The 185639-nt window shown below is 34.1% G+C and carries 163 protein-coding genes (1 of these 163 only partly in view); 90 read left to right on the top strand and 73 right to left on the bottom strand.

Annotated elements, in window-relative coordinates:
- The coding region (locus LBU54_RS09475) for a PIG-L family deacetylase (RefSeq protein WP_224528691.1) at positions 1-1001 on the bottom strand (1001 nt) is incomplete at its 3' end.
- A gap of 200 nt (positions 1002-1201) precedes the next feature.
- The gene (locus LBU54_RS09470; RefSeq protein WP_224528689.1) at positions 1202-1693 is read right to left on the bottom strand and encodes a hypothetical protein; all 492 of its coding nucleotides are present in this window, start codon (positions 1691-1693) and stop codon (positions 1202-1204) included.
- A 367-nt stretch (positions 1694-2060) separates the two neighbouring features.
- On the opposite strand from LBU54_RS09470, the gene LBU54_RS09465 reads away from it, so the two are divergent.
- Together LBU54_RS09465 and LBU54_RS09460 are read left to right on the top strand one after the other, a co-directional pair.
- Complete coding sequence (locus tag LBU54_RS09465; RefSeq protein ID WP_224528687.1) at positions 2061-2906, top strand: NAD-dependent epimerase/dehydratase family protein; 846 nt, start codon at positions 2061-2063, stop codon at positions 2904-2906.
- A 351-nt stretch (positions 2907-3257) separates the two neighbouring features.
- The gene (locus LBU54_RS09460; RefSeq protein WP_224528684.1) at positions 3258-3905 is read left to right on the top strand and encodes a sugar transferase; all 648 of its coding nucleotides are present in this window, start codon (positions 3258-3260) and stop codon (positions 3903-3905) included.
- A 112-nt stretch (positions 3906-4017) separates the two neighbouring features.
- Here LBU54_RS09460 and LBU54_RS09455 read toward each other — a convergent pair whose 3' ends face one another.
- The 5 genes from LBU54_RS09455 to LBU54_RS09435 form a co-directional block, all read right to left on the bottom strand.
- Positions 4018-4770 (bottom strand): YebC/PmpR family DNA-binding transcriptional regulator, encoded by a 753-nt coding sequence (locus LBU54_RS09455; protein WP_224528681.1) that lies wholly within the window; start codon positions 4768-4770, stop codon positions 4018-4020.
- A gap of 119 nt (positions 4771-4889) precedes the next feature.
- Entirely contained in the window at positions 4890-5177 is a 288-nt protein-coding gene (locus tag LBU54_RS09450) for a 4a-hydroxytetrahydrobiopterin dehydratase (protein WP_224528678.1), read from the bottom strand.
- Between the two features lie 51 nt (positions 5178-5228).
- Entirely contained in the window at positions 5229-6059 is an 831-nt protein-coding gene (locus tag LBU54_RS09445; RefSeq protein ID WP_224528675.1) for a sugar nucleotide-binding protein, read from the bottom strand.
- A 28-nt stretch (positions 6060-6087) separates the two neighbouring features.
- Complete coding sequence (gcvT, locus tag LBU54_RS09440; protein ID WP_224528673.1) at positions 6088-7170, bottom strand: glycine cleavage system aminomethyltransferase GcvT; 1083 nt, start codon at positions 7168-7170, stop codon at positions 6088-6090.
- Between the two features lie 180 nt (positions 7171-7350).
- Positions 7351-7845, bottom strand: coding sequence for a hypothetical protein (locus tag LBU54_RS09435; protein WP_224528669.1), 495 nt, complete (start codon positions 7843-7845; stop codon positions 7351-7353).
- 126 nt (positions 7846-7971) lie between these two features.
- On the opposite strand from LBU54_RS09435, the gene LBU54_RS09430 reads away from it, so the two are divergent.
- Complete coding sequence (locus LBU54_RS09430; protein ID WP_224528667.1) at positions 7972-9387, top strand: FAD-binding oxidoreductase; 1416 nt, start codon at positions 7972-7974, stop codon at positions 9385-9387.
- 1 nt (position 9388) lies between these two features.
- Here LBU54_RS09430 and LBU54_RS09425 read toward each other — a convergent pair whose 3' ends face one another.
- Positions 9389-10237 (bottom strand): UDP-2,3-diacylglucosamine diphosphatase, encoded by an 849-nt coding sequence (locus LBU54_RS09425; protein ID WP_224528665.1) that lies wholly within the window; start codon positions 10235-10237, stop codon positions 9389-9391.
- A gap of 207 nt (positions 10238-10444) precedes the next feature.
- Here LBU54_RS09425 and aroC point away from each other — a divergent pair, with 207 nt between their 5' ends.
- The 6 genes from aroC (at position 10445) to LBU54_RS09395 (ending at position 16309) form a co-directional block, all read left to right on the top strand.
- The gene (gene aroC / locus LBU54_RS09420) at positions 10445-11509 is read left to right on the top strand and encodes a chorismate synthase (RefSeq protein ID WP_224528662.1); all 1065 of its coding nucleotides are present in this window, start codon (positions 10445-10447) and stop codon (positions 11507-11509) included.
- Between the two features lie 37 nt (positions 11510-11546).
- The gene (locus LBU54_RS09415) at positions 11547-12872 is read left to right on the top strand and encodes a dicarboxylate/amino acid:cation symporter (protein WP_224528660.1); all 1326 of its coding nucleotides are present in this window, start codon (positions 11547-11549) and stop codon (positions 12870-12872) included.
- Positions 12873-12934: 62 nt separating this feature from the next.
- Positions 12935-13972: a glutathione synthase gene (gene gshB / locus LBU54_RS09410; protein WP_224528658.1), complete on the top strand. Its 1038-nt coding sequence runs from the start codon at positions 12935-12937 to the stop codon at positions 13970-13972.
- An 11-nt stretch (positions 13973-13983) separates the two neighbouring features.
- Positions 13984-14319: a hypothetical protein gene (locus tag LBU54_RS09405; RefSeq protein WP_224528657.1), complete on the top strand. Its 336-nt coding sequence runs from the start codon at positions 13984-13986 to the stop codon at positions 14317-14319.
- Positions 14319-15149, top strand: a complete 831-nt coding sequence (locus LBU54_RS09400; protein WP_224528712.1) for an N-formylglutamate amidohydrolase — start codon at positions 14319-14321, stop codon at positions 15147-15149. Before LBU54_RS09405 ends, LBU54_RS09400 begins: the two co-directional genes overlap by 1 nt.
- Positions 15149-16309, top strand: a complete 1161-nt coding sequence (locus LBU54_RS09395; protein WP_224528656.1) for a flavohemoglobin expression-modulating QEGLA motif protein — start codon at positions 15149-15151, stop codon at positions 16307-16309. Before LBU54_RS09400 ends, LBU54_RS09395 begins: the two co-directional genes overlap by 1 nt.
- Before the next feature lie 534 nt (positions 16310-16843).
- Here the strand turns inward: LBU54_RS09395 and LBU54_RS09390 are convergent.
- Both LBU54_RS09390 and LBU54_RS09385 read right to left on the bottom strand, forming a co-directional pair.
- On the bottom strand, positions 16844-17266 hold the full coding sequence (locus LBU54_RS09390) for a thiol-disulfide oxidoreductase DCC family protein (protein WP_224528655.1): 423 nt from the start codon (positions 17264-17266) through the stop codon (positions 16844-16846).
- A 22-nt stretch (positions 17267-17288) separates the two neighbouring features.
- Positions 17289-19157 (bottom strand): tetratricopeptide repeat protein, encoded by a 1869-nt coding sequence (locus LBU54_RS09385; RefSeq protein WP_224528654.1) that lies wholly within the window; start codon positions 19155-19157, stop codon positions 17289-17291.
- A gap of 302 nt (positions 19158-19459) precedes the next feature.
- Between LBU54_RS09385 and LBU54_RS09380 the strand changes: the two genes are divergently transcribed.
- Both LBU54_RS09380 and LBU54_RS09375 read left to right on the top strand, forming a co-directional pair.
- A complete protein-coding gene (locus tag LBU54_RS09380; protein ID WP_224528653.1) occupies positions 19460-21100 on the top strand; it encodes a hypothetical protein in 1641 nt (546 codons plus the stop codon).
- Positions 21101-21188: 88 nt separating this feature from the next.
- The gene (locus LBU54_RS09375; protein WP_224528652.1) at positions 21189-22328 is read left to right on the top strand and encodes a T9SS type A sorting domain-containing protein; all 1140 of its coding nucleotides are present in this window, start codon (positions 21189-21191) and stop codon (positions 22326-22328) included.
- Between the two features lie 9 nt (positions 22329-22337).
- Here LBU54_RS09375 and LBU54_RS09370 read toward each other — a convergent pair whose 3' ends face one another.
- Positions 22338-24500 carry an endonuclease MutS2 gene (locus tag LBU54_RS09370; RefSeq protein WP_224528650.1) on the bottom strand — a complete coding sequence of 721 codons (2163 nt, stop codon included), beginning with the start codon at positions 24498-24500 and terminating at the stop codon, positions 22338-22340.
- Positions 24501-24601: 101 nt separating this feature from the next.
- Here LBU54_RS09370 and LBU54_RS09365 point away from each other — a divergent pair, with 101 nt between their 5' ends.
- On the top strand, positions 24602-25276 hold the full coding sequence (locus LBU54_RS09365) for a uracil-DNA glycosylase (protein WP_224528649.1): 675 nt from the start codon (positions 24602-24604) through the stop codon (positions 25274-25276).
- Positions 25277-25609: 333 nt separating this feature from the next.
- Here LBU54_RS09365 and LBU54_RS09360 read toward each other — a convergent pair whose 3' ends face one another.
- The 5 genes from LBU54_RS09360 to LBU54_RS09340 are packed head-to-tail and all read right to left on the bottom strand — an operon-like array spanning position 25610 to position 29555.
- Positions 25610-26464 carry a substrate-binding domain-containing protein gene (locus LBU54_RS09360; protein WP_224528648.1) on the bottom strand — a complete coding sequence of 285 codons (855 nt, stop codon included), beginning with the start codon at positions 26462-26464 and terminating at the stop codon, positions 25610-25612.
- A 1-nt stretch (position 26465) separates the two neighbouring features.
- On the bottom strand, positions 26466-27338 hold the full coding sequence (locus LBU54_RS09355) for a nucleoside phosphorylase (RefSeq protein WP_224528647.1): 873 nt from the start codon (positions 27336-27338) through the stop codon (positions 26466-26468).
- Entirely contained in the window at positions 27328-28269 is a 942-nt protein-coding gene (locus LBU54_RS09350; RefSeq protein ID WP_224528646.1) for a DUF1835 domain-containing protein, read from the bottom strand. Before LBU54_RS09350 ends, LBU54_RS09355 begins: the two co-directional genes overlap by 11 nt.
- Before the next feature lie 4 nt (positions 28270-28273).
- Positions 28274-28603, bottom strand: coding sequence for a translation initiation factor (locus tag LBU54_RS09345; RefSeq protein ID WP_224528645.1), 330 nt, complete (start codon positions 28601-28603; stop codon positions 28274-28276).
- A 1-nt stretch (position 28604) separates the two neighbouring features.
- Complete coding sequence (locus LBU54_RS09340) at positions 28605-29555, bottom strand: isopenicillin N synthase family dioxygenase (protein ID WP_224528644.1); 951 nt, start codon at positions 29553-29555, stop codon at positions 28605-28607.
- 140 nt (positions 29556-29695) lie between these two features.
- Here LBU54_RS09340 and LBU54_RS09335 point away from each other — a divergent pair, with 140 nt between their 5' ends.
- Both LBU54_RS09335 and LBU54_RS09330 read left to right on the top strand, forming a co-directional pair.
- On the top strand, positions 29696-31696 hold the full coding sequence (locus tag LBU54_RS09335) for an alpha-ketoacid dehydrogenase subunit alpha/beta (RefSeq protein WP_224528643.1): 2001 nt from the start codon (positions 29696-29698) through the stop codon (positions 31694-31696).
- A 106-nt stretch (positions 31697-31802) separates the two neighbouring features.
- Positions 31803-34118 (top strand): T9SS type A sorting domain-containing protein, encoded by a 2316-nt coding sequence (locus tag LBU54_RS09330; protein ID WP_224528642.1) that lies wholly within the window; start codon positions 31803-31805, stop codon positions 34116-34118.
- Positions 34119-34641: 523 nt separating this feature from the next.
- On the opposite strand, the gene LBU54_RS09325 is transcribed toward LBU54_RS09330, so the two are convergent.
- On the bottom strand, positions 34642-35208 hold the full coding sequence (locus LBU54_RS09325; protein WP_224528641.1) for an ExbD/TolR family protein: 567 nt from the start codon (positions 35206-35208) through the stop codon (positions 34642-34644).
- A gap of 134 nt (positions 35209-35342) precedes the next feature.
- Between LBU54_RS09325 and LBU54_RS09320 the strand changes: the two genes are divergently transcribed.
- Positions 35343-36851: a DEAD/DEAH box helicase gene (locus LBU54_RS09320; protein ID WP_224528640.1), complete on the top strand. Its 1509-nt coding sequence runs from the start codon at positions 35343-35345 to the stop codon at positions 36849-36851.
- A 135-nt stretch (positions 36852-36986) separates the two neighbouring features.
- Positions 36987-37682 (top strand): hypothetical protein, encoded by a 696-nt coding sequence (locus LBU54_RS09315; protein WP_224528637.1) that lies wholly within the window; start codon positions 36987-36989, stop codon positions 37680-37682.
- Here LBU54_RS09315 and LBU54_RS09310 read toward each other — a convergent pair.
- Complete coding sequence (locus LBU54_RS09310; protein ID WP_224528635.1) at positions 37669-38226, bottom strand: pseudouridine synthase; 558 nt, start codon at positions 38224-38226, stop codon at positions 37669-37671. The two genes, LBU54_RS09315 and LBU54_RS09310, sit on opposite strands and share 14 nt — an antisense overlap.
- 28 nt (positions 38227-38254) lie before the next feature.
- On the bottom strand, positions 38255-39070 hold the full coding sequence (locus tag LBU54_RS09305) for a DUF1853 family protein (protein WP_224528633.1): 816 nt from the start codon (positions 39068-39070) through the stop codon (positions 38255-38257).
- 126 nt (positions 39071-39196) lie between these two features.
- Here LBU54_RS09305 and LBU54_RS09300 point away from each other — a divergent pair, with 126 nt between their 5' ends.
- Together LBU54_RS09300 and LBU54_RS09295 are read left to right on the top strand one after the other, a co-directional pair.
- Positions 39197-41317 carry an elongation factor G gene (locus tag LBU54_RS09300; RefSeq protein WP_224528631.1) on the top strand — a complete coding sequence of 707 codons (2121 nt, stop codon included), beginning with the start codon at positions 39197-39199 and terminating at the stop codon, positions 41315-41317.
- A gap of 11 nt (positions 41318-41328) precedes the next feature.
- A complete protein-coding gene (locus LBU54_RS09295) occupies positions 41329-41712 on the top strand; it encodes a hypothetical protein (protein ID WP_224528629.1) in 384 nt (127 codons plus the stop codon).
- A gap of 76 nt (positions 41713-41788) precedes the next feature.
- Here the strand turns inward: LBU54_RS09295 and LBU54_RS09290 are convergent, their stop codons facing one another.
- Positions 41789-42637, bottom strand: a complete 849-nt coding sequence (locus LBU54_RS09290) for a T9SS type A sorting domain-containing protein (RefSeq protein ID WP_224528627.1) — start codon at positions 42635-42637, stop codon at positions 41789-41791.
- A gap of 258 nt (positions 42638-42895) precedes the next feature.
- Here LBU54_RS09290 and LBU54_RS09285 point away from each other — a divergent pair, with 258 nt between their 5' ends.
- A complete protein-coding gene (locus tag LBU54_RS09285; protein ID WP_224528625.1) occupies positions 42896-43456 on the top strand; it encodes a DUF4251 domain-containing protein in 561 nt (186 codons plus the stop codon).
- Between the two features lie 40 nt (positions 43457-43496).
- Positions 43497-44282: a tRNA pseudouridine synthase A gene (locus tag LBU54_RS09280; RefSeq protein ID WP_224528623.1), complete on the top strand. Its 786-nt coding sequence runs from the start codon at positions 43497-43499 to the stop codon at positions 44280-44282.
- Here the strand turns inward: LBU54_RS09280 and LBU54_RS09275 are convergent.
- From LBU54_RS09275 to LBU54_RS09265, 3 genes are all read right to left on the bottom strand, one after another.
- Complete coding sequence (locus LBU54_RS09275) at positions 44279-46006, bottom strand: sodium:solute symporter family protein (protein ID WP_224528621.1); 1728 nt, start codon at positions 46004-46006, stop codon at positions 44279-44281. The genes LBU54_RS09280 and LBU54_RS09275 overlap by 4 nt on opposite strands.
- A gap of 92 nt (positions 46007-46098) precedes the next feature.
- Positions 46099-46515, bottom strand: a complete 417-nt coding sequence (locus LBU54_RS09270) for a hypothetical protein (RefSeq protein WP_224528620.1) — start codon at positions 46513-46515, stop codon at positions 46099-46101.
- A gap of 146 nt (positions 46516-46661) precedes the next feature.
- Positions 46662-46883 carry a hypothetical protein gene (locus LBU54_RS09265; protein WP_224528618.1) on the bottom strand — a complete coding sequence of 74 codons (222 nt, stop codon included), beginning with the start codon at positions 46881-46883 and terminating at the stop codon, positions 46662-46664.
- A gap of 252 nt (positions 46884-47135) precedes the next feature.
- Here LBU54_RS09265 and LBU54_RS09260 point away from each other — a divergent pair, with 252 nt between their 5' ends.
- The 3 genes from LBU54_RS09260 (at position 47136) to LBU54_RS09250 (ending at position 49336) form a co-directional block, all read left to right on the top strand.
- Positions 47136-47633: a Dps family protein gene (locus tag LBU54_RS09260; protein WP_224528616.1), complete on the top strand. Its 498-nt coding sequence runs from the start codon at positions 47136-47138 to the stop codon at positions 47631-47633.
- Positions 47634-47685: 52 nt separating this feature from the next.
- A complete protein-coding gene (locus LBU54_RS09255; RefSeq protein ID WP_224528614.1) occupies positions 47686-48588 on the top strand; it encodes a mechanosensitive ion channel family protein in 903 nt (300 codons plus the stop codon).
- A gap of 70 nt (positions 48589-48658) precedes the next feature.
- Positions 48659-49336, top strand: coding sequence for a DUF2461 domain-containing protein (locus LBU54_RS09250; protein ID WP_224528613.1), 678 nt, complete (start codon positions 48659-48661; stop codon positions 49334-49336).
- Here LBU54_RS09250 and LBU54_RS09245 read toward each other — a convergent pair.
- From LBU54_RS09245 to LBU54_RS09235, 3 genes are all read right to left on the bottom strand, one after another.
- Positions 49333-49749, bottom strand: coding sequence for a glyoxalase (locus tag LBU54_RS09245; RefSeq protein WP_224528611.1), 417 nt, complete (start codon positions 49747-49749; stop codon positions 49333-49335). The two genes, LBU54_RS09250 and LBU54_RS09245, sit on opposite strands and share 4 nt — an antisense overlap.
- Positions 49750-49864: 115 nt before the next feature.
- Positions 49865-51109 (bottom strand): mechanosensitive ion channel family protein, encoded by a 1245-nt coding sequence (locus tag LBU54_RS09240; protein ID WP_224528609.1) that lies wholly within the window; start codon positions 51107-51109, stop codon positions 49865-49867.
- A complete protein-coding gene (locus LBU54_RS09235; RefSeq protein WP_224528709.1) occupies positions 51096-51389 on the bottom strand; it encodes a DUF3817 domain-containing protein in 294 nt (97 codons plus the stop codon). The genes LBU54_RS09240 and LBU54_RS09235 overlap by 14 nt, the downstream gene beginning before the upstream one ends.
- Before the next feature lie 146 nt (positions 51390-51535).
- Between LBU54_RS09235 and LBU54_RS09230 the strand changes: the two genes are divergently transcribed.
- The 5 genes from LBU54_RS09230 to LBU54_RS09210 all read left to right on the top strand — a co-directional run bounded on the left by LBU54_RS09230 (position 51536) and on the right by LBU54_RS09210 (position 55242).
- The gene (locus LBU54_RS09230) at positions 51536-52024 is read left to right on the top strand and encodes a DUF4251 domain-containing protein (protein WP_224528608.1); all 489 of its coding nucleotides are present in this window, start codon (positions 51536-51538) and stop codon (positions 52022-52024) included.
- A gap of 7 nt (positions 52025-52031) precedes the next feature.
- Positions 52032-53312, top strand: coding sequence for an NAD(P)/FAD-dependent oxidoreductase (locus LBU54_RS09225; protein ID WP_224528606.1), 1281 nt, complete (start codon positions 52032-52034; stop codon positions 53310-53312).
- A gap of 91 nt (positions 53313-53403) precedes the next feature.
- Positions 53404-54105: a hypothetical protein gene (locus LBU54_RS09220; RefSeq protein WP_224528605.1), complete on the top strand. Its 702-nt coding sequence runs from the start codon at positions 53404-53406 to the stop codon at positions 54103-54105.
- A 178-nt stretch (positions 54106-54283) separates the two neighbouring features.
- Positions 54284-54739, top strand: a complete 456-nt coding sequence (locus LBU54_RS09215) for a cold-shock protein (protein ID WP_224528603.1) — start codon at positions 54284-54286, stop codon at positions 54737-54739.
- A gap of 35 nt (positions 54740-54774) precedes the next feature.
- A complete protein-coding gene (locus LBU54_RS09210) occupies positions 54775-55242 on the top strand; it encodes a GyrI-like domain-containing protein (RefSeq protein WP_224528600.1) in 468 nt (155 codons plus the stop codon).
- On the opposite strand, the gene LBU54_RS09205 is transcribed toward LBU54_RS09210, so the two are convergent.
- On the bottom strand, positions 55231-56163 hold the full coding sequence (locus LBU54_RS09205) for a peptidoglycan DD-metalloendopeptidase family protein (protein WP_224528598.1): 933 nt from the start codon (positions 56161-56163) through the stop codon (positions 55231-55233). The two genes, LBU54_RS09210 and LBU54_RS09205, sit on opposite strands and share 12 nt — an antisense overlap.
- A gap of 118 nt (positions 56164-56281) precedes the next feature.
- On the opposite strand from LBU54_RS09205, the gene LBU54_RS09200 reads away from it, so the two are divergent.
- The 5 genes from LBU54_RS09200 (at position 56282) to LBU54_RS09180 (ending at position 61413) form a co-directional block, all read left to right on the top strand.
- Positions 56282-57835, top strand: coding sequence for a DEAD/DEAH box helicase (locus tag LBU54_RS09200; protein ID WP_224528596.1), 1554 nt, complete (start codon positions 56282-56284; stop codon positions 57833-57835).
- A gap of 214 nt (positions 57836-58049) precedes the next feature.
- Positions 58050-58550, top strand: a complete 501-nt coding sequence (locus LBU54_RS09195; protein ID WP_224528594.1) for a hypothetical protein — start codon at positions 58050-58052, stop codon at positions 58548-58550.
- Positions 58551-58642: 92 nt separating this feature from the next.
- A complete protein-coding gene (locus LBU54_RS09190; protein ID WP_224528591.1) occupies positions 58643-59080 on the top strand; it encodes a hypothetical protein in 438 nt (145 codons plus the stop codon).
- 11 nt (positions 59081-59091) lie between these two features.
- A complete protein-coding gene (locus LBU54_RS09185) occupies positions 59092-60888 on the top strand; it encodes an adenylate/guanylate cyclase domain-containing protein (protein WP_224528587.1) in 1797 nt (598 codons plus the stop codon).
- Positions 60889-60906: 18 nt separating this feature from the next.
- Positions 60907-61413: a Pycsar system effector family protein gene (locus tag LBU54_RS09180; protein WP_224528582.1), complete on the top strand. Its 507-nt coding sequence runs from the start codon at positions 60907-60909 to the stop codon at positions 61411-61413.
- Between the two features lie 137 nt (positions 61414-61550).
- On the opposite strand, the gene LBU54_RS09175 is transcribed toward LBU54_RS09180, so the two are convergent.
- Positions 61551-61817, bottom strand: a complete 267-nt coding sequence (locus tag LBU54_RS09175; protein WP_224528578.1) for a hypothetical protein — start codon at positions 61815-61817, stop codon at positions 61551-61553.
- Between the two features lie 247 nt (positions 61818-62064).
- Positions 62065-62445 (bottom strand): ester cyclase, encoded by a 381-nt coding sequence (locus LBU54_RS09170; protein WP_224528575.1) that lies wholly within the window; start codon positions 62443-62445, stop codon positions 62065-62067.
- Positions 62446-62842: 397 nt separating this feature from the next.
- Between LBU54_RS09170 and LBU54_RS09165 the strand changes: the two genes are divergently transcribed.
- Entirely contained in the window at positions 62843-64510 is a 1668-nt protein-coding gene (locus LBU54_RS09165) for a tetratricopeptide repeat protein (RefSeq protein WP_224528572.1), read from the top strand.
- 25 nt (positions 64511-64535) lie between these two features.
- Here the strand turns inward: LBU54_RS09165 and LBU54_RS09160 are convergent, their stop codons facing one another.
- Positions 64536-64895, bottom strand: a complete 360-nt coding sequence (locus LBU54_RS09160; protein WP_224528569.1) for a DUF2237 family protein — start codon at positions 64893-64895, stop codon at positions 64536-64538.
- Positions 64896-65054: 159 nt separating this feature from the next.
- On the bottom strand, positions 65055-65675 hold the full coding sequence (locus tag LBU54_RS09155) for a YqaA family protein (protein WP_224528566.1): 621 nt from the start codon (positions 65673-65675) through the stop codon (positions 65055-65057).
- A 252-nt stretch (positions 65676-65927) separates the two neighbouring features.
- Between LBU54_RS09155 and LBU54_RS09150 the strand changes: the two genes are divergently transcribed.
- Both LBU54_RS09150 and LBU54_RS09145 read left to right on the top strand, forming a co-directional pair.
- The gene (locus LBU54_RS09150; RefSeq protein WP_224528563.1) at positions 65928-66506 is read left to right on the top strand and encodes a hypothetical protein; all 579 of its coding nucleotides are present in this window, start codon (positions 65928-65930) and stop codon (positions 66504-66506) included.
- A gap of 561 nt (positions 66507-67067) precedes the next feature.
- On the top strand, positions 67068-67589 hold the full coding sequence (locus LBU54_RS09145; RefSeq protein ID WP_224528560.1) for a 5' nucleotidase, NT5C type: 522 nt from the start codon (positions 67068-67070) through the stop codon (positions 67587-67589).
- Positions 67590-67748: 159 nt separating this feature from the next.
- Here LBU54_RS09145 and LBU54_RS09140 read toward each other — a convergent pair whose 3' ends face one another.
- From LBU54_RS09140 to LBU54_RS09120, 5 genes are all read right to left on the bottom strand, one after another.
- Positions 67749-69191: an MltF family protein gene (locus LBU54_RS09140; protein ID WP_224528558.1), complete on the bottom strand. Its 1443-nt coding sequence runs from the start codon at positions 69189-69191 to the stop codon at positions 67749-67751.
- Positions 69192-69302: 111 nt separating this feature from the next.
- Positions 69303-69914 carry a hypothetical protein gene (locus tag LBU54_RS09135; RefSeq protein WP_224528555.1) on the bottom strand — a complete coding sequence of 204 codons (612 nt, stop codon included), beginning with the start codon at positions 69912-69914 and terminating at the stop codon, positions 69303-69305.
- A 59-nt stretch (positions 69915-69973) separates the two neighbouring features.
- Positions 69974-70582 (bottom strand): DUF7486 family protein, encoded by a 609-nt coding sequence (locus LBU54_RS09130; protein ID WP_224528552.1) that lies wholly within the window; start codon positions 70580-70582, stop codon positions 69974-69976.
- Between the two features lie 80 nt (positions 70583-70662).
- Positions 70663-71205 (bottom strand): pyridoxamine 5'-phosphate oxidase family protein, encoded by a 543-nt coding sequence (locus LBU54_RS09125; RefSeq protein ID WP_224528550.1) that lies wholly within the window; start codon positions 71203-71205, stop codon positions 70663-70665.
- Positions 71206-71233: 28 nt separating this feature from the next.
- Positions 71234-72235, bottom strand: a complete 1002-nt coding sequence (locus LBU54_RS09120; RefSeq protein WP_224528549.1) for a metal-dependent hydrolase — start codon at positions 72233-72235, stop codon at positions 71234-71236.
- A gap of 160 nt (positions 72236-72395) precedes the next feature.
- Here LBU54_RS09120 and LBU54_RS09115 point away from each other — a divergent pair, with 160 nt between their 5' ends.
- On the top strand, positions 72396-72941 hold the full coding sequence (locus LBU54_RS09115) for a phosphatase domain-containing putative toxin (protein WP_224528547.1): 546 nt from the start codon (positions 72396-72398) through the stop codon (positions 72939-72941).
- A gap of 76 nt (positions 72942-73017) precedes the next feature.
- Here the strand turns inward: LBU54_RS09115 and LBU54_RS09110 are convergent, their stop codons facing one another.
- The 6 genes from LBU54_RS09110 to LBU54_RS09085 all read right to left on the bottom strand — a co-directional run bounded on the left by LBU54_RS09110 (position 73018) and on the right by LBU54_RS09085 (position 79714).
- On the bottom strand, positions 73018-73776 hold the full coding sequence (locus LBU54_RS09110; RefSeq protein ID WP_224528545.1) for a helix-turn-helix domain-containing protein: 759 nt from the start codon (positions 73774-73776) through the stop codon (positions 73018-73020).
- 67 nt (positions 73777-73843) lie between these two features.
- Positions 73844-74536, bottom strand: a complete 693-nt coding sequence (locus LBU54_RS09105; RefSeq protein ID WP_224528543.1) for a protein-L-isoaspartate(D-aspartate) O-methyltransferase — start codon at positions 74534-74536, stop codon at positions 73844-73846.
- Positions 74537-74621: 85 nt separating this feature from the next.
- Complete coding sequence (locus LBU54_RS09100) at positions 74622-75860, bottom strand: DUF418 domain-containing protein (protein WP_224528540.1); 1239 nt, start codon at positions 75858-75860, stop codon at positions 74622-74624.
- 68 nt (positions 75861-75928) lie between these two features.
- Positions 75929-76348, bottom strand: coding sequence for an ABA4-like family protein (locus LBU54_RS09095; RefSeq protein ID WP_224528538.1), 420 nt, complete (start codon positions 76346-76348; stop codon positions 75929-75931).
- A 157-nt stretch (positions 76349-76505) separates the two neighbouring features.
- Positions 76506-78998, bottom strand: coding sequence for an ABC transporter permease (locus tag LBU54_RS09090; RefSeq protein ID WP_224528707.1), 2493 nt, complete (start codon positions 78996-78998; stop codon positions 76506-76508).
- A 26-nt stretch (positions 78999-79024) separates the two neighbouring features.
- Positions 79025-79714 (bottom strand): ABC transporter ATP-binding protein, encoded by a 690-nt coding sequence (locus tag LBU54_RS09085; RefSeq protein ID WP_224528536.1) that lies wholly within the window; start codon positions 79712-79714, stop codon positions 79025-79027.
- Positions 79715-79832: 118 nt separating this feature from the next.
- Between LBU54_RS09085 and LBU54_RS09080 the strand changes: the two genes are divergently transcribed.
- Positions 79833-80495, top strand: coding sequence for an arylesterase (locus LBU54_RS09080; protein ID WP_224528534.1), 663 nt, complete (start codon positions 79833-79835; stop codon positions 80493-80495).
- Between the two features lies 1 nt (position 80496).
- Here LBU54_RS09080 and LBU54_RS09075 read toward each other — a convergent pair whose 3' ends face one another.
- A complete protein-coding gene (locus LBU54_RS09075) occupies positions 80497-81549 on the bottom strand; it encodes an NAD(P)-dependent alcohol dehydrogenase (protein ID WP_224528532.1) in 1053 nt (350 codons plus the stop codon).
- Between the two features lie 176 nt (positions 81550-81725).
- On the opposite strand from LBU54_RS09075, the gene LBU54_RS09070 reads away from it, so the two are divergent.
- On the top strand, positions 81726-83918 hold the full coding sequence (locus LBU54_RS09070; RefSeq protein ID WP_224528530.1) for an amino acid permease: 2193 nt from the start codon (positions 81726-81728) through the stop codon (positions 83916-83918).
- Positions 83919-83988: 70 nt separating this feature from the next.
- On the opposite strand, the gene LBU54_RS09065 is transcribed toward LBU54_RS09070, so the two are convergent.
- A complete protein-coding gene (locus tag LBU54_RS09065; RefSeq protein ID WP_224528528.1) occupies positions 83989-84582 on the bottom strand; it encodes a peptidase associated/transthyretin-like domain-containing protein in 594 nt (197 codons plus the stop codon).
- A gap of 368 nt (positions 84583-84950) precedes the next feature.
- Here LBU54_RS09065 and LBU54_RS09060 point away from each other — a divergent pair, with 368 nt between their 5' ends.
- The 9 genes from LBU54_RS09060 (at position 84951) to LBU54_RS09020 (ending at position 103130) form a co-directional block, all read left to right on the top strand.
- Positions 84951-85406 (top strand): hypothetical protein, encoded by a 456-nt coding sequence (locus LBU54_RS09060; RefSeq protein WP_224528526.1) that lies wholly within the window; start codon positions 84951-84953, stop codon positions 85404-85406.
- Positions 85407-85666: 260 nt separating this feature from the next.
- A complete protein-coding gene (locus tag LBU54_RS09055) occupies positions 85667-86983 on the top strand; it encodes a hypothetical protein (protein ID WP_224528523.1) in 1317 nt (438 codons plus the stop codon).
- A 110-nt stretch (positions 86984-87093) separates the two neighbouring features.
- The gene (locus LBU54_RS09050; protein WP_224528521.1) at positions 87094-88557 is read left to right on the top strand and encodes a T9SS type B sorting domain-containing protein; all 1464 of its coding nucleotides are present in this window, start codon (positions 87094-87096) and stop codon (positions 88555-88557) included.
- A gap of 2 nt (positions 88558-88559) precedes the next feature.
- On the top strand, positions 88560-91046 hold the full coding sequence (locus LBU54_RS09045; RefSeq protein ID WP_224528518.1) for a PorP/SprF family type IX secretion system membrane protein: 2487 nt from the start codon (positions 88560-88562) through the stop codon (positions 91044-91046).
- 67 nt (positions 91047-91113) lie between these two features.
- Complete coding sequence (locus LBU54_RS09040) at positions 91114-99327, top strand: T9SS type B sorting domain-containing protein (protein WP_224528516.1); 8214 nt, start codon at positions 91114-91116, stop codon at positions 99325-99327.
- Positions 99328-99354: 27 nt separating this feature from the next.
- Complete coding sequence (locus LBU54_RS09035) at positions 99355-100341, top strand: PorP/SprF family type IX secretion system membrane protein (protein ID WP_224528514.1); 987 nt, start codon at positions 99355-99357, stop codon at positions 100339-100341.
- Positions 100342-100409: 68 nt separating this feature from the next.
- Positions 100410-101207 (top strand): LytTR family DNA-binding domain-containing protein, encoded by a 798-nt coding sequence (locus LBU54_RS09030; RefSeq protein WP_224528512.1) that lies wholly within the window; start codon positions 100410-100412, stop codon positions 101205-101207.
- 97 nt (positions 101208-101304) lie between these two features.
- Complete coding sequence (locus LBU54_RS09025) at positions 101305-102552, top strand: S41 family peptidase (protein WP_224528510.1); 1248 nt, start codon at positions 101305-101307, stop codon at positions 102550-102552.
- Between the two features lie 134 nt (positions 102553-102686).
- Positions 102687-103130, top strand: a complete 444-nt coding sequence (locus LBU54_RS09020) for a toxin-antitoxin system YwqK family antitoxin (RefSeq protein WP_224528508.1) — start codon at positions 102687-102689, stop codon at positions 103128-103130.
- Here LBU54_RS09020 and hisIE read toward each other — a convergent pair whose 3' ends face one another.
- From hisIE to LBU54_RS08930, 18 genes are all read right to left on the bottom strand, one after another.
- On the bottom strand, positions 103131-103730 hold the full coding sequence (gene hisIE, locus LBU54_RS09015; RefSeq protein WP_224528504.1) for a bifunctional phosphoribosyl-AMP cyclohydrolase/phosphoribosyl-ATP diphosphatase HisIE: 600 nt from the start codon (positions 103728-103730) through the stop codon (positions 103131-103133).
- Positions 103727-104482 (bottom strand): imidazole glycerol phosphate synthase subunit HisF, encoded by a 756-nt coding sequence (gene hisF, locus LBU54_RS09010; RefSeq protein WP_224528501.1) that lies wholly within the window; start codon positions 104480-104482, stop codon positions 103727-103729. Before hisF ends, hisIE begins: the two co-directional genes overlap by 4 nt.
- Position 104483: 1 nt before the next feature.
- Complete coding sequence (gene hisA / locus LBU54_RS09005) at positions 104484-105218, bottom strand: 1-(5-phosphoribosyl)-5-[(5-phosphoribosylamino)methylideneamino]imidazole-4-carboxamide isomerase (protein WP_224528500.1); 735 nt, start codon at positions 105216-105218, stop codon at positions 104484-104486.
- 1 nt (position 105219) lies between these two features.
- Complete coding sequence (gene hisH / locus LBU54_RS09000; protein ID WP_224528499.1) at positions 105220-105801, bottom strand: imidazole glycerol phosphate synthase subunit HisH; 582 nt, start codon at positions 105799-105801, stop codon at positions 105220-105222.
- Positions 105801-106937, bottom strand: coding sequence for a bifunctional histidinol-phosphatase/imidazoleglycerol-phosphate dehydratase HisB (gene hisB / locus LBU54_RS08995; RefSeq protein WP_224528498.1), 1137 nt, complete (start codon positions 106935-106937; stop codon positions 105801-105803). Before hisB ends, hisH begins: the two co-directional genes overlap by 1 nt.
- Positions 106938-107023: 86 nt before the next feature.
- On the bottom strand, positions 107024-108061 hold the full coding sequence (gene hisC / locus LBU54_RS08990) for a histidinol-phosphate transaminase (protein WP_224528497.1): 1038 nt from the start codon (positions 108059-108061) through the stop codon (positions 107024-107026).
- Between the two features lie 2 nt (positions 108062-108063).
- Positions 108064-109344, bottom strand: a complete 1281-nt coding sequence (gene hisD, locus LBU54_RS08985; protein WP_224528496.1) for a histidinol dehydrogenase — start codon at positions 109342-109344, stop codon at positions 108064-108066.
- Position 109345: 1 nt separating this feature from the next.
- Positions 109346-110203, bottom strand: a complete 858-nt coding sequence (gene hisG / locus LBU54_RS08980) for an ATP phosphoribosyltransferase (protein WP_224528495.1) — start codon at positions 110201-110203, stop codon at positions 109346-109348.
- Positions 110204-110425: 222 nt separating this feature from the next.
- Positions 110426-111241 (bottom strand): prohibitin family protein, encoded by an 816-nt coding sequence (locus LBU54_RS08975; protein ID WP_224528494.1) that lies wholly within the window; start codon positions 111239-111241, stop codon positions 110426-110428.
- A 12-nt stretch (positions 111242-111253) separates the two neighbouring features.
- Entirely contained in the window at positions 111254-113287 is a 2034-nt protein-coding gene (locus LBU54_RS08970) for a vWA domain-containing protein (RefSeq protein ID WP_224528493.1), read from the bottom strand.
- A 36-nt stretch (positions 113288-113323) separates the two neighbouring features.
- A complete protein-coding gene (gene fabG, locus LBU54_RS08965) occupies positions 113324-114070 on the bottom strand; it encodes a 3-oxoacyl-[acyl-carrier-protein] reductase (RefSeq protein WP_224528489.1) in 747 nt (248 codons plus the stop codon).
- A gap of 127 nt (positions 114071-114197) precedes the next feature.
- Positions 114198-115067 carry a succinate--CoA ligase subunit alpha gene (gene sucD / locus LBU54_RS08960; RefSeq protein ID WP_224528486.1) on the bottom strand — a complete coding sequence of 290 codons (870 nt, stop codon included), beginning with the start codon at positions 115065-115067 and terminating at the stop codon, positions 114198-114200.
- Between the two features lie 72 nt (positions 115068-115139).
- Entirely contained in the window at positions 115140-116081 is a 942-nt protein-coding gene (locus LBU54_RS08955; protein ID WP_224528484.1) for a UDP-3-O-(3-hydroxymyristoyl)glucosamine N-acyltransferase, read from the bottom strand.
- Positions 116082-116648, bottom strand: coding sequence for an elongation factor P (gene efp, locus LBU54_RS08950; protein WP_224528481.1), 567 nt, complete (start codon positions 116646-116648; stop codon positions 116082-116084).
- Between the two features lie 8 nt (positions 116649-116656).
- Positions 116657-117442, bottom strand: coding sequence for an acyl-ACP--UDP-N-acetylglucosamine O-acyltransferase (gene lpxA, locus LBU54_RS08945; protein WP_224528479.1), 786 nt, complete (start codon positions 117440-117442; stop codon positions 116657-116659).
- A gap of 1 nt (position 117443) precedes the next feature.
- Positions 117444-118850 carry a bifunctional UDP-3-O-[3-hydroxymyristoyl] N-acetylglucosamine deacetylase/3-hydroxyacyl-ACP dehydratase gene (locus LBU54_RS08940; protein ID WP_224528476.1) on the bottom strand — a complete coding sequence of 469 codons (1407 nt, stop codon included), beginning with the start codon at positions 118848-118850 and terminating at the stop codon, positions 117444-117446.
- Positions 118837-119865: a UDP-3-O-(3-hydroxymyristoyl)glucosamine N-acyltransferase gene (gene lpxD, locus LBU54_RS08935; RefSeq protein ID WP_224528473.1), complete on the bottom strand. Its 1029-nt coding sequence runs from the start codon at positions 119863-119865 to the stop codon at positions 118837-118839. The genes LBU54_RS08940 and lpxD overlap by 14 nt, the downstream gene beginning before the upstream one ends.
- 47 nt (positions 119866-119912) lie before the next feature.
- A complete protein-coding gene (locus LBU54_RS08930; protein WP_224528470.1) occupies positions 119913-121016 on the bottom strand; it encodes an HD domain-containing protein in 1104 nt (367 codons plus the stop codon).
- 165 nt (positions 121017-121181) lie between these two features.
- On the opposite strand from LBU54_RS08930, the gene porX reads away from it, so the two are divergent.
- The 7 genes from porX to LBU54_RS08895 all read left to right on the top strand — a co-directional run bounded on the left by porX (position 121182) and on the right by LBU54_RS08895 (position 128364).
- Positions 121182-122729, top strand: a complete 1548-nt coding sequence (gene porX, locus LBU54_RS08925) for a T9SS response regulator signal transducer PorX (RefSeq protein WP_224528468.1) — start codon at positions 121182-121184, stop codon at positions 122727-122729.
- 92 nt (positions 122730-122821) lie between these two features.
- Positions 122822-123286, top strand: coding sequence for a tRNA (adenosine(37)-N6)-threonylcarbamoyltransferase complex ATPase subunit type 1 TsaE (gene tsaE / locus LBU54_RS08920; protein WP_262899738.1), 465 nt, complete (start codon positions 122822-122824; stop codon positions 123284-123286).
- Between the two features lie 243 nt (positions 123287-123529).
- A complete protein-coding gene (locus LBU54_RS08915; RefSeq protein WP_224528465.1) occupies positions 123530-124084 on the top strand; it encodes a hypothetical protein in 555 nt (184 codons plus the stop codon).
- Between the two features lie 81 nt (positions 124085-124165).
- Positions 124166-125365 carry an alanine dehydrogenase gene (locus tag LBU54_RS08910; protein ID WP_224528461.1) on the top strand — a complete coding sequence of 400 codons (1200 nt, stop codon included), beginning with the start codon at positions 124166-124168 and terminating at the stop codon, positions 125363-125365.
- A gap of 12 nt (positions 125366-125377) precedes the next feature.
- A complete protein-coding gene (locus LBU54_RS08905; protein ID WP_224528458.1) occupies positions 125378-125755 on the top strand; it encodes a hypothetical protein in 378 nt (125 codons plus the stop codon).
- Between the two features lie 81 nt (positions 125756-125836).
- The gene (locus LBU54_RS08900; protein ID WP_224528457.1) at positions 125837-126856 is read left to right on the top strand and encodes an NAD-dependent epimerase; all 1020 of its coding nucleotides are present in this window, start codon (positions 125837-125839) and stop codon (positions 126854-126856) included.
- Between the two features lie 128 nt (positions 126857-126984).
- Positions 126985-128364: a nucleotide sugar dehydrogenase gene (locus LBU54_RS08895; protein ID WP_224528455.1), complete on the top strand. Its 1380-nt coding sequence runs from the start codon at positions 126985-126987 to the stop codon at positions 128362-128364.
- Here LBU54_RS08895 and LBU54_RS08890 read toward each other — a convergent pair.
- Complete coding sequence (locus LBU54_RS08890) at positions 128351-131341, bottom strand: Ig-like domain-containing protein (RefSeq protein WP_224528454.1); 2991 nt, start codon at positions 131339-131341, stop codon at positions 128351-128353. The two genes, LBU54_RS08895 and LBU54_RS08890, sit on opposite strands and share 14 nt — an antisense overlap.
- Positions 131342-131825: 484 nt before the next feature.
- On the opposite strand from LBU54_RS08890, the gene LBU54_RS08885 reads away from it, so the two are divergent.
- The 15 genes from LBU54_RS08885 to LBU54_RS08815 all read left to right on the top strand — a co-directional run bounded on the left by LBU54_RS08885 (position 131826) and on the right by LBU54_RS08815 (position 151686).
- Positions 131826-132815, top strand: a complete 990-nt coding sequence (locus tag LBU54_RS08885; RefSeq protein ID WP_224528453.1) for a glycosyltransferase — start codon at positions 131826-131828, stop codon at positions 132813-132815.
- Positions 132808-134340, top strand: coding sequence for a lipopolysaccharide biosynthesis protein (locus LBU54_RS08880; protein WP_224528452.1), 1533 nt, complete (start codon positions 132808-132810; stop codon positions 134338-134340). The genes LBU54_RS08885 and LBU54_RS08880 overlap by 8 nt, the downstream gene beginning before the upstream one ends.
- Positions 134337-135428: a glycosyltransferase family 4 protein gene (locus LBU54_RS08875; protein WP_224528451.1), complete on the top strand. Its 1092-nt coding sequence runs from the start codon at positions 134337-134339 to the stop codon at positions 135426-135428. The genes LBU54_RS08880 and LBU54_RS08875 overlap by 4 nt, the downstream gene beginning before the upstream one ends.
- Positions 135428-136624, top strand: coding sequence for an O-antigen ligase family protein (locus LBU54_RS08870; RefSeq protein ID WP_224528450.1), 1197 nt, complete (start codon positions 135428-135430; stop codon positions 136622-136624). The genes LBU54_RS08875 and LBU54_RS08870 overlap by 1 nt, the downstream gene beginning before the upstream one ends.
- Positions 136608-138104: a DUF2264 domain-containing protein gene (locus LBU54_RS08865; RefSeq protein ID WP_224528449.1), complete on the top strand. Its 1497-nt coding sequence runs from the start codon at positions 136608-136610 to the stop codon at positions 138102-138104. The genes LBU54_RS08870 and LBU54_RS08865 overlap by 17 nt, the downstream gene beginning before the upstream one ends.
- A gap of 193 nt (positions 138105-138297) precedes the next feature.
- The gene (locus LBU54_RS08860; protein WP_224528448.1) at positions 138298-138699 is read left to right on the top strand and encodes a serine O-acetyltransferase; all 402 of its coding nucleotides are present in this window, start codon (positions 138298-138300) and stop codon (positions 138697-138699) included.
- Positions 138692-139636, top strand: coding sequence for an ATP-grasp fold amidoligase family protein (locus LBU54_RS08855; protein ID WP_224528446.1), 945 nt, complete (start codon positions 138692-138694; stop codon positions 139634-139636). Before LBU54_RS08860 ends, LBU54_RS08855 begins: the two co-directional genes overlap by 8 nt.
- Positions 139629-140714, top strand: coding sequence for a glycosyltransferase (locus tag LBU54_RS08850; RefSeq protein ID WP_224528444.1), 1086 nt, complete (start codon positions 139629-139631; stop codon positions 140712-140714). The genes LBU54_RS08855 and LBU54_RS08850 overlap by 8 nt, the downstream gene beginning before the upstream one ends.
- A 114-nt stretch (positions 140715-140828) precedes the next feature.
- Positions 140829-141980, top strand: a complete 1152-nt coding sequence (locus tag LBU54_RS08845; RefSeq protein WP_224528442.1) for a glycosyltransferase — start codon at positions 140829-140831, stop codon at positions 141978-141980.
- Positions 141981-141985: 5 nt separating this feature from the next.
- Positions 141986-143893 carry an asparagine synthase (glutamine-hydrolyzing) gene (gene asnB / locus LBU54_RS08840; RefSeq protein WP_224528440.1) on the top strand — a complete coding sequence of 636 codons (1908 nt, stop codon included), beginning with the start codon at positions 141986-141988 and terminating at the stop codon, positions 143891-143893.
- A gap of 1 nt (position 143894) precedes the next feature.
- Positions 143895-145028: a glycosyltransferase family 4 protein gene (locus tag LBU54_RS08835; RefSeq protein WP_224528437.1), complete on the top strand. Its 1134-nt coding sequence runs from the start codon at positions 143895-143897 to the stop codon at positions 145026-145028.
- A 444-nt stretch (positions 145029-145472) separates the two neighbouring features.
- Positions 145473-146600, top strand: a complete 1128-nt coding sequence (locus tag LBU54_RS08830) for a DegT/DnrJ/EryC1/StrS family aminotransferase (RefSeq protein ID WP_224528434.1) — start codon at positions 145473-145475, stop codon at positions 146598-146600.
- Positions 146594-148498: a nucleoside-diphosphate sugar epimerase/dehydratase gene (locus tag LBU54_RS08825; RefSeq protein WP_224528432.1), complete on the top strand. Its 1905-nt coding sequence runs from the start codon at positions 146594-146596 to the stop codon at positions 148496-148498. The genes LBU54_RS08830 and LBU54_RS08825 overlap by 7 nt, the downstream gene beginning before the upstream one ends.
- A 15-nt stretch (positions 148499-148513) precedes the next feature.
- Complete coding sequence (locus tag LBU54_RS08820; RefSeq protein WP_224528429.1) at positions 148514-149299, top strand: polysaccharide biosynthesis/export family protein; 786 nt, start codon at positions 148514-148516, stop codon at positions 149297-149299.
- 20 nt (positions 149300-149319) lie between these two features.
- On the top strand, positions 149320-151686 hold the full coding sequence (locus tag LBU54_RS08815) for a GumC family protein (RefSeq protein ID WP_224528428.1): 2367 nt from the start codon (positions 149320-149322) through the stop codon (positions 151684-151686).
- Positions 151687-151703: 17 nt separating this feature from the next.
- Here the strand turns inward: LBU54_RS08815 and LBU54_RS08810 are convergent, their stop codons facing one another.
- The gene (locus LBU54_RS08810; RefSeq protein ID WP_224528427.1) at positions 151704-152876 is read right to left on the bottom strand and encodes a proline dehydrogenase family protein; all 1173 of its coding nucleotides are present in this window, start codon (positions 152874-152876) and stop codon (positions 151704-151706) included.
- Between the two features lie 95 nt (positions 152877-152971).
- On the opposite strand from LBU54_RS08810, the gene aroB reads away from it, so the two are divergent.
- Positions 152972-154045, top strand: coding sequence for a 3-dehydroquinate synthase (aroB, locus tag LBU54_RS08805; RefSeq protein WP_224528426.1), 1074 nt, complete (start codon positions 152972-152974; stop codon positions 154043-154045).
- 106 nt (positions 154046-154151) lie between these two features.
- Here aroB and LBU54_RS08800 read toward each other — a convergent pair whose 3' ends face one another.
- Complete coding sequence (locus tag LBU54_RS08800; protein ID WP_224528425.1) at positions 154152-154631, bottom strand: Lrp/AsnC family transcriptional regulator; 480 nt, start codon at positions 154629-154631, stop codon at positions 154152-154154.
- Positions 154632-154705: 74 nt separating this feature from the next.
- On the bottom strand, positions 154706-155851 hold the full coding sequence (locus LBU54_RS08795) for a M14 family metallopeptidase (RefSeq protein WP_224528424.1): 1146 nt from the start codon (positions 155849-155851) through the stop codon (positions 154706-154708).
- A 301-nt stretch (positions 155852-156152) separates the two neighbouring features.
- Between LBU54_RS08795 and LBU54_RS08790 the strand changes: the two genes are divergently transcribed.
- The 5 genes from LBU54_RS08790 to LBU54_RS08770 all read left to right on the top strand — a co-directional run bounded on the left by LBU54_RS08790 (position 156153) and on the right by LBU54_RS08770 (position 160247).
- Positions 156153-156521 carry a helix-turn-helix domain-containing protein gene (locus LBU54_RS08790; RefSeq protein ID WP_224528703.1) on the top strand — a complete coding sequence of 123 codons (369 nt, stop codon included), beginning with the start codon at positions 156153-156155 and terminating at the stop codon, positions 156519-156521.
- A 36-nt stretch (positions 156522-156557) separates the two neighbouring features.
- A complete protein-coding gene (locus LBU54_RS08785; RefSeq protein ID WP_224528423.1) occupies positions 156558-156944 on the top strand; it encodes a hypothetical protein in 387 nt (128 codons plus the stop codon).
- A 3-nt stretch (positions 156945-156947) separates the two neighbouring features.
- On the top strand, positions 156948-157739 hold the full coding sequence (locus LBU54_RS08780) for a TerC family protein (protein ID WP_224528422.1): 792 nt from the start codon (positions 156948-156950) through the stop codon (positions 157737-157739).
- 151 nt (positions 157740-157890) lie between these two features.
- Positions 157891-159300 carry an MBOAT family O-acyltransferase gene (locus LBU54_RS08775; protein ID WP_224528420.1) on the top strand — a complete coding sequence of 470 codons (1410 nt, stop codon included), beginning with the start codon at positions 157891-157893 and terminating at the stop codon, positions 159298-159300.
- A gap of 2 nt (positions 159301-159302) precedes the next feature.
- Positions 159303-160247, top strand: coding sequence for a hypothetical protein (locus LBU54_RS08770; RefSeq protein ID WP_224528417.1), 945 nt, complete (start codon positions 159303-159305; stop codon positions 160245-160247).
- Here LBU54_RS08770 and LBU54_RS08765 read toward each other — a convergent pair.
- The 4 genes from LBU54_RS08765 to LBU54_RS08750 all read right to left on the bottom strand — a co-directional run bounded on the left by LBU54_RS08765 (position 160234) and on the right by LBU54_RS08750 (position 166700).
- On the bottom strand, positions 160234-162915 hold the full coding sequence (locus LBU54_RS08765) for a DNA gyrase/topoisomerase IV subunit A (RefSeq protein WP_224528415.1): 2682 nt from the start codon (positions 162913-162915) through the stop codon (positions 160234-160236). The genes LBU54_RS08770 and LBU54_RS08765 overlap by 14 nt on opposite strands.
- Before the next feature lie 32 nt (positions 162916-162947).
- Positions 162948-164801 carry a DNA topoisomerase IV subunit B gene (locus LBU54_RS08760; protein WP_224528410.1) on the bottom strand — a complete coding sequence of 618 codons (1854 nt, stop codon included), beginning with the start codon at positions 164799-164801 and terminating at the stop codon, positions 162948-162950.
- A 144-nt stretch (positions 164802-164945) separates the two neighbouring features.
- On the bottom strand, positions 164946-166040 hold the full coding sequence (gene ychF / locus LBU54_RS08755) for a redox-regulated ATPase YchF (RefSeq protein WP_224528407.1): 1095 nt from the start codon (positions 166038-166040) through the stop codon (positions 164946-164948).
- A 306-nt stretch (positions 166041-166346) separates the two neighbouring features.
- Positions 166347-166700 carry a 4Fe-4S dicluster domain-containing protein gene (locus LBU54_RS08750; RefSeq protein ID WP_224528405.1) on the bottom strand — a complete coding sequence of 118 codons (354 nt, stop codon included), beginning with the start codon at positions 166698-166700 and terminating at the stop codon, positions 166347-166349.
- Positions 166701-166770: 70 nt separating this feature from the next.
- On the opposite strand from LBU54_RS08750, the gene LBU54_RS08745 reads away from it, so the two are divergent.
- From LBU54_RS08745 to LBU54_RS08705, 9 genes are all read left to right on the top strand, one after another.
- Positions 166771-167829 carry an acyl-CoA reductase gene (locus tag LBU54_RS08745; protein ID WP_224528403.1) on the top strand — a complete coding sequence of 353 codons (1059 nt, stop codon included), beginning with the start codon at positions 166771-166773 and terminating at the stop codon, positions 167827-167829.
- Between the two features lie 72 nt (positions 167830-167901).
- Positions 167902-168963, top strand: a complete 1062-nt coding sequence (gene serC, locus LBU54_RS08740) for a 3-phosphoserine/phosphohydroxythreonine transaminase (protein ID WP_224528401.1) — start codon at positions 167902-167904, stop codon at positions 168961-168963.
- A gap of 14 nt (positions 168964-168977) precedes the next feature.
- Positions 168978-169928: a D-2-hydroxyacid dehydrogenase gene (locus tag LBU54_RS08735; protein WP_224528398.1), complete on the top strand. Its 951-nt coding sequence runs from the start codon at positions 168978-168980 to the stop codon at positions 169926-169928.
- Between the two features lie 103 nt (positions 169929-170031).
- Complete coding sequence (locus tag LBU54_RS08730; RefSeq protein WP_224528396.1) at positions 170032-170667, top strand: DUF937 domain-containing protein; 636 nt, start codon at positions 170032-170034, stop codon at positions 170665-170667.
- Between the two features lie 189 nt (positions 170668-170856).
- Positions 170857-171294, top strand: a complete 438-nt coding sequence (locus LBU54_RS08725; protein WP_224528393.1) for a DUF6146 family protein — start codon at positions 170857-170859, stop codon at positions 171292-171294.
- Between the two features lie 27 nt (positions 171295-171321).
- Positions 171322-171816 (top strand): DUF6787 family protein, encoded by a 495-nt coding sequence (locus tag LBU54_RS08720; RefSeq protein WP_224528390.1) that lies wholly within the window; start codon positions 171322-171324, stop codon positions 171814-171816.
- Positions 171813-172157 (top strand): hypothetical protein, encoded by a 345-nt coding sequence (locus LBU54_RS08715; protein ID WP_224528387.1) that lies wholly within the window; start codon positions 171813-171815, stop codon positions 172155-172157. Before LBU54_RS08720 ends, LBU54_RS08715 begins: the two co-directional genes overlap by 4 nt.
- 85 nt (positions 172158-172242) lie before the next feature.
- A complete protein-coding gene (locus LBU54_RS08710) occupies positions 172243-174681 on the top strand; it encodes a TonB-dependent receptor (RefSeq protein ID WP_224528385.1) in 2439 nt (812 codons plus the stop codon).
- 26 nt (positions 174682-174707) lie between these two features.
- Positions 174708-175265, top strand: a complete 558-nt coding sequence (locus LBU54_RS08705) for a type 1 periplasmic binding fold superfamily protein (RefSeq protein ID WP_224528383.1) — start codon at positions 174708-174710, stop codon at positions 175263-175265.
- Between the two features lie 46 nt (positions 175266-175311).
- Here the strand turns inward: LBU54_RS08705 and LBU54_RS08700 are convergent, their stop codons facing one another.
- On the bottom strand, positions 175312-175578 hold the full coding sequence (locus tag LBU54_RS08700; protein ID WP_224528381.1) for a hypothetical protein: 267 nt from the start codon (positions 175576-175578) through the stop codon (positions 175312-175314).
- Between the two features lie 190 nt (positions 175579-175768).
- On the opposite strand from LBU54_RS08700, the gene LBU54_RS08695 reads away from it, so the two are divergent.
- From LBU54_RS08695 to hutI, 4 genes are all read left to right on the top strand, one after another.
- Positions 175769-178225, top strand: coding sequence for a DUF5916 domain-containing protein (locus LBU54_RS08695; protein WP_317196322.1), 2457 nt, complete (start codon positions 175769-175771; stop codon positions 178223-178225).
- Between the two features lie 40 nt (positions 178226-178265).
- Positions 178266-178943, top strand: coding sequence for an ABC transporter ATP-binding protein (locus tag LBU54_RS08690; RefSeq protein WP_224528379.1), 678 nt, complete (start codon positions 178266-178268; stop codon positions 178941-178943).
- A gap of 159 nt (positions 178944-179102) precedes the next feature.
- Positions 179103-180500 (top strand): class II fumarate hydratase, encoded by a 1398-nt coding sequence (fumC, locus tag LBU54_RS08685; protein WP_224528699.1) that lies wholly within the window; start codon positions 179103-179105, stop codon positions 180498-180500.
- 96 nt (positions 180501-180596) lie between these two features.
- On the top strand, positions 180597-181835 hold the full coding sequence (hutI, locus tag LBU54_RS08680; RefSeq protein ID WP_224528378.1) for an imidazolonepropionase: 1239 nt from the start codon (positions 180597-180599) through the stop codon (positions 181833-181835).
- A gap of 55 nt (positions 181836-181890) precedes the next feature.
- Here the strand turns inward: hutI and LBU54_RS08675 are convergent, their stop codons facing one another.
- Entirely contained in the window at positions 181891-182778 is an 888-nt protein-coding gene (locus LBU54_RS08675; protein ID WP_224528377.1) for a chromosome partitioning protein ParA, read from the bottom strand.
- An 89-nt stretch (positions 182779-182867) separates the two neighbouring features.
- Between LBU54_RS08675 and LBU54_RS08670 the strand changes: the two genes are divergently transcribed.
- Entirely contained in the window at positions 182868-183884 is a 1017-nt protein-coding gene (locus LBU54_RS08670; protein ID WP_224528375.1) for a formimidoylglutamase, read from the top strand.
- A gap of 74 nt (positions 183885-183958) precedes the next feature.
- On the opposite strand, the gene LBU54_RS08665 is transcribed toward LBU54_RS08670, so the two are convergent.
- Positions 183959-185639: the 3' portion of a hypothetical protein gene (locus LBU54_RS08665; protein ID WP_224528373.1), read on the bottom strand. Its footprint extends 14 nt past the window's final position; 1681 of the gene's 1695 nt are visible here — the last part of the coding sequence; its start codon lies off the right edge, out of view; the stop codon is at positions 183959-183961.

Genomic DNA, 185639 nt, shown 5'->3' with positions numbered 1-185639 from the left:
CAATAATTGTTGCTTGCCGAATAATTACCATCATTGGCTTCCGAACTTCCGCTATTAGGTTCATAACTTGATGCACTAGACGGCTTGTTTAATGCGATATTAGGTGTAGTCTCAGGATTATTGTCCGTATGAACTACTCTATAGTATTGTTTGCCAATCCAAGCATTGTGTGTGCCATCCCACGTACTGTAGTGAAAATTATCAGATAATCCAGATGCAGTTACTCCCCATGTCGCTGCACTTACCAAATAGTCATTTTCAAATATATTTTGAGGTCTTTCGCTGGTATGGTATTCTGAATATAAATTCATTTCTACATCTCCAATACTATTAGCAACATCTTGGAAAATTTTTGAGGAATATATATGATCTGAATGATCTCCAGGATTTATAGAAGCATCGTCGTCTGCAATATTAAAAGTTATGAGTTGAGACCCATTTGCTTCTAATTCTACTAAAGATTGCATTGTATTGGTAAAGTCGGTAATTGAGTTATAAGTTGTTGATCCGTCAACCGCCGATATTGAGGATATTAAGCCATTATAGAGTCTTTGCACACTTTCATTTCCTGTACTGGTATAGCCGGAACCATTAAGATTACCATCTGGCAATCTTAAAAAATAAGCAACTATATTTCTATAACTATATTTTAATATTTGATGCCCGTTAATCGTTACATTGTTTTCATTCATATCGGTGCCGAGACCTGCCCCTGAAGTAAAGGTGTTAGACATAAATCTTAACGCTCTCAGGCTTCCTTCTTCCCTAGCTAAGTAGTAGTTATTGTAACCTATACCCGCACCTGCATCTCCTGCAGTTATATGAATAAAAACAACCTTATGATCAGAACTTTTAACATCAGTGTATGCGTTAGGGTTCATAAACAATTGCCAATCATCAGCATGAGCAGAAACATAAATATCAATCTTGTTTTGTCCTTTTAAATTATAGGAACAAAAAAGAAAAACTAACGAATAAAGTAGATAATGTAATATTTTCATGATTAATAGTTTTTCATCATTAAATACAAAGTAGTTTATAACTATTCTTTCGTTGCGGAATGGTAACAAAATATACTATCTAAATTTAGCAAAATGGATTGAAATTTCAGTTTTAAATTAAATGTTTTTTAAGAGAAAACCCATTTCAATTGGGTTCGTTTCCCAAATCGGGTTTTGTATTCTTTTACTCTTTTTAATACTTATGGGAATTGTTGAAACTTCTTGTATCTGTCCGGTACTGGAAATTCTGGTTTTACACCGTGCCAGAACATATTAATTATCCACCATCTGTCTTGATAGTAAGCCAATTGTATACTCTTTACATCTTGTTTATAGGGCTTGTTGTTAGCCATATCCTCTTTACTATGGAAAGCTTCACAATGGCTAAATGCATGACCTATATTAGCATAGGATTCTACAACTCTTCCCAATTCTCTTTCATAAAAAGCTGTCTCACGAGTATTATTAAACCAAAATCCGATACGTTCAATATAATCATTTGGATGTATCCATTGAGGTCTAAAATTTTTGTTAATATCGTATTCGTAACCTATTTTCATTCCTTGAGGATGAAATAAAAATTTCATAAAATCCCAATCTCTTTTTTCACCTGGTTCGCCTCCAAGGCAGGCATAAAATGCAGTTATTAAATCATCAATGGTTTGTACCTTTTCTAAATACTCTTTTTTCATTATGTATGTAGTTAAATTAGAATTTTTTGTTAAAAAACTATAACAAATAAAAAACAATAATTTTGAAATTTTCAAAATCTCAATTTTTTTTGGGGTCAATTACCAATTTGAGCGGCTAAAGGTTGAAAGTGGCGTTAAAGTTCGTTTAGTTACAGCAAATAACCAGCGCATTATCCTATGCTATATTTTTTTCCGTTGCATTAATTTTTTTTCAAATGCTAAAAAAGGTCATTTTATCCTTTAAAAATGTCTCATATAGAATTAATAGTTTTAATTTGAACTACTTTCATAGATTTGATTTCAACAATCAAAATTTTCACTTTTTTTTATAAAAGAAATAATATCAAAATAAAAAACACACATTTCAATGGATAAAAAAACTAGGAAAATACTTTTAATAGGTGGAAATTCTAGCGTGTCACGATATGTAATGCCATTATTTTCTAATGATTATGAAATAATTACAGTTGGTCGTAGAGACTGCGATATTAATTTAAACCCCAATAAATCTTTAGCCGATCAATTGCCTTATCACGCAGATGTGGTGATACACACTGCTGCGGCATTTGGCAGAGAAACAGACGATGAGATTTATGAAACTGAAAAGTATAATGTATTAGATACAATGGAATTGTGTTTTCATTTGAAAAGGATGAATGTGAAACATTTTCTTTTTATATCAAGCATATTCGTTCATCTGCAAGAAACGTCTCCACTGTATAGTATATATAACATTTCAAAGCAACATGCAGAAGAAGTTATAAATTATTGTTTAGAAAGAGATGGAATTCCATTTACTATTTTAAGACCTTCCCAATTATACGGTAAGGATCCTTCTTTTATAAAACACCATCCATTTCTTTATCAAATTGTAGAAACCGCTTCTAAAGGTGAGAAACTTTATTTATTTGGTATCCATGGTGGTCGTGCAAATTATCTTCATATAAAGGATTTTGCAGAAGTAATTTACAGGGTAGTTAAAAAAAGGGTTTTTGGAGTATACGATTGTGTTACAAAGACTCCAAATACCTATTTAGAAATTGCTCGTAGCGTCTATGAATTAACGAATAATCCTGTCAATATTGAATTTGTAAAAGATAAAAAAGAATCAGGTCAAGGATTTCCATTCGATGATACAATTTATAAAAAAATCGACTATTATCCTGAAATGTCAATCAAAGATGGTTTGTTAGAAATACTTAATATAATTTAATTAAAGAATAAAAAAAGCTAAGCACTGAAATCTAAGGCAACTTCAATCTCCAATTTGAAAGATTTTTCATTATTTTCAAATCAATGGGGAACTGTTTAAAGGGAAAAAATATCGAATGTTCATCTTAAGCTTAAGGTAATTATCACACAATTTTGATTAAGGTTTTGATTGATTGTTTTCGACTTTTAACACATTGTGCGTTTACTAGTTGTTTTGAATACTGCAGATTTGCCATATTCTAGTGATATATCCCATGGATTTGACTTTCGTCGTCTAAATTGGTTAGGGCAGAATTATTTATTTTTATTTGTTAATACAATTAAAACAATCTATTACTTAATTCATAATCGCATGTCCAATAATCTATACGTTAATTATGTTAAACCTCTTTTTGACCTTGGCGCTGCTTTATTTGGTATTTTAATTATTTCTCCTTTGTTTGTCATCCTAACAATAATTCTTTGGATTGATTTTAAAGGTTTACCATTTTTCTTTCAAGAAAGACCGGGTAAGAATGGGAAAATTTTTAAGATTATCAAATTCAAGTCCATGAATGACAGGAAAGATTCCAATGGCAATCTGCTTTCGATGAGAGTACGTACCACCAAAATTGGCAAGTTTATTAGAAGATATTCTTTAGATGAAATTCCACAATTGATTAATGTCCTAAAAGGTGACATGAGCCTAATAGGTCCGAGACCTCTCCCTGTCTATTACATCCCTCATTACAATGACATAGAAAGAAAACGTCACAATGTTAAACCAGGTGTAACCGGACTTGCACAAGTAAAAGGTAGAAATAATCTAGTTTGGGAAGATCGCTTTGCTTTGGATGTACAATATGTGGAAAAATTGACTTTTTTACTCGATGTTAAGATTCTATATTGGACATTACTTAAATTGACATCAAAATCAGATGTTGCCATAGATCAGGACGAATTTCTAGACCCTTTCGATATATACCGAAAAAAACAAAAGAAGACTAATTATGCTTCTTGAAGAAAACCCTTTTCTTTGGCATTAACGTTAATTAAAATTTGACAACCAAATATTTATTTACATGGTTATTTAGTAATTTTCCTAAAAATAAAGAACTTTTGTCAGATTAGGATTATTTGTCTTCCATCGCTTCTTCCATAGTATGGTACACATTCTGCACATCATCGTCTTCCTCGATTTTTTCCAATAGCTTCTCAACATCTTCCATTTGTTCTGGTGATAGCTTTTTGGTCACCTGCGGAATACGCTCAAAACCAGAGGATAGAATTTCTATGTTATTTTCTTCCAAATAGGACTGTATGTTGCCAAAACTTTCAAATGGCGCATAGATCATTACACTGGTAATTTCTTTTCCCTCCTCGTCCTGGTCCGTATCTTCAAATATTTCCTCAACGCCAAAATCAATAAGCTCTAGCTCTAATTCTTCTAAATCCAAACCATCGCCATTGATTTTAAAATTACAGGTGTGGTCAAACATAAACGCTACAGAACCTGATGTCCCTAGACTTCCGTCGCACTTGTTAAAATAGCTCCTAATGTTGGCAACCGTACGTGTGTTATTATCGGTAGCCGTTTCTACCAAAATGGCAATACCATGTTGTGCATAGCCTTCAAACAAAACCTCCTTATAATCGCCCTGGCTTTTGTCTGATGCGCGTTTAATGGCACGCTCAATATTATCCTTGGGCATGTTTACGGACTTAGCATTTTGTATTACCGCCCTAAGCCGTGAATTACTGTCAGGATCCGGACCACCTTCCTTAACAGCCATTACAATATCTTTTCCAATACGCGTAAAGGCTTTGCTCATTGCAGCCCAACGTTTCATTTTTCGTGCTTTTCTAAACTCAAAAGCTCTTCCCATAGTTAGCGTGAATAGTTATAATAATTAAAATGAAAACCTTTTAATCAAGGCAAAACAAATGTAGTAAAATATTAAAGTTTAACGAACTCAATCTTTAGGGTGAATAGTAGTGCTTTAGTCTAGTCTTCAACCTCTACAATAGCTTCAATAGCTGCTGCCAAATCAAAGTCTTTTTGGGTTACGCCTCCTTCATCATGGGTAGATAGTGAAATACGAAGCACATTATATACATTACTCCAATCCGGATGATGGTTAAGGGCTTCACACTCAAAAGCAATGCGGCTCATAGCACTGAAACAGTCCTTAAAATTGTCGAATTCAAATTCGGCATGAATAGCGCTGTTATGAAATTCCCAATCCGGAAAGCGTAATAATCTTTTTTCTATTGTAGCATCGTCTAGTTTCATATGTGTTTTTGTTTTACCGAAAAGTACTAAATAAGTGGCGTTGGCACAAGCTTATTTATGAAGTTCTTCTAACACGTCCTCACTGGTAATTTGAAGGTGTTTGGGTAATTTATTGAATTTAGGGAGTACTGCCAAATAGCGGTCTTCATTGGTCGTATAAACATGCTTGTATTTTACATTACCGTTGGCAATAACCGAAAGCAGGGTTTTTATAAATTCATCGTGATGTACCAAATCGGTACTCCCTAAATGGAAAATACCGTATTTATTCCGGTTAATAATGTAATGTACTTGTTGTGTAACCTTTTTGTCAAGGGTTACATTCATAATAAGATTAGGGAAAATCTCTACAGGCTCCTTCTCATCAATACGCTGCTTAATCTCTTGAATTCTTGGTGAATTTGGTCCAAAAACCATTGGTAATCTCAAAACAGCGACTTGGCGTTTAGGCAAGCGCAAGAGCATATTCTCTATCTTAATTTTAAAATGGCCGTATTTGCTATGGCTCAGCGTTTTATCCAGTTCATAACTTGGATATTTGCTGTAGGCATCAAAAGCATTGGCAGAAGACAGAAATATAATGCGACTGCCATACTCTAAAGCATATTCTGCAACATGCTGGTGTGCAATAGTCTGCGCGTGAAAATCCCCACGCATAGCAGAAATAATAATAGTTGGTTTGCAGGCCTCGAGTATTTCATAAACATCATCTTCTTCTACAGCGTACTGAAAGAACTGTTTGTTGCTTTCAAACTCACGTTTTGGTGTTAGGTAAGTGCCATAAGTTCTAAAATAGGGTCCTAATTCTTTATACAGGGCATTACCGATATAACCACTTCCTCCGAGAATAAGAATGCGATGTTTGTTTAAATCCTTCTTCATTGATCCACCAGCAATTTAAGCCAGGCTTTTAGCCCTTGTAAAATGGAAGTTTTACAACGGTTGCAGGAATTGCTTTTTTACGTACCTGTATGTATATTTTGCTGCCAAATCCAGTATAGGCTGGAGATACGTAGCCTAATCCTATACCTTTTTTTAAAGAAGGTGACATGGTTCCTGAAGTTACTTTTCCAATGGCTTTACCATTTGCATCAACAATATCGTAACCGCGTCTTGGTATCCCTTTCTCGTCAAGCTCAAATGCTACAAGTTTGCGTTTTAGAATGCTTTTTTTCTGTTCAGACAGATTTTCTGAATTGGTAAAGGTTTTAGTGAATTTTACAATCCAGCCTAAACCTGCTTCAAAAGGCGATGTGGTATCATCTATATCATTGCCATAAAGGCTGTAGCCCATTTCTAAACGCAAGGTATCCCTTGCGGCCAAACCAATGGGTTTGATGCCATAGGGTGCCCCAGCTTCCATGACCTTGTCCCATATTTGTTTTACTTCAGAGTTCTTGCAGTAAATTTCAAAGCCGCCGCTACCGGTGTATCCGGTTGCTGATATGATCACGTGGTCTATTCCCGCAAAGTCACCTACAATAAAATTGTAAAAGCCTATTTGAAATAAATCGTGGGATGATAAGGTTTGCATCGCTTCAACCGCTTTAGGACCTTGAATGGCCAATAACGAATAATCGTCACTTAAGTTCCGCATTGTTGCGCCGACATCATTTTTGGAGGTAATGAAATCCCAGTCCTTTTGAATATTTGCGGCATTTACAACCAGTAAGTAGGTTTCGTCCTTAACTCTGTATACAATTAAGTCGTCTACAATGCCACCATTATCGTTTGGTATGCAACTGTATTGCGCCTTTCCAACGGTGAGTTTAGATGCGTCGTTGCTAGTAACTTTTTGAACTAAATCTAGTGCGTTGGGGCCTTCAACTAAAAATTCGCCCATGTGCGACACATCAAAAACACCAACTACATTTCTTACCGTTTCGTGTTCTATATTAACGCCTTCGTATTGTACAGGCATATTGTAACCAGCAAAAGGAACCATTTTGGCGCCTAGTGCTATGTGTGTGTCTGTTAATGCAGTGTTTTTCATTTTTGTGCTGAATTTATTTCAGTATCTGTTTAAACTGAAGTGTTAATTTTAAGGATTAAGCATCAATTTAGGATGCGCAAAATTAAGGAATTTTGCGAGTTTCGAATTAAATAATTTGTTAGAATTTTAATCAAAAAAAACCACCTGTCGAGGTGGTTGATATATCATGTTACTAAGTGATTAAAACTGATAACGTATACCCAAGGCTATGTCAAAATCCAAGTCATCATTATCGTATATGTCGTCTCCAAAACCTAATTCTGGTCTAAAGTCTAGAGATAACATCAAAGGGATGTCAAAACTATACTCTATGCCTACATTCCCTGCTACGAATACAAAAGTTTCGCCATCATCAAATCCAGGAGGGCTGTTATCAAACTCATAGCTGGCTATACCGCCACCAGCACCAGCATACCAGTTAAAATCGCCATCCAGTTGCCATACCCATTGATAGAGTCCAGCAATTTTAAAACCATCAAAGTCATTACCGGAACGCAATCCAAGGTCAACCTCCAATCGGTTGTTATCACCCAAAGCCCTTTGGTATGAGATTTCTGCCCCAAAACCATCGCTATCGCCAAGCCTAAGACCTATAGCATTTTCTGCAATTTCCTGTGCATTGCCCATTAAAAGTATAGCAAAAACAGTTACTGTAGTTAAAACTAATTTCTTCATAGTATATCGTTATTTATTGATTTCGTAAATGCTTACAAAAATAACGCCAAAAGAAAATATTTATTAGAATTCTTCATAGATTTATAAACATTTTTATTAAGAGTGAATAGCTCAATTTTCATTCATATGCATAGAAACGAAACTCATAAAATGAATACGCTTTTAGAATCATTCCATACGGTACTGAATACGGATCAGATAGTATACGGTGAAGCGCTTAAAAATCGGTACCACCATATTTGGAGGATGGATGAACCTTTGAACGTTAAGGCCATGCTACTCCCACATACTACAGAACAAGTAGCCTCTATAATGAAAATCTGTTACGCTCAAGAGCAACCGGTAATTGTTTTTGGTGGATTAACAAATCTAGTCGGTAGTACAGAAACCAATGGAGACGAAATTGTGATATCTATGGAGCGCATGGACGCTATAGAGAATCCGGATCTTCAAAGCAGAACAATTACGGTTGAAGCAGGAGCCATACTTGAGAACGTACAGAATGCTGTTGCAGAAAAAGGGCTTTTATTTCCATTAAACTACGGTGCTAAAGGATCTGCTCAGATTGGTGGTGCAATAGCTACAAACGCTGGAGGTTTGCAGGTCATCCGATTTGGAATGACTCGGAATCTTGTTCTTGGCCTTGAGGTAGTGCTAAGTGACGGTACTGTTTTATCTTCCTTAAAAAAGGTAATTAAGGATAACTCGGGTTACGACCTAAAACAATTGTTTATTGGCTCTGAGGGCACTTTGGGTATCGTAACTAAAGCTGTCTTAAAATTAGTTGAAGCACCAAAAAGCAGAAAAAGTGCATTTGTAGGTATAAATGACTATGATAAAGTTGTAGAATTTATGCGATATGTAGATAAAGGTTTGGCAGGAACCCTTAGTAGCTATGAATTGATTTGGAAAGAGACTTTTATTACCTTAACAAAGGATCCATCCATAGATAGATCACCTTTACCTTACGATTATAATTATTACGTTCTCATTGAAGGTTTGGGAAGTAACCAAACCGAGGACCAAAACCGCATGGAGCAATTATTAGAAGAAGCACTTAATAATGAATTAATTCTCGATGGAGCTTTGGCTTACACCGCGTCAGAACTAAGTTGGTTCTGGAACATAAGAGAAAACGTTGATGCCTTAGTTGCAGTCTGCGATTACGACCAGCACTTTGATATTAGCTTACCAATACATGCTATAGGTGAAACTATTGCAATAATTTCTGAACAATTAAAAACGGTTGAAGGTGTTACTCACGTATTTCCATTTGGTCATGTTGGCGATGGAAATATCCACTTTATAATAGGTAAAACGAATCAAAGTGATAGTTTAAGAATGGCTATTAATACTATTGTATATCAACCAATTAAAGGTCTAAACGGCTCAGTTTCTGCAGAACACGGTATAGGACTGCATAAAAAAGTCTATTTGCCGCTCTGTAGAACCGACGCAGAATTATATTTAATGAAACAACTTAAAATTACCTTAGATCCAAAAAACCTATTGAATCCAGGTAAAATTTTAGATTTCGACTAAATCAGTTTTTCTTTTTTTTGGGATTGTCTACAATAGTGATGGCCGCAATCAAATCTTGCATATCCATGGTTTGTAAATCGCTATCGGTAAAGAATGGTGCTAATTTATCGTTTGTATAGTTATAGACCTTCCAACGTTTAAATTGATACTCCAATGCTGTGAAATTTTCAATCCAATCTCCTGAATTTAAATAGGTGGTTTTACCGTGTTTATTTTCCTTAATCAGCATTTTAGGTTGGTGTATATGCCCACAGATTACGTAATCGTAACCATTTTCAATTGCCAATTCGGTAGCTACGTCTTCAAAATCATTGATATATTTAACTGCACTTTTTACATTATCCTTTATTTTTTTGGATAAGGAATAGCGCTCTCTACCTAGTTTTTCTAAGCACCAATTTATAAAACTGTTTATTAAAATAAGGATATCATATCCCCAACCACCAAGTTTGGCCAACCATTTTGCATTTTGCATAGAAACATCAAAAACATCACCATGAAAAAACCATGCGCGTTTGCCATCTAAATTTAGGACGAGCTTATTGACTATGGAGATGTTGCCAATTGTTGTATCGGTAAATTTTCGCAACATTTCGTCATGGTTACCTGTAATATAGATCACTTCGGTACCATTAGAAGCAAAGTCCATTATTTTTTTGATAACGCTTAAATGCGACTTTGGGAAGTAACGTTTCTTAAACTGCCAAATATCAATAATATCACCGTTTAATACGAGTTTTTTTGGCTCAATACTATTAAGGTAAGTAAGTAACTGCTTGGCTTGACAGCCAAAGGTCCCAAGATGGACATCAGAAATTACTGCAATTTCAACTTTCCTTTTTAGTTTCAAAACGTGCTATTAATAATTGCAAATCAAAGGATAAAAGACAATTTTGGTGTAAAGGAAAAATTAAAAATTCAGTTGAAACTGTTATGCTATTGTTACCAACAAATAGAGTAGCTCCTTATCGCTTAACATAGCAATAACAATCTAAAAAAGACATTTCAATTTTTGTTTCTCTTATAATACATTTACTTTAGCATAAATTTAGATTTAATGGCAGGGAATTCCTTCGGAAAGTTATTTAAACTCACTACTTTCGGTGAGTCTCATGGTGAAGCAATTGGTGGTGTAATAGATGGCTGTCCGGCTGGTATAAAACTCGATTTTGAGTTGATTCAGCTTGAAATGGATCGGCGCAAGCCAGGACAATCCAAAATAGTAACACAACGCAAGGAACCTGATACCGTTGAGTTTTATTCTGGAATTTTTGAAGGTACAACAACTGGAACACCAATCGGTTTTGTAATTAAAAACACCAACCAAAAATCTAAGGACTATTCGCATATAAAAGACGTCTACAGACCAAGTCATGCAGACTATACCTACGACAAGAAATATGGCGTAAGGGATTATCGCGGAGGTGGGCGAAGTTCGGCACGTGAAACGGCCTGTAGAGTAGTGGCAGGAGCTATTGCAAAACAGTTTTTGAGTACTTTAAAAATTAACGCTTTTACATCTGCTGTTGGTACCATATCCCTAGACAAACCCTATCAAGATTTAGACTTTAATAATATTGAAACTAATGTGGTACGTTGTCCGGATCCAGTAATTGCAGAAAAAATGATTGCTCGAATCGGTGAGGTAAAAAAACAGGGAGACACTATTGGTGGTGTCATAACATGTGTTATTCAAAATGTACCAGCTGGACTTGGAGAACCGGTTTTTGATAAACTCCACGCAGAACTGGGAAAAGCAATGCTATCCATTAATGCTGTAAAAGGTTTTGAATATGGTAGTGGGTTTGAAGGCTCAAAAATGTTAGGGAGCGCTCATAACGACAGATTTAATGAAGATGGAAGTACGCAGACCAATAGATCAGGTGGTGTGCAAGGTGGCATTAGTAATGGCATGGACATCTATTTTAACGTAGCATTTAAACCTGTGGCAACGACTTTACAAAAACAGGATACCATAAATAGTACTGGAGAGACTGTGGAAATGCAAGGAAAAGGAAGGCACGATCCATGTGTTGTTCCTAGAGCAGTCCCTATTGTAGAGGCAATGGCAGCCTTAGTTATAGCAGATTATACCTTACTCAGAAAACAAGAAACTAACTAAACTACGATAACCCAACCCATTGGGTTTTATATTGCTTATGAAAAAAATTGCATTGCATTGGAAAATTATTATTGGGATGGTACTTGGTATCATCTTTGGTTTTATAATGAATTCCAGTGATGGTCAAGAATTTGTTGCCGATTGGATAGCTCCATTTGGTACAATTTTTATCAATTTGTTAAAGCTCATTGCAGTGCCTTTGATTTTAGCGTCCTTGATAAAAGGAATTTCGGATCTTAAGGATATTTCTAAAATCCGTGACATGGGTTTACGAACAATTCTAATCTACATTAGTACAACCTTGGTTGCCATAATTATTGGTTTATCCATTGTAAATTTTGTAAAGCCAGGTGAGGGTATGCCTCAAGACACCATTGAAAAAATAAAAATGAAGTACGAGAATGATGCTGGTGTTACCGATAAATTAATAAAGGCAAGTGCACAGAAAGACGCTGGGCCATTACAAGCGTTAGTAGATATTTTTCCAAGTAATATTTTCCTTGCTATGGGTGAAGCAAAGATGCTTCAGATTATCTTTTTTGCCTTATTCGTAGGCATTTGCCTATTGCTCATTCCAGAGGAAAAAGCCAAACCCATGGTGGATATTTTCGACTCCTTAAATGAGGTAGTCATGAAAATGGTGGACCTTATTATGTTGTTTGCACCTTATGCGGTATTTGCTTTAATGGCAAATGTCATAATAGCATTTGATGATACGGAAATACTGATAAAATTACTGCAGTATGCGTTCTGTGTCATAGGTGGACTGATTTTAATGATAGGTTTCTATTTGCTACTAATTAGGTTTTTTACTAAAAAATCACCATTATGGTTCTTAAACAAGATAAGCCCAGCGCAACTTCTTGCCTTTTCAACAAGTAGCAGTGCTGCCACGCTTCCCGTTACAATGGAACGTGTTGAAGAACATATCGGTGTTGATAAAGAAGTATCAGGTTTTGTTTTGCCAGTCGGCGCAACAGTTAATATGGACGGTACAAGCTTATACCAAGGGATTGCTGCGGTATTTATTATGCAAGTTATATGGCCCGAAGGTTTATCGTTTACAAATCAGCTTGTTATAGTAGCAACTGCCTTATTGGCTTCAATTGGGAGTGCAGCCGTGCCAAGTGCCGGAATGGTTATGTTGGTAATTGTCTTGGAGTCTATTGGATTTCCAGCTGAATTATTGCCAATTGGTTTGGCACTAATTTTTGCTGTAGACAGACCGCTGGATATGTGCCGTACAGTTGTAAATGTTACTGGTGACGCAACTGTTTCAATGGTTGTTGCTAAGTCACTAGGCAAACTTCACGACGATCCAAAGCCCAAAGAATGGGATGATAATTACGAGGCTGTAAAATAATTTTACAAGCTCGTTAAAAGTCATTAACTTTAAAACTACAAAACCAATAAAATCAGACTCATATGAACATTTGTTTTATAATGTATCCATGGGAAAATATAGATCCTGAAAATGACACAAGTTTAGCGCTCATTAAGGAATGTGTAAAGCGTAAGCACGGTGTTGCCATGTGCACGCCTGCAAACCTTACCATACGAGACAGTGTTACTAATGCATTTTGTAATGTTATTGGCAGGATGGATAAAGTACCTTCAACTTTGAAAGCATTTTATAATAGAGCGCAATTAAGAGAAGAAATGCTTCCTTTAGCTGGTTTTGATGCGATATTTTTTAGAGCAAATCCTCCATTGGATCCTTTAATGCTTAATTTTCTTGATTCTGTAAAAGATGATGTTTTCATTGTGAATTCACTAGAAGGAATGCGGGAAGCAAACAACAAACTATACACGGCTGCTTTTGGTGATGCCCATAGTAATATCATTCCGAACACTCATGTTTCAAAAAACAAAAAATATTTGACCCAACAGATTAGAGAATCCAAATCAGATAAGATGATTCTTAAGCCATTAAATGGATATGGTGGTTCGGGTGTAATTTTAATCGAAAAGTCAGCAATGAGTAATATTAATTCCTTGCTTGATTTTTATATAAGTAATTCTGACGGTACTTCTAATTACGTGATTCTTCAGGACTATATTGAAGGTGCAGATCAAGGAGACGTAAGGATATTACTGCTTAATGGTGAACCTGTAGGTGCAATGAGACGTGTGCCTGGGAAGGATGACCATAGATCCAATGTTACAGCAGGAGGTTCTGTGCAGAAGCATACCTTAACCAAAGCAGAGAAGGCGCTTTGTAAGCAGATAGGACCTAAATTAGTTAAAGATGGTCTTTATTTTGTAGGTATAGATGTAATAGGAGGTAAGTTGGTCGAGGTTAATGTGATGTCTCCAGGAGGTATTACTTACATTAATAAGGTTTATAAAAACAAACGCAAGGTAGAGGAGAAGGTTATTGATTTTCTAGAAAGTAAGGTTTTGGATCAACTACAGGCCTTTGATAGACGTGCTAGATTGCGAAAAACGGTTGAGGAAGCTTAAGAGGTTATTCAATGAAAACAATCGACTGGACACGTGACGAACTCGTAGCTTACATTTTATTGTTTGCAGCCAATTCGGATTTTAAAGAAGACAACAAAGAGCGCAACGTTATCATATCTAAGGTAGATATGAACACCTTTCAGGAAATCCATGACGAATTTAATAGCGATAATGATTACCAAGGCATACAAAAAATAATGACCAGCCTTCGTCAACATAATTATGAAAAGGACGATATTGAAGTCTTATTAGCCGACATCAAAACAATATTCTTTGCTGATGGTAAGTTCAAAATTAATGAACGTATCCTTTTAAGATCCTTAGAACGCTTATTTAAAACACTATGATGGAAAGACTTTCCGTAGAAACTATAATTGCTAAAATTGAGGCAGAGGAACAGTTTCATGCTGTTTCTGATGATTATTCTTTTACTCTAAAAGTAGAAAAGTATGTGCCTTATGTCTGCGGTGCCGTGCATGATGGTCATCAATTCAGAAAATCACTCTGGAACAATTGTCTTCACTCTGAGTACGATCGCTGGTATGAGGAAGATCCGGAAACCAAAAACATGGTGATTACGCATCCTATTTTAATTGCGGGTTGTGATTCGAGATTTGAATATGACCTAAACCGTTTTCCTGAAGAAGCGGTTTTTGAAACGGCTTGGGGTAAACAACTTTGGAAAAAGCCTTTATCAGAAGAAGAAAAAGCATTAAGCCTAACAAAACATGCTAATTTCTATAAAGTAGTTGAAGCCCTGATATCAAAGATTGAATCTAAGTTTGGTGTTTGCATTGTTTATGATATGCACAGTTACAATTGGAAACGATGGGATAGGGAAGTGCCAACATGGAACTTGGGTACATCAAATATCGATAATGAGCGTTTTGGCAAATTGATTGAATCGTGGCGGCAAATGCTAGAAAATATTGTATTACCTCACGAAATAAAGCAAACTGCGGCTATAAATAACACCTTTTTTGGTAATGGGTATTTTTTAAGGTTTATTACAAATACCTTTAAAAACACCTTAGTTTTAGCGACTGAAATAGCTAAGGTGTATTGTGATGAGCTTAATCAAATAATATATCCTGAAGTCGTAGCTTCAGTAGAAAAACAATTACAGGCGTTGATACCAAAGCATGCAGAACAATTCTATAGTACCTACAAGAATTAATGTCTAGAATTAAAACTACACAAGAGTTTCAAGAGATATTCGATATTGATGCTAACCTTAATCGGTTGGTTAAGAATATTGAACTACTTAATTATATAAACCCTCAGAATATTGCTTCAGAAAAAAAGAAATTTTTCGCAGCAAAATATAATTACGAACCAGAATTTAAATATCCTAAAATCAGGTTTAATGCTTATAAATTACATCGTTTGTTTTTCTCGCAACGACTAGAGCGTATTGATGATGAGGATATAAGGCAACTGTATGAGGATATAATCTACGAATATTCGGGTTTAATAGAATGTATTGAAACCATTGGGCAGGGGCGAAAATTCTATTTTAACAGCTTAAAAAGCTTTGGAACACCAACCGAAAAAGATCTTGAGAATGCCTCTTTTATTCTTCGTTTTGATGATTCCGAATTTAACGAGGAAATGCTTCCGATGTATAATGCTGAAGAGGCTAGGGAATATTTTGATGCCTTTTCCAAACGCTATGATTTTGAATACAAAATAAAAATTTCAAATAACCTTTCTGCAGCTGCAATGGTGCTAAACAATACGCAGACTTTAGTGCTAAGAAAGAGTCATAAATTTAGTCTTAATCAGTTAAAAGTACTTACCAATCACGAAATTGGAGTTCATATGGTTACAACATTCAATGGATTGACACAGCCTTTAAAAGTGTTTTCAAATGGTTTTCCAAATAATGTTGAAACACAAGAAGGACTTGCCGTTTATTCTGAATTAATGAGTGGTTGTTTAACCATTGAGCGTCTAAAAGAACTAGCCTTTAGAGTAATTGCAGTAGACAGTCTACATAAAGGCTATGATTTTGCAGACACATTTCATTTATTGCACAGACAACACAAACTAAATCGTGAAAAAGCTTTTGCTATAACCTTAAGAGTTCATAGAGGTGGCGGTTTTACTAAGGATCATCTTTATTTGCGAGGTATTAGAAATATCTATAAACATGCTAGGAGTGGCAATGACCTAGGTGTGATGTTAACCGGAAAGGTAAGTCAGGAGTACATACCCACAATAATAAAACTACAAGAGCTCGGCTTGGCCATTGGCCCAAAGTATTTTACGGATGCCTACGTTACAAATGACAATACAGATCCAAATTTAGACTTTATTCTAAAAAGTTTAAAATAGCATCTCTATGTTATAACGTAGAACCCCAAAACCAAATGTTTGGTCTAACATACTAGATGAAATTAATTGGAGGTTAGACATGTCTCCTTTTAAGATTCAACTCGTTCCCAACTAATAGAAGTTAGGGTCGAATCAACCGATTTTGTTTTGAGGTCCGTTACATTACTAAGCTTAAAACCATTTATTTAAAAAGCTTATTCCAAAATTATGTCACATTTATAAATCAAAAAACCAATATTCAATAAATTGGTGTTTTGGAGCAGTGAGTTGGTAGTTTAGATGAGTGAAGTGATTAACCATTGGTAGATTTTTTTTGCCACTTTATTTTTTTTAACAGAAGTTATGGTGATACATCGATTTTTTTTATGTCCTTAAAAAGGATGTATTAATTTTAAGTTATCAAAGCAAATGTGCTATTAATCATTTTGTTGTTTCCCTCATTCAACAAAATTTGAATTTTTGTTTAGATACAATAGTTTTAAGTAAGTTGTTAATTTAAAAAAGCCTTTTAGAATGGATGCTAAAAAGGCTTTTTTATTTTATAAACTTGGCCTGCAATTCTGGAGTGGGTATCATGCAAGCATCTTTTTTTCCAAACCATTTATATCTGTTTTTTGCAATAAAATTGTATACCCAATTTCTAATAACGGGCGGAATAATAAAAAATACAGATAATAATTTAGTTGGGTAGTTCAACTGATTTGCTATGCGAAGTGCTGCACTTGATTTGTAATATATTTTATCCTTTATAGGATCATATAATAATATTGAATCTATTTTCTTAGTATTTATTTTAAAATAGTTTATGATTTTGTTACCTATTTCGCTCTGTAAGGGAGCGAATAAAAATCTATCCTTTTCATCACGTTTTATAACATACAAAACACTGTTATTGCAAAGATTGCAAACGCCATCAAATAGTATTAATAGCTTATCTTTTGAAACTTCCTTAATCACAAAGCAAAGATAGGTCTAAAGCTTATAATGAATTTAAAAATTGCGTTAAATCCAAATCCTTTTCTAAATTTAATTTCTTTTTTAGGCGATACTTTGATTTAAGCACACTATCTGGTAAAACATTTAGCATTGATGCAATTTCCTTTGTTGTTAAATTCATTCTTAGAAATGATGCTAGCCGAATTTCCTTTTCTGTAATATCACTAGAGAAAGACTTAATTTTTTGATCAAAGTTGTTATGAACTTCGGAGAAATAAGATTTAAAAACTTCCCAATCCTTATCTTCTGCACTTTCCTTCTTTAGCAACATTACAAGACGTCTAAATTCTATTTTAAACAATTCAGGTGATTTTTTAATCTTTTCTAAGTTCTCTTTAAGCTCTTGTATAAAGGTGTTCTTCTGAACGAGATGCAACGTTTGTGAGGCAAGTTCTTTCTTTTTAAAAGCAATTTCGTGTTTATAGATTTCTTCCTGCTTTTCACGCTCAATTTTATTTTTCTTAATCCGTTGGCGAAAGCCGAAAAGGAGTAATCCCGAAGTTAATATTCCAGCCACAGCGCCTCCACCATATAAGAGTTTTGTAAGCTTATCATTTTCTGCTTGCGCATTTAAAGTTTTAATTTCTTCTTCTTGTAAAACAAGTTCTGCTTCTTTTTGTTCTGTTTTATGAATAATTCTTAATTCATTGATCTGCTTTTCGGATTTTCTTTTTAAAACAGAGTCTTGATATTTCTTATGCAGTTCATAATTATGTAATGCATCTAAATAATTATTTTGTAGCTTAAAAGTTTCAGATTTAGTCAAATACGCATTTGCTCTTCCTTCTAGCTCTAAGTTGCCTTCAGTTAATAATTGATCGAGTAACTTTTGGGACTTATTATAGTTACCCATTTTATTGTAATATTTTGCTAATCTGAGATTTGAATATGTTGTAATGGCATCATAACCTATGGAATCAGCGATTTCAAGACACTCATCGATTAATTTTTTTGCATTGGGATAATCCTGAGATTCCATATAAATGTCGATAAGGTGTGATTTACTCACAATGAGAATAGACAGATAACCATTTGGTTCAGATATATTAATACTTTTATTAAAGTAGGCTTTTGCCTTGGTATAATCTTTCTTGAATTTATATGAGATACCAAGAATATTATAAATCTGAGATTGGTATTCTATATCCTCATATTCTTTATAAATTTCTAAGGCTTGTTCACTGTATTCAATTGAAGAATCGAAGTTTTCTAATGAATTTTCTATAACTGCTAGTTTATTTTGAGCATCGGCAATTCTAATTCTTTTATTTAGTGCTTCTACCATTTCGAGACTGTTTAAAACACTCTTTAAAGCTAGTTGATATTGCTCACGATTAATATAGATTGAACTTTCTAAGTCATATGACAATGCCACAGCGAAAGAATCCTTTAGTTTTTTATTAAACTCTAAATTCTTTGAGTTTATTTCTTCCGCCTTATCAAGATTACCAAGCGATATTTCTAAATTGGCTAAGCTATGGTTTGATATGGATACTTGTTCTAGATTATTAGCTTCATAGGAGAGTTTTATGGTTTTATCAATGTAATATCTAGCTGAATCATGCTTACTTAAGATATTATAAATAACAGCTATGTGATGGGATGATTTTATTTTGTACTCTAATTGATTTAATTGCTCGGACAATTTTTGTTGCTTAAATGCATATTCCTTTGCTTTTTTAATATCCCTGTACAAATAATATGATGTTATCTTATTTAGGGTTTTTAGTTTTATACTATCAACACTAGTAGTTTCTTTGACATTTAATAGACTGTCAATTTTTGATTTTTGTTGTGCATTAATACACAATGCAAATAATAGGAAACAAATAAATCGTATTCTCAATATCATTAGTTGGGTAGTAAAATTGAAAGACGAAGTTAACTAATTTAGTTAGGCCTAAGACACAATCATCTAAGTTGTCTATTATTTTAAAAGCCCTTTGTCCATACTCTGTCTATGTGTATGTCCACGATTATTTTTCATAAATAACTGAATTACAACATTTTAAAATCTATTTGGTTTTTCTTTATCAGCTTAAAATATATACAAATTCGGACGCACTGTCCATGTTTTGTCCATGTCTATGATTAGAATTCTGGGCCATACACATCTAGTTTTGATTCTATAACAATTCGCAAAAACCAAAAATCATGAAAGCAATTATTAAAACTTTGAGATTAATTATGATGTGTTCTTTGTTAACCTTTGCCTTAGGGTGTAGCAAAGATGATAATGAACCAGACCCAGGTAATGGGCAAATAGAAGAAGTTAATGGTATCGCAGCCGAGGATTTAGATAACTATGGTGGCGATTTAGGTTTGTTAATTAATACCCGAGATTTGGTTAAAAAAGGATATAACCCAACTAAGGTAAATGTTACCACAACTGCGACTCAAGGCAATTATGACCAAGAGTTAGAAGTAGATGCATATACCAACATTGCACAATTAAAATTAGCGGTTGATGATTTATCAGAAGCTGCTACAGAAGAATTAAGAGATGGTGTAGGACTCACCATAGAGGTTTTAGACGCTTCTGATACAGTCTTAATTTCAGAATCTTACAGCGTTATCTCTTTTGAAGAAAATGGCAATAACTTTGAGATTGATGCCTCGGCATTAGAATATCAAGACCAAGAATTTCACTTTAAAGAAAACATGCGCTATTATTTACAGTTAGTAGATGCAAATGGAAACTACAGTAATAAATTGGTTGCGTCATATGGTGGTAATGGATGGCTGCGCTATCGAGAATCATTAAGTTTTAATCCAGGAACTACTAGCGAGCAATTTTATATATTAAATGATCCTAACAATCCTGATTTATTCAGCCTTTATTCCGCCAACAACGATGCTTATATTTTTATTGGTGCAAATGAAACTAGCTTACCACGTACATTGAGACGTTCGGCATCTACTTTTTATCCTGACTGGCAACCTGAAAATCTATCAGATTCTTGGAAATTTAGACTTCAAAAAGAATCAAATGGGTTATACACCATATGGTCTGAAGTTGCAAATAAACCATTGCGCTCTTTTGTTAATTCTTCAAATGATTTTACTATTAATTGGCAAGCCACAGATTCTGGTTCAATACAATATTTTAGAATTATCGCTATAGATATAGACTGGGACGGTACAGATTTAAATACTGAATATCTTCCACCAATCTTACCAAGAGTAAATACGTCTTTTGGTTTTAATAGCACCTTAAGAAACTGTGGTTCTGGTTCATTAGAGCAACAAGTAGGTTTTGAGAGCAGTGTTACTACAACGTATACTATTGGCTTTCAAGAAACTATTGGGCTAAGTAGTAGAACAGTTGCTGGTGTTTCTGCTAGTGTGTCTGCAACAGCAGAAGCCAGTTATTTTGGTGTTAGCGGTTCTGTAACAGCAGAAGTTTCAGCTAATTTAGAATTAGCTGTTGAGGCTACTACTGAATCTACAGAAACAGTTACAGAGTCTACCACTGAGAATAATTCTTTCTTTTCAAACAGAACTGTAACTGTACCTTCTGGAAGCGCTTCTTTAGTGTATGATGCTTATCAAACCTATTCTGATGTAAAAGTACCCTACGTAAAACGCATACGACTTAAAGGGCTTCATACAGGGTCATCAGAGTCTTTAACTGGTAACGAAATAGCAACGCAACTTGCTATGACTAATTTTTCGGGCGTGGTAACCAATATTGGTTCTGACTTTGTTGAAATTACTATTAGAGGTAATATGACTTTGGATAACATTGTAGATACGCAGACCGAAGTAAGAGATGTTGCAGCGAATTGTAACTAATATTGCTAGCAATTCTAAAAAGCGGTGGATTAATTCTACCGCTTTTTTAAAACATTATTAAACAATTCAATGCTTAAAATTCGATAAAATGAAAACAAAATTAATAATAGCATTAATGTGCATATGCTCTTCTTGTTTATATGCCCAGAATATAAGCTATCAAAGCTGGATAAATCAGTTTACGGCTACAGGAAGTAGTTGTTCTAGCGAAGTGGGTGATGAAGAATATACATGGTATGGCTATGTAAGTGATAACGTTTATACTACTGAGACTTCAACAGGGTGTAAAGAAAAAACTACCAATGGCGCTACGACGCTTTCAGGTACGTTTGGCTTACGTACTCGAAATTCTACTACGGCAACAAGCATAACTGGCCGGTTACGTGCTTGGGAAGATGATAGTGGCGATAGATGTACATATAATTCTGGAGGTATTAATAGTGATGATTGCTCAACTAATATATCTTCATCTTACTCGCTTTCTAATCCGGTAGAATATGAATTTACAACAGGAACGCGAACAATTGGAAATGGAAATTTTACCATGGAAATGGAATATCAATATAGATATTCAGTAACGACTTTAGGGCTTGCCGTTGACAATTCTTCCGAATCATTTTCAACAACTGGTACGAGACAGTTTTGGGGATCTATTGGGTCTTGGGCAGACGTTGATGACGATTGTGCCGCATCTGGAACAATAGGTAATAATCAGACTTCTTCTTTTCAAACAACCGTAAATAACAAAAGTAGTGTAGCCTTTAGATGGCGTGCTTCGTCAGAACCTAACGATTACTTAAGGGTTTATATTAATGGTGTATTAAATGATGAAATATCAGGTGAACCTGGCTGGTTAACAAAAACCATAAATTTAACAGGTTCTAGCAACACTATTAAATGGGAATATCAAAAAGATGGCAGTGGTTCTGGGGGAATAGATAGAGGATTTGTAGATGATATTTCATTTGCTGAATCCACTTTAGCTGTTGTTACTAACGAACTAGAAGGCGTTTCTATATATCCAAATCCGGTTAGAAGCACCTTAAATTTTCAAGGTTTAGAGACAAATACATATGAGTTAGTCATGTATAATACATTAGGAGCCGAGATTAAAACTTTAAAAATTATAAGGCCCTATGTAGATATGAGTGCGCTTAATAATGGGATATACATTATTAGACTATTTACAGATACAAGTCAAAAAACTTTTAGAGTCGTTAAAATCTAGTTGGAGACATTATTTTTTCTCTACCAGTTCCAATAAATCAAGACTCACGTTTGTAGTGAATAAGCCATAGTTTACTGTGGCTTTATTTTTTTCAATAGTATCAATTGATCCGACGGCTCGGCCATCATGCATCCGAACAAGATCTCCAACTTTTAGTATTGGTTTAGGCTCTTCAATCACAACTTCTTTTGCTTTGGCAACTTTTTTCTTTTTTCTTATAGCTTCAACTTTCTTTTCAGCTTCATGTTTGATCTGCTTTTCTTTCGCTTTCTCAACACGCTTTTGTTTGGCAGACATTCTTTTTCGTTTTGCGTTTTCAATTTGTACAAGACGAAATAATTCTGACAATAATTCGCGTTTACGATTATTGTCAAAATACTTCTCAGCTAGATCGTTTACTTTTTGACCAAGATAAATTAATCGCTGGTTGCTATCGTACAACTCCTGAAAACTCTCGAGTTTCTTCTGTATTTTGGCATTTGTTTTTTCTAGCTTTTCAGCCTCAGACAATTTCTTTTTCTCATTTTCTTTTAAGGAACGCTCGGTACGCTCTAACTTGCTTCGCTCTTTTTGAAGTTTTGCTATTGTTGCATCAAACCGGACTTTACCACGTTCAATCTTCTTTTTTGATTTGTTTATTAGACTATATGGAATACCATTTTTTTGAGCAACCTCAAAAGTAAAGGAACTGCCTGCCTGACCGGTTACCAGTTTGTACATTGGTTCTAAACTCTTTTCATTAAAAAGCATATTTGCGTTTTGCATGTGAGGCAATTCGTTGGCCAGTAATTTTAGATTAGAGTAGTGCGTGGTTATTATACCAAAAGCCTTTCTTTCATAAAAAACTTCTAAAAACGTTTCTGCTAATGCACCGCCAAGCTCAGGGTCGCTACCAGTTCCAAATTCATCAATTAGAAACAAAGTCTTAGAATTACATTTTTTCAGAAAGTAGTTCATTTGTTTGAGACGATAACTGTAGGTGCTCAAATGGTTTTCGATAGATTGATTATCGCCTATATCGCTTATGATACGTTCAAATAAACACACCGTACTTCTTTCGTGTACCGGAATAAGAATTGCACTTTGTATCATTGCCTGTAGTAAACCAACAGTTTTAAGTGTAATACTTTTACCACCAGCGTTAGGACCTGAAATTACAATTATTCTGTTGTCACTATTAAGATTAATGGATTGCGGAAAAGTTTTTGTACCTTTTTCTTTATTAGTCAAATAGAGTAGAGGATGATAAGCATCGATTAGATTTAGTTCGCGCTTATCTGATATTTCCGGTAATATTGCATTAATACTCCTTGCATACTTTGCCTTTGACGCGATGACATCTATCTTGGTTAAAAATGCCTGATAATCATTCAGAAGAGGAGTAAACAGCCTAATGTAGTCCGTTAGTTCTTTTAAAATTTTTATAACTTCTTCTTTCTCATCGTATTCAACATTATTTAACTCTCTAGTAAATTGTAGTGTAGTTTCAGGCTCAATGTAAACGATACTGCCAGTTTTGCTGCCACCCATAATAGCACCTTTGACTTTGCGTCTGTACATGGCCTTAACGGCAAGTACACGTCTGTTTTCTACTACGGTTTCACGGATATCGTCAAGATAATCTAAACCATGGTAACGATTTAACGCTGAGGAAAAACTACTGTTTATTTTGCTTTTAAGTTTGGTAATTTCGCGTCTTAAAACTTGTAGTTGCGGTGAAGCGTCGTCTTTGATATCACCAAATCGATCTACAACTGCATCTACTTGATCGATGATGCTCGTTGTCACTTCTATATGTTGGCTGTACTGATGGAGCTTAGGATAATACGCTTTAAACTTTTCTAAAAATTTTACAAAACCATTTACGGTTAGGGAAATACGCACTAATTTTTGTAAACTAGGGACTTCTAGAAACGTATTTTCAATACGTAGCAACTTGAGCTCTTTGTTTATTGCTTCAAAACCGTGATTGGGTATTCTATTGTCATTATCAAATGAAGAGCGATATTCATTTACATAATCAAGTTCGCGTAAAAGCTGGGAAGGAACTTCAAATGGTAAAATAGCCCTAACTGCCTCTTCGCCTAACGAGGTTATCGTATATTCACATATTTGATCCAAAACCACGCCAAATTCAACATCTTTGAGGGTTTTATCATGAATCTTTATCATCTTATAAGACTAAAATTAAAGATGCAAATTTAAGCTAAATACAGACATGCGCCTAATTGCTAGCATTTCCTGATATGTGTATTTTTGAAAAAAATAATTGAATGGACGTAAAAATAGACCAATCGTGGAGAGCAGTATTGCAAGAAGAATTTGATAAGCCTTACTTTAAGGATTTGGTACATTTTGTGAAATCTGAGTACGCAAAGTTTACATGTTATCCTAAGGGATCTGAAATTTTTAACGCGTTTAATCATTGCTCCTTCCAGGATACAAAAGTTGTAATTATTGGTCAGGATCCATATCATGGCCCAGGTCAGGCTAATGGATTATGTTTTTCCGTTAAAAACGGAATACAACATCCACCTTCTTTAAAAAATATTTTTTTAGAGTTGCAGAATGACCTAAATTTTACATATCCACGTAATGGAAATTTAGAAAAGTGGGCAGACCAGGGTGTATTATTATTGAATGCAACATTAACTGTAAGAGCACATGAAGCGGGAAGCCATCAAAATAAAGGCTGGGAAATTTTCACTGACAACGTAATATCTGCTCTTAATACAAAAAAAGAAAATATGGTCTTCTTATTATGGGGTGGTTATGCTAAAAAGAAAAAAAAGTTAATCGACATAACAAAAAACTTTGTTTTAGAAACAGGCCACCCGTCTCCATTAAGTGCTAATAGAGGTTATTGGTTTGGCAATAAACATTTTAGTAAAACTAACTCCCTGTTGCGGCAAGCTGGTTTGTCTGCAATTGATTGGTCACTAAAGTAGGTTTTTCGGTTCTGATAATATGCGGTTTCTTACTTTCTAGTTTTTTAGTTGATTTATTACAACTAAAAATTAATAATAAAAAATTTACCGCAACTAAAAAACCTAAAATCAGAGTAATTGTTAATAGCATATTAGTCTGTTTTTACTGTTAATAGCTTAGATTCGGTGGTCAAATATAAATAAAAAATTGAAACAGTGAAGTTTACAAGGGAATTTGGGCTAAATAAGTTAAAAAAATTAACATAATTTAACACTTTTAGTCGAAAAAAAGCGACATTTTATCGTTAAAAAATAGAGATTTAGTGGGATAAGCCTGTTTTAAATAGCATATTCCTAAATAATTGCTGTCAATTCTGAGTAATTCGCTTTTCTGGGAATTATATCCAATTTAATAAGTTTCTTTTGCACATTTTCAATTGTTTCTTTGTCAATTAGGTCTTGTGACCATTCTGTAAGTGAGAGCCATTCTTGAACATCTTCTAGCTTTTGGTTATATCTATTGGCAATTGTTCTATCAATACTTGGAATGGATTTGAAATCTGAGGTTGTTTTATTTATTATGTTCAGAATTGTTCTTAAGTCATCCTTGTTGCTTTTAATAAACTCTTCTCTTACGGCAATCACAAAACAAGGCCAAGGAGAAGGGCAGTTGTCAATACGCCTAAATGTCTCATTGTCGACTAATGGTTTAGTAGTAAATTTTTCCCACATGAAATAGTCCGCGTTACCATTTGTTAATCCTTCAATAGCACCATCTAAATTTTTAATGACTTCAAATTTTAGATCGGTGTCTAAATTCCAATCATTCTGTTCTGCGTTAATATAGGCCATTAAATGTGAGCCTGATCCATACCTGCTTATGGCTGCTCTTGTTCCTTTAATATCTTCAATGGTTTTAAACTTTGAATTATGGGCAACATGAATACCCCAGATTAAAGGAGATTGAACGAATGTCTGAACAATTTTTGAGGGATTCCCTGCAATAATGTCTTTAATGATACCCTCGGTTAAAATCACCGCAATATCAATTTCTTCAGAACGAAGAGCTTTGCACATGGCTCCGGTACCACCGTAATAATCATGCCACCTAAGATTAATACCCTCCGCCTTATATTCGCCATTTTTGAGGGTTAAGTACCAAGCCAGATTAAAATGTTCTGGAACACCGCCTATGTTAACTTTCTTCATTCTAGATATTTACAATACGCTCTAAAGCAAATAAAATTAGCTTTTCGATGGTTTTCTTTGGATTTTTACTAAAATCACCATTTGCTCTATTTGCAATTATGGCGTTAAGGGATAAAGCTTCGTGCCCCAAAAGTTTAGAGAGGCCATAAATTACCGAAGTCTCCATTTCAAAATTGGTTATTCTAAACTCTTTAAATTTAAAACTTTTAAGTTTAGAATTAAGGGTGCTATCCTGCAAAGGTAAGCGGAGCACACGACCCTGTGGACCATAAAAACCTCCTGCAGTACCTGTCATTCCTTTATACACTATTTCATTATCAAAATAACGTTCTAAGTATTTACTATTATTTATAATAATGGGTCTTGCCTTATTTTTGTCCCAATTGGTGTGTTGTACAAAGGCATCCTCAATTTCCGGATTACTAATTCCTTCGATTTGATAAAAGTGTAACATACCGTTTATATCTAAACCGTGTGTGCTCAAAACAAATGCGTCTACTGGGATATCTGTTTGTAATGAACCAGACGTGCCGATTCTTATGATATTTAAACTGGTTAAATTAGTCTTTGGTTTACGTGTTTTTAAATCAATATTAACCAATGCATCTAATTCATTAAGCACAATATCAATATTGTCAGGTCCTATGCCCGTTGAAATCACTGAAATCCTTCTGTCTTTGTAATAGCCTGTCTGGGTTTTAAATTCGCGTTTTTGAGTACTAAATTCTATACTATCAAAGTGTTTCGTAATTTTTTCTACCCTATCCTGATCACCAACAAAGATTATAGTATCTGATATATCTTCGGGTTTTAAATTAAGATGGTAAACACTACCATCGGGATTTAGTATAAGTTCAGAATCTTTAATCGCCATGCAAAATGGTTTTTATAAGTTTGTTTTGTTCAACACTAAATTGATATTCTAGTCTATTTACACCGCCATAGGACATAGTGTTATTTACCTCTTGTGCATAGTTATATCGTCTTAATAATGCCTCGTGTCCTTTTCTATTCAGTGTTATGCCGTTTTCTGTTTCTTCAAAAAAAATAGATAAGTTATCAATCATTCGTTTTAGTTGCAGATCACCATAACCATAAAAACCTTGGTAGTTTAAACTGTAGCCCAACAAATGATGCATGGACTTTATTTGATTATCTCTTACTATTCTCAAAATATTGTCTTCTAGAACACTAAGACCACTTTTTTGATGTGGAAATCGCTTCAAATGTGCTTTTAAACAGTTGCTCATATATTCAAAACTTGACTTTGTAACAATGTACGGTTTCAGAATATTATGGTCTTTTCCACAATAGGTTCTCCAAATGGCTATTGCAAATTCCTTATCGCTTTTAGTGAGGAGCTTTTTATTCTTGTAATGGTATTGAAGTTGTGCAGGGCTGAGTTCTGCAAGTCCTTTTAAACTTTTTTCTCCCACAACGCGGCCGCTACAGATTAAATACAGTGGCTTATCTATTTGCTTTTGGTGTAAAAGATTGAGGACTCCAACTAAATTGATATGGCAAAATAAATCATACTCAAACCATAGATTAATTTCATCGTACTTGTCAATAGCATCTAATTTTGCAAGTTCTTTTTTAAGTGCATGAGAATCTACTTCTATATCATAAAAAGTCTTTAGAAATTTTGCCCTGATTTCAAAGAATTCGTCAGAATCAATTTTTGGTATTGTTGGTCCTTCACAGAGCATTTCCTGCCAGGTTAATATATCATCTTTAAAATCCAGCTCACGCAAATAAGCTGTTAGGGCACCACCATTTGTTATATGCAAACACGATTTTTCCATTGATTTAACCTCCAACACGTTTTACATTGAATCCTTTTTCTTTAAGAATGGCCATAATTTTGTCCCTATAATCGCCTTGTATGATAATTTTTTCATTTTTGAAACTACCACCGACGCTTAATTTAGATTTTAATTCTTTAGCGAGTTTTTTAAAATCTTCCTGTGCTCCATTATAACCCTCTAAAATAGTAATAGGTTTTCCTTTTCGCTTTTCATATTTACATACTATTGGTTCTTCTTGCAACCAAATATCCGTTGCATTTTGATTTTTGGAATCCTCCGTCTGCGCTTTGTGGTCTGGGAAAAGTTTCTTGAGCTGGTCTTGTAAATCCATTTTATTTTTTTATCAAACCAAGTTCAACAAGCCGTTCATTTAAAAACTCACCCGCAGTGATATCATCAAACTGCTTTGGGTTTTCTTCATCTACACAGCTTTCAAGTACATCTAATTTCATTTCACTTATAGGATGCATAAAAAACGGAATGGAATAACGTGAAGTTCCCCAAAGCTCTCGAGGTGGGTTTACAACTCTGTGAATTGTAGATTTTAGCTTGCTATTAGTGTGTCTTGAGAGCATATCTCCAACATTAATCATAAGTTCATCAGGCTCTGCAATAGCATCAATCCATTCGCCATCGTGTCGTTGGACTTGTAAACCCCTGCCTTGAGCACCCATTAACAATGTAATTAGATTAATATCGCCATGAGCTGCCGCTCGCACCGCATCTTTTGGTTCCTCTAATATAGGAGGGTAGTGAATGGGTCGTAAAATAGAATTACCATTATGTATGTAGTCATCAAAATAGGTTTCTTCAAGACCCAAATGTAATGCCAGAGCACGCAAAACATATTTTGCTGTTTTTTCAAGCATTTTGTAGGTTTCTTTCCCCACTTTATTAAATTCTGGTAGTTCTTTTACCTCTACGTTTTCAGGATATTCGTTTTTTCGTTTTTCATCATCTTCGACATATTGTCCAAAATGCCAGAATTCCTTTAAATCACCTTCTTTTTTTCCTTTTGCACTTTCCTTGCCAAAAGACACATAGCCGCGCTGACCACCAATACCTGGAATTTCATATTTTCTTTTGGTTTCAAGTGGCAGATTAAAAAAATGCTTAACTTCAGCATAAAGTCTATCCACTAATTCATCATCTAAAAAATGGCCTTTTAATGCAACAAACCCTATTTCCTCATATGCTTTGCCAATTTCATCAATAAATTTTTGCTTGCGTTTGGGATCAGAAGAAATGAAATCCTTTAAATCAACGCTCGGTATTCTATCCATGATTTTGTTAATTTTCGTCAATATACAAATCTAAAGAAAATACTATAAAACTTACGGTCAGAATTGTTTGCAATAAATAGATTAATGTACAATTATTGCTTCAATTTTATTTACTTTTGATATCATCTAACTTATTATTTATGCCCACCATAACTAAAAGCACGATTAATTACGACAAAAGGGATTTAAGCGACAAAACACTACTCAAACTTTACTATAATATGCTTAAGCCCAGGCTAATTGAAGAAAAGATGCTTATTCTTTTGAGGCAAGGTAAAATTTCAAAATGGTTTTCGGGCATTGGCCAGGAGGCTATAGCGGTAGGTGTGACAATGGCCCTTAAGCCAAATGAATACATCTTACCTATGCATAGAAATTTAGGGGTGTTTACCACACGAGAAATCCCATTGCATCGTCTTTTCTGTCAATGGCAAGGTAAAGCCAGTGGTTTTACGAAGGGAAGAGACAGATCATTTCACTTTGGTACTCAAGACTATAATATTGTTGGAATGATATCTCATTTAGGCCCTCAATTGGGTGTTGCAGATGGTATTGCCCTTGCCAATTTATTAAAGAAAAACGGACAAGTTACCGCGGTTTTTACTGGTGAAGGTGGCACAAGTGAAGGTGACTTTCATGAGGCATTAAATGTTGCCGCTGTTTGGCAATTGCCTGTAATATTTTGTGTTGAAAACAATGGTTATGGTTTGTCTACACCAACTAGCGAACAGTATAGGTGCAAACATTTAGCCGACAGAGGTAAAGGTTATGGTATTGAATCATTTATTTTAGACGGAAACAATGTAATAGAAACGTATACTAAACTGAAAAAGCTCTCCGAAAGTATCAGAAAACGTCCACGACCCATTCTTATTGAATTTAAGACATTTAGAAGAAGAGGCCATGAAGAGGCAAGTGGTACAAAATATGTTCCAAAAGAATTAATGGAAGAATGGGAAGCAAAAGACCCCATCGAAAATTATAGAAGCTTCTTATTTAGTAAAAAAATCCTCACACAAGAAATAGACGAAAAATATACGACTGAAATTAAAGCCGATATTGATAGATCTTTGGAATCGGCATATGCTGAAGAAGACATAAAGCCTAATGAAACAGAAGAATTAAATGATGTCTATAAGCCAGTTGAATATCAAGAAGTTAAGCCTAATGAAATAACTGAAGAATTAAGACTGGTAGATGCTGTTTCCCAGGGGCTAAGACAATCTATGGAGAAACATAAGGATCTTGTAATCATGGGTCAAGATATCGCAGAATATGGTGGCGTATTTAAAATAACAGAAGGTTTTATTAACCAATTTGGTAAAGACCGTGTGAGAAATACTCCAATTTGTGAATCTGCTATTGTTGAAGCTGGCATGGGCTTATCTATTGCAGGAATGAAAGCTGTTGTCGAAATGCAATTTTCCGACTTTGTGACTTCTGGTTTTAATCCTATAATAAATTACTTAGCCAAATCCTATTATCGATGGCATCAACAAGCGGATGTGGTGATTAGAATGCCTTGTGGTGCAGGAGTAGGTGCCGGACCATTTCACTCACAAACTAATGAAGCTTGGTTTACAAAAACCCCAGGTTTAAAAGTGGTCTATCCTGCTTTTCCATATGATGCAAAAGGGCTATTGGCAACAGCAATAAACGACCCTAATCCTGTTATGTTTTTTGAGCATAAGGCCTTATACAGAAGTATTAGGCAAGAAGTACCAACAGATTATTACACAATTCCTTTTGGTAAGGCAAGGAAAGTTAAAGAAGGGCATGATGTGAGCATTATAACCTATGGTGCTGGTGTCCATTGGGCTGTGGAAGTACTACAAAATAATCCAGAGATTTCTGCAGATTTGGTTGATCTAAGAACACTTCAACCCTTAGACAAAGAAACCATATTAAATTCAGTAAAAAAAACAGGTAAAGTGCTTCTTTTGCAAGAGGATTCTGGCTTTGGCGGTATATCAAGCGACATATCAGCCATTATTATGGAGGAATGTTTTGAATATCTGGATGCGCCAGTAAAGCGCGTCGCTAGTATGGAAACACCTATCCCTTTCGCTGTTCAATTAGAAAAGCAATACTTGGGCAAATCAAAACTTGGGCAAGCGCTTAAGGATTTGGTTGCCTATTAATTAATTTGATAAAGTATTGCAATTTTTGAATGTCAGATATTAGGCTCGTAAAATAGTTATGTTTTTCAAATTTATTGGTAAATTACACCTTTAAAAATAATCCCACATGAAGAATAAATTACTATTACTATTTGTGTTTGTGTCGGCATTGACTTTTGCACAAATTATCCCCGAAGATGTCCAACCGCCAAGTTGGACTACTTTACACGAACTCTCTAATCCAAAACCATTCAAATTACCTTCATTTGATTTAAAAAGCCTACAAGATGAAGATCTAGTAAACGATAAGGATAAATCTAAACCTTGGCGTTTTGGTTATGAATTATACGTTGATCATGATTTTAATGAGGTCGGGCAATGGACAACATTACCTAATGGTGACAAGATATGGAGAATGTCTTACACTTCAGAAGGTGCACTTACCTTAAACTTTTATTTTGATGTTTTCTGGATTCCAGAGGGTGCAAAATTATATGTTTATAATGACGAGCAGAATGATTTGTTAAGACCTTTTACACATCATAATAATAATCCAGAAGAGATTTTAGGAACTTGGTTAGTAAATGGTAATCAGGCTTGGATAGAATATTATCAACCTGCAAATGTTGTTGGAGAGGCTAAAATTACAGTTGGGTCTGTGATTCATGGTTATAGAACAGCTGAATCTTATCAAAAAGGATTAAATGATTCTGGCGCATGTAATCATGATGTGGACTGTGACATAACACCTCCAGGTGCTGACCCATTTAATTTGAATACTGTAAAAGAGAATATTAAAAAAGCTGCAGGAATGCTTGTGACTGGAAGTACTGGATTTTGTTCAGGTACACTCATTAACAACACTAATAACGATGGCACCTTATATTTCATGACGGCTAATCACTGTGGTGGAGGTGAGGGAAGTTGGGCCTTCAGATTTAACTGGAGAAGTCCAAATCCTTCCTGCGGAACATTTACAAATAGCACCAACGGTTCATTTAATCAAACTGTAAGTGGGGCAATTTTAAGGGCAAATAGCTCTCAATCGGATATGGAATTAGTTGAAATTACAGATCCTACTTTCGCCGCAAGTAATCCAGATTTAGTCTGGGTAGGTTGGAACAATTCCACTACACAAACTCCAAATGTTAATTTTGGGATTCACCATCCAAGTGGTGATATTCAAAAAACATGCAGGGATGATGATGGTGCAGTGAGACAACCTGTTAACTTTAATGGTAATCCAAATACCCAGATGTGGTATATCACGGAGTGGGAATTGGGTGTTACCGAACCAGGATCTTCTGGCTCTGGTTTATTTAACGAAAATGGCGAACTAATAGGGGTTCTATCTGGTGGTGCTGCGGCGTGCAGCGGTACGGTAAATAATGGAGCATTTGATTATTACGGCCGTTTTGGCGTTGCATGGGATTTCGGAAGTTCGGCCTCTTCAAGGCTTAGAGATTGGTTAGATCCAGGTAATACTGGCGCAACCGTTGTTGGTCAGTATCCGCCATTAGAGACTTATGATATTGATGCTCGCGTTTCTGCTGGAAGCGGTAATGAAGCTTTGTTATGTAATATGGATTTTACGCCTCAGGTAACAATAATTAATCCAGGTAACCTTAATTTATCATCGGCAGATGTAACTTATTATTTGGATTCAGAACCGCCAACTACAATAAACTGGACCGGGAATCTCGTTACTGATGCGAGCGAAGTTGTGGCAAATCCAGTATACAGTAACATAGCTCCTGGAAGTCATACCTTTACTATTCAGGTAGCAAATCCAAATGGAACAACCGATGAAAATACAACAAACGATAGTTTCGTTTTTGCGTTTGATGTTTCGCCAGAATTTTCAACCAATGAAATCATCCTTAATATAACAACTGATAATTATGCAAGCGAAACTACCTGGGAAGTGAGGAATAGTTTAGGAACGTTAGTTGACAGTGGAGGTACAGGCTATGCTAATGCAACAACCTATCAAGAGACTATAACACTTCCAGCATTTGATGAGTGTTATACGTTTACACTATTGGATTCTTTTGGCGATGGCATATGTTGCGCATATGGAACAGGTTCCTACAGTTTAGAGGATGAAAATGGTAATGTTATTATTTCAGGAGGCGAATTTGGCAGCAGTGAGTCTGTACAATTTAAAGCTCTAGATCCGCTAAGTATCGATGACGAGACACTTGCAAATTATGTCTCCATTTATCCAAATCCTGTAAAAGATGAATTAAATATTCGTACTCAAAATATCAGTGAGTCTGTAACTTATGAAGTTGTTAATGCGCTAGGTCAAAGTGTTAGGGCCGGGACTTTAAGTAACAACACCTTAAACAGATTATCTTTAGGTAAGTTGAGTAGTGGAATTTATTTTATAAAACTAAGTACAACCTCAACTAGCATGGTTTATAAAATGATTAAGGAGTAAACGTTTTATATATAGAAAATCTAAAAGCCAGTTTAATTTGTTTTAAACTGGCTTTTTACTTTAATTGAATTTGATTAGGTTCAATTTTCATAGTCTTCTTGTTTCTAGGTCATCATCTAAACTATTAGATGTATTGACGATTCTTGATAAAGTTCTCATAACTGTTTGATTTAGTGATTGATAAAATGATTGATGATTTTCGTTATTATCTATAACGTCTTTTTTTGTTCCAAGAATGACCTTTAGTTCCTTCTGTTCTACTTGTTAATTGATTGCTGTCTAATGTTCTCATAACTGTTTGATTTAATGATTGATAAAATGATTGATGAATTACGTTCTTATCTATAACGTCTTTTATTGTTCCAAGTATAAGTTTTGGTATTTACAGTAGTACTTGTTAATTGATTGTTGTTTAAAGTTCTCATGATATATGTTTTTTTAATTGATTACATATAATAGACGACCTTAAATTAATTTTGTTACAGTACTTTGCATAACATAGTAATGATTTAACAATTTTTAACTATTTAAAAGATAAACTTGCTTCAGAAAGAATAAAAGGGTAGGCACTTTTCACAGTATGTATTTCTGATGTTGATAATTCTTTAGGTTCTTTATCAAAGATCTTCTTCGAATAATCTAATCGTAGTTTAAAAAATGCTTTTGCAATTTCATCTTGCACTTTAATGTATTCCTGATAGTTGGCTCTTTTATCATGACTGAGGGATATTATCGCTTTTTTAGGATGATCCGAAGCGTTCTTATCTTTAATGCCATTACAGTAATTACAATTGCCACCGCCATTGTTATCTATAAACCCTATCACAACTTCTTTTAGTGCTTCAATTCTAATAATATCATTATTTACCATTAACTCGTTATTTGCATTCAAACTTATCCTTAAGAGGTTATGCTCTGGAATATCTACAATACAGTTTTCACCCTGAGGACAGAGGGCAGGAAGTTGTCTTAATATTCCCTTATCTGCAGAAATTGTTGTTGTAACCAAGAAGAAAATTAGTAGTAAAAAAGCAATATCCGCCATGGAGCCTGTATTGATGGTAGCTGGCTGTCTTCTAATAGTTTTCATAAAAAATTGTTTAAAATGTTATTACAAGTTGAGTCACAACAACAATACCAATCTTGTTAAAGGTTATTAACAATAGCTTCAAAAAACACTTACAATGTGCTATTTTTGCAAAATTAACGATTGAGGAAATCTACATGTCAACAGAAACATTGAAAGAAAATATCGCTGAAAAAAGACTCTATGATTATCAAATCAAGGATCTTAACCGCATTTTTGATGTTATGGCAGAAGAAGCAGAGAACTTTAACCTGCTCTATCAATTGCCAACTGGCGGTGGTAAGACGGTCATTTTTTCCGAAATAGTAAGACGCTATATTGAAAGGCACAACAAAAAGGTTGTTATTCTTACACACAGGATAGAATTATGCAAGCAGACCTCAAATGTTTTGTCTGGTTTTAAAGTAAAAAACAAAGTAATTAATAGCAAGGTAAAATCCTTACCTGACCAAGATGATTACATGTGTTTTGTTGCAATGGTAGAGACACTAAATAATAGATTATCTGATAACGATTTTGAGCTTAAAAATATTGGTCTTTTAATAATTGATGAGGCACATTACAATTCTTTTAGAAAGCTATTTAAATTTTTTGAAGAGTGTTTCATTTTGGGTGTTACGGCAACACCTCTGAGCAGTAATATTAAATTGCCGATGAAAGATAATTACAACAAATTAATTGTTGGTGATGATATTTCTACCCTAATAAAAAACGGATTTTTAGCCACGGCAGAAATGTACCATTACGATGTTGGTCTAACATCATTAAAGATTGGAATTAATGGTGACTATACCGTAAAGTCTTCCGAGGCACTTTACACTAATTCCTTGATGCAGAGCAAGCTCCTAACAGCATACGAGGAACTGGCAAGGGGCAAAAAAACATTGATCTTTAATAATGGTATCTATACGTCTAAGGAAGTATATTATACCTTTAAAAAAGCGGGTTACAACGTAAGGCATTTGGATAATACCGCAAGTAAACAAGAACGAAAAGATATCCTTAAATGGTTTAAATATACACCAGATGCAGTTTTAACGTCAGTAAGTATTCTAACCACTGGTTTTGACGAACCGTCAGTAGAATCTATAATCCTAAATAGAGCAACACGTTCACTAACGCTCTATTTCCAAATGATTGGAAGAGGAAGCAGAATCTACAAAGAGAGAACTTCATTTCAGGTAATCGATTTAGGTAATAATGTTGCAAGGTTTGGACCATGGAGTCAACCTGTTGATTGGCAACATATTTTTAAATATCCTGATTTATACCTTGAGAATATTATTGATGATGAGGCTCTAGAACGCGATTTTGTTTATGTTATGCCAGATTCAATAAAAGAAAAATTCAAAAACTCAGAAGATTTAGAATTTGACGTCAAAGCCCACTATAAGGATGTCATCAAATCTGGCAAAAAGTCATTTGCTGTAATAGAACGTTCCATTGCCCAGCATTCTAAAATGTGTATAGAAAATAGTGAAGACGTTTATGATGCCAGAGATTTGGTTAAACTATTGCAAGATGAAATAGCTTACCGTATTAAGCAGTATGGCTATTGTATCATGAACAGTACGGATAATTATAAAGATTGGCTTTTTGAAGAGTATAATCGTAAACTACGCATAAGTTTTAACGGCAAGTTTTAACGTTTTTTTGTAAGGAATTTTATTTTTTAGCGTTTATTTTGAAGTAGGTACGATTTTTGCACCATATCTAACGGATAGAGATTTAACCAAGTAAAAGTGAAAACCTTAAACGTTATAGTATTAATTTTTAGCATTTTGAGTGCACCCTTTGTGTTTTCACAAGTAAAGGACAAGCAAACGAAATCTATACGAATTCCTGCTGAAAAATCCGATAAAGATAAGGATTCAACACCACTACGAATTAAGGTAGAGCCAAAATTTGAAAAGGAATCTGACAAAAGCAAGGGTACTAAAGATGAAGAGAAAAAATTCATTTTTAAAGAGTCTGAGAGACCTTTCTCTATGGTCTATGATGACGGCCTAAAAAATCCTGGGGAAATTTTTGAAAAGCGATGGAAGAAAGAACTTGTAAAAGGAGGAGTTGTAAAGACAATGTCCGACCAATTTCTAGGTGAGCATAAGGTTGATACAAAATTTGTAAATATTGTTTGCCGTGATCACGAATATCCTGATGGCGATAGAGTGCAAATAGTACTCAATGGATTCATTGTAAAGCACGAGTTGCTCTTAACCAGCCAATATAGAAGGGTCGAGGTCAACCTGGCTCAAGGACGAAACATTGTTGATATTATAGCACTTAATCAAGGAGAATCGGGACCAAACACTGCAGAGTTTGTAGTGTATGACGACGCTGGAAGGGTAATTTCATCCAAGGAATGGAATCTTTTGACTGGTGTTAAGGCACGAATTGTTTTTAATAACGAAAAGACGATCATTAAATCAAAAGATGACGCTAATAACGAAGCAGAGCAGGCATCTAATAACGAATAGGCCAAACTTCAGCAGGTTTCATATCATCAATAAAATAAGGTCCAATTCTAACTCTAACTAAACGCAGCGTTGGGCATCCAACTGTTGCAGTCATTTTTCTAACTTGTCTATATTTGCCTTCTGTTAATGTGATAGAAAGCCAACTCGTTGGTCCATGTCTTAGATCCCTTACTGGTCTTTCAATTATATGAGATGTATCTTTTAACAGGGAGACTTTACAAGGTTTTGTAGTATAAGTTTCACTTTTTACAGTTATTGGAATGCCTTGACTTAGAACTTCAATATGTTCTTGTTTAATTATGCCATCAACCATAACATGGTATTCTTTTTCAATATTGGAGTTGGTTATATTATAACTGAATTTACCATCAGTAGTCAAGAGGAGCAAACCTTCAGATTTTTCATCTAGTCTACCAACTGCCATTGTTCCAGCAGGAAACTCATATAAGTCCCCCAGCAGACGCTTGGATTTTCGCTTATTTTGATTGTTAATGAACTGACTTAGGTATCCGTAGGGTTTATAGAGTTTGTAATAGTAATGCACGTATATATTTAGTATGTGATTATAACAGCTACCACCAAGTCACAAAGATTTTCTTTAACTCTTTTTCTGGGGTTTTTACCCAACATAGTGGTGAGCGATATTTAGATATTAAGTTATCGATAGGATGCTTTATATCTTCAAAGGATTTCCATTCTACCTCAATTTTTGGATTACATAACCAATCTAACTTTGATGGTATATAGAAATAAAAATCACGTAGTTTATTTAAATCATCAAAATTCAAATATTCACCGATAATGCAATTATTATTTATTGGGCCAATATCACTAATATTTTGGCCATAAGGTAAGAATAATTGTGCTTTAAAGCATGTGTGCTGACTTATATCGTCACGATTAACATTAAGTGTATTCAATAATCTTATAGTACCATCATGATATAGTAAAGGCAGTTGTTTTTCTTTAAGTTTTTTTAATTTAAATACAAGAGTGTCTTTCCTATTTGGTCCAATCCATTTATCTAAATAATTGTCGTTAACTATTTTATTATCAAACAAATAGAATTTATAAACAACTTCCATATGTAGAGGCTCATGATTGAAATAAAATAACAAATCAAGCTCTCCAATGGTTTCATTATTAACTTTTATTTGACTGTTTTCAGCTAATATCTGGGCCTCTGGTGATGCTTTTAATTGAAAGCTTACAAATTTTTCAACCCAATTACCCAATCTAAGATTTAGATTTGGTATATCCGTAAAAAATTGTTTGTTCGTTTTTTTTGGTTCAAACTGATTTATACCATAAATCTCGTCGTTATGCCAAAGTGGTGGAGTAGTTTGAAATCCTTCAAACATCTCAATTAATGTTGTTTTGTTGCTCAACAGCCTACGGTTTTAGCACAAAAATATTGAAAACCTAACTTATATCATGTTTTTAGAGTTAAAGTAAGAGTAACTTTAGCAGTACATTTTTCAAAGGAAATATAACCGCTTAAAATCTCTTATTATATGAAAGTATTCGATAACAAACACATTAAAAATGTGGCTTTTGTCGGGACACATCGCGCCGGCAAGACCACCTTATCAGAGACTATGCTCTTCGAGGCTGGTCTAATTAACAGGCGAGGCACTGTAGAGCAACAAAACACAATATCGGATTACCATGAATTTGAGCACCAACGCGGTGCTTCTGTTTTTGCTACCCCTCTGCACACCGAATGGCGTAATTATAAAATCAATATTATAGATACGCCAGGATTAGACGATTTTATTGGAGAAATAATGTCATCAATACGCGTTGCAGATACCATCGTTACTGTTATAAATGCTAAGCACGGTGCAGATATTGGTACAGAAATCATTTGGAACTATGTCGATAAATATCATAAACCCACATTGTTTGTAATTAACAAAATTGATAGCGAAAAGGCCAACTTTGAAATGAGCGTTAATAGCTTAAAAGAGTTAGTCGGTAATAATGCAGTATTGGTTCAATACCCCATTAAATTGGATGGTGCTCAATGTATTATTGATGTTCTTAAAATGAAATGTTACAAATTTGGTCCAGAAGGCGGTAAACCTGAAAAGCTACCTATACCAGAAGACCAAATGGAATATGCGACCATGCTACATAATGAACTTGTGGAGAAGGCTGCAGAGAACGATGAAGAATTAATGGAGCTCTATTTTGAAAAAGGCACATTGAATGAAGAAGAACTTCGAAAAGGTATAAAGCTTGGTATGCTTAACCACGATTTCTTCCCTGTATTTTGTGTTTCTGCTTTAAAAGATATGGGTACGGGTCGATTAATGGGATTTATTGATAATATAGCACCTGCGGCTGGAGATTTAAAGCCAGAGCAAACTATAGAAGGTGAATTGATTAAACCAGAAATAGATGGAGATACGTCATTATTTGTGTTTAAGAATGTTTATCAGCCTAATCTAGGGCAGATAACATTTTTCAAGGTTATGTCTGGTGAGGTAAAAGCTAATGATAAACTTTTTAATACCCGAACAGGAGAAGCTGAAACTTTGAATCAGCTTTACATAATGGACGGCAAGCAAAAGCATTCTGTAGAAAAGTTAACTGTTGGTGACATTGGTGCAACAACAAAACTTAAATATACCGAAACAAATGATACTTTAGCACAAACAGCAGAGGCTGGTACATTTAAGCCTATAAAGTACCCACAACCAAGATTGGTTAAGGCGGTATTTGCAGAAAATTCTAGCGAAGAAGAAAAGTTAAGTGATGCTTTAAGACGTATACACAGCCAAGATTTAACTGTTGATTTGAGTTACAATAACGAAACGCACCAGACTTTGGTTGGTACGCAAGGTGAATTACATTTATCTACTCTAAATTGGTTATTAGAGCATGTTTATGAAGTAAAAGCAAGGTTTGAATCGCCAAAAATATCATATAGAGAAACCATTCAACGCAGTGCCACTGCAAATTACAGGCACAAAAAGCAAAGTGGTGGATCTGGTCAGTTTGGACAAGTTCACCTAAAAATTGAACCTTATTATGAAGGTATGCCAGAACCAGAAGGCTTTTCACTAAGAGGTAAAGAGGTTGTAGACCTACCGTGGGATGGAAAGCTAGTATTTTACAATTGTATTGTGGGTGGCGTAATTGATCAGCGCTATTTACCTTCAATTATGAAAGGTATTTTGGAAGTTATGGAATCCGGACCACTTACAGACTCATATATAAGAGATGTTCGGGTAATGGTATATGATGGTAAAATGCACCAAGTAGACTCTAATGATATCTCATTTAAAATTGCTGGAGCAAATGCTTTTAAAGAAGCATTCTTAAATGCTAACCCTAAATTGTTAGAGCCTATAGAACAAATGGTATTAAGAGCACCAGAGCAAATGATTGGCGGTGTAATGACGGAATTACAAAGTAGAAGAGCTATAATCCAAGGTGTTGAAACTGAAGCACACTATCAGATTTTACGCTGTACAATTCCTTCAGCTGAATTATCGGATTTTTCTAGTCAGTTACGATCTATTACCCAAGGTAGAGCAACCTATACGACTAAATTTGAAGGCTACAAAGCTGTACCAACTCACATTCAAAAAGAATTAATAAAACAACACGAATTAATAACCACCTAAACTTCAGTGATATGCAAAATAAAGTAATGTATTTAAGCGATTTAAAGTTTAATATAGAAACTTGGAAACGCGAATTAAGATTTCATTTCAATGAAATGGACACCTTTGAAGAAAAACTAGAGGAAATTGTGCAAAGAGGACATAATGATCCTATGGTCATGGTTAAACTAGAAGTTTTTCAAAATAGAATTATGATCGAAAAAGATGCGATTTCTAAATTATTGCATAGATGTCGTAATAAAATGGCAAATATCAATAATGTTGATTTCAATGAAAATATTGATGGACGTCTACAAAATGAACAGCGTACTTTAAGAGAGGATATGCGCACTTATATAAAATTACATTATGATCTTAAAGAAGAAATGATGGATTACTTTTTAGAGGTGTTATAAGGGTTTCATTTAACTTACTTAATCAAAGAAAGCCACAAGATTTGACTCTTGTGGCTTTTTTAATTAATCAAACAATTTACTTAACTATTAGTTTTTCTGTTCTTATGTTTCCAATGTCATCTGTTATTTTAACAATATAAAATCCAGAAGACAAGTTAGAACTGCTTATCGTATTTCTATCGCTAGATGCATCCAATTTAAATTCATCAAGTAATTGGCCATTTATGTTGTAAAGATACATCGATGTTTTATGCTGCAAATAACCACTTATTATAATTTCGTTAGAGTTCGCATCCGAATAAATTGAAAGATGGCTTAATTGAGACTGAGGTATATTTAAAACATCCGCTCCAAATCTTAGAAAAAACCGACCTGAACTTGAGATATCATCTTGTACTACAAATTGATAGCTATTAGAGTTTAAAAGTGTTAAAGTTCCTTCTGCGGTATCCTCCAAATAGATATTTATTGAAGGTGAAATTGTATTTTCAGTAATAGCAACTGAAATAGTATCGCCAGCCAATGCATGGATGCCTATAGGTACAATAGTTCCATTCATGTCATTTTCGCCAAGTGCTTGTATGCCCATAGGCATTCCTGTGTTTTGCTCAACAAGTAGGGAATAAATAGAAAATGACGGTGCTACACCTCCAAAAAGAGAAGCATCATAACCAGGATCTAATCCTAATGATGCATTAGTATTAAAATAAATATCGGTCCTAAAGTTACTGGAGCCATTATCAATTTGAAGTTTAACCAATCCAATATGGGAGAAAAAGGATATGTCTTCTATAACGTGATTGTTTTTTTTGAAATTAAATAGGGATATACAAAAAAGCCCAACAACTATAAACTTAAAGTGTCTTAAAAGTCTATAGTTATTGGATTCGAATACTGAATCCTTTAATGGACTGAGGGATTTCATTCTGTACGAATAATGGATTAATAGCTATATAAATGTAGAAATAAGTACTGACAAAAAGATATCCTTTCGACAAAACCGCATATAAAACGATTATACGTTTAATGGAAGAACGTATGGCCATTAATCTCGTTAAACAGTATGATAATTTAATGTGAGATGTTGTTCAATTCAGTTTTTTAAGTTTGAAAATATTAACAATTCCTTACGCACATCTCATATATCAATTTTGTACCTTTAGTTAGAGTCATAAAGTGAATTATGAAATTTAAAATAAGCATATTACTAATTACTTTTGGCACGCTAATGAATTGTGGTAGTTCTAAAGAGAAACTTTCATCAAAAGAGCGAAGTGAGAATTTAGAACAAATTAGATCTGCACTCGAATCAAAATCTTTTCAATTTAATGCAGAATTTGCCTTTCCGTTGCAATCAAACGATGTTATAATGGTAACAAATGAACTCATGCGAGGTTCTCAAAATTTAGGAGGACAGGTTAATTTATCTGGAAACTATGATTTCTTTAAGATTAATGGCGATACTACCGAAGGCAAATTATCTTATTTCGGAGAGATGCGCAATGTAGGCTACAACGATATAGCAGATAATAGTATCATTTTTTCTGGAGTACCCATAAACTATAGTGTGGAAGAAAAAAAGAATGGTGAGAAAATAATTATTCAGTTTGATGCCAAGAATCAGGTTGAGACATTTAGAATTAGAATGGTTGTGTTTAATAATTATGACAGCAATGTAATCATTTATGGTTCTAATAGAACAGCCATACGTTACACTGGGAACTTTGCCCTTCTCTCTGAATAGTTTTCTTGTATAGTTTCTTATAAATGGCGTTCTTGTCGGTATGTTTACCAAACGGTTTTATTATTTAATAAAGATTCAATATTTAGGCTATCGCTTTCATGGTTGGCAAAAACAACCAGATGTTAAAACCCTTCATTTTATGATCGATAGAACGCTTAAATATATTTTGGGCAAACAAAGATTTAAAACCTTAGGCGCAGGGCGCACTGACGCCATGGTTTCTGCGAATGAGGCTGCGCTAGAGCTTTTTCTTTACGATGAACCAATTAAGGATTTTGAAGAATTTTTAAAGGATTTTAATTACAATTTGCCTCAAGATATTCGTGCATTGTCTATTAAAGAAGTTGATGACACTTTTAATGTAATTCAAGATTCCAAAATAAAGGAATATCACTACGTATTTTCAGAAGGTACCAAAAATCATCCATTTTGTGCTCCAATACTATCTACGATTTTAGATCCATTAGATGTCGAGGTTATGAAAAGTGGAGCCAAGTTATTTGAAGGCACTCACAATTTTAAGCCCTATTGTTATAAAGCAACTGATAAGGGCGAATACACAAGGACTATTGAATTGTCTGAAATTATTGAGAATACCATATATACTGCCAGTTTCTTCCCTAATAAAACCTATGTCTACAAAATTAGAGGCAAAGGTTTTATGCGAAATCAAATACGTCTGATGGTAGGATGCTTAATCAAGCTTGGAAGGGGAGAGGTAACCTTAGAGTACATAGAATCTACGCTAAAACCAAATTGCACTGAGATAATGGATTACATCGCTCCTGCTTCAGGTTTAATACTTCACACGCTCAATTTTGATTAGTCTGTTTGCTGAATGATTTTCACAATTATAATACAGGAAATAACTGCTAAAAGAAGTAAAATACAACCAATTAAGGTATTTCCATAGATAAAACTTCCAATGCTGAATAGCGTTACATAAACACCTAAAGTCCCTACAATAAATGCAATGATTTTTAACCCAATACCTTCAAACTTAGATTTACCGGCAAAGACTAAATTATCAAATTCTTTTAATGTCTTTGCGTTTGTTGGCTTTGTTACTAATGTCACCAAAACCCATCCTACTGTAGTTACAAAAACACCAATTACAAGTTGAATATGTGATGGAAAATTAACCATTGGTGCGTCTAACTTTGCGTTAATAAAGAAGAACAGTGCAATTGAAAACGAAATTACCATCGCTGCAATTTCGCTATAAGGGTTTATGCGATGCCAAAACCATCTCAGGATAAAAAGTAATCCTGTACCAGCACCAATTTGTAAGAGTAGATTAAATACGTCTTTAGCAGATTGTAAATAAAATGAAAACCATGCAGCAAACAACATTAATAATATTGTAGACAATCTGCCAATTAGGACTTTCTGCTTTTCAGATGCATCTTTATTGATAAATCTACTGTAGAAATCATTTACCACATATGAACTTCCCCAATTTAATTGTGTGGAAATTGTACTCATAAAAGCTGCAATTAAAGACGTCATAACTATGCCTATTAGACCAGCTGGTAAGTAAGTCATCATTGCGGCATAAGCAACATCATCACCTTGCATCTCTGCAGTAAGATTTGGAAATGTATTGGCAATTGCATCCAAATCAGGGAAAATCACTAATGAAGCTAATCCTACAATTATCCACGGCCAAGGGCGCATAGCATAGTGTGCAAAATTGAAGAATAAAGTGGCCCAAGTGGCGTGTTTTTCGTCCTTGGCCGCCAACATGCGTTGAGCTATATAACCACCACCACCAGGTTCTGCACCAGGATACCAGGTACTCCACCATTGTACGGCTAAGGGAATAATTAAAAGTGTTATAAGTGCTTCTGAATTTGTAAAATCAGGGAAAAAAGCGAGTTTGTTCATTACGCTTTCATGGCTTAACAATGAACCAAGGCCGTTTATCTCTGGCAATCTTACAATATATATTGTAGCCCACACGCTTCCAACCATTGCTATTATAAACTGAATAAAATCCGTTATCAAAACACCTTTTAATCCTCCTAAGGAGGCATAAAAAACTACAATAATTGAAGCGTAAAGCAAAGTTTGTTCTTGAGATAATCCCAGAAGAATATTGGCTATTTTAGCGCCTGCGAGGCATACTCCAGCCATCGTAATAATATTAAAAATAACACCTAAATAAATGGCTCTAAATCCCCTCAAAAATGCCGCGCTTTTACCAGAATACCGTAATTCGTAAAACTCGAGATCTGTAGTTATACCACTTCTTCGCCAAAGCTTTGCGTAAAAGAAAACAGTAAGCATTCCTGTAAGTAAGAGAGCCCACCAGACCCAATTTCCAGATACTCCGTCTTTTCTAACCAGTTCTGTTACTAAACCAGGAGTGTCTGCTGCAAAAGTAGTTGCTACCATACTTACACCCAATAACCACCATGGCATATTCCTTCCTGAAAGAAAAAATTCACTTGTATTTTTACCAGCCTTTCTTGAGACATAGACACCTATGAATGCAAATAAGGCCAGAAAAAAGATAATTATGACCCAATCAAAAGTACTTAATTTCATAAATCGGATTTGGTGTAAATCTAATGCTTTAAAACTAAAAAAGGTATCAGCAATAAAAAACTAATACCTTTTTACGATTGGTTGGTTAAACTTTAATTTATCCAATTTTTTGACGCGCAATGCCTAGAGAACCAAACAAGTATAATACAGACAACAATAACTACAATTGGCATTACATAATCCAACATCTCAACGTTTATAAATAAATAGATGTGCTGTACAATTGCGCCAATGGCAGATATTACAAATAAGGCAATTGCCCATTTTTTTCTGAACAATAGAAATAAAGATCCTAATGCACCTCCAAAAACGGCAAAGGCAAAGGCTGCCGTATACCATGCAGGATATTCAACGAGAAATTCTGCTTGCTGCTCTTCAGGTAATGTGGCTATCATTTCCTCGGTTGCAAAGGCACGCCCAAGGTAAGCCATTACACCTATTATATTCCAGATTAAGGCAAGAATGCTAATAATCCAAAACCAAATAGGAGGTTTTTGAGTTGTTGACATAATAAATTGATTTAGTTAGTATTTAGCTAGTTTATAACATGTCTAAGTTAAAAAAAATCATTGAAACAGCAGGAGTTGGAAGTTTCAGAGCAATAAAAAAGGGTGACAGTATAAACCATCACCCTAATCTTTAAGTATTTAATTTGTTATTCTACAACGTGTAATTTTGGCTCTTTGTCTACAAATTTTCCATCTACCGATTCACCAAGAATAATGACTTCTTTAGATCGTTCGTACATTTTTATAGCACGATGCATTTGTAGTTTTGTTCCACTGTAAAGTTTAACACCTGATTTTGAGCCTTTGTTTCTAATTTCAATGTAAAAACCATCCTTTAATTTGGTTGGTCTAGTTGCTGGTCTACCCATAAAAATATATTGTGATTTTTAAAAAAGTTATGCATTATAGTAAAAATTAAATCAACTCGCAAACTTATTTTTTAACATTTGACTATAAGCCCTTAAAACCTGTTAAATGGAATTAACATTTTATGGTTTATTTAACATAATCTTAGGTTAATACAAAAGTCAAACCGTTAAACCCTGTTAAGTGACTTGACATAAGGTATTATAATCTTATGTTATAGTGAGACAAAAATTAATATAAACAAAACAATAGTTATGAATTACTTAAACATTAACGACGAAAAATTATTACCAACTGTTGTAGAATTAAACACTTTACTAGCAGACTATCACATTTATTATCAAAATCTAAGAAATTTCCATTGGAATATTTTAGGCGAAAATTTCTTTGAATTGCACGAAAAATTTGAGGATATGTATACAGATGCTAGAAAGAAAATTGATGAAATCGCTGAGCGAATCTTAACCTTAAGATATCATCCTATGAGCAATCTAAAAGATTATTTAGAGACTTCGTCAATTGAAGAGGTCTCCTCAAAATTAACTGATATTGAAATGGTGAAAGCGCTCTTGGAAAATCACAGTATTTTGCTAAGGCAAATGTCTAAGGTTGTAAAGAAAGCAGAGGAAACCAATGATGAAGGTACCATAGATTTAATCGGAGCTTACATAAGAGAACTTGAGAAAAGCAGTTGGATGTTAGATGCGTTTACAAAAGAAACCACATCGCAATTAAATGATAGCCTTGTATAGTTTTAAATTCATGGATTAAAAATCATTTACTGAAGCACCAAACATTCAAATTATGAAAAATCAATTTAATACCGCTTGGGAGTCTTTAATAACTAAGCTCCAAGGCTGGTTTAACACTACAATAGAATATATCCCCAACTTTATATTAGCCATTTTAGTAATGACAGTGTCTTACTTTACCGCGAAATACGTAAGTAGACTTGTAGGTAAACTTGTGGCCAGAAAAGTTGAGCAAGAATCCATTAAGAACGCTATTTCTAGGGTTACGGCTGTAATCGTGGTTTCGATGGGATTATTTATGGCATTGGGTGTAATGAATCTTGGTAAAGCATTAACGTCATTACTAGCTGGTGCTGGAGTTGTTGGTTTGGTGATAGGTCTAGCCCTACAAGGCACTTTAGCCAATACCTTTGCTGGTTTAATTTTGTCATTTAGAAAAAAGATTCAAATTGGCAACTGGGTAGAGACAACAGGGTTTTCTGGTGAGGTTATAGATATAAATCTCAAGGACTTTACATTACGTGAAGCCGATAATAATATTGTCGTAATTCCAAATAAAACTATTTTAGAGAATCCTCTGAAAAATTATTCACTAACAACAAAAATGCGTGTCTTTTTAGAATGCGGCGTTGGCTACGAATCAGATCTGGAAAAAGTTGAACAACTCACAAAACAAACTATAGCCAATACTTTCGATCAGGTGGAAGAATCAGAAGACGTTGAATTTTATTATACCGAATTTGGTGATAGCTCCATAAATTACCTTTGTAGATTCTGGATTGATGCAGAAAGTATGCTAGAAAAATTGAGGGCTAAAACCAAAGCTATTATTGAGATTAAAAAGGCTTATGATAAAGCCGGAATCAATATTCCGTTTCCTATTAGAACGCTTCAATTTGACAATAAATTAAAAGTCAATACTCCAGATTTGCAAGACGCTTTTTCCAATAACTAAAGTTAATAAGTAGTTAAGAAGCCATCTAAAACAGATGGCTTTTTTTATTTTTATTTAAAACACAGTTATAATGCACACATCAATTCCAAAGGAAACCTTACCATTTTTAATTAGATTATCTAAAAACAACAACCGTGACTGGTTTAATGAACACAAACCAGAATTTAAAGGAATAGAGGCAAAAGTAAAGGAGGCTTATAATCATTTGGGAAGTTTAATGAGTTTGCATGATCAAATAGAAAAGGTGAAAGTCTTCAGGATTTATAGAGATGTAAGATTTTCCAAGAATAAATTACCATATAAAACCCATTTTGGTGGTGCCTTCCACAGAAAAAAACCCGAATTAAGAGGTGGTTACTATCTTCACATACAGCCAAATAATGAATCTTTTATTGCAACTGGTTTTTGGGAACCTAATAAAGACGACCTTTTTAGAATCAGAAAAGAATTTGAAATGGATGATAGCGAAATGAGAGAAATTCTAGAAAACAAATCATTCAATTCAATTTGGGGTGGATTTGTAGGTGATGAATTAAAAACTGCTCCAAAAGGATTTGATAAAACACATCCAGCAATAGATCTCATCAGAAAAAAGCAATATATCTTTATAAAAAAATATACTGATGTAGCTGTGGTTTCAGATGATTTTTTAGATCAGGTAAATGAAGCCTTTGTGCAAATAAGACCTTTCTTTGATTATATGAGCGATGTATTAACCACCAATTTAAATGGTGAAACTTTACTTTAAACCGCTTTTAACACCTCTGGCTTAACAAAAAGTTGAATACTGTTTATAATCCTATTTTTTACAATATTCATCATGCGTTTATTCAAAGCAGATGAATTCTGGATGTAATTATCATACTCTTCAACAGTAAACTGGCCAATAATCATTCCTTTTATAGAATTTCTAAATTTCATGTCCTTGTGGATGGCATTATCAATATAATCCAACTGCTTTTGTAGTGATAGTTCGTAGAAGACATTTTTGCGCTTGGCAATATAATTTTTAAAAACTGCGATAAACAAATCGTGCTGCATTTTAATAATTGGTCTGAGCGTCTTATTTTGAAATAGCTCGTCTTCACTCATTGAATCGTAAATTTTTGCTGAGGCAATAACAGGTCTAATGGCTATTAGGTCGTCGGTACGTTTATTCATAACTAGGTTTAGGATTAATTTGGACTTAAATTTAGCTATTATGCTTAGCCAGACAAATAAAGGTTCATTATGTTGTTAACGGTCTTATTAACAATGAATCCGTAAGTTTTAAATACTAATCTGAGTTTGCAACGCTTAGCTCGTAGATTTGCAAATCAAAATACGTTACAGCGGCAAGAACATGGTCAAAAATATCGCCCATTATATATTCATAATTCTGCCATCTTATATCAGAACTAAAGGCATAAATTTCCATTGGTATGCCTTGTGGCGTTGGTTCAAGTTGCCTAACCATCAGTGTCATATTTTTATTTATAGCCGAATGTCGCTCAATATAGGTTTGAAGATATTTTCTAAAAACACCAAAGTTTGTAAGGTTTCTACCGTTTATCAAAATGGACTTATCTACATTGTTGTCGGCATTAAACTTTTTTATTTCACTTGAACGCTCGTTAATGTAATTTGTGATGAGTTCAATGTTTTTAAAATGTTCAATATCTTCATCATTGAGAAATTTGATGGTCGATGTTTTTATGATAACGGAACGCTTGATTCGCCTTCCACCTGAAGACATCATACCTCTCCAGTTTTTGAACGAATCTGATATTAAAGCATAGGTTGGGATAGTCGTTATGGTTTTGTCCCAATTCTGAACTTTAACTGTAGCAAGGCTAATTTCGATAACATCGCCGTCTGCACCATATTTTTCAAATGTAATCCAATCACCAATCCTCACCATATCGTTAATGCTAACTTGTATACTGGCAACAAAACCTAAAATTGTATCTTTAAAAATAAGCAAGATAACTGCTGAAGCCGTTCCTAACGATATTGCAAATTTTATGAAGGTGAGTCCCGTAAGTATAGAAAAAATAGCGAATATTCCGAGTATCCATCCAAATATCATAAAGACTTGGATGTAGCTGTCAATAGGTTTATCCTTGTATCTTGAGAGCGTTTTTAAATAGTCTTTTACAGAATTTAAAAAACTTCTTATTATCCGAAGCGTTAATAAGATGGCTATTATTTTAAGTGTTTTTTCAATTATATTTTCGGTATAATCAAAATCTGTGAAAACCTGAGGGACAAATTCAATTAAAATTATTAGCGGTATAATATGGGCTACATTTCGCGGTAGTTTGTTGCTGATTAATATGTCATCAAAATTGGTTTTAGTACGTTTTGCTAAACCTGCTGAGAATCGCCTTAAAATACGTTTAGTTATAAAGTCTACTATAAAGGCAATCAATAATACTGCAATTAACAAACAAATCATATTTGCATATTGCGCAGTAGTTTCAGAGAACCCCTTCTCAATTAAAATATCGTAAATGTAGTGTCTCACGCTAAATTTGAGCATTTCTTAAGTATTTTTTGTCAATATAAAAAGTACCAAAAGGGATTATAGATGCTAACATAATAATAAACATAGTCCTATTAGACCATTTCATGTCTGTGCTTACCATAATCGCAAGGACAATATAAGCGATAAAAAATAATCCGTGTGGCATTCCTAAAAGTTTTACGTATTGTGGGTCATCTAAGAGATATTTTATTGGAACCGCTACAAATAACAATAAGATATAAGACAATCCTTCCAATAAAGCTACAAGCCTGAATAAAGACAACTGTTTAACCATCATTAAATTTTTTGCAAAAATAGTAATGAAAGCACTTTTAAATAACCAATTTAACAGCTTTTAAGAAAATCATAAGAACTAGAATTCTATTAATTATCTTTAGCATATAAAAATTGAAGTATTCAACTAAACCCTTAATATAACGTATGAAATATTCCATAAGTACTTTAGGTAAACTGTTGTTGGTTGTTACGGTTCTAGGAATAGGCACTATATCCAGTTTGCATGCTCAGGATAATAATAAGAAGAAAGATTCTTTTGAAAGGACCTATAACAATTCATTACAAACAGTTGAATATGGTAATTTTAAATTCAGTGCTAACCTGATATACGATGGAATGCAGCGCGAAAAAAATCTGAGCACATTAAAAATAAACAATAGTCAGTTGGAAGGCAGTTTATTACCCTTCTCTGATAACGAGACTGGTCTTATTCAATTAAATAAACAAGCTTTAAGGGAATATAAGGTTTATAGCGATGAACGCAATAAAATAATAGAAGTGTCTTTTAATACCACAGTACACAATTTTAATTATCAATTTAAAATTAAGATAATGCCTAATGGCAATTCTATTTTAAATGTTATAAACAATAGAGATAGCATTGAGTATAGAGGAATTATTGAAAGAATTTAGATAGAGCATGGAGCGCGAAGAATATATTATATACATTATTGGTGCAGGAATTAGTGGTTTAATCGCAGCAAAAGTTCTTGAGGAAAACGGTTACAGACCAATAATTCTTGAAGCATCAGATCGAGTAGGAGGGCGTATAAAAACAGACATTGTTGAGGGCTATCAATTGGATCAAGGGTTTCAGGTGTTGCTAGATGCTTATCCCATGGCTAAATTGCATTTAGATTACAAAGCATTAAAGCTACAAGAATTTTTGCCAGGAGCTGTTATTTTTTCTGAGGGTAAATCACAAACTATTGGCGATCCGCTAAGAGATATCCGCCTATTGTGGCCAACCATAACGGCCAATGTCGGGACGCTTTCTGATAAACTCAAAATTTTAAAACTCAATACACAGTTAAAGAAAAAATCCATCAATGAAATTTTTGGTTCAGTATCTAAGTCAACACTAGATTACTTGAAGGAATATGGTTTTTCCGATAGAATAATTAGCAAATTTTTTAAACCCTTTTTTACTGGTATTTTTCTTGAGCCAGAGCTAAGAACATCAAGCATAATGTTTGAGTTTATTTATAAAATGTTTGGAGAAGGTTTGGCTACCTTACCACTGGAAGGAATAGGAGCAATATCAAATCAATTGCAATCTAATCTCAATAACACGGAAATTAGATTTAACACCAAGGTTAAGGAGGTAAGGGACAATAAATTAATCTTGGAAAATGATGACCAACTAGAAACTCATTTTACAATAATCGCTACTGCACCAAACCAATTTGTCACTAACCTTAAAGATCAAAAAACAGATTGGAAGTCTTGCTTCAATCTTTATTTTGAAGTAGAAAAGCGAAGTATCAATAAGCCCTTAATAGGATTAGTAGCAAATGAAGAAGCACTAATAAATAATGTCTTTTTTCACAATAGTTTAAAAACGAAGCATAAAGGTGAGTCAGAACTTTTATCCGTTACAGTTGTAAAGCAACATGAGCTTGACCAAACGGAGCTTATAAAAAGAGTAGAAGAAGAACTAAAACAGTACTGTAAAATTGACAATGTAAAGTTCTTGAAAAGTTACCATATCAAACAAGCGTTACCAGACATAGAACATTTGCAATATGAGATTTCACCAACTGAAACACAATTAAAACCTAATATTTATCTTGCCGGAGACCATCTACTTAACGGTTCATTGAACGCGGCTATGCTCTCAGGAGAAAGGGCTGCTCAAGGATTAATAATGAGCTTAGAAGATGGTCTTGTTGTTGAGAACATATCCTCTGAATATATATAAATTTCATTTATATCATCTTTTTTTAGGTTTAATACGTATATATCCTATTGCCATTTTGGCAGCCCCAAACATTTAACCTAATAATTAAATTATGAACCTACTTAAAACGATGGGATTATTCCTAATGATTACTTCATTTAATATTATTAATGCTCAAACAACTCCAGACAAGCAATCTAAATTTGGCTTGGGAATAAATGTCGGATTCAATAGAGGATTAGGGTTTCAAACTACTTTAACAGCTATTAAACCGATTGAAAGCTTACCTGTTCATTTTCGGGTCGGTGTTGGCTACACGAGCTTAGACCCAGGAAGCTCAGCAGACGCAAGACGAATTTTTATCAACAATGCCACTAATGGCGTGCCTCAAGAAAAGGCAAAAGCTTTTGATTACCGTTTTGATTTTTTATGGGAAACGAACCTTTTCAATCTAAATGAAGCCTACATAGTATTCGGCCCTCGTTATTCAAGCTTTAGAGCTAATTTTAAGTATATAGGCGGTAATGAAGATTTTGATGTTACCTCTAGACAATTTGGAATTGGTTTGGGTGCAGAAACTCATTTTAAAATATCTGAACGATTAGACCTTGTAGCCTTGGCAGGTTTAGACTATTTTTTTAATAACACCTTAAAGGGACATGATACGTCTTATAGCCCTGATAATGATAATGTGAATCCTAGAAATGATAACCAAAACAACAATAGAGAATTTGAATTTAGTGATGCAAATGATGCAATTAATCAACCTGGATTAATGCCAAGGATTATGTTAGGTATTGTTTATAGTTTATAAAGTAATTTTTTTGGATTAGAAATTGTACCTTTATCAAAGTTTATTGAAGGTACACCTCACAAGTAACATTTATTCCAAGTTATTTTTCCGGTATTTTGAGATGCGCTGTTAATATTGTTAACCTGTAATCTTTATTAGTATTTTCTTAAGCAAGTAAATATTAATTATATATTATTACATGGGTAGATCACAACAAACATTTAGTAAAAGTGAGAAAGAAAAAAAACGTTTAAAAAAGCGCGAAGACAAACGTAAAAAAATGGAAGCGCGCAAACTAGCAAAAGAAGAGGGCGGTTCTAAAGGTATACCAATCGCTTATGTAGATTACAACGGTAATTTAACGGATACACCACCAGACCCTTCAATGAAGGTAAAGGTAAAAGCTGAAAATATTGAATTAGGCATACCAAAAAAGGAAGAAACCGATGAAGAATTTGACCCAATTAGAAAGGGTAAAGTTTCGTTTTTTGACAGTTCAAAAGGATTTGGTTTCATTATAGATATCGAGACAAATGAAAAGTATTTCACCCATATTAGCGGTATCATAGATGATATCATTGAAAATGACAAAGTGACTTTTGAGCTTGAAAAAGGCCAAAAAGGAATGAATGCCGTAAGAGTAAAAAAATCCTAGGTCTTATTTTTAGTCCTTTAAAGACGATAAATAGATTGAATCCAAAAATTGAAACCGTAGATAAAAAGTATGTCATTGGCATGCAGTCAAGTATGCATCACGGCGAAATGCAGCAAATAATTGCACTATGGAAACAATTCATGCCAAACAAGTATAAAATTGATAATAATGTAGGGCAAGAATTAATTGCATTACAGTACTACGCCAATTTTAATGACACTCGTCAGCCTTATGATATCATGGCTTGTACCGAGGTAACCGATTTAAAAAATATTCCAGATGGATTAGTTGGCTTTACAATTCCCAAAGGAGAATATGCAGTATTTGTTTTAAAAGGAACTGATGCTGGTGGTCTTTATCGTAAAATTCTATCGGAGTGGTTACCAACATCAGGTTGTGTAATTGATGATAGACCTCACTTTCAAGTTATGGGTAAAAAATACATCAACGGAAGTGAGAAATCTGAAGAAGACTTCTATATTCCAATAAAATCAAAGCTCTAAGACCAACTTTTGGCCAATTCTTAAGGTTGAATTTCTTCGTATTGCATTTGTCTTGCAAATAGACGCTATTGTGATATTATTTCGTTTTGAAATCCTAGATAACGTATCGCCGCGTCTAACAATATAAACTTTAGTCTGTTTGATTAAGCTTTTTCGAGCCTCCTCTTCAGATTTAAACAAAGCCAATTTAGATGGGCGTCTAGAGTTGTGGTATCGCGCTCTAGTCCATTTTCTTGTAACCCAGAGCTCTCCTGAACGAATCTTATTATCCTCAGAAAAATCAAATAGATATTCAGGATGAATATTTTCGCCTTTAAAACTCGTAACAAGATGCAAGTGACTTCCCCTAGAATTTCCTGTATTACCGCCTTTACCTAAATATTGCCCTTTTACCACACTATCATTGGCTTTTACTGCAATATGGGACAAATGCGCATATGTTGTTTCTAAACCATTGTAATGCCTTACAACAACAGTTCTGCCATGGCCACGACTATATCGAGCAAAACGCACAATACCGTCTAACATAGATACTACGCTGTCTCCAGTTACCAAATCTATATCTATTCCTTTATGTGGCCTTCCACGTCGCCAACCATATCTAGAGGTAATTACTTTTGCTTTATTGATTGGTGAAGCATAGAGCGAATCCTCAAATTCAATTTTAAACGGATAGGCTATGACGTAATCTTTATAAGGATTGTAAACAGTCGTATCCCAATACTCAGACTTTATATCAAATCTGGGGCTAATGACAGTTTCCTTTTTAACTATTGGAATTTCAATCTCATGGACATCGTTTATCTTATTAAACGAGGGTATAGGAAGTTTTATTTTTAGGCTTTTATTAGATAGGTTATCTTGAGAATGCGCATTTAAAATGCACACTAAAGCGATAAACAACAAAGTGAAGTTTTTCATTTTTTTTGCTACTAACCAAAAGACGAACGCAAAAGTAAAATAAATATTGTTGACCACAAATTGCTTTAACATCCCTTAAATTAAAGTACTTTTGCACCTTGTATTTCAGAAGCCAATTATGTCTCAAAACAACCAAGCCATACAGGATAAAAAAACAGATAAGGAATTATACGACTACCAACAAGGTGCTATTAGTAAAATTTTTGAAAAATTTGATACTGCACCAGATGATTATCATTTGCTATACCAATTACCTACAGGTGGCGGTAAAACGGTAATCTTTTCTGAGATGGTTAGGCAATACCTAAAAAACCATAATAAAAAAGTTTTGGTGATGACCCACCGCATTGAGCTATGCAATCAAACGTCTCAGATGCTTACAAGTTTTGGAGTTACCAATAAGATTGTTAGTAGTAAAGCTAACTTAGATGATCAAGCCGAATATTCCTGTTTTGTTGCTATGGTAGAAACCTTAAATAACAGGTTAAATGATAACATGTTAGATATTTCTGACGTTGGGTTGGTAATAATTGATGAGGCCCATTATAACTCCTTTACCAAGCTCTTTAAATTCTTTGAGAAGTCTTTTATTTTGGGCGTAACGGCAACACCTTTAAGCTCTAATAAGGAATTGCCAATGAAAGACAATTATAATGAGTTAATAGCCGGTGAAACCATCGAGAATCTAATTGAGAATGAATTTTTGGCTAGAGCGGAAACTTTTGCTTACGATATGAGTTTGACCTCATTAGAAATAGGCTCTAATGGTGATTATACCGTAAAATCTTCTGAAGACTTATATACAAGTCCTGCGATGCTTCAAAAAACCATAGACGCGTTTAAAAAACATTCGCTAGGTAAAAAGACCTTAATTTTTAATAACGGTATTAATACCTCAATAAGTGTTTACTATGCTTTTAGACAAGCCGGATTACCAATAATGCATTTAGATAATACGGCCACCAAAAAACAAAGACGACAGATATTAGATTGGTTTAGTGAAACACCAAATGCCATTTTAACCTCTGTAAGTATCCTAACTACGGGATTTGATGAGCCAACAATTGATACGATTATTCTGAATAGAGCCACCAAATCATTGACCTTATATTACCAAATGGTGGGTCGTGGGTCTAGAATATTAAATAACAAATCTAAGTTCACAATTATAGATTTGGGCAATAATTTATACCGTTTCGGACCTTGGGGTGCGGATCTAGATTGGCAACTAATTTTTAAATCACCTAATTGGTATGCAGATCGCATTCAGAGTGATGAGGCAATTGAAGCCAATTTTAAACATGAATTGGCCGATGACATAAAAGACGAATTCTCTAAATCCGAAGATACCTATTTTGATATACGTCAATGCTATAAAGATGCTGTTGATGCAGGCGAATCATCTAAAGTTGTGCTAGAACGGTCTATAGAACACCATGCTAAAATATGCATAGAAAACAGTGAAGATGTTTACGATGCACTAGCATTAGCAAAATTACTGAAAGACGACATTAATCAGCGTATTGAAATTTATGCAAAATGCATAAGTAAAAGCACGGGCAACTTTTTAAAGTGGTTAAAGGACGATTACCAAAAGAAACTAAACTCCTATTTAAGAACCAACTTTGATGCGAAATTCGAAGAGATTCATGGTTATCCACCAGAAGATTAGTCAACTGTTCATCAAAAATGCATGCTTTTTAAATTAGTGCATTAGGTTATCAGAAAAATATGACCTATTTTTAGCATAACCTTATCAGCTTACATTACCTAAATTTTTGTTATCCCTAATTACTACCTATTATAATGATTCAGTTTAAATGTATTGAGCATTATCCTATGTGATGTTTAACAAATGTGCCTATTAATTTTTATATGAAAGTTAAATGGAATTAAGAGTGCCTAGAGTCCAAGATGAGATTACTGCAGAAGATCTTTGGTATGTTTTAAAGAATCCATGGAAATTTTCAACGTATGAGTGGAAACTTTATAATATATATAATGAGCAAACAGCCTTTGAGACCTTAACAGAACAGTTTGAAGAATCTCGTAAGGACGGCTTTAGTAAACTGTTTAGGACATCAGATAATTTACCCTTGCTTATACTTATGGCAGTTAAAATTAGTGAAACGGTATTACACTGCTATTTGGTGGCAAGTAAGCATATGGAAGAGAACAATCAAGCCTTAAAAGTAACGTTTGAAATGCGTCAAATTTTAGAAGAGCAATCTAATAATTATAAAGGCTGTACGCTTGTGGTATATTCGCAATCTAGAGAGCCTGATAAACAGATGTCTTGGTTACGTTTTCTTGGCTTAAAATATAAACCTGAGGGCAATGTAGGTAATGCTAAATATTTTGAATATGAATCAAGGGTAAACGCGTGAACATTTAGATTAGGCAATTTTAATCTACTAGTAGAATTTTTAAACTAAAAATAAATCAATTAATAATTATTTTAACTTAAAACACACTAATTATGGGAGGAGGAAAACCGGCCAACACAGTCATTACGTTAACAGTTGATACAGATAAACTTGTATCGGACCCAGAAAATGTAAACAAATACGTTGTTTTTACGGACAATCAAAGTGATCCAGCAGAAAACCCAGGGCATCCAGAAACATATGTGTCTACTGTAAATAAAGGTGCAACCTGCGAGTGGCAAGGTGTCGCCAAGAATGGTAGGGATGTAATAAACATTGATACTATTACTAAAAAATCAACAAACGGGAAAGACTTACTGAATACGCCAATTCCTCCTGGTTTACAGGGTCCTAAAGGCGGTGGTAAAAAAATTACAGCTAGAGTAAGAGCAAATTACTTAGATGGTGATGAGCCTTATACTGTTGCTTTTAATATTGGTGAAAATCCTTTCGTATATTTTGTTGACCCCAGAATAAAAATGAATACATAAAATTTCAAAAAATGTTTCATCATTTAAAAAAAGCCTATTTTGTTACAATAGGCTTCTTTTTTATTGTTGTTCAGTTTGCTTTTGGTCAAGATCAAAAAGTAGCAGATAGTTTGTCAGTAATTTATAAGAAAAATAATTTAGACGGTATTGAGAAATTAGAATTATTGCGCGATTTATCTTTTAATGAACTAAACGATCCAGAATTGTCTTTAAAGTATGCCAATGAGTTGATCGCTTTGTCAGAATTAGAGAGGAATTATCAATATATTCATAGTGGATATCTTCAGAAAGGGTATTATTATTTTAACAATGGAGATATAGAATTAGCCTTAGAGGCATTCTTCAAGAGTAATGAAGCATCAAATAAGGTAAATTATATCGAAGGACAAGGAGTAACCTACGCTGCCATTGCTGATTCTTATGTTGTTAACGAGAACTTTGACACTGCAATTGAATACTATAACCAAGCCATAGCATTTATTGAAAAAACTAACGATTCTATCAATTTAGCATCAATACTAATAAATTTTGGAGATGCTCATTTTAACAATAAAAAATACGATGCAGCATTAGAAAAATTTAAAAAATCTATTCAAATATGCCAAGAGATTAATTTTTTGACTGGTACGGCCTATAATAAAGGTAATATTGGGATGGTTTATGCCGAACAAGGCAAAGACCAATTAGCAGAGTCTAATATAAATGAGGCTATCGAAATACTGGAACTACAAGAAGATTATTATCCAATCTCTATATACCTTACCTATATGTCGGATATATATGCAAGGAAGAAGGATTTTAATACGGCATTGACATATTTGGAGAGAAGTCTAAATTTAGCTAAAAAATATGGTTTAAAAGATCAAATAAGTGAAGCCAATTTAAAACTTTCAGAATTCCATGAAAGTAAAGGTGATCTTGCAACGGCATATCCGTTTTTTAAGGAGCATATTGTCTACCGCGACCTTGTAGTCAACCTCCAATCAGTACAGAAAGCTGCGGATGTACGTACTGAATTTGAGGTTTCAAAAGAAAAGGCTATAGCAAAGGAAAAACAGAAAACCCAACGTATCATTATTTGGTCTACCGTAGGCGTTTTATTTCTTATTGGTTTATTGGCCTTTGGTCTGTACAGGCGTAACAAATATGTAAGGGCTACCAACAAGATTATTGCAAATGAAAAGGAGCGTTCAGATAAACTATTACTAAATATCTTGCCGGAAGAAACAGCGCAAGAGTTGAAAGATAAGGGTAGAGTAGAAGCAAAAAAGTATCCTTCGGTTACTGTTCTGTTTAGCGATTTTAAGGGCTTTACGAAATATGCCGAAGGCCTCTCACCAGAAGAATTGGTTAAAACAATAGATTATTACTTTACTGAATTCGATTTAATAATGGAACGTCATGGTTTAGAAAAAATTAAAACCATAGGTGATGCATATATGGCCGTTGGAGGCCTTAGTTTTGACAATGTTGATAAGGCCAAGGAAATGATCCTTGCCGCACAAGAAATGAACAATTTTGTGGTTAAAGCTAAGGATGATGTACATACCTCCGCTACCTTTGATATTAGAATTGGCATTAATACGGGTCCTGTTGTTGCTGGTGTTGTTGGTAAAAACAAATTTGCTTACGATATTTGGGGCGATACCGTAAATATAGCGTCAAGGATGGAAAGCACTTCAGAACCTGGACGGATTAACATCTCGGAATACACGTATGAAAGGATAAAATCTGACTTTGAATGCACCTACCGAGGTGAGTTGGAAGTAAAAAACAGAGGGCACCTTAAAATGTATTTTGTAAATTGACGGCATAAACTAACCAATATGGCTCAAGATCCTAACAATTATTGGGAACAACTGGAACGCTTAGAAAAGCTCATTAAAAACTCAGAACTCAAAGCTGGTGTTGTATTTTCCTTTCATTCTTTAATAATAGGGATATTTATAGATCGCATAGATGAATTTAAAACACTGCTTGTAGAAAACAGTTTTGTTTTAGCCGTTATGATTTTATGGGCGCTTATGGTAACTATATCCATATTCTTTTGTTTTAGATGCTTTAAGCCGGTAATGGAAATGAAATACGAAAGGAATGTATTTTTCTTTAGGGATGCGGTTAACGAATTTGATAATGTTGAAGAATTTTGCAAGGAAATTATTAAAGTATGTGGTTCAAAAGACGAACTCTATCAAAAACTGGCAGAACAAATCCATGCCGAAAGCAAGATAATAGACGATAAATTTAAGAGTGTACGCCATTCCATTACCTTTTTTGCACTGAGCATATTATTCGTCTTTATATTCACAGTTTACCTTTCGGCTTTATCCTAGTTCGAAGTGCTATGGCGTAATTGGTACTATAAATGACTATCATTTCTGCGATTGAAAGTAAATCATAAATTATTAAAAACAGTAAAGCCGATTTTAAATCGGCTTTTTTTTGGAATAATAACTAATTTAAATTTGCCTTATGCTGAGCGTTTGGTATCTACGTTTTGTTTTAAATGCAATAAACCTGCAACAATAGCATCCAGTTCATGTTCTAAAAAACGCGGATTACGTTTACTAAAGCCTTTAATTTCGTTGCTGTAAAGTTCAACACCACCATGTTTAATGCAAATGCTATAAACATCGCTATCTGCATCTAGAATTATTGAACTGCGGTAATCACTGAAATTAAGCAACCAGTAACAAAGACTATTAATCTGATTAAATAATGAAAAGTTTGTGTCCATAATCAATTAGGTTTTAAAATAGATTGTGGGGCAATCTTCTATCGAAATTAAATAGAGAATGCGTTAGCGCTTTGATTTTTTGATAAAGCCACTAAAACATCCGATTAAAAACACATTATTTTTTTAGAATCCGACAAACTGCAAAATTTTAACAAATTTATACTGGTACATATAGCATAAAACCCTAGGCTTTATGTTTTAGCCTAGGGTTTTGAGCCTTAGAAATTAGATTTTGTAGGAAATTAAATTAATTAAGGTTAGGGTTTACCTCTAATTGTTTTCTAATTGCCATCATATCGGCAAACAACCAGCTTTTGCTAATTTTTTCATCTGTAACTCTATAGATAATAGCAAATGGGAACTCAACAGTTCTATTAGTAGGAGGCATACCCATTATTTCACCTTTATGAACGCCTCTAAAACGTCCTCTGACGGCTACTTTATCATCTTCACAAACATAATCGTCTGCAAAAAGCTCATACTTTGGAAATGCAGCTTCAAAAAAAGCTATATGTTCCAATAGTTCAGGATCACTAACATACCTATTGATAAGCTCAGGTGTTTTTGCTTTGCCACTTATAGCTTCTCTATAGTCCTCTACAAATCTTTTGTTAATAATAGTTACCATAATATTGGATTAAAAAATTAATAATTGAATTAAAACTAATCATTGAAGATTAGTTGGGCACGAATTAAATACACAAGCCTGAATGTTGCAATGACGCCGGTCAGTTTAATAGTTATAAACCTATGATTGTTAATAACTTATGGGCCAAGTAAGTAAAAAACACAAGTATACTGATCATACATAGAGTGTACAAACCAACTAATACAAAACTAGTTAAATTGGTTAATGGCCAACTAATCATTAAAGATTAACGATTAAAATGTCATTATTTTTCATGTGCCAACTGTAACATATTTAAATTGTAGGGGTCTATTTACTGTATAAATAGGTAACTCACTTTACAAGTTTTCTTATATTCTGATATATAAACTACAATCAATCAAAAAAAATAAATCTTATGAAACCACCAATCAAACTTCCATTGAATATGCTTCTATGGGTATTTATCGCATTATTCTACACACAGACAAGAGCACAAGACGTCACAGACACTAAAGAATGGCAAGAAGACCTTAGGTTTCTGCAAAATACCATAAACAATAAATACCCGTTCTTATTTAAAAAAGTAACGTCCGAAACCTTTAATAGCGAGGTAGAGAAGTTTCATGATGCCATACCCAATATGGAACAGCATGAAATCCTAGTGGGCTTTGAAAGAATCGTTTCCTTATTTAAATATGGCCATACGAGAGTTGGGAATAGAGAAGGCGTAATAGATTATCATAAACTACCGGTTAATCTATATCATTTTAAGGATGGTATCTATATAGAAGGAGTACATAAATCCCATGAAGCAATACTAGGAGGTAAGCTACTAAAGATTGAAGGTGTTCCAGTAGAGGAGGCTTTAAGACGTATTAAGCCTGCATTTCCTGCTGAGAATGATCAATGGTTCAAAGCTTATGGCACCGGATATCTAGCACAACCTGAGATGCTGCATGCACAAGGTGTTACTAAAAAACTTAAGCAAACCATTACATATACTGTGGTGAAAGATGGCAATACCTTTGACTATGATTTATCGTCTTTTACACCTGAAAGAGGTCGAACGCGCTATGGTTATATGAAACAAGAAGGCGAGTGGTTGAGCTCACGTAATCAAGAGATTACGCCATTATACTTAAAGCATTTAGATAAGATTTACTATTACGAATATTTACCAGAGGAAAAGGCCGTTTATGTTCGCCATAGTCAAATTCAGGACGATCCATCGGAGGATATTCCAACGTTTTATGCTAAGCTTTTTGATTTCATTGAAAGCAATGATGTTGAAAAGCTCATTATAGACGTACGACTCAATGGAGGAGGTAATAATTACAAGAATAAGCCTATAGTTACTGGCATTATTAAATCTGAAAAGATAAACAAACCGGGACATCTATTTGTAATAATTGGCCGACGTACGTTTTCAGCCTGTCAGAATCTAATAAATGAGCTGGATAATTACACCAATGTGGTGTTTGTAGGTGAGCCTAGTGGTGAAAACATTAATTTTTATGGTGATAACAGACGTGTCATGTTGCCTAATAGTAAGTTGCCGGTGTATTTGTCCTTTGCCTGGTGGCAAGACAAGCCTCAATGGGAAAATGAGGATTGGACTGCTCCTCATGCTCCAGTGGAAATGACCTTTACAGAATACAGCACCAATCAAGATCCAGTATTACAAAAGGCACTGGATTTTGAAACTGAAGGCTTTGTTTTGGATCCGATGGGGCATTTAACCAATTTATTTATGTCTGGTCAAATGGAACGTGTAAAGCAAGAGGCTTTGGCGATGATACAGGACGAGCGTTATGCCTTTGTAGATTTTGAAGACCAGTTTAACCGCGCGGCTTATAATATGATAGGAGGTGAGCAGAACCAAGGTGCCATATTTGTGCTACAGTTAACCACGCAAGCATTTCCTAAATCTGAATTATCATGGAAAAACCTAGGAGATGCTTTACGGCATGCTGAGAATTATGAACAGGCCAAAGCCTGTTATATGAAAGTCATTGAGCTCAATCCTGACAGCCCACAAGCAAAAAGTGCAAAAAGCACACTAGATAAAATGCGAAAGGAATAAGGGCATATTTTTAATGGAAAATTGCTCAAATGGCATATTTTTCAAGCAGCTCTAGACTTGTAAATTCTAACGCTTTTTGATGTGTAGCACTTAAGTCTATTTTTGGTGCGACAGCAGCCTTTTCTGCCTCCAGCCATCTGGATATGCACAAACACCACTTATCACCTGGTTTTAAACCTGGAAACTGCCATTGTGGAATAGGTGTTGTTAAGTCATTGCCACACGATCTCGTAAAACGTAAAAATTCATAGGTCATAATTGCACACACCACATGCGTTCCTGTATCCTGTATCATGGTACGGCAATAACCATCCCTAAAGTAACCTGTCATGGGATCTGTACAGCAAGAAATTAATGGCTTTCCATATACATTAAGCGAATCCATCTTAGTTTAATTAGAAGTACAAAAATAGGTATTTAACTATGTGCGCTGAAAAGGGGTAGTAGTCATTAAAAAAATATGGACTCTATTTAACGGATTACCTTCAAAGACCTAGCCGAGGCCTCTAATTTAAGAGTCATGGTATTAGAGTCATTCAGCAAATTAAAGCATACTGAAAACGATAAAACCATAGGCATAAATGCGCAAGATGCGTAACGAGCCATAATATACCACGCTTTTAAAAGGATATTTAATAATACCTGCGGTCATGCATGATACGGCAAATGGAACTGGTAATAAAGCGCCTATAACGATTAATATACCACCCCATTTTTTGGAGTTTCTGAGTTGTTTCGCCATTTTAACCTCTAAATAGTTATGAACAGCAGGCATAGCTGTAATAAATTTACCTAACCAATAGGCCATTAAGCCACCAGAATAAGACAATAAAGCCAAAATACTTAAAAACAGCCATGGTCTTGGCATATTACCAGACCAAGCGATAAATATCTCAGGAGGTACAAGACCAAGTATGGTTTCTGACAAAAAGAAGAATCCTAATACACCATAAACTGGTAAAAGTTCTGTTACACGGGCTAAAGTTGCATTTACATCAATAAATTGATTTGCCGTAACAACAGCTGCAATAAAACCAACAACATATGGAAAGGCATTCTTTATTGCAATCCAGACAAAATCATAAAATCCAGTGTAAGAATAGTATTGATGTAGTAATTGAATTCGAGTTTTATCCGATTGATATCGAGATCGCGTAGGTTTCATTTAGGTTAAGTTTTATAGTCTGCGGAGGGAAATGAGGGAAATGAGGGAAATCAAATATAGCTATTGATTGCTAAAATGGATTTATTTCTTTAGTTTTTCGACGAATTACATCCTAAATCGGATAGAATCGTTAATAAATGTAGCCCTTATTTAACCTTGTGATGTACGTATTTTAGCGTAAAATTGTCTATCGCAATTATGTCTGCATATCATTTACAGTTGTTGTAGCGTATTATGATCCATCAAAACAATATGAATCGAATTTTAATAATTTCCCTCGTTCTTCTAGTAGGATTTGTGAGCTGTAAGAACGCTGAAAAGGCAGTTGACAAGCTTAAAATGGCTGAAAACTATTTTGAGGCTCTTAACGCGTCGAATAGTTCGAAAATGAAAGATGTATTAGCTGATAGCCTTATAATCACGATACCGAAGTATGAATATGAAGTGAGATACTCAAAAAAGGACTACCTGAGTAACTGGTTAAAATGGGACTCCGTTTTTGAGCCGACTTATGAAGTGCTTGAAATGAATTTGCATAACGGATCTGTCAAAGCAAAGGTTTCAAAATCTGACAAGCGGATTTTCTTCTTTATGCAAAAACCCTTTTTAACCAATTATAGCATTAGATTTGAAAATAATAAAATAATAGCCGTAGAAGAGGAAGCGTTGAATTTTGACGAGGCAACTTGGGAAAGGAACAGAACGGAACTGCTTAATTGGAACAAGGCACATCATCCCAAACTTAATCTTGACCATTACATAAATGAACAAACTGCATCTGGTGGAATGAAACTCTTAAAAGCGATTGAATTTTATAAAAACAAAGAATAACGTTCTATAAAATTATTTAAGTGAAGTTTATGGCATTATCCTGCGGAAGATGTTATTAGGATACAGAGGAGAAGATTAATATACTTTGTGAATACTATTTTACATAATATAAATTATAGGACAATTGTATGATAAAGCATAATAGCACCTTTAGGTGATATTTGACATAATCTTAGTTCTAGTAACACGGCAGTGTTCTATAACGATTAAGATTATGTACAAGTGTTATTATTATAGGACACTTTTAATATTTAATTATCAAATCACTACAGTCTCAAAATTATTCTGGACATATCTAATATTTATTTACGACTTCTTGAATACAAATCTGTGATTTGTGTTTGACGTATTTGATAATTTATGTAAGGAATATTGTTTTACGCGATTTATGAGAAATGACTTTTACTCTATTTAACGCATACAATGGCTTGTTTAATATTATGTAAAATACTTTATCCAAATTGTATTTTAAAAATGTCAAGGCCATATTAAATTAAAATTAAGTTTCTACTTTTAATTGACGTTGAACTTAAAGACCAGTAAATTTGCAACAAAAACCAAATGACACTATTTGTAGACATGGACGATGTTTTGGCAGATACCTACGCCAAGCATGTAGAACTATATAATATAGAACACAATGCCCAACTTTCAGTCAAAGCATTGACCAACGGCGAAGTTTGGCAAAATGTCCCAGAGGAACACCAGGACTCTATCCGTAAACATGTTAGGCAAAATGGCTTTTTTATTGATTTAGAACCAAAAAAAGACAGCCAAAAAGTTATGGAGGCATTATGCCAAAAGCACGAGGTCTATATTGCTACAGCGGCAACGCAATTTCCTAATTCATTGAAGGAAAAAAGTGATTGGCTAGACCAGCATTTTCCGTTTATAGATTGGCAATACCGCATACTCTGTGGCCATAAATTTATTTTAAGAGGTGATTTATTAATAGATGACAGAGCCTATAATTTGAAGAAATTCGAAGGCGATACTTTGCTATTTGATTCGCCCCACAACCAGGAAGAAACGGATTATAAGCGTGTATTTAACTGGTTGGAAGTTGCTGAAATACTACTCTAACAAAAGAAAAAGCACCAAAATGGTGCTTTTCAATTACTATTAACAAGGGCTTTTCCCTCGCTATTAATATAGTTGTGGGTTTGTCAAAATCCCCTAACTAATTTTGACTGCTTAAAAATACGAATAAAAAATAATGTTTTGATTAGTCCTTGTGGAATTCTAATCAATGAACTGCTTGTAGTGGTTATAACGCTCAAATATCTGGGCTATGTAATTTACAGGTTCTGATCCCCTTACATACCCATGCTTTACGACTGGCTTATTATAATTCTTGGGATAGCGCAACGCCAACAGCATATCCTCTACGCTGTCTTCCCATTGCATTGGGTCTAAATTATTCATTTCAGCCAGGCGTTGTGCATCTTGAACGTGACCAAGACCACAATTATAAGATGCCATGGTGAATTTTATACGATTTAATTTATCTGGTATGTGCGAAAACTGACCGTATAATTGTTGTAGATATTTGGTGCCACCTCTTAGACTTTGCTCTGGATTGGATGGATCTTTAATATTCAAAGCTTCAGCGGTTGAAGGCATAACCTGCATTAAGCCTTCTGCCCCAGCCCACGAACTTGCTGTGGGATCAAACCGTGATTCTTGATAGATCTGCGATGCCAATAAACGCCAGTCCCAATCTAGTTTCTTTGCCTGTGTCTTAATCAGGTCGTCATATTTACTAATTTGATTATTTGTTAAGCTGTAATATTCACTCTTTGTTCTTCGTCTAAACGAGCGCTTATTTTTAAAATATTTATTGTAAAAAATATTAAAGTCTTTTTTATTCCGCTTTGATAAGATCCATTTGTCTACTTCAGCTCTAAATTTTTTGGATTTTTTTCGTGTTACCCAAGCGATACGTTGTGACAGTGATATAGGTACATCAATCTTTAATATTGGACTATATGAAGCATTAATCTTGGCTAGGTTTTCATCTGCAATAGTGTACTCAATATCACCATTAACAACCTTATCAATGATTTCGCCAGTAGATAAAGAGCTATCCAAGATATCTACATTGATATCGCCACCCAATTCATTGGACAGGCTTACTAAGCGTTCGTAATAAGCCGAATTTCTTCTTACCGAAACTGTTTTGCCAATAAGTTCAATGGGATCATTTATAACTTGTTTTTGGAGCGATTTATAAGATAACTGACGATAGTTATCTGGTTTACGTTGTACTAAAACTTGTCTTGTTAGGTATAAATATTCTGTAAAATCTACTTCCCACTTGCGCTGTTTGGTAATAGTCATACCATGAGCAATTAGATCTACATCGCCTCTATTTAGTACCTCAAACTCATTATCCAAGTTTTTAGATACCACAATTTCGAGCTTTAAATCAAGATGATTGGCAAGTTGTTTCAACAGTTCGTACTCAAATCCCATGGGTTGGCCTCTGTATAGGAAATAGCTGGTGCTGCTATAAACGACTAGGGCTCTTAAGACACCATCTTTTTTGATGTCTTCAAAATCACGATCAACAGAATTGGCCACAATAGCATTATACACCTCTTCATTACTGCTTATTTTACTTTCACAAGAGACTAGTATTAAGCATAGAAAAATGATAGTATTTAGGGTTCTATTGCGCATCATGTTCACTAAAAGTATGAAAATATTTAAAAAAGAGCTTATTTAAGGTTTATTCAAAAAAAACCCTTGATAATATAAATCAAGGGTTAGGATTAGTTTAATAGTATTAGTTTATCAATGTGTACCTCTGCAGTTATCTGCCAATGTCACAGATATACGCTCTAGTTCTACTGCTGTTCTAGGAATTTGCTCAACCTGTAAACCAACATAGTCATTCGCACTTTTCCAGTTTGCAATGGTATTGCTAAAAAACTGAGATGCAATGGAATCGGTTTCAACAACAATTAATTCATAGTTCTCACCAGCATCACCACCAAATCGTGTAACCACTTGCCACTCCCCATTTAGTTTATAGGAGGTGTTAGTATAATCACTTTGTGGATAGTACTTACCATCAGATGGTTTTAATAGTACCCATAAATCTTTATTATGACTTTCTGGATAAACACCCATGGTCAGTATACGGCATTTAACCGTATCCTTATCTACTGGCGAGATTACCTGAACACGTTCTACAGGATATATTACCTGTAACTTATTTCCGGTGTCAAACGTCTCAGCATATGGTATAGGCTGTATTGTTCCGTAAGTGAAACCGCCATAGATTAAAAGCAAAGCCCCTAAACTGCCAATAACAAGCCTTAAACCTCTATTTTTCTGATAAACAAAAGCAAATAAAACAGCTATGAGTCCAAGAACTACAGTAATTACAACTTCGTTGGTCATGGTCAAATCAATTTAAATTATAGAATAAAAGCAGATACCTTAAAGTTAAAAAATGTTTTCTAGATATGATCTTGTTGCACTGATTTTACATGCGCAAAAATTGGCACACCGTTTATGATACCTTCAACTTTGCTTGTTAGCATTTTTAATCCCTTAACGTCATTTATCGAACCATCAGAGGATATCGATATAATGTTATAAAACAGTCCGTACTCCGCAATGGCTCTGATATGGATTATGTTTCCGGATCTACTAACACCTTTTACTTCTAATACTTCACCACTTTCAGTAAGGGCTACGATATCTAATAGATTGCCATCTAGGTCTATTCCCTTAAGCGGATGGAATGCTTCTCCTTTAATATCTATCAATTTAATTGGTAGACGTTGATTATTCATGAGAACCTTAACATCGAGCAAACTCGTATCTTCCGAATATTGTATTGCTTTCACATCATGATAATTACCATCTTTATCAACAGCTTTAACTTGTAATAATGTGGTTTCAGGTCTATAAGCCTTTACATCCCAGAATATTTCAGGATGTAATTCGGTTTCAGGCTTGGCATTTTCTTTGTCTTGGGCGTTACCAATACTATATGAACCGACAAAAAGTATTAGAAAAGCTACAAAACTTACTTGTTTAAAATAGTGTACAGTAGTTTTCATCTTAAAAAAAATTAGTCCCTTAAATTTAGGGCTATTTCTTCTAGAATTTTATGACAAAAATCAGTCTTATGTCTAGAAAATCAAGGAACTATAAACTGACCTTTCCAATCTGCACCACTTTTTGTAAACAAAATCCGCAAATGGTTAGGACGTTTTAATTGGAGGTATTCTATACTATTGGGGATAATATGAATAACACAAAAATTGTTGGCTTCCAGGTTATAGGAAACATCATCTGGATTGTTAATTAAGCTTCCAGGTTTTAAATAGGTAGTATAATCTTTTCTGGAATTTTCGTTGATGTTCTTCCAGTATTCATTCAATATCGCCTTATCCGTAATTATTTCGGCCTTTCCCTCTACCCTGATTTGAAGTAACTTTTTTGGATGATAGAACAGTCCACTTACGCTATTGTTATTCCTTATATCCATTACTTTTTGTGATCTCGAATCTGTATAAATAACAAAAGTGAAATCAGAAAGAAGTTTGCGCAACACTACGGTACGTTGCCTAGACATACCATTGCTCGTTGTTGCTAAGCTGAAGTACCGAAACGGATGTCTTTTTTTGGCATAACCATTTATCAATTCCCGTTTGCACGATCTTAAAAAACTCAGTTCCATTTTATCCTATTTATTCTGTTATACACTATTAGTTGCCCTTAAATCGTATCCATAGACTAGACAATAAAAATTTTGCATCGCCACGTGTTTTTGTAACTTCCGTAGCCTTTATTTCACCATTTTCATCTTCAAGTAAATACGAAAAAACAAACATTGGTGATTTGTCTTTTCGTGGAATCAGACCGAATCTTAAATCATTAAAATACCAATTTTCATCCTTTTTTTCAATAATATACCAGCCTTCACTTATCGTTATTAAACGCTTAATATTTGTCTTGAAAACCAAGTCTTCCGATTGTGCCCTTCTCTTCTCATAGGCTTTAAACGTTATGGGTTTTGTATCAAAAAATGAATAATCAGCAATCAGATAATTGTCTTCCGTATCAACATTAGCATTCCATAAAATGGTGTTTAAAGGTGACGGTCTTGTACTAATTTTGGTATATGAAATATTTTGATCCTCAAGCGCTTGTTCAAACTTGGATAAAGCAATTTGTTTTAATACAAGTGTTACCAGTAAATACGTTGAAGACAAAATTAGACCAAAATGGTTTATTTGCCGTCGTCTTTTTGAAGTGCGTTTTAAAAATAGAACCAGAATAAGGCACAATAGAAATGGTATCGTGTACAATGGATCTACAACAAAAATTGAGTTAAATGCTACTCGCCAATCTAAAGGCCAGAACAATTGTGTCCCCCAAGTTGTAAATGCATCCAAAAGCGGATGTGTAAACAATCCCCAAAAAAACAAATTTGCCCATGGCTTCCAGCCTAGATTTAATCGTTTTTCAATTTTATTAACCAGTACACCTAAGAGAGGTGCCATTATAAGACTAAATACAATAGAATGGCTAAAACCACGATGCCATTCTATCGCTGTTATGGTATCGGTAAGTTTTCCGAAAAAAACATCTAAATCTGGTATAGTTCCTGCAATAGCGCCATAGAGCAATGCTTTATTACCAGCTTTTTTACCTAAGGTTAATTCACCTACAGAAGCGCCTAATACAATTTGGGTTAAAGAATCCACAACCTAAATGATTTATACAAATTTACGGATTTAAAGTGGTCTAGATAAGACACCATGATACTAAAACAGATATGCTTTAGCTGATCCATTTAGCTCCCAAAAAGAATTAAATTTTAATGGGAAAAATGAGATCTAGCCTTATTTTTGTTGAAACTGGTATATGAATAAAACACTCTTAATAACACTTACTTTTTTGTTTGTTGGTTTACACATCAAAGTGCAAACAAAACCGGCTGAAAAAGTTGAATCGGACTTTTTCAAAAATCTTTATCAGATTAATGAATGGTACTATCGCTCGGAACAGCCAAGTAAAAAAGGTTTTGCAGAGTTAGAAGAGGCGGGTGTTAAAACTATTATTAATCTTCGGAGGCTTAAAGATGACCGACGAAAAGCACGTAACACTAATTTACAATTAGAGCATATTCCCTTAAAAACAAAAGTAATTACGGAAAACGATATTATTGAAGTATTAAAACGAATTGACGACGCAAAAAAACCAGTGCTAGTGCATTGTTGGCATGGTTCTGACCGAACAGGAATCATTACAGCAGTTTATCGAATTGTTTTTGAGAATTGGACAAAGTCTCAGGCCATCAAAGAATTTAGACAGCCGGAATTTGGGTACCATGAAAACTGGTATCCAAATTTATTGGGCCTTATTAATAATCTAAATGTTGAGCGCGTTAAAGCGGCACTAAATCTTTAATTGCATTAGTTATTTTACGATTGTCCAAGCAAGCTTTTTAATATTATTTTTTATAAAGCAAATTGAGCACTACTTCTTAAAGAGCGTGCTGTTGCACATATTTTGAAGGTCTAATGCCATAGGTTTCTAAAAAACTATCCGAAAAGTGTGTAGCGCTTTTAAAACCTGCATTCTTGGCTACTTGAGAAATATTGCCTCGTTGATTGTGAAGTAGTAACATACCTTTATGTAATCTAAAATCTTTGATAAAACGTTGTGGTGTATAGCCTGTTAATTTGTGTAATCTCCAGTATAGCTGACCATAAGTAAGACCTAATGATTGCGTTATTTTACCAATATTTAATTGGGCATCATGCCAGTTAATCTCTAGAAAGTCCATAAAATTAATTAGGAACTCCTCTTCTTTTGGCTTTAAAGTTCGGATAAGGGACTTATCTATTTCGGCATGCTCATTAACTTTTTCATATAACGCCTTAAGTTGTGAGGTAATCACTAATTGGTCCTTCACTGTTTCGCAAAGTCTTTTGCAGGTATCTACGGCTTTTTCATTGAATTTATCAGTATAAACCAAGGCCAAATTTAATTTTCTACTGAAAGACTTATGTTTAGGAGTAACATATTTGAACTTATACTGAATATCTAATGCGCATTGTACGGCATCCGTAACGGAATTAAAGGTCACAACATAGTTATTATTGTCATTACTTTGAATATGGCCTCTGTATTTGCCCAATGTTTTGGCAACACTCGAATGGAATTTTTGGGTGAAAATGGTATACTGAACAGCCTCTACTCTAGTCATAAAGTCACTAATCTCAATAACCATTATTGTCATAATCTTTTAATTTGTTATTAAATTAAGGATTATTAGCCACAAAGCAAAAAGCGACTAAAAGAATCAATTAAAATTTATCACCCCTTGTAAATGGCACGAACGAAACTGCCAACTTTTCTTTATGTCTAATCTTACCATTGATTTTGGTATATAAAATAAGTTTCATGTTGAATCTAGTGCCAACTGGGATAATAAGCTTACCACCTTCTGCCAATTGATCAAATAATGGTGGAGGTACCTCATTAATACCAGCAGTTACAATTATAGCATCAAAGGGTGCTTCTTCTGGCCAACCTTTATATCCATCGCCAATTTTGGTTATAACGTTTTTATAGCCCAAACGTGTCAGTGTTTCTTTTGCCCTGAGCCCTAAAGGTTCTACAATCTCGATTGTATAGACCGTATCTACAATCTCTGCCAAAACCGCTGCTTGATATCCAGAACCTGTTCCTATTTCGAGAACCCTATGGTGCGGTTTTGGTTTAAGCTGTTGCGTCATATAGGCCACAATGTAGGGTTGTGAAATCGTCTGGGCATATCCAATGGGAAGTGGGCCATCTGTATAGGCCAAATGTTGAACTTTCTTTGGCACAAACTCATGACGTTTAACTTTTCGCATGGCTTTAAGGGTTTCATGATCAGTTATATCACGTCCTTGAAGTTGCGTTTTTACCATTTCTTCTCGGCGTTCTTGGTAATTTTGACCGTTATTTGTAGTTGTCATGAGTAATGCCAATATTAGAATTCCTGATCTTATCATGAGAATTGATTAAGTAAATGGAATCTAAAACATCCATCTGTTTTTTAAAATGATGAAAATCAGTCTTGACACGCTGTCACAGAATCTAAAGTTGGCCTTGTTTTACTTTAAAAGGTTGTCGCTTTCTGTAGCTTAAGCTACGCCATAACCATTCAAATGGTCCAAAAAGGTATTTCTTTAACCAAGGTTTTGACCACCAAAGCTGTAACAACCAAATAGCTATTACAATTACTATTTGAACCGTTCTGTCAATTTCACCAAACAGTGCAAATCCAATACCATAGAATATGAAAATACAAAGGATGGATTGCATTAAATAATTGGTCAGTGCCATTCTTCCAACTGCTGCAAGTCTTGATTTTAGTCTCTTAAATTTTTCACTCTTCACAAATAGCATTATGATACAGATATACCCAAAGGATACAAATAAGCTACCCCAATAATTATACTGTGACCCTAAAAACATGCCGTATTCCATAGACCAATTGTTAGCAAAAAGCTGTATAAGACCATAAATAATTATAGGTAATCCTATTAACCAACTAATTAACCAACCTCTAACATAGAACGCTTTTGATTTTGAGGCTGAAATAATTCCCCACTTATAGAACGCCATTCCAACCAACATGAGACCTCCTGCACGCCACAAAAAGGTAGTTAAAAACACAAAGGTTTCAAGCATAAATGCACTTGCGGATCGTTGTGCCATTTGTTCTGAAAAACTTCCGGTATAGGCATTTATTTCTTGTTGCAATGCTTCAATTGGAGGTAACCAGCTATTTTGGGTTTCAGCAACAGACGCTTCTGGCCAATACCCAATACTCATTCCAAAGAATAGGTATATTAAGGAGTGAACACTTATAAATAATATACCAATTATTAATAGTGGTTTCGATTTTAATTTTCTGAATAGGTAAACCAAGAAACCGCATAAGGCATAGGATACAAGTATATCACCATACCAAATAAAATGTGCATGAATCAATCCAATAATTAGTAACCAGAAGGTACGGCTGTAATGAAGACCAGCGGATTTCCCACTTCTCCGTTCAGCATTTTGAGTGAATATAATAACACCTGCACCAAATAAGATGGAAAAAATCGTCATGAACTTTTGATCAGCGAACACATGGCTCAAAATCCAGACCCACTTATTAATTCCTGTAATATCACCATAAGCCATAGGATTTAAATAGGCAGCGCCAGGCATTGAAAAACTTTGAATATTCATTATTAATATGCCAAGAATGGCAAGTCCACGTAGAATATCGAGAGCAATGATTCGGTCTTTCTTTAAAACGGGATGATTTGTTGATTGATTCATTTTTATTTGTGATGGGTTAAATAAAATTAATTATAAATTAGACCTAAAAATGGGTTTCAGGTAATTCATTACTTTCCTTTTTTGAAAGCTCTTATTATCATAAATAGTGTAAAACCAATTGGTCCAAGCATAAATGTACCAATAAGACATGGTGCCATTATTAATGGATGAATTTTCAAGTTTTTATTTTCATCCAACATCCACATACCTACTACTAGGTCAAATGCTAGATAGTGAACCCAGCCAGCCAAAACAGCATTTTCAACTGTGAATAAATTCATTACCGATTCTAAACTACCAAAATCCATAGGAGGACCACTCAGCATTGAAGTTACTATATAGATCGCATAGATAATAGATAATAGTAGCGGGATGACTTTAAAATCGATTAATAAACGGGTTACTTTCCATTTAGGTAAAATGATCATAAGTAACCACATTGGCATCGCGATCATATTGGCCAATGAAAATACTTCTGGAGTTGACATATTGATTGATTATTAGTGATAAACTGATTAAATTGATGCATTAACCACATTAAGTTACGAGTTTTATTTTAAATTGAAACGCGATCAATTGAACTATAAAGTCATATACGAGGAATTACTTTATAAAAAACAGAAAAATCAAAAATTTATCCAGACGTTAGACTTCCCTTCTTAAAACTTCTAAAGGTGAACTACTTAAAACCGATCTAATATTGCTTAATCCAATTAAGAGTACCAGCAAAGTAATGCCTGGTAAAAAGACAATAAATGGTATTAGTGAAGGTGTAAACGGTTCTTGAAATATAAATAAGGCTAAACACAAACCACTAATAAGCGCCAATAGAATTCCCACCAAACTTCCTAGGGCGCCCAAAAACAAATACTCCAATGCTGAAATTTTTAATATCTGCGTATTCTTAGCACCAAGGGTGCGCAAAAGTACACTCTCCTTGATACGTTGATATTTACTTGTTCTTACAGATCCAACAAGTACGATAAAGCCGGTAATAATGCTAAAAAATGCCATGAAGTTTATTACCCAAGAAACCTTTTCTAAAATGTCTTCAACAATATTGAAAACTTGCCTGAGATCAATTATTGTTACGTTTGGAAATTTATCGACCAAGTTGCGTTGTAACTTTGCCGAAGCTTTTTCGTCTGATGCTGCAGTTGTAAAGACACTAAATTGAGGTGCGTCTTCAAGAACACCTTTTGGAAAAACAATCGAAAAATTAAGCTGCATACGTCCCCAATCCACTTGCCTAATACTACCAACTGTGGTTTCCATTAAAACCCCTTGAACGTTAAATACTATTTTATCGCCTATATCTACTTTGGCGTCTTCAGCAAGATTGTCTGAAATTGAAATAACTATACCTTCATTCTTCTCCAAACTAGGCTTCCATTTACCTGCTATAAGTTCTTCCGATGCTATTAATTTATCCCGATACGTTGTTCTAAATTCGTGATTAAGAATCCAACCTCGAACCTGTCTGGTTGTATCTTGCTTTAAATCATTTACTAGCTTATCCTTTATTTTATGCATTCGCATTGTTACCAAAGGAATATTGTCTAGAATTGGGACTTCATTGGTTTTAAGCTGTGATTCCATTTCCTGCCTTTGATTGCTTTGCACATCTAAGATTATAATATTTGCATTTTCAGCGGTTGGGCCTACTTCTGTTTTTGCCAACAGTATATCCTTTGTAAAATAAAGCGTGCTTATCAAAAACGTTCCCAACCCGATTGCTAGAATTAAAACAACAGTTTGATTATTTGGCCTGTAAAGGTTTAACAAACCTTGTCTGGCCGTAAAACTCCATGATTTTGGGAAAAATCGTCTGACTAGTTTCATAAAAAAATTGGCCACAACTGCAATTACAATAAATGTAATTAAAGCTCCCAGAACAAACACTAATGCATAGGTGGCATCCTTTAATAACCATAATGAAAACAGATATAAAAACAACATTATTGCACAAAACACTAGCGTGCGGACAATACGCGGTTGTACTGGCTCCTCGCTTATGCGCAACACCTTTAATGGCGAAACGTACCATGTATGCAACAATGCAATCAAGGCAAACAATACTGACATAAAAAGACCAAGAAGGATACCAATAATTATTGGCTGAATTGAAATAGACATTTCAACTTCAAATGGTAAAAAGGACTTAAGTATATAAGGAAACAAGCCTTGCAATGCAACGCCTATTGATGAACCAATTAAACCACCAAGTACACCAATACCTGAAATTTGAAGTAGAAAAATGAGAAAACTCTGTTTTCGACTTGCTCCAAGACATTTTAAGATGGCTATCGCTTTTAATTTTTCTTTTATGTAAATATGAACTGAACTTGCAATCCCAATACAGCCCAGTAACAAGGCTATAAATGCTGCTAGATTTAAAAATTTACCAACGTTTTCATAACGTCTGCCTAAACGGCGACTGGTACTTGTATGTGTGTCCAAGTCCGCATTTGCAATATCGAGCATTGGATCTACTTTAGACTCAAAGGCATTTAAGTCTAGAGTGTCTGAGGCCTTATAAAAGAATTGATATTCTTTGCGACTACCAAATTGAAGTAGTTCTGTTGCATCAATAGTATTATATGGGACTATGACAGGTGGAGCAACAGATGTTGAAAGCGCATTGCTTCCTGGTACTGATTTTAATGCACCTATTATAGGAAAGGTTACTTTTCCGACTTTTATAGAATCGCCCGGAATAATATCAAATTGTAATAACAAGGTAGCATCTACCAAAGCACCATTTCGTTCTTGATAAATACTAGAAGCATAAATTGGTTCGGTTTTCATTGATCCGTAAAACGGAAAGTCACCCTGCATACCTCGAACATTCACCAATTTTGTACCGCCATTTTTAGGAAATGCAATCATGGATACAAAATTGACCTCTTTTGCATCCGGTTTAAGCGAGTCGATAATTTCTTGTGCGCGCTCCGTTGGTTCTTGTCGCGTGTCAATTATATAGTCAGCACCCATGAGGTTTTTAGACTGCTTCTGTATATTATCGCTTAGATTTTCACTAAACAGCTGTATAGCTACAACAGCAGAAATACCTAAAATAATTGAAGACATGAACAAAAGTAATCGTACTCGACTTGCCTTGGCATCACGCCATGCCATTTTAAGCAACCATGCTATTGTTGGTTTCAATTTAATGCTGTTCGCTGATTGGTTAATATTTGCCCTCCTTTAAGGCGCAGTATTTGTTGTGTTCTATTGGCAAGTTCCATATCATGGGAAATGATAACTAAAGTTGTACCTGCCTCTTTGTTTAAATCAAATAACAATTGGATGACTTTTTCGCCTGTCTCTTCGTCTAAATTACCAGTGGGCTCATCTGCAAATAAAATGGACGGCGTATTTGCAAATGCCCTAGCCAAAGCGACTCTTTGCTGTTCGCCACCTGATAATTGTGAGGGATAATGATGCATTCTATCGGCCAATCCCACTTTTTCTAGTAGTTCCTTGCTCCTGGTTATTGCATTTTTAGCACCTTGTAACTCTAAAGGTATACTAACATTTTCCAAAGCAGTGAGCGTTGGAAGCAATTGAAAGTTTTGAAAAATAAATCCAACTTCTTTATTACGTAGTCGCGCGCGTTCATCTTCGTTCATGCGCTTTAAATCATGCCCGCATAATTCAACAGTTCCAGCATTTGGTTCATCCAATCCTGCACACAATCCCAATAAGGTTGTTTTACCACTGCCAGACGGCCCAACTATTGAAAATGTCTGGCCTTGCTCTACATCAAATGAGATATCTTTTAGTACGGTTAGTTGTTTCTGACCACTCTGATAGGTCTTCTCCAAACCATTAATCTTTAATATCTTTGTCATAGACTTAAATACTTTTTCTAGTCATATGTTAGTTTGTCAAATTACACAATTGCAATTTATTTCGCTAATTCCAGTTAAGCAGAATGTCTTAAAGTTTTGTTATTTTCTTTTAGCGTTTATGGTATTGAATTGTGGTGAAGAAAAAAACAACGAAAAATCCATTGAAACAGAATTGAATGGCGTAAACAAAGAAACTGATAAAGAGGTGGAAACAACAAAAACAATTCTTTGTTTTGGAGATAGTATAACCGCTGGTTATGGTCTAGAAGATAATGCTGATGCCTATCCTGCGCTTTTACAACAAAAGATAGATTCCTTAAATTTAGACTACACAGTTATTAACTCTGGCCTAAGTGGTGAAACGTCTGCAGGTGGACGTAGTAGAATAGATTGGGTTATGAGACAGCCTATTGATATTTTTCTGCTTGAACTTGGTGGAAACGACGGATTGCGCGGTATACCGCTTACCGAAACCAAATCAAACCTACAAAGCATCATAAACAGTGTAAACAAGAAAAATCCAAATACTAAAATCATTTTGGCAGGTATGGAATTACCTCCGAACATGGGGCAAGATTTTACTTCGGAATTTAGATCGGTTTTTGCTCAACTGGCGAAAGAAAACGATGTAACGTTTATTCCATTTATATTAAAAGATGTTGGTGGAATCAAAGAATTAAATCAACCTGATGGTATTCATCCCACCACTGAAGGACATAAAATCGTAGCCAATACAGTATGGGATGTTTTAAAACCTATGCTTCAATCAAATTCTAATTGAATTAGCTTAAAGACTTCATGTCAATTACAAAGCGATATTTTACATCGCTTTTTAACATCCGTTCATAAGCCGTATTGATATCTTGCATTTTGATTATTTCAATGTCTGAGGTGATATTGTGCTCTCCACAAAAATCTAATAATTCTTGAGTTTCGGCAATACCGCCAATGAGAGAACCAGCCATAGTTTTTCTACCCATTATCATAGGTACAGTAACTAATGGTGCCTCTACAGGTCCTAAATAGCCAAGTACGACAATAGTCCCATTAGTTTTTAATGTTGCTATATAGGGATTAAAGTCATGATTATAAGGAACGGTATCGAGTATAATATCAAACTTACCCATTGCTTTCTCCATTTCGCCTTCGTTCGTTGAAATTATTACTTCATCCGCACCTAATTTCTTAGCATCTTCTATTTTATTAGGAGACCTTGAAAAGAGTGTGACATGTGCGCCTAAAGCATGCGCGAGTTTTATTGCCATATGGCCTAATCCACCTAAACCAACAACACCCACTTTACTGTGTTTCCCAACTTTCCAATAACGTAAAGGAGACCACGTTGTTATACCAGCGCAAAGTACAGGTGCAATTCCTGCTTTATCTAAATTTTCGGGAACACGAAGCACAAAATGCTGATCTACCGTAATGGTTTGAGAATATCCACCATGTGTATTAGTCTGTAAATGCTTATCAAAACCACCATAAGTCCCAACCCATTCCGGACAATATTGTTCTAAATCTACTTTACAATTATCACAGGATCTACAGGAATCTACCAAACATCCAACGGCAACTAAGTCACCTTTTTTGTGCTTGGTTACATTTTTGCCAACATTAGAAACCCTACCGACAATTTCATGACCAGGTACTACAGGATATTGAGTCATTCCCCAATCATTGCGTGCAAAGTGAAGATCTGAATGGCATACGCCACAGTACAATATTTCAATGGCAACGTCGTCTGGCAGTGCAGATCTCCGTTCAATTTGAATTTGTTTAAGGTCAGCTTCAGGAGATTGGGTTCCATACGCTTTGATTGTTGTGGTATCCATCTTAAATAATTTTTGGTTGCTATTAAATTTACAAAAAGATTATTGAATACATTAAAGAGAATTGATTATAAATTTATTATTGAAAGAATTAATTAACCCTAATAGAATAAATTCTTAGGTCTTAATTTATTTTAGGATAGAATTTACTACATTGAATTCATTATCTAAACCCTTTTATGACAACCGAACCTAAAGCTTTACAAAAATTCGGAACTTTTGGTGGAGTCTTTACACCAACCCTACTTACCATACTTGGTGTAATAATGTATTTACGTTTAGGCTGGGTTGTAGGCAATGCTGGATTACTCGGCGCTTGGCTTATTATTATAATGTCCTTTTTAATAACCTTATGTACAGCATTATCCATGTCTGCAATTACTACCAATATACGTATAGGTGCCGGAGGTGCGTATGCTATTGTCTCTCAAGCTCTTGGTCTAGAAGTTGGTGGCAGTCTCGGGATTCCAAGGTATGTTTCCCAAGGCTTGGCGGTAACAATGTATATTTTTGGTTTCAGAGAAGGTTGGCTTGGGATTTTTCCAGATCACAATGCGTTTTTAGTTGACATAATTGTTTTTAGCGTTTTGTTTGTAATCGCCTATATCAGTGCAAATCTTGCAATAAAAACACAATTTATTATTATGGGAATCATAATATTGTCTCTCATTTCTATCGTGATTGCCGCATATGAAGGATCTATGGCACTACCAATCAGTGAATCTCTAAGTTGGGGTTCTTTTAAAGGGTCTATAGAGAATGGATTTAGTGGCAGTTCCTTCTGGATAGTTTTTGCAGTATTCTTTCCGGCAGCCACCGGTATTATGGCAGGTGCAAATATGTCTGGCGAATTAAAAGATCCTAAAAGCAGTATACCAAAAGGAACACTATGGGCCATTGCAGTAAGTTTTTTCATTTACATGGCATTGGCTTTTTGGATAAGTAGAAGTGCAACTGAGCAAGAACTAATCAGCGACTACTACATAATGGTAGAGAAAGCCTATTTTGGATCACTTATTATCGCAGGTATTTTGGGCGCAACGTTCTCTTCTGCCCTTGCATCTATAGTAGGATCATCAAGGATACTTTTTGCCATGGGTGAACATAATGTGCTCCCTTATTCAAAATTACTCGCTGGACAAAGCAAAAACGGACAACCGCGTAATGCTATGATTGTAACAGGCATTCTTATATTCTTAACTTTATTGATGCGAAATCTAAATGCTGTTGCGCCTTTGGTAACGTTGTTCTTTCTTATTACATATGCTATGATTAACATTGTGGTAATCATTGAACAAAATTTAGGCCTTATAAGTTATAGACCTATTTTTAAAGTAAGACGATGGGTTCCATGGTTAGGTCTAATTTCCTCAATTTTCGCAATGTTTATTATCAACCCCACTGTAAGTTTAATTTCAATTATGATTGTGCTCACAGTTTATTGGTATTTATCAAGGCAAAATTTAGAAACTCCTTTTGAGGACGTTCGGTCTGGCTTGTTTGTCTCATTTGCAGAATGGGCAGCTAAACACACTTGGGGTATGAAAAAGATGCAACAGCGTGCTTGGAAGGCGAATCTCATGGTACCAGTAAGAGATGTTAATGGGCTTAAAGGAACTTTTGAATTCCTTAGAAATATAGCCAAACCAAAAGGCTCCATAAAGCTATTAGGTATTGAACCTTTTACCGAGCATAGCACACTGGCTGAAAAATTAGACGATATTTCTGCCTCGTTCAGACAAAAAGGCGTATTCTCATCTTCAACGGTAATTCATACCAATGAATTTGCAAATGGCATTAATTATGGCAGTCAGGCATTACAAGGTGCATTTTTTAGGCCAAACATTATATTTTTAAATCTTCAAGACCATGATGATTATGAAAATGAATTAAGGCCTGTTATGCATGAATCAATAAGATTAGAAATAGGTATTTTACTATTCTCATTACATAAAACAGCGCTTTTAGGGCAACGAAATATTATAAATGTATGGGTCAGCGATCGGCGTGGCAATTGGGAATTAGGCTGGGATATTGGAAATCTAGACTTGTCTATATTAATAGCCTATAAACTAAAAATGAACTGGAACGCTAAAATTAGACTTATCACCGTTTTAGAAAAAGAAGAAGATGTTACTGATGCTGTCGAGTTTTTAAATAAACTAGTTAATCTTGCCAGATTGCCCCAAACGTTAACGGAGATATTTGTTGGTAACTTTAATGAAATTGTTGAGAAGGCACCATCTGCAGATCTGAACATTTTTGGTATGGAGCCTAACCTAAGATTTCAATTCATTCAAGAAATGACCAATAAGACAAATAGTTCTTGTCTCTTCGTAAAAGACTCAGGTCATGAAAGCATATTGGCATAAAAAAAGTCGCAATTTATAATTGCGACTTTTTCAACATGGTTAAGGGCACTAACTTAAGTAGACTTAGATATTAAGGGTTTAATATTATATTTCGTTCTGCAACTAAAATACCATCGACCATTTTAGGCTTTAGTATTCTGGTTGATTGTTTTTGCTTAGCAATCTTCTTTTTACAACGTTTAGACAATAAAGGATCTTCATCAAACAAAAAGGTATTTATTTCGTACGGTTCCTTTAAAGGTTCTTTAATAACAGGAAATATTTGTTGTGGCTGGTTGTATCGTCGGTCATTACCAGGTACAAAGGTGTAAAACGTGTATTTACCATCGGCGTCGGTTTTTACCAAACCACTGTGGCGCACATAACGTTTATCATTTTCTTCCCTAAGATCAAAATTTCCTTGGTCATCAGGTTGTTCTATAAATAAGATTACATCTTTTGCTGGTGTTATTCCATCACTAAGGTAAATGGTGCCAGTAAGCATTAATTTTTCTTGCTTTGAATTAAAATCAGGTATGGTGTCATAATTACTAAGAGCGACCTCTTTATAATCATTGATTGGATGCTCCTTTAAATAATCAGCATTGTTATTGTTCTGGGCTATAACAGTCTCTACTGAGCTAAGACAAAAGAAAATACAAAATAAGTAGAATGTAGATTTCATTTCAGTTGAATTTGGGGTTCATTCAAAATTCTACTATTTAAATTGTAAAGCACTAAAAATCATATGAATATCAAATATTTACGATTAAATGATTTTTTTAGCAAAATTAATCGTTAAATAGCATGCTTTTTCAATTTGTTTTGGTGATGAGCAAATCAAATTTTACTCAATAATTGTAAAAATATCAGCTAAAATTCTAGAAATTTCAGCATAGTAATTCGTCGAATAAATATGCTTTTAATCCAGTAATAATGCAGTTTATCTAAGAAATATGCATTTAAAGTGTTAAAAATAATCGTTAAAAATTCTTGTTTTTTTAGATTATTTATATAGATTTGCTTCAATAAGTCCAAATCAAACCCATGAACATGAAAACTAAAATTACACTTTTTAGTGCCATTCTTTTACTTATGATGAGTATGAGTTTTGCCCAAAAAAAGGATAAGAAATCCCAAAGTATTATCGCTGGTAAAACGAGTATTTCAAAATATCATAGTAGAGCAGATTTAGATAATATGCCAAAAGGTGAATTACTAACACTCTATATTGAACGCATAGAAGTTATTGTAAATATCTTACCAAATATTGCTTTTGCAACTAAACCTGGCGTTACTATGGAATCGTTAGGAATTCCAGAAACAAAGGAAAACAAAAATGCATTGGAAGATAACCTTAAGGCATCTGGCGAATATTTTGATAGCACTATAGAATTTCAAAAGAAAATATTGCCGTATTCGGATACTTCAGATCTAATCGCAGCAATTTTATTTTACGAAGAAACCTTGAAATCTTTACATACATACGACGACTTCAAAACAAATTAGTTTTTATTTTGATTTTATTTAGTTAGTAATTAAACCTCGGCTTTATAGTGGAGGTTTTTTTAATTTCACGCTTTTTTGTTGGTAAATCAGTTCAATTACGTACTCTAATTCTAGAGAATATGATATTATTGTAAGAAATTAAAACAAAACATTATATATTGATGTATTTCATCGATATTTTTTGTATTTCGTAGGTATATTGTATAAGTTTGGGTTATTATTAAAAAGCCGCCAAATTTTAATAACTGAACTTAACTACTATGAGAAAAATTACAATTACCACATTAGTCCTTTTTTTTGTAATTGCTAACTGTGTTGCGCAACAGGAAAAAGGAATTATTGGCTATGACAATTGGTTAGATACTTGGACAGAATTTCAACCAAGTAAGCAAGACTACGAGGAACCTACCGAAATCTTAAGTGGTACAATTTCTAAAGACACTAAACTTGTTAAACGCAATACCTATTTGTTAGTTGGTGACGTATTTGTAACTAACAATGCTACGTTAACAATTGAACCTGGTACGGTTATAATGGGTGACTTTAATAGTAAAGGTTCACTTGTAATTAGTAAGGGTTCTAAATTATTAGCCGAAGGAAGGCAAACAGATCCCATAATATTTACTTCAAACAGAAGTGTAAAGAAGCCTGGGGATTGGGGAGGAATTTTTATTCTAGGCGATGCTCCTCTTAATACTTATGGAAATGAATCATCTATAAATTTTGGATTAAAACCAAAATCGTTTATGGATATTGTTTATGGTGGTGAAGATCCAGAAGGAAATTCAGGAATACTTAAATATGTAAGAATTGAATTTGCAGGAAATCGCTCAAAAGACCATGGTAATATGAGTGGTTTAACGCTTGCTGGAGTTGGTAGCGATACTACACTTTATAATGTAATGGTGAGTTACTGTGAAGGACATTCATACAATGTGCTTGGTGGAAATTTAATTTTGGTTAAAATGATATCGTTCCGATCTAATCAAAACGATTTTAATTTTAATTATGGTGCTCAATGTAATTTAGTGAATTCCTTGGCCATTAGATCACCCTATGTTTCAAGTCCAGATGGTTCAAGAGCATTATATATGTCTTCCTATGATTTTAAAGAAGATGCCGATCCAACAAAAGCATTTACAAACATTAATGCAGAAAACTTAACATTAGTGAATGTTTCTAATGATTTAGAATCTGATATAAATGTTGGTTTGGTTCAAGAAGCTATTTATGTTGGTAATGATGTTGCTTTTGTTAGTGATAGAAGTGTAATATCAGGCTTTAGTCCCGCGGTTATTTTAGACGAAGACATCAAACTTAATGACACGAATCTTCGCAAAATTGAATTTATTCGAACCTATTTTAATAACTGCAATGGAAACATATTTAGAGATGGCTATACTAACAATGACGATTTAGAGAGTTGGTATGGTAGTAGAGCCTTTAACAATGTATATTCTAAGGGTCCAGATACCGAAACGTTTATTGCATCAAATCACAAGAAGTATCCTGATTTTAGACTAAGAATAAATCGAATTATTGCATCTAATGATTACGACGAAGACGATGATGACTAACTATTTTGAATTTTAGATAATCAAGAAATTTTAAAGCCCCCATTTTCATCAATTGAATAGAATAAAATTTCAAACAAAATGCTTATAGAGAAATAATTACAAACCTACTTATGCTAACCCTTTCAACACTGAATAAATTAATTCTTAGTCTTTGTTTGTTCTTAATTTGTTTTATAGAACATGCAGAGGCTCAAGTCGTTTTAGGTACACCAAATTTAGGTTTTACTCAAGCATGCGCTAACGCGTCATTTAACACATACAATTTGTCATTTGTATTTTCTCCGGAAAGTGCATTAGAATCAACAAATCAATTTAGTATCGAAATGTCTAATGCAGATGGCGATTTTTCTGAAGCAATAATTATTTATACGTCACAACCTGGTGAGTTTATTACATCTCCTGCAACATTAGAATTTTCACTACCCGAAACTACTGCCGGAGAGAATTATAGACTCAGGGTAAAAAGTAGTGCCCCAGCCGCAAATAGTTCTGGCTCAGTAAACTTTGCTGCTTATTATAAATTGCAGGATTCACCATTTACAATTAATAATCTAGTATCAACAGGTGCATATTGTACTGGTGGTAGTTACCTATTAACTATTGACAATCCAGGAACGGGAAATAATGATTCGCCATTAAATTATCCATCACTTACATTTAATTGGTTTAGGGAAACGAGTCCTACTACCTCTGAATTTATTTCCGAAGGCCCTACTCTATCCGTAAGTACTGAGGGAACCTATTTTGTAGAAACCAATTATGGGTCTTGTACTTCAAATTCATTTTCTAATCGTGTAACAATTACCGAGGCAACTTCAGGTGAAGCTGATGCGACAATTGCATCAAGTTTAGGTAATCCCTTTTGTCCTGAACAAGGAAACACAACTTTGAGTACCATAGGCGGTATAAGCTATCAGTGGTTTAAAAATGGCGAAATTATTCCAGAGGCAACAAATCAGCAGTACCAGACTAATGAATCTGGTACATTCTCCGTGCAGGTAGACTTAGGTGATTGTTCGGCTTCAGGATCTATTGAATTAGTTAGTGAATTATTTAACAGCACTATTAATGTTGATGAGGTAAATAGTATTGAAGAAGGTGAAACTTTAATTGTAAATGTTTCAACCGATGCTATTTCCCCAGTATTTGAGTGGTATTTCAACAACCAACTTATACCAAATGAAACCACCGATACCATAGAAGCATCAGATTTTGGCGATTATAAAGTAACAATAACTGAAACCTCAGGTTGTAACAGCTCAAAAACATATGAATTTACTGTAGAAGAGGCATTAGACCCATTTCCAGACGTGGACAACATCCCAAATGTAATTAGCCCGAATGGAGATGGTATCAATGACACTTGGGTTTTGCCACTACAATATGTTAGCGGTACAAATACAACTGTAATGATAATGTCTAACCGAGGCGACGTAGTCTTTCAAACAGATGATTATCAAAATAATTGGCCACAAACAAATTTAAATACAAATAGTATTAATCAGGTTTTTTATTACATCATTACCACTGAGAATAATATAACTAAGAAAGGAACTATTACGGTAGTAAAATAATAATGAGAGTAACACTAGTCATAATGTTTATATGCTTTTTCTTTTCTCTATCGATTAGAGCTCAAGAAACGGACGGTGTAGTAGCTTTAAACTTGCCTGTTAGAAACTCATTGACCTTTAATAGATTTGCTCTAAATCCAACATTTAGTTTCGTAAGAGAGCAATCTAAATATATCAGCCTATATAATAAGCGCGAATGGGTTCAGTTTGAAGATGCTCCCCTCACCTACATGGCCAGTTACTCGGGTAGATTTAGCGAAAATATTGGAGCTGGTTTAAGTTTATTTCAACAAAACTTAGGTGTATTAAGGACCTTTGGTGGCATCTTAAATTTTGCGTACAATACACGTGTAAGCAGAATGAATAATCTAACATTCGGATTAAATATTGGCGCATATAGCAGTGGTATAAACACATCTAATGTTGTAACTAACTTTAGTGATCCGTCGCTTAACAATGTTCCTTCAAACTTTATTTTAAATACAAGTCCAGGTATAAATTATGGTACAGAGTTTTTTGATTTTGGTGTATCTATAAACAATCTAGTGTCTTACAATTTAGAAACATCAGAAATGCTTGAAAATAATCCAGAACAAGGCATTCAAGCACATGTTATGTACACTGGTTATATGCAAAGTCGAGGATTCTTTGACAATGCAAAATTCTCCGGACTTGTACGATCAGAATTCAGAAGTGAAGAGACTATCATATCTGCACTAGCCATGGTTACTGTACCAAAAGGAATTTGGGCACAGTTAGGATATAACAGCGTATTTGGGCCATCTGCAGGTCTTGGTATTAATCTAACAGCACAAATTGCCCTTGAATACAATTTTGAAACTACAGTTGGTGATTTAAACAATTTTGGACCTTCGCATGATATAACTTTGGCATATAGATTTCAGAATAATAGGAACTATGATTACAGTGGCGATGATGATATTGCTGGATTAATTTCTTCAAAACCTAAAAGAAGAAGATCAAGAACAACCTCTGCTTCAAAAAAACGCAAGAAGAGCAAATCAAAACCAATAGATAATACGGATAAAAAAGCAAGTGCAATTGTGGCTTTAGCCAAGGAAGATGAAATTAATCCTTCCCAAAAAGAACAAACGGAAGCCAAAGCGCAAGCAAAACTGCTGGCAGAACAAAAAGCAAAAGAAGAAGCTGAAGCACAGGCGAAACTGTTAGCAGAACAAAAGGCTAAAGAAGAAGCAGAAGCACATGCTAAACTTTTGGCTGAGCAAAAGGCTAAAGAAGAAGCAGAAGCTCAAGCTAAACTGTTGGCCGAACAAAAAGCGAAAGAAGAAGCAGAAGCTCAGGCGAAACTGTTGGTTGAACAAAAAGCAAAAGAAGAAGCAGAAGCTCAGGCGAAACTGTTGGCTGAACAAAAAGCGAAAGAAGAAGCAGAAGCTCAAGCTAAACTGTTGGCCGAACAAAAAGCTAAAGAAGAAGCAGAAGCTCAGGCGAAACTGTTGGCCGAACAAAAATCGAAAGAAGAAGCAGAAGCTCAGGCGAAACTGTTGGCCGAACAAAAAGCGAAAGATGAAGCAGAAGCAAAACGTCTTCAAGAAGAACAGGTAAAGGCAAAAGAAAATTTAATAACTAATCCACAAGATGAGTTTGGTAAAGCCATGCTGGGTATTGACACCACAGTAGAGGCATCCAAAATAGAACAAGACAGACTTTTGAATGAATTTAACACTATAATAAATGTCAAGGATGATGACCTGAAAGCGCTTAAAGAAGAAAATGACTTGAGTGAACAGGGTATTACAGTAGCACCTAGACCGTTCAAAAGTGTGACTGCTGAGAATAACAAATTAAAAGCGATCAAAGCAGATTTAGACAAAATCATCAATGAGCAAAATGATAAAATAGCAGAGTTGAAATCGCTTTATGAAGAACAAACCAAAATTGGTGATACCTTAACTAACGAGACAGTTTTGTTATACTACCGAAAGAAAATAAAACGATTAGAAGCAGAACAATTGCAAGCCGTACAAACACGATCACAATTAGAATCAAGACTAGAGACCATTAGAGTTGCTACTGAATTTGAGAAGCGAAGACGTATTGTACGAGCAGCCTATGATAATGAAGAGGAGCGTTATGCTCAAGACAGAGCAACTTTAAATAATTTAAGGAAAACAACTGCTTTGGCCAATACGCCATACTCAGAAAGTGATTTTGATTTTGGTGAAGAACAGGGTAATAGCATTAAAATTCTAAAGAATATTAATAATGAAGAAAATGGATTCTACTTGGTGTTAGCGGTGCACAGCAATAGTGCTAAAAGAGATGACTTTGTAAAAAAAGTAATTGCTTCAGGGAGACAAGATGTCGATTTCTTTTATGATGTAAGTACAAGTAAATATTATATCTATACAGACAAATTTGATAGTCTTGAAGAGGCTAACGAAGCGCTAAATCAAAAAGGATCCCGACCATATAATACAAAAATGTCCCTCATGAAAATAGAAAATTAAATAGTTAAGCAATACTTTAAATCTGTCTAAGCCCTTGAGATAGTTCTAAAGCAAAAAATTAAGAACCATGAAAAGACCTACATTTTCAAGAATTTTAATTCTAGTTACAACGATTGTAATGGGGCTTCAATCATTTGCCCAAAATTATGAACCGTTTACACCAAGATTCAATCAAGATTTAAAAGGGGACATTTTATTGATCGGTAATAATATTCTTGGCCCAGATAATAATCCATTTAATAATTTAAATGTATACAACCACAATGTTGATATGCAATATATAGACATTGATGGTGATGCTACAACATTCAGTTCCTCCAGTGCAGACTTGGAAATACCCAATCCAAACTGTTATAGAATTATTTATGCCGGATTATATTGGGGTGCAGTAAACCCAGGTACTGCTCCTATAAATGAAGTTAAATTCATGGGGCCAGAAGGAGGTTACTTTGATATTACAGGTGAAATTATATATGATGCAAATGGTACAACGGTTGATGGTGGCGATAGTTTTTCTTATGCCTGTTTTGCTAATGTAACAGATATTGTAACTGGGCTCACAAATGATCTAGGGACTTATACCGTTGCAAATGTATCATCTGCTACAGGAGAGACGGCAACTTTTAATCCATATAATGGTACAGGTCAGTCTGCAGGATGGTCATTATTTGTGGTTTATGAAGATCCTACTCTACCTGGAAAATCTATTACAAGTTTTGATGGCTTCAGTGCAATCAGTGTTCCAGGGGCTAATCCGTCATTAGATATTCCTGTTGATGGTTTTAGAACTGTTCCTGCTCCTGCTCCAGTAAGAGCAAACTTCGCCTTCGCAACATTGGAAGGTGATAGTCCAATTCTTGGAGATCAGCTTTTACTTAACGGTGTTAACCTTTCTACCGCAGATAGACTTGCAACCAATTTTTTTAATAGTTCTGTTACGAGATTAGATGCCACTCCTGTTAATAATAGAGTTCCAAACAGTGCCAATACACTCGGTTTTGATACTGGTGTTATTGCCGTTCCCAATCCAGGCAACTCAGTTATAGCAAACGACGCAACCTCCGGTATAATAACATTAGAAACTAGTGGTGATACTTATTTTCCATACTTTTTTGCTTTTGCTGTTGAAATTATAGAACCAGACATAGTTCTAACTAAAATTGTTGAAGATGATTTAGGTAACGATATAGGAGGTGAACTGGTAGATCTTGGTGCTTCCTTAAATTATGTCATTGGTTTTCAAAATATTGGAAATGACAATGCAACGAACTTTCAAATTAGAGATGTTCTGCCAATAAATATAATTTTTAACTATCCGTCGGATCTTATTTTGCCACCTGGTGTAACTGTTTCAAGTTATGACCCTATAACAAGAGAACTAGTTTTTGATATTGATAATTCGCTCGTAGAAGAAAATGATCCGGTTTACGAAATCAGAATTGAAGTTCAGGTTGTAGATACCTGTAGTGATCTTGCTGATGCTTGTTCCAATATTATAAATAATCAAGCCTTTGCAACTTATAATGGGTTTTTTAATCCAACATTTCAAATTACAGACGATCCAAGTTTAAGTAGTAATACTGGTTGCCTATTGACACCTCAAGCAACAAATTTTTTAGCCGATCTTGACTGTGAATTTGTTGAAGAGGTCATATTATGTGGCGACTCTGTTGAATTAACAGCTGCAGATGGTTATGATTCCTATTCTTGGTCTACGAGTCCAACAGGTTCTCCTGTAATTGGTACAACACAGACCATTACGGTAAATGCCACTGGTACTTATTACTCATTCAATACAGCAATTGCACCTTGTCAATCTATTGAACAGGTTTTTGAAGTAGAACTATTTGGTGGTGATGTGACGAATCCTGTTATTCCTTATGCAGACGAGGTTGTTACCTGTCCTAATGATGGAAAATTACTACCAAATATATTTTTATGTGGTGGTGATGATTCAAGGTTTATTGAAACTAACATTTCCGATTCTACAACTATAATTTGGGAACAGTTAGATGAAGGTAGTTGTGCGGCTGTTACAGATCCTGATTGTGCTAATGAAGACCCAGGATGCACATGGAATGAAGTTGTTACGGGGCCCAATTTTCTAGCGGATACAGCCGGTCAATTTAGATTAACCATTAACTATCCTGGAGGATGTTTCAATCAATTCTATTTTAATGTTTATACAAATCTTTTAGAGCCAACAGTTACGGCAAATGACATAATCTGTACAACACCAGGTAGTATCATTGTAAATGATGTACCAAATGGTTATGAATATAGTCTCGATGGAACAAATTATCAAACAAGTAATATATTTTCGATCTCTACACCAGGTAGTTATACAGTTTATGTTAGGCAAATTGGAGTTCCAACAAATCCATGTATTTTCTCTGTATTAGATGTATTGATTAGAGATAGAGAATTTTCGGGAGAAGCAACTGTAGTTCAACCATTATGCCATGGTGAACCAGGAAGTGTATTATTAGCGGCTAATGATATCGATCCTCAATATTCATTTTCTATTTACAACGGTACGACACTTGTTAATAGTATTGGGCCAATTTTAGAGAATACATACAATTTTGAAAATTTAAATCCTGGTACGTATACGGTTACGGTAGAATCCGAAAATGGATGTCTTTATTCAGAGGATGTAACAATTATTAATCCACCATTACTTTCAGTTACTGCAGCCTTAACAACACCTTTATCTTGTAGTGATGGAGAAATAACGATTTATCCTGAGGGTGGAACACCTCCTTATTTCTACTACATCAATAGTACTACGGTCTTTCAAACAGATCCAGTTTACCCAGTTACTTCAGCGGGAACTTATGATATCACAGTTATTGACTCTAATAACTGTAGTGCATCGACGACTATAAACGTTGATAACATACCAGAACCAATTTATGACGTTACAACAACAGATATTTTATGCGGTGGAACAGGTGACACAGGAACTATTTCTATCAATGTTACTAATCCAAATGGGCATAGCATCGCATATAGTATTGATGGTGGCACAAACTTTTCAAATTCTTCAGTTTTTACAGGTTTAATTGCTGGGGCTTATGATGTTGTAGTACAATATACATCTAGTAGTTCAGTTTGTTATACAGCTTCCCAGATTGTAACAATAACAGAAAATACTGCAATTTCTGGAACTGCCGAATTAACATCAAATTTCTCATGTGTTGGCACAGGAACCATTACAGTTACTAGTGTAAGTGGTGGAACACCGCCTTATACGTATAGTATTGATGGTGTAAATTATCAAGCTAGTAATGTGTTTAATGGATTAACTCCAGGTACTTATACTATTACAATAAGTGATGGAAATATTTGTACTTACGTTGCTAATAGCGTTACTATTGACCCAATAAATCCTCCAACAAACATGGATTTTAGTTCTACACCAATAACATGTCCAACGAACACTTCAACTGTTACAGTAACAAGTGTTATCGGAGGAACAGGGATTATAGAATATCAAATTATTGCTCCAGCAATTAATTCGACACCTTATCAAACATCGAATAGTTTTTCTGGATTAGAACCTGGTACATACACATTCCAAATTAGAGATGAAAATGGATGTACTTATGTGGAATCTTATACTATTGATCCAATCCCAACACCGACAGTAAATGTTGTTTTAACTCAAGATTTAAACTGTACAATTAGTCCCGATGCAATAATTACTGGAACTATTTCGGGTCCTTCACCATATACTTATGCTGTATCAATTAATGGTGGTGCTTTTGTGCCTCAAGGTGCAACTGGACCTACTTTTACTTATACAACAAATACTGATGGTACCTACCAATTTGAAATAGCAGATGCTAATGGATGTACGGCATTATCCCAAGAAATTACGATAAGCCCATTATCGCCTCCTGTAATTGATCTTATTACACAAAGTCAAGATATATTATGTAATGGTGATTCTAACGGTTCAATTGATGTAACTATAGATACTTCTTCCGGTATACCACCATTTACTTTAAACGTGTTTAACGATTCAACAGGAGTTGATTATGGAACGCAAACATCAAATCTTCCTGCTGGTTCATATACCGTGACCTTAACCGATGCCAATTCGTGTACAGATACTGAAACGCTAATAATAAACGAACCAGATGCCATTATTGTAAACTATAGTACTGTAGATATAAGTTGCTCGATTAGTGGTGTTTCACAAGGGTCGGTGATCGTAGATTCGGTTACTGGAGGAACAGCACCGTACAATTATTTTGTTACTGGAACGAATGGCTATTCAAACTCAGAACTTAATGCTACGGGTTCAACTTCGGTAAGTTTTGACGTTGTCGATTTTGGATTATATCAAATTAATGTAGTAGATGCAAACGGCTGTTCAGTCCTTGTTCAGGATGTATTAGTGGCCTCACCTCCTACCGATTTAGATATTAATATCAATACATCAGTAAATTGTGCTTCTGGTGGTGAGGCTGTTGTGAGTATTGGAAGTTCTCTGGTTAGTAGCGGTCCTTTTTTCTTTAGTATTTACCAAGGCCCAATTTCGGTTTATCCAAATCCACCAGGATCTTGGATACCAGAAGATGCACCTGGCAGTCAATCGGCTACGTTTACAGGTCTTACACCTGGTGTTTCTTATACCTTTATCGTATATGATCAATCTACAAATTGTAGTTATTATGAGCCAGCTACGGCTCCAATACCAACAAGCTCTACTTTAACGTTAAGTGCAGTTGGGTCAGAAAATATTACATGCACAGGAAGCGCTGACGGTAATGTTAGTTTTACAATAAATAGTATTTACGGAGCTGCCGTAAATGTTGATTACGAAATTTTTGATTCCTTATCACAAGTTTCAACTGGTATTTCTGGTTCTGGAACAGTAAATGCTAATGGATCGTTGACAATTTCTAATTTAGGGCTATTACCACTTGGTAATTATTATGTGTTAGTAACCGAAACTACAGGTCCAAATGCTGGTTGTGGTGTAGTAACAAGTCCATTTAACATTACCGAATCTGCTTTCCCACTAGAATTATCTGTAAGTATTGATCAGAACGCAAATTGTAATGCAAATTCTGGAGTAATCAGCGCATTTGGTTTTAATGGTACACCTCCTTATGAATATCAAATTACCACCACTGCAACAGCACCATTAGCTACAGATGCAGGCTGGTCTAACACCAGCATATTTAACCAAGATGCTGGTAATTACTATATACACGTTTTAGATGCTTATAATTGTGTGGTTAGCAGTCCTGTTTTGGTATTACCACAAGATGATACACCTATTATCTCAGCGAATGTCGTGGATGATTGTATATTAACAGATGGTAATTTTGAAATTAATGTATCACTAGATACCCCAGGAATAGCACCTTATAGTGTTAGTATTGATGGTGGTGCATATCAAGTACAGGCATTCCCTTTAACAATATCAAATTTATTTTCTGGTACACATACTATTGAAATACAAGATGCTAATGGTTGTGGAAACTTAGTTTCTGTTGATGTATATGCTCCTGTAGAATTAAACGGAACGCTTTCTGCGAGTCCATCTTGTAATAATAATGATGGGGAAATAACTATCAATGCAACAGAAGGATCGGGAAGTTACACATATACTATTAGCCCAAATCCTGCAACTGCAGTTTTAACCGGAAATATTTATTCAGGTTTGCCTGCTGATATTTACACCATAACCGTTACAGATACGGTTACTTCATGTACAACCGATATTACCGTTGCGGTACCTGAAGCAACACCTTCAACGATAACAACAACACCTAATTTGGTAGCTTGTTTTGGAGATAATTCAGGAAGTTTTGATTTGTTGGTTAACGGTTATAGCGGAACTTACAGCTATGAAGTTTTCGATAGTACAAATACTTCTGTATTTGGTGTTGTTAATACAAATACGGCAACTAATCCACTAACAATTACAGGATTAATTGGTGGAACTTATTCTGTGGTGATTACGGAAACAGATTTCCCTTTTTGTAGTGCTAGTTCTGATGTTATTGTTCCTTCACCATTAGATACTTTAAACGTAACAGCAACGGAAACCTCGAATGTCACTTGTGATAATAATCAAGGGACTATTGTAGCCATTGCCGAAGGTGGTTGGGGCGACTATGAATATGAATTATCAGGTGATGCAACGGTTCCATTTTCAAGTAATGGTACATTTACGGACTTAACAGCTGGAAATTACACTATTACTGTAAGGGATGCTGAAGGTTGTATTGCTTCAACAAATATTACGTTATCAGAACCTGCTCCTATAACAGCCAATTTTAATGCTAGTGACAGTACACTGGCATGTTTTGGTGATCAAAACGGAAGTATTACCGTTTCAAATGTTTCAGGAGGCCAAGGAAGTAATTACACATATACACTTAATACTATATTGCCGACACCAAGTTCCTCGGGTCCGCAGACCTCAAATATATTTACAGATTTAGGTGCAGGAATGTATAATATCACCATTGAAGATGGACTTAATTGTTCAATGACGTCCTTAGATATTGTTATCGCTGAGCCTTCTCCTATTGTGGCCAATCTCGTAGTCAATAGTACCCAAACCTGTAACACGAATAGTACACTTACACTAAGTGCCTCAGGTGGTACAGGAAATTACACGTACAGTGATGATGCTAACTTTACCAACATATTAGGAACATTCAATACATCTACAACAATTGATGTTAATCCAGGAACATACGCGTATTACGTGAGAGATGCAAATAATTGTGTTGCTGCAATATCTAACGAAATAACAATTGATCCATTACCAGAATTGACTGTAGTTCTTGAATCAACAAATCCATTTATTAATTGTGCTGGTGATGACAACGGAACAATAACAGCGACTGCACAAGGTGGATTGGGAGACTACGTATACACATTACAAGATGGTAATGGGAATGCTATTACAGCAAATGAAGAACTCCCAGGATATTTTACTGGCCTAGTAGCTGGCGACTATGTTGTTTTAGTTGAAAGTCTAGATTGTTCGGCTGTCTCTGCTCCAATTTCAATTACCGAACCAAGTGAAAGTTTAGATGCAACACTAGCTATAAATGACGTTACGTGTACTGGAACAGAAAACGGATCAGTAGAAATCACAGCAACTGGCGGCACTGGTATTATAAAGTATGCTATTTCACCACAGCTTAACCAATTTTTTGAAACCAATATTTTCGAAAATCTTGCTCCTGGTGATTATGACATTATAGTTCAAGACGAATTGGGTTGTTACCTAATGTTCAACTTTACCATATCAGAACCAGAACAAGTGATTCTAAGCATAGTTCCGGATTCTTTCTATCCTGAAGTATGCACAGGCGATGCAAACGGTGAGTTTAGTATTGATATTGCTGGAGGTAATCTACCATATAGTGTTAGTCTTGATAATTATGACGGCCCTTATACCACAGGATTACCAACACAGTCACAATTTGACTTTATGGACTTAGGTGGTGGAGACCATACCGTTTATGTCAGGGATGCTGAAGGCTGTGAGTCTGAGTGGAATATTACATTCCCAGAATCTGTATTTATAAATCCAGACCTCATTGTTGAATATGTTTGTTTAGATAACTCTCAAGGCAATACAGTAACAGTCACTGTAGACGACTCCATTTCCAATTTGGATGATCTAGATTATTCACTGGACGGTGGACCATTCCAACCAAGTAACATTTTCAACAACGTACCAGTTGGCCCAGATCATAGCATAACTGTTAGACATACAAATGGATGTGAACAAACAACACCATTGTTTGATATTGAAGGATTTGAACCTGTAGAACTACAACTATCTGAAGGCGAAATCAATGAAATTATCGCCAATGCAACAGGAGGTTCAGGTGAATATACCTTTTATATGAATGGTGAAGATTATGGAGACGAAACCTCTTTTATCATTACAGAAACAGGTATTTACACTATTACCGCTGTAGACAGCAGTGGCTGTGTGGCTGAAGCACAGATCGAATTGGAATTTATAGATATCTGCATTCCTAACTGGTTTACACCAAACGGTGACGGCGAATACGATACATGGTCACCCGGATGTACAGAAAATTATCCAAATCTAACCTTTGACATTTTTGATAGATATGGTCGGATGGTTGCCACGTATCAAGTTGGTGAAGTATGGGATGGTAGATATAACGGACAAGAATTGCCAACAGGTGATTATTGGTTTGTTGTTAAAACAAATGACCCAAATGTCGATAAAGAGTTTGTTGGACATTTTACACTATACAGGTAAGCCCCCTAAAATTATATGATGAATACGATGAAAAAATTTAAACTTTATATATGTTTCTTAATGCTATCTTTCGGTTATGGCCAGGAGTTAAATTTACCTGTATGGACGCAGTATCTCGCAGACAACGATTTTGTGATTTCACCGACTTATGCCGGAATCGGCGATAATTTGAAGATAAGAGCTAACGGATTGACACAATGGGTTGGCATAAAGAATGCCCCGGATAATCAGTCTTTATATGCCGATTTTAGATTTGCTAATAGATCTGGTGTGGGAATTTCAGCTTATAATGATAAAAACGGTAATACCAGACAAAAGGGTATGAAGATATCATATGCACACCATTTGACACTAGATTACAAGTCTAAGCAATATTTATCATTTGGTATTTCATACAACATAAATAGTTTTAGAATTGATATAGAAAATTTCAACACAACATATGAAATTCCAATTTTAGACCCAAGTATCACAGACGATAGAGCTATAAACAATAACAATTTTGATGCAGGTATTTTATACCGATGGCGAAACTTTTTTATTAGTCTAAATGCCAATAATTTGATTGAAAAAGACATTGACGACTTTACTGGTGTTGAACCAAATCAGCTTTTAAATTATCAGCTTTACTCAGGGCTAGTATTACGCAGTAAGACAAATAAAGACGTTGAGTTTGAACCGTCAGTTTTCTTTCAACTATTTGACAGTGATAATAGATCTGCGACAGATATAAATTTCAAGTATCGTAAATTCAATAGGGATAGAAATTACTATTGGATTGGCGCTTCTTATCGTTTCTTGAATGATCAGTTCTTAGATCCACTCAATATTGGTCCAATGGGAGGTGTTATGTATAACGGATTGTACTTTGCCTATAGTTATCAGATAACGATGAATGATCTTTCAGGCTTTAATACAGGTACGCATATGGTAACCATAGGCCTAGATCTTTTCCAAGGCGCAAGTAACTGTGCATGTACACGAGGTACAAGCCAGAGTTATTACAGATTGTAGGCCAAGGTTTAATTATTATGGGTTTTACAATACTAATCGTATTTTTGCATAAGCAATAATCGGTATTTTTGAGAAGACTTTATCCTTTCGACCCTTTATTTAAACATCACCTCATAATAGCTTTATTATTAGCTATTTGGGTTTTCGTATTCCTTTATTTTTCTGAGCCCTTGGATGTCAACCAGTTTAACGCAAATGAAAAACTTCTATTTTTACCAGGTTATGGTCTTCTAGGTGGATTATGTTACCTGATTTTTGTGCCTTTTCAATATTTTCTTTATTCTAAAAACAACGCTAAATGGACTATAATTAGTGAACTGGTATTTCTTTTTAGCTTTTGCTTCGTTTCTGTTGTTGTGGCAAGAATATTTTACCTTTTCGTTGTGGTCCCAAACGAGCCCAATCCATATACCCTAGGTTATATGTTAAAGGCTATTTATTTTCCTGCCATAATTACCATTTTACCAATTATATTAATAAGTCGTTTCGCATTTGGAAAATACCATGATAAGCGATTAGATGATCAAAAGATTGAAATTAAAGGTGAAGGCAATTATGAAGGTTTGCGATTACAACTCAATGATCTTATTTGCGTAAAATCTTCTGACAATTATATTGAAGTTTATTATTTATCGGGCACTTACTTAAAAAAGACACTCATAAGAAATAAGCTGAGTGTTATTGATGAAGATTTTGAAGAACTGCAACGCACGCATCGTTCATTCTTAATCAATCCTTACCATTTTCAACAATGGAAAATCAATAACGGAAAACATATACTTCTATTATCTCATGTGATTGAAGTACCAGTTTCAAAAACGTATTTAACTGATGTGAAATCTGTGATTGAACTCACCACAAATTAGGATTATTTCGCCCCAAACACACATTATTATTGAGTTAAATGGTTTAGTCTGGGATATATTTGTTTCAGAAAGTTTAATTAGTTAAAACCATTTAATCATGAAAAAAGTAGTTCTTTTTAATCTTGCTTTAGTACTAGGATTGATTACAAGTTCTGGCCAAAACAACAAATGCGATTGCAAAGCAGATTTAGATTTTATTATTGAAAAACTAAAAGTTACGCCATCATACAAAAGACAAATTAAAGGCCAAAAGGAAATACAATTCAATAAGACTTACGCATCAATAGTGTCAAAAATTAACTATAACACTACCGTAGAAGAGTGTTTTAAATTCCTAGCCAAGCAAATAACCGTTATAGAGGACTTTCATATTAATCTCTATGCTAACACTAAATACTTTAAGAAAAGTGATATGGGCGACGATGAAAAACTGAGTGATTTTTTGCAAAGCAATACTTTTAAATTACACCCTAAATCCACTTTAAATTTGGATTCGCTAAGAGATCAATTAACAATGTCTATTAAAGAGGGCATTGAAGGTATTTACATATTAGGGACAACAACAATAGAAATTGGTATCTTAAAAATGGATGATAACACATACCAAGGTATCGTTTTAGCATCTGATCATCCTCTTTGGACGAGAGGTCAAATATTTCTTTATGTCTACAAGAACAAATTTGATAAATATAACATTATACAACATGATATATACTCAAGACATCTCAAAATGTTCAATAGTATTACTTATGAGAATGGTCGATTATTAAACTTAAAAAAGAATGGCTTTCACAATAATTTTGAATTTAAAACAGACAAGACCTCTAATTGGGAATTAAAAACAATTAACGATTCTGTCCAGTACATTTATATGGGTAATTTTAATAGAAGCTCGGCGAATCGAGAGCAAGCAGACCTATTTTTGAATAAGTTAAAGGATGAGTTAAATGCGCCAAATATAATTGTTGATCTTAGAAGCAACTCGGGTGGTGCTTCAAAAGTATCTCAGGCCTTTTTTAAATTGCTAAGAAAATCTAAAGCCCAATTATTTATAATTACAAACAGTTTTACCATAAGTAATGGTGAGCAATTTACTGTTAAGTTAAAGAATTTGGATAATAGCAAGCACTTGGGGCAAACCACCTATGGTGCTTTGGCTTACGGATCAAATTATGGAAAATTACATCAAACACCCTCAGGCCATTTTTCGTTCTATCCAACTGATATGGATTTTCATAACGAGTACTATAAATATGAAGGCTATGGAATTATACCAGACGTAAAATTAGGTTTTAATAGTGATTGGATAGAACAAACCTTAGCTATCATTTATGAGAGTAAATAATCGGATTAATGGTTCCAATGCATGAGTAAACTTTCTTAATTCATGAGAATAATTGCCACTAATTAAAATAGTGGCAATTTTATTGTTTGCTCATCTAAATGAAAAAAAGCGTGTATATAGTAAAAAGTATTCTTATGAAAACACTTATCGCATTTACAGCAATAGTTTTAGTTTTTAATTTGGTGTGTGCTCAAGAAACCGGAGAACAAAAATTAGTTTCAATGACAGACACCTATCAAAAGGCATATAAATTAGGTTCAAAGTATTATGAAATAGGGTCTGACAAACCCTTTACTGGCGTTCTTTACGGTAAATATGAAAATGGAAAATATATGACCATGCAAGAATACGTCAATGGTATTGGCAACGGAAAGTGGATTGATTTTGATCCGTATGGAAGAAAAGTCTGTGAGGGCACGTATAAGGAAAATAAGGTTGAAGGTCCTGTAACCTTTTACTATGAAAATGGAAAGATTAAGTCAAAAGGTGAATATCTACATTGGAAAAAACCTATTGGTAAATGGACCTACTATGATTATGATGGCAATATTATTTCTACTATAGTCTACACAAGGTAACTACTTATGACGACCTTTTAAAACGTTTACTACGTCATTGAGCTTATATCCTTTTGCCTTTAAAAGCATTAGGTAATGAAACAGCAAATCTGCACTTTCTTCGAGGAATAGATCATCATTATTATCTTTTGCTTCAATAACAACTTCTACAGCCTCTTCACCAACTTTTTGGGCGACCTTGTTAATTCCTTTTGCGAATAAGGAAGCCACATAAGACTTTTGAGAATCTGCATTCTCAATTCTTGAGGTAATAACATCTTCTAATATTGAAAGAAACCCGTAGGATTGAACGTTTTCTTCATTCCAGCAGGTATCTGAACCCTTATGGCATGTTGGGCCTTTTGGACTTACTTTGATTAATAAGGTATCACTATCGCAATCTAATTTAATATCCACTAGATTTAATACATTCCCACTTTCCTCTCCCTTAGTCCAAAGACGTTGCTTTGTACGACTAAAAAATGTCACTAATTTTGATTCAATGGTATGTTGCAATGCTTCAGAATTCATGTAACCTAACATAAGTACCTTCTGGGTTATTGCATCTTGTATAATAGCTGGTACTAATCCATCTGGATTCTTATTAAAATCTACATTCATAATCGTACTTCTATATTCTGTTTTCTTAATTCTTTCTTTAATTCTATAATTGGTATTTCTCCAAAATGAAAAACACTTGCAGCTAATGCAGCATCAGCCTTTCCTATCTTAAAAGTATCTGCAAAATGTTGTATGGTTCCTGCACCACCAGAAGCAATAATTGGGATATTTACTAAATCTGAAAGTTTGGCCAAGGCTTCATTTGCAAAACCAGCTTTTGTACCGTCGTGATTCATAGAGGTAAACAAGATTTCGCCAGCACCGCGCTCTTCTACTTCCTTAGCCCATTCAAATAACTTAATTTCAGTTGGGATGGTTCCTCCAGCCAAATGTAGAAACCACTTCTCTCCTATTTTCTTAGCATCAATAGCTACGACGACACATTGACTTCCGAATTTTTGTGATAATTCATTAATTAATTCTGGTCGTTTGACTGCCGATGAATTTATGGAAACTTTATCTGCGCCACAATGCAATAAGTCATCGACATCTGCAACAGAGGAAATTCCGCCTCCTACAGTAAAAGGTATATTGACCTGTTCTGCTACTTTCAAAACCATATCGTGCATGGTTTTACGCTTCTCTTGAGTTGCTGAAATATCTAAAAAAACCAGTTCGTCTGCTCCTAACAGTGCATATTGCTTGGCTAATTCAACAGGGTCGCCAGCATCACGTAAATCTACAAAGTTGACACCTTTTACGGTACGACCATCTTTGATATCTAAACAAGGAACAATTCGTTTTGTAAGCATATTATAAAAATTGGTCTAATTCTTTTAAACTAATTTTATTCTCGTATATGGCTTTACCAATAATTACACCGTCACAGCCAATTGCTTCTAAGTCCTCTACATCTTTAATATTAGAAACACCACCTGAAGCAATGAGTTTAATGGACTGAGCACCACTACTATTACTACATTCTTTAATAATGGTTTTGTACAAATTAATTGATGGCCCTTCTAGCATACCATCTTTGGAAATATCCGTACAAATGACATACTTAATATGTTTGCGCTGATAATCCTTGATAAAGGAAATAACTTCTTCCTTACTATCATCTTGCCAACCATTGATGGCAATTTTACCTTCATTACTATCCGCACCTAAAATAATTTTTTGAGGTCCATATTTAGTTAACCAACCTTCAAAAGTTTCTCTATCATTAACTGCTATGCTTCCACCTGTAATCTGCCTTGCTCCACAATTAAAGGCAATATTTAAATCTTCATTAGATTTTAAACCACCACCAAAATCAATCTTCAATTTGGTTTTAGCGGCAATTTGTTCCAAAACTTTATAGTTGACAATATGCTTAGCTTTAGCGCCATCTAAATCCACTAAGTGTAAATACTCAATACCCGAACCTTCAAATGCTTTAGCCACTTCAAGTGGATTTTCATTATATATTTTCTTGGTGTCGTAATCACCTTTGGTAAGTCTTACACACTTTCCTTCTATGATATCTATAGCTGGTATAATCCTCATATTATAAGTCTAAAAAGTTTTTTAATAATTGCTCACCGGTCTTACCGCTTTTTTCTGGATGAAATTGAACACCAAAAAAATTTTCATTCTCTAATGCGGAAGCATATTCTATTTCATAATCTGAAATTGCAATAGTTTCATTACAGTGCTCTGCATAATAACTGTGTACAAGATACATGTAATCACCTTCACTAATGTTCTTAAATAAATCTGACTTCAGATTTTTAACCGTATTCCAACCCATTTGCGGTACTTTCACATTATTTGAAAAGCGTTTCACAGTTGTATGAAAAATACCAAGCCCTTGAGTGTCACCTTCTTCTGTATGATTACACATTAACTGCATTCCTAGGCAAATTCCTAAAACGGGCTGTTTTAATTGAGGGATGAGTGTATCCAAACCACTTTCTTTTAGCTTTCTCATGGCCGAGCTTGCTTCTCCTACTCCTGGGAAAATAATCTTATCTGCTTTTAAAATTTCGTTTGAGTCTGATGTTAAAACAGCATCATATCCCAATCGTTGAAAAGCAAATTGAATACTTTTAATATTACCAGCTCCATAATTGACAATTCGTAAATCCATTATAGCATTCCTTTTGTTGAAGGTAAAATCATTTTATCCACATCTTGCTTCACTGCCATTTTAATAGCCTTTGCAAACGCCTTAAATATAGCTTCAATCTTGTGATGCTCATTTGTACCCTCAACTTTTATATTTAAGTTGCATTTAGCACCATCTGTGAAGGATTTAAAGAAGTGATAAAACATTTCCGTAGGCATTTTACCAATCATTTCACGCTTAAATTCGGCATCCCAAACTAGCCAGTTTCTACCCCCAAAATCAATAGCTACCTGTGCTAAACAATCATCCATTGGCAAACAGAAACCATAGCGTTCAATTCCTAATTTATTACCCAGTGTTATGGCAAAAACTTCGCCCAAAGCAATGGCTGTATCTTCTATGGTATGGTGTTCATCAACTTGTAAATCGCCTTCTACCTTTATGTTTAAATCCATTTGCCCATGACGCGCAATTTGGTCTAACATGTGATCAAAAAAAGCAATACCAGTATCTATTTGACCTTTGCCTGTACCATCTAGATTAAGTTCCATCTTGATCTTGGTTTCATTGGTGTTACGCTCAATGGTTCCAACACGTTCAGTAGTTTTTAGAAATCTGTAAATCATCTCCCAATCATTGGTCTCTAAAGCAATGTATTCTTGTAACACATTATTACTAACAGTGACTTCATCTGTTCCTAAATTGGTGTTGTCATTGATAAATATCCCTTTTGCACCTAAATTTTTTGCTAACTCTACGTCAGTGAGTCTATCGCCAATAACAAATGAATTTGCTAAATCATAGTCATCGGAAAAATACTTAGTTAGCAAGCCTGTATTTGGCTTGCGTGTTGGTGCATTATCTTTAGCAAAGGTTCGATCTATAAATTGCTCTTTAAACACGATACCTTCAGCTTCAAATGATTTTAGAATAAAATTATGAACGGGCCAAAACGTATTTTCCGGATACACTTCAGTGCCCAAACCATCTTGATTGGTTACCATAACGATTTCAAAATGCAATTCCTTTGCAATTTTACTTAGGTATTGAAATACTTTCGGATAAAACTCTAGCTTTTCGAATGAATCGACTTGCTCGTCTGCAGGTTCTTTTATGACTGTGCCGTCTCTATCTATAAATAATACTGGTTTTTTCATGTTTGTTTTGTCATTTCTGCGCAGGCAGGAATCTATTTAGTTTTTCTTTTTATTGTGGATTCCGCATCAAGTGCGGAATGACAGTGTTAGTTTAATTCATTCAATACTGCAATCAATTTTTTGTTCTCTTCTTCCGTACCAACAGTAAAACGCAGGCAATTTTCACATAGTGGCTGTGTTGTTCTATTTCTTACCACTATACCTTTGGTAATCAATTGGTTATAACGTGCGTTAGCATCGTCTACTTTTGCCAATACAAAATTTGCATCTGAAGGATATATTTTTTCAATAAATGATATTTCTGAAAATTGATTAATGAGCAATTCTCTTTGGTTTAATATCAAATCAACCTCTTTCTGAACTTCATCTAAATGTGATAATCTATTCAAAGCCTTATCCTGAGTTAATTGATTTACGTTATAAGGTGGTTTAATTTTATTTAATGTTGAAATAATAAATTCTGAAGCATAGCATATCCCTAGTCTAATTCCAGCTAAACCATAAGCTTTGGATAATGTTTGAGTAACGATTAGATTAGGAAACTCATTTAATCGATTTAACCAGCTTTCCTGGTTAGAAAAATCTATATAAGCTTCGTCAATGACTACAATACCATTAAAACCTCTTATCAATTCCTCTATTTTGTTAGTATTAAAACTATTGGCGGTTGGATTATTAGGCGAACAAAGAAACAGCAGTTTTGAATTACTATTCTGCACATTTATAATTTGAGAAACATTAGGTTCAAAATTATTATCTAATTCTACTGAAATTGTTTCTATTGCGTTTAAATCTGCCAAAACTTGATACATCCCATAAGTTGGAGGTAGCGTAATGACATTGTCTAATTTAGGCTCACAAAACGCTCTAAATATTAAATCTAAAACTTCATCACTTCCATTTCCTAGCAAAATCTGAGAAGCAGGAATACCTTTTATATTGGACAATTGCTCCTTAACTGTTGTTTGTTTTGGGTCTGGATAACGATTAACCTCAGTTTGAAACGGATTTTCATTAGCATCAATAAAAATCATATCTGCTGTGGCATCCTTGTATTCATCTCTCGCGGATGAGTAGGCCTTTATGGTTTTTATATTATCGCGTAAAAGACTTTCTATATTCATGATTATAAATCTTTTAAGCGCAATGTTACAGCGTTTTTATGTGCTTGTAATCCTTCTGCCTCTGCCATTAATTCAATAGCTGGTCCAATATTTTTTATACCTTTTTGGGATATTTTCTGAAAGGTAATGCTCTTTAGAAAACTATCTAAATTAACTCCAGAATAAGCTTTAGAAAACCCGTTGGTCGGTAAGGTATGGTTAGTACCTGATGCATAATCTCCGGCACTTTCAGGTGTATAATCACCAATAAATACGGAACCTGCATTTCCTATGTTTTCTACAAAGTAGTTGTCGTCATTGGTAGCAACAATGAAATGTTCTGGGCCATATTCATCAATTAATTCTAAAGCTGTTTTATTATCTTTAACAACAATAGATTTTGAATTATTGATGGCATCCATAGCCATTTCTTTTCTGGGTAAATCTTCTAGTTGAAGGCTAACTTCATTATTAACTTGTTGAGCAAAGCTTTTAGAAGTGGTCACCAAGATTACTTGGCTATCTGATCCATGCTCCGCCTGACTCAATAGATCTGAAGCCACATAGGCAGGGTTTGCTGACTTATCTGCCATTACTAATAATTCACTAGGTCCTGCAGGCATATCGATTGCAACTCCATATTTAGTTGCTAATTGCTTGGCAACGGTTACATACTGATTTCCTGGGCCAAATATTTTATAGACTTGCGGAATAGTTTCTGTCCCAAATGTAAGACCTGCAATAGCTTGGATCCCTCCTACTTTAACTATCTTAGTTACACCACATAGCTTTGCTGTATATAATATTTCATCAGCTAATTTGCCTCCTTTATTTGGTGGTGAACAAAGTACAATTTCCCTGCAACCAGCAATCTTAGCAGGTATGGCAAGCATTAACACAGTTGAAAATAAGGGTGCTGTTCCTCCAGGAATATAGAGGCCTACTTTTTGAATAGGACGTTTTTCCTGCCAACACTTTACACCACGCATAGTCTTTAAAAAAACAGTATCCGTTTGCTGGGCTTCATGAAATTTTTCAATATTATTTTTAGCCAGTTTTATAGCGCTTTTAAGTTCGTCAGATACTGCTTTAGATGCAGTTTTTATTTCTTGTTTACTCACAAGGAAATCGTCTAAATCGACATCATCAAACTTAGAGGTGTACGATTTAATAGCTTTATCACCATTTATTTTTACGTCTGAAAATACATCATAAACTATTGCCTCAATATCGTCAACAGTCTGAGTTGGGCGTTTTAAAATCTCTGCCCAATTTTCTTTTTTTGGATTCTCTATCAACTTCATATTATAATACCATATTTTCTATTGGACAAACTAAGATGCCTTCTGCTCCATTGGCTTTGAGTTCATCAATAACATTCCAAAAATCATTTTTATTGATAACTGAGTGTAAAGAACTCCAACCTTCTTTAGCTAAGGGTAAGATTGTTGGGCTATTCATACCTGGTAATATCGTTACAATTTTCTCAAGCTTATCGTTTGGTACATTAAGTAGTACATATTTGTTTTCACGGCCTCTCAATACCGATTTAAGACGAAATTGTATCTTATCAATTATCGCCTGATTATCTTCTGATATCTTGGGTGATGTGGCTAACACAGCTTCAGACTTTAATAAAACCTCAATCTCTTTTAGTCCATTTTTAAATAAAGTGCTACCACTAGACACGATATCACAAATCCCATCAGCTAATCCTATATTTGGAGCAATCTCTACAGAACCATTAATGATATGTAAATGAGCATTGACACCTGCATCTTCCAAAAATTGATTAACCGTATTCGGATAAGATGTTGCTATACGTTTTCCTTCCAAATCCTTTAAACTTTTCGCTTCTGACGATTTAGGCACAGCGATGGATACACGACATTTTGAAAATCCAAGTTTTTCAACAATTGCAATGTCTTTTCCTTTTTCAATCAATACATTTTCACCGATTATAGCGGCATCTACTACACCATCCTTTAAATATTGAGGTATATCACCATTTCTAAGATAAAAGACTTCTAGCGGAAAATTTCGTGCGGATGCTTTCAGTTGGTCTTTGCCATTATCAATTGAAATCCCTATTTGTTTCAAAATTTTGAGAGAATCCTCATTCAGTCGTCCAGACTTTTGAACTGCAATTTTTAATTTATTCATTTTAAGTTTTGGTTAGTTTGAAAACACTACAAGCTTTAAACAAAAAACCCATTTGATGTTCTCAAACGGGTTTAATTAATATGTTGAAATCAATCAATACATTCTCACCTCGCTTGAGCGATTAGATGAAAATGATGATGCAATTGATTCTGATTCATGTCTTAATTTACTATGACAAAGTTTGTGAAATTTATTTAAGATTCCCAAGTGTTTAACAAAAAATTATTGGTTGCCTAATATTATTGGCATTCCAGAGTCTCCAGATCCAATTACAATAACTTTGCTGTTCGGTGATTCTGATAATTTTATTGTTGCCTCTATACCTTTATCTTGTAATATTTTATCTGTAAGTGACGCACTTAAAATACGGTTGGCATCTGCTTTACCCTTTGCTTCTATTATTTGCCTTTGTGCTTCTTTATCTGCTGTTACAAGTCTAAACTCATATTCTAAAGATTCCTGCTCTTGTTTTAACTTTCTTTCAATAGCATCTTTAATAGTTGGAGGCAACGTTACATCTCTTACTAAAATTTCATCAAGAGTAATGTATTGCTCATCTACAATTTTCTTAGTTTCTTCAAAAATTTCTTTTTGAATAGCATCTCGTTTACTAGAATATAATTGTTCTGGAGTATAGCGCCCTACAACACTTCGTGCTGCGGATCTTATAGTAGGTAATATGATACGCTGTAAATAATTTTCTCCAATTTCTTGGTGTAATTTACCAAGATTTTGATAATCTGGCTGATACCAAGCTGAAGCATCTAGTTGTATATCTAATCCGTTTGACGATAATACCTTCATCTTCTCAAATATTTCTTGACGTCTTACTTCATATACATATACTTTATTCCAAGGCGCTACAATATGAAAACCTTCTCCTAAGGGTGGTTCATCAGTTACCACACCACCTCCAAAAGTTTTATATAATACACCCGCTTCACCAGATCCTATAGTTACAGCAGATTTTGCTATAACAATAATTAAAAAAATAATTCCGATTAAAATCGGTAGTCCAATTTTTGGTAATCTCTCCATTTCAAATTTTATTTAAATTAATCCGTTATATTTTCTAATAAACCACTCGGAAAATAGACATAAAGCTATAAATCCTAGTAGGTATTTCCAATCTATCAAAGGTACAATATTTTTAGTGCTTTTCTGAATGGTTCTATATCTATTATCGCTCAGTAAACCATCTATTAATTCAGAACTATTATTTGCAAAGAATGCTTTACCTCCACTATCTTTTGCCAGTTTATTTAATCGACTTAAATCTGCATTTAAAAATTGTTGTTCAACATTGTATTCGAGAACTTGAATTCGACCGGATGAGGAAATTGGTTCAGAACTATGTTTAACAGTAAAATTATATGAACCAGCTTCAATGCCACTTAAATCTACTGTATATTGAGATCCGTTTAGTAAAAGAGGTAATTCACGTTTTTTACCATTTTCAGAATTCTCAATTAACAGAATTAAGGATGCCTTTGAATCAAATTCAAAATTCTCATTAAAATACTGAGCAGAAATAATGATATTGTCGTTACCATTATAAAAAGATTTATAATCTATGTTCAATCTATTCCGTTTTTTCGTAGAACTTAAGTATTGTATGAGCTTACCGATGAAATTATCAAAATCGTTAAAACTCTCCTTATCCAAATAGGTCTGAGCACGCCAACGCCAAATACCTTCACCAACCAAAACCGCATGCTTCATATCATCAAAACTATAAGTTGCTAGCATCGCATCTCCAGTACTTATGCCATTAACCGTTTTGTATAAGATGATATCGGCCGGTGCCAAAAAATTAAATCCCCCAAATTCGGATTTTAGCGGTGGATAATTTTCAAAAGTTATATTGTCTATTATGAAGGTATTATAATTTCGATTTAATTCTGGTTGAAATTCTTCGGTTTGATTGGTTATTCCCCAAATTACCTTAAGATTAGTATCATTAATAAATTCGTAGTCGGTACTTGCACCAGTTATAATAAAAGTATTTAGCTTTTGTGTTTTAACTTCATTTAAAAGAGATCTAAAGTTACTGTTTGGCTGATAAAGTATAACCAATTGATAATCATCTATTTGACTTAGATACTCATTAGGCTTAAGAATACTAGCGCTACGCTGCTCATTACTCTGAATGGCCTTTTTTAATACACCCAAATCTGGATGAAGTTGATCTGACACAATCGCTACATTAGTCTTTTGGTCAATAACCTCTACTGCAAAATTTTGATAATTATTTACCGTATTCTTTTCTTGAGTGATCGGTACAATTTCTGCTCGATATGTTTTTATGCCAACACTATTGGCAACTAGCGAAGTGACGACGATTTCGGATGATTTATTTTCTGAAAAACTGACTGGTTTACGGTAAACAATCCTATCACCATTCCATATCCGAAATTCGGTATTTACAAAAGTTTCACCTGAATAACTTAAGATTACTTCAATTGGGAATTTATTTTTTAAAAAAGTAAATCTATTAATGTTAAGTTGTTCAATTTTCAAATCGGAAAACACTACAGAGTCACCAAGTATCAAAGGATAAATAGATTGTTTAACCGTATTGGCCATGTAGCTGTAGTCTCTACCAATCGTTTGATTACCATCTGAAAATAGAATAATTGGAGCTGTTTTGTCTTTATAAACTTCCCCTAATTGTCTCAACACACTGGAAATGTTTGTTTGAGCACCTGAAAAAGACAAACTATCATTTTCCCTTAGTTCATTAGAAAAAGTATAACGATTAACATCAAATCGTTTATTTAGCTGCTCATTTCCAGTAATGTAGCTTACTATTTCATTTACAGTGGAATCTTGATTTAAATAGCTTATAGATTCAGAATTGTCTATGGCAAGCACTAACTGAGGCTTCTCATTATAAAAAGTGTTAGATTCAAACTTTGGATTGATTAATAGCAATAACAAACCAAAAACCGATAAGGCTCTTAGAAAAAGAAGATAGTACTTTATACCTCTTTTGATTTTAGATTTATATACATATTGAAACAGCGCTATTAAAAGCGCTGCTATTCCAGCAATAATGATATATAAAATTGACTCTATTTGCATATTTGCGTAGTCCTAAAAGGATCTACAAACACGTGTTTATGTTAGCATTCCACCATCTACATTAAGTGTTTGGCCAGTTACGTAAGAACTTAAATCACTCGCTAAATACACACACGCATTTGCTATGTCTTCTGGCGTGCCTCCACGCTTAAGTGGTATTGCATTTCTCCAACCCTTAACGGTTTCTTCATCAAGTTTAGCGGTCATCTCTGTTTCAATAAATCCTGGCGCAATAACATTACTTCTAATGTTTCTTGAACCCAGCTCTAATGCAACTGACTTTGAAAATCCTATTATTCCTGCCTTTGAAGCTGCGTAATTGGTTTGCCCGGCATTACCCTTAACACCAACGACAGAACTCATATTAATTATTGATCCTTTACGTTGCTTAAGCATAGTACGTTGCACTGCTTTTGTCATATTAAAAACAGACTTTAAATTGACTTCGATTACCTTATCAAAATCATCTTCGCTCATCCTCATTAAAAGATTGTCTTTTGTAATTCCAGCGTTATTTACCAATATATCTATGGTACCAAATTCTGACAATACATCTTCAGCCAATTTTTGTGCTTCTTCGAAACTTGCCGCATTACTTTGATATCCTTTGGCCTTAATTCCTCGACTAATTAAATCTTTTTCTAATTCGTTAGCGGCTTCTACTGATGAGCTATAAGTAAATGCAATATTTGCACCATGATTTGCAAAAACTTCGGCTATACCTTTACCAATACCTCTACTAGCACCAGTTATTATTGCTGTTTTCCCTTCTAATAATTTCATTTTTTTTTGATTAGTTAGTTTGATGTACTTCTTATGTCTCTATCAAATATACTAATTACAAATTACGACGACATAAAAAAACCTCACAAGATTTTGTAAGGTTTTTAACTTTTGTAAGCGCTTTGTATTACAATACTTCGGCAACTTTTTTACCTATTTCTGCTGGAGAATCAACGACATGAATTCCACATGCTCGCATGATTTTCTTCTTGGCTTGTGCAGTATCGTCACTACCTCCAACAATAGCACCTGCATGTCCCATAGTTCTTCCTGCAGGAGCTGTTTCACCAGCTATAAAACCAACCACAGGTTTTTTACTTCCGCTTTCTTTGTACCATCTTGCGGCATCTGCCTCTAACTGACCACCGATCTCGCCAATCATTACAACGGCTTCGGTTTCAGGATCGTTAATTAATAATTCTACAGCTTCTTTTGTAGTTGTACCTATTATTGGGTCACCACCAATTCCAATGGCTGTGGTTATACCCAAACCTTGTTTTACCACTTGGTCTGCTGCTTCGTAAGTAAGTGTTCCAGATTTGGACACTATACCTACTTTTCCCTTTTTGAACACAAAGCCAGGCATTATTCCAACTTTGGCCTCACCAGGTGTTATAACTCCTGGACAGTTTGGGCCAACTAGTCTGCTTCCTCTATCCTTAATATACTCATAGGCCTTTATCATATCTCCAACTGGAATACCTTCTGTAATCGTAATAATTACTTTAATACCTGCGTCTGCTGCCTCCATAATAGCATCTGCTGCGAAGGCAGGTGGAACAAAAATTATGGTTGTATCTGCACCAACTTTTTCAACAGCTTCAGAAACAGTGTTAAATACAGGCTTGTCCAAATGAGTTTGGCCTCCTTTGCCTGGTGTAACACCTCCAACTACATTGGTACCATATTCTATCATTTGACTAGCGTGAAATGTACCTTCACTGCCAGTAAATCCTTGGACTATAATTTTTGAATCTTTATTAACTAATACGCTCATGTAAATGATTTTCTATTAAAAAAACATTGCAAAAATAAAACTTTTTAAATCTTTAAATTAAGTTTAAAGAATTTATTCCGATAATTTTTTCACTTGTTTTGAAAGTTCTGGAATTCTTTTTATTGAAGCTATTTCTTTATACTTGCTTCTGGCATCTTCAGCAGGAGAACCAAAATAGGTTTTGTTCCCCTTTAAGGATTTACTTATACCTGATTGTGCAAGTATAATAGCCTTTTTTCCAATGGTTATACCGCTTGTTATGCCAACTTGACCCCAAATGGTAACTTCATCTTCAATAACCACGCAACCAGCTATTCCGGTTTGAGACGCAATTAAACACTTTTTACCGATAATGGTGTCATGACCAACTTGTATTTGATTATCTAATTTTGAACCTGCCCCAATAGTCGTATCACCTGTTACGCCTCTATCAATAGTGCACAATGCTCCGATATCAACATTGTCTTCAATCACAACACGTCCTCCTGATAACAACTGATCAAATCCTTCAGGTCTATTTTTATAATAAAATGCCGAAGCACCCAATACACTACCTGCATGTATCGTTACATTATTGCCAATAACCGTATCATCATAGATACTTACATTAGAATGAATAATACAGTCTTTACCAATTATTACATTATTACCAATAAAGCAATTGGGTTGAACTATTGTGCCCTCACCAATTAAGGCGTTTGATGCAATAGCGTTATTACTGGGTTTAAATGGCTTAAAATGTTCTGTTAGTTTGTTAAAATCCCTAAATGGATCGTCTGAAATCAGGAGGGCTTTTCCTAGAGGGCACTCAACTTTTTTGTTAATCAAAATTACTGTAGCGCGAGAATTTAAAGCTTTGTCATAGTATTTTGGATGGTCTACAAAGACGATGTCTCCAGGTTCCACAACATGGATTTCATTCATTCCTAATACTTGAAAATCAGTAGCTCCTACAAATTCACAGGAAATAATCCCAGCAATTTCTTTTAAGGTGTGTGCTCTTGGAAACTTCATTTATTCCTTTATACGTTCTTTGTAAGTTCCCTTATCTGTTTCTATCTTAATCTTATCGCCTTCATTGATGAAAAGAGGAACATTAACAATAGCTCCTGTTTCAACAGTTGCAGGTTTGGTAGCATTAGTTGCAGTATTACCTTTTACACCAGGCTCGGTATGTGTAACTTCTAAAATTACCGTTGCAGGCATATCAACGGATAATGGCATATTATCTTCAGTATTGATTTGAATGGTTACGATTTCGCCTTCCTTCATTAAGTCTGCTCTATCTAATGCTGATTCTAATAATCGTATCTGTGTATAATCTGCTTCATTCATAAAGTGATAAAACTCACCATCATTGTATAAGTACTGAAATTTATGAGTCTCTACTCTGACATCATCAATTTTGTGGCCTGCTGAAAAAGTATTGTCAATAACCTTTCCTGTGGTTACACTTTTTAATTTTGTTCTCACAAATGCTGGACCCTTTCCGGGCTTCACGTGCAGAAACTCTATTATTTTATAAATGTCATTATTGTATTTGATGCACAATCCATTACGGATATCTGAGGTGTTTGCCATATTAAAATTTAATTTGATTTAAAGTACCCTTTCATAATTCCACGATGGGAATTCTTTATGAACTGAAGAATTTCATCGCGCTCTGGTGTTGCCTCCATTTCGGCTTCTATTATTTCTGTTGCTTGGGTAGTGTTGTAATTTTTCTGATAAAGTATTCTAAATATATTTTGAATCTCTCGTATTTTCTCAGTGCTGAACCCTCTTCTTCTTAGTCCAACAGAATTAATTCCAACATAGGATAAAGGCTCTCTTGCAGCTTTGACAAATGGTGGCACATCTTTTCTAACCAATGATCCGCCAGTTACAAATGCATGATTACCTATTGAACAAAATTGATGGACAGCTGTCATTCCTGCCAAAACAACATAATCACCTACAGTAATGTGACCTGCAAGTGTACTATTATTAGAAAAGATACAGTTGTTGCCAACAACACAGTCATGAGCAATGTGACAATATGCCATAATCAGACAGTTGTTTCCAATTACGGTCTTCATTTTGTCCGTAGTACCTCGATTAATTGTAACACATTCCCTAATGGTTACATTATCTCCAATTTCTACAGTGGTATCTTCATCATTATATTTAAGGTCTTGCGGAACTGCAGAAATTACTGCGCCTGGAAAAATATTACAATTCTTACCAATACGTGCACCCTCCATGATTGTAACATTACTGCCGATCCAAGTACCTTCCCCAATTTTTACATTATTGTGAATTGTTGTGAATGGTTCTATAACGACGTTCTTCGCAATTTTTGCGCCTGGATGAACGTATGCAAGTGGTTGGTTCATTTTATTTTACTTTAGAAATTTGGGCCATTAACTCTGCCTCAGCACATAATTTTCCATTTGTATATGCATAACCTTGCATATGACAAATGCCACGTCTTATTGGTGTAATTAATTCGCATTTAAAAATAAGAGTATCGCCAGGAACAACTTTTTGTTTAAACTTTACATTATCCATTTTCATGAAGAATGTTAGGTAATTTTCTGGGTCTGGCACTGTGCTTAAAACTAAAATACCCCCTGTTTGTGCCATTGCTTCTACAATTAACACGCCAGGCATAACAGGTGCACCAGGAAAATGACCTTTGAAAAATTCCTCATTCATAGTCACATTTTTCATCCCAATAACATAATTGTCCGTTAATTCATAAACCTTATCGAGTAGTAAAAATGGTTGCCTGTGTGGCAACATATTCATAATCTGATTTACATCCATTAACGGAGGCGCATTTAGATTAATTTGCGGAACATTATTACGTCTCTCATTCTTTATCAATTTTGAGATTTTCTTTGCAAACTGCGTATTCACATAATGTCCTGGCTTATTCGCGATTACTTTTCCTCGCACTTTTGTTCCTATCAAAGCTAAATCACCAACTACGTCTAAAAGCTTGTGACGTGCAGCTTCATTTGGGTAGTGCAAGGTGAGATTATCTAAAATACCGTTTGGCTTAACAGCAATGTTATCTTTTTTAAATGCAATTTTAAGTCTTTCCATCGTATCTGGTGATAATTCCTTATCTACATATACGATAGCGTTGTTTAAATCACCTCCCTTGATCAGACCGTGTTCTAACAACATTTCCAACTCATGCAAAAAGCTAAACGTTCTTGCGTCTGCAATTTCGGTTTTAAACTCATCTACATGGTGCATTGTAGCGTTTTGAGTGCCAAGAACTTTGGTGCCAAAATCAACCATTGTAGTTACTTGATAGGACTTTGCTGGCATTAATAAAATTTCACTCCCGGACTCTTCGTCAGAATAGGATAGCACTTGTGTTACTTTATATTCTTCTCTAAATGCTTCCTGCTCAACAATACCAGCTTTTTCAATTGCTTCAACAAAAAACTTAGAAGAACCATCCATGATTGGAGGCTCTGAAGCATTGAGCTCAATTATTGCATTGTCAATATCCAATCCTACCAAGGCAGCCAAAACATGTTCACAGGTTTGAATAGTTACCCCGTTTTTTTCTAGGCAAGTTCCACGCTGTGTATTTGTAACATAATTAGCATCCGCCTCGATTTTAGGACTACCTTCCAAATCGACACGTTCAAAAATAAAACCAGAATTTTCTAGACCTGGTTTGAACACTAGCTTAACGTCCTTACCTGTATGAAGACCAACACCTTCGAGTGTAACTTCATTTTTAATAGTCTTCTGCTTAATTTCTGTTTTAATTATTGCCATTGACTTTCTTTTCTAATTCGTTTAAATTTTTGACAATCTTAGGTAGATTTTTAAAGTACACATAAGACTTATTATAGTCTCCATAAGTTAAGGCTGGAGACCCTTGTAGTACTTCATTATCCTTAACATGTCTACTTATTCCTGATTGTGCTTGTATTTTTACGTTATTGCCTATTGTAATATGCCCCACAATACCTACTTGTCCACCTATTTGACAATTCTCACCAATCTTAGTGGAGCCTGCAACACCTGTTTGAGCAGCTATTACAGTATTTTTTCCTATTTCTACGTTGTGGGCAATTTGTATTTGGTTATCTAACTTAACACCACGTCTTATTATAGTAGAACCTAGTGTAGCTCTATCAATAGTAGTTCCAGCACCAATATCTACGTAATCTTCAAGAATAACATTGCCGATTTGGGGTACTTTTGAATATTCCCCTTTATCGTTTGGTGCAAATCCAAACCCATCGGCACCAATAATCGCTCCTGAGTTAATCACGCAACTGTTTCCAATTCTACAATCTGAATAAATTTTGGCTCCTGAAAAAATAACTGTATTATCTCCTATTACAACATTATCTCCTATGTAACTATTTGGATAGATTTTAACATTATTACCAATTTTAACATTGTTCCCTATGTAAGCGAAAGCTCCTAAATAGCAATTATCGCCTAGAATTGAAGAATCAGAAATAAAACTTGGCTTTTCAATGCCAATTTTATTTAGTTTAATCTGGTTATAATATTCCAACAATTTTGTAAAAGCGCTATATGCGTCATCCACTTTAATTAAAGTTGTAGATAACGCTTCATCCGGTTCAAAATCTGCATTTACGATTGTAATCGAAGCTTTTGTGGAATAAATAAATGGCTTATATTTTGGATTGGCCAAAAAGGTTAGCGTTCCTTCCTTACCTTCCTCTATTTTAGCAAGCTGGGAGACTTCAACAGTTGGATCTCCAACCACATCGCCTTCCAATATACCTGCTATTTGCTCTGCCGTGAATTTCAATTAATTGATATTAGTTTGCTGGTTTCCGCAAAAATAGAAAAAATGTATCACATTTTCTTTTTAGGATAGCATATATAATATTTTGTTACTGGTTTACTCAATGCTTTTAGATTGAGTTGGTCCGCTGCCTTTAATACATCTTTTATTTTTCCAGTTTTAAACAATATATTGACTTTGTCTTTTTTTTGTTGATATGCTTGATTTGCAATTTCTCCTTGAAAAACAAAATATGATGCTTCTTGATCGGAAATATTGTACCTTACTTTTAAAGCCTCCTTATGCACGATTAAATCCTTTGGCTTAAAGGGCTTATCCTTTAGTTTAATTTTCAATAAATCTCTATTAATTATCATATCACAAAGATTACTCAGCACAAAATCATCATGATATTGCCATGCTTTCATTGCAGAAACGATGTCATAATCATCTAACCTTGAAAAGGTTTCAAGAGTTTCGCGATTGAAATTTTCTTTATTTATTTCATTTTTTAAGAAATAGCTTAACGCTGGGCTGCATTGCAATTCAATACCATTGACGACTAGTTCTTTAGCCCGTTTTAGAATTCGTGTTAGTAGTTGTTCTGCAACAAGACCAGTTTTATGAAGGTAAACTTGCCAATACATAAAACGTCTGGCTATTAAAAATTTTTCAATACTGTATATACCCTTTTCTTCAACAACCAATTCATCATCCACTACATTAAGCATTGTTATTAATCTTTCGCTGTTAATGTTACCTTCTGCCACGCCAGTGTAAAAACTATCGCGTTTTAAATAATCTGCCCTATCCATATCTAACTGACCAGAAATTAGTTGGCACATAAATTTACGCGGATAATGACCTCTAAAAATGGATTTGGCTAACGTTAAACTTCCGTTAAACTCCTTATCCAAAACCTCCATAAAAAGTACTGAAATTTCTTCGTGAGTTATACCTTCTACTAAGCTATGTTCCATTGCATGAGAAAATGGACCATGGCCAATATCATGCAACAATATTGCAATAAGCAAGGCATTTTCTTCGTCTTCAGAAATGCTAACATCCTTAAAACGAAGCACATTGATTGCTTTCTGCATTAAATGCATACTTCCTAGTGCATGATGAAATCTTGTATGATGTGCTCCAGGATAAACCAAATAAGACATTCCCATTTGAGTAATTCGCCTTAACCTTTGAAAATATTTATGCTCAATTAAGTCAAAAATTAGAGAATTTGGAATAGTAATAAATCCGTAAATTGGATCGTTAAATATTTTGAGCTTATTCTTGATAGTTTAATTTTAAAATCATTAATTAAAAAACAAATATACACCAACATGATTAATATTCTTTGGGTAGACGATGAAATAGACCTGCTTAAACCCCACATACTTTTTTTAGAACAAAAACAATATAATGTATCTACCTGCAAAAGCGGCACCGAAGCATTAGAAATTATTAGCGATAGTAATTTTGATATTGTTTTTTTGGACGAAAACATGCCTGGATTAACTGGTCTAGAAACTTTGAATGACATAAAGGAAAGACGCCCTAATCTGCCGGTGGTTATGATAACAAAGAGTGAAGAAGAATATATTATGGAGGAAGCCATAGGCAGTAAAATAGCAGACTACCTCATAAAACCAGTAAATCCAAATCAAATACTTTTAAGTTTAAAAAAGAACTTAGATCACTCAAGACTTATATCGGAGAAAACAACCTCAAACTACCAGCAGGAATTCAGAAAAATTGCAATGGATCTCACAATGGTAAATTCTTATGAGGAATGGATAGAACTATACCAGAAATTAATTTACTGGGAACTTCAATTAGAAGATATTGAAGATATAGGAATGACAGATATCCTTGAATCCCAAAAGACCGAGGCTAATTCACAATTTGGTAAATTCATTGAAAAAAATTATCAAGATTGGTTTCTTCCAAAAACAGATGCACCTATCATGTCACATACCTTATTTAAGGAAAAAGTTATCCCTGAGCTAAGCGATAAACAACCTACTTTAATGCTTGTCATAGATAATTTAAGATATGATCAATGGAAGGCATTTGAACCAATTGTAAATAATTACTACAAAAAAATATCAGAACTACCTTACTTATCAATTTTGCCTACTGCCACGCAATATGCGCGTAACGCAATTTTTTCAGGACTTATGCCAGCGGATATGGAGAAGCTATATCCACAATATTGGAAAAATGATACTGATGAAGGTGGCAAAAATTTACATGAAGAGGACTTTTTACGCGAGCAAATTAATCGCTTAGGGCTACGTCATCTTAAATATGAATATCATAAAATAACCAATCTAAAATCTGGCAAAAAACTAGTGGAGAATTTTAGAGCCCTTAAAGAAAACGACTTAACTGTGGTAGTCTACAACTTTGTAGATATGCTATCTCATTCAAAGACAGAAATGGAAGTAGTCAAAGAATTGGCTTCTAATGATAAAGCTTATCGCTCCTTAACAGTTAGCTGGTTTAAAAATTCACCTTTGCTTGAAATGATTCAGTTGTCCCAACAACTAGGCTTCAAATTAATTTTAACTACAGACCACGGAACAATTAATGTTAAGGCACCATCCAAGGTAATTGGCGATAGAGACACGAGCTTGAACCTTAGGTATAAAACTGGTCGAAGTTTAACCTATCAAGAAAAAGAAGTACTTGCAGTTAAAGACCCTAAGAGTATTTATTTACCTGCACTTTCAATGAGTAGTTCCTTCATTTTTGCAAAAGGCGATCTTTTTCTGGCCTATCCAAATAATTTTAATCATTATGTTAGCTATTACAGAAACACATATCAGCATGGAGGTATTTCATTAGAAGAAATGATTATTCCTTTTGTTGTTTTAGAACCCAAATAAATCTGTAAAAGGTAAAAATATCCGATGAAATACACGTTTTTCTAGGTTTTCTCAATTTTTATATCTATTATTGCATCATTAATGAGGTTTAATTGAATACAATCGAATTTAAATATACATTAGACCAAATAGATGAGTTAGCACGTCAGTTATTGGTACATTTCACAAACAAGACGATTTTGTTTTATGGTGAAATGGGTTCTGGTAAAACGACACTCATAAATGCTTTAGTTAAAGCTTTAGGAAGTAGCGATGTTGCTACCAGTCCAACTTTTTCGATTGTGAATGAGTATGAATTGTCCAACGATAAAGTTTATCATTTTGATTTTTACCGAATTGAAAGCATTGAAGAAGCACTCAATTTTGGAATAGAAGATTATTTTAGTGGTGATAATTGGAATTTTTTGGAATGGCCAGAGCGCATTACTGAATTATTGCCCAAAGATTCCAATTCGATTTTAATAACAAAGCTAGAAGATAAGTCAAGATCCCTCAAATTGACCATAACAAATAAAAATTTAACCGAAAACAATGCCATGACAGTACCAAAATTCTAATCAAATTTTGATTTCATCCTTTTAAGATTAGTGATTGGGTTACGGGAAAACCGTAATGTAACTCATAATATTTCTCGGAATTTAACATTACTCCATTTTCAAGAGCCTATGGCCTACTGTAATTTTGTAGTAATTAATTAATTAAATCCCTAGAAATTATGAAGACTAAAAAACTAGTTTTAGCAATTGCAATCTTTGGAGGTATGTTATTCACTGTTCAAGCGACTAATATTATCGACTTAGATGGAAAAGTTACAACACAAGTTGACAAAAGAAAACTCAAGGTTCCAACTCACGGATAAGAAATCCTACAGTAGGAAGATTTTAACAGGGAGTCTTGTTGCTACATTCGTAGCCGCGACTCCCTTTTTATTTTACCTTTATGAATATGTCCCAGATGTCCAAACATGGGAAACACCATTTTTCACCTACGAAAGTATTGAATACGGTAGTGCTAATGTAGCCTTCTGGGTGCTTTGCATGAAAATGGTACCTCTACTTCTCTCCTTAATATGGTTTTTTACATGCAAGCATTGGTGGTATCATGCTTTAATTGTGCCTATTGCGATGTTTTTATTTCAACTAATAAGTGCATTAAATTTTGATGCACAATACACAGATGAATTTGATATTATTTGGCTTCTGCCCTTAATGGCAATTGTTTTTCCTTCAATTTATTTGATAAGAGCAAAAATGTTTAATAAGATTAACGACCATGACAAAACCATGGAAGAGCTAGAAGAGGAATTTATGATTAAGCCTAAAACCTTCTGGCAAAAAGTTGGTCAGTACTTTTAAAAATTTCTAAGGCAATATTTTTTATGACCAGATTTAAGGTAGTTTCGTTATCTTGCAATAAGATAAAATACACTAACTTAAATGGGCAAATCTCGAACGCCATTTACCAAGGCACAATTGCTTCCACAGGAAGAAACACTTGAAATTTTAAAACAAAAAGGAGAGCTCTTTATTGGTATACCAAAAGAGACACATTTTCAGGAAAAGCGCGTTTGTCTCACACCAGATGCAATCTCTGCGCTAACAGCGAACGGTCATCGTGTTTTATTAGAATCTGAAGCTGGTGAAGGTGCAAAATTCAAAGATAGAGACTATAGCGAAGCTGGAGCTGAAGTTACTAAAGACAAATCTAAGGTGTACTCCTGCCCTATGATATTAAAAGTAGAGCCACCATCTCTTGATGAAATAGAATTAATCAATCCACAGACCATTTTAATTTCTGCCTTACAATTAAAAACTCAGAATAAGGCCTACTTTGAAGCTCTAGCTAAAAAAAGAATTACTGCATTAGCTTTCGAATTTATTAAGGACGAAGATGGCGCATATCCAGCCGTAAGATCACTGAGCGAAATTGCAGGTACTGCATCCATTTTAGTAGCTTCAGAATTATTGTCTAATGTAAACGGTGGTAATGGTTTAATGATGGGCAACATAAATGGTGTCCCACCAACTGAAGTTTTAATCTTAGGAGCTGGAACGGTTGGTGAATTCGCTGCACGATCAGCGATTGGATTGGGCGCTAATGTAAAAATTTTTGATAGCTCAATTACTAAATTGCGCTGCATACAAAATAATCTCGGGCGTACCGTATATACATCTACAATGCAACCCAAAAATCTTTTAAAAGCATTAAAACGATGTGATGTGGCAATTGGTGCTGTCAGAGGTTCAAATAGGTCACCAGTTGTAGTGACTGAATCTATGGTAGAACATATGAAAAATGGTGCTATAATAATTGATGTAAGTATTGACATGGGTGGATGTTTCGAAACCAGTGAAGTAACTACACATGACCATCCAACCTTCGAGGAACACGGTGTCATCCACTATTGTGTTCCAAACATTCCTGCTCGTTATTCACGAACAGCTTCAGTCTCAATAAGTAATATTTTTACACCTTATTTATTACAAATTGGTGAACATGGTGGGCTAGAAAATGCATTGCGTTTTGACCGCGGATTAAAAAATGGGTTGTACTTTTACCATGGTATATTGACAAATAAATCTGTAGCAGATTGGTACGATTTAGATTATAACGATGCCAATCTCTTGATTTTTTAATTTAAATCATTTATGAAATTCATACAACGCTTAGGTTACTACCTTAGTGGTTTTGCAGTTGGATTAATTATTCTTTTCTTTTTTTTAAGCGGAAAGAAAGCGTCGTGTGATTATGGGCCTAACGCACGCACTGTTAAAAATATTAGTTCTAAACCTCTATCCTATTCAAAAAATGTAGCAGACTTTATTCTGACAAACAAATTGGATTCGACAACTGTAAAAAATCTAATTAGATTTGGCGATGTAGACTTTTCGAAAAGTCTTACCAACTTAGATTCATGTAAACAATATTTTATCAATAATAATTTTAAGGGCAAAGACATAGAATTAGAGGTTGCAAATTGTAATTCAATAGCACAAATATTAATGATGAGATACAAGAACGAATAAAACGGCCTTTTCATAGTAAAAATGTCATTTTTTTGTGATAATTCATCATTTTTGATTTTTAAACTTAAATCTACCTTTTAAATGAAAATACTTGTAACTGGAGCCGCTGGCTTCATCGGTTTTTTTACCTCTAAAATACTTACAGAAAAGGGTCATGAAGTTGTTGGACTAGATAATATCAATGACTATTACGATATAAATCTAAAGTACTCGAGATTAAAAGAGCTGGGTATAAATCAAAAAGATGCAGAAGTTTTTAACTATCTATCTAGAAGTGACAAATCGAATTTTTCATTTATTAGAATGAATTTAGAGGATCGTGAGAACTTGCCATCACTCTTTGAAGAACAAAAATTCGATGTTGTATGTAATCTTGCGGCCCAAGCAGGTGTAAGATATTCATTAGAAAATCCAGATACGTATGTAGATTCTAATATTGTTGGTTTTGTTAACATTCTAGAGTGTTGCCGACATCATAAAATCAAACACCTCGTCTATGCTAGTAGTTCTAGTGTTTATGGATCAAACAAAAAAATACCCTTTTCAACAGATGATAATGTAGACCATCCCATAAGTTTATATGCCGCTACCAAAAAGAGTAACGAATTAATGGCTCACACTTATAGCCACTTATTTAATTTTCCAACAACTGGATTGAGATTTTTCACAGTATATGGTCCTTGGGGAAGACCAGATATGGCTATGTTTTTATTCACAGATGCAATTATAAACAATAAGCCAATTAAAGTTTTTAATTTCGGTAAAATGGAGCGTGACTTCACTTATATTGACGACATTGTTGAAGGTGTTGTAAGAATTTGTGAATCCCCTGCTTCTGAAAGGGTAAAAAACAATAAACTCTACAAAGTTTATAACATCGGCAATAATAATTCGGTGAAATTAATGGACTTTATCAAAGAAATAGAATTTAATCTCAATACGACCGCAGAAAAGAAGATGTTACCTATACAGCCTGGCGATGTTGAAAAAACATGGGCTGACGTAGATGAACTGATAAAAGATTATGATTACCGCCCAAACACATCAATAAAAGACGGTGTTAAATCTTTTGTTACTTGGTTTAAAGAATATTACAACTGAAAGTGGTATTGTCAAAGTTGAATTTTATCGTTAAAAGAATACTTTTATATAGAATTTTATAATAATTAGAATAATTAATACACTTTTGCCTAACTAAAAAATAACCCAAGTCAAATTAGATTTAGATTATGAAAATCAATAAAATATGTTGTATCGGAGCCGGCTACGTAGGTGGCCCAACCATGGCGGTCATTGCCAAAATGAACCCAAATATACAGGTTACTATCGTAGATATAAACCAAGAAAGAATAGATGCCTGGAATGACGATGATGTTTCAAAATTACCAGTATACGAACCGGGACTTCCAGAAATTGTCAAAGAAACACGTGGCAAAAATCTGCACTTTTCGACTGAAATTGATAAAGCCATCGACGAAGCAGAAATGGTATTTATTTCTGTTAATACGCCTACCAAAACCTATGGCAAGGGAAAAGGCATGGCTGCGGATCTAAAATATGTAGAATTATGTGCGAGAAATATAGCAGATGTTGCTAAAACAGATAAAATTGTTGTTGAAAAATCAACTTTACCAGTTAGGACCGCTCATGCTATCAAAAGCATTCTTGACAATATAGGCGGTGAAGTTAAATTTGACATACTTTCCAATCCTGAATTCTTAGCAGAAGGAACCGCAATACAAGACTTGTTAAAACCTGACCGCGTTTTAATAGGTGGCGAATCTAAAGAGGCTATTGAAGCGCTCGCAAGTATATACGGTAGCTGGGTTCCACAAGATCAAATTTTACGTACAAACGTTTGGTCCTCAGAACTTTCAAAACTTACAGCAAACGCATTTTTAGCACAGCGGATCTCATCAATAAACGCAATTTCAGAATTATGTGAGCACACAGAAGCAAATGTTAGTGAAGTTGCGCGAGCTATCGGTATGGATTCTAGAATAGGACCTAAATTCTTAAATGCATCTATTGGTTTTGGAGGATCTTGTTTTCAAAAAGATATTTTAAACCTAGTTTATATCGCACGAAGTTATGGACTAAATGAAGTTGCCGATTACTGGGAACAGGTGATAATCTTAAATGACCACCAAAAAAGACGTTTCTCGGATAAATTAATTACTACCTTATATAATACAGTTTCAGGTAAAAAGATTGCGATGTTAGGTTGGGCATTTAAAAAAGACACTAACGACACTAGAGAATCAGCCGCCATCTATGTAGCTGATCACCTGCTGAGTGAGCAAGCTAGTATTGCTGTTTATGATCCAAAGGTTCCAAAAGCCAAAGTTTACGCTGATTTAAATTACCTTAATACAAGACTTGAAAAAGAAAACGAGGAACTTGTTGAGGTTTTCAATAATCCGTATGAGGCTATAAAAGATGCGCATGCCATTGCAATTATGACAGAATGGGATGAGTTTAAATCGTATGATTGGAATAAGATTTACAACCTTATGAAAAAACCAGCGTTTATTTTTGATGGCAGAAGATTATTGGACAAGAATTCTATTGAAAAGATAGGCTTTAAATATTTTACTATCGGACAATAAGTTTTCTTGTAATATCATCACCGCTTTTATTAACAAGTTTAACAAAATAGATTCCGTTAGATAACGATTGAATATTCATCCTTGTTTCAACAATTGGTGATTGTGATTCGTTTTGAATTTCAGTTTGTTGGACTAGTTTTCCAGTAAAGTCATAGATAAATACGTTGATCAAATTCATTGAACCATCTAACCTCACATTTACATAATTATAGGCGGGATTAGGGTAAACTTTAAATGACATATCTATTACTTCATCATTTTGGTTGTTTGATTCTTCCTCTTCACAAAAGTTATCAATTTCAACTGTCACTGAGGCTTCATCAAAATCTAAGGCATTAAATACGGTCACTGTATAAACTGTGGTTTGAAATGGTGAAACTTGTATAGACTGTGTAGTTTCTCCAGTACTCCATAAATATTCATCACCACCTGTAGCTGTAAGAGTTGCGACCTCATTTAGACAAATACTTATATCTTCTCCTGCGTATGCAACGACAGGTTCAAATACATTTACCGTAACCTGTTTTTCGTCATAACAATCATTTATGTAACCGCGTACCTCATAGGTAGTCGTTACAGATGGACTTATGGCTATATTTGGTTGCGTCGCACCATTGCTCCATTCGTAAGAATTCGCACCAGTTGCGGATAAAGTGATGAAATCACCACTTAAAATATCCACAGAATCTCCATTCACAATAACTACATTTGGATTTGGATCCACAAAAACCGTTACACTGTCTGAATCTTCTTGACTACCATTTGTAACAACAACAGAGTAAGTAGTTGTTGACTCAGGGCTAACAGTGATGTTTTGAGTAGTCTCTCCTGTACTCCACAAGTACGCGTCTCCCTCTCCTGCGCTCAATATTACTTCATCACCACTTCCATCACAAATTCGTTGGTCTTCACCTGCATCTGCCTGGAAAATCGCTTCAACAGTTACTATAATTTGTTCTTGTACCTCACACGAACCATTACTTCCGGTTACAGTATATGTTGTCGTAACATTTGGGCTAACAGTAATAGATGAGGTTGTTTCACCTGTGTTCCAAAGATATTCATTTGCACCTTCTGCGGTCAAAGTAGTATTGTCGCCTTCTATTATGGTAACATCGTCAGAGATAGTTAAATTCGGAAGCGTATCAACAAATACTGTAACATCATCTGTGTCTTCTTCAGTACCATTAGATACCGTTACCGAGTATGTTGTCGTGGAATTTGGACTTACGGTTATACTTTGGGTAGTTTCTCCAGTACTCCAAAGGAAATTAGTCCCTCCTGTTGCAGTTAATAAAACCGACTCTCCTTCACAAATATTTTGGTCTTCACCAGCATCTGCAACTACGGGCAAAGGAACTACCGTGATTACAGACGTGTCCGTAAACCCACCATCATTAGAAACAAATCGAATTTCAACAACACCCTCTGCAATTCCCGTTACTGTACCATTTGTATCTACATTAGCTATCTCCTCATTTTCTGAAGTCCAAACACCAGACTGATCTGTAGTATTTGCAGGTGTAAATTGCACATCCAAATCTATAGTTTCCGAAACATTTAAAGTAGCCACGTCTGGTGTTATGTTTAATCCCGTGGCTTCTACGTTTCCCATAGAATCAACTTGATTAAAGTATTCTTCTAATAAAGTATACCCTGATTGTTGAATCTGGTTGTGTATGTCGGCATTGCCCGATATTCCTTGAGAGACTAACCAGGCTTCTGGTATATGTGGATTTGATTGATAAAAATCAACAGGACGTGTGTTGTTTGAAGTCGGTATATCGTCTATTGTAATATTTATAAAATCAGAAACGCTTCCTCTAGTTGTTTCATTTGTAGCATCATCAATTGCTTGTGAATCTATGGAATCTCTATCCTCTATAACTTGGCCGTTATCATTTATGTATTTGTAGCATCCCACAAATGGCAACATTTGTGTTTTTAAATCACCACTGCTCAGAATATTTAAGGTTTCACTATTTTGGTATGTAAAAGGTGATTGAACAAATTTAGATGAAGGCAACGGTGCTTCATCTCCTAAAAACCGTTCCCATTCATCAGGTTGTGTAAAATCAGGATCATAATAATTATCATTATCATATATCAAACCGTTTCTAGTACCGTAATATGCAGTATTAAGCTGATCCATAGGTCTACCCTGTGTATAATAGTTTCCAACATGGTTAAGATTATACGACCAATCATCAATCCTAATAAGTCTTGCAGAGTGTCCATGTGATAGGTTATTTATTATATCCATATGAACAGCACCGGCTATTTTAGCAGGTATTCTATGACCAACAAAAACAAAAGCATTATTTATTATACTATAAGTTTCATTATTAGTGTCGTTTGGAGGTGTTGTATCACCAATAATCATTCCTAAACCAGAATATGCTATTAAACAGTTTTGTGTGGTTCTATTATAAGCGGGTGTATCTGGATTAGTAGTCATACCAATAGCTACTTGATTAGTTTCTACACCTGATACGGATAAATGGTCAAATATAACATCAGATTTATTAGATGAATTAATAACACCTTCAACGTCATCTGTCGATCTAAGTTTAAGATACCTAACAATAACATTCTCGCCTCTAAAAACTAATCTTGCACCCGTAATTGTTATATTACCTTCAGGTGCAGTTTGACCAGCTATAGTTAAGTTATTTGCTTCAATTAAAATATCATCACCTTGAAATTCTGGTATCATTTCTATTATACCTGAAACATCAAACACAATAGTTCTATTTGATTGTGATAAAGCATCCCTAAAACTACCAGGTCCAGTAGCGTTTAAATTTGTTACATGGTAAACAGATTGTCCTCTTCCGCCAGTTGTATAGGCTCCTGCCCCCATGGCTGTTGGGAACGCTAACTGTTGCGAATAGGTATTCCAAGGGATAATCAATAGGAGTAATAAAAACGTAATTGTAATACAAATACAATTTGTTGTAGGTTTTGGGGCTTTCATAATTTTAAGTAGGTTAAGAGGGGCTATTTATTTTAAAGCGAATGTAAATATTTAATTTTCAAAAATAAGATAAAATTCATTATTTTTCGATAATATGTAATTTTAAGTAAGTATTATAATACATTAGTAATAAATTGATTTCAGATATATTTACGAAAGCACATTAATATTAGATGTTTTTATTAATTATTTAACTTTATGAAAGAAATACTTACAAAAAGAACTCGTTTTGGCTATAGTTGAGAAATTATACTATTAAGGATTCAAATTTCCATTTTTAATAATGGAACGATTCTCATTATTAATAACTATACCTGAATTTTATCGTATAAATCTATTTGTTAACTAATTAATAGATGTTTTTGTTTAATTTTCTTCATATTTGACAAGTATTAATCATGTCAAAACAATAGATAGTTTATTTCAGCTTTATAAAAATTGAAAAATTAGATTAAAACACTTAATCATTTCAACCCAAATCTAGATGAAGCCATTAATTAGTATTATAGTACCAGTATACAATGTAGAATCTTACTTAGAAAGATGCATTGAGTCTCTTATTAATCAAACCTATAGTCATCTTGAAATAATTTTGGTTAATGACGGTTCTACCGATAATAGTGGTGACATTTGTACCTCTTTTGCAAATAGAGATTCAAGGATATCCGTTTACCATATTGAAAATGGGGGCTCAAGTATTGCCCGCAACTATGGACTTACTAAATCCACAGGTGATTATATAGGCTTTGTTGATAGTGATGACTGGATAAGAAACGACATGTTTCAAAAACTACTTGATTTTTCTATAAAGAATAACTTGAAAGTTGTAGAATGTAGCTCTGTGGAATCAAAAGGCATTTTAAATATAGAATTGACTAATAAGGATATTGAAGGGATTATCGAAGAAAAAGAAACAACTCTTCAAAGGGTGCTTAAAAACAAAAGGTTCGCTGTTTGGCGCCGAATATACAAAATTGATGTAGTGAAAAACAGATTTTTCAAAGAGCATATTTTGCATCAAGATGTATATTATACGATGGACATATTAAACTCAATTGATAAGCTTGGATTTATAGATGAACCTTTGTATATATATAATGTAGAGAATATAAATAGTGTAATAAGAAGCAAATATTCTATAAAAAAATTAAAATCGATAGGTGCTGCAGAATATGTTGTATTAGAAACAGAAGGATATTCTAAAAAAATTCAATATTATGCAAAACAATATCTTTTTCAATTTTTAACCTCGCATTATAATCATCTCCATCTAAATAGTTGGCTGGATGAGGACTACAAACACCGTAATAGTATTCGATTGCTACTTAGAAAATACCATTCTTTTCATTGTTTTAATTTCTTTGTTTTTATGATTGTTTTATTACCTACGTCATTTTACAGGTATTTTCTAATAATCAATTTAAAAAGAATTCAGCTTCAAAATAAAATTAATCTAAAATTAAAAGATGTCTAGATTAAATTATGCTCTTAAGAATTTGAAAATAAGTGTATTTTTTTATTTTCTATTCATATTTGTACAATTCTTTTCCAGGAAATTATTTCTTGATCATCTAGGTGATGAATTTATTGGCCTAGCAGACACTTTACGTAGTTTCCTTGGGTTTTTAAATCTGGCAGAATTAGGTATTGGTACGGCTATAGGTTATAGTCTGTACAAACCAATATTCAAAAATGAATATTTAAGGATTAATGAATTAATTGCTCTTTTTGGCCATCTTTATAAGAAGATTGGTGTTTTTATTCTAATTAGCGGAATACTAATTTCATTTTTCTTTCCATTAATGTTTGATGATTTAGATGCACCTTTAGCAATTGTCTATTTCACTTATTACACCTTCCTTTTCGGGATGTCTTTAAATTTCTTTTTCAATTATCATATCACTTTACTACAAGCCGACCAGAAAGACTATGTCATAACGTCCAATTCTCAAGCATTAAATCTAGTTAAAATTATTATTCAATGTATTATCGTTTATTATTTCGATAGTGCTATTGGCTGGATATCTTTAGAGCTGATCTTCTATATCTCTAATAGTTATGTTCTCAGGCGAAAGGTAAAAAGAATATATCCATGGCTAAAAATTAATCAAAAAACATCAAATTTAATACTAAAAAAGAATCCTGAGATAATAAAAAAAATTAAGCAAGTCTCAGTACATAAATTAGGTGCATTTGTAACTAACGGTACCGATAAAATATTAATTTTTGCATTTATAAGTATAGAAACAGTCGCCTTCTTCGGTAATTATTCCCTATTATTTAGTAGGTTGTTACAATTAATTAATACAGCATTTGCCGGAACAGCTGCAGGAATAGGAAATCTCGTTGCTGAAAATGATAAAACCAATATTAAAAAAGTATTTTGGGAAATGATGGCATTACGGTTCTATCTTGGCGGAATAGCTTTCATCTTGCTCTATTTTATTACAGAACCTTTTATTTCATTATGGCTAGGTGAGAAATATATTTTGAGCAAATGGGTACTGAATCTCTTTTTAATAAATATGTTTATAAAACAAATCCGTGTTCCTGTAGATCACTTCAAGGATGCTTATGGTTTATTCCAAGACATATGGGCTCCAGTTATTCAGAGTATTATAAACTTAACCATGTCTATTATTTTACTCCATTATTTTGATTTAGCAGGGATACTCATGGGTACAACTATTGCTTTTTCTATAATTATTTTGATTTGGAGACCTTACTATTTATATAAATATGGTTTCCAAGATAGTTTATTAAAATATTGGAAAGACTTTTCTGTTTTAATTATCTCGATGATTATTCCGTTCTATTTATGCACATTGATATCATCGCGTATTTCAATAGATGAAATAAACCTTATTAATTTAATATTTTTTTCATTTAAGCATTTAATCTGTATAATATTTATATATACGCCCTTTATATATTTATCAAGTGCTGGTTTCAGAAATGTGTCTAAAAGAATATTAAATTTAATAAAAACTAAAATATGAAAATCCATTTTATCATATCTTCCATAGGTCATGGAGGTGCTGAAAGAGTCCTTGTTTTAATGGCAAATAATTTAGCCAAGAATCCCAATAATGAGATTTCAGTAATTACGTTATTTAATAAAAAAGACAATTACGAGCTAAATCCTTCCATAAAACGAGAAAGTCTCAAAGGATCTCCATACATACCTTCTCATACATTAAGAAGTATTATTAATTTAAGCAGATTTTATAAGACTAGAACAAATAGACCAAATATTATAATTTCATTTATCACCTTAACAAATCTTATATGTATTATAGTTGCCAAACTTTTTAAAATAAAAATAATAGCACAAGAACATAATTCCTATTTAAGATACATGAAAGGGCGTAAATTAATAACAAAGTTAACAAAGGAATATGTTTACAAAAAGGCTGATTTGGTTACAGTTTTAACTTCATTTGATTTACCCTACTATACAAAATTTGGAGTAAACGTACGTGTTATGCCTAATCCATGTACATTTAAACCAATTAAAGATAATTCGCATAGAAGAGATAATACCATATTAGCAGTTGGACATTTAGACAGATATCATCATAAAGGCTTTGATAACTTAATAAAGCTTATTGCCCCTTTATTAATTGCAAATCCTGAATGGAAATTAAAAATTGCGGGGTATGGGTCCATTGGTTTAGAGTATTTATCTAAACTTGTAAAACAATATAATTTAGAAAATCAAGTGTTATTTTTAGGTTTTGTGGATAATGTATCTGAATTAATGCAAAAGTCATCTATCTTTATTTTGTCATCGAGATATGAAGGTTTGCCAATGGTTTTACTTGAAGCTATGTCTCAGGGAATGGCATGTATATCTTATAATTGTAAGACAGGACCTTCAGACATAATCGAACATGATGTGAATGGCTTTCTTATAGATGATCAAGATAGTTTAAAAATGCAAGAAAAGTTAGATGAACTTATAAATAACGAAAATTTAAGAAAGCAATTATCTAATGAAGCAATTAAGTCGTTAGACAAATTCCATATTTCAAATATAACTAAAAAATACCAAGACTTGTTTAATAAATTATTGTTAGAAAAATAATGCAAAGAATTGTAGTTTATATATGTTTTCTTTGGCCTGTTTTTAATAGTTGTTTTTACTTTCAAAATATTATGTCAGCCTTTTATGGCGATAGTTATGCTAGACTTATAGCCTATTCAAATCTTGGATTATTGCTAATAGGTATAAGTTTATCAAGAGTATTTATAGTTGAAACCTCTAAAACTGCTAGACTCTGGTTCATATATTATTTAGGTTATTTTGCCATGGCCATCCTAGCAAGCGGAATAAGTGGCTTTAGCGGGTTGTCAATGGTCACAATGATTCCTATAATCTATTTCGTAGCATCTTATTTCTTTATAAGCAACAAGATACATCTGAAATATTTTTTTATAGTTTTGACTTTAGCTTTTCTTGTATCTGCGTTTCTTACGTTAATTTTTCAAATAAATAATTTTAGCCTTTCCACAGGTGATGTTCATCATTACGAATTAGATAGAGCCGGTGGGGTTTATAGTGATGCAAATAATGCTGCACTAGCTAGTATAATGGCATTTTTATTTTTTGATAGACTTTTTAGACCAAAAAAAATCTATTCAAAAATTATAAAATGGTCTATTCTAATAATGATTTTTTACAGCCTGTTTTTAACGTTTTCTACTACAGGATTATTTACTTTCGTAATTTGTCTTGTTATAACCAATTTTAAAAATTTTACTGGTTTAAGATTAGTATTACTTCTAATAATATTTGTAATCTTTTATATAAGTATATTTTTACTCAAATCAGAAGTTCATAGTTTTAATCTGTCAGATGCTCAAACTGATAAAATTACGAACATCATTAATTTGCTGACTTTTGAACTTGACAAAGTGGATAACTCAGGAAGAGGAGAATTAATTGAGCATATTATGCCATACATATTAGAAAATCCAATAGTTGGTAACGGTGTCGAATTTTCGATATTTATGCGAGGTCACAATACTTTCCTTGGAGTATGGGCAGACTCAGGTGTTTTCCTTTTTCTATTTTTCATATTTATTTTACTTTACCTTTTTTCTAAGCTTATAAAACTTAAATCTGATATAAAGTATTTTGGTATATCAGTTTTAACAACATTATGTATATTCATGATGAGTCTGCAAAGCGTAATTAATCAACCATATTTAATTGTAATATTCGTTCTTCTTGGATATATAATTGATAATAATTCGAACAACTATGAATCAACTAATTAAAAACAGGAAGATATTTGTTTTTTTAGCTTTCATTATCCTTACAATGTGTACTATATATTATTTTAGAATATTGCCAAAGTCAGTAGATGGTTGGTCCGATAAAATAATACCTTATGAGAGTTCTAGAAAAATGGATGATCTAGTTAAATTAGAATTTAATGACTCTGAAAAATCAACAAGCAAAAAATTTAATTCTGTTTTTAAATATTTTCTCAGGGCAAATATAAATTACAAGTCAAAAGGTGGTGCTTTGGTATTTTACCCAGGTGAAGTAAGTAATAAAGGCAGGTACGTAAATGGAATAGAAGGTTTTGCGAGATTTTTTCCGATGGCCTCCTCTTGGATGTATTCTAACAATACCGATGAAATATCCTTAGATGGAAAAAATGTTAATATCGCCGAGCTACTTAAAATGGGGCTATTAAATGGAACATCACCAGGAAATACTGAATTTTGGGGAGAGGTTAAAAACAAAGATCAGCGAATAGTTGAGGCTGCAGATATAGCTCTTGGTTTATGGCTTTCTAAGGAATACATATGGAATACACTTAGAGAAACTGATAAAACTCAAGTCATTAATTGGCTTAACAGTTGTGTTAGCAAAGAAATTGTAGATAACAATTGGAACCTCTTTCCCATAACAATTGTTAAATGTCTTGAAGCTCTTGGTCATGTTAATCAGCAAAATATTGAATATATAAATCAACTTTATTCAAGATATAAAAAAGAGCATTATATAGGTAATGGCTGGTTTGATGATCCACCAAATGGATTAGACTACTATAACGCCTGGTCAATTCATTATAGTTTATTTTGGTTGGATCAGATTGATCCTGATTTTGATCCAGAATTTATAAGAAGTTCACATAAAGAGTTTCTAGAATTTTACAAATATTTTTTTGGTCCTTATGGGTATCCTATTATGGGCAGAAGTGTATGCTATAGGTTGGCTGCACCAACTCCTATTGTTTCAGGTAGTTTAATAAACCCCGAAGTAGTATCTAAGGGTTTGGCTAAAAGAACTCTAGAGCAAACTTGGAAACATTTTATAAACAAAAATTCCCTAAAGGATGGTAAATTTACTCAGGGATATTACGAAGATGATTATGGCTTACTTGATGGATATAGTGGTGCTGGTAGTTGTCTTTGGTCACTTAGATCGTTAATTGTTGCATATTACGTTGATAAAAAAATTAGTCTTTATGACTCAGAAGATGAACTTTTGCCAGTAGAAAGAAAAAATTATTCAATCACCAATAACACAATTGGTTGGTCTATTTATGGTGATTCTTTATCCAAAACAATAATCCTAAAAATAGAATCAAATAAAAACAATCAGATTCATAAATTAATTAATTACGATAGAATTGATCAAATAAAAGAGTCTATATTTAAAAGACCTTTCCGTCCAAACAATAAAAAAGCATTATATAAAAATTATGAGTACAGTTCAAGAGCTGATGTAATAATTAACAATTGATAATGAAGTCATGATTTCAAGCAAAAAAAACTATAAAGAATACTTACTACGAGATCGTATTGCTTTAAACATAAATCCCAAATCCTTAGAGCACAAAATAATAAATATAATATCCCCTAATCCAATTTATACTTTTCAGAAGCGAATGCGAAAGCTCGAATATTATATTAATTGCCGTAATAACGGAATAATAATGAAACTTTACATAGCTTATCTCAGATATAGATATAAAAAAATTTCCATAAAATTAGGTTTTTCTATTCCAATTAATGTATTTGGGCCAGGATTATCAATTGTACATTACGGGACTATTGTAGTTAATAAATCAACCAAAGTTGGTGCCAATTGCAGAATGCATGCTTGTGTAAACATAGGTGCATCCGGTGGAGAAGCTGCAGCTCCACAATTGGGCAACAATGTTTATATAGCTCCAGGAGCTAAAATATTTGGTAAAATAAAAATACCTAATAATACGGCTATAGGTGCAAATGCAGTAGTAAATAAATCATTTGAAAAAGAAAATACAATTATCGCAGGAATACCCGCTAAGGTAATAGGAAGTGTAGACATAAAAAAATTAATTAGGCATGGTTAAAAAGAATAAAAAAACTATAAGAGGAAGAATCTCAGATTTATATCGAAAATCTGAATTTGGCTACAATTTACTGAGACCTTTTTATAAAATATATGAATTGTGTATTAGGGCTATACCTGACAAATTATTTATAGAATGGTATTTTAAAAGATATATGGGCTATTCTATTGATTTGAATAACCCTAAAACATTAAATGAAAAAATAACTTGGCTAAAACTTTATGATAGATCAGATCTACATACATTGGTAGCCGATAAATTCACCGTAAGATCTTATGTAGCCAAAAAAATTGGGGAAAAGTACTTAATTCCACTATTGTATCATACAAAAAATGCATCTGATTTAAAACCTGAAAATTTGCCTGATACCAGTTTTATTATTAAAAATAATCATGACAGTGGTGGTTACTTAATTGTTAAAGATAAATCATCTGTAGATTGGCCCAAGGTTCAAAAACAATTCAAACGTAATCTGAAAGAGAATTTTTACTATTCAACTAGAGAATGGCAGTACAAAAATATTGAGCCTAGAATAGTAGTAGAAGAACTTTTGTCGACTGAAAATGGTGAAATACCTAATGACTATAAGTGCCATTGTTTTAATGGAAAGTTAGCTTTTGTTCATGTCGACATTTCTCGTTTTGGGGACCGCAGACGAAACTTATATGATACCAATTGGAATTTAATTCCTTGTGTTTGGCAATATGAAAACGGTGAGTTGGAAAAGAAACCTGAATTATTTGATCAAATGAAAAGTCTAGCCGAAACCATAGCTAAGGATTTCATCTATGCAAGGATTGATTTTTATTTAGTCAAGGGACATATTTATTTTGGTGAGATTTCATTTCATCATCACTCAGGAACACAGAAATTCAAAACTCCTGAATGTGATCTCAAATTAGGACAACTATTAAAACTTGGTATTGAAAATGAATGAAAAAAAAATAAAAGTATACTTCGTTTTACCAACTTTATTTGCAGGGGGCGCGGAACGAGTAATCTCTTTTGTTTCTCAAAATCTAGATAAAACTAAGTTCGATAGTACTTTAGTTGTTATTGGTTTTGAAAAAGACAAAAAATATGATGTAGAAGGAATTAAGGTGTGCTATCTAAATAAAGACAGAGTAATGAGTGCAACTCTACCTCTAATTAAAATTTTCAGGAAAGAAAAACCTCTAGTTGTAATGAGTGCCATTTCACATCTAAACATTATGATGGGTTTAATTTCTATTTTATTTCCAAAAATCAAATTCATTGGAAGACACACAATCGTTAGTCAGGACACTATAAAAATAAAAGTTGAAAAGAAAACTTCAACAAAAAGAAGAGTTTTAAAATCTTTTGACTTTGCATACAAACTTCTTGATGTCATCTTATGCCAATCTAATGACATGTATAATGATGTGAAGGATAAATACGATATTCCAGAACAAAAGTTAAGAACTATCAACAACCCAATAACTGATAATTTTAAATTAAAATCAATACCAAACACTAAAAGCAAAACAATTAAATTTGTTACTGTAGCACGTTTGAAAAAATTGAAAGGGCACAAAAGGATTCTGGATTGCTTATCAAAGATAGATTACCCTTTTCAATATACCATAATAGGGTCTGGACCAGAAAAAGATAATATTTTCGTGCAAGCTAAAGAATTGGGTATAGAAGATAAGATAACCCATATACCCTACACTAATGAAGTTTCAAAATATCTGTCAGAAAACGATTTTTATCTCCAAGCTTCTTATGCAGAAGGTTTTCCTAATTGCCTCATAGAAAGTTGCTCTGTGGGAACACCTGCCATTGCATTTAAAGCACCAGGGGGGTTAAATGAGATTATTGAAGATGGTCTTAATGGTTTTTTGGTTGAGTCTGAAGAACAATTTATTGAGAAGTTAAATCATAAACAAGATTGGTTTCCAGAAAAAATTAGGGATTCTGTTTACAAAAAATTCAATAGGAATAAAATATTAAAAGAATATGAAAACCTGTTCATCGATGTAGTTAATAATTAAAACACTTTCCTTTTTAACACTAAAAACCTACAATTATCGAGAAAATAAGTCTAGTAGATTAATTGTTGTTATGTTTGGCAATAATATGCATAATATCAATAAGATATTTATTTTATGACCCCAAATCAGAAAAAAAATATTTCAATCCTAAGCATATCGCTGGCAAGTGGTGGAGCAGAAAAAGTCATCAGCTTACTTTTAAAAGAACTGAGACATGATTACAATGTTACTTTGGTGCTATTTCACAAGGTTTTGCACTTCCCTGTACCAGAAGGTGTAGAAATTTTTGCCATGAGCGATAAACATGCCGATAGACCTGTTTACAAGAAGTTTTTTGATTCTATAAATTATATTTTCAGATATTACCGGTTCATCAAAAAAAATAATATAGAAATATCTGTTTCATTTTTGGCATTTCCGAATTTAATCAATGGCATTGTGGCTAAATTCAATAAAAATGTAAAAACCATTATTAGTGAAAGAGGTTTCCCTTCGGATAATGTGACTAGCAAACTGTCCTTTTACATTTCTAAGATCTTCTACCCTATTTTATACAATAAATGTGATAAGCTGTTTTCAAATTCGGTCTACATTAATGATGATCTAAAAGATAATTTTGGTATTAAAATTCCTATGGAAGTTATCTATAACCCAATAGAATTACCAAGTAAAACAATAAATCCTGAAAGCCTGAATACTAATACGGATAAGTTAAAGCTTATAACAGCTGGAACCATCAACAAACGAAAAAATCAAATCATGGTTGTGAGAGCCATTAACGAATCTAAATTAGATTACGATTTTTCTATTCTTGGTGATGGTGATTTAAGAACTTATATAACCGAAGAAATAGCTAAGTTTAAGTTAGAAGACCAAATCACACTCAAAGGTAGGGTGAAGAAGGTAAATGAGTATCTTATAGATAATCAATGTTTTGTATTATCATCTTTTACAGAAGGTTTCCCTAATGCATTGATTGAGGCTATGGCTATTGGTTTACCGAGTGTGTCAACCAATTGTTTGTCTGGGCCGTTAGAATTATTAAATGATAATGAGCCTATTAACATAAAAAATGGTGAATTTTATATAGCTAAATATGGCTTACTCGTTAACAACGACGACCACATTGGATTAAGCAAAGCTTTAGATTACTATCATCAAAATCCAGCTGAAAGGGAGCGCTTTAGTCGCTTAAGTTTAGAACGTGCAAAAGCATACGAGCTAAAACATATTTACAGTCAATTCAACCAATTTATTAAAAGCTAAAATAAATGTGCGGCATTAACGGACTTATAGATAAAACTAAGATAAGTGAAGACAAAATGTCTTCTGTACTTAATGCTATGAACGGCCTTATCATTCATAGAGGACCTGACGAAGATGGTGTTTTTGCAGAGCAGAATGACAATTGTACTGTTGGAATGGCAATGCGTCGACTATCAATTATAGATTTATCTTCAGGGAAACAGCCTATTTTCTCTGATGATAAGCAGATTGTCATAGTATTTAATGGTGAAATTTATAACTACAAAACTATAAAATCTAGGTTAGTTTCTGAAGGGGTTACTTTTCATACCACTAGTGATACGGAAGTTATTTTAAAGGCCTACGAAAAATATGGTGTAGAATCCTTTCAGTGGCTAGATGGCATGTATGGTTTTAGTATATATGACAAAAAGATTAATAAACTATTTATAGCTAGGGATTTCTTTGGTGAAAAACCATTATACTACACACAAAATGACAATCAGTTTTTATGGGCTTCAGAATTGAAATCTATCATCAAAACTATTGACTATAAGCCAAACATCTCAAAAAAAGGATTGAATCTTTATTTTAGATTAACCTATATTCCTGCACCATATACTATTTATGAAGGGATTCACAAGCTGGAAGCCAATCACTATTTGGAGTATGATCTTAATACGTTTGAATACAATATTCATAAAATCAACCATGAACCTGCACCAAAAACAGCTGATATCTCTTTCGAAGATGCTAAAGCAAAAACAAGAGAATTGGTTTATAACAGTGTAGATAGCAGATCTGTAGCAGATGTAGGCTTAGGTACATTTTTATCAGGTGGTGTAGATTCGTCTATTGTGTCCCTCTGTTTATCACAAGCTACCGACAAAAGAATTGATACCTTTTCAATCGGTTTTAAAAAGGCATCCTATGACGAAACAGACAAATCCCGTGTGGTTGCAAAAATGTTGGGTAGCAACCATCACGAATTTATTATAGATGAAGATGATTTAAAGCACAATATCCATGAGATCCTGGTCAATTTTGATGAGCCGTTCTCCGACTCGGCAGCATTGCCAACACACTTACTTTCTGAAAAAACTAGAGAACATGTGACAGTAGCTTTAACAGGTGACGGTGGTGATGAAGTTTTTGGTGGCTATAATAAGTACTACGTAGGTAAAATGAACAGAAAGTACACCGATATCATACCAAAAAGTTTCCATAAAGTTATTTTAAAACTCAGCAAAAAGATACTAGTTGATAAAGATGATAAACGTGGAAAAAAGTTTCAAATCAATAAACTCTTAAATGCCATAAATTACGATGGTGAGTTTTATTGGGATATTATTTCACTTGCAAATACTAGACAACAATTGTCTGAGTTAATTCAACCAGATTATTTTGAAAGTGACTTATTTAAGGAATATAAGGAGGTACTTAAAAATGATAAAATCGAAACGCTTACTGATTTTAGACTTGTGGATAAAATTCTGAGCTTGGAGGGTGGTATGCTGGCTAAAGTAGACCGAACAAGTATGCTCACTAGCTTAGAATGTAGAGCGCCATTTCTTAATAAGGACATTTGGGAATTTACAAACACCCTGCCCGAAAGCTATTTGATAAATGGCTGGAATAAAAAATTCATTTTAAAAGAAGCCTTTAAAGATAAGTTCCCCGAAGATTTTCTTGATAAAAGTAAAAGCGGATTTGGGTCACCAACTGGTGACTGGTTAAGACAGAGTTTGCGATCCGAACTTGAATCTTACATAGATACTAAAATGCTTAAAGAACAAGGTATATTTAATATAGAAGCTGTTTCTAAAATTGTGAAAGATCATTTATCTAGTAAAAAGGACAGTACATTTAGGGTATGGTCTTACTATTGTTTTCAAAAATGGTATAAGTATAATTACTTAAATTCAGAAGTGTAAAATGGAAAAGAAACGGATATTAATAGTTGCTTCTTTGTCTCAATCACTTATTAATTTTAGAGGTGATTTTATAAAAAGTCTTATATCCGCAAATTATGAGGTTTACGCACTTGCTCCAGGTCACCCTGATAAAATTAAAAATAAATTAATAGAACTTGGAGCAATACCAATTGAGTTTAGCTTGAATAGAACTGGATTAAATCCATTGAAGGATTTGAAGACAATAAGTGAATTGAAGTCAATAATGCACAGTTATGATATAGACTTGGTATTCCCATATACAGTAAAGCCTGTTATTTATAGTTCAATTGCGGCAAATCAAATTCGAATCCCAGTGATTTCCCTAATTACTGGTTTAGGATTTACCTTCACAGGATTAACACTTAAGGCCAGGATATTACAAAGATTAAACGAAACTCTTTATAAAATTTCAATAAGAAAAAATCGAGTTGTAGTATTTCAAAATAAAGATGATTATCAATTATTCTTAGATAGAAAAATTCTTAATAAAAATAATAAGGTGGCCTTTGTTAGTGGCTCTGGTGTTAATCTAAATCAATTTAAATACAGAACAAATAAAATTGAATCTAATAAAGTCAGTTTTTTGCTAGTTTCAAGATTGATTAAAGAAAAAGGTATCGCATTGTTTTTAAATGCTGCTAAAACTCTCAAAGAAAAATATCCAGACTCTGAATATCATGTTATAGGAGGAACAGATAATTCACCATCCTCAATAAAAGAAGAAGAACTAAAGGCTTTGGATAAGGCAGGTATAATTGTATATCATGGGAAGCAGACCAATATCCCAGAGCATTTGTACAAAAGAGACGTTTTCGTTTTGCCTACATATTATAGAGAAGGCGTTCCTAGATCAATCCTAGAAGCCTTATCCGTGGGATTACCAATAATAACGACAAATACACCAGGTTGCAAAGAAACCGTAAAAAAAGGTTATAACGGTATTTTAATAGAACCACAAAATCAGAAATCCTTAAACGATGCTATGGAGTTCTTCTTAAAAAACAAGCATCTAATTGAAGAAATGGGAATAAATAGCAGAAAATATGCCCAAGAACGATTTGATGTTAAAATTATTAATAAAGAACTAATAAATTTAATTTCTCAAGAAATTTAAATCTTAAAATGGAACTTTATTCAATTTACATAAAGCGATTTTAAGAATTTTTATTGTGCTATCTACGATTATTTTAGAAATTCTCTTCTTCTACCAAAATCGAGCAAATGAAAAACATTCACGACACCATATATGTTTAATAGAAAGGATGTTAATACTAATGACGTGTAACAAATTCTAATTTTTTAAACTCAACATTTCATAAAATATTCCTCACATTTTTATTTGTCAAATAAATCCCTTAACTAAATTGAATTTAATCTGTTATTGCTGTCTGATTCAATGATATATCGTTTAAAACAAACATTTTATCGTATTATTCATTTATTGTTTTACTGTTTAAACTATTTGAACTTATATTAGCATTATATGGCTATTAATTTAATTAGGTCCCAAACACCTTTAATTTGTAATTTTTCAAGTTTATAGCTGAAAAAATAACCTATGAATAACAAAATATGGTTGTCTTCGCCTCATATGAGCGGCAAAGAGCAATTCTACATTAAAGAGGCCTTTGATTCAAATTGGGTTGCACCACTCGGCCCTAATGTAAATGGTTTTGAACAAGATCTCCAGCAATATCTCGGAGATGATGTTTTTGTTGCAGCCTTAGCCTCAGGAACTGCGGCTTTACACCTTGGTTTAATTTTATTGGGTGTCGAAAAGGACGATGAAGTCCTATGTCAAAGCAAAACATTTTCAGCCTCGGCAAATCCTATTGTATACTTAGGAGCGAAACCAGTTTTTGTAGATAGTGAAGATAAAACTTGGAATATTTGTCCAGAACGGCTGGAAATAGCAATAAAAGATAGAATATCGAATGGAACTAAACCTAAAGCAATTATTGCGGTCCATCTATATGGCATGCCTTACCAGGTTGAAGAAATTAGAAGAATAGCTGATAATTACGAAATACCAATTTTGGAAGATAGTGCTGAATCACTTGGTAGCGAGTATAAAGGACGTAAATGTGGTACATTTGGAGATATTTCCATTCTCTCATTTAATGGAAATAAAATTATTACAACCTCAGGAGGTGGTGCATTAGCGGTACGAGATCAAAAGATTAAAGACAAAGCCGTTTTTCTTTCTACGCAGGCTAGAGATGCGGCTCCACATTACGAGCATAGCCATATAGGTTATAATTACAGAATGTCAAATATAGTGGCTGGAATTGGCCGAGGCCAAATGACTATTCTTGATTCTCATGTAAAAAAAAGAAGAGAAAATTATCAATTCTATCGTGATACTTTCAAGAATATATATGAAATAAGCTTCTTAAATGAACCAGAGGATATGTATTCAAATAGATGGTTAACCACTATATCATTACCTTCTTATAAAATTAGGGAAGAACTGAGAGAATTTTTACTTGAAGACAATATAGAATCTAGACCCCTATGGAAACCAATGCATTTACAACCAATCTTTAAAGATTGTTCAAAATACTTAAATGGTATTTCTGAGGATTTGTTCAATAAAGGTCTATGTTTACCAAGTGGCTCTAACTTAACTGAAAACGAACTAAATAGAGTAGTTTCTGGCATAAAATCGTACTTTGCAATATGCTGATTAATTTTTTAAATAAAATATCACAAAAATATGCTTCTAAGTGGCTAGTACTACTTTTTGATGTAGTCGTAGTCATTTTTTCCTTTTTCATTGCCTATTTAATAAAGTTTAACTTCAAACTTGACTTCAGTATGATGACGCTACTGGAGCAAATTCCTTATGTAGTAATAGCCGCAATCATTAGTTTTATTTCTGTTGGTTCTTACAAAGGGGTAGTTAGATTTACAGGATTCAAGGATATTGTAAATATTATAATTGGAGCTAATATTCTTGCAACATTATTAATATTTACAACATTCTTAAGCAGAAAAATCAGTGTTATAGATAGTATATTTAATATTTCGGGTTCGATAATATATATCCATTTATTATTGAATATCCTGTTTTTAATTGGAGCCAAACTCCTAATAAAGTCAGGCTATAATTACATTAAAAAAGATTTAAACTCAACAACAAGTGTTTTGATTTTCGGAGCTGGAAGCTCTGGTATGCTAACCTATGACGCCATAGTTAATGACTCAAAGAATTCACTTGAAGTAGTCGGTTTTATTGATGATGATGAAAGGAAAGTTGGTAAAAAGATAAATTTAATTAAAGTCTACGATTTAGCCTCGATTGATTCTGACTTCATTGAAAAGAATAACATTGAAGATGTCATTATTTCAATTCAAAACATTGATCCCGCTCGACTACTCCAAATTACTGGCGACTTATTTGAATTAGGGTTGAAAGTAAAAATTGTCCCTCCGGTTCAGAGTTGGATAGACGGTGATCTAAGTGTTGGCCAAATAAAAGAGGTTAAAATTGAAGATCTTCTTGGGAGAGATCCTATAAATATTAAGAATCCTGATTTAGAAGAGCAATATGATAATAAAGTTATTTTAATTACAGGTGCAGCAGGTTCAATTGGCAGTGAAATATGCAGAAAGGTAAGTCTCTATCATTATAAAAAATTAATCTTGGTTGATAACGCAGAATCCGCATTGTACGATATACAACAAGAGTTTAAACAAGAAGGATTAGAAAATATTGAAACAATTGTTGCCGATGTAAGAAATAAAACTAGAATTGATCAAATCTTTTATCAATATAAACCAAAAGTGGTTTTTCATGCTGCAGCTTATAAACATGTGCCATTAATGGAAAATAATCCCTATGAAGCAGTGAGTGTGAATATTGGTGGCACGAAAAATGTTGCTGATGTCTCAGTAAAGCATAGTGTGGATAAATTTGTATTAATTTCAACTGATAAAGCAGTAAACCCAACCAATGTTATGGGTGCAACAAAAAGAATAGCAGAGCTCTATGTAACATGTCTTAAGGGTAAAGGCCATACAAGATTTATTACAACCAGATTTGGAAATGTCCTCGGGTCAAATGGATCTGTAATACCGCTTTTTAAGAAACAGATTGAGAAAGGAGGTCCCCTGACAGTGACCCATAAAGAAATTACTAGGTACTTCATGACCATACCTGAAGCTTGTCAATTAGTCCTCGAGGCTGCAGCAATGGGCAATGGAGGTGAGATTTTTGTCTTTGATATGGGAGAACCCATTAAAATTTTTAATTTGGCAACTAATATGATAGTGCTTTCTGGCTTGAGGTATCCTGAGGATATTGATATTAAAATTACAGGTTTAAGGCCAGGAGAAAAAATATATGAAGAACTCCTTGCAGATGGCGAGAATACCAAAAAGACCTATCATGAAAAAATAATGATTGCAAAATCGAGACATGTCGATATCGAAAAAGTAGGTAACAAAATTAATGAATTAACAAATATTAATTCTCTATCTCAGCCACTTGAAATTGTGGCACTTATCAAATCATTAATACCAGAATACATTTCTAACAATTCGACATTTGAGGTTTTAGACGACAAAAATGCTATTAATTAATCAATTAAAATTAACATGAAAAATCGCTTTTATTTATTAATACTGCTATCGCTTTTTATAGTATCATCTTGTGCTTCAAGAAAGAACCTGGTGTATTTTCAAGATGAGCCCATAGAAGCAGGACTTTTGGTCTCTGAACCCGAACAACTTATATATAAACCTGATGACATTTTAACCATTAATGTATCAGCTTTAGACCCAGATACTGTTAGGCCCTTTAATTTACCTGTAATCGCGAATAATACCAATACGGGTCTAAATGCACAAGCGCAATTACAGGTTCAGTCGTATTTAGTAGACTATGAAGGCAACATTCAATTCCCAGTTCTTGGTACACTTAAAGTTGAAGGATTAACAAGAACTGAGCTAACCTCCTTATTAACAGAAAGAATAAGCACTTATGCCAATGATCCAATTGTCAATATTAGACTCGCAAATTTTACTATTACTATTATTGGAGAAGTTTCAAATCCTGGTACGTTCACCATCCAAGATGAACGAATTACGCTTTTGGAAGCTTTGGGTATGGCTAATGATTTAACGATTTATGGATCTAGAAAAAATGTATTGATTATTAGAGAGGTTGACGGTAAAAAGAAATTTGCCCAAGTTGATTTAACTTCCATAAAGACTGTTAATTCACCTGTGTATTACTTGCAACAGAATGATGTTATCTATGTTGAACCAAATAGAGCTAGGATTAGATCATCCACATATAATCAAAACAATAATGTATTACTTTCTGCTATAGGAACACTTACAACAATTGTTGCAATCTTTTTAGCAAATTCTTCTAATTAATAAAATCACCTGACATAAGAATGGCATCAAATTCAAATAATAGCGATATACGTCAGTTAATCGAATCCTACTTAAACGAATGGAAACTAATTTTACTTTGTTTAATAGTAGCAGTAAGTTTAGCCTACACATATTTGCGTTATGCAAATAATGAATACAAAGCAACAGCAACTATTAAAATTCAGGAGGAAAATGAGTCAAAAAAACTACCTAGTATTGGAGAAATTACAAATAATGGCTTTTTTTCTCAAGGAGCAGATAAGATTAAAGATGAAATAGAAATAATTAAATCACGTACCATAATTGAGAATGTTGTAAAAAACCTAAATCTTAACATCGTATGCTTTGCTGAAGGAAAAATAAAAGAACTTGAAATATATCGAAATCCACCTTTAAAATTAAGTTTTTTTGAAAGTGATTCAATTATAAGTAGAAAGAAAGGCGATTTATACTTAAAAGTAAAATCATCATCTGAATTTCTTTTATTTGAAAATGAGGACAAATCCCTGATGTCTGAGAGAGATGAAAGTAAAGGCAAGTTGCATGCATTTGGAGAAAAAATTGAAAGTATTATCGGTGATGTTACAATCACACCTAATACAGGAAAAAACGCACCAATTGTGGGAGGCAGTTATAAACTTTCTTTGATTCCAGTTAGTTCTATAGTAAGTTCCTATCAAAGAAAAATTAATGTTACTACAGATAAAGGTTCAAGTATTATTAAATTAGAATTAAATGATTCTAATTCGTTTAAGGCAATGGATATTTTGGATGAGCTTATTAAGGAGTACAATAAAGATGTATTAGCTGATAAAGAAGCTGTGGTTAGGATAACATCGGAATTTATAAACAATAGGCTTGAAAAAGTCTCAGAGGAATTAGGCGAAGTGGAAACAAAAGCGGAGTTGGTTCAAAAACAAAATAGTTTAGTTGCATTGAATTCTCAGGCCGACATTAATCTACAAAGTAAAAAACAGATTGAAAATCAAATTGCAAATACAGCAACTAATATTCAAATGATTACGTATCTACAAGAGGAGATTAGTGATGATAGCAAGATAAGTGATATGTTACCTGCAAACGTCGGCATAGGTGATGCGAATACCGCATTGATTATTAAAAGCCATAATGACCTCGTTGGCGAGCGAGATAGAATATTAAAAAATTCAACTGAAAAAAATCCAGTTGTTGTGCAGCTTAACAACCAAATACAAGCCTTAAAAGAAAATCTAGAAAATTCTTTGGCTAGCATAAAAAAAACATCTGAGCTAACACTTGAAAATTTGAACAGTGAGAGCGAAAGAATTAGTGGTCAATTATATGTGGCACCTTCAAAGGCAAGGCAACTTAGAGGAATTAATAGACAACAAAGCATAAAAGAATCACTCTATTTGTACCTGCTTGAGAAGAGGGAAGAATCCGCAATTACATTAGGTATGTACACGTCAAGTGCCAAATTGATAGACTCAGCTCATTCTTCGCATAAGCCAGTAGCACCAAATAGAATGATGATATATCTAGCATCTTTTTTGTTTGGCCTTGGAATTCCTGTAGGTTTCTTGTACATAAAAGACATTATTGACAATAAGATATACAGCAAGGATGAATTAACGAACCTCCTTAATATTCCTTATATAGGTGATATTCCCAAATCTAGCAAAAAAGAAAAATTAATCAAAAAAGTTGACTATTCACCTAAAGCAGAGGCATTCAGAATTGTAAGGTCAAATATTGACTTCATACTAAAAAACATAGACAATAGAGCGAAAAAATTGTTTGTCACTTCAACAAAAGCCCAAGAGGGAAAGTCCCATACGAGTACAAATTTAGCCAGTTCTATTTCTTTCTCTAAACATAAGGTTCTATTAATTGAAGGTGATATTAGAGTACCAAAAATTTTAAAGTATTTGGAAGTTGAGAAAAGTCATGGGAAAGGTCTTTCGGATTACATTGCAGATAAAACCTTAAAGCTTGAAGATGTAATTGTTCATCATCCATCAAATGAATATTTAGATATTCTACCTTCCGGTACAATACCACCAAATCCCTCCGAACTCCTTATGAGTAAAAGGTTTAACGAAATAATTACCTATGCAGAGAAAAATTACAATTATGTTATTGTTGATACATCAGCAGTTGGTTTAGTCAGTGATACATTGCTTATTTCAGATTTAGCAGATTTGTTTATATATGTTGTTAGTGCCGACAATGTGGATAAAAGACAACTTGTCCATGTAGCGCAACCACTTTATGATGAAAAAAGATTACCGAATCTAACCTTATTACTTAATGGCGTTAAAAAAGGCAAAAAGGGCTATGGTTACGGATATGGCTATGGCAGTTCACCAAACAAAAAGAAAAAGTGGTACAATTTTTTTAGAGCCTAATGAATTCTCAAGGCAATTTATAGTTTCCTCCGATTCTTTTCCTTTTTTAACAACTCCAATTCTCTGTTGGTCTGTCCAGCAACGGAAGTGTTTTCCTCTGCTCTTCTTATAAGATAAGGCATTACATCTTTAACTGGTCCAAAAGGAATATATTTGGCAACATTGTATCCTTTAGAAGCAAGGTTAAAACTAATGTGATCGCTCATTCCATATAATTGACCAAACCACACATTATTATCGTTTTTATCTATGTCATATTGCTCCATTAATTCCATCGCCAAATAACTACTATATTCATTATGGGTGCCTATGAAAACAGAGATATCATTTAGATTTTTTAGAATATAACTAAGGGTGTCATTAAAATTGTCGTCGGTTGCTTTTTTATTATCACATATGGGTGATTTATAACCATATTGTTCTGCTCTATTACGCTCTTTTTCCATATAAGCACCACGAACAATTTTCATTCCCAACTTAAATCCACTCGCTTTTGCTCTTTTATGTAATTCCTTTAAATAATCTAATCTATCCCATCGATATAACTGCAATGTATTATAAACAATTACTTTATCTGTGTTATATGTTCGCATCAAATCTTCAACCAAGGTATCGGCTGCTTCCTGCATCCAGCTTTCTTCAGCGTCTATTAAGACTTCAACATCCTTTTCTTTGGCCAATTTACAAACTGCATCAAATCTGTCAACCACCCTACTCCATTCTTGTTGTTCCTCATCTGTAAATGGTTTGCCTTCAGATTTTTTTTGATATAAATAAAACCTTCCAAATCCTGTTGGTTTAAAAACAACGATTGGCATTGCCTCGCGCTCATCACAAAATCTAACTATCTTTAAGATTTTTTCAACAGCATTATCAAATTGCATCTCTGTTTCTTTACCTTCAACAGAGTAATCCAAAACAGAACTCACACTTTTTGAGTGTAACTTTTCAATAACAGGTAAACAATCTTCTTCATTGACACCACCACAAAAGTGATCAAAAACAGTAGACCTAATTAAACCCTCAACAGGTAAATTTGCCTTTAAGGCGAAGTTAGTAGCTGCCGTACCAATGCGAACCAAAGGTTGGGAAGAAATCATCTTAAACAAAAAGTAAGCACGTTCTAGCTCTGAATCAGACTTCAAAGCAAACGCCGTTTCGGTATTTTCAAATAAAGTATTATCTATCATGACTCGTCAGATTGTTATTACAAATATATTTATAATACTGCTTTTTTTTTATAAAATCTGAGTATTTTAACCACCATAATTGACAAATTAATAAGATGGAATCAATTACGACCAAAAATGCTATTGTTCACTTCAATATGAATGTCTATTCTGAATTAAATAAGCATATAAAATTGTCAAACCCTTCAAGTATTTTTATTCTAGTTGACACTAATACACACGATTATTGTTTACCTAGATTTTTGTCTAATTTAGAATCTGATGATATTTTAGTTGAGGTTATGGAAATGCCTGAAGGTGAGGACCACAAAACGATAGATATTTGCACTGGCGTTTGGGAAGCTCTTTCAGAATATGGTGCCGATAGAAAAAGTTTATTGATAAACTTAGGTGGTGGTGTTGTTACCGATTTAGGTGGATTTGTAGCTAGCACCTACATGCGTGGGCTAGATTACATCAATGTTCCAACATCGTTATTGGGAATGGTAGATGCATCGGTTGGCGGGAAAACAGGTGTAGATTTAGGGCCTCTCAAAAATCAAATTGGAGTTATCAGTGAAGGCAGTATGGTTTTAATTGATCCTGCCTTTTTGGAGACCTTGCCACAAAACCACATGGTTTCTGGTTATGCCGAGATGATAAAGCATGGTCTGATTGCCGATAAAGGATATTGGCATATGCTTACCAATCTAGAAAAACTGGATGTTACAGTGTTAGATAAACTGATTTATGATTCTGTTATTATAAAGAACAATGTTGTAATGAAAGACCCACATGAAAAAGGGCTACGAAAAATTTTAAACTTTGGACATACCTTAGGGCATGCAATAGAAAGTTGTTTTCTCCAAAATGCTGACAAAGAGCTTTTATTGCATGGTGAAGCAATTGCAATTGGAATGATTTTAGAAGCCTATTTATCAGTAAAGTTCTGCAATTTAACTAAAGATGAATTAACGGAAATTTCCGATGGTGTATTAAAATCGTTCTCAAAAATTGAAATCAACTCTCAAGACCGAGAGATCATACTAAAACTACTCAAACACGATAAAAAGAATAGTCACGGAAAAATTAATTTTGTCTTATTAGATTCAATTGGTAAACCCAAACTGGATTGTGAAGTTGACAATAACTCAATCAATGAGGCATTCAATTATTACGAAAAGTTATAGTTGTTTAACCTTTGAATTGTTTACTTTAAAATGCACTATAATTAACTTAAACAAAAAACCCTCAATGTCAATTACACCGAGGGTCATTTTTATTTTGAATTACTGTTCAAAGTTCATTAAAGATAGTATGCATTAAACGTTTTTTATCATTTATACTTTCTTCTAGGGATATCATTGTTTCAGTTCTATAAACACCATCAATATCATCTAACATAAAAATAATTTCTTTTGCATGCATTGTATTTTTTGCCCTTATTTTGCAAAATATATTGAACTTCCCAGTGGTTATATGTGCTACGGTAACGTATGGTATGCTTTCAATACGCTCCAAAACAAACTTAGTCTGAGACGTATTTTGTAAAAACACCCCTACATAAGCAATGAATGAATAACCAAGCTTTTTGTAGTCTAAAGTCAATGAAGATCCTTGGATAATACCTGCCTCCTCCATTTTTTTAACTCTTACATGAACTGTTCCTGCAGAAATCAATAATTTTTTTGCGATATCTGTAAACGGGATTCGTGTATTGTCAATTAACATATCCAGGATTTGGTGGTCTATTTCATCTAATTTAAACTTTGCCATAATTGAATAATCTTTAAACTAAATGCAAAAATAGTTTATTTTTATTGACAATTACGCATTAATATTGAATTTCTTTATGGTTTTAGTGCTATTTTCTCATTTTTTATTAGTACGAAATCGATTTCGTTTCCAACTTCAAGTGGCAAATTATTTCCCGTTTTCAAAATATTTCCTTTAGCATTAATTTCTCTGTGTCCATACTGTCTGTCCAATTTCGAAATGGACTTAATGATTGGAATAAATATAATCTGCCCATTAAAAAGTCTTTCTTCAAATTGAATTCCCATATCCAAATTCTCTTCCTCAACCCTTTCAAAATTGAAATTCCTTATAATAACATCAAAAAACGTTTTCTTATTTTCTGGAATTTTAAAATAAGTCTTATAATCCCTGTTGAATTTTTCTCCAATTATTTGATATAAACCTTCAATTAAAGCTGCGAAAACAATTTTTCGAATTTCTTCTCGTTCATAATCCGCTTGAATATGGCCAGCTTCAAAGAGTATAGTAGGCACACCAAGACTTTGGAAGGTGTCACCAACACAATTAAGATTAAAACTATCATCGTATCTGCCTATCTGATTTGGTATTATAGCCTGAAGTACATTATTTATACCTATAATAATTGACATTGCTATGTTTCTATTAGAACTAATAGATCTGTCTTTATCTTGAGAAGGGGAAAGAAAAGACATTGAAGCAGGCTTATTCGCGTTACCAGCACCAAAAATCGTGCGCTGACCATGTAAGTTGAAACAAAAATGAGGTTTTAAATTTTCAAACACTTTTCTTAGGACTCGGCTTTCGGGTTGTGACAAATCTTGAGCATCCCTATTAAGATCAACCAAATTCTTGTTCAATCTTGTATACCTTTCTGCGCCGTCTGGATTGAGAATTGGAATAAAAAATAAAGTACATGTTTCCTTTATTTTAATAGACTCATCAAGATCAGACTCTAAAAAATTGAAAGTGTCAAATAGCGCTTTGGTCGTCGTAGATTCATTACCGTGCATTTGTGACCACATTAATACACGCTTAGCGCCTGAACCATATTTAACTAAATATATTGGTTGTTTCTCAACTGAAAAACCAATTGTCGAGATTTCTGCCTTGCTAAATTTTTTCAAACATTTTTCAATGCTCTTATTAGTAATATATCTACCCTGAAGAGAAGATTCTTTTACTCTATCAAATAGATTTAAATACTTTTTGATTTTCATCCAATTAACTTAAACTGAACAAAAATAATCTTTTAATAATTTACATTTGTATACAACAAAAACTAAAATTCGCTACAATTACACACATTGAATACAATTTTAAGTTAACAATAAAATCGGCACTTGAGAATATTGCAATACCTGTAATATTTATATCTTAATATTTTTAATATCAGTATTTTATGTCTTTTATTTAAAGTGTAATATTAAGTATATAATTATCTTTTTATTGTTAATTTAAAATAATTAAGCATTTATGTTTACATTTGTATACGCAATTATCATTATTTTATTGTTTACAATGATAAACACTATAGAATTCACTAAACGGCTACAAAAAGTAATCGACTATTACGATGAATCTGCTTCAAGTTTTGCAGAGAAAATAGGTGTGCAACGCTCAAGTATTTCCCATATTCTATCCGGAAGAAATAAACCAAGTTTAGACTTTGTTATGAAAATACTTCATACCTACCCTAATGTAGAATTGTATTGGTTGCTTAATGGTAAAGGCGATTTTCCAAAAAAAGAAATGTCGCCCATTTCAAATGTAGATATGAACCAATATAATGTTCATAATAATACCGAAACAACTTCTTACACTGAAGATGAAATCGAGAAAATCATAGTACTTTACAAAAATGGCACATTCAAGAGTTATTTGCCATAATCTTAATTGCTCTATTCGTATTTTTGTAAATAAATTATGAAACGAATTCTTTTTTTGACTTTGCTGCTTTTGATGTTTAGTTGTTATGAGATTGAGAGGGACTGCAAGAGTTTTAGGACTGGTAAGTATGAATTTAAATACACTATTGATGGCGTTGAAAAAACAGGTCAATTTATCAGAACCGATTCCCTAAATATTGACTATTATGAAGGACTGATAGATACATCTTCAGTTAGGTGGATTAATGATTGTGAATTTGTCTTAAAGAAGCTAAACCCCAAAACCAATGCTGAAAAAGATGCCATCCATATGAAGATTCTATCTACAACTGATAGTTCTTATGCTTTTGAATATAAATTGGCAGTTAAAAAGCCTAATCGTCCTGTAAATGTTGAAAAGGGAGTAGCATATATAGTTGAATAACCAATGATTGATTTCCTTATATCCTATGATGCCTTTATGGCATTAATAACGCTGACCTTTCTCGAGATTATACTTGGAATTGACAACATTGTTTTTATATCGATTGCCGCCAACAAGTTACCCAAAGGACAGAGAGCTAAGGCCACCAATATCGGTTTACTGTTAGCAATGGTACAGCGAATTATTCTGCTGTTTTTCGTTTCTTTTTTAATAGGATTGAGTGAGCCCTTTTACACACTTGAGAATGAATGGTTAAAAATTGCTTTAAGCTGGCAGGCTATAATTCTCTTTTCAGGTGGACTATTTCTAATCTATAAAAGTACCTCTGAAATAAGAGAAAAGGTGGAAGTCCCTACTCATGACGAAAAAGGAGTGCGATCTAAGGTAATTGAAACCCTTTCACAAGCACTTACTCAAATTTTAATTATTGATTTTATTTTCTCTGTAGATTCTATTCTAACCGCAGTAGGAATGACTAATGGTTTACACCCTAATCATACCTACACATTGATTCTTATGGTTGTTGCAGTAGTGATATCAATTATTGTGATGATTGGTTTTGCTAATCCGATAAGAAAATTTATAGACAATCATCCAAGTATGCAAATACTAGGCCTAGCTTTTTTAATCTTAATAGGTTTTATGCTAATTACAGAGGCAGCACACTTATCTCATACCGAATTCTTCGGGAAAACTGTGGGCGCCATCCCTAAAGGTTATCTTTACTTTGCTATCGCGTTTTCTTTATTTGTTGAGTTTCTTAATTACCGTACAAAAAAGCACACTGCCAATTAACGAGTAAAATGGTATTGTCAGGCCATAGAACCCCTTTTTTAATCAGATAAACTAAATTTCAAATTTATTCTGGTCACTATTTTTTACGATTAGTATATTCACCTTATAATGTTAGGAGTGTTATACCCAAATCTGTAATAAAGCTTAGCGCATGTTATTTAATTCAATTGAATTTTTAATTTTTTTCCCAATTGTCTTTATTCTTTATTGGTTTTTTAAATCTAGCCATAAGAAGCAGAATATTTTATTACTTATCTCAAGCTATGTTTTTTATGGATGGTGGGACTACAGGTTTCTTTCGTTAATAATCTTTAGTTCGTTTTTAGATTTTTATGTAGGAAAGAAAATTGAATCTTCTCCGAAGAAGGAAGAGAAAAAAAAATGGCTAATAGTTAGCCTTTGTTCCAACTTAGGATTATTAGGTGTTTTTAAATACTATAACTTCTTTGCGGATTCTTTTGCTGATACTATGTCTTTTATTGGATGGGAGGTAAATGATTTAACTTTAAACATTATTTTACCTGTTGGTATAAGTTTCTACACGTTTCAGACGCTAAGCTATAGTATTGATATTTATAGAGAAAAAATAAACGCCACCAAGAATATGGTTAGCTTTTTTACATTTGTAAGCCTCTTCCCTCAATTAGTGGCTGGACCTATTGAGCGCGCATCGAATTTAATACCTCAAATTGAACAAAACAGAAAACTAAATATTAGTCTAATAAAAACCGGCTTTTTACAAATATTTATTGGTTTATTTAGAAAGGTTGCAATCGCTGACAATTTAGGAGTTTATGTAGATTCTATTTATGCAAATTCCGATATTCATAATGCGACAACCTTGCTCATCGCTACAATTTTTTACGCTTTTCAAATTTATTTTGATTTTTCCGGCTATTCAGATATTGCCATTGGAAGTGCCAAACTCCTTGGATTTAAATTTAATCGTAATTTTAATTTACCCTACTTTTCGAGGACACTTACCGAGTTTTGGAGAAGGTGGCACATGTCACTTTCCTTCTGGCTCAGGGATTATCTCTATATTTCATTAGGGGGGAATAGAAAAGGAATTGTGCTTACATATAGAAATTTAATGCTTACCATGCTTTTAGGAGGTCTTTGGCACGGTAGCTCTTGGAATTTTGTAATCTGGGGTGGAATACACGGATTGTTCTTAAGTATTGAGAAATATATATTTTCTTCCTTAAAAATCTCAACCTTTAATGTGTTAGGTTATATCTATACATTTCTGGTTGTATTAATTGCTTGGATTTTCTTTAGAGCTCAAGATTTTGATACGGCATCATCAATAATCTCAAAAATTTTCGTATTGGATTTTGGTAGTTTATTTATTGGTAATTTAAATCAATTCGTTAATGGAATTCTTCTTCTGATTATTGGATTAATGATTGATTTGAAATTATTTAATGCTAAAATTGCATTGGAAGACTATGGCGATAAATACAATATTGTAAGACTTTCATTGATAATTTCAGTTGTCATATTAATGTTGTGCTTATTTTATTCTACCACTGAGAATTTTATTTATTTTCAATTCTAACCATGAATACCAGAATTATTAAAGAACTTATCAAGGTTGTAACAATGACAATAATTTTAAGCTTTGTCATTGATAAGATTGTGTTCCATACCTTAAATTGGATTAGCGATAAGGTTTATACGGGCCAATCGATAGGAAAATTAAATCAATTTTTACAGATAAAAGATAGCAAAGAAGTGTTAGTTTTCGGAAACTCTCGGGCTAACCATCATATCGATGTAAAGATATTGGGTAAAAGTGCTTACAATATGGGAGTTGACGGAACAGGTATTGCTTATAGCAGTGCACTTCTTAATACTTTAGAAAAAGGCACAAAACAATTAATTATTGTACACATTGACACAAAGAACTTCTTTGATAATTCTTATGACGGGTCAGATATAAAGGGATTAAAGATTAAATATAACAGAAATGAAAAAATCACCTCCTTTCTAAACTCATCTGGACATATTTCAATTATACAATCCTTTTACAAAAGCCTAAATTATAATGGGAAGGTAATTGGCATAATAAAGAATTTTTATAAACCTAATTATGACTATAAGACCTATAATGGCTACGATCCCTTGTTTGTAAATGAATCAGATGAAAAAGCCAGAGATTTTATTTTGAAAATAGAAGATGATCATAATTGTGAAAGAAAATATCAAGTAAATGAAATTGCTATGGATTATTTAAAAAAAATAAAGGTGATTTCAGAATCGAGCAAGAAACAATATTTATTTATCACCTCCCCAATTTATAACGATAAATGTAAAAAAGATAATGACATTTTAAAAGAAATAATGAAACAGCAAAATCTTCAATATATCGATTATACTGACTTCTTTAAAGGCAACAACAATAACCAATTCTGGAAAGATAAAACACATATGACACAATCTGGAGCTGAGAAATTTACTAATGAACTATTAAAACAAGTGCAGTTTGCCTCTAAAACAAACTAGCCTGTCCTGTGTCATCAACTTCAGGGTCTTCTCCATTATTATTATCAAGGTTCTTGTTTTCTGCAGGCTTACCATCTATTTCCGAATTAATGTTTGTAGTTAAGGTTTCTTCATCAACAACTTCGATATCATCAGCATGGACTTCCTCTGGTGCTTCATAGGGTAAAGGCTCCAATAAGTTGATTTGATTAATTTTTTCCTTCGTTAATTGATTGCCTAACGCAGTAATACCCTTAATTGCTATAAACTCTTCGAGGTTCAATTCCATGTTTGGTTTCCTATCCTTGCCGCGAACTTTAGTAAACTCTACGTCCGCCATAGGTCTCCAATCTGTAGAAACTATTTCCAATTGCGAATTTGGATGGTCTGAAATAAAAGATTCCTCTTTCCCTTCATTTTCAATTAAAAAACGTTTTACATAGTAACGTTCCTTTTCACCATCATAATATATTGCTGATACAGGTTTCTTTGGTATCCATTTTTCCAGAACAATCATATCACTATCAAAATGCGTTGTAAGTTCTGGAATAATCGTTTTTGTAATGCCAGATTGTGTGATAATTAACAATCTATCTTCCCCTCTAAATTCTCCAATTAGTTCTCCTCTACCATCAACATTTAGCCGTTGCACAGTGTCATCAAACCAAATTTTACGGGGTTTTAAGGTAGAAACACCTTTTTCTTTCAGTTCGATACGTTTGACAGAATATTTAGTAACTAAATTACCCTTTGACGCTCTTCCTTTTATAAGAATATCTGCAAAATCTAAATCCCATTTTAATTTTTTAATACTACCTACCTGTCTTAGCATTACAGTCACCACCTCTGCTTCTCCATTAGGGTTTGCCGAAAAATACCAAACTATAGAGTTCTTATTGCCATTTGTGAGGTCGTACTCTCTATCTCTTGTAATACTGGTAACGGCAAAACGTTTTACATATGAAGGACCTGCTTTACCGTCCCTGTAAATCATATTGTATATAGTACGCTTGTCTTTTTTCTTAAAAACAGCAACGTGAATTATATTTTTACCTACAAACGTTTTACTATCGACCTTAGTCACCATCATTTTACCGTCTTTAGTAAAAACAATTATATCATCTATATCACTACAGTCGCATACATATTCATCGCGTCTAAGTGAAGTACCAATAAAGCCTTCTTCCCTATTTACATAAAGTTTGGTGTTTCTTATAACCACTTTAGCAGCGTCAACATCATCAAAGACCCTTATTTCTGTTTTGCGCTCCTTTCCTTCGCCATAATCTTTTTTCAACCTTTCAAAATAAGCTATAGAATAGTCTATAAGATTGGACAGATTGTGCTTCACTTCGGCAATTTGATCTTCTAAAGCATCTATTTTTTGCTGCGCTTTATCAATGTCGAATTTTGAAATACGTTTAATTCGGATTTCTGTTAGGCGAACAATGTCCTCTTCGGTCACTGCTCTTTTTAAGTGTTTTATAAAAGGCTTTAATCCGTTATCTATTGCACTAATAACACCTACCCAGGTCTCTTCTTCTTCGATATCACGGTAAATTCTATTTTCTATGAAAATACGTTCAAGGGAAGCGAAGTGCCACTGCTCTTCAAACTCTCCCAATTTAATTTCCAACTCTTGCTTTAAAAGTTGAACCGTATTATCGGTAGAACGTCGTAACATTTCAGTTACTCCAACAAAGAAAGGTTTGTTATCTTCTATAACACAACCTAATGGCGAAATAGATGTTTCGCAATTCGTAAAGGCATAAAGTGCATCTATTGTTTTGTCTGGCGATAGTCCTGATGGTAGATGAATTAATATCTCAACTTCTGCCGCTGTATTATCTTCAATACGTTTAATTTTTATCTTACCCTTATCATTGGCCTTTAGAATTGAATCTATAAGTGTAGAGGTTGTTGTACCATATGGTATTTCTGTAATGACTAGAGTATTCTTGTTAAGTTGAGAAATCTTAGCTCTTACCCTGACCTTTCCACCTCGCATTCCATCATTGTAATTCGAAAAATCTGCTATACCGGCAGTTGGGAAATCTGGGACTATAGTAAATCGCTTACCTTTTAAATGTTTTATGGAAGCATCTATTAGCTCAATAAAATTGTGAGGTAATATTTTTGTAGATAATCCAACAGCAATACCCTCACCACCTTGGGCCAACAGTAATGGAAACATTACAGGCAAATTAATTGGTTCTTTTCGCCTACCATCATATGAGGCTTGCCATTCTGTGATTTTAGGATTATAAACTACATCTAATGCAAATTTGGAAAGTCGAGCTTCAATATATCTTGAAGCCGCTGCTCTATCGCCAGTTAAAATATTTCCCCAGTTACCTTGCGTATCTATTAGGAGATCTTTCTGGCCAATTTGAACCATGGCATCAGCAATACTGGCGTCTCCATGTGGGTGATATTGCATCGTGTGACCCACAATGTTTGCTACCTTATTGTAGCGTCCATCATCGAGGTCCTTCATCGCATGCATAATTCTGCGCTGTACTGGTTTGAAACCATCTTCAATGGCTGGCACAGCACGTTCTAAAATAACATAGGAGGCATAATCCAGAAACCAATCTTTGTACATACCAGTTACTTTGGTGATGGTTTCTTGTGGCTCCTGATTCTGTTGGCTATTTATGTTTTCTTGTTCTTCGTTTTCTTCTGACATAAGTCTTACTTCGCAACTTTAGTGTAGTAATGTTAATCCTCTACAACATCTAATTCAACCTTAAGATTTTCAATGATAAACTCTTGTCTGGACGGCGTATTTTTGCCCATATAGAAGGAGAGTAATTCTTCAATAGACATATCTTTATCTAACATTACAGGATCTAAACGAATGTCCTCACCAATAAAATGCTTAAACTCATCGGGTGAAATCTCACCTAATCCTTTAAATCGCGTAATTTCTGGTTTTGGTTTTAATTTTTCAATGGCATTCCTGCGTTCTTCTTCGCTGTAACAATAAATTGTTTCTTTTTTATTCCTCACCCTAAATAGTGGTGTTTGCAAAATATAAAGATGGCCCTCTTTAATGACCTCAGGGAAAAACTGCAAGAAGAAAGTAATTAGTAGTAACCGAATATGCATTCCATCTACGTCAGCATCAGTCGCGATTACAATATTGTTGTAACGAAGATCTTCAATTGACTCTTCAATATTCAATGCGGCCTGTAGAAGATTGAATTCCTCATTTTCATATACTATCTTTTTACTAAGACCATATGAATTTAAGGGTTTACCTTTTAGGCTGAATACTGCTTGTGTATTGACATCACGCGACTTTGTAATACTACCTGAAGCAGAATCTCCCTCTGTTATGAACAATGTTGTTTCTAAATTTCTTTCGCTTTTAGTATCTCCAAAATGTATACGACAGTCTCTTAACTTTTTATTATGCAAACTTGCCTTCTTTGCTCGTTCTTTGGCTAATTTTCTAATACCAGACAATTCCTTTCTCTCACGTTCTGCCTGTAAAATCTTTCTTTGGATTTTTTCGGCGGCATCAGGATTCTTATGAAGGTAGTTATCTAAATAACGTTTTACAAAATCGTTAATATAGGTTCTTACGGTAGGTAAATCACCACCCATATCTGTTGAGCCCAGCTTTGTTTTCGTCTGACTTTCAAAAACAGGCTCCATTACTTTTATCGCAATGGCTGCAACTACAGATTTCCTTACATCGGAGGCATCATAATTTTTTCCATAGTATTCTCTAATCGTTTTTACAATTGCCTCTCTAAATGCGGATAAATGTGTGCCACCCTGAGTTGTATTTTGGCCGTTTACAAACGAGTGATACTCTTCACTGTATTGTGTTTTGCTATGGGTTATGGCAACTTCAATATCTTCACCTCTCAAGTGAATGATTGGATATAAAAGATCAGAGTCTGATATATTCTCCGAGAGTAAATCTTTTAGACCATTTTCAGAGTAGTATTTTTCGCCGTTAAAAACAATTGTAAGTCCAGGGTTAAGATATACATAGTTTTTCAACATCTTAACTACATACTCGCTTCTGTACTTGTAGTTTTTAAAAATTGAGCTGTCTGGAATAAAAGAAACTTTTGTTCCTTTTCTTCGTGAGGTTTCCTCCAACATTTCTTTGTTCGTAAGATTTCCCAACTCAAATTCTGCGGAAGCCGATTTGTTATCCCTAGTAGATTCTACTCTAAAATATGTTGAAAGTGCATTAACAGCTTTAGTACCCACACCATTAAGTCCAACTGACTTTTTAAATGCCTTGGTATCGTACTTACCACCTGTGTTCATTTTTGAAACCACATCTACAACCTTTCCAAGTGGTATCCCTCGCCCATAATCTCTTACAGTAACACGTTCGCCTTGGATAGAAATCTCAATGGTTTTTCCCGCACCCATCACAAACTCATCAATTGAGTTATCTAAAACTTCTTTCAGTAAAATATAAATTCCATCATCAGGCGATGATCCATCACCCAATTTCCCGATGTACATACCAGGACGCATCCTGATATGCTCCTTCCAATCGAGTGAACGTATATTTTCTTCAGTATAATTAGACTGTGATGCCATAAAATTTAGGACAAAAATTTAGATAGAGCGCTAATATAACACTATACTAAATAAATTGAAATACGGTTTTACTAAAGTAATTAACAATTAAAAGGCCAATGTTGTTGAGAACGTTGGCCTTTATTTCTGTACTATTGAAGTCTTTTATACATTAAACAGGAAGTGCATTACATCACCATCCTTTACAATGTAATTCTTACCTTCTACGCGCATTTTACCAGCCTCTTTGACTTTAGCTTCACTACCATAATTTACATAGTCATTATAATTTATCACCTCCGCCCTAATGAATCCTTTTTCAAAATCCGTGTGAATTACACCTGCCGCTTGAGGTGCTGTAGATCCGACAGTTACAGTCCATGCTCTTACCTCTTTAGGCCCTGCAGTAAAATACGTTTGCAGGTTTAATAATTTATAGGCAGCTCTAATTAATTTAGCAGAACCCGGCTCATCCAGTCCAATATCCGCAAGAAACATTTGACGCTCCTCATAATCATCGAGTTCATTAATATCTGCTTCTGTACCAACTGCCAACACTAAGATCTCCGCTTTTTCATCTTTTACGGCCTCACGTACCTTGTCTACATAAGCGTTGCCGCTAGTAGCTGATGCTTCATCAACGTTGCACACATACATTACTGGTTTATCTGTAATAAACTGTAAAGGCTTTACATAGTCCGCATAATCCTCGTCAGTAAAATCTAAAGCTCGTACCGAGGCTCCTGTTTCCAAGCCGTTTTTAATCTTTAAAAGTACTGCTTGTTCAGCCTGCGCCTCTTTATTTCCAGTATTGGCAGCACGCTTTACCTTATCTAATTTTTTTTCTGCTGTTTCTAAATCCTTGAGCTGAAGTTCCATATCAATAGTTTCCTTGTCCCTTATGGGGTCCACAGAACCATCTACATGTACTATATTATCGTTATCAAAACAACGTAAAACATGGAGAATGGCATCGGTCTCACGTATGTTAGCTAAAAACTGGTTTCCGAGACCTTCACCTTTACTGGCTCCTTTAACCAAACCTGCGATATCTACAATTTCTACAGTAGCAGGCACAACTTTTTCTGGATTAACAAGTTTTTCTAAAGTGGTAAGTCTTTGATCTGGCACATTTACAACACCAATATTTGGTTCTATCGTACAAAACGGAAAGTTTGCACTTTGCGCCTTTGCATTTGACAAACAATTAAAAAGAGTTGATTTTCCAACATTGGGTAATCCTACAATTCCAGCTTTCATGTATTAATAAATTTTGCGAGTGCAAAAGTATTAAATACCGTAAGAATTGGTACTATTTATAATGTAATAAATTTTAACTTTTCAGTTTAACGATGCGTCGTAAGTTTTTAGCACCCTAAATTCCATCATTTCATGTCCAAAATAACGTCTGAGATACCACAACTGTAAAACGTTTAATGCAATATATGAAATTTGAATTGGCAGCTATGAAAAGTGAAATAGATTCGTTTCCAAATTAACTTTTAAAAAAATATTAAACCCGAAGTTATCGACTTCGGGTTTATCAATGTCTACTTTGCATATTGCTTAATCTTCTGGATGCATAAAGCGTTGTTTGCCCAACAACTCCTCCTCTGTTTCGACAATATCTTCGTCAGGCACACAGCAATCCACTGGACAAACTGCTGCACATTGTGGTTCTTCATGAAATCCCATGCACTCTGTACATTTGTCTGGAGCGATGTAGTAAATCTCATCACTTATGGGTTCTTGAGTTTCGTCCGCATCAACTTCTTTACCATTTGGTAAAACCACTTTACCTGTAAGGCTAGTGCCATCAGAATACCTCCAATCGTCTGCACCTTCATAGATAGCAGTATTGGGACATTCCGGCTCACAGGCCCCACAATTTATACATTCATCTGTAATTATAATTGCCATAATAGTTTTTCTTTTCCTTAATTTTGCAATCGTAAAAATAAAACCTGTAAGGCTTTTTACCAAACACTGTATGGATTTACAACAAAGAATTAACGCTTTTGTTAAATTAGGGCTGTTTTTAGGCCAATTTTCTAAAAATGACAATGAGAAAAACGATTCTCTTGAAGCTAATGATTTGTTTTATGATGGCTTTAAACATCAAATTAAATTAGCAAGGGAACATAATGGTTGGTTTACTGATGACAATATTTATTTCGCATTAGATTCATGGTCTAATGCATTGATTCATAGAAAAATTAACAAGTGGTTAAGTAAGTATAGCTTTAATAGTAATGCGTTAAAATGCGTAGCCATAATTATGGCTGGAAATATTCCTTTGGTAGGCTTTCACGATTTTATTTCTGCACTAATCTCTGGACATGACATATTAGTGAAACAGTCATCTAACGATAGACACCTCCTCCCTTACTTGACCAAATATCTGGAAACAATTGAACCAGGATTTAAAGGTAAAATCAAGTTTACTCAAGAAAAGCTCACAAATTACGATACTGTTATTGCAACTGGAAGCAATAATACAGCACGCTATTTTGAATATTACTTTAAAGACAAACCCGCCATAATAAGAAAGAACAGAAACTCCGTGGCAGTACTGCAAGGCAATGAGTCAATCGAGGAGCTTGAGGCTTTATCTAATGATATTTTTAGATACTATGGTTTAGGATGCAGAAGCGTTTCCAAATTATTTGTCCCAAAGGACTACAATTTCGATACTTTTTTTAGCGCAGTATACAAATGGCATCCTATAATTCATGAAACCAAATACGCAAATAATTACGACTACAATAAGGCAGTTTATTTAATGAGTGAATTTGATATGCTTGAGAATGGGTTTTTAATGCTAAAAGAAGATAAAAGTTATGCCTCGCCAATTGCAACAGTGTTTTACGAATTTTATGAAAATGAAGAATCACTGAGAGAAAAACTAAAAAAGGATAAAGATAGCATTCAGTGTATCGTCTCAAAGGATTTTATTGACGGAGAGGTGGCCTTTGGAGAAACGCAAAAACCAGAGCTATGGGATTATGCAGACAACATTGATACTGTTGAATTCTTGTTAAAAACATAGAATAAAAATTATCAATTTGGTAATGTTAAATCATTAATAAATTAGCATTTTTGTACGTCTAAAAATTCAATCATGAAAAAACATAATTTTAGTGCAGGTCCGTGTATTTTGCCAAAGTCTGTAATGGAAAAAGCTGCGCAGGCAGTATTAAATTTTGATGATGGTTTATCGCTTCTAGAAATTTCTCATCGTAGCAAACCATTTGTTGATGTAATGGAGAAAGCGAGATCCTTAGCACTAGAATTGTTAGATCTTGAAGGAAAAGGATATAAAGCATTGTTTCTACAAGGTGGTGCAAGTACCCAATTTTTAATGGTTGCGTTGAATATGCTTGAAAAAAGAGCAGGTTATCTAAACACTGGTACCTGGTCTGATAAAGCCATTAAAGAAGCCCAAATTTATGACGATATTTATGAAGTGGCTTCTTCAAAAAGCGCGGGCTATAATTACATTCCGAAAGGGTATGATATTCCGGAAGATTATGATTATTTCCATTGCACATCTAATAATACCATTTTTGGAACACAAATAAAGGAATTTCCAAATTCCCCAATTCCAATGGTTTGCGACATGAGTAGTGACATCTTCTCTAGGCAATTAGATTTTTCCAAATTCGATATTATTTACGCTGGCGCTCAGAAAAATATGGGCCCAGCTGGTGCAACCTTAGTTGTAGTTAAGGAAGATGTACTTGGCAAAGTATCTCGTAAAATTCCTTCTATGATGGATTATAAAGTACACATTAATAAAGGGAGTATGTTTAACACACCTCCAGTATTTGCTGTTTATGTATCTATGTTAACAATGGAATGGTTAAAAGATCTTGGTGGAATAAAGGCCATCGAAGAAGAAAATGAGAAGAAAGCACGACTAATCTACTCTGAAATTGATTTAAATCCATTATTTAAAGGCTATGCAGTAAAAGAAGACCGTTCTATAATGAATGCAACTTTTACACTAGAGAATGAGAACTTAAAGGAAACTTTTGATGCAATGTGGAAAGAAGCAGGGATAAACGGATTAAATGGCCACAGGAGTGTTGGCGGTTACAGAGCATCGATGTACAATGCCTTGACACTAGACAGTGTAAAAGCTCTAGTTGAAGTGATGAGTGAACTAGAACGTAAAGCGTAATAAAAATTTAAAAAATGAAAGTATTAGCAAATGACGGTATTTCGCAAAGTGGTATAACTGCCCTTGAAAATGCAGGTTATGAAGTGTTAACAACAACAGTCGCGCAAGAGCAACTTCAAAATTATATCAATGACAATACTATTTCAGTATTATTGGTTCGTAGTGCCACCAAGGTAAGAAAAGATATCATAGATAACTGTCCAAGTCTCAAAATCATTGGCCGAGGTGGTGTTGGCATGGATAATATTGATGTAGAATACGCAAGAGAAAAAGGAATCCATGTTATAAATACACCCGCAGCGTCATCGCATTCGGTAGCAGAGCTCGTGTTTGGGCATTTCTATGGCTTGGCAAGATTTCTTCATAACGCGAATAGAGATATGCCCTTAGAAGGCGATAAAAATTTTAAAAGCCTTAAAAAAGCTTATGCAAAAGGTGTTGAATTAAAAGGTAAAACACTTGGTGTTATAGGATTTGGTCGTATTGGACAAGCAACAGCTAAAATAGGTATTGGCGCTGGAATGAATATCGTAGCGTTTGATCCATTTATTGATGCAGCAGAATTAGAACTTGATTTTTTTGATGGTCAAAAAGTTAGTTTCAACATTAAAACAGTTTCTAAGGAGGATGTTTTAAAACAAGCTGATTTTCTCACATTGCACGTCCCAGCACAAAAAGACTATGTTATTGACGAGTCTGACTTCAAGATGATGAAAGATGGAGTTATAATCGCAAACGCTGCACGTGGTGGCGTGGTCAATGAAGTAGCATTAGTAAAAGCAATTGAAAGTGGCAAGGTTGCTCGTGCTGCACTCGATGTTTTCGAGAAAGAGCCACAACCGGAAGTTCAGTTATTAATGAATTCTTCATTATCTCTAACCCCACACACTGGTGCCGCAACTAATGAAGCACAAGACAGAATTGGTGTAGAATTAGCAGATCAAATAATCAGTATTTTGGGATAATTTTATATTAAAGTGTGACTTTACAGAAACAAATGAGTCCTAATTATGTATTGGGACTTTTTTGTACCTTGAAATCAAATTATTAATCATAAAAAATATAAAAATGTCAGGAATTTTAGACTTATTAAACAGTGACCTCGGTAAAACAATTATTAATGGTGTTTCCGGTTCTACAGGAAATGATGCAAATAAAACAAGTAGCGTACTAACAATGGCGTTGCCTGTCTTAATGAAAGCGATGGAACGTAATGCATCAACAACCCAAGGAGCACAAGGTCTCATGGGCGCATTAAACAGTAAGCACGATGGAAGTATTTTAGATAATCTTGGAGGTCTATTTGGTGGTGGCGTTAACGAGGAAGTTAAAGTCGATGGTGCTAAAATTCTTGGCCATGTACTTGGAGGAAAACAACAAGGTGTACAACAAGTAATTGGACAAAAAGCCGGTATAGATGCTGGTTCTGTTGGTGACATATTAAAAGTGGCCGCTCCTATTTTAATGGGAATGCTTGGTAAGCAAGCGCGTCAAAATAATGTTAGCTCCGAAAGTCAATTAACTGGATTAATTGGTGGCATGCTTGGCGGTAATGAAACTAGAAACGAACAAAGTTTCTTGGAGAGCATTCTAGACGCAGACGGAGATGGTAGTGTTATTGATGATGTTGCGGGAATGGTCTTAGGTGGAAGCAAGAAAAAAAGTGGATTAGGTGGCTTACTAGGAGGTTTATTTGGTAAGTAATGTTTCATTACATTGATAATTTCAAAGTAGTTCTTTTTGGACTACTTTTTTTGTTTATCCTTTTCAGAATTTACAATAGACTCATTGAAAGGTCTTATATACTAATTATAGTTTGATAAAGGAAAATAGATTGGGTTAGTTTGTTTACTATATCGTAATTCTAATCTTAATTCAATATCTTTAACAGTTATGAAAAAGCTATTACATTTTGCACTAATAATCTCTCTTTTTGCCAGTTGCAAAACCTATGAAATCAAGCAAATTATCAACCACGATAACGAAGATCCACTAGTTAAAACCGATACGGTTTCTATTAGTAGTGATGAAACCGATTACGAAATTATAATTATCGAACCTGGTTTTAGACAATGGTTAATGGGTACCGCAAGACCGAGAGGTTTTCATTCGCAGGAATTTCTTGAGTCCAGAAATGCCTTATTAGTGCAATCATGGAATCAAAGGAATCTTCAGCCTCAAGTTTATGATCCAAGTCTTTATGAATTACGAATTGACTATGATGTAAACACGGATTATGGATACGAAGTAAATTATTTACTCTATAATTATTTTGTCTATTTTCAAATAAAATATAATCAACAATTAACGTCTTTCATTCCTAGAATTTAATGTAATTTTGCACTGCAAAATTGATGTATGAAGAAGTTTAAGGAGAGATGGGAAATACAAGAAAATTGGCAACTTATATTCCCTTTTTTTGGTTTGGTGGCATTAATATATTCTGCATTTAGAATTTCAAAAGTGGTGTTTGAAGATATAAATTTTGTTGTTGTACTTGCATCTACAGCAGTCCTAAGCTATATCTTATTAAAATTTACTTTGTTTTTGTTCAAAAAGCTGGAAAACAGATGGATTTTGGACTACCGTTGGGAAATGATTAGAGTCTTTATTGTTTTTGCAATAACAGGGTCATCTTCAATGTTTGTTGGTAGACCAATCATAAAGCTAATTGGAATTACTAAAGAAAACTTAAACCCTCTGCTCTACTGGATTTTATTTATTATCATTGGCCTTGTTTTTTATCAAATTCTTTTAGTTACTTTTGGTTGGCTTTTTGGTCAGTTTCAGTTTTTCTGGGAATTTGAAAAAAAAATGCTGAAACGAATAGGTTTTAAACGCTTTTTAGAGTGAACAACAAAACAAACATATCACTGCTTAGCAAAGTTGCAGCTACCCTTTTAGTACTTGCTGTATTAATGCCTTCTGCCGTTAAGTTGTTCCATACATTTAATCATCATGAACATTTTGTTTGTAATGAAGATGGTAAGAACCACAGCACCCATATCCATAAATTAGATTTCGATTGTGAATTTTATAAGTATAAACTTAATAATGGCTTTTATACTTTTCTCCAATCGCATGAAGAATTTGAAGCAAATGACTTTGTTAAGACAAATCTGTCTTATTATTTCTTTTTAAGAACACATCAGCAAGATACGTCTTACCTCAGAGGACCTCCCTTCTATGTTTAGTCAATCGAATTATCTAAAACACTAAACACAAATTAAATAAGGTGGTTTTAAATGCCTTATTTGCAACAACACAAATATTTCGTTAATGAAATACTATAGTCTTATAGTACTTTTTTCATTTTGCTCTTTTTCTATAGCGCAGAAATGCGATGCGGTCTTTTTAGGTGAGCTTAAAGATTTTCACGACAATACACCTTTAAATGGTGCTACCATTTTTATAAGGAGTTTAAATAAATATACCTCTTCAGACATAAATGGTAAGTTCAAAATTGAAAATCTTTGTAATGGCGAATTAACGTTGGTCATAACCCACCTTGCTTGCGAGACAAAAACCGTAACCTACAACATTACGGGAGATATGTTTCAAAGCATAGCGCTAGAACATCATATTGAAGCGTTAAATGAGGTTTCTGTTAAAGCTGTTGTAGACAAAAAAGAAACTAAAACAGCCCAAGAGACAATCATTAAATCCGGTACCTTAAGACGGTATAGCAATCTAAGCATTGGTGATGCACTCAAGGAAGTGCCTGGTGTTTCATCAATAAATACAGGAAATACCATAGTAAAACCAATTATTAACGGCCTTTACGGTAGTAGATTGTTGATTTTAAATAATAATGTACGCTTACAAGATCAAGAATGGGGTGTTGAACATGCACCAAATATTGACATTAATAGTGCAAATAGAATCTCTGTCATTAAAGGATCTGGTGCGCTTGCCTACGGTGGTGATGCGGTTGGTGGTGTTATTGTAATTAATCCTGCACGTACAATTCTCAAAGATTCTCTTTTTGGAAAAACCATCGTTAGCGGACAAACGAATAGCAGAGGACTTAGCGTAAGTACAATATTGAACAAATCTTTTTCTTCCGGATGGTTTGCTAATATTCAAGGTTCGCTAAAGCGTAACGGAGATTTTGAAGCGCCAGATTATATGTTAACTAATACTGGACTGCGATCCAATGGTATAACATTGCAAGGAGGTAAAAAGACCTTTGAAAGTGGTTTTGAAGTGTTTTACAGCTACCTATTCAATGAGATTGGTATTTTAAGATCTTCGCACATAGGTAATATATCAGACCTTGTAAATGCAATAAATTCACAAAAACCACAGGTTATTGACGATTTTGGCTATGACATCAACGCACCAAAGCAAGAAGTAACACATCATTTATTTAAAGCGACGTATTACAAACGTTTTAAAAATTTTGGAAAAATAAATCTGCAGTACGACTACCAAAACAATCAACGTTTTGAGTTTGATATCCGTGTTGGTGACGATAGAGATAAACCGGCACTAGATTTAAATCTTCAAACTCATACCCTTTTGGCAGATGTTCAGCTTGATGCAGATCTAAACCGTAAAACCAATTTTGGTCTTATGGGAAGATATCAGGATAATTTTGCTAATCCTGATACAGGAATACGCAGATTAATACCAGATTACGATAAATATGATTTTGGTGCTTACTTAACTTCTGAGTGGATACTAAATGAAACATTTACGTTAGATGCAGGCCTCAGATACGATTTTAATAGAATTGACTCAAAAAAGTTTTATCGAACTAGTAGATGGGAAGAGCGTGGCTATGATAATGACTTTCAAGACATTATAATTGCCTCTGTATATGGAACTGATATTGTTTATGGTGTGATTGATCCTGATGCATCAGATTATTTGACAAATCCTGTTTTTAATTTTCATAATTTCTCAGCTTCTGCAGGTGTTAGATATAACTTAAATGAAAACAGTTACTTACTTGGTAATTATAGTTTGTCAAGCAGACCTCCTAATGTATCAGAATTGTTTAGTGACGGCTTACACCATTCTGCTGCGAGAATTGAGTTAGGTGATTTAAGGCTAGACCAAGAAATTTCTAATAGAATTGCATTGAGCTATAAGTTAGAGCAGTCTAATTTTGATCTATTAATTGAAGGCTATTACAATAGGATAAGTGATTTTATTTACCTGAGACCTACTGGTGTTGAACAGACTATAAGAGGTGCTTTCCCTGTATGGGAATTTCAACAGACGCAGGCAGAATTATTCGGCATAGATGTAGCATCAAATCTAAATTTCAACGACAATTTTACCTGGAGAAACAAGTCCTCATATATTAAAGGCAATGATTTAAGTTTAGGTATAGACCTTATTGATATGCCAGCCTTTAATACCATAAACACATTATCATACCGAAATGAAAAATGGAATAATTTCTCTGCCAACTTAACCTCTGAGTGGGTTTTTGAGCAAAAGGATTTTCCTGATTTTAATTTCGAAGCTTTTGTGCCAACAACAAATGAAACAGTTTTAGTAGATATTAGCACACCACCGCCAGCATATCACTTACTACATTTTTATAGTGATGTTTCATTTAATATAAGTGCAAAAACAAATATGAATATAAGTCTGAATATCAACAATGTATTCAACATAAATTATAGAGCTTACTTAAACAGACTACGTTATTTTGCTGATGACTTAGGAAGAAATATAACATTACAATTACAAATTAATTATTAACAAAAACCCAATTAAATTTTTAAATTATGAAAACGTTTAAACACCTTTTACTTTTATTTTTAAGTATCGGACTTTTTACAGCTTGTAGCGATGATGATGATCCAGTAGCAGTGAATGAAGAAGAAGTAATCACAACAATGACATTGAGTTTACAGGCCGTAGGTGGTGGTGCGCCTATAATTTTCCAATCACGTGATGCTGATGGTGATGGTCCAAATGCTCCGGTCGTAACGGTAAGCGGTCCATTGGCGGCCAACACTACTTATGGTGGTGAAATTGAATTCTTAAATGAATTAGAATCTCCAGCTGAGGATATCACTGAGGAGGTTTTAGAAGAAGATGATGAGCACCAGGTATTTTATAGTTTCACAGGTGGTTCAGGAACTTCTTTCAATTACAACGATAGTGATGGTAATGGGAATCCAATAGGCGTGAGTATTACATTAGCTTCTGGAGCAGCTGCCGTAGGAAACACATTAACTGTTGTTTTAAAGCATGAACCAACAAAACCAAATGATGGCACAGCTGCCGGTGGTGGCGGAGAAACAGATATTGAAGCTACGTTCACTTTTGATGTAAACTAAGCGAGTATCCTTATTAGTAAAAAAAGCACTCTAAGGAGTGCTTTTTTTATGTTTTCTTAATAACTGTTTTAGGTTTTAAAACATAAGTGTAGAGCCACATTAAAGTAAATGTTGGTATTATATCAAAAAACGGTAAGGCCTCTTCAATAAATGAAATGACTGCAGCTATTTTACCATCCCTTCCTTTATAAAGTTTAGTCATAATATAGGCAGATAACGGTGCCCAAATAAAATCAAAAGGTGGAAATACATAAGACACGTAACCAAGTATATCACAAATAATGCTGATAGCTAAAATTTTATTTTTATTCATTTGTAACAAATTAATTCATTATTTACTTAGCAATAAGTATTCCAAAGGAAATCTGACTGACAAAAGGTTCATTTTCTGTTAACATCCCTTAAACCTTTTTAACGTTTACTTAAGAGCTTATACTTATATGTAAATGTAGCTTTGCAGCCAATAATTATAACTAACAGTTTTCCTTGTAAAAAAATCTACTTTGTTTCAAGCCAAAATTCCTTTTAGTTCACTACTTCTTCTCATTTGCCTGGTATTTACAATGGAATTTATCAACGGTCAAGACAAAAAGACATTAAACATTTCACGAACAAAAAAAGCTCCCAAAATTGATGGCAATTTAAATGATGAAGCGTGGCAAAATGCTGAGGTCGCAACAGATTTTATTCAGTTTAGGCCTGAAATTGGAAATCCACTACCCAAATCTAAGCGGACTGAGGTTAAGGTAACTTATGACGATAATGCAATTTATGTTGCAGCTTATCTCTATGATGATCCAAATTTAATTATGAAACAATTGGTAAATCGTGATAATTTTGGACAAACAGATTTCTTTTTAGTGGTTTTGAATCCGAACAACGATGCCCAAAACGATACCAGTTTTTTTGTTTTTAGTTCTGGCCAACAGGCTGATGCTATTTCTAACCCCAGCATAGGTGAAGACTTTAGCTGGAATGCTGTCTGGAATAGTGCAGTAAAACTAAAAGATGATGGTTGGACTGTTGAAATCCAAATTCCATATAGAACATTACGTTTTGCCGACCAAGAAGAACCTACCTGGGGTTTACAGTTTCACAGGCAATTTAGACGCGATAGAGCCCAATATACTTGGAATCCTATTGATCCTACAAAGGGTTATATCGGGTTATATCATGGTGAGTTAAAGGGATTGGATAATATCAAACCGCCTGTAAGATTAAATCTCTACCCGTTTACCACTGGCATATTAGATAGTTTTGATGGAGCAACGGAATCTGATTTACGTTTTGGAATGGATGTTAAGTATGGTATAACAGACAATTTTACATTAGATGCAACATTGATTCCTGATTTCAGCCAGGCAGGTTTTGATAATGTTGAATTAAATCTAGGTCCTTTTGAACAGACCTTTTCAGAACAGCGCCAATTCTTTACTGAAGGTGTAGATTTGTTTTCAAAAGGAGGTTTGTTCTTTTCAAGACGAATTGGAAATGGACCTTCAGGACAAATAACGTTAGAGCAAAATGAAACACTTGACAAACCAGACCAAGTAAAAGTACTTAATGCACTAAAAGTTTCTGGCCGCACTAAGGACGGTTGGGGTTTAGGTATTCTCAATGCAATTACAGAAAAAACTTTTGGAACAATTACCAACGATGAAACTGGCGAAAAGCGACAAACCGTTGTAGAACCCTTCACAAACTACAACATATTGGTGGTGGATAAACAATTTGGAGGCAACTCTGCGATTAGTCTTATAAACACCAACGTTACGCGCGAAGGTGAGTTCAGGGATGGTAATGCTACTGCGTTAGTCGCTAATCTGGTGAATAAAAAGAATACCTACAGGCTCGATACCGAATTGCGTATGAGCAATGTTAACTACCAAAACGCGCCATTGGAAACAGGGTTTAGCAGTTTTTTTCGTGTTGGGAAAGTTGCTGGTAATTTTCGTTATAGTTTTGACCACAGGTTTGCAGATACCAAGTACGACATTAACGATATGGGTTTAAACCTAAGGAACAACAGAAATGATTTTGGTATTGATTTCTCTTATGAAACCTTTGAGCCTTCAGGACGTTTAAACAGTTACAGATTCAATTTTTTTAGTAATTACAGAAGATTAGTAGATCCAAATACCTTCGCTCGGTTTAACTTAGGCGGTGGTTATAGAGCCTTTACAAGAAAACTAGATGCTTATGGGTTTAGACTAAATATCCAACCAGGAAAACAATACGATTTTTTTGAATCTAGAGATGGTAGACCTTTCATTTTTGAAAATTCAGTGAGCACAGGAGGTTGGGTATCTACAAATTACAATAGAATCTTCGCTATTGATGTTAGAGCAAACATTGCAACACTATTTGAAGAAGGACGTGATCTTTTTCGTTATGATTTTGAGATTGAGCCACGTGTTAGATTTTCTGATAAATTGCTACTTGTCTACGGCTTAAATTTTGAGTTCAGAAATGGTGATCGTGGCTACGCGGCAAATATAAACGACACACCAATTCTAGGTGAACGTAATAGGCAGATTGTTACAAATACAATTTCCGGCAATTATACCTTTAATCCATTTCATAGTCTTGGCTTAACCTTTAGACATTACTGGGATACCGTTAAATACGATTATGACATGTTTACCTTATTAGATAACGGAAGATTAACCACTGCAGAGGGTTATAATGTGGAGAATATAGGTGGCGATCCAGATATTAATTTTAGTACTTGGAATGTAGATTTAACCTATTCATGGCAGTTTGCTCCAGGGAGCTTTCTAACAGCTTTATATCGAAATCAGCTTTTTAATTTCGATGAGAATGCAAATGATAATTTTACTGAAAGCTTAGATTTATTGTTTCAACAACCAATTCAAAATACATTCTCTTTAAGAATACAGTATTTTATTGACTACAATGGTTTAAAGTCTGTTTTCAAAAAGAAACAAACCACCTCTTAAAATTGTGCAATTACACATTTAGTATTACTTTCACCTTTGCATGGCAAAAACGGTTATTTCAGCAAAAGACATAAGGAAATCCTTTAATGATTTAAAGGTATTAAAGGGCGTAGACATTTCGATTAAGGAGAGTGAGGTTGTTTCTATTGTTGGTGCTTCAGGTGCAGGTAAAACCACGCTTCTTCAGATATTGGGTACTTTAGATAAACCTGATTATACACCACAAACCGAATTGGTTATAAATGGTAAATCTATTAAAGCCCTTAGTGATAAAGAACTTGCAAAGTTTAGAAATAAAAATATCGGGTTTATTTTTCAATTCCACCAATTATTACCAGAATTCACAGCTTTAGAAAACGTATGTATACCGGCATTTATTAACAATACGCCAAGGGAAAGTGCAGCACAGAACGCTAAAGAACTATTAGAGTATTTGGGACTAGGTGAACGTTTGCACCACAAACCAAACAGTATGTCTGGTGGCGAGCAACAAAGAGTTGCCGTGGCAAGAGCCCTAATTAATAATCCAAATATCGTTTTTGCTGATGAACCTTCAGGAAATCTTGATAGTGAATCTGCAGGACAACTTCACGAACTTTTTTTTAAACTTAGAGATGAGTTTAAACAAACCTTTGTCATTGTAACACACAACCAAGAGCTCGCTAACATGGCAGATCGTAAACTAACTATGGTCGATGGAAAAATTATGAATCCATAAAGACAACATTGATTCTTAAATTTGTAAAATTTAGGTTGATAAAGGCAAAAATTAATTCTTCATCTTTCGTAATTAAATCCTAAATAAAATGATATTCTTCAGTATTTAAAAGTTTCTAAATCTGTAATTTTGCACTGCTTTATTTAAAATAATCACATGATGAATTACAGAATAGAAAAAGACACAATGGGCGAAGTAAAAGTGCCTGCAGATAAAATTTGGGGTGCACAAACCGAACGTTCTAGAAACAACTTTAAAATTGGTGCTCCTGCATCCATGCCTTTAGAAATCGTTCATGGTTTTGCTTACCTAAAGAAAGCCGCTGCTTACGCTAATTGTGAACTTGGAGTTCTCTCTAAAGAAAAAAGGGATTTAATAGCTCAGGTTTGTGATGAAATTCTAGACAACAAACACAATGATCAATTCCCATTGGTAATTTGGCAAACAGGATCTGGTACTCAAAGTAATATGAACGTTAATGAGGTTGTTGCCAATAGAGCACACCAATTGGCAGGTAAGGTCATTGGTGAAGGCGAAAAAACCATTCAACCAAACGATGATGTAAATAAATCGCAATCTTCAAACGACACCTTCCCTACTGGAATGCATATTGCTGCCTATAAAAAGGTTGTTGAAACAACAATTCCTGGAGTAATTCAATTACGTAATACACTGCATAAAAAGTCATTGGAGTTTAAGGACGTTGTAAAAATAGGACGTACCCATTTAATGGACGCAACACCGTTGACACTTGGTCAGGAATTTTCCGGTTATGTTTCCCAATTAGACCATGGTTTAAAAGCATTAGAAAACACACTTGCCCATCTGAGCGAACTGGCACTTGGTGGTACTGCAGTTGGTACTGGACTCAATACACCGCAAGGGTATGATGTATTGGTAGCAAAGTATATTGCAGAGTTCACTGGACTTCCGTTCATAACAGCCGAAAATAAGTTTGAAGCCCTTGCAGCACATGATGCCATCGTAGAAACTCACGGTGCACTCAAACAAATTGCTGTATCATTAAATAAAATTGCTAATGATATTAGAATGATGGCGTCTGGACCACGATCCGGTATTGGAGAAATTATAATTCCAGCCAATGAACCAGGAAGTTCTATTATGCCAGGAAAAGTCAATCCAACGCAATGTGAAGCGTTAACAATGGTCTGTGCTCAGGTTATGGGCAATGATGTTGCTGTTAGTGTTGGTGGAACCCAAGGACATTATGAATTAAATGTTTTTAAACCCATGATGGCAGCAAACATATTACAATCGGCTCAATTAATTGGTGACGCCTGTGTAAGTTTTGATGTTAATTGTGCTAGTGGCATTGAACCAAATCATGCCGTGATTAAGCAATTATTAAATAACTCGTTAATGCTAGTTACAGCTTTAAACACGAAAATTGGATACTATAAAGCCGCAGAAATTGCAAATACAGCACATAAAAACGGAACAACACTTAAAGAAGAAGCGATTAATCTCGGTTATGTAACAGCCGAAGAGTACGATGAATGGGTTAAACCAGAAGACATGGTAGGTAGCTTAAAATAAAATTAATAGTAATTTGAAGAAAACGCTACTTAGTTGAAAGTAGCGTTTTTTTTTATGAAAAAAAATAATAATCTTTACATATAACCAACTAATTAAATGTCTATACTAATAACCAACATAAAACAGTTACTTCAAGTTCATGATCACAATGTTACCATAGTAAAAGGTACTGACATGAAACACTTATCGGTATTAGAGAATGCCTATTTATATATTGAACACGATACAATTATTGAATATGGTAAGATGGAAGACTACCATCCGATAGATGCAGAAAAGACTGTTGATGCAACTGGTAAAATTGTATTACCCTCGTGGTGTGATTCTCATACACATCTTGTCTATGCCGGTGATAGGACAAGTGAATATGTTGATAGAATTAATGGGCTTAGTTATGAAGAAATTGCCGCTCGTGGTGGCGGCATTTTGAATTCCGCAAAAGAACTTCAAAATACATCTGAAGAGGATATTTACGATCAATCCATTGCGCGCCTCGATGAGATTATAAGGATGGGGACAGGTGCAGTTGAGATTAAAACGGGTTATGGTCTTTCTGTTGAAGCAGAACTCAAAATGCTTAAGGTTATAAAGCGTATAAAACAAGATACCTTAGCCTACATAACGCCTACCTTATTGGCTGCACATGCCATACCTCAAAAGTACAGGAAAAACAAAGAAAAATATATAGAACAAATTACTCAGGAATTAATCCCGAAAGCTAATGCTTTAAATATTTCCCATTTTATTGATGTATTTTGTGAGGAGGGTTACTTTGATATTGATGATTTAGAAATCATCTTAAAAGCAGGTAAGGCGAACAACTTTAGACCAAAAATTCATGTAAATCAATTTAACAATTTAGGTGGCGTTGCAATTGGTGTTAAGCATAATGCTTTATCTGTTGACCACCTGGAATTACTGAGCGATAAAGACATTAAAGCCTTGAAGGGAAGTTCAACAATGCCTGTCGCACTTCCAGGATGTTCATTTTTTCTTGGTATACCATACACACCTGCAAGAAAACTCATTGATGCTGGCCTACCCCTTGCAATTGCGTCAGACTACAATCCTGGTTCTGCACCAAGCGGTAATATGAATTTTATTGTTGGTGCAGCTTGTGCAAAATTAAAACTAACACCCGAAGAAGCAATAAATGCAGCGACAATAAACGGTGCTTATGCTATGGGTATAAGTAATATGTACGGGAGTGTAACTAGAGGGAAAAAAGCTAATTTTATTATCACAAAACCTATGAATCATTATAGGGAAATACCTTATTCTTTTGCACATAATCCAGTAGAACAAATTATCATTAACGGTACGTTACTAGAATAAAAAATCCAGAAGTTTCCTTCTGGATTTTTAGCTATTAATCAATTTGAATCAACTACTACTTCAACACAAATTCTGAAGCAGAAATCAACTCTTTATCGTTAAATACATTTACTCTATATCTTCCTTCTTCAAACTTAGAATCATCCGTGGCACTTATGTACTCACAAATATCCAAGTTTCTATTCTCATAATTAAAACGACTAATTAGGCTATAATTTAAGACTTGGTCTTCAAATTGCACCTGCCCGTTGGATCCAAGTACATTATTTTTTGGATCTATAACTTGTACGTAAAGCTCTTTATCGCCAGCTTCTGTTAACGTGTTTTTTGCCACTGTAAAGCAAATTTTAATTTTATCACTACGTCTAGCACGTTCAGTTGGTATTTGTTTACCGCTTCGTCTTTCAATTACACCAAGCCCTTTAAGTCCAACTGTTTGTAAAGAAGCTGCACCTTCCACTACATTAGCTAATTCAGTATTTTGAACCAAAAGTGAATCTGTAAACATTGTACGCTCCTTTAATTGTACTTGCGTGCTATCTAAAGAAACTGCTAGCAATTCATTTTCAACCTTTAAACGATCGTTTTCTTCTAATAAAATTTCCATTTCCTCTTGTAGTGCCAGGTATTTCTTTCTATAACGCCATAGGCTATTTACGCTGTTTTGGGATACTTTTAAAGAATCCATTAAATCCTGAATACGTGCCCTTGCATCAATTAAATCTTGGTTTGTTCTTTCCCCCTCTGCAATTGCGGCATCATAATCTTTTGCCATATTGCTCAGATCTTTCATGACCTGTTGCTTTTCACTAATTAAAACGCGTTCTGTTTCTTGTTTGTCGCTGTAAAGTTTTGAGGCATAAAATGCCGTTCCTAAAAATAAAACCAATAGTATCCCTAAACCAACTTTAAGACCGATACTGGATTTTTGTGAACCTTCCATAAATTATGTTTTTAAGTTATTGTTAATCCTTGTTATATCACTTTAAAGATAAAATAAAAATGTACATTTATCTCTAAACTTTACACCTTATGAAAAATCTTGTTTTGTTTACAAACAAAGACCGAGATTCTCTCGTAAATTCCCGTAGAGGTGAAACAAAATTTGGCGAACAAGTTTCATTATTACCAAACCTCACTACCATATACGAGGATATCTGCAGTTTAGATGTCGAGTTCGTAATTTTTGGTATTGCCGAAGATTTTGGAGTTCGAGCCAATCATGGGCAGAAAGGAACAAAAAAAGCATGGCAATCTGGGCTAAAATACTTCTTAAACACGCAATACAATACTTTTAATAATGCAAATAAAATTGCCATATTAGGTCACTTAGAATATATTGAATTGGAAAAAGAAGTCAAGGATTTAGATCTGACAAAAAAGAAGTCAATTTTAAAGCTCAGGAAATTAGTCGAAGAAATTGACAAAGATGTTAGCTATTTAGTTTCATGTATTATTAAAGCAGGAAAAATACCAATTATTATTGGTGGAGGTCATAACAACGCTTATGGCATTATAAAGGGTTGTGCCTTGGCTTTAAATAACAAGATCAATGCAATTAATTTTGACGCACACTCAGATTTTAGGCCAGAAGAGGGTCGTCATAGTGGTAACGGTTTTAGTTATGCCTATGCCGAAGGCTTTCTAAAACGTTACTTCATTTTTGGGCTTCATGAAAATTACACTTCTCAGACGCTTTTAAAAACAATCAAAAAACTCAAGGATATTCAATTTAATACCTTTGAAGCTCTTGAGATTAGAAAAGAACTTAATTTTGAAGACGCTTGTGGTTCTGCTCAGGAATTTGTTTCGAAGGATTCTTTTGGTATAGAAATAGATTGTGATGCAATTGAAAATATGCCTAGTAGCGCAATGACGCCCTCTGGTTTTACATTAAATCAAGCCCGACGTTTTGTTCATTTTTTTGGCAGCAACAAAAAGGCAATCTATCTACATATATGTGAAGCTTCTCCAAGTAAAAAAACCTACACACAAGTTGGTAAAGCTATTAGTTATTTAATTACAGATTTTGTAAGAGCTCGTAGTTAGAATATACAAGCCTCTCAAAATCTGTATTATTATTATTATATAGTTCTTACTATCTGGTTAATTCTATAAATAATTTAGTTACTAATCGCCTTTAGGGAATCTATTTTACGCTGTAGCGCTTCAATTTCAGCAGATTTGTCTGTTGCTTTTGGTATTACTTTAAGTGAGTCTAAAGCCTGTTCTAATATATCTTCATCACTTGGCTGTTCATTGAAATAATAGCCTATACCCTCACTGGCCCGCCAAGCTTCATTGAGTTGATTATAAACGGCTTCATCCCATGAGCTTGGGTGTTTTACATCTATCCAAGTAACATCACTATATTCACTATCAATTAGCACTAAATCTGGAGTTGCAGAACCATCAAACTGTTTTGAATCGGTATCGCTAATAGAAGATACCGTTCCTAGGAAAAACATACGTTTTCTTCCAGCTATTTCTTTAATATATGGTCTAAATTCCACAGGTGTACTAGCATTCCAATCATATTCCTTGCGCGATTCCTTAACTTTCAGTGGCATTGCAGAAACGCCTGCATAACCCTCTTTTTTACGAGAGTGGTCATAATAATATAGTTTGTCTGAACCATCAGCTGGAATAAAAACACTGTAGCTTAAACTAGTCTTGTCTTCGCCAACTGGTTCCAAACCAAACCAGTGATATAAACCACTATAGGCATTGGTATTAGACCCTGCAAAATCAAAATCTGTAACATAGGGTTGTTGGTTCTGATCTTTAGGCATTAGTGGTATTTTTACGGCCGTTAACATATTCCAAGGCAAAGGGTCGCTAAATCCACCTAAAAACTTCAAAGACTCTGCTTGTAATTTGGAAACCTTTTCTGCCAGTGTATTTTGCTTCGTTAAATACTTGTAGTTTTTTATATCTTCTGGACTTACAAAAGTGCCCTTACCAATTAATATACGTTCTAGGTAGTCCTTAAAATCGTGAGCTCCGTTGTCAATAATCATAACACCACCAAAAGTTGGGTAAGGAAAAAAGAAACCTTTCCATTTAATTAAACTAACAACCTGCACCCATTCATCATCGTCGTTCTTCATGTAGAAAGTGTCGCTTGGTTCGTAATTGAATAACATCCAAGGATTAAATCGTTGTACTACTGCATTATAAGTGTTTCTGCTAAACATTAGTGACTCACCAATAGAAAATGTTTCAGAAATACGATTCTCGTTAGAAAAACGTGGAAAAGGAGACGTACTACTTACTGAAAACAATTCTTCTGTATTATCACTAAAGCGTTGCATGGTATACTTTTCGCTAGGTTGTATGGCCATAGTCCACTTGTTTTCATTGTCAACACGAACCAAATGCGGTAAAGAGACATCTTTGGTTTCTGCCACCCGTTCTTTGGCCATTGAATGAATATTCCGTAAGGGTTGAATGCGTTCGTTTTGTGTTAATGGCAAGTTATTAATTTCAACCTTATTGAGATTATTGAATACATTGTAAGTCTTCATATAATCGTAAAGTCCTTGGTTCCATCCAAGAAAATACAAAAGCCCAAAAAAGACAATAAGCAATCCTAAAATTCCCAATCTGCTCCCTGTGCCAGGTGTTCTCCTAAACTTTCTTAGGCCTAGAATAAGAACAAGCAAACTCACAATTATAATAAACAAATACTTTCTAAAGAATAAGAGCAAGGGTTGGTAATCATCCCTAAAAAAGAATAGGAGCACCAATAACAATAAAGATAAGAAAACCGTTACCTTTTTTTGCTTTGGGCCTTTGTTCCAA

Origin of the sequence: Winogradskyella alexanderae (assembly GCF_020166335.1) — a bacterium.
GTDB classification, from domain to species: domain Bacteria; phylum Bacteroidota; class Bacteroidia; order Flavobacteriales; family Flavobacteriaceae; genus Winogradskyella; species Winogradskyella alexanderae.
The sequence above is the reverse complement of the archived record's forward strand: the minus strand, read 5'-3'. Positions and strand labels throughout refer to the sequence as shown.

Bases quoted from the DNA above. Each gene is read 5' to 3' on its own strand.
- LBU54_RS09270 (WP_224528620.1), bottom strand. From the start codon at position 46,515: ATGTCAACAACTCAAAAACCTCCTATTTGGTTTTGGATTATTAGCATT.
- ychF (WP_224528407.1), bottom strand. From the start codon at position 166,040: ATGAAAGCTGGAATTGTAGGATTACCCAATGTTGGAAAATCAACTCTT.
- LBU54_RS08705 (WP_224528383.1), top strand. From the start codon at position 174,708: ATGAAAACGTTTAAACACCTTTTACTTTTATTTTTAAGTATCGGACTT.
- LBU54_RS08750 (WP_224528405.1), bottom strand. From the start codon at position 166,700: ATGGCAATTATAATTACAGATGAATGTATAAATTGTGGGGCCTGTGAG.
- LBU54_RS09065 (WP_224528528.1), bottom strand. From the start codon at position 84,582: ATGAAATCTACATTCTACTTATTTTGTATTTTCTTTTGTCTTAGCTCA.
- LBU54_RS08815 (WP_224528428.1), top strand. From the start codon at position 149,320: ATGGCATCAAATTCAAATAATAGCGATATACGTCAGTTAATCGAATCC.
- LBU54_RS09330 (WP_224528642.1), top strand. From the start codon at position 31,803: ATGAAGAATAAATTACTATTACTATTTGTGTTTGTGTCGGCATTGACT.
- LBU54_RS08855 (WP_224528446.1), top strand. From the start codon at position 138,692: ATGGTTAAAAAGAATAAAAAAACTATAAGAGGAAGAATCTCAGATTTA.
- hisIE (WP_224528504.1), bottom strand. From the start codon at position 103,730: ATGAATGTAGATTTTAATAAGAATCCAGATGGATTAGTACCAGCTATT.
- LBU54_RS08870 (WP_224528450.1), top strand. From the start codon at position 135,428: ATGCAAAGAATTGTAGTTTATATATGTTTTCTTTGGCCTGTTTTTAAT.
- LBU54_RS08730 (WP_224528396.1), top strand. From the start codon at position 170,032: ATGTCAGGAATTTTAGACTTATTAAACAGTGACCTCGGTAAAACAATT.
- LBU54_RS08825 (WP_224528432.1), top strand. From the start codon at position 146,594: ATGCTGATTAATTTTTTAAATAAAATATCACAAAAATATGCTTCTAAG.
- LBU54_RS09345 (WP_224528645.1), bottom strand. From the start codon at position 28,603: ATGGATTTACAAGACCAGCTCAAGAAACTTTTCCCAGACCACAAAGCG.
- LBU54_RS09225 (WP_224528606.1), top strand. From the start codon at position 52,032: ATGGAGCGCGAAGAATATATTATATACATTATTGGTGCAGGAATTAGT.
- LBU54_RS08915 (WP_224528465.1), top strand. From the start codon at position 123,530: ATGGAAAAGTTACAACACAAGTTGACAAAAGAAAACTCAAGGTTCCAA.
- LBU54_RS09165 (WP_224528572.1), top strand. From the start codon at position 62,843: ATGAAACCACCAATCAAACTTCCATTGAATATGCTTCTATGGGTATTT.
- LBU54_RS09245 (WP_224528611.1), bottom strand. From the start codon at position 49,749: ATGAATAAACGTACCGACGACCTAATAGCCATTAGACCTGTTATTGCC.
- aroC (WP_224528662.1), top strand. From the start codon at position 10,445: ATGGCAGGGAATTCCTTCGGAAAGTTATTTAAACTCACTACTTTCGGT.
- LBU54_RS08700 (WP_224528381.1), bottom strand. From the start codon at position 175,578: ATGAATAAAAATAAAATTTTAGCTATCAGCATTATTTGTGATATACTT.
- aroB (WP_224528426.1), top strand. From the start codon at position 152,972: ATGGAATCAATTACGACCAAAAATGCTATTGTTCACTTCAATATGAAT.
- LBU54_RS09325 (WP_224528641.1), bottom strand. From the start codon at position 35,208: ATGAAAACTATTAGAAGACAGCCAGCTACCATCAATACAGGCTCCATG.
- LBU54_RS09370 (WP_224528650.1), bottom strand. From the start codon at position 24,500: ATGATAAAGATTCATGATAAAACCCTCAAAGATGTTGAATTTGGCGTG.
- LBU54_RS09265 (WP_224528618.1), bottom strand. From the start codon at position 46,883: ATGGGTAGACCAGCAACTAGACCAACCAAATTAAAGGATGGTTTTTAC.
- LBU54_RS08800 (WP_224528425.1), bottom strand. From the start codon at position 154,631: ATGGCAAAGTTTAAATTAGATGAAATAGACCACCAAATCCTGGATATG.
- LBU54_RS09385 (WP_224528654.1), bottom strand. From the start codon at position 19,157: ATGATATTGAGAATACGATTTATTTGTTTCCTATTATTTGCATTGTGT.
- LBU54_RS09340 (WP_224528644.1), bottom strand. From the start codon at position 29,555: ATGGATAGAATACCGAGCGTTGATTTAAAGGATTTCATTTCTTCTGAT.
- LBU54_RS08675 (WP_224528377.1), bottom strand. From the start codon at position 182,778: ATGGAAGGTTCACAAAAATCCAGTATCGGTCTTAAAGTTGGTTTAGGG.
- LBU54_RS09045 (WP_224528518.1), top strand. From the start codon at position 88,560: ATGAGAGTAACACTAGTCATAATGTTTATATGCTTTTTCTTTTCTCTA.
- efp (WP_224528481.1), bottom strand. From the start codon at position 116,648: ATGGCAAACACCTCAGATATCCGTAATGGATTGTGCATCAAATACAAT.
- LBU54_RS08780 (WP_224528422.1), top strand. From the start codon at position 156,948: ATGATTGATTTCCTTATATCCTATGATGCCTTTATGGCATTAATAACG.
- LBU54_RS09205 (WP_224528598.1), bottom strand. From the start codon at position 56,163: ATGAAAAACTTCACTTTGTTGTTTATCGCTTTAGTGTGCATTTTAAAT.
- LBU54_RS08835 (WP_224528437.1), top strand. From the start codon at position 143,895: ATGGAAAAGAAACGGATATTAATAGTTGCTTCTTTGTCTCAATCACTT.
- LBU54_RS09070 (WP_224528530.1), top strand. From the start codon at position 81,726: ATGACAACCGAACCTAAAGCTTTACAAAAATTCGGAACTTTTGGTGGA.
- LBU54_RS09230 (WP_224528608.1), top strand. From the start codon at position 51,536: ATGAAATATTCCATAAGTACTTTAGGTAAACTGTTGTTGGTTGTTACG.
- LBU54_RS08810 (WP_224528427.1), bottom strand. From the start codon at position 152,876: ATGATAGATAATACTTTATTTGAAAATACCGAAACGGCGTTTGCTTTG.
- LBU54_RS09290 (WP_224528627.1), bottom strand. From the start codon at position 42,637: ATGAAATCCCTCAGTCCATTAAAGGATTCAGTATTCGAATCCAATAAC.
- LBU54_RS08690 (WP_224528379.1), top strand. From the start codon at position 178,266: ATGGCAAAAACGGTTATTTCAGCAAAAGACATAAGGAAATCCTTTAAT.
- LBU54_RS08765 (WP_224528415.1), bottom strand. From the start codon at position 162,915: ATGTCAGAAGAAAACGAAGAACAAGAAAACATAAATAGCCAACAGAAT.
- LBU54_RS08670 (WP_224528375.1), top strand. From the start codon at position 182,868: ATGAAAAATCTTGTTTTGTTTACAAACAAAGACCGAGATTCTCTCGTA.
- LBU54_RS09400 (WP_224528712.1), top strand. From the start codon at position 14,319: ATGGAAAGACTTTCCGTAGAAACTATAATTGCTAAAATTGAGGCAGAG.
- LBU54_RS08830 (WP_224528434.1), top strand. From the start codon at position 145,473: ATGAATAACAAAATATGGTTGTCTTCGCCTCATATGAGCGGCAAAGAG.
- LBU54_RS09095 (WP_224528538.1), bottom strand. From the start codon at position 76,348: ATGTCAACTCCAGAAGTATTTTCATTGGCCAATATGATCGCGATGCCA.
- hisC (WP_224528497.1), bottom strand. From the start codon at position 108,061: ATGAATATAGAAAGTCTTTTACGCGATAATATAAAAACCATAAAGGCC.
- LBU54_RS09260 (WP_224528616.1), top strand. From the start codon at position 47,136: ATGAATTACTTAAACATTAACGACGAAAAATTATTACCAACTGTTGTA.
- LBU54_RS08900 (WP_224528457.1), top strand. From the start codon at position 125,837: ATGAAAATACTTGTAACTGGAGCCGCTGGCTTCATCGGTTTTTTTACC.
- LBU54_RS08940 (WP_224528476.1), bottom strand. From the start codon at position 118,850: ATGGCAATAATTAAAACAGAAATTAAGCAGAAGACTATTAAAAATGAA.
- LBU54_RS08760 (WP_224528410.1), bottom strand. From the start codon at position 164,801: ATGGCATCACAGTCTAATTATACTGAAGAAAATATACGTTCACTCGAT.
- LBU54_RS09465 (WP_224528687.1), top strand. From the start codon at position 2,061: ATGGATAAAAAAACTAGGAAAATACTTTTAATAGGTGGAAATTCTAGC.
- LBU54_RS09405 (WP_224528657.1), top strand. From the start codon at position 13,984: ATGAAAACAATCGACTGGACACGTGACGAACTCGTAGCTTACATTTTA.
- gcvT (WP_224528673.1), bottom strand. From the start codon at position 7,170: ATGAAAAACACTGCATTAACAGACACACACATAGCACTAGGCGCCAAA.
- LBU54_RS09395 (WP_224528656.1), top strand. From the start codon at position 15,149: ATGTCTAGAATTAAAACTACACAAGAGTTTCAAGAGATATTCGATATT.
- porX (WP_224528468.1), top strand. From the start codon at position 121,182: ATGATTAATATTCTTTGGGTAGACGATGAAATAGACCTGCTTAAACCC.
- LBU54_RS09020 (WP_224528508.1), top strand. From the start codon at position 102,687: ATGAAAACACTTATCGCATTTACAGCAATAGTTTTAGTTTTTAATTTG.
- LBU54_RS08745 (WP_224528403.1), top strand. From the start codon at position 166,771: ATGGATTTACAACAAAGAATTAACGCTTTTGTTAAATTAGGGCTGTTT.
- LBU54_RS09430 (WP_224528667.1), top strand. From the start codon at position 7,972: ATGCATAGAAACGAAACTCATAAAATGAATACGCTTTTAGAATCATTC.
- LBU54_RS09470 (WP_224528689.1), bottom strand. From the start codon at position 1,693: ATGAAAAAAGAGTATTTAGAAAAGGTACAAACCATTGATGATTTAATA.
- LBU54_RS09455 (WP_224528681.1), bottom strand. From the start codon at position 4,770: ATGGGAAGAGCTTTTGAGTTTAGAAAAGCACGAAAAATGAAACGTTGG.
- LBU54_RS09135 (WP_224528555.1), bottom strand. From the start codon at position 69,914: ATGACCAACGAAGTTGTAATTACTGTAGTTCTTGGACTCATAGCTGTT.
- LBU54_RS09350 (WP_224528646.1), bottom strand. From the start codon at position 28,269: ATGGAAAAATCGTGTTTGCATATAACAAATGGTGGTGCCCTAACAGCT.
- LBU54_RS09295 (WP_224528629.1), top strand. From the start codon at position 41,329: ATGCAAAATAAAGTAATGTATTTAAGCGATTTAAAGTTTAATATAGAA.
- LBU54_RS09145 (WP_224528560.1), top strand. From the start codon at position 67,068: ATGACACTATTTGTAGACATGGACGATGTTTTGGCAGATACCTACGCC.
- LBU54_RS09130 (WP_224528552.1), bottom strand. From the start codon at position 70,582: ATGAAAACTACTGTACACTATTTTAAACAAGTAAGTTTTGTAGCTTTT.
- LBU54_RS09445 (WP_224528675.1), bottom strand. From the start codon at position 6,059: ATGAAGAAGGATTTAAACAAACATCGCATTCTTATTCTCGGAGGAAGT.
- LBU54_RS08845 (WP_224528442.1), top strand. From the start codon at position 140,829: ATGACCCCAAATCAGAAAAAAAATATTTCAATCCTAAGCATATCGCTG.
- LBU54_RS09140 (WP_224528558.1), bottom strand. From the start codon at position 69,191: ATGATGCGCAATAGAACCCTAAATACTATCATTTTTCTATGCTTAATA.
- LBU54_RS09240 (WP_224528609.1), bottom strand. From the start codon at position 51,109: ATGCTCAAATTTAGCGTGAGACACTACATTTACGATATTTTAATTGAG.
- LBU54_RS09355 (WP_224528647.1), bottom strand. From the start codon at position 27,338: ATGGCGATTAAAGATTCTGAACTTATACTAAATCCCGATGGTAGTGTT.
- LBU54_RS08880 (WP_224528452.1), top strand. From the start codon at position 132,808: ATGTCTAGATTAAATTATGCTCTTAAGAATTTGAAAATAAGTGTATTT.
- LBU54_RS09175 (WP_224528578.1), bottom strand. From the start codon at position 61,817: ATGGACACAAACTTTTCATTATTTAATCAGATTAATAGTCTTTGTTAC.
- LBU54_RS09055 (WP_224528523.1), top strand. From the start codon at position 85,667: ATGAGAAAAATTACAATTACCACATTAGTCCTTTTTTTTGTAATTGCT.
- LBU54_RS09170 (WP_224528575.1), bottom strand. From the start codon at position 62,445: ATGGTAACTATTATTAACAAAAGATTTGTAGAGGACTATAGAGAAGCT.
- LBU54_RS08725 (WP_224528393.1), top strand. From the start codon at position 170,857: ATGAAAAAGCTATTACATTTTGCACTAATAATCTCTCTTTTTGCCAGT.
- LBU54_RS09105 (WP_224528543.1), bottom strand. From the start codon at position 74,536: ATGATAAGATCAGGAATTCTAATATTGGCATTACTCATGACAACTACA.
- LBU54_RS09195 (WP_224528594.1), top strand. From the start codon at position 58,050: ATGGAATTAAGAGTGCCTAGAGTCCAAGATGAGATTACTGCAGAAGAT.
- LBU54_RS09255 (WP_224528614.1), top strand. From the start codon at position 47,686: ATGAAAAATCAATTTAATACCGCTTGGGAGTCTTTAATAACTAAGCTC.
- LBU54_RS09435 (WP_224528669.1), bottom strand. From the start codon at position 7,845: ATGAAGAAATTAGTTTTAACTACAGTAACTGTTTTTGCTATACTTTTA.
- fumC (WP_224528699.1), top strand. From the start codon at position 179,103: ATGAATTACAGAATAGAAAAAGACACAATGGGCGAAGTAAAAGTGCCT.
- LBU54_RS09280 (WP_224528623.1), top strand. From the start codon at position 43,497: ATGTTTACCAAACGGTTTTATTATTTAATAAAGATTCAATATTTAGGC.
- LBU54_RS08785 (WP_224528423.1), top strand. From the start codon at position 156,558: ATGAAACGAATTCTTTTTTTGACTTTGCTGCTTTTGATGTTTAGTTGT.
- hisH (WP_224528499.1), bottom strand. From the start codon at position 105,801: ATGGATTTACGAATTGTCAATTATGGAGCTGGTAATATTAAAAGTATT.
- LBU54_RS08865 (WP_224528449.1), top strand. From the start codon at position 136,608: ATGAATCAACTAATTAAAAACAGGAAGATATTTGTTTTTTTAGCTTTC.
- gshB (WP_224528658.1), top strand. From the start codon at position 12,935: ATGAACATTTGTTTTATAATGTATCCATGGGAAAATATAGATCCTGAA.
- LBU54_RS09185 (WP_224528587.1), top strand. From the start codon at position 59,092: ATGTTTCATCATTTAAAAAAAGCCTATTTTGTTACAATAGGCTTCTTT.
- LBU54_RS09190 (WP_224528591.1), top strand. From the start codon at position 58,643: ATGGGAGGAGGAAAACCGGCCAACACAGTCATTACGTTAACAGTTGAT.
- LBU54_RS08930 (WP_224528470.1), bottom strand. From the start codon at position 121,016: ATGGGAATGTCTTATTTGGTTTATCCTGGAGCACATCATACAAGATTT.
- LBU54_RS08910 (WP_224528461.1), top strand. From the start codon at position 124,166: ATGGGCAAATCTCGAACGCCATTTACCAAGGCACAATTGCTTCCACAG.
- LBU54_RS08735 (WP_224528398.1), top strand. From the start codon at position 168,978: ATGAAAGTATTAGCAAATGACGGTATTTCGCAAAGTGGTATAACTGCC.
- LBU54_RS09040 (WP_224528516.1), top strand. From the start codon at position 91,114: ATGAAAAGACCTACATTTTCAAGAATTTTAATTCTAGTTACAACGATT.
- LBU54_RS08860 (WP_224528448.1), top strand. From the start codon at position 138,298: ATGAAACTTTACATAGCTTATCTCAGATATAGATATAAAAAAATTTCC.
- LBU54_RS08795 (WP_224528424.1), bottom strand. From the start codon at position 155,851: ATGAAAATCAAAAAGTATTTAAATCTATTTGATAGAGTAAAAGAATCT.
- LBU54_RS08710 (WP_224528385.1), top strand. From the start codon at position 172,243: ATGAAATACTATAGTCTTATAGTACTTTTTTCATTTTGCTCTTTTTCT.
- LBU54_RS09375 (WP_224528652.1), top strand. From the start codon at position 21,189: ATGAAAACAAAATTAATAATAGCATTAATGTGCATATGCTCTTCTTGT.
- LBU54_RS09100 (WP_224528540.1), bottom strand. From the start codon at position 75,860: ATGAATCAATCAACAAATCATCCCGTTTTAAAGAAAGACCGAATCATT.
- LBU54_RS09235 (WP_224528709.1), bottom strand. From the start codon at position 51,389: ATGGTTAAACAGTTGTCTTTATTCAGGCTTGTAGCTTTATTGGAAGGA.
- LBU54_RS09450 (WP_224528678.1), bottom strand. From the start codon at position 5,177: ATGAAACTAGACGATGCTACAATAGAAAAAAGATTATTACGCTTTCCG.
- hisA (WP_224528500.1), bottom strand. From the start codon at position 105,218: ATGAGGATTATACCAGCTATAGATATCATAGAAGGAAAGTGTGTAAGA.
- LBU54_RS09110 (WP_224528545.1), bottom strand. From the start codon at position 73,776: ATGACAATAATGGTTATTGAGATTAGTGACTTTATGACTAGAGTAGAG.
- serC (WP_224528401.1), top strand. From the start codon at position 167,902: ATGAAAAAACATAATTTTAGTGCAGGTCCGTGTATTTTGCCAAAGTCT.
- LBU54_RS08975 (WP_224528494.1), bottom strand. From the start codon at position 111,241: ATGGAGAGATTACCAAAAATTGGACTACCGATTTTAATCGGAATTATT.
- LBU54_RS08955 (WP_224528484.1), bottom strand. From the start codon at position 116,081: ATGAAGTTTCCAAGAGCACACACCTTAAAAGAAATTGCTGGGATTATT.
- hisG (WP_224528495.1), bottom strand. From the start codon at position 110,203: ATGAATAAATTAAAAATTGCAGTTCAAAAGTCTGGACGACTGAATGAG.
- LBU54_RS09215 (WP_224528603.1), top strand. From the start codon at position 54,284: ATGGGTAGATCACAACAAACATTTAGTAAAAGTGAGAAAGAAAAAAAA.
- LBU54_RS09080 (WP_224528534.1), top strand. From the start codon at position 79,833: ATGGTATTGAATTGTGGTGAAGAAAAAAACAACGAAAAATCCATTGAA.
- LBU54_RS08970 (WP_224528493.1), bottom strand. From the start codon at position 113,287: ATGCAAATAGAGTCAATTTTATATATCATTATTGCTGGAATAGCAGCG.
- LBU54_RS08905 (WP_224528458.1), top strand. From the start codon at position 125,378: ATGAAATTCATACAACGCTTAGGTTACTACCTTAGTGGTTTTGCAGTT.
- LBU54_RS09250 (WP_224528613.1), top strand. From the start codon at position 48,659: ATGCACACATCAATTCCAAAGGAAACCTTACCATTTTTAATTAGATTA.
- hutI (WP_224528378.1), top strand. From the start codon at position 180,597: ATGTCTATACTAATAACCAACATAAAACAGTTACTTCAAGTTCATGAT.
- lpxA (WP_224528479.1), bottom strand. From the start codon at position 117,442: ATGAACCAACCACTTGCATACGTTCATCCAGGCGCAAAAATTGCGAAG.
- LBU54_RS09125 (WP_224528550.1), bottom strand. From the start codon at position 71,205: ATGGAACTGAGTTTTTTAAGATCGTGCAAACGGGAATTGATAAATGGT.
- hisD (WP_224528496.1), bottom strand. From the start codon at position 109,344: ATGAAGTTGATAGAGAATCCAAAAAAAGAAAATTGGGCAGAGATTTTA.
- LBU54_RS09365 (WP_224528649.1), top strand. From the start codon at position 24,602: ATGGACGTAAAAATAGACCAATCGTGGAGAGCAGTATTGCAAGAAGAA.
- LBU54_RS09035 (WP_224528514.1), top strand. From the start codon at position 99,355: ATGAAAAAATTTAAACTTTATATATGTTTCTTAATGCTATCTTTCGGT.
- LBU54_RS09415 (WP_224528660.1), top strand. From the start codon at position 11,547: ATGAAAAAAATTGCATTGCATTGGAAAATTATTATTGGGATGGTACTT.
- LBU54_RS09180 (WP_224528582.1), top strand. From the start codon at position 60,907: ATGGCTCAAGATCCTAACAATTATTGGGAACAACTGGAACGCTTAGAA.
- LBU54_RS09380 (WP_224528653.1), top strand. From the start codon at position 19,460: ATGAAAGCAATTATTAAAACTTTGAGATTAATTATGATGTGTTCTTTG.
- LBU54_RS08895 (WP_224528455.1), top strand. From the start codon at position 126,985: ATGAAAATCAATAAAATATGTTGTATCGGAGCCGGCTACGTAGGTGGC.
- LBU54_RS09150 (WP_224528563.1), top strand. From the start codon at position 65,928: ATGAATCGAATTTTAATAATTTCCCTCGTTCTTCTAGTAGGATTTGTG.
- fabG (WP_224528489.1), bottom strand. From the start codon at position 114,070: ATGAAATTATTAGAAGGGAAAACAGCAATAATAACTGGTGCTAGTAGA.
- LBU54_RS08790 (WP_224528703.1), top strand. From the start codon at position 156,153: ATGATAAACACTATAGAATTCACTAAACGGCTACAAAAAGTAATCGAC.
- LBU54_RS09155 (WP_224528566.1), bottom strand. From the start codon at position 65,675: ATGAAACCTACGCGATCTCGATATCAATCGGATAAAACTCGAATTCAA.
- LBU54_RS08770 (WP_224528417.1), top strand. From the start codon at position 159,303: ATGAATACCAGAATTATTAAAGAACTTATCAAGGTTGTAACAATGACA.
- asnB (WP_224528440.1), top strand. From the start codon at position 141,986: ATGTGCGGCATTAACGGACTTATAGATAAAACTAAGATAAGTGAAGAC.
- LBU54_RS09200 (WP_224528596.1), top strand. From the start codon at position 56,282: ATGTCTCAAAACAACCAAGCCATACAGGATAAAAAAACAGATAAGGAA.
- LBU54_RS09085 (WP_224528536.1), bottom strand. From the start codon at position 79,714: ATGACAAAGATATTAAAGATTAATGGTTTGGAGAAGACCTATCAGAGT.
- sucD (WP_224528486.1), bottom strand. From the start codon at position 115,067: ATGAGCGTATTAGTTAATAAAGATTCAAAAATTATAGTCCAAGGATTT.
- LBU54_RS09160 (WP_224528569.1), bottom strand. From the start codon at position 64,895: ATGGATTCGCTTAATGTATATGGAAAGCCATTAATTTCTTGCTGTACA.
- LBU54_RS09360 (WP_224528648.1), bottom strand. From the start codon at position 26,464: ATGAAGAAAGTTAACATAGGCGGTGTTCCAGAACATTTTAATCTGGCT.
- LBU54_RS09300 (WP_224528631.1), top strand. From the start codon at position 39,197: ATGAAAGTATTCGATAACAAACACATTAAAAATGTGGCTTTTGTCGGG.
- LBU54_RS08890 (WP_224528454.1), bottom strand. From the start codon at position 131,341: ATGAAAGCCCCAAAACCTACAACAAATTGTATTTGTATTACAATTACG.
- LBU54_RS09460 (WP_224528684.1), top strand. From the start codon at position 3,258: ATGTCCAATAATCTATACGTTAATTATGTTAAACCTCTTTTTGACCTT.
- hisB (WP_224528498.1), bottom strand. From the start codon at position 106,937: ATGAAAAAACCAGTATTATTTATAGATAGAGACGGCACAGTCATAAAA.
- LBU54_RS09335 (WP_224528643.1), top strand. From the start codon at position 29,696: ATGCCCACCATAACTAAAAGCACGATTAATTACGACAAAAGGGATTTA.
- LBU54_RS09275 (WP_224528621.1), bottom strand. From the start codon at position 46,006: ATGAAATTAAGTACTTTTGATTGGGTCATAATTATCTTTTTTCTGGCC.
- LBU54_RS09320 (WP_224528640.1), top strand. From the start codon at position 35,343: ATGTCAACAGAAACATTGAAAGAAAATATCGCTGAAAAAAGACTCTAT.
- LBU54_RS09090 (WP_224528707.1), bottom strand. From the start codon at position 78,998: ATGGCATGGCGTGATGCCAAGGCAAGTCGAGTACGATTACTTTTGTTC.
- LBU54_RS08720 (WP_224528390.1), top strand. From the start codon at position 171,322: ATGAAGAAGTTTAAGGAGAGATGGGAAATACAAGAAAATTGGCAACTT.
- LBU54_RS09285 (WP_224528625.1), top strand. From the start codon at position 42,896: ATGAAATTTAAAATAAGCATATTACTAATTACTTTTGGCACGCTAATG.
- LBU54_RS08885 (WP_224528453.1), top strand. From the start codon at position 131,826: ATGAAGCCATTAATTAGTATTATAGTACCAGTATACAATGTAGAATCT.
- LBU54_RS08820 (WP_224528429.1), top strand. From the start codon at position 148,514: ATGAAAAATCGCTTTTATTTATTAATACTGCTATCGCTTTTTATAGTA.
- LBU54_RS08875 (WP_224528451.1), top strand. From the start codon at position 134,337: ATGAAAATCCATTTTATCATATCTTCCATAGGTCATGGAGGTGCTGAA.
- LBU54_RS09050 (WP_224528521.1), top strand. From the start codon at position 87,094: ATGCTAACCCTTTCAACACTGAATAAATTAATTCTTAGTCTTTGTTTG.
- LBU54_RS09075 (WP_224528532.1), bottom strand. From the start codon at position 81,549: ATGGATACCACAACAATCAAAGCGTATGGAACCCAATCTCCTGAAGCT.
- LBU54_RS09025 (WP_224528510.1), top strand. From the start codon at position 101,305: ATGAAAAAAGTAGTTCTTTTTAATCTTGCTTTAGTACTAGGATTGATT.
- LBU54_RS08850 (WP_224528444.1), top strand. From the start codon at position 139,629: ATGAATGAAAAAAAAATAAAAGTATACTTCGTTTTACCAACTTTATTT.
- LBU54_RS09220 (WP_224528605.1), top strand. From the start codon at position 53,404: ATGAACCTACTTAAAACGATGGGATTATTCCTAATGATTACTTCATTT.
- LBU54_RS09060 (WP_224528526.1), top strand. From the start codon at position 84,951: ATGAAAACTAAAATTACACTTTTTAGTGCCATTCTTTTACTTATGATG.
- LBU54_RS09115 (WP_224528547.1), top strand. From the start codon at position 72,396: ATGAATAAAACACTCTTAATAACACTTACTTTTTTGTTTGTTGGTTTA.
- LBU54_RS08775 (WP_224528420.1), top strand. From the start codon at position 157,891: ATGTTATTTAATTCAATTGAATTTTTAATTTTTTTCCCAATTGTCTTT.
- hisF (WP_224528501.1), bottom strand. From the start codon at position 104,482: ATGCTTACAAAACGAATTGTTCCTTGTTTAGATATCAAAGATGGTCGT.